Below are 218,024 nucleotides of genomic sequence, written 5' to 3'. Positions count from 1 at the left end.
TTTCGAGTCCAAAGACGAGATCCTGTTGTCTATGCTGAGTGGAATGGGGGAGATGCTGACAGATGCGGTGCGAAAAGCCTCCGACGAGTCGACCCCACTTGTTGCGGCTCGGAACGCTGTTCTCAGGGTCTGCAATGCAATCCCATCGAGCGAGATGATCGAGCTGGATCGTCTTATGCGGACAAGCCCAAGCGTGCAGGCGCGTAAGCAAGTGTTTTACGTGCAGCAGGAGGACGAAATCTACACAGCGCTGAGGGAGCGTTGGCCCGAGCCCGAGCGCTCAATGGCGTTGCGGACCGTTGCGATGCTCGCAGTCGGGGCCATGCGAATTGCGGGGGATATCTTCACTCAGGAAAATGGCGAGCGGCCGCTGGCCGAACTTCTTGAGAACATATTCCGTAGCGTCGCCTCGGAGATCCGCTGAGTATCCGGGCCGTCGACCACATCAGGTCACATTCTTTAAAATCTGTTTTCGTTCAATCGCATAAAGGCCAAGCTCGCGCTCGCAAAAATCAGCATCACCGCAATTGACATTACTAACTGGTTCGTACATTTTAATCAACGAGGAGCCCGCAGCCATCTTGGCGCGGCGTCGTATTGGGTGGATGCTTTGAATTCCAAGACCGAAACCATAGCGCGATCCGTGCAAGTGGGTCTCATCGGCAGCGGCATAGGCAAATCGCGAACTCCGGCGATGCATGTCCACGAGGGCCGGATGAATGGCCTCGACTATCGCTATGACCTGATCGACCTAACGGAGCTTGGAGTTGGCGTCGAAGCACTCGGAAGGTTGATCGATAAAGCTGAGAGTGATGGTTTTGTTGGCCTCAACATAACTCATCCATGCAAGCAGGCGGCGATCCAGTTCGTCGATGAACTCTCCCAGGACGGCGCTACCCTTGGCGCGATCAACACAATCACCTTTGCCAATGGACGGCGCATTGGCCACAACACCGACTGGTGGGGTTTTGCTGAAGGCTTTCGTCGCGGCCTGCCGGATGCTCCGCTATCAACCGTTGCGCTGATCGGCGCCGGTGGGGCAGGCATTGCCGTCGCCCATGCACTGGCGACCATGGGGACGCGCTTTCTGCATATCTTCGATCTAAGCGCTTCCCATGTCGCGGCGCTGATCGAGCAATTAGAGGGCAAGCATCCGGACTGCACCTTCGTCGCCGGTACCGACATCGCTACTGCTTTGTTAGATGCCGATGGTCTGGCGCATGCGACCCCGACTGGCACAGCTGCTCATCCGGGCGTCCCGCTCGATGTCGCACTGCTCGAACCTCGCCACTGGGTGGCCGAGATCGTCTATTTTCCGCTGGAAACTCAACTCTTGAAGGAGGCAACGTTGCGCGGTTGCCGCGTGGTCAATGGCGGCGGCATGGCCGTCTACCAAGCAGTCCGCGCATTCGAACTGTTTACCGGCATAGCAGCTAATGCCGAGCGGATGACACGGCATTTCGGCACGCTCGGCGAGGCTGACGATATGTGAAATTGAGCGCGGCAACGCGCTGCAATGACCATTCGTGGGAGCGGATGGTGAAAGAAGAGAGGAGCGACCGCATCCATGGCGGTCAAAATGGCCAGAAGGCTAATCGGGAGGAAGAAGATGAAATTCGGCTATACACTGGCGCTTGCCGCGTCCCTTGTTACTGGCTTAATGACGACGACCTCTGCGGAGGCTGCAAGCAAAGGCACGATCGTTGTTTTCGTGCCGTCGAGTACCAACCCTTATATCGGTCAGTTCCAACTCGGCGCCAAGGCCAAGGCTACTGATCTCGGTTATGACATCAAAGTAATCGAGAACAATTTCAATCAGTCCGAACAGGATAGCCAGGTCCAGCAGCAACTGGCATCCGGCGACAAGGTTGCCGGCTATATCTGGTGGCCCTTCGAAAATGCGGCCGGAATCGCATCGCTTCGCGCTCTGTCGCAATCGGGTGCACCGGTCATTCTCTCCAACCAGTACCCGATCAGGGGCACGGAAGCCTTCTGGACAGCCTATGCTGGCGCCAATGACTTCCTGAGCGGCAAGACCGCAGCCGAAATTCTGGTCGATGCCTGCTCCAAGGCGGGTGCCAAGTGCGACAAGGGTGCGATCATCCGTTTCCCAGCTGGTGTCTCCGCGGGTGACGACCGCGCAACCGGCTTCCAGGATGCCGTCAAGGGCAAGCTCAACGTCCTTGACGTGGTTCCGACGGCCGGCTTTCTTGAAGACGAGGGATACAAGGTCGCATCTCAGATCATTCCGGCCCACAAGGGTGAGCTGACTTGGCTCTACACCGAAAACGACTCTCTGGCCGGTGCCGCAGCCCAGGCTGCCAAGGAAAACGGTCTGACGCCAGGCAAGGATATTTTCATCGTTGGCGGTACCTGCCACGGTGATTCCAAGCATGTGAAAAGCGGCGAGATCGCTGGCACCGCGATCCAGTCCGGTTATTTCGAAGGCTGGATGGCCGTCCAAGCTCTCGGAAAGTTCGTCGCCCAAGGCAAGGTCGTTGACGGCGAAAAGTATCTCGAAGCCTCCCCCGACACGCTGCCCTCCGACAGCGACCCGCTCTACAAGTATAACTTCCTGCCCAATCCCGCTGTTGCAAATAGCCAGGCCGCCTATGATGCCGCCAAGCTTTGGGGCAAGTCTGCAGATCAGCTCTGCAATTTCTGAAACCGTGAGCGCCCCGGCGGCTTGAATGCCGCGGCACCGTTTTCATGGGGATGTGCCATGCTGAAGATGATTAATATCGCCAAGCGCTACGGGCAGACGCTTGTTCTCAACGACGTCAATCTCTCCGTCAAAAAGGGTGAGGTGATGGCGCTGATGGGCGAAAACGGCGCCGGCAAATCGACGCTTGTCAAGATCCTGGCAGGCATCGAACCGTCAGACCAGGGCACGATCGAAATCGACGGTCAGCCTGTGTTGATCCGCTCGCCAGCCCATGCCCGCGCCGCAGGCGTCGGCTATGTGGCACAGGAATTGTCGATCGTGGAATGCCTGTCGGTGGCTGAAAACGTCTTTCTCGGCGATACTTCGATCGGCGTCGTGCGCTCCGCCGCACGTATGGCGGAAATGGCCAAACCCTATCTCGCCCAGGTCGGCCTGGATTATGTCGACCCCTACGCTTATGCCGCAAATTATTCAGTTGCTGAACGCCAACTAATCGAAATTGCCAGATTGCTCTCTCGCAAGGCTCGGATCGCCATCCTCGATGAACCGACCGCCGCCCTGTCGGAAAGTGAGATTGTTCGCGTCAAGGCTGCTGTGCGTGCTCTGGCTGGAGGTGGCTGTGCAGTTATTTATGTCACTCACCGTATGCCGGAAGTGTTCGATCTCACCAATAAGGTCACGGTACTTCGTAACGGCTCAAGCTTTCCCCCAATGGAGACTGCGTCGCTGTCGATCGACACGCTGATTGAAACCATGCTCGGCCGACAACTCGGCAAGATGTTTCCTCCACGCGCGGCCAGTATCGGCGGCAATGTCCTGAGCCTCGAAGGCTGTCTCGCCAGCGGGTTGAAGGCACCGATCTCGCTCAATATCCGCAAGGGCGAAATCGTGGCCCTCGCAGGGCAGGTCGGCAGCGGTGCCAGCACCATCCTTCGCATGCTTGCCGGCGTCACACCCGTTCTTGCTGGACGTTGCTTTCTGGAAGGCAAGCCGTACGCACCGAAGACGATCGCAGAAAGCATCGCGCAAAAGGTCGTTTATTGTTCCGATGACCGCAAACGCGACGGCATTTTCGCCGTCCGCTCCGTGCCAGAAAATCTTTCGGCGCCGGCTCTTGGCGCCATCAGCCGCCATGGTCTGCTCTTGCGCGGGCTTGAGAGGGCCCATATCGCCTCGATCGCCACCAAGTTCGGGCTTGAGGACCGCTATTTCAATCGCTTGGCCGGCAATCTCAGCGGCGGCAACCAGCAGAAGGTCGCGCTCGGCAAATGGGTCGGCCTCCAACCCAAGGTGTTGATGGTCGAAGAACCGACCCGCGGCGTTGACGTTGGTGCCCGCGCCGAAATCTACCGTAATCTGCGTCAGCTTGCCGATGCCGGCTTGTCGATTATTTTCGCCTCGTCTGACACTCAGGAAGTGCTGGGCCTTGCCGATCGGATAGCCACCTTCTTCCATGGCAAGATGATCCGCATCTCCAATGCCGACGATGCGACAGCCGAAAGCATCGCCCGGGATGTCACACAAGCGCGCGCCGCCTGATCAGGAACTGAGAATGAACATGACAATCCAGAGCCTGCCCGCAGACAGCAAGTTCAACATTCCCAAGGCAGCCTATGCGGCGCTGGCAATCGTCGCGGTGACTGTTATCGCCGGCCTGACCACGCCGACCTTTGCAACAGTCGACAATTTGTTTGTGGTCATCCGTGCGGCCTCCATAACCGGGATCGTTGCTATCGGAATGAGCTACATCACCATTTCTGGCAACCTGTTTGCGCTTTCGGCAAGCTCGCTCGGCGCATTGCTGGCGGTTCTGTTTGCACTGATAACATCCCATCTTGGTTTCGGTACTGGCATTGTTCTGACCTTGCTCATTGCCGCGGTCGCCGGCGTTGCTCAAGGGCTCGCGGTCAACCTGATCGGCAATCCGATCATCACCACACTGGCGTTTGGCACTGTGTTTCGCGGTCTGGCGGCCTTGTTCAGCGGCAACTCTATCCTTCGGATCGATAGCAACGCAGCGCTCCTCCTAGGTACCGCGCGCCCCCTTGGCGTCCCGACGCAAAGCTGGGTGTTTCTGCTTGCTGCTCTGATCAGCTGGTTCATCATCCGCCACGTCAAGCTTGGCCGCGAGATCGTGCTTTGCGGTGCCAATAAGGAAACCGCTACGGCTAGCGGTTTAAACGTCGGCTTGGTCACTGTGGTTGCCTGTGTCGCCTTGTCGGTCGGCGTGGCGATCATGGGAATCCTGACTGTCTCGCAATTCTCCCAGGCCAAGGCCGATCTGTTCATGGGCTATGACTTCGATTACATCGCGGCCGTTCTGGTCGGCGGCGTCGCCCTTAGGGGCGGACGCGGATCACCAATCCAGGCCGCGCTCGGCGCTGTGCTGATCGCGCTCCTGCAGAATTTCATGTTGCTCAACGGTTATTCGGCAGGCCTGCGTATGACGATCGTGGGCCTACTTGTCATCGTCTCCATCAGCGTGTTCCACGTCCTGCAGGGTAAATCGCGATGAAAATGACTGCTGAAGCCAAGAACAATCTTTCTCGCCTTGTACTGATGATCGCCGTCTACGTGATCTTCGCCGTTCAGATACCGAGCTATTATTCGTCCGCCGGTGTCTCCGCGCTGATGGATAGCGCCGTGCTCGCCGGCATCATCGCCATCGGTGTCGGGCTGACAATGATTGCTGGCGAAATGGACTTGTCTGTCGGCTCCATGGCGGCCTTCGCCGGCATCCTGTCGATCAAGTTCTTTGCGCTAGGCATGGTACCAGCTTTCTTGTTGGCGATCGTCATCTGCGCTGTGCTCGGCGCCGTTCAAGGTTGGTGCATTTACCGGCTCAACATCAATTCTATGGTCTTCACGATTGGCACGCTGATTGCAATTCGCGGCTTAACGCTGATTTTGTCGGGCGAAAAGACAGCACTGATCCCATTCTCCGATATTGCTAAGACAGATATTCTCACCAATAAACTGCTGATCTTCACCGTCCCTTCCCTTCTCCTCCTGCTTCTGGTCGTTGCTTTCGACCTCTTTGCGCGAAGAACTCTCTGGGGGCGTGAGATCTTTGCGATCGGAGGTGGCCGTAACGAAGCGCGCGCGGCCGGCGTGTCGCTGCGGCGCCCAACCATCATGATCTTCTCGATGTCGGCGGGGCTTGCTGGTTTGGCGGGAGCTCTTATTTCTATCAAGACCGGCAGCGCAAGCCCGCTCGGCTTTGATGCCGTTTTGCTCGAAGCTGTTACCGCCTGCCTGATCGGGGGCATTTCGCTATCCGGCGGCCGGGGCAGCATATGGGGTGTGGTTATCGGCCTGTTCACGATCCGCTTTCTAGTCAGCGGCATTGCGGCACTTGGGGCGCCGTTCTGGATGCAGAGCCTCGCGACCGGCGCGCTGCTGATCTTCGTGATAATCGCCGAGGCCATCATCCGCTATGTCCTGCGCCGTCGACGCTTCGCCCTCGCGTCGCAGCTGTCAGCCTAAGGAACGACAATGCCCGATATCAAAAATCCGGCCCTCGGTGATAATTGGTTTCCCTCGCGGTGGGGTGCTGACGATGAACTTGGCGCCGGCAACCTGCTCGGCCCGCACAAGGTGCTTGGGGCTAGCAGGCTCATCAAGACCGGCGAGATGATCTCTCTCGGTTTTCCTTATCGCAGCGGCATGCCGCTGTCGCCAGGGCGAACGTTTGCGCTCAAAATGCCGGGTGGGCCGACAGGAGGTCCGGAAGGCCGGCTCAGTCGCACTGTCTATAACGACGATTTCATTGCTGCCGAAATCGGCCAAGTCGGCACGCATATGGATGCACTCGGCCACCTTGGCGGCGAGATCAGCTATCCTTGCGGCCATTGCGAGGCGCTCGTCTATAACGGCAATAAGCTCTCGGATATTTGGACGCCTTGCGGCCTAAAGAAGCTCGGTATCGAGAAAGCGCCAATTTTCTTCACCCGTGGCGTACTCCTCGATGTCCAGGCGCTGTTTGATGAACCGCTGCGAAATGGATTCGAGATCACTCCAGATCATCTCAATAGCTGTCTAGAGCGCCAAGGAATGGATCGTGACGGCTGGCTCGCGCCCGGGGATGTCGTCCTGATCCGCACGGGCCATGGTTCACGTTTCTTCTCCGAAGCCGAGACCTGGTATGAGGGCGCACCTGGCCTCGGGCTCGCCGCTGCCGAATTCCTGTCAGCGCTCCAGCCGGTCGTGGTCGGAGCCGACAATTTTGCGGTCGATGTCGTCCCTTCGATCGATCCTGACCTGGTCCTGCCTTGCCACCAACACCTGATTATGCGCCACGGCATTTACCTACACGAGGGAATGAACCTCGATGCGCTGGCGGAAAGCGGTCGCTATGAATTTGTCTATGCGTTTGCCCCGCTCAGGATCGAAGGCGCTACCGGCTCGCCAGGTACACCTTTTGCGCTTCTGTAACTAAAACCATGAAACGCCGTCACGCTCTGCAACGCCCCTTTTAAAGACCACGACCCACAGTCAGCAAAATCGGATCCGTTGATGTGAAGGGAATCGAACCGCTGCTACACTCAACTCATAAACTCAAACATCAGGCATTTGAACTGCCGGTTCCGGACGCACCGCCCGACCAGTGCCGAGGAGGTGTGACTTTTCGACGAGGTAATCGACGAAACACCTGACACGCACCGGCATGTGGGCCCCGCCGACAAATACCGCATGGATTTCCTCCACTTCGCCAGGATTGAACTCCTCGAGAAGCGGCACGAGCTCCCCGGACCGAATCGCGTTCTCGACGGTCTGTGTTCCCACGCGCGTAATTCCGACACCCTCTGCGGCGAGTTGCCCCAGCGTCTCGCCGTTGTTTGCCTCTACACTGCCTTTGATGGCCAAAGGATAATCGCGCCCGTCTTTCCGAAACGGCCAGGTTGGGGCGGCTCGCTTGAAGTTGAACCCCAAGCAGTCGTGATCATGAAGGTCCTCTGGAACCTGAGGCCTGCCTCGACGCGCGAGGTATTCGGGGGATGCGACGATCACCTTGCGCGTTTCGCCGAGCTTTCGCGCGGTCAACGCCCCGTCGGTCACGGGACCGAAGCGGATGCCAACGTCCGCTTGCCCGGCGGCGATGTTTACGATCGTGTCTGTGAGGTTGACGTCGAGGACGATGCCGGGATACCGCCGGATGAATTCGCCAAGCAGCGGAACCAGCGACAATCTCCCGTATTGGATGGACGTGGTCACCCGAAGGCGGCCGCGCGGGGAACTCCGGTCAGAGATCATCTGCTCGGTTTCGCGGAGATCCGCGAGAATTCTGCGCGCCGCCGATAGATAGGCGGTGCCCTCCGGCGTAATTGTCAGCAATCGAGTGCTGCGCAGCAGCAGCCGGACCCCAAGCCTTGCTTCGATGCGATCGACGATCCTGGCGACTGAAGATGGCGCAAGACCGAGCCGGCGGCCGGCCGCGGAGAAACTCCCCGCTTCGGCAACTAACGTGAACACCTCAAGATCACCTGTCACTTCCATCTCGCCCATTTGTGCGTCTCGCGCAAAGGATTTTTGCGGAAAGATGGGATACCCACGTCGAAAGAAAAGCCCATCTTTGCGTCTGGTCGAATGATGCAACCTTCCGTTCGTAGGGGTTAACCCGCGGCCGAATAAATTGGAGGGCAAAACAGGATGATTTCGCCATTCAAGATCCACATATCCGATGAACGCCTCGCAGCGATCCGCAGCAAGGTCGAGGCATACGACTGGTCTCAGCTTGCCGATGTCGGTGGCTGGTCGGCAGGGGTCGGTGTGCGTGACCTCAAGCGCCTAGTGGCCTACTGGCTCGACAGCTACGACTGGCGCGAGGTCGAGCAGCGTCTCAATCGACTTCCCAATTTCAAGACTGATGTCGAGGGCGAAGGAATACATTTCCTACATGCCAAAGGCGACGGCTCCAAGTCACCTGTCCTCCTTCTGCATGGTTGGCCGGGTTCCTATCTTGAGTTTGAGCGCCTCATCGACCCGCTCGTAGCGGACGGGCACAACGTGGTCGTCCCTTCCCTCCCCGGATTTGCGTTTTCACAGCCGATCACGGGCGTCATCGGACCACGGCGGGCAGCCGAACTGATGCATGTGCTGATGACGCGGCTGTTTCCAGGCCGCCGTTACGTCGTGCAGGGAGGAGACTGGGGAGCAGGGATCGCAAGTTGGATGGCTTACAGCCAGCCAGACGCCTTGCTCGGGTTCCACCTTAACATGGTCGGGGTCCTTGCCAGGGATGTTGTCCCGACTACCCCGGAAGAGCAGGACCTGGTCAAAAGGCGAGCCGCGATCCTGGACTGGGAGACAGGCTATAATCACGAGCAGGAGACCCGCCCGCAGACGCTGGGGGTGGCGCTTGCCGACAGCCCGGTCGGAGCGGCTGGATGGATATTGGAAAAATTTGGCAAATGGGCCGACCTGGGTACGACGGCAGACGGTAGTCCAGATGTCTGGAGCAAGTTCTCCGAAGATGAACTGCTGACCAACATCATGCTCTACCTGGCACCGTCATCGGTTGTCACTTCGACCTGGATCTATCACGGCAAGCGTCTGGAGGGATCGCAGACATTTCCGGAAGGCACCCGCATCGAGGTCCCAATGGGCGTAGCTGCGTTCCCCGATCCGGTATTCCTGCCTCCACCCAGATCGCTTGCCGAAAAGACCTACAACGTCGCTCATTGGAGCGAGATGCCGAAGGGCGGCCACTTCGCAGCCCTCGAGCAACCGGACCTGATGCTCGCGGACCTGCAGGCGTTCATCGCAAGGGTTGAGGGAGGCAGGCCTTGAGCGCGGCGAACGGAACAGCCACTAAAACCGTCGAGACGGGCACTCTTTCCATCGGTTACCTTGAACACGGAGCGCCCGACGGGTGGCCAGTCGTTCTATCGCACGGATTTCCATACGACGTGCACGCATTCGATGAAGTCGGCCGGATCTTGGCGCAGGCCGGAGCGCGGGTCATCGTACCCTATACTCGGGGCTTCGGACCGACGCGGTGCCTGTCGGACGAAACGCCTCGCAGCGGACAGCAGGCCGCCCGTGGCCTTGATATCGTCGAACTGATCGACGTGCTTGGGATCAAGCGGCCCATTCTTGGGGGTTTCGACTGGGGCGGAAACGCCTCCTGCGTGGCGGCAGCCCTCTGGCCGGGACAGATCGGCGGCCTGGTTTCCTATGCTGGCTACGACATCATTGACGTCAACGGGCAACGGCTCCCTGTGGCGCCTGCATTGGAAAAAGTCTTCTGGTATCAGCACTTGTTCCAGACGGAGCGCGGACGCGAGTGCTTGTCGCAACACCGCCGGGATCTGTGCCGGATTCTATGGAGCGAGTGGTCTCCCGGCTGGCAGTTCGATGATGCCACGTTTGCCCGGTCAGCCAATGCGTTTGAAAATCCTGATTTCGTGGACGTCGTGATTAGCTGCTATCGGCATTCTTTTGGCCTCGAGGCCGGTGAGATGGCAATGCAGGAGTTCGAGGCCAGGCTGGCCCAAAAGCCTGCAATCGCAGTGCCGGCGGTAACCATTGACGGGACCAACGACCCCCTGAAGCCCGGTGGGACGTCGCACCATGCAAAAATGTTTGTCGGGTTTCACGAACATCGCGTCGTCGACGCCGGACACAACGTGCCGCAGGAGCAACCCGAGGAGTTCGCGCGCGCTGTCCTGAGGGTCCACGAGCAGATCAATTGAAGCCCAAGGAGGAATGAGATGACGGCCCCACTTTCGGAATTGTATCAAGAATACATCGATTGCCTGAACACCCGGGACTGGGACAACCTGGCGAACTACGTCGATACCGATGTCGCCTACAACGGTAAGATCGTCGGATTTGATGCATATCGACAGGCGCGGGAGAAAGAGGCTCATGAGATTCCCGACCTGTACTACAAAATCCACATCCTGGTTTCCGACGACAATACGGTGGCGAGCCGCCTCGAATTTGACATCAGCCCAACCGGCGAGTTTCTCGGCCTTCCCGTCAATGGCCAGCTCGTGTCGTTCTGCGAAAATGTCTTTTACGAATATAACCGCGACAAGATCGGCCAGGTATGGTCTGTGCTCGACAAAGCCGCGATCGAGGCTCAGCTTTTCCTAAGCTAAACCGGGCCGACTGTGACTAGGCTTTCCGGGAACGATGCCCCTGGCATCAAGTGTCACCGATGGAATCATTGGGTTCCTCTTGGTCGACGACCGACGCTCCACACCCAACCTCTTCCGGTATCGCTTCAGAGCATGGTTCACCTGCTGTCAATAGGAGGTATATCGAAACAGGCTGCCTCATCCCGCTCTTTACTGACGTGCAGCTCGGTGAACGCCCGATGTGGCTCGTCAATTGTCGCGATCGACGCATGACGCCGCGACTGAGCAGCTTCCTCTTCTGTCGTTTTGTATTCAATCGCAAGACTCCGTATCCACAAGGCAAGGCCGCATCGGCTGACTGTGGCGATCTACTTTAATGTCTCGCCAACCAAACTGTCCTAGTAGTTCAACCCCTCGGCCCGGTCTCTAGCATTGTTCGACACGTTGCGATAAGCTTCTGCCTTAGCCAGCGGTGTTCCGGATCAGCATCGAGGCGAGGATGCCACATAGCGCTGATCGTCACTTCTGGCGTGGACACGGGCAGTGCGAAACTTTGAAGGCGTTTTTCCCTCGAATCGACATCTCCAAGGCACAGGCTCGGTACAAGAGCGATCAAGTCGGAATGACGAGCGACGTTTAGTGCATCGGAAAAGCTGGGCACGACAGCGAGGATGTCGCGCTGAAGACCGAGCTCGAGAAGCGCGTCGTCTACTGGGCCATGCCACAGACCTCGGCGCGAGGTCACGACGTGTCCATGAGAAACGTAACGTTCGGGCGTCACCGGCTCGTCCAGGAGCGGATGATTGGATCGCACTACTCCGATAAACCGATCCCGGAACAGGAGATGGCTGCGGACTTCAGGCGCGGATGAGCCTGTCGTGCCGATATCCAGATCGATTGTCCCCTGCCGCAGAGGCGCTGTGTCTTTATCGGGTTTCGGCGCGAAGTGCAGACGCACGCGTGGAGCTTCTTTAGCGACGACCGCAATTATTGCGGGGGCGAAAAGAGCTACGAACCCTTCATTTGCGCGGATTGTAAATACCCGTTCCAGCTCGCCAGGATCCACGGGAACGAGGACTGGCGTCAACACTGATTGGGCTTCCTGGACCAGAGCGTGTAACCGCCCGGCCAGCTGCTCGGCGTGGGGCGTCGGCACCAGCGATCGTCCGGCTTGGACCAGGATGGGATCACCGGTTGCGTCTCGTAGCCGGGCAAGCGTTCTGCTCGTCGCGGATGGACTGAGGCCAAGACGCTTCGCAGCTGCCAGCACACTGCATTCTTCGAGCAGCACATCGAGCGCGATTAGCAGGTTGAGGTCGATCTTCTTCATTCCGCCGTTATAGGCACGTGCCGGCCTCGTGCAAAGCGTTTGGTGCACTCGTTGTTTGCATCTGGTGCGTCTGGCGCGTTGGGTTCAGGTTCTTATCTTCAAGCCGAAGCGATCAAAAGGAGCACCGAGATGACCGAGTCTCTAAATCAGCAAATTCATCGCGTCCTGCTCGCCGGCGCCTCACGCGGGCTCGGACATGCGATGGCTGCCGAGTTCGTGAAGAAGAATTGGAAAGTTGTCGGAACGGTGCGTGAAAACGGTCGGACTGAGCTTACCGATCTCGCGAACAGCTATCCAGATCTGGTGACGATCGAACGCCTCGACATTACCGATCCAGATCAGATTGCCGCTCTGCGCGATAGGCTTTACGGTCGCGCGTTCGACATCCTCTTCGTTAATGCGGGGACCGCCAACCGTAACCAAGGCGAGACCATTGCAGAAACCTCGACCGAGGAGTTTGTACGGGTCATGCTCACCAACACGCTTGGCGTCATGCGAACCGTTGAAGGTTTGCAGGACCTGGTGCGCCCAGCCGGCTTGATCGGCGTCATGTCATCGGGTCAGGGCAGCATCGCCAACAACGAGAAGGGCGGGCACGAGGTTTACCGGGGCAGCAAAGCCGCTCTCAACCAGTATATGCGCAGCTATGCCGCTCGCCACGCCGATGGCGCGCGGGCGCTGGTGCTAATGGCGCCCGGCTGGATCCGCACAGATCTCGGCGGCACGGAAGCACCCCTCAGCATCGAGGAGACTATTCCCGAACTGGTGGAGACGCTCCTTGCGCAACAGGGTACGAGTGGCCTTCGCTTCATTGATCGCCATGGAAAGACAGTGCGCTGGTGAAACCTGAGACGATGACGCGTGAAAGGAAATCGACATGAAGCTGATCGGCATCGAGGAGCATTATCTGACAACCGACGTCCGTGCTGCCTGGGAGGCAGCCGCGCTCGCTGCCACCGATCCAAGTGTCGCGATCTATTCTGACGAGATCGAGCGTCGTCTGCTCGACCTTGCCGATCAGCGGCTGGCGCTGATGGATGAGACCGGCCTCGATGTCCAGGTTCTCTCGCTCACAACGCCGGCGCTACACGAGATCGGGTCGAAGGATGCTGAACTCGCGCGTCGTGCCAATGACGCCGTGGCGGAAGTGTGCGCCCGACATCCCGATCGGTTTCAGGCCCTGGCAACACTGCCGATGGGATCACCCGACGAAGCTGCGTTGGAACTAGAACGATGCGTTGCAAGCCTCGGCTTCAAGGGCACGATGCTGTGCGGTCGCGTCGGAGACCGGAATTTGGATCACCCTGACCTCTCACCGGTTTTAGAGTGCGCGGCGAAACTCGGCGTGCCGATCCTACTGCATCCCCGCACGCCGCCCGCGGCAGTTCGGTCGGCTTATTATTCGGGGTTCGCACCATACGTGGATGCAGCATTCGCAACATTCGGCCTTGGCTGGCACTACGACGCCGGCATCCAGTTCATCCGCCTTATATTGGGCGGCACTTTTGATCGCCTACCCAGCCTGCAGGTCATTCTTGGCCACTGGGGTGAGGTGGTGCTTTTCTATGCCGAGCGCCTGGCGGCGATGGACCGGGTGTCATCGCTGAAGCAGCCAGTCGCCACCTATCTGCGGCACAACCTGTATGTCACGGCCAGCGGCATGTTCAGCCGCGACTATCTCGCACGCGCTGCAGCCATCGTCGGAACGGATCGGCTCTTGTTTTCCACAGACTATCCGTATCAATACCGTCAAGGCGGAGACGCGCGACGGTTTCTCGCGAACTGTGGATTGGATGCGGAAAGTAAAGCAGGCTTTGCCCACGGAAACTGGGAGCGATTGATTGAAAGCACCGCTTCCTAGGGGCTGAAGCCGTCCTGACGTCAGGGATGCCTGACAAGTAGCACCTAATAACATCACGGGCGTGCCGCGGCATAGGCGTAATGCAACTCGGTTTGCCCCTTCCCGCTATGTGCTCTTGAGGGATCTGAACCCGATACCAGCAATCTTCCAAGAAGCTATCTAGATGATGTATGGCCGAGCGGTTTCAGGGCTCGTCGCGCTCAAGTTCAAGGAAATAAATCCGCTCATCACCCCTGATCGTCATGGCGCCCGATGATCCTCAGCTCATCGAGGTGGCGAAAATGATCGACGATCGGTTGATCGTCATAGACCATGGCGACGCTTTCGACACCGTCAAACGGCAGGGTTTTCAGGGCTGCGACCGGTTCGAACTGATTGATGTCGAAAGACAAGGTGCGCAAGATATTCAGCTGCTCAGCGTATTGAGCCTGTTGCGAACGATCATTTGTATAGGGCTTGATGAATCACGACTGGACATGCCGACGGTTCGCTACCTTCAGAACCATTGAGCCAATATAAGATAATAAGCATGCCAGATTAGTTGCATAACAACTCACTTTTCCCTCTTATCTTCAAGTGTTTTTCGCCGTTACACTTCCATGGCAAAGAAAAGCCACCCCTCGTCGCACTTGACTTTTTCAACCATAGACAGACAAATCCTTGCAGTGTGCGGGAGTAGACTTATGAGATACGTGTGTGGGCGCGCGGCGATCGCGTTCATTGCCTTGTATTTGACGCAGGAAGCGGCGGCGGAGCCTGTGCGGCGGGCTGCTCAACCTGCCGGTTCGGTGATCGATCACAAGATGGGCGAGGAAGTCCGCTTCGTCGACCTGTCCAACTGGCAAGGTGTCGCGCTCTACCAGGATCTGCTTGGTGGCGACCTGTTGCGCACCAATGCCAGCGGCCAGCTTGCGATCCTTTTCGCCGACCATACCCAGGTTCGACTAGGCCGAAACTCGGCACTGCAGGTTAAGCAGATGGGCGCCACCGGCGACACGATCCTTAATCTGCAATCCGGCACCATGTGGGCTCGAGCCCAGCGCGGCGGCCAGGGCCTGACCGTGGAGACGCCGGCGGCCGCTGCCGCTATTCGCGGTACAGACTGGACGCTGACGGTCAAAGGCGATCAGACCTCGCTGATCGTGCTGGAAGGTCGTGTGGAGTTCAAGAACGCGCACGGCAGCGTCGAGGTCGCCCAAGGCGAGGCCGCTGTTGCCAGAATCGGCCAGGCGCCGCGTAAACTGGTAATCGTAACGCCCGACGACCGCGAGCAGATGCTCTTCTATCTGACACTGCGCAGTGGCTTCACCTTCATGCCCGCCTCACCCTTGCCGATCCGCGAGATGCGCTCTAAGCGCGACCGCATCGAGGCGAAGGCACCGGGTGCCAGAAAAGCGGAGGAATGGCTGACCCTCGCCGAAGCGCAAATGTCGCTCGATGGTCGGCGGAAGGCGCTGGAATCGCTTGCAAAGGTTCGCACGCTCAAGCTCTCCGCCACCGAGCGTGCACGCGCCGATCTGATCGAAGCATTGATCGCCGGTGCCGCAAAGCGCTACGACGAAGCCGCAAGATTATTTTCGCGGGCGGAACCCGCGCTCGATCCACAGCGCCGCAGCATCGCCGCCTATGGCGGTTATTACGCGCGCTCGTTGCGCGACCCCAACCACGCGGAAAAACCACCTGCCAACATTAATGGTCCTTATGCTGCCATGATGAAGGCCTATACGGCCGGCTTTCTCGAAGACATTCCCGCCGCGATCAAAACGATCAAGGAGGCGGAGGCACGCTATCCGACGGATTCGCGGCTACCAGCCGCGCGCGCACAGCTTGCAATATTAATCAACGATCAGGCCCAGATGCGCGAGGCGATCGAACGATCGCTTTCGATCGATCCGCTGGATCCCGACGGACTGCAGGCGCGCGCCCGTCTGCGCACGGACTTCGAAGGCGACCTCGATGGCGCGCTTGAAGACCTTAACAACGCGCTCAAAATCGCCCCAGGTTCCTCGATGGTCTGGAACGATCTCGGTTTGCTGCAGGACGCCCGCGGCGCCAGCCGAGAATCCGAAGCAGCCTTCAAGACGGCGATAGAGCTCGATCCCGACGACCCGATCAGCCACGCAAATCTTGCAGTTTTCTATCTCGATCAATCGCGCATGAAAGAAGCCAAACGCGAGATCGACCTGGCGTTGGCCACCGACCCCGCATTCGACGTCGCCCTGCTCGCACGCGGGCGTTATTATCTGCAGACGGGTGAGATGGATAAAGCGATCGACGATCTGCTCGCCGCCTCAACTGCCAACCCAGGCTATTCGCAAGCGCAGTTGATGCTTGCGGCGGGACATTACGAAAAGGGTGAGTGGGATCCGTCAAACCAGGCTCTCGACAACGCCGATCGGCTCGACAAGAACGATCCCGTTATCTCATCTTTTCGGACGGCCGTGGCGATCGATGACTATGATGCGGATAGAGCGATCCGAAATGCTCAGGAATTTCTGAGGCGTTCGAAAGCTCGCGGCGGCGACTATGGCTCGCTCGGGGCTAATCAAGATGCCGGTTCGACGCTGAACAATGCATTCCGCTTGCAGGGACTCAATGCTTGGGGTCGATATTATGGCGATGCGGTCTTCGATCCATTCGTCGGCAGCGGCTACGTCGACCAGTCGATCCGCGGGAATATCAGGCCCTTCGCCAATGCAGAGGTCTTCGATGACGAAATCGATCCCTTCAAGCTCAGCCCGAACAGCTTCTCGGCGCTGCTGCAGGGACTGCTGCTGGACCCGCATATGCTTTCGGGCCGATCGCGCTCGGCCAACCTCCTGAGGCGTCCGTTTCTGGAAGGTTCGCTTGGTGCGGGCATGATGCATTCAGCAGACGATAATAAGCTCATTGGCGAAGCTGAAATTCAAGGCTTCGCCAACGAACCCTTCCCGATCAGCGGCTTTGCGAACATCACTTGGGATCAAATCCCAACGGCTGGCCAGGACCAATCGTTCGCCGGAGGTCTGTTTGGGCCTAACACATTCAGCGGCGATATTCGAACCCTGTCTGGCAACGGATATCTGACCGCCACCCCCAACCCCGATGACCGCGTCGTTCTCTATGCAAATCGCTCCGACAGCAAAGTCGGTCGTGATTTGGCGTTTCCGCTGGCAACGTTCGAGCAAAACGGCAATGCGGACAACAAGACGACGGCCGCGGGCCTCGGCTGGAGCCATACGTTCGGCTACCGCGATGTCATGAATGCGGCAGTCTTCTACACGGACATGGATCAGAACCTGACCCAATTGTTCGGCCCGCCGCCGATATTGGAGCGAACCGCGAAGGCTTCGCAAAGAAACTACGTGGCCGCCGTCAACCACCTCTATGGCGACGGCGATCTGACATGGCGCTACGGTGTGGAAGGCGGGTTCGTCGAGCTCAAAGCTTCGGATGAAATTTCGGGTACAGCGATATCGGCTCCCGCTGATGAAAGGATCGACATAGGGCGCGCCTATGTCGATCTCATCCACGAGATCAACCCACAGGTCAAAGCGGAATACGCTCTCTTTGGCACGCTTATGGACAGCGAAACGACAGACGTCAAACGCCTGGAACCCCGCCTCGGGGGAGCCTGGGCGCCGGCGGAGGGTCAATGGCTGAGGGCGGCGTTCATGCGCGAGAGCTTCGACTTCGGTTCGCCGACGCTCTCACCGATCGGCGTCCTCGGCCTGCAACCGTTTCAGCCGCTTCTCGGCGCCAACGGCTACGCCGATACGGTCGCGCTGCAATGGGATGCCCAGTGGACGGATTATTTATTCACGAGCCTCGACTATCAGCACCAGGAAATTCGCGATCTGAATTTGGCGTATCCGGCCAGCGCGCCGTTCATCTTCCCGTTTACATTTGGCACCAATATCGACGACGGTCGCATTGATCGGGTCAGCGCGACAACAAACATTGCCCTGGGCAACGGTTTCGGAATTTCGGCAACTGCGGCCTATGCGGATTCAAGGGATAATGATCCGACAAGCCCGACATTCGGGAGATCGCTGCCCTATGTGCCGAACAACTCCGGCCAGCTCACCCTTACATGGGTGAACGAGGCCAACGTTAAGATCACCGTGGCAGCGAACTATACCGGCGAGCGTCAAGGCATCGATCCATTTCTAGGCAGCGTCCGTCTCGATGACTATTGGACACTCGACGCCAATCTCATTTGGGAGCCACTCGACAAGCGCTTTGCGCTCGAGGTCGCGGCCTTCAACCTGCTCGACAAGGGCTTCGAGATATCACCGGGTGTCGCAGGTTGGGGCCGTGCCGTAAAGGGTACGCTCAAAGTGCGGTTCTGATGAAAACGGTTTCCACATTCGACCCATCTTCACGCGTTTCTGCCTGGCTATTGGGCAGGCGCGGTCTTCGGCTGCTTATGTTGGTTGTCGCGACACTGATCGGAATCTCGCTGCTTTCGCGCCTGCCGGCCTGGCCGTTGCTGGAACTCAAGTCCTTCGACTATCTATCGACGATCGATAGTTCGCAGCCGCCGGATGGCGGACCGGTGATCGTGGCAATCGACGAACCATCTCTCGCAGTCATCAATGCGCAATGGCCATGGCCGCGCAGCCTGCATGCAGAGCTGATCCGGCGATTGCGTGCAGCCGGCGCGAAAGCGGTTGGCCTTGATATCATCATGGCAGAGCCTTCGACGGCCGAGCATGACGCGGAGATCACTGCCGCCGTCGGTCCGGACGTCGTGCTCGCAGGCGATGAAACGCTGATTCAGACGCCGCAGGCCGATCAGCTCGTGCGGGCCACGCCGCTTCCGCAGCTGACGGCAGCCGGTGCACATACAGGCATTGCGTCGATCGAGCTTGGAGGCGACGGCGTCTTCCGCACCATTCCGCTCTACGAGGATGGCTTTGCCATCACCCTCCTCCGGGCAACCGGCGACGATGCGGCACCAATTCCACAAAACGCAATGATCCAATCCTTTGGAGCGGCACGCAGCTATCCGACTGTTTCCTACTACCAGGCGCTCGATCCCGAAAACTTCCTCCCGGCAGGTATCTTCAAGGATCGCGTCGTGTTGATAGGCCTTAGCCTTCAGAACGCACCTGAGATCGACAAGGGTGGTGCCGACGCTTTCGCGACACCCTACACGATGCACACAGGCAAACTCACTGCCGGCGTCGAGATTCAGGCGACAATCTATGACAATCTCCGCCGGAAGGTTGCGATCGCTCAGACAGGCCCTGCGCCATTCGTAGGCTCCATTCTGCTTGCAGCCTTGCTCGCCGCGGCAACAGTGTGGAGATCGACCGGGTGGCTTACTCTTGCCGCAGCGATCGTCGCAATCTTCGTTTTTGCCGCTCTCTGCTATGCCGGTGTCCGGTTCGGCCACTTCTTCGTTTCGCCGCTCGGGCCAACCGTTGCTTATGCCACGGTGGCGTTTGGCCAAGCCGCGCTTGACTTTGCGGAAGAGCGCAGAAACAAGCAGCGGATTACCAGGGCTTTCTCACACTATATTTCACCCGACCTCGTCAAGAAACTGTCGGACGACCCCTCGCAGCTGAAGCTCGGCGGAGAGAGACGCACGCTTTCAGTCCTCTTTTCCGATGTGCGCGGTTTTACTGCGATCGCGGAAACCATGAAGGACGATCCGGAGAAACTTACCGGTCTCATCAATCGGCTGCTAACGCCCCTGTCGGACATCGTCACGGATCACGGTGGAACGATCGATAAATACATGGGTGACTGCATCATGGCCTTTTGGAACGCTCCGCTCGACGATCCCGAGCATGCACTCCATGCAGTCAAAGCATCGATCGCGATGCAAGCAGCGATCGCAGGGCTCAACAAGCAGCTCGAGGAAGAGGCAAAAGCAAGCAGTGCGCCGTTACCCATGCTGAAAATGGGGGTCGGCATCAATACCGGCGACTGCGTCGTCGGCAATATGGGTTCAACCCGGCGTTTCGACTACTCCTGCCTCGGTGATGCGGTCAATCTGGCGTCACGCTTGGAAGGTGAATCTAAAAACTATGGCATTGCTCTTTTGCTCGGAGAGGAAACGGCGCGCCTTGTGAACAGGTTCTACACCGTTATCGAGCTGGATCGGATTATCGTCAGAGGACGAACCGCCCCATCGCCGATCTTCACGGTCGTGGAAGACATTCATCCTGACGCCTTGAAACTTCACAACGCTTTCCTTGTGGCCAAATACAACAAGACTCTGACGTCTATCGATGAGCGCTTCGAAAAACTGAAGATAGCGATACCCCACCTCCAGCCATATTACGCCATTATGCAGCGTGAAATTGCGTCGTTAGGAGACTAATGGCTGATCTTCGCACAAGCACAGCAGATAACGATTGAGATGCTAGAGGCGGTCTGTGACTATGGGCTAACAGTCGAGATTTAAGCGGGACTATTTGCTCTTGAAAGGATCCGAACCGACGACCCTGCTGTTATGAAAAGACTTAAACCTCAAATTTTTCAATAACTTATATCGAATTTACCTCGACGGAATGACGGATTTGAGGTGGAAAGAAGACCGACAGGTTATGGAAAGCGAGACCCACCAAAGCAGACAGCCGAACCATTTCTTTGCATTTCTCATCATCCGGCGGCGATCGACGGGAATGGTTTTGAGCCCGAGATTGGTCCCCGCCAGATGCGCCGCAGTAGTAACCACGGCGTGCCGCAGAATCGACGGGGCAAACAGTCGCCCGAGCCGGGCGCATGCTGCAGCACAGACGATTTGTTCTACGCAATCCAAATGAGTTGCTGTTTGGATCGTCATGATCATCTCGGTGTTTATCAGGAATTGAAACCTGTCCGCGGTGGTGCCGCGCGACTGAAGGAATGTCGGCTAAGTGTCAGTATGTTCGGCGTCGCTGACCGGTACGCGCCTGTTCAATGGCGCACCGACTTTGCAAGGCGACGTTCCACGAGCAGGCTTATGTGGGACATGTAAAAGCAGAAGAAGAAGTAGATGAGTCCGGCAAACAGATAGGCTTCGACGTAATATGGACGCCAGGCGATATCGAGGATGGCGGTTCTGGTTGTGTTCAAGAGATCGAACAATCCCACTATGATCACAAGCGTCGTGTCCTTGAACACCTCGATGAATGTATTAACCAAGGGGGGGATGACGATCCGCAGAGCCTGCGGCAGGACGATGAGGAACGTCGTCTTCCAATATCCCAGGCCAAGGGAAGCAGCCGCTTCGAACTGACCCGGCGGCACAAGTTGCAATCCACCGCGAACGACCTCGGCGATGTAGGCAGCGGTAAACAGAACGATGGCGATCATCGCTCTCTCGAGACCACTGATTACCATGCCGGCCGGCAGGAAAAGCGGAAGCATGATCGAGGACATGAACAGAACGGTAATAAGCGGTACGCCACGGATCGTCTCAATGTACACGATACAGATGGTCCGCAGTGATCGGATTGGAGAGCGTCGGGCCAGAGCTAGCGCAATTCCGAGCGGCAGGGCCGCAAGGACGCCAACAATCGACAGCGCCAGGGTCAGCGGCAACCCGCCCCATTTGTCCGGCGAGATGAAGTCGAGACCCAACGTGCCACCAGACATCAGGCCAAAGAAGAGTACCAGTACCGCTGCCCACAGGACGAACAATCCTCGCCCCCAAAACTCCGAGCGCGAGCTGACGAGTGTTGCGCCAATGAAGGCGGTAACGCCGATCGCAGGTCGCCAATGTTCTTCAAAGGGATATGATCCGAACAGAATGTAACGAAACTTGGTCGCGACGACGGACCAGCATGCACCCTGGCCATTCAGGGTGGCACACGCCGAAGCATCGGTTCCCCATACGGCGTGCAAAATACCCCAGGACAGAAGAGACCATGCGAGCCGCGCCACCACCATCGCAACCGCGATGGTCATCGCGGAATTCATCGGACGAGCTCCGACGGCGAGAGCCATGCGCCGCGACCAATTCATCGATGGAGGTTCCGTTGCCTGGGCCTGGCGTGGTTGATTAATTGCACTCATCGCTGCACCAGGGCCATTCGCTTGTTGAAGAGGTTAAGAGCCAGGGAAATCCCGAGGCTGATGATAAGGTAAGTGCCCATAAGGATACCGATTCCCTCGATCGCCTGCCCTGTCTGATTTATGATCGTGTTAATGATTGACGCCAAATCCGGGTAACCGATCGCGACAGCCAAACTCGAGTTCTTCATCAGACTGAGATATTGGCTGGTCAACGGCGGTACGATTGCCCGAATGGCAAGGGGAAGAATGACCAGCCGCAGGATCGTGAACTCGTGAAGGCCGAGTGCCCGTGCAGCCTCGATCTGCCCCTTCTGAACCGAGGAAATTCCTGATCGGACGATTTCTCCGATGAGTGCGCTGGTATAGAGTGTCAGGCCGATGATCAGGGTGGCTAGCTCCGGCGACAGAGACAGCCCGCCGACAATTCGGAAGCCCGCCTGCTTTGGCCATTCCAGCGAGAGCTCCGTGCCGCTATAGACCTTGGATAGGATCAGCAGCAGGGCGACTGCCGCAACGCTCGGCAAGAAGACGGGCATCTGGGAACCTGTGCGTTGCTGCCGTTGCCTGCAAATCCATCGCCATGCGAAGGCCGCCAGGATACCTGCGGCCGTCCCGACATAGAACCATCCGAAACCGGTTGAACTTGCCATCCAAGGTAGAAATAGGCCCCTATTGGTGAAGAGAGCAATCCCAAGCACGGGTGTTGCTTCGCGCAGACCTGGAAACGATATCAAGATCAGCGCATACCAAAACATCAGTTGGAGAAGGAGGGGCGTATTTCTGAACAACTCAACGTAAGCCTGGGCGAGCTTGGATAGGGGCCGGTTTTGCCCCAGGCGAAGGATACCAATCACTGTACCGAGAACAGTGGAAAACACGATGGTGAGGCAAGACACGAAAAGCGTATTGAGCAGACCAACCACAACGGCGCGCCCATAGCTGGCCTGCGCATCATAGGCGATGAGAGACTCGGATATTCCGAAACCCGCCTGTTTGCCCTGCAGAAAGGCAAAGCCACCGGTGATGTTCAGCCGCGCGAGATTGGACGAGACGTTCTTCACCACGAACACGATGAAGAGCGCCAATGCGACATAGATTATGGCATCGTACAGGAAATAGCGGTAGCGCGGTCCAGCAGTTGCAGACCTGACTTTTCCTGAAAAAACGCCCGTTTGTTGCCTATCAACCATCGAGTGATATCGCCCTGCTTGATCTTGAATCGTGCGCCTTGCGCATGCCGCGGGAGTGCACGCTCAAAGAAAGCCTCCGAGCGCGCTCACTTTTTATTAGATGAAAGGCGGCGAATACATCAGGCCACCATCGGACCAGAGCTTGTTGAGCCCGCGTTCCAGCTTGAGCGGCGTGTCCGGACCCACGTTGCGATTGAAGATCTCACCATAGTTGCCGACTTGCTTGATGACGTTGTAGCCCCACTTGTCATCGAGGTGGAGAGCCTTGCCCATACCCGGAACGACACCGAGCATGCGCTGGATTTCCGGGTCGGTGCTTTTCAGCATCTCGTCGACGTTCTGCGAGGTAATACCCTTTTCCTCCGCGCTGAACAGCAGCCACACGGTCCAGTTCACTATATCGAGCCACTCGTCATCGCCATGGCGAACTGCCGGCGACAGCGGCTCCTTGGAGATCGTTTCGGGGAGAATGACGTACTCGCCCGGATCGCTGGCCTTGGACGCACGAGAAGCAGCCAACGAGGATTTGTCTGTCGAATAGGCGTCGCAGCGACCCGTGAAGAATGCCTGTTCGATATTTGCCTGACTGTCGATGACGATCGGCTTGAGCGTGATACCGACCTTGCGCGCATAGTCCTGAATGTTCAATTCGGCGGTCGAGCCCGGCTCGACGCAAACGCTCGCGCCGTCCAGACCTTTTGCCGAGGTCACGCCGAGCGAAGACTTCACCATAAAGCCCTGACCATCATAGAATGTCGCGGGGCCGAAGTTGAGCCCGAGGTCGGTATCGCGCGAAAGCGTATGGGTCGAGTTGCGAGACAGAAGATCAACCTCGCCGGACTGGATTGCCGGAAACCGCTGCGACGAAGTAAGCGGCACGAAAGTTACCTTGGTCGCGTCGCCCAGAACGCCTGCGGCAACGGCGCGGCAGACGTCGACATCGAGGCCTTTCCAGCCGCCCTTGCCATCGGGTGCCCCAAAGCCAGCCAAGCCTGTCGACACGCCGCAACGGAGCGTGCCGGCGCTTTTCGTTTTATCCATTGTCGGACCAGCCGATGCCACAGATGCGATCCCGCACAGGCCGAGCGCTAGCAACCACATTTTCATGAGACGATTCCCCTTTTTTGAAATGCAGCGGCGTTCTTGCTGCGCTGCAATACTAGACATATCATCCAATTTCAGATATTTTGGCAAGCATTATTTTTCATCACTTTTACAGGATGCCTAAATGTTACCCATTGGCTTGGCTGCCACCCAAACTAAACTTCCGACGCCCAAGCCGTGCGATGCCACACTTCTCACTCTTTCTGGCCCACAGGTTCAGCCGCTCTTGAACCCGGGTGACGTGCTTGAAGCGGTGAGAGAGGCGTTCGTGTTACATAGCGAGGGAAAAGGCCGCGTCTTTCCCGTTGTCCGGGAGCGCCTCGATACGGGTGGAATCTTCGGCATCAAGTCGGGTGACGTGCAGAGCGAGGCGCTTCTCGGATTTAAGGCCGCAGGCTTTTGGCATTCCAACAGGATCGTCGGCGGAGAACCTCACCAGGCCACCATCATGCTTTTCGACCCGGCGTCAGGAAGGCCCACATGCATTGTTGATGGCAATGCCATCACCACGGCGCGCACGGGGGCGGCAGGAAGGCTAGGCATTGAGACACTGGCTCGCGCCGACAGCAAGCGCATTTGCGTCTTTGGGACCGGAGTTCAGGCTCGCGTGCAACTCGATTTGGCGTTGGATCTCTTGAGCCAAACTAAGACCGTGAGATACGTCACATCTCATGGCAATCCCGACGCCAACTTCGAGGCTGCCTTCGCAGGGCGTTGCGCGCTCATCCACGCAACGGATCCCGATGAGGCGGTGTCTGAGAGCGATATCGTGATCACGGCGACGCCTGGTGGTGGGCCTCTCTTCTCGGCGGATGCGGTCAAGCCGGGGACCCACATCAATGCAGTGGGTGCCGACACAAGGGGCAAGCGCGAACTAGCCGAGGGAATTTTGCAGCGAGCGAGGCTGTTCGTCGACGATCGAGAGCAGAGCCGGCAGATCGGTGAAGGCCAATGGGGACGTGGTGTAGGCGAAGAAGTCGAGATCGGAAGCATTCTGACCGGCGACGTGGTCATCTCCCGCAAGCCAGATGACATCACCATTTTCGACATGACGGGCTTGGCCCTTCAGGATCTTACAGTCGGACGAATGCTGTATCAACGGGCGATTAAAGGTGGACATGGCACCCAAATCGCTTGGCCATGGTGATCTCGATCTTGCTATATGCGGTCCAGCGCTGATCGGGACGAGACACTCAAAATAGATATCCAAAGGCAGACTGAGATGAAAATAGGGCTTCTGAACTGTGGTGGCACGATCACGGAAAACTATCAACCCGACGGGACGATCAAGCGGTTGCTGGCACGCGATCTGGTCGTCTTGGATGGCACCACCGAATGGATCGGATATGACGTCGACCCTGTCGATAGCTGCGACCTCAACTTCACTTCGATTTGCCGTGCACGCGATGTCATGCGGCAGGATCGGGAGAGCGAGGCCTTCGTGCTTTGCTGTGGCACTGATGCGATGGAGGACGTTGCCTATGCAGCCGCTCTCCTCTTAGACCGGGACCGACCGGTCGTCCTGACCGGTGCGGCAATTCCTGGAGGCGACGCCAATGCCGATGGACCGCGTAATCTGAAGGACTCCGCAAAACTTGCGAAAGCCATGCCACGCGGCTCTGCCCCACTCGTAGCCTTCGCCGGCCGGATTTTCGACCCCGTCTCGATTGTGAAAGTCTGGCCTCAGGCCATCCAGCCGTTCGGCCCGGACACAGCGCTTCGTGGCTCGATTGACGCCGATATTGTCTCACTCACGGGCTTCTCCACGGTTGCGGACGCTTATACGGACCTTGATCTCGCCGATCTGGACGCTCGCGTTGCGATTGTTGCGGAGACATTTGGCTCGATCGTTGGCTTCCCTGACATTTCGGGCCTGGACGGGATTGTGCTGGCGGGAAAGGGCGCCGGCGGCTTCTCGGCGCAATCCGAACAGCGCTTGAGCGAAGCAGCCCGGCATATTCCGGTCGTCCTGTCGACACGCTGTGCCCAAGGTATCCGGGTGAACCCCACGGCGACGAAATACGCATACAATCACGCGCACGGTCTTGGCATGATCACGGCCGGGTACGATGGCTTGAACGCTTCGAAGGCACGCATTCGCCTAATTGCTGAACTCGGCCGAGCAAGCCGATAACCGCCCAACAGGAGAAGAGTGGCTTCGGCTCGAAAGCCGGAGCTCTCTCCGGGCGCACCAAACGGTAGGTCGGACATGTTCGACGAAATTGGATTGGACGCAAATCCGCTCGGACGTGTCCGCGGCTCTACAACGCCTACTTCGCGTCGGTATAGACGGTGGCTCGGGATACGCCGATATGCGCCGCGATGACGTCCATCGAGCGCCTGATGTTCAGATGACCGGAATCTCTCAACTCACGGAGCAGAACGCGGCGGTCCTCCGCTTTCAGTGCTCGTGGCGTCGTGGATAATCTGGCCGCGAACTCATCGATTTTGCTGCGTATCGCATTCGGGCCCGCCGGCACCAGCGATTCCCGATTGGGGCTTGCGCCATCAACCGATCCGAAAGCCTGGAGGACCGATTGAAGCCCCTGGAAAATGCTCAGATCGATGTTGAGGCACAGCGCCGCGACGTATCGGCCGTTCGCATCTTTGATGCCGATTGACGTACTTTTTGCCTGACGGCCATCCGCGAACTGGTTGGCGTAGTTTGCGATTACCTGCGGATAGTCGGGATCAGCGATACGCGCGAGGCCGAGCTCGGTTGCCGGATCGCCGACATTGCGGTCAGAAAGATTGTTATGGATGGAATGTATCGCGTGTTTGGGATCGCGCAGATCGTGCAAGACCACTTCGCAGAATGGCGCGAAGGTCTCGGCCAGTCCCTCAGCGATCTGATCGAGTTGGCTGAAGATCGCGTCTATTTCGTTATGGTTTGCCATTCCCTCGCCTGCTATGAACCGCCCTGCGCTACCAAACCTTCGTTCATTCAAAGATTTCTGCAATCACCTGAGCACTTTTAATGCCAGTTCCCGTTAGAATCACCACAGTATTTTCGCGTTGATCGATCATCTTGTCGCGAATGAGGTAATCCAGGGCCGCGGCTGCCGTCGCCGAGGTCGGCTCCGCAAGGAGCCCCGCCTTCCCGAGCTTCTTCAAGGCCACGACGATGTCTTCTTCGGAAACGGCAACAGTCGAGCCACCCGTCTGGCGAAGAGCATCGACAATCTGGCGCAACCGAAGCGGCGCCTTGATTGCCGTTCCTTCCGCGAGCGTCTTCCTAATTTCTCTTTCAACTGGACCGTCGACATCTGCCTTAAAGCTTGCGTCGATCGGCGAGCAATTGAGAGGCTGAGAAGCAAACAAGCGCGGCAATCTGTCGATCTGTCCCGCGGCCTTCAATTCCTGGAAGCCAATGTAGCAGCCGAGCAGCGTGCTTCCCGCGCCCGCTGGCGCGATAATGTTATCGGGAACTGAGAAGTTGAAATCTTCCCACAGCTCGTAGGCAAAGGATTTCGTGCCCTCCAAAAAGAACGGCTGCCAATTGTGGCTGGAGTAGAAGACCTCCTTGGACTGGCGGATCGCCATTGCCTGAGATTCCTCGCGCGGACCATCGACGAGCTGGATTTCTGCGCCGTAGGCTCGGACCTGAGCGATCTTGGCGGGCGACGTGTAGGACGGGGCGAAAATCTTGACGCGCATCCCGCCAGCAGCACCATACGCTGCGACCGATGCACCGCCATTGCCAGAGCTATCCTCAAGAACCGCGTTGACACCTAGCTGCCTCATTGCAGACAGCATGACCGTCGTTCCGCGATCCTTGAAGCTCGAGGTTGGGTTGAACCACTCCAGCTTGAAGCACGGTCGAAAATCTCCCCAGTGACCTTGAACCAACGGCGTGCACCCTTCGCCCAACGATATCGCCGCCGAAATTTCGAGAGGAAGCGATGCCCTATAGCGCCATAGAGACCGCGTATCACGCTCTATCTCATCGCGCGAAATGCCGTTCTGCGGCGTGATCATTAGTGGGGTCTGTTCGTCTGAACACCACCGGGGAATCTCCAGCGGATATATGCGACCGGTGAGTGGATCAATATATGTCGCCTTGGTCATTGTCCTATACCCACGCTGGAATTCACCACATTCGTCCATTTGGACGAATAATACGATATTGTACATTTTGTAAAGCAATATAACGTGAAGAAACGTTCCCCCAGCGGCTGGGTCCAATTACGGCGACCGCGCCGAAACTGTTAGATTAGCGGTTGAACAGGAAAGGTCAGGTGACCCGCAAGGCAGTTCTAAACTGAAATCATTGAACGCGCTTCTACGCGAGAGGTGTTGTGAGTCTCTTGAAGTAGTCGAGCGTAGGAGGCTAGAGCAACTAATCACAGGCGTCGCCTTGCTCTTGAAGGGATCAGAACCGATGACGAGATTGTTGCGAAAGCCAACCTTCTGAATTTCCCCGACCGACACCGCATGTTGGCAAGGGACAGCCTCCCGTGCTTGAGCACGTCGAAACGCTGGCGATGCACCGGCTCGACGGCGTGCTCGTCGAGGAACGGCGCGCGCTCCAGGCCGAGTTCGCGACGCGGCGGCCACGAAATGTAAATCTTCGCGCGGAGAATGCAGAGCTTTGCTCGGAAAACACCGGCCTCAAGGTCGAAAATCAAAAAACGAGCTATGCCCCTGGCGTGTCGTCGCTTCGAGTGATTTTTGCAGATGTCGCTAAACCACCTGTTCCAGCCAGCCACTTCGCTGGAACTTCCCTGGCCCGCGCGGGTTCTCCTTGCCACAGAAGAAGGAGGAACATCATGACCGACGAACTAAGTGCTGGCTTCACAGGAACACCCGCAGAACCACCGACAGGTGTCCGGAAGGTCACAAAGGATGCCAAGGACGCTGTTGTCCGTGAGAGCACCGCGGTGGTCGCCGGCGCTGCTGAGCATCCGCACACAGCAACCGGGATTGTCCTCACCATCGGCGCCCTCGCCTTCGCGATTGGCTACGTTCTCGGGCGCGATGCGTCGTCAGATAATTCTCGATGGTGGTGATAGGGACTACTGGCGCGCGCCGAGCGCCAATCGCGTCGCGGCACATCGTGCGAACTCGTTGATCTCGCCTCGCTCGAAAGAGCGGTACGTCAACCGGTCAACCTCTCCCCGGCTGTCATTACACTCCTTGGATGCCATAGCTAGATTGTCGGGCTGGTCGGATCCAGATGCGCTGGCAACGTCTTTGGATATCTTTGAGACTAAAGGATCATGAAATGCTGTCTGGCAGGCAGATTTCGGCCGCTCGAGCGCTCATCGGCATGTCGCAAGCAACGCTCGCTCGCGCTGCGAATATCTCCGTGCCGACGCTGAAACGCATGGAGGAAAGCGAAGGCGCTGCCGGTATGCGGAATGATGTTGCCGCAGTCCGCGCGGTCCTCGAAACAGCTGGCGTGACATTCCTCGAGGTCGGCGGCGTTGCGTCGGGTCCCGGCGTCTCAGTGCGTACGGGGGGCGGTGCTGTGATGGATATGGACGAAAATGAAGTTGTCCAGTACCCCGAGAACTTAGAGAACGACGCGCCGCCCGGCGCCGGTGGCTAGGCCCGGGCTTGACCGCTTAAGCTCCCCGCAATAGCCTTCATCTGCAGCCGAAAAATACGCAAGCACACGTCCACACCGAGGGAGACATAACAGAGCTTTCCGGCGTGCGAGCGCCGTCGGCAACAGACGTGATCGGTTGTTTGGTTGGTACTATGAGGATGCTGCTTTTTGAAAACGACAACCCACAACCAAAAAAATCGGATCCGTTGATGTGATGGGACACGGACTGGCGACCCTCGTTTTCCGGCTGTAACCGTAAGGTGGTTACTATCTTCAAGCGAGAGATTGATCCGGCCGCGCCACCCATCTTCTCCGCCAATTGCGATATGTTCTGTATTAGGTGTGGGCCACACAATCTGTGAGGACAGACATCAGGGGGCGAACCTTTTGCCACCTCGATCGAGGCGGAGTCTTGCAGATGAAGCGGCGATACGTAATAACGTATCCCTACGCCAAACCGATCGCAATGCTGGCGAGGCTCAAGATCCTTCTTCAACGCGACGCCGCATAAAGTATTGGCAATGCCAGAAACTAGTTCCGAAGATACCCAGCGGTTTCCTGAGATCAAAGACCGAGGAGATTTCCAACTCGCCGCGGTTCAAGCGCATGATCTTGCGAATCGAGGCTTCAGTATTTCGGTTTTCGCGGCCATGCTTTTGCTGGCCGCTCTGATTGCCAATACCTTTGGCCTGAGTGCAATCTGGATCGCATTCTTCTGCACTAACGCAGCCGCGCTTATCGTTTTTGGAATTGGGCTTCAGTCTGCCCACGACATAGCGCGCTGGCGTCGCGAGCAGGCCGGACTTGCCAGCATACCGCTGGGACGATCTCAGAAATGGCTCGTTGCCGTCGTCACCTCGCCATGGACGACCGAGGACACTAGAGAACCGGATCGGTTTGATCGATGGAGCGGGAGCGTGTTCCTCGCGGGGCAATCATTTGCGTCACGCGTAGGCGCCCGCCCGCTCTGGATCTTCTGTCTGGCCCTCGTCGCATGTTTGATCGTATGTGCCGGCTGGAGCGTGAGGGCCGACGACATAGCGCTCGGCACGATGACCTTCCTCATAATCGCGGTGTGCCTGACGTTCGCGTTCCTTCTGCTGGTGACAGAAAGACGGCTTGCCGCTATCGATGCGGTCGAGTGGCCGGAGGCGAAAGCGATCTCGCAATTGGCGCGCGTACCAATTTTCGTGCTCGTCCTGTCTTGCTTCTGCCTGTTCCTGAGCGCGCGCGGGTCCGGGCTTTCCATCAAACTCCTGGCGGCGCTGGGAGGCTTCGTCGGGCTTGTCGGGCTTGAGTTTCTGCTTCGCGCGCTCGCCTCCATGTTCCGCCCGCAAAACGACAGCCGCGAGCCGGTGTTGATTGCCACCAGCGTAGTCGCGGGCGCCCTTCGGTGGCCGCCCCAGCCATTGGCCAGCGTTCAATCGGAGTTGCGGACCAAACATGGCATCGACCTTCGGCAGATCTGGGCTTTTTCATTCATGCGAAAGGCCGCACCTTCAATCATTCTCGGAACGCTGCTTCTAGGCTGGCTCTTGAGCGGTGTGCGCGAAATTCCGATGACCGACCGAGGCGTCTATGAGCGGTTCGGCAGGGCCGAGGCCATCCTGCATTCCGGCCTGCACATCGGCCTTCCTTGGCCGTTTGGCCGTCTCATTCCTGTCGAGAACGGCAGCGTGCACGAGCTGGCAACCTCCGTCAGCACGAACGGCGATGGCGAAGCCTTGGCCGATGCGGAGGGGCCCGCGCCGGAAAGCGCGAACCGGCTATGGGATGCTTCGCATATCAGCGAGAAATCGCAGCTCATCGCGAGCGGCGGTGGACAAAGCTTTCAGATCGTCAACATGGACGTGCGCTTCGTCTATCGCATCGGCCTTTCGGACCAGGCGGCGATGAAGGCGGCCTATCGGGTCGCCGATCTGCCAGCCTTGATCGAAAGCACCGCAAACCGCGTATTGGTCCACGATTTTGCCAGAAGAACGCTCGAGGACGTCTTGAGCAAAGGCCGGCTGTCGCTGGCAAACGATATCGCCTCGGCAGTCCAGAAAAACATGGATGAGCTGAACAGCGGCGTCGAAATCCTGGCGGTCGTCGTCGAAGCCATCCACCCGCCCGCCGGCGCAGCCAATGCCTTTCACGGTGTCCAGGCAGCGCAGATCAGGGCGAAGGCATTGGTCGCGCGTGAGCGGGGAACGGCGGCCGAGCAGGCGAACGAGGCGCGATTGAATGCCAGCCTCCAGCAGGACAATGCGACGGCGACGGCACGGGAAGGCATTGCGGCGTCGGAGGTCGTAAAACTGCGCTTCCAGGCCGAGCAATCGGCCTTCCACGAGGCCGGACAGGCGTTTCTGACAGAGGAATACTTCAATCAACTGACGATGGGACTATCCCATTCGAAGGCGCTCGTCCTCGACCATCGCATCGGCGGAAGTATCGCTCCGACCCTCGATCTTCGGAGCATGATGTCACCGGTCGATCCCGACACAAGTCCCAAGCCTGGCACACCATACCAAAGCGAAGAAACCGGCCCATGACTGACATGCACGCCCATCCGGGCTCGGACCATCACGATCATCATCATGATCATGATCACGGCGATGATCACAAGGAAGCCATGTCCTTTCGGTGGCCTCCCCTGATCGTCGCAATGATCGTTGTCGCCATCATTCTGGTCGCCGCCTGCCTCGTCCAGGTAAGGTCAGGGGCTGCGACCATCATCACCAGGTTTGGCAACCCGGCTCGCGTTCTGATCGATCCTGGTCTCGCCTTCCGGCTGCCCATTCCGCTCGAAAAGACCATCGACGTCGATCTGCGCGCCAAATCGACGTCCAGCGGCCTGCAAGATGTCGGTACCAAGGATGGGCTGCGGATCATCGCGCAAGCCTATGCAATCTGGCAGGTCCCCGCCGATCCGGACGCCATCAAGCGCTTCGTACGGTCGGTTCAGAACCAGCCGGACCAGGCAGCCGCGCAAATCCGAACATTCCTCGGCTCGTCGCTGGAGACCATGGCCAGCAGTTTCGACCTGTCGTCGCTGATCAATCCCGACCCGAACAAATTGCGCATCGACGCCCTTGAGGCGCAGCTCAAAGCCCAGATCGCGCAGCAATTGTTCGATACCTATGGCTTGCAGGTTGTTGATGTTGGTATCGAGCGCCTGACGCTGCCATCGGTGACATTGGCCGCTACCGTCGACCGCATGCGGGCCGAGCGTGAGACGATCGCCACCGAACGCGCGGCTGTCGGCAAACGCCAAGCCGCAGAAATCCGCTCTGCCGCCGAGCGCGACGCGAGAGTGCTGCAGGCGAACGCGACCGTGAAGGCGGCAAATATAGAGGCAAAATCCCGCGTCGAAGCGGCGCAGATCTACGGAACGGCCTATAAGAGCGCCCCGGAACTTTACGAATTGCTCCGCTCCCTCGACACGCTCGGCACCATCGTCAATTCCAATACGCGCCTTGTTCTGCGCACCGACGCGGCACCGTTTCGAGCTTTGGTCGATGGGCCACCTAACGCCCTATCGGCTGGCGGAGCACATTAGAGATGGCTGCGGTTGGGGACAGTAATTCGACAGCACAGCATCAGGCTGTTCGTCTCGTGTCAACGCTGTTGTCCGCGGTCATGGTGCTTGCGGCCGCCGGCTGGGCGACCTCCAATATCAGGGAGATCGCACCGCAAAATCGGGCCGTCGTCTTTCGCCTGGGTGCCTTGAACCGGGTGCAGGAGTCCGGCCTGTTATGGGCCTTGCCCGCACCTTTCGAAAAGGTCTTGCTGCTGCCCGACGCCGCAACGGTCCTGGAGCGCCGGATCGATGGATTGCTTCGTTCGCCAGCCGCACAGCCTGGCGAGGCCGACGCCGAGACAAAGAGCGACACCCTGGCGGGATCGGGATATCTGCTGACTGCCGACGTCAGTGTCGTTCGACTCGACATCCGCGTCTTTTATCGGGTGACCGACCCCTCCGCCTATGCCCTGCAGCAGGATCATGTCCTGCCGGCGCTCGACCGCCTTGTGACCCGCAGCGCCGTTATGATCTGCGCCTCCCGCGATTTGGATAGTATTCTCGTCGCTCGGCCGGAGCTGGTTGCCGCCGACAGCGATGTCGTCGAGCGCCGCGAGCGCTTGCGCGCCGACCTAGTGAAGAGCATCAATAGCAGCCTGAGCTCCTTGCAATCAAAGGGCATGGGTCTCGGGATCGAGATTGACCGCGCCGACGTTCAATCCGCGCTTCCGGCGACGGCCGTGAGCGCGTTCGATGGGGTGCTGACCGCGAGCCAGCAGGCAGAGCAGGCGATTGCGTCGGCACAAAACGATGCGGAGAAGGATAGGCAGGTCGCCGATCAGGAGGCCGACCGGATCGTGCAGGTGGCAGAAGCCCGGTCCAGCGAACGTCTTGCAAAGGCACGCGCTGACACGGCCACCATAACCGGCTTTGCAGGCGCGCAAGGGCCGGATAGCGATCCCGGTCTTCTCTGGCGCCTCTATCGCGATCGCGTTGCCAAAATCCTGTCGCAGGCGGGCTCGGTCGTCACGGTCGATCCCCGGGACGATGCACGCCTTATCCTGCAGGGAGCTGACAAATGAGTGGCATGACCGATCATTCCCACGGCTCCCATGGCCACGCGCATCATCACGGCCATGTGCTCAGTGCTGGCTTGCTGACCGCCAACGAAAAGCAGGCGGCGGCCGTTCAGCTGACCCTCGCCATGATAGCGCTGAGCCTGCTTACGCTCGGAATAGCCTGGCGCTGGCTTGCGCCGGATGAAGAAGGTGTCAGCCAACTTCTGCTGGCGGCCGCCTCGCTGATCGCCGCCGTTCCGGTCATCCGCTCCGGTTGGCATAGCCTGCGCCATCCGAGCCTGCATGGCATCACCGACCAATTGATCGCCCTTGCAATGCTGGCTGTCTGGGCGACGGGCGATCTGCTGACCGCCGCCCTCCTCCCGATCATCATGATGTTCGGCCATGTGCTGGAGGAGCGCAGTGTCATCGGATCGAAAGAAGCGATGGAGGCGCTGGCGCGTCTGACCCGCAGCCACGCACGGCTGATCATGCCGGACGGCTCGACGCGTGAAGTCGACAATGCCATGCTGAAACCAGGGGATCTGGTGGAAGTGAGAGCGGGAGATCGTGTACCGGCCGATGGTCGCGTCAGAGAGGGGCAGGCCAGCCTAGACACCGCGCCGATCACCGGCGAATCCGTGCCTCTCGAAGTCAGAGCCGGCATGGAGGTCTTCGGTGGCGCGATCAATCTGGACGGCCGTCTCGAGATCGAGGTGACCCGAACCGGCGAGGATTCGACGCTTGGAAAAGTCATCGCGCTGATGCAGCGTGCGGAAAACTCGAAACCACCGATCACCCGGCTGCTGGAGCGCTACGCCCAGCAATATCTGGCCCTCGTGCTGACGATCGCGGCCCTTGCCTGGTTCCTCACCTACAATGACCAGATCATGCTTGCGATCCTGGTCGCGGCCTGCCCTTGCGCCCTGGTTCTGTCAGCACCGGCAACGGCGATTGCCGGTATCGCCGTCGCGGCACGCCACGGCATTCTCATCCGCAGTTCGGCGTTTCTCGAAGAATTGGCAGACCTGACCTCACTGGTCATCGACAAGACCGGCACCCTGACTTTCGGCCGGCTTCGGCTGCAGGACGTCAAGCTGACGAGCAATAGGGACCGGGAAACTGTTCTGGCCTTGGCGGCATCCCTTGGCGCCGCCAGCAGTCATCCGGTCAGCAGGGCGCTGGCCGCGCTCGTTACCCATGACGCATACAATCCGCTGGTCAACGTCAGGGAACTGCAAGGGCTGGGTATCGTTGCCGGTGCCACAACGGGCGAAGTCGCCCTTGGGCGTCCCGAATTGTTTGAATGCCTGTCGGTCGTCGTTCCCCCGATTCCCGCACATGACGGTCCGCTCGCGGGCCTTTCCATCGGTGGGGAATTCGTCGCCTGGCTTCTCCTCTCGGACACGGTCAAGCCGGAGGCTGCGGTTGCGATGGCGGATCTGGGGGCGCTCGGGTTGAACCGCCAGCTTCTGCTAACCGGCGACCGTCAATCGGTCGCGCAAGCTCTGGCGCGCGAGATAGGCATAACCGAAGTCGTGGCCGAGGCACTGCCCGCTGACAAGCTGAAACGCGTGCTGAGCGAGACGAAAAGCGGCTTCAAACCTCTGGTCGTCGGCGACGGGATCAACGACTCGCTCGCCCTCAAGGCGGGAGCTGTCGGGATTGCCATGGGCGCGGGCGGCGCCGATATCGCGCTTGCCTCATCGGACATCATCCTGATCGGCAGCGATCTGCGACGGCTCGGCACATGCATCCGCCTTAGCAGGCTTTGCCGCCGGACATTGAAGACCAACGTCATCATCGGCCTCGGCTGGACCGTGGCGATTGTTGCATTGGCCGGCTTCGGATTTCTTGGAGCGGCGGGAGCCGTCGTCGCGGCGATCCTTCACAATCTGAGTACTTTACTCGTCCTCGCCAATGCTGGCCGCTTGATGAGATACGACGAGCCTCTTGCAGCGTGAAGCAAGATGCGCTCGCGGTGGTTTTGCGGAAATTTCTACAACGCGCTTCCGGATCGAATCGGGTCTTGCGTACCTGTGGAGCAAGACAGGCATGCGGTTAGCGCGAAGTCGGCAATATCCTGCTCAAGGATCGCCCGGCCGCGGCGCCCGCGTTCAGCCCGTCGACTGGTTTTTGCAGTTGAAGGGATCAGAACCAACGGCCCCATACTTTCCGGGCAATAAGCAGAGGTTGCGCGTCCACCTAGGAACTCAGCTGTTGGGGAAAGTCTCTGGCCATTCCTGCGAGCCATGAAGGACGCGAAGCACACGAACTGCTGTCTCTGTGACGGCATATGCCACGATATACGGCGTTCCGCTGATCACCAGTTCGCGCGTCCCTGTAATTCTTCCAACACGGCCGCTTGTGGGAAAGTCGATTAAACGGCGAGTGGCTGCCATGATTCGTTCGTCGATCATGACAGCGGCTGAAGGATTATCAGCCTCGATGTGGGTGAATATTGCGTCACGATCCGACAGAGCGAACGCAGACCATGTTAGCTTCACGATTTGCGGCTACCCGCTTTGAGGCGCGCTATCGCTCGACGCTCCGCGAAATGTGCCTCGACTTCGTCATCCGAAATGTCGGGCCGCGTGTCATTTAACGCTTCCAGTACCTTCGTACGAAACCAGGCGTCGTGAGCTTCACTGCCCCAGAAAAGTTCAAGTGGCAGCGCACCCTCATTAGCCGTCCGGGTGAGTAAGATCCGAACCGCGTCCGATACCGTTAGGCCCATGCTCTCAAGAACGGCTGAAGCGCGATCGCGAATTTCAGCATCAATACGTGTTTGGACAAGCGCGTTTGCAGCCATGGCTATCTCCACATTCCGCACAAACGTAATGCATTTGAATGGCAATATCCATAGGTAGTTTTCAACCCTCTCCAAGATTCGCTTATTTCAGCTCTTGATAGGATTTGAACCGTCGATCCATTTTTTTGCAAAAGCTATCTATCTGAAATTCCTCAGTGACAGACATCAGCTTTGTCCGCTTTGAATGACCAATTTGGGTCCGATAGCTGAACATAGGCTGCATGACACCCCAGATGGGAAAGCGGACATCGCAATTCCTCCTGCCGAGGTCTGAGTTCAGCCCGAAGCGGTCGTTCAGACGCCTACGTGACTGCTGACCAGTCCATCGGCGGAGAACCAATGAACCATAATCATGGGTGGATCACTTACGGCAGGAACGCTAGGGCCTCCAAACCAAAGCGGATTCGCGGCACAGATCGAGCCGCAAATGTGAGTGGGAATTGCAGCCAGCGTCGCGCTCATAGGTCGGTGCACGTGGCCGGATGAGATTGCCAGTGGTCTAAGAGAGCGCTGGGTCAGCAGAACAGCTAACTCCTCTCGTCCCTGCGCGATCACCGCGTCCATCGGGGGAATCCCGCATGGCACGACGTGGTGGTGCGTGAAGATGAGCGTTGATTGTGCTCCTGGCAAATCCAGAGCTCGTTTCAGCCAATCCAGATGTTGGGCGACGTCGCCAGCCGCCGAGCCAGATAGGCTAGTGTCTAATCCCACCAACCGAATTGCGCCGAACTCGGCCCTGAAATGAACAGCGTTGCTATTATTGACCTCACCGTGATGGTTCGTGAACGCCGAACTAAGTGCACGGCGATTGTCTGAATTTCCCGGCACTACCAAAACAGGACAATTCAGCACGTCAAGACGAGCCCCGATCTCAGCGTATCCTTCGGTCCACCCCTCATCGATAAGGTCTCCGGAAACCACAACAGCATCGGGCTTGACCTCGGCAAGCCATGACACCGCTCGAGCGAGACGCAACATGTTATCGTTGCTGGGCGCAGCGTGAATATCGGAAAGCTGCGCGACGATCATTTTGCACCTCCTAAACTCGCTATTCCATCATACGGGCGAATACCGGTCTTCGGAAGGCGATTTAGGGCCCACTAATAATCCTTGATGGGATCGAAATACGACCGTTCGCGACAGATCAGACTATGACTGCTGTTGGCGCGCAGGGACATGACCGGCGCCCCGGATTATGTCAGCTTTCAGGCGAGGCAACGACGATCTCTACGACCGACATGCGGGCGCAAAGCATTCGTCCTGCGCTTGGCGGCGGCGCCACTTTTTAAAGACGAAAAGCCACGGCCAACAAAAGCGGATCTATTGATGTGATGGGATTCGAACCCTCTCGGGTATTAGTCGATGGCATTAAATGCATGATAATGTTAAGAATTTTCTCGGCATCTGTTCGAAGTCAGTGCGTCGCCGGCGTAGCGACCTGATGCGGCGTTTCGATTGCGTTCAATGGCGCAGGCGCGGCTGCGATGACGTACACCGCGCCAATCAACGAAACGAACGCGGAAATGCACAGCAGAAGTTGGATCGTTTTGACAGTCGAAGGCAGGCATGACGGCTTCAATGTCACCTTATAGTCACCGTCGAGTTTATTGAGATTGGTCAAGTAACCGTTGAAAGCTCGCCCAAATCTTTCCATGATATTTATGAATGCGATGCTCAGAATGACACAAAATGAGAAAATGCCGGCTGCAATAACCCGGTCGGTATTTAGCTGAGTTGCCGCGAAATACCACAAGCCACCCAACGCGACCGTAAAAAGCGGAGGAATTTTGTATAAGATGTCGTTCATAGAGCGGAAGTGTGCATATTGCTCCCGATAGATATCAGACAGTAGAACACGCCCGGCAACGGGCTGATTATCCTCATTTTCTCGCATGGCGTATCCTTTGAATGGCTGATGGGCAGAAGTTGGTGCGCTTCCATCAATTCCGCAAGTGTACATTGCAATGGCTCGGGGCTATATCGAGGAGCAGCGTATTGGCTATTGATTCCTTAGCCTGATTGTAACCGTGCGGGGACGGAAATGGGGCACCCAATCTATCTCGATGGTTTTGCCACTCTGCCGCTTGCGCCTGAAGCTCGCGAGGCGATGCTTGCTGTTTGGACGCATCCGGGCAATGCGGGCTCACCAAACGTTTCAGGCGAGCTTGCCGCCCGAGCGATTGCTGATGGCCGCGGATCGGTTGCCGACCTGATCGGCGCGACGGCGAGCGAGATCACCTTCACGTCCGGTGCGACCGAAGCCAACAATCTAGCGATTTTGGGAGTAGCACGTGCCGCTGGCAGGCGCGAACCCAACCGGAAACGCGTCCTCGTTTCGGCCGTGGAACATAAGGCAGTGTTGGAACCTGCATATGCCTTGCAGTCCGAAGGGTTTGAAATCAGCATCGCTCCCGTCGATCATCGCGGTCGGCTTGATCTCGAGGCATTTACACGGCTCATCGACGAAGATCTCCTGCTTGCATCCGTGATGATGGTCAACAATGAGACCGGTGTCATTCAGCCGGTCAAGGAAGCTGCTGCCTTGGCGCATGCGAGCGGCGCGCTCTTCCATAGCGATGCTGCGCAGGCCGCCGGCAAGATCGATGTCGATGTCGTTGAGCTTGATGTCGACTACCTCACCCTTTCGGCCCACAAAACTTATGGCCCGATGGGGGTCGGCGCCTTGTATATTGCCGCATCAGCACTGAAGCCCCTCCCCCTGACATTAGGAGGAGGCCAGCAAAGCGGACTGAGGCCAGGAACCGAACCGGTCGCACTGATTGCTGCTTTTGGTGCGGCAGCTCGGGTTGCAAAACACCGGCTTTCATCTGACCAAAAGCACTGCTCGGGCTTGATCGAGCAGTTGATTGAGACGCTTGAACAGCGGCAACTTCGCTTCCGGCGGGTGAGCGGGGATGCGCCAACAGTTCCGGGCGCGGCGTCCATCCAACTTTTCGGCGTCGATGCTGACGAGCTCTGCGCCCGCATCGCGCGCCATGTCTCGCTTTCAACAGGATCCGCATGCACCTCGGGGCAAATCAAGACTTCCCATGTTCTTGAATCTATTGGTCTTTCTGAAATAGACGCTCGCGGCGTTATCCGGATTTTCTGTAATCGCTATCAGAATTCTGAAGAGATAATAACTGCTGCCGGCCACATTGTTGATGCAGCCGGGCAGTCCCGCCTTGCAACTGGAGAGCTTCACCAGTAGAGTGCCCTTCATGGGACGCGCTACGATAAAGATCGATTCGAGAGGGCAGTTTGCGGGACACGAAACGTTCCCGCTCCGGCTGCTATGGTTGAAGAAAGCCTTCGATGCAATCGGAGAAGGAGCCGATTCGAGAACATTTCAGGAACAAGATGCCATAACGCGTTTCGGCGTCGGACGCAACATGGCCGTGTCGATGCGCTATTGGGCGCTCGCTTCGGGGTTCTTCACCGAAGTTGACCGCATTATTGCGCCAACCGGGGTTGGTCACGCCATTCTCAGCGACGACGGTCTCGATCCCTACCTCGAGCAATCTTCGACAATTTGGCTCGCTCATTGGCATATCGCCAGCACACCGGCGATGACAACAACTGCCTACTACGTGTTCAATTTGCTTAATGCGATCGAGTTTGATCCAGCCATGTTGCTCGACCAGCTCATGGCTTTGGTCGAGACTAACGGATGGCGGGCAACACGCGGAACGCTCAAGCGCGATATCGAGGTATTTTTGCGGAGCTATGTGCGACGCGCGGATACTCTCAATGAAGATGCAGCAGAGCCTCTGTTAGCCGAGCTTGCTTTGATCCGGGAAGCTCGGCTTGGCGGCTGGTACGAGTTCGTCCGCGGTCCCAAGCCAGGGCTCCATGACGCCATATTCGCTTACGCCCTTGGCCAATTCTGGGAACGCTCCGGCGGTTCGACCACAATGACGGCTGAACAGATTTGTTATGGAGCAGGCTCGCCAGGCCGCGTTTTCAAACTCGATGAAGACAGCGTGGTTTCCCGGCTGATGCGGCTCGACGATCTCACCGCAGGTGCTTGGCAATGGGTCGACACGGCCGGTCTTCGCCAGATCCAGCGCACATCCGAGTTCGATCCGACGATGGTTCTTTCTCTCGCCTATCCACGCAAACCCGACCGTCAGATCGCAGCATGAGCAAGCTTTCCAGGATAGTCTCCATCGATCGCCGTTTTGCGCGATCGGCCCGGCTCGACGCGGACCTGAACGGTACGCCGCCATTAGTTGGATACGTTTTGCAGGCAAGCGTGGCGAAAGCCCTGCGTACGCTTGGTGAGAGCCAGCGGGACCACCATCAAGGTGCTTATACTTGGACCGGTCCTTATGGCGGCGGTAAGTCAAGTGCTGCCTTGCTGCTTGCAAATCTCGTGGCCGGCACGAAGAAGAACCGCAAAATTGCTCGAGACATCGCGGGGGAGCCCCTTTCGACCCTGTTCAGTCAGGCGTTCCCCGAAACCAGCGGCGCCTGGAAAGTCATTCCCGTTACCGGAAGCCGGACACGGCTCCGGGACGCTATCGTTGAAGCCGCACGCAATACCCTTGGTTGGTCTGAGGATACCGCGTCCCAGTTCGCAGCAAACGATGATCGCCTTATAAAGGCTTTGATCGCAGGCGGCGAAGGCGCGTCGAGCGGGGCCCTCCTCATTCTCGACGAACTCGGGAAGCTTCTTGAGCATGAGGCTCTCGAGGGCGGCGACGTGCATCTGCTTCAGGATCTCGCCGAACACGCATCCCGCAGCAACGGCCGTTTGGTGGTCATTGGCATTCTCCACCAGTCGTTCGATCAGTACACGGCACGCGCTGCGCGCGACGCCCGCCAGGAATGGCGTAAGGTTCAGGGCCGTTATCAGGACATCGCTTTTCTTTCGGGTGCAGACGAAACAGTTGCGCTGCTCGGGCGGGCCATCGCCGCTGATCGCCCTGATTACGATGCCTCGCACGCCCGCACTGTTGCTGAAGCTGTCGCAAAACGCCGCCCAACAGATGTTGACGTTCTGACGGAAGCGCTAGGGCAGACATGGCCTCTTAACCCGGTGAGTGCCCTTCTGCTTGGACCGATTTCAAGGGCGCGGTTTGCCCAAAATGAACGAAGCGTCTTTGGCTTCTTGAGTTCGGCGGAGCCCTCCGGCTTCAAGGAGTTTTTGGAGACGACCGATCTCGACGGCGGGTCCTACGACCCCGCGATGCTCTGGGACTATCTTGCTGCAAATTTTGGAATGGCCCTCACCGCGGGTATAGACGGCAACCGCTTCAGCCTCGCATTCGAGGCGATAGAGCGGGCCAGTGTCAAAGGAACCAGTTTGCACGTCAAATTGACGAAGGCGGCCGCGATCATCGAGTTTTTCCGCAACGGATCAGGCGTCGTGCTCGCGGACGATTTTTTGATCGCGTCGGTACCCGGCTTCGCGATGAAAGCGATCAGCGAAGCGATAAGGGATCTCGTCGATTGGGCTATTCTGATCCGGCAGCCACGCCTCGGAGGATATGCGCTGTTTGCCGGCAGCGACTTCGATCTTGAAGAGGCCATTGGGCGGGCTATCCAACCGGCGGATTCACTTGAACTCGCCGACATTCCGCGTCGGGTCGGTTTGGGATTTGCCACGGCAAAACGGCACTATTTCCAGAAAGGCGCGTTGAGGACATTTGAGATAGCACTGCAGGTCGTCGGCCCGAACGACACGATCGAGTCGTTGACGAGCGGTATTTTGGACCGCCCTCTTCGTGGCAGCGGCCTTTTGTTGTTGCTCCTCGGCGACGGTTCTTTGACGGCGAAATCAGTCAATCAACTGGCGCAGAAAGCCGCCAAAGCGCTGGCAGCGGAGGAGCGTATAATTGCCGTGGGCGGGGCAAATGACAGCTTTGCCCTCCGGTCAACGGCCGCAGAGTTGTTGGCGGTCGAACGTGTTTTCCGTGAGCACCCGCAGCTGGAGGGTGACCGGATAGCAAGGCGGGAGATTGCCGCGAGACAATCTCACTGCATCGATCAGCTTCATCGGTCGCTCGAAACGGCGTTTGAGAATGCAAGCTGGTACCTGGCGCCTCAACCGAGCCAAGCCATACGCGCACCGCTAACGGTCGTTGCAAGTGCGTTGGCCGACGCCGGTTTCTCCAAAGCGCCGATAATCAAGAGCGAGTTGCTTCAGCGAGACAAACCATCATCGAATTCGATGGCGGCTTTGCGCGAGCTGGCTCATGCAATGGTCAACTCGTATGCGCATGAGCAGCTGGGAATGACCCAGTATCCCGCCGAGCTCGGCCTCTATCTTACCTTGCTTCGACCATTCGGACTGCACAAAGAGATCAAGGCCGGCGTGTTTGGCTTTTCGGAACCGGACGATAGCCAAGAGGGCGCATCGCTCCGGCCTGCGTGGGAGGTAATCGACTTTGCAGGCGAAAAGCCTCTCGATGCCGTCTACGCTGAGTGGGCTCGGCCGCCCTATGGTCTCAAAGCCGGTGTCATGCCGGTATTGGCGCTTGCCTACATGCTTGCCAAGCGCGAGAGCGTCGCCGTCTATATTGACGGGGTGTATCAAACAACAATCGATGATGTCGTCGTTGACAAGCTATTGCAGAAGCCTGGTCTCTTCCGTTTGAGGCGAATTGACCGGTCCGTGCGCGAAACGGCGTTTCTTAGTGGGCTCGCGCAGCTGCTCGGCGTCGACCATCACGGCGCGTCCTTGCCCGTCGCCGCAGCTCTCTTTCAGCGTTTTGAAGACCTCTCACAGTTCGCAAAGCGGACCACCAACCTTGATCCTTTGGCCGTGAAAATCCGCGGGATCGTGATGAAGGCAGACGATCCCGAGCGTCTCTTGTTTGACGATCTTCCGGCTGCTCTCGGTGAAGAGCTCACCGCGGAGGCCGTCTACCATGCGCTTCAAGCGGCGGAAGCGAGCTATCCGGCGCTGCTCAAGGAGTTGCGTCTGGCACTTGCAAAGGCGCTCGGCATCGATGCCGCAAGTTTCGCTGGAATTGCGGAACGCGCATCGCTGCTGAAAGGCTTGACGAACGACTACAATTTCGACGCCTTTGCAGATCGCGTTGCAGCGATGGAGCTCGGCAAAGGCGACATCGAGAGCACTGTCAGCGTCTTGTTGCATCGCCCGGCCCGAAACTGGTCAGACAGAGACCGGCAGGAAGCTCTGACGGAAATTGCTCGCTATGGGCGCCGTTTCCGGGAGCTTGAGGCTTTGGCGATCGTACGAGATCGGCGCTCCCAGACCGAGGCCCTTGCACTTGTCGTCGGCCTGGACCCGAAGACGCCGCCGTTGATGCGCAGCTTCGAACTGAGCGAAAGCGAAAAGGTGGCCGCCGCGGGCATCGCTGATCGCTTGGTGGCTTCGCTCAGATCAGAAAACAAGAGTGGACGACTGCAGCTTGCTGCATTGGCGCGTGCAGTCGCGATGATGGCTGCCGATGGCGAAGATGAGGTTAGTAGACAATGAGTGGGGAGCGTCATATCCTCGGTCTCTCGGGCGGGCGCGATAGCGCCGCGCTCGCGGTTTACATGCGGCAGCATCATCCAGAGCTGCCGATCGAGTATTTCTTCACGGACACCGGCAAGGAATTGCCTGAGGTCTATAGCTTCCTGGATAAGCTCGAAGGCTTTCTCGGCCGCCCGATCCAGCGACTTAACCCCGATCGCGACTTTGATTTCTGGTTGGACGAGTACGGCAATTTTCTGCCCTCGCCCCGCACCCGCTGGTGCACGCGACAGCTGAAACTTCGGCCGCTGGAGCATTGGCTGCAAAAGGATCTTGAAAGCGGGACGATCGTGCACTCCTACGTTGCCATCCGCGCCGATGAGCCGAGCCGAGAGGGCTATCAAGCCACACACCCCAACATGCGGGTCCATCTTCCGCTTCGTGAAGCAGGCGTCGATCGTACCGGTGTCATCGAAATACTCGAGCAGTCAGACGTCGGCGAGCCGGCCTACTATCAATGGCGTTCGCGGTCCGGCTGCACATTCTGCTTCTACCAGCAGAAGATCGAGTGGGTTCGGCTCGCCGAACATCATCCAGATCGCTTCGCCGAGGCCGTCGATTATGAAAAGACCGCGCTACGAGACGGCTCGCCGTTCACGTGGAGCCAAGGCGAAAGCCTGACGGATCTGATCTCGCCCGAACGGGTCGAACAGATCAAGTCAGATTACGAGAAACGCCGGGAGCGACTGCGGCGCGGCCGGCGGATCAATCCGCTATCCGCCAGAACCCCGGAGACGATTGATGAGGTGTACGGCCTTGACGAAGGAGCCGCCAGTTGCGTTGTTTGCCACAAATGATTATGGGGGCGGGGCGATTACCCTAGAATTGCGTCATCAATCTGTGCCGCGAAGGCCTCACCATCAGCCGGTCGTATTGAAGCGCTGTGATGAAGTGCTTTAAATATTGGATCGAACAGCGTTTCCGGTCCCTTCCAGTCAGCCTTAGAAAGAACTCCTGTAGGGTGACGACGGTTAACGACAAACCAGAACACCGACGCCAGCTGAAATACATCGGATGCTGCGTTGATCTGGTCATCTCGACCAATGCTGCGGTTATTTGCTTCTGGAGACATCCAAAACCGCGGACCTACGATTTCCCAGTCGGGGGTCATTCTTTCTTCGCCCGGCAGATCCAACATGTCACATAGTCCGTAGTCGCTGAGAACCCAACGGTCCCCCATAACGAGGATGTTGTCGGGTTTAATATCACGATGAACAGCCCTTCTATGGAGCTCGCCGAGACCATGTGCGAGTCCGCGGAACTGAGCTAGAAAAATTTCATTCGGAACAGGAGCTCGTTTTACAAGCGACGACAAGGGTTCATTGGCCAGCATCATGACGATAAATGGGATATCTTTTATTGGTTGTGATGAACGCGACCTTCGCTGCTCGCCATCTATACTTCCTGCATCTTGATATGCGATTAGATGATCATGCCGGATCCCCTGAAGGAGGGTTTTTTCTCGATCAAAACGCTTACGCCGGTGCGCTCGTAGGTCGAGAAGAAACTTAACAGCATATTCGGTACCATCTCCTAGGTCGGTACACCGATGTACAACCCCATTTCCGCCAGCAGCGATTCTTTCGCCAACCTCATATGTCTTTCCGATTGGAGTCCGCAGTTCATCCGGAATAACTATCGTTTCTTTCGCCGGATTTTCGCCGCGGCCAGAGAATAGTAAAGCCATTCAGGCACCCGTCCTGCATCCGTGCATCCGCCAACTCGCGTTTGAGATTTGGAACACCTCGGTGCCTACCGGCCAGTCTAATTCCCGTCCGTCGCCCGTATGATTGTGTTGGGGCTCGCCGCATTCAATGCAGTTTTCAAAAAGTTTGCCTTGAGCACCGCCATTTTCCAACTGAAAGGCGATAGATTCAAACTTTAATCGCACAGTCCCGTCTGGTTTCCTCGCACGATAAGTTCCTTGCAAAATATCCATGAGGAAGTTCTTCCGCCAAGATCGGCTCGCCACGGTATTTGCTTGGGACACGCACTTTATAGCATACTCGCTCAACACATCGATCTCGGACTCTGGCGCTATATTGGCGTCAAGTAAGCGCAAATCACCCCTCAAAGGTTCAAGATTCTTGCCGGCTAGATTTTCTCCGGCAGTCTGGAATTCGTATATCGTGAGAAAGAGAGAGTAAAAATCCGATTTCTGCCTAAATCGCGTCTTGGCCAACGGCAACTTTTCAGCAACGAAAATTCTTTCTAGGTCGTCTATGACCGCCAAGAAAGCTTGTTTAACCTTCGCCTCGTCTGCAGGCTTCCATTCAGCATATCTAGAATAGAAGTAGTCCAGATCACCCTTCTTATCTTGCGGCCCTTCAAGCATACCAGCAAGAATCTCAGACACGAATTCCACGTCGCCCATTCGCCTTCGTTGCCCGACAGTAAATACCCGTGAAGCATCGAGAAATTCGTTTAGGGAGAGGTCAGTAGAAAGCTCAAGGAACCTCCCTGGGAAGTCGGCTCTACGCAACTCTTGCCTATTCAACGGCATAGAGTACTTATTTACACGCGAATAAACTTCACGTACTTCTTCTTCCGTAAAGCCAGTAGCTTCGTTATAGTCAATCTTGTATAGAAGTATACTATCTTTTACTTCTTTCGGAAGTTCGCTAAATTTTTTCCCAAAGAATTCACCCGAATAGGGTTCGTCTAGAGCGAATTCGTCTCTTAGGAACGCTAATATTGCTGAGATGCGTTGCTGACCGTCAATTACTTGCCTATGCGTGTGTTCATTTCGAACCTCGTTCCAAAGGAACATCTTTGGCATTGGAACCTGCCTTAGAATAGTATCAATGAGCATGATGCGAGCGGCCGGATTCCAGACTTCCTTGCGCTGAAAGGAAGGCCGCAATTCAAGGCGTCCAAGAGAGTTCCAATCCCTTAGGTCTGAGATCGGATGCGGACTTGAATTCCACGTTCCCACCCTATGTCTCCTTCATCTAACCGGCTAATCGCTACTCGCCGTACTATTTGAGTTTGATATTGCTGCAACTGCCGCTTCGATATCTTCATCGGAAAGAAACGGAGCTTGCGCATAGATTATAGTTGGCTCGCCGCTCAGTTTTGCGGCAAGATGACCGAGCCCCAAGAGCTGTTCCGCTCCTTTCATGCCAAGCGCGATTTCGGATGTTCCGACGCTCGCAACCTTCAGGATCAATCTGTTGCCGAGGTTGTCCCGTAGCTGCATCGGCATGACGTTGGCATCGGGCCGTTGCGCCGCGAAGATCAGATGCATGCCGGCGGCGCGTGCCTTCACGCCCAAGCGCGAAACATTGGATGTCACCGCGGACTTGTAATCCTCCGTCAGCATCCATTCCGCAAATTCGTCATGGACCAGAAAGACATATGGCAGCCGCTCGGAACGCTCGACTTTGGAATTAAATGCTCGAATGTCTCGAGCCCCCTTGGATCGGAACAGCTCGTAGCGGCGCTCCATCTCCGTGACGAGCCCCTCCATGACTTCAACCGCCCGCGTTTGGTCGACAATCACCCCGCCCTGCAGATGCGGCAGCCGCTCGATTGCCGCATAGTCGACACCCATCTTCGGGTCGATCAGGTGGATGTGTGCTAGATCACTGGAGTTGGTCGCAGCGATATCGAGGAGGAGCGCTTGGATCAGCACGGATTTCCCCGACCCTGTTGCGCCCGCGACGAGCGTGTGGGGCTCATGCTGTTGGCCGCCGGCGAATGGACCACCAAGGTTCAGATAGAGGATATCGCCGTCGAGTTCCTTCAGGCCGAGCACGAACGACGTGTTCACGCCCGCGGCATTGCGATTGATTTCCCGTCGGCCCCAAACATCCCAAAGCGAAACGACCTGTCGCTGCGGCCGCGCTACGCCGACGACGATCTCGCCCGGCAATGGCGAAATCGAAATCAGCCTGAGCCCGTGCGTCGTCAGTAGAGATGATTGTTTCGCTTCAATGTCTTCCACGCGCAGACGATCCGACCCCATGAAGCGGATGAGTGCGGCGTTTGGGGTCAGGCGCGTTCCCACGATCTTGGCCTGGAGATTGTAGCCGAGCAGTGCGGAACGCAGCTTTTGTGCGGTGCTGTCCAACCATTCCCGCTCGTCCGCGGAGTTTTCGCGCGCTTTCTGAGCGCGAGCTTCGATGAGAGCGGCAATGCCGATCTCGGCGCCGGCGCGAGGAAATTTGTCGGGCGTCGGAGCAGCCGTACCGCCGCTCGGTAACGCAGGAGTACCCGGTTGGTTGTTCGTCAAAGACGATAGTGAGATGGTTGGCTGGTCTTCGTCTTTGGTTTGGGTGGAAGCTGGGGCGGGGGTGATTTCCCCGCCGGACAGACCGCCGCCGTCGCCGCTCACGGCGACCGAACCATTGCCGTTTGTGCCCGGTTCTACGGCCTCAATAACAATTCCGCCTTCGGGATCGCCCTCGTCGTCATCTTGATCATAGTCATGGCTGATGGGCTTTTCGCTCCCCGCAATCGAATGCTCTTCTTTGATAGCCTTCGTCCAATCAACCCGCGGCGCCGGGTGACGATAACTGACCGAGTTCCACGTATGCTTTTCGCCAAGCTGGGCGCGAAGTTCGGTTAGGCTCTGTTTCGCCTCGTAAGCCTTGATCAGTTTGCGGAGCCCCTCGCGCGTGAACGTTTCCTGAAGCCCCATCTGAATTTCCGGCAACTCATCCTGCTCTCCCGACGAACTGCCGTCAGTCGCTGGGCCAGAAACGAAAATGTGCGAGTAACCGCGCAAATCGATCGGGACAGCACCGCGGCGAATACCGTCTCGAACCCGTTCGAGAAGGTTTGCCTGACCTAGTGCTGCCGTACCGTCCAGCAACAAATCGGAGATGCGGGAAAGCCAGAGGTCGCGATCGAGGCGTCCGGGATCGCCAAACAAAGCGTCATCGATACGGGCAACAGTCTGTCGCAGTTGACTGCGTGACTTGCGGCTCGCCTCCGCCAAACCGGATTGATCGACGTATTTCGCTTCAGTCACGATTGCCCTCAGCTTCGGAAGATCATCCTCGCCTGTCGAGAGGCTGATGCCAAGGATGTCGGCGATACCCTCCTCCTTCTGTCCAAGCCATTCCGCATAATCATCGAGGAGGAACCAAGCAACGGCTGCGCGCTCACCAAGCTCCTCTTCGACCAGGGCCCGGCTCAGCACCAAACCAATCAGCTCGCCGGCGGAAACGCCCCGTTTGGCTGCACGCAAAACGATATCGCCGGATATAGCATTGGCGTCTTCGATCATTCGTCGGGCGAGACCTGCAAGGCGGTCGTCGTCAAAACCCAAGGAGAGTTCCGCGAGCCGCCGCTTGACCAGCACGTGAAGTATTCGCAGCTCCGATGTCGACGACACGACCATGTTGCGGCCGTGGGTGCGTTGCCGACGATACCGGATGACGTTGATCCCTTGGGCAGCAAGCTGCCGCTTGTCGAGAAGATCGTCATAGGTGGCGACCCACTCCGCCAATTTATGCACCTCGTCGAACATTCCCTTCAGGCCACCATCCTGGAACGAGATCTGGCGCGCCGGCAGATAGTGCTCGTCTGGACCGTGCGACTGGCGCCGAACAACGTTCGCGACGGCGTCGATATAGGCCCAACCAGCATCTGGCTGACGCGGGCACGTCAGGTAGCTCGTCGCCTTGAGTTCGTCTTCGGCGGTGACCCGCCGGTACGACCACCGGGCCGGTACGTGTTCCAGCAACGAAGGATTATCCGGCAAAGCCGGAACCGGAAACCACTGTTCGCGCGCTTGACGGGACACAACGTCGTGCAGGAATGCCACGTCTATCTCGCGTGCTCCGCCCGACTTTGACCCGCCCGCAACGTCGAGCATGACGCCGATACGCAGCTTGGACATGAAGTTCCGCGATGTCTCACTGACCACTACCGCATCGGGATCATTTTCCGATCGTTCAAGCAGCTCGGTGTAGACTCCGGACAAGCGGGCCCGGTCGCGATGGCGGACCAGAACATTGCAATGGACCTCTTCCTGATCCTGCACCGAACTTAGCGCGCTCACGGTTGCGAGCGGCAACCCGGCCGCATCGCAATTGTAGAGCATGATGCTGAGATTCAACCGCTCATGCGGCTGCAGGTCGAGATAGCGTTCGAGCAGAGCGCGGATCTGTTTTGCGGCCTCTGATGGATCAACGTCCGTGGTCGCCTCGGATGGATCACGAACCGGCCGCTCGACCAGGCTGTAGTCGTTGACCGTGCTTGTTTCCGTGAGCAGGACAGGTTCGCTGCCGTCATAGCCGACAGCCACTTCAGGGTAGAGCGGATGGCTGAGTTCGTCGCGCAGATCGCTGAAAAACAGACGGGAGTCGCCGAAGTTCACATCGACATCCGACAAGAGATAGCCGGCCAAGCCTGCCACCGATCGCATTTTAGCCGCTACACCAGCCAAGCGCAGTGGGTGCCACGGTGCGACAATGGCTGACGGCGCGCTCCCTAGTACTTCGATCGTTCCGATCCGCAGCACCGGCTCCCAGATATCGCGGCGGTTAAGATCACCTATGGCATTCTTAGCCAAACTGTTCAGCAGGGCGCCGTAGGCGTCAGCCTGAGTGAGGAGGATGGCAGACGCGTACCCGGACGACTGCAGGGATGTAATTGCGTCGGTATACATGGTGGCGAATTGCTTCCACGCCGCAGCAATGTCGTCAGCGCCCGCCTGCGTGATCCGGCCTGCCTCCTTTGCCTCCTTCAAGAGTTTTGGGAAGAGCTTCGCAAGGTCGATGCCGGTGCTCGTGCGCGGAATAAGTGTTCCGGCATCCTGTCCGAAGGCTGGTTGCAGCGTTCCCGTATCGTTGAGAGACACCGACTGCAGAGCGCCCTTTCGACTAACCGAGAGACGCGCAACGCTGCTGCGTCCAAACGGGCGCTTGATGAGGCGGCCAAGATCTTTCGGCAGTTCCAGGCCGATGGCTGCTGGCTGGCCGGTCCACACGAGCTGAACGGTTGCCCGCTCCCGTCCGGCTGTTAGCGCCACATCGAATTTGATCTGCAAGGCACTTCGCGCCGTCGACTCGTTTCGCCGGTACTTTTTCTGACGTGCTTTCGCGCGATCGAGCAGTTCTTCGTAGCTGAAGAGATCGGGTACGTCCCATTCGACGGCTGCGCCGAGAAGCGCCGGCAACCCTCTGTAGCGCAGGCCGAAATACAGGCCAACGTCGGCATTGAGGTCGAGCCACTGGTTACGCGATCGCCGAGCAGACTTAATGCTCAACTTCCGGGACCCGCCTCCGAGCACCTGACCAAAGAGACGTTCAATGACTCGCAGCAGGCCTTCAAGGAAATCGGTGCATTCGATCGGGCGACCGAAGACAAAGCGCTCCCACTTGACCCTGAGAGCTTTGTCTTGCCCGAGATCATCCCTGTGGGCCTCGAAGAACTCGCGATCGTCCTCACGCGTCTCCTTCAGCGATCGGCCTTTGAGAACGCGGAGGTATTCGTTGTCGACTGGGCTCAGTCGGTCGGGAAATGTGAACTCGAAGAAATTGATCGTCTCTTGGGCGAGCGAGGTTTTCTTCAGCTTAATGCCGGAAAACAGCTGAAGAACGCTCTCAGCCTCCCATTCGAAGAGGCTGAGCGCTTCTGCTTCTGAGCCCCAGCCTGGCGCGGCCTCAATGAAAGCATCGATGGCAGGATGGACCTCCGCCGGGATATCGTCCCGCACCTCCGCGAACTGCTCTCTCAACTCTTCATTTTCGATAAGCTGGCGATTGGGACGCTGCTTGACCATCAGGGGTTTGCGCTCGGCGACGAGCTTTTCGAACAGCTTTTTCCACCGACGCGTGACTTCGCGATCGCGTTCGCCAAGCCCCAGAAAGTAACCGCTGTCGCGCGGCAGGCGCAACGCCGGCAATGCCCATCCAAGTGCATCGGTGACCGGTACCGCATCGGTTTCGATACGCGTTCGGGTCATGGCGACATAGGTTGCAATCTGGTGGAGCGTCCAGTCATCGGCGGCAGTCAGCCCCTTCAACGCAGCCATCCAGGTCGCGATCTGGCTCTCGCTCAGACCAAGGCCGACGGCAGCGGCCTCGACCCAAGGTCCCGGCTCTTCCGTCAGCTGTTTCGCGCCTATCAAGGTCACATCCCCGAGGGAGGCACCTTGGTCTTCATCCGTGTTGGCAAAAAGAAGTGCGGGACGGTCATAGTCGGCGTGCCGGATCGCCACCATCCGCTCGTCCGTCATCACGCTATCCGGAAGTCCGAAAGGTGAAACTAGGCTGCGCGGCAGCGCAATGGTCAGAAGCTCAGTGGCTTTCGCATCGGTGAGCAACGCCAGAGTGATTGCAGCGACCTGCTCGCCGGTCAGACGATCGAGAAGATATCGCGCCATGCCATCTTCCGGCGAGAGCGCGTCAAGACGCAAACGGATCGATGTCGCGCCGGCGGCGCCAATGAGATCAGAAGGATTCACTCGGCTCTCGCTCTCTGGAATGGGTTTTCGACATAGGCGCAGCTGTCGGATAGGCGTCTGAGAAGACCCAGGCTTGCCAATCGCTCTTCAAGGCGATGGGCATTGTCCGAAAAGTCTTCCTGATCTGCGGTCCCGGCATCGACAAATGATCGTGCCTGCGCATCTCCGATGACGATCCCGTACCGCTGATGCAAGCGCGCCAGGAAGTCTTTGAATTCGAGCCTGTTGTCCACGCAGGCCACGACGAGGGTCTTCAGCAACCGATCGGTTGGTGCATACCGTACGCGCCGGCTCGATCGACGTGACGACAATCCGATAGCCCGCGACCATGTCGCATGAATTTTGCCCACGTGCTGTTTGTGACGGGTGGTGGCCTTCCTGAGCAGCTCATCAAGCAGTTGCGTCGGATCACCGACAGTCTCGTCTTCGTCCCTGTCTGGCCATCCGAACTCGCGCTGCATCAGGTCGCTGGCCCTCAAGACGGGTTCGTCGGATGCAACGGCGGCCGTCCAGGCCGGCGTCTCGGCAATTCGCACGATAAAGCGCTCGATCGCGAGTTGCGGCAGCATGTTGTTGTGTTGATAGGAGTCGGCTGACAGATCCCGCACAACCGACTTTTTTGGCGAGACGATTTCGCATGCGAGTTCGACAGGAGAACGGTCAAGCAGCTCTCTTGCCCGATCGAGTTGATAAAGAAGCAGATTGAGGCCAGCAGTGGTTACAAGATGCGGAATAGCGTCATGGCCCGGAATGGGCAGCTTCAGGATCGAAAGCCAATCTTCCGCCATCCGATCGAAGACAAGGTGCTGCGAACACGGCAGATAGGCACCCCCACGTTCTGCCTTGGCGAGCTGGACATCCCCCTGGAGCGCGCGCGCCATTGCATCATAGGGCGCCGGTTGATCCAGAAAGCGGGACGTCAGCAAGGCGCGAAGCTCGTCAGCGTGCTTGCTCCTGCTTAACATGAGATAGAGGATTTCGCCGGTGCGGGCGAAAAACCGGCGATCGTTCGAGACGCTGCCGTTCGGCTTGACGTTGACGTCTTCGAACAGAGAATGCGGCCCGAACGGGAAGACGAATTTGGAGCTCCACCGCTTGTTGCTCGACCCTTCGATTGCTGAGCCTTGGAGGAAGTTCAAGACGGCCGCAAAGTCGTCGAACGTTTCGAAGCGATCGCGTAGATACCTGAAATTAGGCTTGTCGATGCCGCCCGCGGTTTCCGCCATCTTATCGAGCCAAAGTGACCACGCCTCGTCGTCTGACCCTGCTTCGGCGCGAACCGTCATCACATGGGGATTGTTGAACACGAGATTGCGCAGGCGTAGCTGAAGCTGCGGCTTATACGAGAGGCTGTTATACGTTCCCTCGATCAGCGCCCGGCCCTCACGGTGCTCCGACAGGAGCACCGTCAGAAATTCGAGGAATGTCAGCCACGGTGACTGCTCATCATGAAGGCGGTGTCCCCAGATCGCTTCGTCGATCCAATAAGCAGGCCCGGTGCGTTCTTCAAACTGGGTGGGGCGATCAAGAAATTCCATTGTCATACTCGCACGATTACGCGCCGCGGCTGCGCACGGCCATCGGTATTGATGTCGATAAACCGCAAAACGAGTTCGCCGTCTGCCGTCACATCGTCCCCGTCGAGCTTTCGGCGGTTCTCGGTCTCCCGCAGCAGCCGCGCCTTGAAGGCCAGGAGATCTTCGTGGCACTCAAGCGAAAAACTGCTGGGCAGGGCACCCTCGGCGACGCGCCCGAGAAACTCGAACCTGGTCGGCGACAATGCCAGGAACACCGGAGGTATTTCGCCACCGCGCACAAGCTTGACCGAAACTCCGAAGTCTCGGCCAGCTTTGTCCAGGACAATGCTAACCTCTTCGCCGCTCGACCGAGGCACGGAGATGATTTCATCGAGCAGCGGACTGCGCTTCGACTGCGAAAAGCTGCCGGACGTGGCAAGCACGAGCTCATCCTGGTTTTGAACCAGCATCCCCGTGAAGATACGATTTAGTCCGCGGACGATCATGCTGACCGCCTGCCGGGGCGCGCCTTGTCCGGCTGAGATTTTCTGCGCCGTTTCGAGGTAGAGGCCTGCATAACGGAACACGCTGAGGTCCCAAAGATCGTACTCGTCGATCTTGGACTCCGGCATCGTGAAGAACAGGCGCTGCCGTTGGGCACGTAGCGCTCCAAGGAAAGCGGTGCGCTCACTAGGATCCGCGCCCTCGAGGTAAGTGCGTTGAGCACTTGTGAACGCGGCGGTCGCGCCGTACACGGGATCCGAGACGACAAGTTCATCGTAGTCGGCCTTATAGGCCGGATCGTCAGCGCCATAGACGAGCAGATTATCAACCCGGTTGCTCGTCTCCGCGCCGATGCCGAACGCATTGAGTTTACGGAAAAGCTCTGTCTTCTCCGCCCTGCTCGGCTTCAGATTCTCGCCAAAAATATTGCGGTAGATGCTTGCCAAATCGAGATGTCCGGCGTCCTGCAACGCAGGCACGTCGGCGCATGTCATCAATCCGTCCCGGGCGTCAGGATGACCGAGGAGACTGTTGGCGATCAAGGCCAGGAGCTGACGCACTGGAAAATGGCTGCCGTTGCGCTCGCTGAGCTCAATGATCGCCGCGAGTCGCTTCTTGAACGGATCCTCGTCGCCGGCGCCCATGAGCCGTCGGCGATTTTCGAAGATGGGACAGATAGCGCCGTCGCTGCGCGCGGAGCAGCCGTCGCACCCCTGCCAACCGTCATGTTCGGTTATCGCCTCGATGATCGCCGTTATCATCTGAGCCGCCGGAGATCGGCTGAGGTCTCTCAGCTCGAGACGAATTTCCGCGTCGCTCGTCACGCCCGTCACCAAGAGGTCTTCGACGACCTGGCTCGCCCGTTCGATCTCAGGCGTCTTCGGCGCGGATTTGAATTTCTCGAGTAGCTGCCCGTGATTGGCGGCAAGGAGATAGGATGTTGCAGCGGCTGGGTTCGCAATATCGGCCGAGAAATCCGCGATAAGCGATGCACTTTCGTCGTCGCGCAGTTCGCTCAAATCTTTGACGACGACCAATGAGCGGCCGTCGCCAAGAGCCAGACGCTGAACCTTGTCGCCCTGGTTCCAGAGGTTCGCATCGCCGCCGAGCTCGATCCAGACCTCTCGGCAGTGATATGTTTTTCCATCCCCGGCTGTACCGGTAATAATGTATGAGTTGGGGGTAGGGCCGCGAAAGTTCTCAACAAGCTCGTCGCGAAGTGGTGCGGGAAGCATGATCGGTCGGATCTTATGACGTCGGAGCGCGCGTTGGATCGTTTCGTCATACATGTTGTCATTGGTAGGAATCGGGCCGTAGTTTCTTAAAAACCGTATCCACGCATGAGTAGAAGATGTTGCCGACAAAGTTCGCCCCCGAGTTTCAATCAAGTTGTAAACGAAGAAGTGATTCGATCAACAGGAATCAGCGAAGTTGGAAATTCGGCGCGTCGCCGCTTTGTTTGCATTGATAGTAGCAAATTCTTGAGAAGGCGCCCCGGACGCCCTTTATCAGTCGCATGGGTACTCTGTCTTTGGCACAACGACCAACTCGTGTCAGGCCGCGAAGCGAACGCTCCTGTTGTTACCTGGTCCCCTTTTCGCGCATCGGGAATGTCCGCTTTCCTGAGTGTGCTCGGCGCTATACTGAAAACTCCGATATGCTTCATCGTCTCCAGGGATGGAGGAGATCCATCTAGAAGCCGCCACATCTAAAAATTGAATTTCTCCAACGAAATTTGTATCAAGTTGCGAGTGAACCGAGGCGAATAGAATGAAGGTCAGTTGGATTGTTGGCGCCGCATTTTTTCTCCTCTCGATGTGGATCGCTTGGTCAGCACAGAGTTGGATCGTTGGGGTCCTTGGGCTCTCGTGGAATCAAGAGGCTTTGGGCCAATGGGGCGATAGCTTCGGGGCGTTAAATGCCCTGTTCTCGGCCTTCGCCTTTATCGCTGTGCTGGTTACACTCAGGCAGCAGCGTGCGGATCTCGCAAACCAGCAAAAGCAGATATCGCAGGACCGACATGACCAGCATATGCAGCAGTTCGAAACGACATTTTATGAATTGCTCCGCTTATTGCGGGAAGCTCGAGACGCGGTCGAATTTCGGCATAGCGATGAGTATGAAATCTATCGCGTCGAAATAAGAGGCGACTCGAGGGCCTCCGCGCTCACGAAGGGCACCGAAGCGTTTAAACAAGCCAATTTTGAAATGCTTTTCTGGATTAAGCGTGCGGAAGCTCAAAACAACGGACCACTTACCGCTGAGATCCTTGCGGACCTCTATACAAAGCACATTCACAATCGCTTTGAGAGTTCTTTGGCGCCCTATTATCGCATTCTCTACACACATTTGATGCGGATAAAAGATGACGCATTTTTGAGCCAGGACCAGAAAAACGGCTACGGCAATTTATTGCGCAGCCAGTTGACGAGTCACGAGGTCGCACTCTGTTGCTACGATGGACTTGCACCATTTTCCGGGTCGCTTCGGAGCCTCATCATCGAGTTTCGGATGGCGAAATACCTGTCAGATGAGTTTGGGCGTAGGTATCTGAACGATATCTATCCGGAGACCACATTCTTGGGTCGGAATTGATCAGGGTTCCCGTCGTTCCCGGTTCATAGAACTCGACATGCTGCTTGGGCCCATCAGCTTCGCGGTCGCACTCTACCAGCGGGCGACCGGAGTCGGCTGACGCCGTCTCCGCCTAGGGGGTATTCCAGCGATAGCGTTTGCGGTGATCTCGAGTGCGTCCGACATATAGGCTGTCTGCGGATTCAGAGAACATATAGATCCCGGAGCCGGTGAACTCCCTGCGGCAGGATCAGGTCACGACCGCTTCTTACGCCATGAGTGCCCCGAATTTCGGATGCAGGTCTTCCGTAAAACGCGCGAAACCGTTCGTGCATATCATTCTTTGACGTTCGAACCGCGGCGCACGGCGCGGACATACGAAGGATGCGCGCGCGAGATCTGCGTCGTAAAGATGACGCGCGGACGGACAAGCTCCTTGCGGTCCTGAGCCGTCGTGTTTCCTTCGATAGCACGTTGTAGTTCGACCGGGATCCCTTCGGCCGCGGAGACGCGCCGAATTAGATCTGCCGGTAGGGGGAATTTTCCACCCGCGGTCTCAAGCCGCCGTTGCAGACGAGCTGCGACGAAATCGGGATGAAAGCTTGGTGTGAAAGGGATTGTTGACGCGGGGCCGCCAGTGATCTGAAATCCCATGGAGCCGGCCGGCCCGGTCGGGCGACGCACAGACAAGAAGGGCCAGCACAGGATATCCGAGAGCCGCATGAATGAGCCGCGCCAGGCCTCAACTGTCTTGTCTTTGCGAGCGCAACCGCCCGCCACCACAGGCGCGACTTGGTGGGCGAACACCAGATTGACGCCGTCAACCGCGGGTAACAAGGCCGTCTTTGGCGACAGCGCAGAGCTCGGGTGATAGAAGATGTAGACTGGAAGTGTCGACATGCCGCCGGGCGAGCTCGATGCGTGCCTCACCAAGGTGCTGGCCTGCTTGCCTTTTTCGTGATCGAGATGCTGATAGTACCAATATCCACCCCTTGTATTCGCAAATTGGGCGCGTTTAGCTTGCAGGATGATTCGCAGATACCGCCCGCCGTTGATGTCGCGGGGCGCTGCGAATACCCATTCCATATCGCCGCCAGTGGTCGGCTCGTCTGGAAAGTCAACGGTTACGCCAAAGGGCTGAAGGCCGACAAGGCTGAACATCAGCATGTCGGTGACGCTCTCCTCGCGGAAGTTGCGCTTCAGGCCGCGATCGCGTTGCAAAAGCTCTGCGACCTTGGGCGGAAAGTTATGAGCAAGATCGCAAAGCATCGAAATTTCCGGGAAATGACCTTCAGACTATGGCCTTCGCAATAGCACGCCTCGCTGGCAAGTTGGAAGGATAGTTGGGTTGTAATACACTGGCGTGTGCGTGCGGCCGATCGTGAGTTCGCAAGTCGGGCGCAAACCCGAGCCATTCCACACCGTTCATCTTGTCCAAGTCTTACCCGCTGCAGCAGATCATGATAGATGCGTCGAAACACGTCTGCCTGCCAGGCGGGCGCTGCCATCGATTTTGCCCCAGTTACCCCCAATCACCGCAATCACGAGCGGCTTTTCCATTCGTTAACCATATGAATTAACGCTGTTCTTTTACGTTGTTGAAGCGAATTTAGCATTTGCTTCCGTTGCTCGGGACGATGTTTTTCTGACGTTCTAACCATCGATAATTATCATGTATCGATAGTTAGCCATCCGCCCCCCAAAACTTGCCATCAGCAGCGCAAATCCCTATATGTGAATTCGATTTCGATGAGGAAAAGTCATGTCCGAACCGCAACTCTCCGTCCGCAGCACCAAGGCCAGAGACCTCGCGCATGCACTCGCGCGGCGCACCGGCCAGCCGATCAATAAGCTCGTTGAACTGGCCCTTGAGCACTACGACCGGGAACTGCGGCAAAAGTCGGCACACACGCCGGCCGATACGCTTTGGGAGCTGATGGCGGAGGGCCGGCGATCTGTGCCACCCGGCACCACCTCCGCTCACGATGATCTCTACGATGAAAACGGTTTGCCGAAATGATCGCCGTCGACACGTCGGTCATTGTGGCCACGTCACTGGGAGAGCCTGAAGCTGAACGGTTTCATGCGCTCGTCACCCGTGAGGAAGTCGTCATTGGCTGGCCGACCTTGCTTGAGGCACGAATGGTACTGACTGGCAAGAGCTTTCCCAACGCCGCGACCATCATTTCACAGCTCGTTGCGTTGCCAAACGTGACCGCGGTGGCCTTTGGCGAGCGGCATTATTATGCCGCTGAGAAGGCTTTCGACCAGTTCGGCAAAGGCCGCCATCCGGCCGGATTGAACATGGGGGATTGCTTTTCCTATGCGGTTGCAAGCGTTGCCAGGGCCCCTCTGCTCTTCAAGGGAAATGATTTCGGGCGAACGGATATAATGCGTCATCCTGCATCATCAGCGCAATGACACGCAAAGCCATCCCCCTCCTCTCCCCCGCCGATCCGGTGCTGAATCGCGCCGACGAACTCGATGCGCTCGACGCCATTCTACCGTTCGGCCGCCGCGATCATCTCGCAACGCTGCTGACCGACGAGGATGTTGCCACCCTGAAGCATCTGGCCAAGGAAGGCATGGGCGACAACACGCTGCGGGCGCTTGCCTCCGATCTGGGCTATCTCGAGGCCTGGTGCGGGCTTGCGACGGGCAGCCCCCTACCCTGGCCGGCGCCGGAAAGTCTGCTCCTGAAATTCGTCGCCCATCATCTCTGGGATCCCATCGAGCGTGCCGAGGACCCCAGCCACGGCATGCCGGCGGCGGTCGAGACGGAATTGCGTGCCCAGGGGCTGCTGCGCGCTGAAGGTCCGCACGCGCCAGACACCGTGCGTCGGCGGCTGACCTCTTGGTCGATCCTCACCCGCTGGCGCGGTCTGGCCGGTTTCTTTAGTACTCCCTCTTTGAAGTCTGCTTTGCGGCTGGCGGTGCGAGCCGCGCCGCGGCAACGCCGCCGCAAAAGCAAAAGAGCGGTCACCGGCGATATGCTGGCAAAGCTGCTGGCCACCTGTGCCGGCGACCGCCTCGTCGATCTCCGCGACCGCGCCCTGCTGCTGACCGCCTTCGCCTCCGGCGGCCGCCGGCGCTCCGAAGTCGCCGACTTGCGGGTCGAGGATCTGGTCGACGAAGAACCGGTGCGTGCCGATCCGAAAAATGCCGCCTCCCCTCTCCTGCCATGCCTCACCGTCAATCTCGGCCGCACGAAGACGACGACGGCGGAAGACCAGGTGCATGTGGTTCTGATCGGTCGGCCGGTCGAAGCACTGAAGGAGTGGCTTGCGGAGGCCAAGATTGAGACTGGACCGGTGTTCCGGCGGATCGACCAATGGGGCAATATCGACCGGCGGGCGCTGACGCCGCAGTCCGTCAATCTGATCCTGAAAGCGCGTTGCAAGCAGGCGGGTCTGGATCCGGAAATGTTTTCGGCGCACGGGCTGCGATCGGGGTATCTGACTGAGGCGGCCAATCGCGGCGTGCCGCTGCAGGAGGCGATGCAGCAGTCCCTCCATAAGTCGGTGGCGCAGGCCGCGAGCTACTATAACAACGCGGAGCGAAAGAACGGACGGGCGGCGCGTTTGGTAATGTAGACCAGACTGGCAAGCCTACATTATACGACGTCTGATGAGCGATAGACTCCATCGCTATAGCTCACAAATGCGTGCAAAACTGGCAAATTGTGTCCGGACGTTTCGACAAACCAGTTGTTCACTTCGAGGCGCCACCTTCCAGAGTACCGGCCGAGATGGACGCGTATCTGTCATGGTTCAATAGTTCCGCACCGAAAGGCACAATTCCGCTTCCCACTCTGACGCGAGCCGCAATTGGTCACCTCTATTTCGAAAGTATCCATCCCTTTGAAGACGGAAATGGTAGGATCGGCCGAGCACTGGCCGAAAAGTCGCTTGCGCAAAGTATCGGGCAACCAAGCCTGACCTCGCTTGCATACACGATCGAAAAGAGCCGTAAGGCGTGTTACGGCGAACTCGAAGCAAATCAGCGCACGCTCGACATTACTGAATGGCTCATCTATTTCTCTCAGACCATATTGGAGGCGCAGCAGGCGACCCTTGCCCGAATCGCGTTTTATATCGGCAAAGGAAAATTCTATGACCGATTCCGCGGCCAGTTCAATGAACGCCAGGACAAGGTCGTCTCCCGTATGTTTCGAGAAGGGATTGAAGGCTTCAAAGGCGGTTTAAACGCCGAAATCTACATCTCGATCACCGGAACCTCCCGTGCGACTGCAACACGCGACCTTCAGGATATGGTGGAGAAGGGAGTAATGAGCCGGAGCGGCGAGCGGCGCCACACGCGATACACACTGAATATGCCTGAAGCCAAGAAATAGAAAAGCGTAAGACAATACAGCTTCTGAGCTAGCCACAATGCAACGTGTGTCCGAAATTCAGTGACGGCCCTTATAAGCTCAGAATCTATCGAAAGTCTCCCCTCCTGCTCTAATTTCATGGCTCGAATCGGCCAGATCGTCACCAATCCGTCAGGGCAGAAGCCGTGCCGTCTGCCCCTGCTCTGCAAGCAGCTCGACCGCCTTCTTATCGAACGAGACGAAGGTTTCACCACCCAGCCAATTGCCCTCATAGGCAATGATCCCGTCCGCAAAATCACCACCCGCCTCGAGGATCGCAAGCCCGGCCTCGACGGCGGGCCGGTTCATCACCACATTCCCGGCATCCAGCAAATCGCGGATAGTCAGGGCTACGTCTTCCTTCGACAGCTTCGCGCCCCGGCGCAGTATCCAAACGAGCTCACAGAGGCAGGGCAACGAAATCGCGATGAGCGTGGCCTCTCGCAGGAGCTTGCTGGCGGCGCGGCCTTGCTTTGCATCGTCCTGCAAAACAGCACGAGCCAGCACGTTCGTATCGACTGAAATTTTCATTCTTCACCCGCCCACCCAGAGGCGGCAAGCTCGTTCATCTCCTCAATAGTGATCGGCTTCTTGACCTTGCCCGCATGCCGACCAATGAAGCTATCGATGGTTCCGGTCGGCTTTGCTGTTTTCACCCGAAGCTCGCCGCCCGGCAGCTTGTCAACGTCGATCCGTTCGCCCGGCTTGATGCCGAGGTGCTGCAGTAAATCCCGCTTTAGCGTGATCTGCCCTTTCATCGTTACTGCCAGTGACGTCATTAGGGAAATTCCTTTTTGCAGATTACGATTAAATAGTAATTGAAATTCTCATTACAATCAAGCGGCGTCAAAAATCGAATTGGCCGCTTTCATCACCTCCGACCAATATTGCTGCGTTGGCCGCATGCTTGCCCGCGCAATTCAAATCCTCCCGACCATTGCATTCAAGCCCTTCCCTCCGCATTTCCTAGTCTTCACGCATGCTGAAGGCGACAATTCGGCGCCAGCTCCCTCGAAACAGCTCACTTTGCAGCAATTCAGCCTGAGAAAACCGCTTGACGGCGTATCGTACCTGAGATGACCGCTGACCTGTCACGGGTAATTTCCTCCAGAGCGGATCAGAGTGCGTCTATTTCACCCCTATTTCGGAGACTTCCTATTAGCCGCGATTGCCGCGCCTTTCACGTCCATCGGGTTGAAGGTCCGCCTTGCCTATCGCCCATTGATCTCAGGATCCGATTGCGGCGGGACCGGCTATTCGGTGTCCGGAAGCGGACGCGCACTGTATTCTTTGCTATAATCATCAACAGGCAAGACAGATCCCACGGCATGGCTGATCGATAGCTGACACGTAGGTGCTACATGACTGACGTTCAGGACCGGCTCCTTGAAAGCAAGATCGCTGAGATCGAGCACGCTCGGTCCTGGAGCCCGCGGGTCATTTCCAAATTCGAAACACTGATCCGCAACGGCGACGACTTGTCTCTTTTCCGCGTCAATCCGCTTGCCTTCGCACGCGACCGCGCCATCGCGGAGGCGGAAAGCATCGATCTGTTTCTCCATGCGACCCGAAGCGGATTGTTCGAAATGAGCTGGGACGTGGTGTGTCCCCAATCCGGCATGGTCCTCGACAGTTTCGGCGCCTTGCGAACCTTGAAAACCCATTACGTCTGCGGCCTCTGCGATGTCAGCGGCGAAACCAACCTCGACGATTTCATCGAGGTCACCTTCACGGTGTCGCCACATCTCCGCCGGCTGCCGTTTCATGATCCCGCCTCGCTCTCGGTCGAGGATTTTCACTGGAAGGCGCGTTTCCTGAGCGACGCGCGATTGCCCGGCCAACAGATCCGCTTTCTCGATGTCCTGCAGGGGCTAGTTCGCGGCCTCTCTTTCCTGCCACCAGGCTCGGTCACAACGTTGAGGGCGGAGCTCGGTTCCGGCCTCCTAGCAGGCATCAATGTCCAGACCCAGGCGAGTTTCGCACTGCCGATCGCGGGCGAACCCGTGACAGTGCCGACGCACCTGCGGATCGGATATAACGGGCAGCGCTTTTCCGCTTCGCTGCCGGCGGTGCCGCCCGGCCCTGTCATTATCGACATACAGAATTCCGGCGCCTCACGCGGCTCGCTGCTGCTAATCAACTGGCCACCCGAAATCCTGGCGCAGACAATCAAGCCGGCTCTCGACTTTGATCCCTACATGTCGGGCGGCATGCTGCTTGCCCGACAGACCTTTCGGCGCCTGTTTCGCTCGGAGAACGTCGACGAGAAAGAGGGTCTGGGTATCCGACAGGTGACTCTGCTATTCACGGACCTCAAGGGGTCGACCGCCATGTATGAACGGCTTGGCGATCTCAATGCCTATGCGCTAGTTCGCGAGCATTTCGCATTGCTCGGCGCGACGGTGCAGGAGCATTCGGGAGCGATCGTCAAGACGATCGGCGACGCCGTGATGGCTGCTTTCTCCCGACCGGCCGATGCGGTCTCGGCCGCGCTGCACATCCTGGGGGTCATCGAGCGCTATAATGCTCGGCATGGCGACCCCAACCTTATCCTGAAGATCGGAGCCCACTGCGGCCCCTCGATCGCTGTGAGTCTGAACGAAAACCTCGATTATTTCGGCCAGACAGTCAATGTTGCCGCACGCGTGCAGTCGCTGGCGGGCGCAGGAGAAATCTGCATTTCCGAAGCGCTGTTTTCGGCGCCAGGCGTCAGCCAACTTCTCGCCGGCCAAAGGTTGGGCGCCTTCGAGGCTCCAATCCGGGGCGTTGAGGGAACCGCATGCGTCTACCGAATAATGCCTCGTTAGTTAGAGCGCCGGTGCCATTCCCTTATGATCCCCTCGCCCTTAACCTCATCAGTCCAAACCGAAAAATGTCATATGTCGGCGACTTTTAGCCGATAAGTTCGGGACGAGCTTAGCTGATAATTTCAATGAGGCGTCAGTATTGAGAAAGCAATTACATTGGGCCGTCCTGGTTGGTGGATTCGCCCGGAAAGAGCGGAAGAACAGGCGTGCGGCACGCCTTGTCATTTGACGGGTAATTCCCTCAATTCCTAAACTTTATCACAGAGAAGCGAGCGATCTGTCCAAGATTGATCGTGTCGCTCTCATTTCGCAGCGACGGGAGATTTCAGTCTTCGCAGCGGGCCCATTAAACACTCATAAGATTGTCCTCAGGAGTTTTGTTGCAATTATAAGGTTTTTGCAAAAACATTATAACAAGGGACCACCGAAAGGCGCCTTCCTTCCATCATCAGCGAGAGAGGCTTCCACGGTTTGCCGTTTGGAGTGCCCTTTCTTTCGCGGCCTAATCTCCGTTGCGTTCAGATTTCGAGCGCCTGTATTCCTCGTATAGATGCTCCATTCGGCTCGAAAGCCAGTCGCCAAAGGGTTTCGCTTCGACCCTCGAAAGCTCGATGGCGACCTTCTTCGACTTGGCGTTCATCGTGAAACTCAGCGAACTATCGCTCGACGTCCATTCCCTCGCGGAGGTCGAGCCCTTCGGCCTCTTGGCCGCGGATTTGTTCTTGTATCGTGTCAGATATCCATGGAGGTGATCGAACCTTACTTCTTCCGCAAGCTGAAGAAACTCTGCCGTTCCGGCATGGTCCATGGCCGCTTTGAACAGGGCAGGGGCCAGCAATAGCTGACGCAAGCTCAGCCACTTGTCGCGGCCAATCTTCTTGGAAGCACCAAGCGCCTTGATGACTTGGGTAGGGACCACCTCGACAACGCCGAGCATCTTGGAAAGCAACGCCTCATCGACTGCGAGTGACGATCTAATGACGTCCTTGGTCATTCCAGATGCGAGGAGGTTCTGCGCGAAATATGCCCGTTCAATAAAGGATAGATTTGAGCGAGCGGAATTTTCCTGTCCCTGTGCAATCGCCGAGGCAATGTCGTCCAGTTTCTTGACGACGGCCTTGACCGGTATGCCGAGTTCCTGAGCCACTTTCAGGCGACGATGACCGAAGACGACCATATAGCGCTGGCCGTCGGTCGAGCTGGGCCGAACCAGAATAGGTGACGATTGTCCTGATTCCTTGATCGCCTGTTTGAGCTCCTGATATTCCTCGCCATCGTCGGAAAGACGGTCCGCAATCAAGGAAACGTCCAGCGAACGCGGATCCAACTCCACGATCACTTCGCCTTCCATGAGCTTCTTCGTATTCTCCGCGAGATCTTCGATCGAGCGCACGACAGTCTTTGCGGCGCCTGTCATGCCATAACCAGACTTTGTGGGCGTCGTACTTGAAGAAATGGAGGCGATGTCCAGCTTCGCGAATGGATTTTCACGCGTCATGACAAACCTCCTTCAACTGCGGTAAAGCTTTGGCATACCTACTAAAACCGAGGAAAAAAACGGCTGACAAGTTCGTCATTTCCGCCCCCAAGCATGATGGATCAATTCCACGATTTCGCCATTGGCCGCGTTCAGGCTTTCAATCGCGCGGTCATAGGTCGATCGAACGAAATCGACACGCTCGACTTCATATAGGGTTTGCTTCCTGATCGACGCATCTGAAATGGCCGTCGATTTCAGCACGTGGTTTCGGAGCATATGCTGAGCGAACATCGACTGCATGAAGCCGACCATTTGCGCTTGCGGGATATCCGTCGGCTCAAAGCGTGTGACCAAATAGCGGAACCACTCGATACGGATCCCGGCTCCAGCCTCGGCGACCGGCGTCATGATGCCGCCCAGCATCATCAGAAACTGGCTCATCGACATGATGTCCAGCATCTGAGGGTGGATGGTAATGAGAATGCCGGTCGAGGCCATGAGGGCTGTGATGGTCAGATAACCGAGCTGCGGCGGGCAATCGATGACCACGACGTCATATCTGTCGTCAACTCCCTTCAGTGCATTTGCGATACGCATATGGAACAACCTGCCCTCGTCTCCTTTCTTAGAGGAGATGGCGAGCGGCACATCATATTCGAATTCCTGCAATACGAGGTTTGCCGGAACGACATCCAGACCGGGAATGTTCGTAGCCTGGATAACATCCGCGATCGACTTCTTCCCATCATCGAACCGGAGCGCTTCATAAATAGAGGCTGTGTCGTCAAGTTCCGGCTGAATTCCAAACAACGAGGTCAACGAGGCCTGCGGGTCGAGGTCGACCGCAAGAACGCGATGGCCGGTGAGGGCGAGATACTGAGCAAGGTGCGCGGCCGTCGTCGTCTTTCCGCTACCACCTTTGAAGTTCACGACCGATACGACCTGCATCGGCTCACCTTCTCGCCGCCGCGGCACGTAATATCTCTTGTCAGATTTCTTATTCGCTTCGAGATATTGCCGAAGCTCAAGCATCTGCTCGGCCGTGTAATAACGCCGACCGTTGATGGAATCGATCTCGGGTCCCTTGCCCTCCGAGTGGATCTGTCGCAGGTGGCTCTGGGTAACACCCATGAAGTCGGCGACCTCTGCGAGCTGGAACTTTCGTAGGTCCTTACGAGCGTCGGGCGGATATTGTTGACTGCGCAGCATGTGCAACGCGGTTGAGATCTTCGACCCTTGCTGGGCGATCTCGAAATCAAAGCGGTTGGGCTGCGGCTGGCTCATTTTTCAAACTATTTCCGAGATAAAGACAATTTCGAAAAAATGGCTCCATAGCCATAATTTCCGCAACTATCTCCCGGTTCCATCCCGACAGCAAGGAAATTAAGGTTAAGAAAGCATTAACAAGAGGGCTATAAATCGCTCGGTCATACTTATTTTGTCGTTTGTTTCCATGCGTTTAGCAAGGTACTCGACGGTGCGCCTTCCAAGCTTGTTTTGCTGTGTATCATGCTGTCCAGTTTGCGCTCGCTGGCGAAAAGACCCACCCATATGGCGATTGACCGCTAGCCAAGGGTGCGACTCACGTCGTCCCGGATTTGTAGGATTCTACAACTACCGCCCGATTCGCATCCGTGCTGATTTCCTCCCCGACCCACGACAGGGGAGAAAATCATGCAAGTTCTCGCGATCTCGAAACCAAGAAATGTCGAGGAAGCCCAATTTCTCCACCGCCATCACCAACTGCGCGCGCGTGTGTTCGCCGAGCGCCTGGGCTGGGATGTTACGGTTGCCGACGGTCGAGAATATGACGCTTTCGACGCTCTCGTACCGACCTACATTCTCGCGATCGCCAGCAGCGGCCAATTGGCAGGATGCGCGAGATTGCTTCCAGCGCTTGGCCCCACCATGGTGACGCGGATCTTTCCGTCACTTCTTCCAAACGGGCGGTTGAATGCTCACTGCGCTATGATCGAGAGTTCCCGTTTTTGCGTCGATACGAATCTCCTGGAGGGCAGGGCGGGCGGCGCACTACATGAGGCGACCCTGACCATGTTCGCCGGTATCATCGAATGGTGCCTAGCGAACGGCTACACCGAGATCGTCACGGTGACCGACCTGCGCTTCGAACGAATACTCTCGCGCGTCGGTTGGCCGCTTCACCGGCTAGACGAACCGAGAAAGATCGGCGCAACCATGTCAGTGGCAGGAATGCTGCCCGCGAACGCCACTACGCTCCAGAAGCTTCGTCCAGCCAATTACCGTTCCGATTTTATCCGCTGCGAGGCAGCCTGAGGAGGCGTCCATGAACCAGCTTCGCTCCCATGCTCGCCTTGTCCGTAAACTCCAGGAAGCGCTCGGCGATCAGCTCTGCGTGGCGCTCGCTGACGCAACAGTCGTGGAGATCATGCTCAATCCGGACGGAAAGCTCTTCATAGAACGTCTCGGGCACGGTGTCGCCCCGGCAGGGGAAATGTCGTCGGCCGCGGCCGAAATGGTGATCGGCACGGTCGCACATGCGCTTCAATCCGAGGTCGACAGCGAGCAGCCGATTATCTCCGGCGAATTGCCGATGGGAGGGCATCGGTTTGAGGGACTTCTCCCTCCAGTGGTCGCCAAGCCCGCGTTCACCATCCGCCGTCGTGCGTCGCGTCTTATACCGCTCGACGACTACGTGAGTTCCGGCGTGATGACGCAGCATCAGGCCTCCACGATCCGCAGCGCGATCTACTCTAGGCTTAATATCATCATTTCGGGAGGCACGGGGTCTGGAAAGACCACGCTCGCGAATGCGGTGATCAACGAGATCGTGATGAGCGCGCCGGAGGATCGGCTCGTCATTCTCGAGGACACCGCCGAAATCCAGTGTTTAGCCGAGAACGCCGTTTTCCTCCATACCAGTGAGGCGGTGGACATGGCGCGCCTTCTCAAGAGCACGATGCGCCTTCGTCCCGATCGGATCGTTGTAGGCGAGGTCCGCGATGGTGCCGCTCTGACCTTGCTCAAGGCTTGGAATACCGGGCATCCGGGCGGCGTGGCAACCATCCATTCGAACACCGCCATGTCGGCGCTACGCCGTCTTGAACAGCTGACCGCCGAAGCCAGCCAGCAGTCCATGCAGGAGGTAATCGGCGAAGCGGTCGATCTCGTCATCTCGATTGAACGAACACCGCGCGGACGGCGCGTTCGCGATGTCATCCAGGTCGAGCGCTTCACCAACGGCCAATACGAAATTGAGCAACTCATCGAAGAACAGGAGGCGCGCCATGTCGCCTAGAACCGCATTCATTGCTATCGCGCTGCTGACCGCTCCGGTTGTCATCGCAACCACCGTGCCGGCCTTTGCCAGCTCCGGCGGCGGACTTCCGTGGGAAGGGCCCCTGAAACAAATCCAGGAGTCGATCACAGGGCCCGTGGCGGGCGCAATCGCGCTCGCCGCGGTCGCGATCGCCGGCGGCATGCTGATCTTCGGCGGCGAGCTCAACGATTTCGCGCGACGGCTGATGTATGTCGTGCTCGTCGCCGGCATCCTGCTCGGCGCCACCAATATCGTCGGTCTGTTCGGCGCAACCGGTTCATCGATCGGACTGACGGACGAAGGGGGTGCATCAACCGGACAAAGCCGGACAGGGGAGCGGGATCATGGCTGAGTCCTTGTCCAGCCTTCAGCGCAACCGCATCCACCGTGCACTCTCGCGTCCCAGCCTCCTAATGGGTGCCGACCGCGAACTCCTGCTTCTCACGGGCCTCGCCGCGATTATCCTGATTTTCGTGGTGCTGACGATCTATTCGGCGCTCTTCGGGATCGCGGTTTGGATCGTAATCGTCGGGCTGCTGCGGATCATGGCGAAGTCGGATCCGCTGATGAGACAGGTCTATGTCCGCCACGTTTCCTATAAATCTTACTACAAGGCGACCACGTCTCCTTGGCGGCGGTATTGAGGGGGCTTGCGTGGTCGCTCTTAAACGCTTCCGAACCACCGGGCCATCCTTCGCCGATCTCGTCCCCTATGCCGGCCTGGTCGACAATGGCGTGCTCCTGCTGAAGGACGGAAGTCTGATGGCCGGCTGGTATTTTGCCGGTCCAGATTCCGAAAGTGCCACTGATCTCGAACGCAACGAGTTGTCGCGGCACATCAACGCGATTCTGTCACGGCTTGGAAGCGGTTGGATGATCCAGATCGAGGCCGTCCGTATTCCGACATTCGACTATCCGTCGGAAGATCGCTGCCATTTCCCTGATCCCGTGACGCGCGCGATCGACGCGGAGCGCCGGGCGCATTTCGTGCGCGAACGAGGACATTTCGAGAGCAAGCACGCGCTGATCCTCACCCATCGGCCGCTCGAATCCAAAAAGACGGCTCTGAGCAAATACATCTACTCCGATGAGGAAAGCCGCAAGAAGACCTATGCCGACACGGTGCTCTTCATTTTCAAGAACGCCATCCGCGAAATCGAGCAATATTTCGCGAACACCCTTTCGATCCGACGGATGGAAACGCGGCAGGCCGCCGAGAGAGGAGGGGAGCGGATCGTTCGCTATGACGAGTTGCTCCAATTCGTCCGGTTCTGCATCACAGGCGAGAGCCACCCGATCCGGCTCCCGGACGCTCCGATGTATCTGGACTGGATCGCGACCGCTGAACTCGAACATGGGTTGACACCCAAGATCGAGAACCGCTTTCTCGGTGTCGTCGCTATCGATGGGCTCCCGGCCGAGAGCTGGCCGGGCATCCTCAATAGCCTTGATCTGATGCCGCTTACCTATCGCTGGTCATCACGCTTCATTTTCCTCGACGCGGAAGAAGCACGCCAAAAGCTGGAACGCACCCGCAAGAAATGGCAGCAAAAGGTTCGCCCGTTTTTCGACCAGCTTTTCCAGACGCAAAGCCGGTCGGTCGATCAAGACGCCATGACCATGGTGGCGGAGACCGAAGATGCTATCGCGCAGGCTTCGTCGCAGCTTGTCGCCTATGGCTACTATACGCCCGTCATCGTGCTCTTCGACGGCGATCGCGAAGCGCTGCAGGACAAAGCCGAAGCAATCCGCCGGCTAATCCAGGCTGAAGGATTCGGAGCACGGATCGAAACACTCAACGCGACCGATGCCTATCTCGGCAGTCTGCCAGGCAATTGGTACGCCAATGTCCGCGAGCCATTGATCAACACCAGCAACCTCGCGGACCTAGTCCCACTCAACTCGGTGTGGTCCGGAAGCCCAGTCGCACCTTGCCCGTTTTATCCTCTCAATTCTCCACCGCTGCTTCAGGTCGCGAGCGGCTCCACGCCGTTTCGTCTCAACCTGCATGTCGATGACGTCGGCCACACTTTGATCTTTGGGCCAACCGGTTCAGGCAAGTCGACACTTCTCGCACTGATCGCGGCACAGTTTCGACGCTATGAAGGTGCCCAAATCTTCGCTTTCGACAAAGGTAGCTCGCTCCTGCCGCTGACACTGGCCGCCGGCGGCGATCATTACGAGATTGGCGGCGACAGTGCGGAGGATGGAAAGACTTTGGCTTTCTGCCCACTGTCGCAACTCGAAAGCGATGCGGACCGGGCTTGGGCAACGGAATGGATCGAGATGCTGGTCGCGCTACAGGGCGTCACCATCACCCCTGACCACCGCAACGCCATTTCGCGCCAGGTCACCCTCATGGCCAAAGCTCCCGGACGCTCGCTGTCGGATTTTGTGAGTGGCGTGCAGATGCGTGCGATCAAGGACGCACTCCACCATTACACGGTTGATGGGCCGATGGGCCACCTTCTCGATGCTGAAGAGGACGGCTTAACGCTCGGTGCCTTCCAGACCTTCGAGGTCGAGCAGTTGATGAACATGGGTGAGCGCAATCTCGTGCCCGTGCTCAGCTATCTATTCCGCCGCATCGAGAAGCGCCTCGATGGCTCGCCGAGCCTGATCGTGCTGGATGAAGCCTGGTTGATGCTCGGTCACCCAGTCTTCCGAGCCAAGATCCGTGAATGGCTGAAGGTGCTTCGCAAGGCCAATTGCGCCGTCGTGCTTGCCACGCAATCGATTTCGGACGCCGAGCGCTCCGGCATCATCGATGTCCTGAAGGAATCCTGCCCGACAAAGATCTGCCTTCCGAACGGCGCCGCGCGCGAGTCCGGGACGCGCGAGTTCTATGAACGAATTGGGTTCAACGAGCGCCAGATCGAGATCGTTTCGAACGCCATTCCCAAGCGCGAATATTATGTCGTCACCCCTGAAGGCCGGCGGCTTTTCGACATGGCGCTTGGCCCGATGGCGCTCAGCTTCGTCGGGGCGTCAGGCAAGGAAGACTTGAAGCGCATCCGTGCGCTCCATGCCGAACATGGCCGCACCTGGCCGATCCAATGGCTTCAGATGAGAGGAGTTCACGATGCCGCATCGCTACTCAACTTCGCATAGATTTCTCACCGGCCTGACGGCCGCGGCCTTGGCGACTGGCGGCATTGCGTCCGCCAATGCGGGCACCGCAACGGGCGCGGCGACCGAATGGACGCAGGTGCTCAACAATGGCGAGCTGGTCGCGTTAGTGGGAAAATCCGGCGAGCAGATCCAAAACCAGCTCACGCAGATCAGCCAGCTTGCGCAGCAGATCGAAACACAACTGAATATCTACCAGAACCTACTGCAGAACACGGCCAGGCTCCCGTCACACATGTGGGGGCAGGTCGAGAGTGATCTCAACCAGCTCCGCGGCATCATCAATCAGGGCCAGAGCATTTCGTTCTCCATGGGCAACGCAGATGACCTGCTGCAACAGCGGTTTCAGAGCTATGCAACCTTGAAGACCAGCCTGCCGAGCAATGAAACGTTTTCCACTACCTACCAAACCTGGTCGGACACCAACCGCGACACGATCGCCAGTACGTTGAAAGCGGCAAGCCTCACGGCCGATCAGTTCGAAAGTGAGGAATCGACAATGTCCTCCTTACGGTCAATGTCCGAAACGGCCGATGGGCAGATGAAGGCTCTGCAGGTGGGCCATGAGATCGCCGCCCAGCAGGTGGCGCAGATGCAGAAGCTTCGCGGTCTCGTCTCACAGCAGATGACCATGATGGGAACCTGGCTGCAGACGGAGCAGACCAACAAGGACTTGGCACAGGCGCGGCGCGAAAAGTTCTTCAATGCCGAGGTCAAGACCATTCCTGAGGGTCAAAAAATGGAGCCCCGTTGGTGAGTCGCGATCTCTTCGTAACCGTGGTCGTATCTGTTGCCGTCTCGTTTGCCGCGACAATGCTGATCATCAACTTCAGAGACAGCTGCAAGCCTGCGCTCACCAAGGAACAGCAGGCGGCACGGGAAAGGTTCTTCGGCCCGAGCAACGAGCTCCCCCCAATCAAGAAGGGCCAGGAGATGCGACCGAGATGGTGAGGATTACACTTGCGCAGCCGCTTCTGATTGCAGGGCTTGTTTGTATCACCTTCACCGCGCCTGCTTTCGCGCAGGAGGGACACATTCTGACCGAACTGGAGAACCAGGTCTCGACCGCCGCCAAAGAATGGGAAACCACCATCATGGAGGCGGCTAAATCGCTGTTCTGGATCCTGGCCACGATCGAGATCGGTATAGCCGCCGTCTGGCTCGCAATTCAGGCTGCCTCTCTCGATAGCTGGTTCGCCGAACTAGTCCGGCGGATCATGTTCATCGGTTTTTTTGCTTTCGTTCTCACCCAAGGTCCGACCTTCGCGCGAGCGGTGGTCGACAGTCTTTTCCATATCGGCGCTGGCGGTGGCTCAGCGTCGCCCGCCGAAATCTTCGACGCGGGCATTCGGGTAGCATCGCAGATGTCGCAGCAAGTGAAATTCGGCCTGTTTGAGGACAATGCGCTGGCAATTGCGGCGGTGCTGGCGATGGGTGTTGTCGTCATCTGCTTTTCGCTGGTGGCCGCGATTTTTGTGTCGGTCATGGTTGAGATGTATGTCGGCCTGCTCGCCGGCATGATCATGCTTGGGCTTGGTGGTTCATCCTTTACGAAAGACTTCGCTATCCGCTATCTCGTCTATGCCTTCGGCGTCGGTATGAAACTGATGGCATTGGTGATGATCGCCAGGATCGGGTCACAAGCCCTTCTCGGTCTTGCGAATGCTCCGGTCGAGTCTTCAGAGCAATTTGTGACAACATTGGCGATCGCCGGCATGTCCGTCGTTGTTTTCATTATCGCGATATATGTGCCGAGCATTATTCAAGGCGTTGTCCAGGGAGCATCTGTTTCGGGAGGCATGGAGACGATCCGCCATGGTGGGCAGGCAGCATCTTTTGCAGCAGGTGCAGGGTTTCTCGCGGCTGGTGCCGCCGGAACAGGTCTCGCCATAGCGCAAGCGAATAGAGCCGCAGGTTCATCCGTTGCCGCTGCAGCGCTCCGAGGCATGGGCGCCGGCATCGGTTCCGCCGGGAAAGCCGCAGGTTCTGCGGCACGCGAGAAAGCGATCGGTTCGCCCGGCGCATATGCAGGCTCGATCCTCGGGCTCGCCAACGCCAAGCTGGATCAGAGCCGTGGCGGGCATGGCGGGCCGAACTCGCCCCCCGAACGCAAAGACTAACAGCAATCAGAAAGTGATGATCGATGGCAGCGAACCGCGCCCCCGAAAACCCCTATCTTGCCGCACGGCAGGAATGGTCGGAACGATACGGATCTTATGTCAAGGCGGCAGCCGCTTGGCGCATCGTCGGCATTCTGGGCCTCACCATGGCGGTCATCGGCTTCGGATATTCGATGTATCTCAGCACCCAGGTCAAGCTCGTGCCCTACATCGTCCAGGTCGACAAGCTCGGCACGGCGGTCACCGCCGGCTTCCCCGAACAGATCGAATATGCCGATGCGCGGGTGGTGCGGGCGACGCTCGGCAATTTCATCATCAGCTTCCGTTCGATTACACCGGATGCCGTAGTGCAAAAGCAATATATCGACCGGACATATGCCCTGCTTCGCACCTCCGATCCGTCGACGGAGAAGGTCAACGCCTGGTTCCGCGGCAATTCGCCGTTCGAGAAGGCAAAGACCGCAACGGTCGCCATCGAGGTCAACAACATCGTGGCTCTCTCGAACCAGACCTATCAGATCGACTGGACCGAATACGAACGTGACCGCAAGGGCAAGGAAACGGGCACACGGCGATTTCGCGGGATTGCGACGGTCGCACTGACAGCGCCGCAGGACGAGGCCACGATCCGCCTCAATCCGATTGGTCTTTATGTCCGGGACTTCGACTGGACGGCACAGCTTTAAGGCAGGGGGTTTTCAATGCATAAAATTCGGTTGGTCGCTGCCGCCGGCTGCATGGCCGGACTCTTCTTCGTGAGTGGTGCCCACGCTCAAAACATGACATCGAACGAGGCCAAAGGTACCAGGCTGTCGGGCAAGTGGCGCGGATCGCCTGGCCTGGTGACCACCGGACCGGACGGAAAGGTCATTTTCCTGTTCGGTGAAACGCAGCCCTCCGTCGTCTGCTCACCGTTGCAGGTTTGCGACATCGAGCTGCAGGGTGGAGAGATCGTCCGCGACGTCCTGGTCGGCGACACGGTTCGCTGGAAGGTCGAGCCAGCGACTTCGGGTGCGACCGGTGGGCAAGCGATCCACCTGATCGTCAAGCCATCGGAGCCCGGTCTCATCACCTCGATGGTGGTGACGACGTCGCGACGCACATATCACATCCAGCTCAAGTCCCATGCGAGCCAGTATATGGCGCGGGTCGGTTTCGAGTATCCGGAGGACGTTTCGACCAAGCTCGCCGATATCAATTCCCGCCTCGAGACCGGCGGAATTGCCGGGACGACATCCGACAAGCTGAACTTTTCATATTCGCTCAGTGGCAGCGCGCCCTGGAAGCCAACGCGAGTCTATTCGGACGGCGTCAAGACCTACGTTCAGTTTCCGAAGTCGATCTCCGCACAGGATGCACCGGTGCTGTTCGTCGTCTCCGGCGGCCAGAACCGTATCGTCAACTATCGAATGAAGAACGATATGATGATCATCGACTACGCGGTGGACAAGGCGATCCTCCTTTCCGGCGTCGGCTGGCGCCAGCAGAAGATCACCATCCGGCGGGGAGGCTGATCAATGCGGACGCTTTTCCCCTTGGTCATCGCCGCCCTTCTTTTGGGATGCCAGACACCGGACGATGCGTCGACCAGTAGCCCCGCACCGGTTTCTATGACCGGCCCCGCCGTGAGCGCAATCGCCGGCGATATGGCAAGCCGGCTTTCCGAGCAAATCGGCCCCGCCAATTCCGTTACCATCAAGATGAACAACGACAAGTCTGATTTCGCGACTGCGCTCGAGGCCGCCCTCAAAGGCTGGGGCTACGCAGTGATCACTGACGGGAAAGTCGGCAAGGACGTCAAGCTGGTCGAACTCACTTATTCGGTGGATGGCGTTGATGGCCAGGTGCTCGCCCGACTGTCGACGTCTTCAATCGCTCTCACTCGGGTCTACACCGCGTCCACCACAGGCGCCGTGCCTGCGAGCCCCCTGTCGATCATGCAGCCCACTGACGGGAGGATATGATGGTCCAATCGCTCCAACTTGGTGCGTCCGCTGAGGCCGATGCTGAGAAGGGCATGCGTCGGCTCAATCGATTGCCGATCATCGTCGCCATCATCGTCATCGCGCTCTTCATCGCCTTTGTCGTCATCGGCTTGTCATGGCGAGGGATCTCCTTCAATCGTGACAACGGCATAGAAGGCGCCTCCAACACCCCTGCCACAAGTTTCGGCGACCAGCTCAAGCGCGGCGTGACCGACGGAATTATTGGCGAGCCGGCGGAGCGGGAGAGTTTCCAGCCAACGCCTGCCACGGAGCAAAAGATCGAGAAGCAGGAACCCGTCATCGATCGCCGGTCGACAGAGCAGCCAGATCGGCAACCGAGTCTGGAGTCCGGTGCGGAATGGAAGGCTCGGCTGAAGCAGGAGCAGGACGAGCAGTATATTCGCGAAGCCCAGCGCCAGCGGATGGCACGCCTCCAGGCGCAGGCCACCGCACTCGATTCGCCTTTGAAGGTCGATATTTCCGATGTCGAGAAGACGGAAAACGCCACCGACAGCAGTCGGCAGAATTCAACGGCAGCACCGAACAGTGCATCTGACCTCTATGCGACCGCCATGAAATCCGGCCTCATGGGGCAGAACGTCGATCAAAATGGGCAGACGTCGAAAGAGGACTTCCTCAATCAGGATATCAAGGCTCTTGGCTATCTGCCGAATAAGATCGTGCCGCAGATGTCGCCCTATGAACTGAAGCGAGGATCGATCATTCCCGCCACTTTGATCACCGGCCTCAACTCCGATCTTCCCGGGCGTATCACCGCGCAGATCAGCCAGAACGTCTATGACAGCGCAACCGGGTATCGTCTGCTCGTCCCGCAAGGCGCCAAGCTATTCGGCCGATACGATTCCAAGGTTTCGTTTGGGCAGGAGCGCGTGCTGGTCGTATGGACCGACCTCATTTTCCCAAACGGATCGACCCTCCAGATCGGTGGCATGGCAGGCACGGACGCCGAAGGTTATGGCGGCTTTGCTGACAAGGTCGACCGGCACCTCTGGCGCAGCTTCGGATCGGCCGCGTTGATCGCGTTGATCGGAACAGGGATCGACATGTCGATGCCACAGAGCTCGACGCTTGAGACGCAGGAAACCGCGTCCGACGCCGCCAGACGAAATTTCGCGGAAAGCTTCGGCCGTGTGGCGGAGCAGACGATCTCGAAGAACCTCAACGTTCAGCCGACAATCCAAATCCGGCCGGGCTATAAATTCAACGTCTTGGTGGACCAGGATATAGTCTTCCCGGCTGCCTATCGGGGGTAGAAGCAGCTTCGACAATCCGCCAGCGCTTCCGTCCGTATCTCATGTCCATAGGCATATCGCGACCCGCCCACCCATAGCCTGAATAACCTGGGGCGACGTCGTGGGTGCATTTGGCATAGATCATCGCCGCTAGATTTGAAATCCATTACGACAGATGACGCAGGAGAATGATCATGGCCTCAGGCGGAAGCCGAGCAATGGCTGGGGCGGCCTGCGGTCGGGCTTGCTCAGCGCTGCCCAATCGATCTCCTCGGAACGCCCGCCGGCGTCGAGCTGGTCGAAGATCATCTTGGTCGTCTTGAGTACGGTGTCTATGCATGACCCTTCTGCCGATTGTGCTCGGCGGGGTCGAGTTGATCGCGTGGCGGCTGGACCAGGCCGTCCACGCGTCGACATGGGACAGCGGAGAAGGTGCTTATCGGGTTGGTGGTCGCTGGAACAGTAAGGGGACACGTGCGGTCTATTGCTCTCTCGACCCCGCGACAGCGATCCTCGAGATCGCGGTCCATAAGGGGTTTCGCGCTCTGGATATCGTGGCGCATAAAATGACTGCCGCCGTCGTCACGGATACGAGTGATGTTCATGCCGTCGATCCGGCAAGCGTGCCAAATCCCAATTGGTTGCGTCCTGGCATTCCCGGCGCAGGACAGCGAGCCTTCGGCGACGATCTGCTTCGACGCCACCAATTTGTGGCAATTCCGAGCTCGGTCTCGCCACATAGCTGGAATCTGATCTTTCTCGCGGGCGGCGCGACAGGCGCCTATTCGCTGAAATTTCAGGAAACTTTTGCCTTGGACACGCGGCTGCATCCACCAACGACCTGAAGTCATGCGATTTAGCGGCCATGTCGCGAACCATTCGATTTGCTATATGCGCCTCCCCAACGGTATGTGATAAGTAGGCCGCCCATCCGGTGCATCACCGTTGCACTAATTTGATGATTTTGAATTCCACTAAATCCGTGCACTTTAGTTCGGCGTTTATCCGGATATGGATCTTCGAGAGATTTTCGTGTGGAACCCTCTGCGCCGCGTCATTCCCGCAGGAAGAGCAGACGGCAGGCGATGTGCCGTAATTATCCGGCAAATCGCTCTATTCCCAATCTCGCCGTGTGGTCGCTGCGCAGGCAGCCAACTGACATATCCTTAAGGCAACATCCAGCGATCTTTCGAAGGCCTTTATGGGTAGAAACTCGAACCTGGAATGAAAATTGTGTGCCCCGGTAAAGAAGTTCGGCGTTGGTATCCCTCGGGCGGAAAGCACGGCGCCATCGGTGCCTCCACGCATGGGCAAGAGCTTCTTTTCGATCCGGAGATCTCGGAGAGCCTGGAGCAGAAAAGCCGTGGCGCGAACATCGTCGGAAAGACTGCTGCCGATATTTTGATAGGTCTCGGTCAAATGGCAGCGAACATCGCCACTCGGATACCGCGATCTAATCAGATCCGCGACCTCGACGATCCGGCGTTTGCGCTCATTGAAGCCGATCTCGTCAAAATCCCGGATCAGGGCGATCAATTTCGCTTCGCTGTCGTTCGCGACCAGATCCTTGAACCAGAGGAAGCCTTCACGACCTTGCGTGCGTTCGGGTGTGTCCCGACGGTCGAAGTGGGAAATAAAATCAATCGCCATCAACAGCGGATTCACGAGAGTATCCTTCGCGGACATCGGATGTGCACTGACACCGGTGAAGACAATTTCGCAGGATGCGGCATTGAAGGTCTCCAGCACCACTTCGCCAAGCTCGCAGCAGTCGATCGTATAGGCGAAATCACAGGGAAAGCGCGTAAGATCGAGCGCCTTGGCACCCCGCAACCCGATTTCCTCATCCGGCACGAAGGCGACGAAGATATCGCCGTGAGGGCCTTGCGCATCGATGCGGGCGAGAAGCGTCATGATGACCGCGATCGCTGCCTTGTTGTCCGCCCCCAGGACGCTGGTGCCGTCGCTGAAAATGATTTCCTCTCCGAGCCACCGGAGGATTTCCGGATGTTCGGCGACACGCAGCCAAATGTCTTCCCGAGCATTAAGGCAAAGGTCCGCGCCGTCGAACCGCAAGATTTGCGGCCGAACGACGGGAGAGAGACCGACATCGACCGTATCGAGATGGGCGATAAAGCCTACTCGCGGAGCATCTGGCCTGTGCCCACGCTTTACGCCCGTGACGATGGCATGCTCATCGACCTTGACGTCATCGACGCCGAGCATTCGCAACTCTTCAGCCAGCAAGACGGCGAGCTCGAGCTGCCCGGGCGAGGAGGGCAACGATCGGGAGCGGCTGATGCTTTGGCTTTCGATCGCGGTATATCGAAAAAACCGGCCGACAAGTTCCTGTCGAATTTCCATATCCATCTCCTAGTCCGCCGACGGTCAGCTACTCGGCGACCACTTGGAACCACGGTCGATCCTGGGGGGTCCCTTGTTGTGCCATCCCACCGGTTAGATCCGAACAACGCCGATACCCCCGGAAAACCCGACATCGACGCCGAAGCTGGCGGATTGTTCAGAAAACCGATGGAGGATTCTTTGGGCACTTTTTCCGGTTGCCAGATGTGGGGCCAGGCGACGCTCCAGCAAACTACCCCCGAGCTCGTCCTCACCTCCGATGATGACGGGATGAAGCGTAATGTCGACGAGCTTATTGTCTTCATCGAAAGAGCATAGGCCGACGATGCTCTCCCAGACCTCTGGTGCCGTCCAGGTCGACTTCTCCGAGCGCACATGGAAGATAAAATTGCCAAGGCTGTAGAAAATTGGCCGGCCGCGATAGATCTCCAGGGGCTGCAGAACCGGGGCGCCGTGACTGATGAACATCGCGGCACCAGAATCGATGCATTGTTTCGCGACGCCGCTGACCCATTCGGGAACCTGATACCAGTCGGAGGCCCAGTGATGATGATGCAGATAAGCAATAACCAGGGAGCCGTCCGAGGCCGCGGACGCGATCGCCGCCAGGTTCCTCGCCATATCAGCCTCATCGACCTTCACGCCACGGCCAAAGCCGCCGGACCTCGTGAACACCGTCCGCCCGATATTGATCTCGGAGTCTCCGGTCAGACGGCGAGGGTCGTCCGGCTGGCTGTCATTGGCAAGATCGATCGCCGTGTACCCAACCCTCTCCCGGATGATGCTGATCTGTCGGAAGGCGGCGGCATCCACCTGGATCACCTGCGACAGTCCAAGCCTGTTCACCCCCGGACGTTCGGGACGATTGTCATCCGCATCCGCCGCATACATGAAATCCGGACCAGGGCCGCCATCCATCGCGACAATGGCGATGCGCCGACCGCCGACCGTCCGGGTGCCCGGCCGCGAGACCTCTTGAGCGTTTCGGCCAAGGCCGGCATGGAGGAAACCTCGCTTTTCCACCTCCTCCAGCGTCGATAGCACGCCCGGAGGCCCAAGATCGAAGGCATGATTGTTCGAAAGCGAAAGTGCACCAAATCCGATGGACCGAAGAGCATCCAGAACGGTCGGCCCACTGCACCCGAAGAACGATCCCTTCAGAGGCCATCCTCCATGGCTTCCAAGGATCGTTCCCTCGAAGTTGGTGAACGAGAGATCCGCTTGGCGAAGCAGGGAGCGAACCTGCTCAAAGGCAGGACTGCGGATATCGCGGATGTCATGCTTTATGAGCGATTGGCCCGTTACGGCCAATGTGAACCTGTCATTCATGTGTCACCTTTCGTGGCGGCGACGGCCGCCAATTTCCGTAAACCAATGTTGAGGCGCGCGGCGACGCTCAGTCGATGAGGCTCATCGAAGCTCAAGCCGTGAAGCGGTGAGGCCGGGCGCCGATGAGCGCGCGCGTGTAGGGATTGTGGGATTTCGAAAAGATGAGGTCGCAAGGCCCGGCATCCTCCACCCGGCCATCCCTGAAGATGTAGAGGGAGCTGCAGAGCTGCTGCACGACGGCCAGATCATGGGAGATAAAGATCATCGTCATGTTCTGCTCGGCAATGGTATCCTTGAGGAGCTTGACGATTTCGGCCTGTACCGACACATCGAGAGCCGATGTCGGTTCGTCCGCCACTATGATTTGCGGCCTTGCCAGCAGCGCCCGCGCGATACAGACGCGTTGCTTCTGGCCGCCAGAGAGCTGATGCGGATATCGGCTGAGCAAGCTTCGGGCGAGACCAAGCCGATCGATCATGGTCGCCAGCTCGGCAGGATCCTCGCCGCGGCGTAAATCTCCGCCAAATCGGATGCTTTCGCGCAGCGTCTCGTCAATCGTCATCCTGGGATTGAGCGACATGGCGGGGTCCTGGAAGATCATTTGCACGCGACCGAGAAGACCGCTGCGCCGGCCGCTCTTCTCAACGTCGAACTCGCTTCCGCCGATGGTGATGCTGCCCGCCGCCGTATCCAAGCCAGCAATGATACGGCCAAGCGTCGTCTTGCCGCTCCCGCTCTCACCGACGATCCCTGTGATCGTGCCGTATCGCAATTGGATGTTGACGTCACGCAGCGCGAACTTCGGCTTGGTGCCGCCAAGGCTCCATGCGAAGCCTGCCGGCGAGAAGGTCTTCGAGAGACCTTTCGTGACGAGAAGCATATCCTGGCCGCTACTCGTCTCGGAGAAAGCGATCCGGCCACCATCATTGTCCGCATTCAGAGCCGCCGCGGAGATCCTCAGCCGCGGGACCGCCGCCAGCAGATGGCGCGTGTAGTCGTTCCGAGGGGTATCCAGGATAGCCGCGGTTTCATCCTGCTCGACCACCTGGCCCTTCCTCATGACGAGGACCCGGTCGGTGATTTCGGAGACAACGCCCATGTCATGCGTGACAAGGATGATCGAGACGCCCGTTTCGTCGACGAGGTTTCGAAGAAGCCCGAGTATCTGCTTCTGGACCGTGGCATCCAGCGCCGATGTCGGCTCGTCGGCGATGATGATGTCGGGAGAGCCCGCAAGCGCGATGGCTATGACTATTCTCTGCCTTTGGCCGCCGGAGAACTGATGCGGATAATTGCGATATCTGAGTTCCGGTTCGGGAATTCCGACGCGGACCAGGAGTTCGAGGGCACATGCATGAGCCTGGCGCCGCGAAAGAGATCCGTCGATCGCAAGGATTGTTTCCTCAACCTGCATTCCAACGCTCATCAGGGGATCGAGCGAGGACGTATGATCCTGAAAGATCGCCGATATCCGCCGCCCGCGAATGGTGTCCCGTTCGACCGCCGTCACAGTTTCGAACGACCGGCCGTCGAATTCGATCGTTCCGGATATCTGTTGGAATTCCGGCGCGAGCAGGCCGAGCACGGCATTGCCGAGCGTGGATTTTCCCGCTCCTGACTCGCCGATAATGCCAAGGATCTCGCCGCGTCCAAGCTCGAAGCTCACATTGCTCAGGATAGCTGCTGGCCCGGAGACGGAGAGGTGACGAAGGCCAAGGTTTCTCACCTGAAGCAGTGGTGCCTTCACGTTTTCTTCGCTCATGCCGCACGGCTCCTTGGGTCGAGGCGTCGGCGAACATCCTCGCCGACCAGATTGATGCTGGCGATCAGGCCAAACAGAGCAAGGCCGGGGAACAGGCTGATCCAGTATTGCCCGGTCATGAGATACTGGAATCCGTTCGCGACGGTGGAACCCAGGGACGGCTTGTCGATCGGAATGCCGAGGCCCAGGAACGACAGAGTTGCTTCGAGCGCGACGGCGTGACCGATCTCGATCGGTATCAGGGTCACGGCGGGGCCGATGCTATTCGGCAGCAGGTGGCGAAAGATAATCCGCGACGTCGGCATCCGCAGCAGCCGGGCCGCGTCCATATAGGGCTTGTGGGCCTCGCTCAAGGCGATGCCGCGCGCCAGCCTGGCATAGGTCGCCCATTGGGCAATGATCAGGGCCAGAATGATCCGGTCTATTCCAGGTCCAAGGGTAACGATGGCGATCAGCGCAATCAGGATCGTTGGGAGGCTGAGCTGCAAGTCGACCAGCCGCATGATCGCGACGTCGACCCACTTGCCGAAATAGGCCGCGCTGACTCCGGCCGTGAGCCCAATCAAGGCTGCGATAGCGGCACTCGTGACTGACACGACCAGACTGATGCGCAACCCATAGAGGATGCAGCTAAGGATATCCCTACCAAGTCCATCCGTCCCTAACAGGTAAAGATAGCCGCCACTCCCCTGCGTACCCGGTGGAGATGATGCCTCCCAACCGTAGACCTGCAGCGGATCATAGGGATTTTGCGGAGCGATCGCCGGCGCGGCGAGGGCGATCAGGATATAGGCGGTAAGCAGGATATTGGATGCGGTCAGGACTTGGCGCTGCGGACGCTTCTTCAACGCTTTCAGAATTTCTGCTTTCATGATGGATCACCTTAAGAAGACAGGCGCACGCGCGGGTCGAGCACGGCATGGAAGAGGTCGACAAGGGCGTTCAGCAGAACGAAGGCGACCGCGATGAAGGTCAGCGTCGCCACCACCACTGGTCGGTCGAGAAGCTGGATGGAATCGATCAGCAGCTTGCCGACGCCCGGCCACGCGAAAATCGATTCCACGACCACCGCGAAGGCGAGCATGCCGCCGAACTGCAGGCCGATGATCGTGACGATCGGCACGCTGATGTTCGGAAGCGTATGGCGGAGCAGTATCCTTCGCGGGGAAAGCCCCTTGGCGCGACAGAACCGGGTGAAGTCCAGGTTCTCGACCTCGATCGTGCCCGATCGCGACAGCCGTGCGATCAGCGCGATATTCGGTATCGCGAGGGCCAGAGCGGGAAGGGCGAGATGCCACAGGCCGTTTCCGGTGAACACGCTCCATTCCTCCCCAAGGACGGCCACGGTCGTCCCCCGACCGCCTGACGGGAACCAGCCAGTCAGAACGGCGCCGGTCAGAATCAGCATCATGCTCAGCCAGAACGAGGGAATGCTCAGCGCGAACACGCTCGATCGCAAGATAGCTTTGTCGAGCGAGGCGCCCTTCCTCCGGCCGGCCAGGAGCCCCACTCCTGTTCCGGCCGGAGCCGCGATGAGCATCGCGATACAAGCGAGCTCGAGCGTCGCGGGAAGCTTGCTCATGACCAGCGAGAAGGCCGGCAGATGATAGATGTATGACGTCCCGAAATCTCCGCGCACGATACTGTCGAGGAAGAGGAGATATTGGCGCCAGATCGGTTGATCCAGTCCGAGCGCAATGGTTGCACGCTGGATATCCTCCGGCGTGGCGGTTTCAATGTTGACGATGCTGAAGACCGGGTTGCCGACACTGTGGAGGCCGATGAAGCCGATCAGCGACATGGCGAGGAGGAGAAGGAGAGCTTGCGAAAGCCTTCCAAATGCGACTGAAACCAGGGCCATGATCGTCTACTCCGTCGCCGCGAGCGCTTGCATCGCTGTGGTCCAGCCGCGGGGATGCATCACATAGGAGACAACCCTAGGGCCGTAACCGACGATGTGGTGGAAGTGATAAAGAGGAATGATCGGCTGGTCGGCCATCACGAACTCTGTCGCCGCGGCGAGCGCCTTGTTCCGCTCCGGGCCGTCCTGGATGCTTTCCGCCCTTGCGAGCATCGCGTCGAATGCTTCGTTGCGATAGTGCCCGAAATTCAGGGCACCGGTCCGCGTCCAGGGCTTGGCGATGCCAGGAGAGCATCAAGGATGATATCGACCGCTTCGCCAGAAGCGCCGCCGTACCAGAGGGCATAGTCGCCGGCGGCCCGCTTGGTGTTGAAAACCGAAAACGGCGAGGCAACCGGCTGAACGCTTACACCGATGCGAGCCCAACTTTGCGCGACGGCCTGGAGACTCTCGGCGTCACCGGGATAACGGCCAACGGGTCCGGCGAGAACGACGTTGAAGCCGTTCGGAAAGCCAGCCTTCGCGAGAAGGGCCTTGGCTTCTTCATAGTTTGGAGCCTCAGGCTGCAGCTTTGCCGAGGTACCTGGCAGGCCATTCGGAAAGACCTGCACGGCAGCCGTTCCATAGCCGGAGAGAATCTTGTCGACCAGTATTCCCCGATCGGTCGCCATGGCGAGTGCGTGACGGACGGTGGGATCCCTGAACGGATTGGGGATTTGCTCGCCCGACTTGCTAGTCACGCCAGGAAGGGTGTCTTTTCCCACGTCGAACTGCAGGAAATTGATCCGGGCGGCGCCGACGCTGGCAATCCTGACGCCGCGACCTTTCAGGGTGGCCACGTCGCGCGCCGGAATGGCGTCCGCCACATCGACCTCGCCGGTAGTCAAGGCCGCCACTCGTGCGGCGGGACTTTCGATGACCCGAAAGGCGACCGCCGTCCAGGCGGGCTTGCCGCCCCAGTAGTCGTCATTCCTGGCGAGCTTCAGCGTCTCACCGGAACTCCAGCTCTCGAACTTGTAAGGTCCCGTACCGAGGGGACGCCCGGCATTGAGCTCGTCGGTTGTCAGAAACCCTTGCGCCGGGCGGTGCATCACGAAGATCGAGGAGAAGGACAGCGGCAGGTTCGGGAGATTGCCGTCCGTGTCGATGACCACGGTGAGGGGATCTTTTGCCGTAACCGACTTGATTCCGGACAGATAGGATCGAAAGCCGCCGCTTGGTGGCTTCAGGACATCGCGGATGCGTTCGATCGTATAGACGACGTCGTCCGCCGTGAAAGCCGAGCCGTCGTGAAAGCGGACATTGTCCCGAAGCTTGAACTCCCACTGCGTGTCGGAAACGGCGCGCCAGGAGACCGCAAGCTCGGGCCTGAGTTCAAGATGCTCATCCTGATAGACGAGCCGTTCGTAGATATGGGACAGCAACGAGGTATTCTCGTTGAGATTTGCGTAATGTGGATCGAGCGTCATCAGCTTGTACGACGTCGCGATCCGCAGCTCTTGAGCCTGCGCCGGCCCGGCCAGCACGTTCCAGGCCGCCAGCAGGATCAGCGGTGCAGACAGGATGAGCCGACGCAATGGATTTTCGAATTTCATCATGAAGTTCCCTTTTTTGATTTTTGGCGCGGCGCCGTCGCTGTGGAAGCGGTCCCGCTGCGCGCGTCTGTTGAGATGATTTCCTCACGGATCGCGCTGGCACCTTTTGGCTTCGCCGGTTCTTCCGATTGGCAACGCCAAAGCGCAATCACTCCGATTGCAAACGTCAGAGGTTTCCTGCGCCAAACCCTGGGAAGGCGAGCGGACAATCCAAGGCATATCCAAACGGAAAGTGATGGAAATCCTAAAGACGGATCCAAACCGTGAACGCGATCTTCGGCGGTCGCGTAGTGCTAAACACCGCGAAGCGCGCCGTGCATCGTCGCCTTGACCTGACGGCGTACGCTACCGCGAGACGATATTTCTGCGTCGATCTTCAGCAAATCGGCGATGACGGAACGGAGCTGTGGCCAAGGATACTCTTCGCTCGAAACGGAAGGTTGCCACTTGGCGAGCATGGCGTGGAGCTTCGCGGTCGCGCCGACGATCGATTCCGCTGGCGTATCCCACAGCATGTCGGCCACCTCGTCCTCCGAGGCAGCCACTCGTTCTTCTTCCTGGACCGCCTCACTATATCCGATCTCCCGGTCGGCGGCCTTCCAGGCCTCGGGCGTGTCGGATGGCGTGCCAACCATCGCGAGCAGTCTCTTTTCCAGCCCTTGCTGCCGCAGGCATGATTCGATCAATCGGTGCCGCGCCGCGCACCATTGACGCCAAATGACAAAGGCGAGATCGTCATTCTGGATATCCAATTGTCCCGTAAGCCGGGCGACAAGCCCAGGATGTGTGGGAAAAGACGCCGCCACGAAGGAATGGAGGTCTCCCTGCGTGACCCTAGGCAAAGTTCTGCTATTGTCGGAATCAGCCATGATCCGAGCTCCTGACAGCTTGGGTTGTGGTCAGGCTGAACTCGGTGGTGAAGACACCGTTTTCAGCCGTCATTGTCGTTTTCATATCATCTTGTCGTAAAGTCTTCAATGAGAAATCGAAAAAAATGAACGGAATAACCGGAGCTCAAATTCGGGCAGCCAGGGCGCTGCTCCGGTGGTCAGCAGAAGATCTTGCGAAAGCTGCAAGCATTGGTGTTACGACGATACGCCGCTCGGAATCGGAAGATGGGCAACCATCGATTACAGCAGCGAACCTCAAACTGATCAGAATCACCTTCGAGAATGCCGGTATTGAGTTCATTCCTGAAAATGGCGGCGGAGTTGGTGTTCGTTTCAAGAAGCCCGTGGCATAGACCGTCAAAAGCACGATCACCCCGAACACGCCACTCTAGCTGATCAATCGCCGGAGAGCTTCTCTCGCTTGCATGGAAAAGACGATGGTCCTGGCAAGGAGCGTTGAAGAGCAATTAGATGAACGTCACGCCGTAGCGCGTGCGGCATATCTCGATCGGGACATAGCCGCATATGGCGCGCTATTCTCACTCGACCTGGCTTATCAGCAGGTCGACGGCTCGGTGATCGGCCGCCAGCAGCTCCTGAGCGATGTTGCTCAGCAATTTCGCCGCCGCCATGACGCGACATGGCATTTCAATCGCGAGGATCTGAAAGTAGAGGCTGACGAAGTAATCGAAACCCTCGTGCAACTGGGCACGATCGAGGCAAGCGCATTCGGTCTCATTCATCGAAGCTGGACGCTTAACCGGAGTGCGGCTTATGTGTGGACCACGCTGAAGGGAGCCTGGACGATCAGGCGCGTGCAAGTCTTCTCCGAGCAGATCAGACACTCCGGCTGGCGGTTTGGATTCAGGCGTAGGTAGATGCGATATATGGCAACCGCCATCATGCGACAACGATAAGTGGCATCGAAGCGTCCGACGACGCATTTGATTGGGGGCAGCGCCGTCGGACTGCATTCCGCCGGATCGGGGGTGGCATCCAATCCGGCAGCAAGTAGGATGACACCTACCAGGGGTTTAGTGAAGCTGCCCACATGGGTGGTATCCGAGGCGTATAGCCATCACATGATTTGGCCGATTGGTACTAGCGCGACCATTGAAGTCAAAGCGGCCATTACTGTCACCAGCCACCGGGCCGGGACATGGCGCTGCGGTTACCACATGACGTTCCACCGCCGCACGGTCGTAAAGGAACAGCAGTTGCCCAGATATCGCGGCGCGGGCGTGTAATAAGATCCACCGCTTACCTGCATATCAAACTGCGCCGCCCAATTAACGTCCGAATTGCCTCAAACAGAACCGCCCTGCCGGGTGGGGCCAGGCAGGGCAGCAACAGGAGTACCGTTGAGAGCGCGAGTCGGGGTGAACTGGAGTTCAATAACTCGGGCAGCTCAATCTATCATTGCGTGACAGATTTGTGAATGCCACCATTCGCGTCTGGGGACGAACACGTGGAATCAGAACTATGTTCTCGCGCCGGCTACTCGCAAATGGTTTCGCGCACCACGACCCGATGATGATGGCGGTAGCCGTAGCGCCTCTCTGTCCAGCACCGGCGATGGTGCCTATAGCGCGGGCCGTCATAGTATCCGTCATCTGCGTAGGCGGGTCGATCGCGATAATAGCGCGGCGGCGCATCATAATCGTAGCGAGGCCCAACTCCATATTCAAAGTAGACCTGGGAGAATGCCGGCGACGCAGCCAAGGTCATTGTGAGCGCCAGCACTGCGATTACAATTCTTTTCATGTCTTTCCATTCCGATTTACATACAGCCGAGACGCGCTAACCTGCGCCTTAAATGTAGTATGCCATGCGCGCTGCTCATGAACATGGACCAAAGTCCCGACCGAGTAAGGACTTAGGCCTTAGAGCTCGTGAAAGCTCTCCTCGCTCATAGGAATGAGTAGACTCCTCGTTCTCAAAGCGTAAGATGAAGCATCGTCGCCAACCGAATAAGTAGGCGGTGGCGACTGAGGGGTTATACGTGCTCCCGCCTGCAAGACCGAGGAAGCGGTATTATGCCCTTTAGGAAATACGCATTTATTCCAGATGATCCTAATTTCCGCGAAGCCTTGGTGCTTTGGGCTCGCAAATTTGCCAAGTCCGAGGCGGTCGCAAAACGCCTTGCTCAGCGGACGATTGATGTGTTGTGCGACAATCCAAGCCTCCTCGACGGACGCGACATAAACGAAGCGATTTTTAAGCTTTTGCGTCGCCACGCGTTCGATGAAAACGAATTATCGTCTGGCCAAGGCTCTCAAGGTGACGGCGTCGTGTCCGAGAAAGAACCGACGTGGTGAAGCGAGCGGGCCGTTGCTTATTCGGCAGATAGCCCTGTCTCGGGGGGATTCCAATTGGATTTCTATATCGATCTCGGATGGTAACTGATTTTCGATGCAGAACTCGCATTTTTGATGAGCCTGCGGCCATCTTAATCGATATTCGAGGTAAGCGGACTTTCATCATTTTTCGACAAAGATAATTGATTTCCAATGTAGGCAATTGGGGAGGGGCGTGAGAGCCGCTCACCCGTCCAGTCGCCGAACCATGATAATGTCGTCAATTTCCCTGCCGCCATCCAGCACCCCGCCGGGAATGCGGCCGACCTTGACAAATCCATGGCGCCGGTAGAATTGCATCGCGACGATATTCTCGGCGTTGACCGCGAGTTCCAACTGCAGAATTCCAAGATTTCTTGCATAATCCGAAACCGTGACCAGAAGATCGGCAGCAACCCCTGATCCGCGCTCACCCTTTCGCACATAGACACTCCGAAGGGTCGCGCGATGCGCCATTTTCCCTGGGCGCTGTCGCGACAGGCCCATCATCCCAACAGGTTCCCCGTTGACGAATGCGACGAAAACCGGATCGCTCCACCGGTTATGCCATTCCTGGTCCGGAAGATCCGCCCAATCGTCGTAAAGGCTCGCAAATGAGGACGGATCGCACGAGAGTGCCTCGAGGCGAATGCGGCGGAAGATCTCGATGTCGTCGATTGATAGTTGCCTGATCAACAGCCCTCTTGCGTCCGTTGGCATGTTCATCTCCCGTAGGGTAGAGCCGGTCATAATGAGTGGGCGGGGCCGCACGTTCAGTTTCTTCAAGGGAGTCTGTTACGTCCACCGTGCCCACTGCCACTCTGGCATCGGAACGCGGATTTCTCCGTTGTTCATGCGGCCTGTCAGCCCTGCCCAAATTGGATCCCCGGTAAAGTTCGCGAGATCACCGCACGCGTCGCCCAGCGGCTGCTCACCGTAGATCTCCAGCAGATCCATCACAGTCTCGTTTTCCAACTCCGCGAAGGGATAACCATTATGCGGCTTTAGCACGCGATGTCCCCATACTCCTGGACGGATGTCAGCGCGAAGGGAGTTCAACAGATCGGCTTTACCTGTTTTCCCGAGCGCGGTCGCAAGAACATGGCGCATGAGAGGATAGTAGACGACCTGACGGCATCCACCGAGAACGCGCGTTCCCGGGAGAAAGGAGATGACGAGGAACGTCATGAACAGGCTTGGCACGATTCTTCGTTGTCGAAGCGCCGCAGCAATACTCATGGGCTCGAACATCACGTCTGGGCGGGATGCCTTGACGTTCGAAAGAGCGCCATCTTTCAGCCGCAGGGGATAGATCCGGCCACCGGCCAATCCCCAAAATAGGTCTGTCGTTCTCCGTATCCATCCTTTCCACGGCCCCGCGTCAAGCTCATCGATCGCCTGCAGGATGGCGGTGGCACATGCGGCATCTCCACCGAGGCATTTCCAAAGCCATGACTCCGTATCCTCAAGGTGATCGGCCACGAGATCCGCGACGTCGATGTCGTCAAGCTGAAGCAGCCGGATCTGCCCTGGAAATGACCGCGCCCATAGCGCTTGATTTCCGGCTTTGATCGCCTCAGCGGCAGATATGAAGCCTTTGCTCGGCAAGATCGCCTTCAACCTCGCCGCTGACGCGTTGGCGCCTACGCCTCTTTCGCTCCCCGACAGCAGGAATCGGTAGATGCCATTCGATCCGCACAAGCTGTCGGCGTCCATTCGACTTCTCGAAAGGCCGAAGACATTGATCACCTCGTTGTCGAGATCAAGCCAGCCGGGACCCTTCTTCGCCTTCTCGATGAATTTGACGGTGGAGGCGCCATACCAGATGTGCCACCGAAGTCGGTGAGCATTGAGACCAAGCAAGCTGAACAGATGTGTGTAGAAGGCATCAGGCTCTATCAACAGATGGCAATGCGGTCCAGTTTGAATGACCGGAGCCGCGGTCAATTGATCCGCGGCCTCTCGCGCTTGCGGGCGATCCGCACCTGACCTCAGCGCTGCTCGTTCGACACACGCTTGCAGACGGATCATCGCATCGTCACGGATAACGCATCCGGTTCGATGGCCCTCGACCTGGTAGAGAGCCCGCGCGTAATCCTTGAGCTGACGGCTCCAGAACTGGCCAATGCCGGGCATGACATGCGACAAGGTATGTCTCAGGTCCTCCAAGCTCAAATAGCAATTGCGACTTGCATCCATGCGAGCCTGGCTCCCTTGCATTGGATCCTCATTTCACGGCGTCAGGATCCGCCACCGGCGAGCGCGCAGGCCGCCACCCCCACCGCTCCTTGAGCGGTGGCGCCGACTCGCGCACGAAAACGAGAGGCAGCTGCTCGTAGCAATATTCCTTTGGAATCGCGGGCTTTAGCATCGAGATGAGGAAGCGTCGCAGCGAGGCGGGCGAATTGGATGAGACGATCGTGTAGAAATTGCCGCTGTTCCAGGTAACGACCGAATAACTGAAGTACGATCTTAACGCGCCGATCGAACTCTCCAAATCCACCTGGAATTTCGTCATGGTGTCGAGAATCTCGTGCTTCTTGGCGACGATCTCGGTCCGTGAAAAATAGCGCGGCTTGAATTGTTCGTCCTTCTGGCGCTCACGTTCCAGATACGCCTGGATGTCCGCATTCGCGATCTTTTGCACCTGTATGAGCAGGCCATCGGCTCGAATTCGAGGCGCGATGACGGCGAGTTGCTCCTTCCGATCACGACCGTACATTTGAAAGGTCGTGTCCTCGAGCAGTAGGTCGTAACCCTCGCGGAAGGGCTGGAGATTCTCATCCGTCTCATATCGTTCGTCGTCCAGGTCGAAGAAGGGACCGTGATGGAAATGCGCATGCTCACTTCCGCGCCGGGCGAAGAAACTGACGCGATTGCCGTCCGTCGGGCTGCAGCATAGGGTTTTCAGTCTGCCGTCGCCGAGACGTGCCAGCGCTCTTGCCAGGGTTCCCGCTCCAGCTCCGAGTGTATAAACCGTGGCGGCTCGCCGCCTTCGTGCCCAGGCACTCAGAGCAAAGAAGAGCATGGCAGTGGCCAATCGGCATTCCTCTTCCAGCCGATAGGGAATGCTCGCGAAATAGTGGTTGTCGAACCGTCCCCAAAGACGGCGGTGCGTGTCCCAGAACACCATGCAGTCGAGATCGAACTCCAGAAGCGAGATGTCGGGTTTGGGAGTGCCTATATCGGGCATTCCACCGAGACCGCGTGCGGTTCGCTCAAAGAATGGCGCGAAGGCGTTAAGGCGTGGAGCCTTTCGCCAAGCTTCAATGGTCTGCCGATCCACCATGTGCAAACCTTCCAATTTTGCCGAAAGGAACGGCCGCATCGCGAATGGATCGCGGCTCGACCGAAGGGGCCGTCGACAGGCTTCCTGACGCGACGGCCCCCGCTGCACAGATCTCGTTGAAGAGACGGATCACTGCAATCTGACGATTTTATCAGATTGACGGACAGCAATTGTCAGTTGTGGAAAGCACTCGAAGGGCCTCTGCGCGGCGGCCTCATACATCGATGACCTCAAGAAGACTTGCCCTTGCGATCGCCTGATAAAGCGTCCTAGCACCGAGCTTGCGTCTAGCCAGGCGGAGATAAAGTCGTACCGTGCCTTCGGAAATCTGCAAGGTCGCGGCAATCCGCTTGGGAGGCTCGCCGCGGGCAATAAGCTGCAGGCACTCTCGCTCGCGTCGAGACAGCACGTCGTGCGCGCCGCTTGCCCGAAGGTCTGAAATAAGCACCGCCTTGTCATGCAGATATTGGGAGAAGACCTGCAGTTCGCAGATGCTTGAATCGCGAAGTCTCCGCCAGTTCGACCGGCTCATATCGGACGTAACCGAAAAAAGAGAACGCTCTCCGTTTGCCCCTCTCACGGGCACGGTGAGGCCATGCCTGCCGACGCCAAACGCTCTTGCATCACTCAAAAAAGCTTTACCTTTTTCGGATGATCCGCGCAGGACATACCAGTCGACCGGGAGAAAGCCGGTACGGCTGATCGCGATGACAGGATCAATCTCAAAATAATTTTTTCGCAGATAGGTGGCGGTCCATTCAGATGGATAGGTCGTGCAAAAGAACGGATAGGGACGGGGAGAAATCCCGGCACGAACGACAAGGAGTGTTGCATGCGCAAAGCCATAGGCCTGGCGAATTTCTGCGAGGACCAAGTCCAGCTCGTCAGCGTGCCCCACACCTTCCACTGCCTTCAGCGCGGATGATAACCGGCCTCGACAGAAAGGTGTTTCCTCTGCATGCGACCCCGTCATCAGCCCATGACTCGGGCAGTGAAGCGTTTGACGAAACCCATTCCTAGCTCGCCGCTTTCCAATGATCTTCCTTGTCCCGATCGAATCTTCTCGAATTTGGCGGCCAGACGTGCCTGAGATCTGAATGCGCCTGATCCGAGTCCGACAGAATGCATAATCCCCAACATCGCCGACCAAGGAAGCGTGAGCAATATGAGGATTCACCAAGTCCCGCCCCGACATGAGGGGCCGCTGCCCTAGGTGGTGCGAACGTTGAGCTTCATGTTGCTTAAGGCCGCGCAACGTGCCCTGCTGCCAAAGAATCGTACTGAAAGGGACCCGCTTTCCGTTTTCGACTGTCGAAACCGCAGTTTGATCCCGGACCGCCGATCCTGCCCTTAAGGCGAAAAAATCAGTACCCGTTAAGCGCGAATAAAGTTATCATAAAACGTTCACAAACACCGGGAAGATGCGAGTCGCGGCGGGAGGCTGCGGTCGCTGCGATGATCTGGCGTCGCGGAACCCCGGCACTCTGTGAACGGTCAAAAGGGAGGACTGAGGCAATCGGACTGGAGACAACTTTATGGATAGTGATCTTCGCTCTCTCATCGATATAACTGAGACCGCCCACGATGATCGCTTGGTCAAGAGCGCTCTGAACACATTTACACATTCATGTGGCTTCGAGCGTTTCGCGTATCTACGGACCGAGGGTCTGGAAATCCAAACATTCAATTCGTATCCGGAGGAATGGCAGGGGGTCTATTTCGAAAGCCGTTATTCGCTAATAGACCCGGTCGTCATCGAAGCCAAACGTCGCATGGAAATGTTTACCTGGAGAGCCGACGATTGGCCCGCGCGTGGATTCTCTGATCTCAGGCGCTTTCGAGACCAAGCAATCAAACACGGCATTCGTAGCGGCGTAACCATACCCATCAGAGGAAGCTTTGGCTCCACGATGATGCTGACCTTCGCCTCGTCAGCACAGTCGGCGGACATTTCGAAGCTTCGGGATCCGCAAAAGGCGGTTCATGCGGTTCTCGCGGTTCACTACGGCCTGAAAATCATCGCTGCCTCTACCATTTTCGCGCCAAAGCAATTGCTTTCTCCCAGAGAAGCCATGTGCGTCATGTGGGCCGCGAAAGGCAAAACCGCTCCGGAAACCGCCTCCCTTACAGGGATCAAAGCGAGAACGGTACAGCATTATCTCGATAACGCCCGCCGCAAGCTCGAAGCTGCAACTGTTCCGCAACTCGTCGCGATCGCGAAGGATCACGGATTGGTCTAACCGTCACTTCTCGTCGTCGAGCGGAACCTCGGGAACGTAACCGAGAATGTCGATGATTTCCGAAAGCTCTTGCTGCTGTGCCTCGGATGTCTTCTGGCGCGCGAGATATTCGTCCTGCAGGCTGGCAAGGACATCGCGGGAGACCGATGGGTCGGCGGTCGCACGGGTCCATTCGTCATAGACAGCTTCGTCCGCGACGAGAAGTCGGCGGTGTTCAAGGATTGTGGAAACAGCCAACGCTTCCAGCTCCGATTCTTGCATCGATCGATAGCGAGATGCACTCACGGCCTGTTCGTCTGCCTCGGATGAGCCGGCGTCATTCATCCTTGTCTCCCCCTGTTTCATTTTGCGGTCGCCAGGAACCGAGGCTTAGTTCGCATCATATATGCTTGCAATCGGTTACCAATTTTTCGCTAGTCGGAAGGGAGATTGATTTTTCTGTCGTTCATCGCCCAACAGCAGAAGCCTTATGCGTCGCCCAGGGCCTTGATTCTAAATACAGAACAGATTTGTAGAGTATACTCCGTGGTGAAATACTCTGCAAGCCGTTGCTCTCTCGATCATGGAGATTCGAGAGGTGTTTGCACGAAACCTGAAAGCTGCGCGGCGGGCCAAAGGTCTGTCGCAAGAGGAACTCGCGCATCGAGCTGGTCTCGACCGTACCTACATCAGCTCACTGGAACGCAGCCTATACAATGCCAGTATTGACGTGGTGGATCGCTTGGCGTCAGCCTTGGAAACAGAAGCGTCTGATCTGTTGAAGCGGCGGCCGGAAAAGAAGTGAAACCACGATCCTGGACTGACAAAAATCGTCGCAGACCTTTACGATAGACATCGTCTTACCCTTCCGTCACCGCGCGCATGGTTGAACTCGCTGAAATCTGGGCGGCAGCTCATCGGGCTAGAGGACGGTCAAAAAAGCTGTCCGAACAAGGTTTGAAGGCGAAGTCAGTGAAGCGTTTTCCTCCCGACAAAGCTAGTTCGCCGAAACCTTCAGGCAAGGATACGTGAGATTTCTCATCAATGAACGCGTCCATCTAAGCGCGATGACGTCTGTGAAACGAGGAACGCCTGAGGCAGCGTCTTAGCGCCCGACGCCGCTCGCTCGCGACTACATTGTCCAGAGGAGAGATAGCGGTGCGGCCTGGAGCTTTTCTCCAAATGGCGTCACTCGATCGTGGTCGTGTAAGACAAGCCCACGCACGAAACGATCGCCGACCGCGTCTTGTAACTGGCGCAACCCGCGAAAATCCCCAGACTTCACCGTTGCAGACGCCTTTACCTCTATTCCAACAATCCGGCCGCGCCGATCCTCGATGATGACGTCGACTTCATCTCGGTCTCTCGTCCGGTAGTGCGAAAAGGATAAGCGCCGGTCTGACCACGATGCCAACTTCAGCAGTTCTGAAACCACCAAGCTTTCAAGCAGAGCGCCAAATCGAGTTTTGTCGTCGCGCAAAAGACCCACTTCATCCTCGCGCAAAGTGGCAAGTAAGCCCGTGTCCAGAAAGTGAAGCTTTGGTGTCTTGACGAGCCGGTTCAAGCGGTCATTGGACCACGGGACAAGTGTCCTGATCAGAAAGAGGCGCTCAACGATGGCAACGTATTTCTGTGCGGTAATGCTCGACATTCCGAGCGCCGCACCGAAACTGCAGTGATTGACCAATTGTCCGGCGTGCTCCGCTAGGACATCGAGCAGCCGCGGAAGGCGGTCCAACGGATCGATGTTGGCGATATCACGCACGTCGCGGTCGAGGATCAGTTTCACATAATCTTCCAGCAAAGCAGTCCGCCGACCGGGCGTCGGCCGACGCAAGGCTTCGGGATAGCCGCCCTGCAGCACGGTCGCCATCAGGTCGTCGCCAATGACGGTGTCCTCCCCGGCGGAAGGCTCCTCGCCGGCGAACAGCCGATCCAGCAGACGACCCGGTGTTGATCGGACTTCAGATTGAGCAAATGGCAATAACGGGACAACGGCCATACGACCGGCAAGCGAGTCTGCAATCGCCGGAACGGTCGCCAGATTGGCTGAGCCTGTGAGCAAGAACCGGCCGGGCTCGTCATCGCGGTCAACACTTTCCTTGATCGCAAGTATCAGTTCGGGCGCCCGTTGCACCTCGTCAATCACGGCCCGTTTAATGCCTCGGATAAAACCGATCGGATCGGTCCTCGCTGCATTCAGCGTTCCAACATCGTCGAGGGTGATAAATGGACGATCGGAGCCGGAGACCTGTCGCGCAAGGGTCGTCTTTCCGGCTTGCCGCGGCCCGGCGATGAGCACGACACGTGTGTCAGCCAGCGCAGTTTCGACGATCGGTCGGGCTTTTCGTTCAATCAGCTTTTCGGTGGCGGCGAGTCTGTCATCGGCTATCATCAATCGAGTTTTCGGCTAATTTAAAGTACGCGTCCGGCTGATTTTAATTTTGGCCCGGCTAAGTTAAAAGTAGGGCCGGCCTCGTTCGGGTCGCACTCCTGTCAAATTGGAGGGTTTGCCGGCACGGACCTACATCCCGGGGGAATTACACTAATACCATGCATTTGAATCGCACCAATTTTCTGCATTCGGCCCAAATTTAAATAAAACCCCGGCACCCGCATGGACGACGAACCGAACGCTAACGCTGGCCACCGATCCGAGAGAGATCGATCCGGATACCGGCGTCTTGGACCTTCGATTGAGAAGACGCGACTGGCTCGACAAGTTGATCGGCCGCCGTTGGCGCATCGCGCTGGACAGCTCTACTGGGCTGCTCGGCTACCGCTTGGCCCGGATCCGCTGCGTGAAAGACGCTCTCCCCCTCAAACTCGCCCGTCTTCCAGGCGTAAACTGCGTCATCGAATATCTGAGGGAAGACCTCCTCGCTCTTGGGGTTTCCATACCACTTAGTCACAATTCGGAGGATTTTGGCAAACATCGCCGTTCCCATGCGAAGGTTGGCACACGGCTCGACGAGGTCGGGTTTCAGCTCGGAGGTGTCGCTGGCGCCCACACCAGCCGGAAACTGTGTCAAGCCGACGCGAACGACCGCGTGCCCAACATATTGCCTCACGATCACCATCGCCTCATCGGCTGACGTCGCCTTCGGCACAAGGATTAACCGGCCGTCCGATTTGACAGTAACAGCAAGCGGATCCGTCGAACCGGCGGCCGCCACGAACTGCTCGACGACCGCGGGTTTGAGGGAGGGATCCGCGCATTGTTTGATCAGGGCAGTGTCCAGCATGAGGTCTCCTTAAGCTTCAAGTATTGAAGGAAAGAACAAACGGTTTTGCGAATAGCTTTGCCCAGGCCATGGTGCTGACCAGTTGGATCGCGACAATCGATGTCCCTTTGGTCCACCATCCATTTCCGACAGCGACAATAAAATCCGGATTGTGGAGCATCGATTGCAGGACCGGCCAGACGACGAGCTGTTCGTAGCAAATCAGGGGCGCGACGTGGTGATCACCTATGGCTGCAGTCGGATTGGCGAAGAAATGCGCACGGGCGCCGCCGGTCTCGCCGAGCCATGACCGCCATGGCTGCCACATCGAGCCCGGGACCGGCATTCGCTCGCGATAGAGAATCCCGCTGCCGGCGGCGGAGAGAACGACGAGCACATTGTCATATCCTTCTGCATCGACGACGATGGCGCCGGCGACCACCGAAATCTCCGTGCCGTCGAGAGCCTTCACCCAGAGCCGTTCGACCGTCGGCGTCCAGAAGCCCAAAGCGCTCTCTGGCAGCACGATCGTTGCGTCGCCACTAGCTGCACGATCCTTCACCGTGGCAATCAGATCACGCTGCCGTTGAATGCTGGTGTCACGGCCAAGCGATGACCCCATTTGGAGATCGACGCCGCGCCAGCCATCGGGTGGACGCGGCTCGGTCCAGTTCGCGGCGGACCAAACCCAAAAGCCTGCGAAGGCGATTAAGACAGCCGGCCACGTGCGGATTACGAGACCCATAAGGCCGGCTGTCGTTGCCGCCAGTCCCCACCATCCCCATCCGGGAAACAGAACGCCGGCCGCCGTGACAGGGTGCGCCCAGCCGGTGATGCCGAACGGGGGCACCGCCATGAGCGCGGTCGCCACCAAATAGCGAAACGCACGAACGCCAGGGTCCTTCGTCCAAAGGATGGCGTGGACCGCGACAAAGCTTAGGGATGCGCACAGCCATAGAGCCAAGCCAGGCCATAGGTCGGACGCGTAGAAGGCGGCCACGCCTTGTGGCAGACCGCGCGAAGCCGCGAGGAAATACCCGGCTGCAACAAGCGCCGCCACCGATCTCGTTTGCGCTCGCGCCCAAAGAATTGGGAACGCCAGTGCGACCGGAAGCAGCAGAACATGGCCGCTCCATGCGACCGTCCCCGCAACAATGGCACTGGTGATCAACAGCGTCGGTTGGAGACAATCATGGCGCATAGGTTAGCACTTCTTGCGCCAGACCGAGGATGCCCGAGGCTGGAATTGGACCGAAATAACGCGAGTCGTAGGAGGCCGCGAACGGCGAGTGCAGGAAGACGCTGCCCGCTGGCACGATCCCGCCGGCAAAGGGTATCATCGGCCGTCCCAGTCCGTCTCGGCCTGCAAGGTTCGATCGAGCAACGTCATGCCCGTCGATACGAAGGTTTGCTCCGACCTCGACACGTTGGCCGGCGATTGCCACTACGGTTTTGATCAGTGGTGCGAAAGCGCTCGGACACAGACCCGAGCGCAGGTAACCGCGACTGCGCGCTTCCTGCATGGTTGCCGTTCGAGGCGGACAGATGAAGACAAGATCGCCGACGACAGCTGCGCGATCGAGCTTGACGATCCGCCAGAGACCGAGCGGTTCGCTCGGGGTGAGGTTGATCCGATAGCCCACGAGCCCGGCGGCCACGATTGCACCGAGCAGCGTTGCTGTGACCGCCGTCATGGCCGGAAGGAGCGGGGTGCGCGGCCAGCGCGGCGGCGCCATTCTCAAAAGACGCATGTTCATTTCAGCGACATCCCCTGGCCCTTGGCCTGGCGAAGCGTCTCGGCCTGTTTCAGCGCCTCGACGGTTCGCTCATGGGCACCGAGCTTCTGCACGGCGCGCATCAGGCTCCAGGCCGACTGGATCTCCGCCTTCTGAGCATGGCTCATGCCGGCGGTGATCGCCGTGAAGGTCTCGCCATTCGCGTCCTTGGCGGCCAAGGGCAGGAAGGTGCGTTCACCGAAACGCTCAGTGACCGCCTTGGCAAATCCCTGCAGTTCCGCCTTCACTTGTTTGTCGGCCAGCGCGAACTCGAGTGCTGCGGGAAGGTCGTTGCGGTCGATGGCGTCACGCACGCGTTCGAGCGTCTGGCGGGCATTCGGTGACAGCGCCGGGATGTCGATCGAGAGCTTGCGGCGGACCGCCACTTCGTCGGCCTGATGGCGTTGTTCGGCCTGGCTGCGCTGGCGCAGGTAATCGCCAAGACTTTGAGTCAGAGCTGTGACGTTGCGCTCGGCTCTCTCGCGATCCTGCTTGTCAGAGCGGCTTGCGAGCAGGCCGGATTTCCCCTTGAGCGCGCCAAAACTCTCCGGCTGGTTGCCGATCGTCGCGAGCGTCGATCTGGCGATCGCTCCATCCTTCAGCATGGCATCGACATTGACGGCCTTGAAAGCGGCTTCCGGCTGCGCATAGACGAGATGGAAGCGGGTCGACACGTCCTCCCATTGCTTCTTCAGACCGGGATCCGCTTCGAGCTTGTCGGCGACCGCCTGCTCGACCGTTTTCGTAGACGTGGCGATCCCGGCAACCATGGGGCTGGTCTCCTTGCTGCTTTGCGAGTGGGTTGGCTTGGTGCTGGTACTGAGGCCGAGTTTGGTGCCGATGGCGACGAGCCGCTGGGCAAGATCGGCCAGTTTCTGCTTCTGGCGGACCGTCCATTCGAGCCGATCGCGGGCAATCGTGCGGGCGACGTTGACGATATGCAGGCCGCGCGCTTCGGCGAAACGCAGTGCCTGGCGATAGAAGGTGCCCTTCTGGTAATCGAGCGTGGTTTCCTTGGCGTTCCTGCGCGACAGGATCTTGATCAAGCCGCCGGCAAAGGCGAAGGATCGGGTGCCGTAATAGACGCGGAGATCCTCGCGATGACGCGTCATCGCCACATAGGTCAGATGCCGGTCGAGCGAGAGAGACGCAAGCACCTTGACCCGGTCGACGGTGGCCCCCTGGCTCTTATGGATCGTGGTGGCATAGCCATGATCGAGATTGTTGTAGAAGCGCTGTTCGACGGTAACCTGACGGCAATGCTCGCCCTCGCCGACCACGGCGACAATGCGGTGCGGCACAGCCTCAACGACCTTGCCGATCATGCCGTTCTTGACGCCAAGCGATGCTTCGTTCTTCAGGAAGACGATCTGGTCGCCGATCGCGAAGTTGCGGTGTCCGTCTTCCGTCCGGAAGGCATAACCTTCGCCGAGAATGCCACGCTCGACGAGCTCGGCCCGTGCCATGCCGTTCAGCATGCGCACATCGCGCCTGAGATGGGCGAGGATCAATGTCGTCGTCGCCGGATCGTAGTCGCGGTTCCAATCGGCGATCAGTCTTGCGGCCGCCTCGGCCTTCAGACCCAGACCGATCATTCGACCCTGAGCGGTATAGGCATCGACGGCCTTGCCGATATTGCCACGGGCAAGATCGAGCGACGCGTCGCGCATCCATTGCTCGTGCTGGCGATAGATGGTTTCGAGCTCGGCATAGCCAATGCGATCGGCAATGGCGCGGAAGGCGGCACCCGCTTCGATCGGCTGAAGCTGTTCCGGATCGCCGACGAGGACAAGCTTGGCGCCGGCCTTGGTCACCGTCTCGACCAGCTGCGCCATCTGCCGCGACGACACCATGCCGGCCTCGTCGAGAACGAAGACCGTCCTTGCGTCGAGCTGGTTTCGCTCCTCCTTCCAGCGAAGCTCCCAGGACGACAGCGTCCGCGACGATATCCCCGCTTCCTTCTCCAAACCTTCGGCGGCCTTGCCGGCGAGCGCGCCACCGACGACCCGGTATCCGGCGGCTTCCCACGCCTCGCGCGCCGCTTTCATCATCGTCGTCTTGCCGGCGCCGGCGCGACCGATGACAGCCGCGATCCGCTCCGGTCCGGCGACGTGTTCGATCGCTGTCTTCTGCTCCTCTGATAGACGGGAGTGGCGCGTCAACGTCGCCTCGATCACCGCGTCCCGAACGCCATGCGAGGATCGCCCCGAGAGCCAGATCGCGCGGTTCGCCATCTCCGCTTCCAGCCGGATCAGCGCGCGCATCGTGTATTTGGCCGGCACCCGGGCGCCGGTCGCAAATGCGATCCGCTCGCGCTCGAGACGGAGCGCTTCGGGGCTCTGCAGGACGCGCACCATCAGGTTTTGGAACAGGGCGGCATCATCGATATAGCGATGCAGGATCTTTGCCACGTCTTGGCTATCGAAGACGCTCTTCTGCCGCGCGATCAGCTCGAGGACGATCTCCGGACGGCGCTGAATGCGCCGTGCGTTCTCGCTTCGCCGTGCCGCCTGCAGCTCGATCCGTTCAAGCTTTGCTGACCCCGCCCACGACCGCGTCTTCGCCTGTTCCGCTTTGCGGTCGATGGCCGTCGCGCCGGCACCAATATGGATGGTCGGCACCAATTCGATGCCCTGCTGTTCGAAGGATCGGCCATCGATGCGGAGATCGAGACCGGCCAGGGCCAGATGCCGGTTCTGGCAGGCAAACCAGCCGTCGCGAAAGGCGTTGAAGTCGTCGAGGCCTCCCGCCCAAAGCTCATAGACGATCTTGCCGGCATCGTTGCGGATGGGATTGCCGTCCGGGCCGAGGACCGCGATCGTCTTCGGCCCGAACCCGTCCTCGGTGAGGGGCCTCAGCGTCGTCATCAGATGGACGTGCGGATTGCCCGGTGCATCGTGATAGACCCAGTCCGCGACCATGCCCTTGGCGATGACGTGCCGGTCGATGAAATCACGCATGAGCGCGATGTTCTGCTCGGCCGTCAGTTCGATCGGCAGCGCGATCGTCACATCCTTGGCGAGCTGGGCATCGGAGCGTTTCTCGAAGTCCTCGATCTTGTTCCAGAAGGCTTCCGATGCACTGGAGATCGAGCGATCGGCAACCATCGACCGCAACCATTCCGGTGCATTGCTGGGAATGACGAACTCTTCATGCAGCAGGTACTGCTTGCGGGTGTAGTCGATCGTCCGCGCTTCCCGCTCGTATTCCATCCTGGCGCAGTGCCGATAGGCCGCCGACAGAACGGCGCTGCGGCCCGAGCCGCGGGCCACGACGCTGACGGAGAAGTGAGGAACGGCCACGGCGGTCTGAGCTCCCGATTGCAAACGAATTCCACGGGTTCGGTCTAAGAGCGGCGATCCGCCAGGATCTCTCAGCAACACGTCGCGCCAGCGACGTATAACTGCGCCCTTGGACCCGCTCCTTCGGAACGGCCGGGATCATTCACCAAAGCTTGCGCCCTGGCGATTGTAGGATTCACCGTAGTGCGCTGCGCACGCTCATCCGGAAGACTGAGCTCGCATGACACGCTTTCTCAGTCACGGAGACGATCGGAAATGAAGAAACCCTCTTCAAGGATTCGCGACGAAATCGCCAAACTGCAGGAACAGCTCAGGGCCGCGGAGACCCGAGAAGCCGAACGGATCGGCCGAGTTGCGCTGAGGGCAGGCCTTGGCGAAACCGAGATCGAGGAAGCCGAGCTCGAGGAAGCCTTTGAAGATCTGGCGAAGCGGTTTCGCGGCGGCCAAGGTGACAAGAGCAGGGCCTCGACCGGAGAGAAGAAAGGCGACGGGGAAAACGCTGGCGCATCGACCGGTACGGTCCCGTCTGGTGCGGCTGAGCGCGGCGATAGCGAGGCTTGAGCGGATGGCGCGAACGATGACATCCGATATCCGCAAGAAGGACACGCGGGAGAAGATCGAACTCGGCGGCCTGATCGTCAAAGCGGGCTTGCGATACGAGAAACGCGCGCTTCTGCTCGGAGCGTTGGTCGAGCTTAGTGCCCGGCTGAAGGCCGATGAAGGCGAGCGGGCACGATTGGTCGCGATCGGGCGAAAGGCCTTCGGCGATGACGGCGAATAGGCTTGCTCTTGCCGGCGCCCCCGTCGTGCTGATGATGCTGGTCGTCATCGGCATGACCGGGATCGAGCAATGGCTTTCGGCCTTCGGCAAGACGGAGGCCGCGAGGCTAATTCTTGGGCGTGTCGGGATTGCTTTGCCCTATGTCACCGCCGCGGCCACAGGCGTGATCTTCCTGTTCGCGAGCGCCGGTGCGACCAGCATCAAGTTCGCAGGTTGGGGCGGCGCCGCGGGAAGCATGGCGACGATCCTGATCGCGGTGACGCGCGAGACGACACGCCTAATGGCGTTCGCCGGGCAGGTGCCGGCTGGCAAGTCCATTGCCTCATATCTCGACCCCGCGACGATGGTCGGCGCGGCCACGGCGCTGATGGCCGGATGTTTCGCGCTGCGAGTTGCGCTGATAGGCAATGCGGCCTTTGCGCGGGCCGAGCCTAAGCGTATCCGAGGTCAACGGGCTCTCCACGGCGAGGCCGACTGGATGAAGATGCAGGACGCGGTAGAACTCTTTGCCGAGACTGGCGGTATCGTCATCGGCGAGCGCTACCGGGTCGACAAGGACAGCACGGCGGCCCGCTCGTTCCGCGCCGATGACGCCGAGACCTGGGGTGCCGGTGGCAAGTCGCCGCTGCTTTGCTTCGACGGCTCGTTCGGATCCTCGCACGGGATCGTGTTCGCTGGGTCGGGCGGCTTCAAGACGACGTCGGTGACAATCCCGACTGCACTCAAATGGGGCGGTGGCCTGGTCGTCCTTGACCCGTCGAGCGAGGTCGCGCCGATGGTCATCGAGCATAGGCGACAAGCCGGACGGAAAGTCGTCGTCCTTGATCCCACCACACCGGGTGTCGGCTTCAACGCGCTGGATTGGATCGGTTGGTTCGGCGGCAACGACGAAGAGGATATCTCCGCTGTTGCCTCGTGGATCATGAGCGACAACGGTCGCGAAACCGGCGTGCGCGACGACTTCTTCCGAGCCTCCGGCCTGCAACTACTCACCGCCATGATCGCCGATGTTTGCCTCTCCGGTCATACTGAGCGAGACAGGAGAACATTACGACTGGTGCGCGCCAATCTCGCCGAACCGGAACCGAAACTGCGCGCACGGCTTCAGGAAATCTACGACAATTCGGAATCCGACTTCGTGCGGGAGAATGTTGCAGCCTTCGTGAATATGACACCAGAAACCTTCTCGGGCGTCTACGCCAATGCGGTCAAGGAAACGCACTGGCTGTCCTATCCGAACTATGCCGCACTCGTATCCGGTTCGACCTTCTCGACCGACGCGATTGCGGATGGCAAGACCGATGTGTTCATCAACATCGACCTGAAGACATTGGAGACCCATTCCGGTCTCGCCCGTGTCATCATCGGATCGTTCCTCAACGCGATCTACAATCGCGACGGCGCGGTGAAGGGCAGAGCGCTCTTTCTCCTCGATGAGGTGGCACGCCTTGGCTACATGCGTATCCTGGAGACCGCCCGCGATGCCGGCCGCAAGTACGGCATCACGCTCACCATGATCTACCAGTCGATCGGCCAGATGCGCGAAACCTATGGCGGCCGCGACGCGGCAAGCAAATGGTTCGAGAGCGCGAGTTGGATCTCCTTTGCCGCGATCAACGATCCCGATACGGCGGATTACATCTCAAAGCGTTGCGGCATGACCACGGTCGAGATCGACCAGGTCAGCCGCAGTTCCCAGGCGCGGGGATCGTCGCGGACCCGCTCGAAGCAGCTTGCGGCGAGACCCCTGATTCAAGCGCATGAGGTGCTACGAATGCGCGCCGATGAGCAGATCGTGTTCACGGCTGGCAACGCGCCGCTTCGATGCGGCCGAGCGATCTGGTTTCGGCGGGATGACATGAAGGCCTGCGTCGGCACGAACCGGTTTCACAAGACCGGAAGAACGCTTGACGCTTGACGGATTTAGCCGGCGCGCAGTCCAACGAGCACGGCTGATCCGGGAGAATGAAGAGTATTGGAGAAATCAGCGTGAGCGCCGCCCATGGGCCGGGATTTCGGGAATTCTCGTCGCGCGAGAGCGGGAATAGGGGCAGCCGCAGGAGCCTCAACTGAGTTACCCGAATGGGAGGCGGGACCGACTGCATCCCCCGCTTCGCACTCCATTTGACCGGCCCGTCCGTCTAGTTCATTCCGGGGAGGGAAAAGGGACGGCAGCCTTCTTCAAGGAAGATAGATCAGGCCGACGTCGTGCGGACGACGGTGCGTCATCCCGGGACAAGACACGGGAGATCTCTCTTCCGGCGACTGGCTGCACATGACAGGAGGGCTCAAATCCAAAACCGTTGTGGATTTTCTGCCTTAAGCATTAGTCGCATATAGTCGTGCGTACCACGACCCGGTGGTGATGGCGGTAACTGTAACGCCTCTCCGTCCAGCACCGCCGACCGTAACGATACCTCGGGGCGTCATAGTCGTCGTCGTATGCGTAGCCCGGCGGGTGGCGATAGTAACGTGGAGGAGGCCGATCACAGTCGTAGCGAGGCTCAACCCCGTACTTTGCGCACACCTGATCACGGCCGCTGGCTTTCGCATCCTTTCACCCATCCATTTTCCTCCACCAAGGAGAGCCTGGGCGACAAATCGGAGAGGAAGGCCCCGCCTTATCGGGCGGAGCCGGGTAATCTTAGTCCCGGTTCGGTCGTGACCAGATCAGCTGGTAACCGTCTTCAGCTTCGACTTCCGTCAGCGTGGCGTAGATCGGAGCCGGAAAGCTTGGGTCGTCGAGCTTGACCGAGAGGTAGTCGCGCTCCGTCTGCTCGGAGCGTTTCTGCCAGGCGGCGCCGAGTTCGACGGCACCAGCGTAGATGCGGAAGTGTGGGCCCTTGTCGGAGGGATTCTCGATGCGGGCGATGCGCGCCTTGACGTGAAGGGCGAGGGTACGGATCGAGCCGGAGAAGCCGTTTTCAGTGGAGGAGAAGGTGCCGATGGTAGCCATTGCCGTATTCCTTTTTGCTATTTCGGGGCCGCACCATTGCGGCCTCGATGGCTGTCGCAAAGACCGGGGACGATCGAACCGCACCCCCGGGGTCCCCGTTGCGCTCGCGCAATGGGGTGGCTCGCAGGGCCGGAACAACGTGGAGGGCGGTCCGAAGAGGGTTTCTTGTTTCGCGAGGAATGGCGGTATGCCGCCAGGGGATGAAAGTTTCGGAGGGCCGTTGCGGGAACACGAGCGAGGCGAAGCCGTTCTGCGGTCAGACATGCCCCATCGAGCCCGCAGATGGTGCCCCAGCGGTCAAGGCAAGAGAATAGGACTGTGGCGATCGACACCGACAGTCCCCTGTCGCATGGCTTCCCCGCGCCGATGTTAACCGCCGGCCACCCTCGCGAAGCGCTCATTCCTTGCACGATCTTTGCTCAAGGCCCACTTGCGAGAAAAACTTGGCGCGGTAAGGCTTCATCGCGATTCGTCGCCTGGAGGAAAAAATGCATCAGCAGATAGAGCCGTTCATCGTTTAAATCAGACAGTCCCGGAAGCTGAAAACCGGCACACAGAAGGCGTCTATCTGGGGGAAGTTGGATTTGAGACTGGCCGATGACCTTGTGATCGACGTGAGCCCGGTCGTGGAGCCGGCCAGCACTGAAAACGGCGACCAACTTTAGCGCATCACTCGACGGCGAAGCCGTCAAGCTGCCTTGGCGATCTTCTTAGGTTGGAGCCCTTCGAGGAACGCAATTGCGTTTTGCGCGTGGTAGCCGCCTGGAAGATTGTTCGCTTGTCGCGGGCAGGAAGGCGCGGGCGCAATCATATCGCAAAATTGTCTATCCCGGATCATGCGCATTGAACAGTCTTCGCGGCTGCATGATCGATCGCTAATGCCGCTTGCTTGCCAGGATGCATTCATCCTCCCGCTCTGACCGAGCGTCGCCGAAGTAGATCCCACGCCCGAAGGGCCTCCCGCAGGAGGCCCTTCGCAGCTGCTATTCGAGGATCTTGACAACCTTGCGTGTCTTCGGCTGAACGATAACGCGCTCATGATTCACGACCGCATAGGCGTAAGCCGGATTTTCAGGAACCGGCGTGACGACGACGGTTTCGGGAAGCGGCTGTCCTACGACAATTCGTTCCTGCACGACGGCCTCGGAAGGCGGCAGCGGCTGTTCCTGCACATAGGTGATGACCTTCTGCGGCGGCGGATCGATCGCGGTACCGACAATGGCACCCGTCACGCCGCCGACAGCGGCGCCTACGGGGCCGCCGACAACTGCACCAGTAACCGCGCCACCCGCGGCCCCGGTAACCGTTGACGACTGCGCCAAGGCTGAACCAGCGAGAAGACCAAAGGCGGCGGCCGCTGAAACGATAAGTTTCGTACACATAGCATTCTCCTTTGCTTATTGGCTCCGAAGAGCTGAAAGGGGAATACGATTGACGCCGGAATGTTCCGTTTTCGGGGCTCGTTGCCGCCATCACAAGTTGGAACCACATCGACAGAATTCGTGAATGACGAGTGCGAGAAGCGCCCTGAATTGGCTGATCGAAGGGCGACTCCCAGCGGTATCAAGCCAGGTTCCATACCCCGCTGGGCATCCAATGCCGAATGCTCAACGATCGCTTTTATTCTCTGCATGACATGGTCGAAAGTGCCGACGGCCATCGGGGCTAACTGATGGTATCGATCGGAGGAGCCGCCACGACGCATTTGTGCGCCGTAGCTGACAACGTGTTACCCGCATCGCGAGCGGGCACCGTGAGCGAGACAGAAGACCCTAATTTCCGATGAATCGAGCGTCACGGGTCGATGATTCGAAACTGATGCGAAAATGATCCAAAAATGACGCGAAAATTAACTGGAAGCGTTGACATAAGGAATCTTCGAACTAGTTCCCGCTGAGATGCCTGGGGGCGTCCTTTGCATACAGCGATCATATGGCTCTTCCGAGCTGTTCCGACCCGCAAGGGTTGGTACGGCATGGTTTAGTCGTGCGGATCGCGCCTACGGTCACCTCATTGCATAGCGGGAACTTGGATATCGTATGACCAGCATCAGCGGACGCCTCGTCAAGGGAAGCATGTGGTTAAGCCTGTCTCGGACCATCGTGAACGGGCTTGCGACACTCAGCACTTTCGTCCTGGCGCGCTATCTGGCTCCTGCGGACTTCGGCGTGGTCGCCTTGGGCATGACGATACTCATGATCGTCACGACCATTACCGAACTGTCCCTTTCCGAGGCGCTGATCCGGCACGCAGCGCCGGACGAATCCCATTTCAGCGCCGCCTGGACCCTCAACGCCGCGCGCGGACTGGCAATCTGCATCCTGTTTGCGATCTTTGCCTATCCGGCGGCCGTCCTGTTCGACGAGCCCAGACTGACGGGCGTCATGCTGGCACTTGGTATCAGCATGCTGATGGGCGGGCTCACAAATCCGCGCCGTATCATGCTCCAGCGCGATCTAATCTTCTGGCAGGAGTTCGTGCTTGCGGTTTCACAGAAATTCGCCGGCTTCGTCGCCTCCGTTGCGATAGCCGTGATCTATCAAAGCTACTGGGCACTGGTCGTCGGAACGCTCATAAGCCAGGCGACGAATGTCATCGTCTCCTACCTCGTGCTGCCGTTCCGCCCCAGGATCACCTTCAAGCATATGCGGGAGTTCTTTTCCTTTTCCGCCTGGCTCACCGCCGGTCAGATCGTCAGCACGCTCAACTGGCGCTTCGATTATCTGCTTGTTGGCAAGATGCTCGGAGGAATCCAGCTCGGCTATTATTCCGTCGGCAGCAACCTCGCCATGATGCCGACGCGGGAAGCGACAGCGCCCCTCACGCAGACGATCTATCCGGCTTTTGCCGGCATTCATAACGACCCCGGCAGGCTCGCCGCCGCTTATCAGCGCGTGCAGGCGCTGGTTGCCGCCGTTGCGCTTCCTGCCGGCATCGGGGTTGCGGTGACCGCCGATCCGCTGGTCAGGCTCGCGCTGGGCGACAAATGGGCGCCCGTCATCTTCATCATCCAGTCGCTTGCCTCGGTCTTTGCGCTGCAGACGCTCGGCTCGCTGGTACAGCCGCTCGGCATGGCCAAGGGCGAGACTCGGGTACTCTTCGTCCGCGATACCCAGATGTTCTGCCTGCGGGTGCCGATCATGATCGGCGGACTGCTACTCTATGGCCTGCCGGGAGTCATTGCCGGCCGGGTCTTCACCGGCCTCTTCAGCACCGCCGTCAACATGATGCTCGTCCGACGCTTCACCGGCATCACCGTCGCGAAACAATTGTCGGTGAACCTTCGGGCGCTCGCAAGTGTCGCCGTGATGGCGGCCGGCGTCTCGCTCGCCTCGAGCCATCTGGCGCCGACTGACGACAAGCTCGTGCTCGTGACGCATCTGGCAATGCTGATCCTGCTTGGCGGCCTGCTCTATTGCGGTTCGACGCTCCTCCTCTGGAGGTTGATGAAGCGGCCGAGCGGTCCCGAAACAGAGGTCCAAAACATACTCGGCAAGGTGCTGCCGAAATTGCGCCTCGCCTGAAGAACGTTCGGCCAGGCTGGCCGAGCTGCCTTGTCATCTAAAGGGGAATGGGGAAATGACATTGCAATCAAATCAAGTCCTGATCGCGAAATTGGACAACATGATCCACGATTGCCTGAAAGACTACATCAGCCATGATGAGCCTTTGGCGATCCTCGACTTTCCCGATATCCGCAATTGCGGCGACTCCGCCATCTGGTTGGGCGAAATGGCCTATCTCAAAAGGAGATACGGCAAGCGGCCGAGCTATGTCTCGCGGATCGATGATTTTTCGCCCGAGCAACTCGAGCGGACCATGCCAACCGGTCCGATCTTCATTCATGGCGGCGGCAATTTCGGCGATATATGGGACGCGCATCAGGATTTCCGCGAACGGGTCCTGGAGCGGTTTCCCGATCGCCAGGTGATTCAGTTCCCGCAATCCATCCATTACAAGTCCGAGGCTCGCCTCGCCGAAAGCGCCCGCGTCATCGGGCGGCACAAGAATTTCGTCTTGCTGGTGCGCGACGAGGAGTCGAAGGAGTTCGCCCTCAAGCATTTCGATTGCGAAGTGCGCCTTTGCCCGGACATGGCCTTTTCCATCGGAGCAATCCAGCCAGAGGAACCGGAATTTCCCGTCCTGGCCATGCTGAGATCCGATCTCGAGAAGGTCGGAGATGCCAACCTCTCCGCCTATCCCGATATTCCGAAAGAGGACTGGACAACCGAATCCGCCAAGCGCGTGCGCATCTCCAAAGCGCTTGGCGCGGCAACGGCCTTGCTCGCTCTCAAGCCGGCCGAAATACGGCTGCGCAAGCTCGATGCAGCCGCCCATAATCGATTGGGTCGCGGCATCCGCCAGATCTCGCGCGGCCGCGCGCTCGTCACCGACCGGCTTCACGTCCATATCTGCTCGATCCTGCTTGGGCGACCGCATGCGGTGCTGGACAACAGCTACGGCAAGATACGCCGGTTCATGGCCGCATTTTCCGGCGGCACCGACCTAGCCTACCGGGCGACATCGCTTGAGGACGGGATCGCCTGGGCGCGCCACCAGGCCGATCAAACGCTCGTACCGGCCGCTTGAAACGCGGCCATCTGTCCTGGTCAGCCTTGCCGCTCTCGATCGTGCCGGATTCTTGTCGCTGCCGACTGCTGGTGCCCGCGATTTGATTTCCTGGCATTTGCGGGATAAAGGGCTCAAGCGGATTGGTCGCCATGCTGAAAGCGTGGCGGCAACCGCCATAGCAGAACAAGGCAACACGGCAGGGCAGACATGGGCGACCAGAACGACGATTACATATATGACGAGGTGAGCGGCGAATGGCGGCCCGCCTCGGAGATCGCCGCGGAGGCCGCAAAAGCCGCCGAGGTCCGCGATGCATCGGGCAATGTGCTGGCAGACGGAGACTCCGTTGTCCTGGTGAAGGATCTCAAGGTGAAGGGCGCCGGCCAGACCCTTAAGCAAGGGACCGTCATCAGGTCGATCCGGCTCACCGACAATCCCGAGGAGATCGACTGCCGGCACGACACGATCAAGGGGCTCGTGCTGCGCACCGAATTCGTCCGCAAGCGCTGAACAGCGAGATCAGGGTTTCCGCACCCTCGCCTCACGCGCGAATGCGATTTGATCTCCACCCTTGCCGATCCAAAGGCAGCCATGCAGCCGCGCAGTGCTTTAGCGCGGCTTCTGCCGCGCGTAGCCGCACATCTGCTGATGTCATCGCGCAACTTCGCGGCAAACATCGACGATGGCTTTATGAAGATTATGCGAAAGCTTCCCCCGGCTACGAGTTCGGAGCGGAACACCCGCGCGCGAGACTAGTTTCCTTTATCTACAAGATGAGGAGATTTTCGAAATGACCTGGACGGGCACCTGGCGCAATCAATACGGTTCTACGCTAACGATCATCGCTGATCAGGATGGGTTGATCAAAGGCACATTCAAAACGGCTCTGCAGGATAGCGCTTTCTTTGGCCATGAACTGCCGGCCACCGGCGTTTGGTTCGATGATTGCATTAATTTTGCCTTTGGGACGGCGGGAGACGGCCCGACATCGATCTGCTCATTCACTGGAATGCTGCGTGAGGGCAAGCTCCAAACCGTCTGGCACGTCGTAACCAGCGCCAAAGTCGGAAATTCCGGCCAAGCTGAGAAGCTCGGCTGGGCTCATTCGGTACAGACAAATGTCGATACATTCGAGCGGTGCACCTGAGGCACCAAGTGCCAAAAGAGCCTGGTACCGGATGGGTGCTTCTTGAGGCAAAACGAAGGATCGAAGCCATCCCGCCGTTCGACCGGCGTGGCGGGCTTGCAGCCTTCGTGAGTAAAAAACCGCTGATCCACGCCGCGCCGAGATTGCGGTCCTCGGCACGGTCGTGGTGGAGATCAATTTGCCTGGTGATCGTGGCGTTACTTACTGCTGTGCGGGCTGCTGCGCAGGCGCGGATTTCTGGATCTTGTCCTGAACTCTCTTAACGAGCGCCGGATCCTTCTGTGCGGCCGTAAGAATTGCGTTGTACTCATCTACCGACATGCCCGGAGAGGTCTGAACAGCCTGTACCATCTGTTTGCTTGCTTCGGTCTGCAACTGTTGCTTCGCGGACGCATCCGGCGTTGCTCCGATCTTGGCCGAGTATTCCTGCCTGATCTTGTCCACCTGCAGATACGCGACCGCAAAAGCCTCGATCTTTTGATCGCTGACCGGCGCGGTCGTCGCGTTGCTATCCGGTTGCGCTTGGGTAGGCTGCTTTTCTTGTGTTGCCTGTTGCGCGGACGCGGGATTGCCGGCAAGCAGCAAGCTCAAGACCGCGGCGGTTGCCGATGCGGCAGAGATATAACGAGTGATCATCTTGATTCCTCTTCGATAGTGCGGGGGGAACACCTCTTTGATGGCGTAGAGCGAAAGGCGGCATATCGCAGTGATTTAGCCGGCGTTAGGTTTGAAGACCGATCCGGCGACAATGTGGCGGCCAAACGTTTTCTATGGGGCAATAGTACGGCCATCCGCTGACCACCGAACGGCGGCTTTGTGGCCGTCGCCGATCGACTCCCAGGTTCTCTCCTGCCGAGGCGGCGTGAGCTTCGAACCGGGATCCGCTTACGGTCTCAAAAGAGCGGTCTCGGCGGTGCGACGGAGACAAAATCGCGCTCGATATATCCGAGCTTCATGCGGATGTGAGCTTCATAAGCCGCCACAATGAAAGCATCTCTTGCGATCTCGGGACTGGATTCGCCCTCAATTGCAGCCCGGCAGATTATCAACGCGTCTTCATAGGCCTCGTCTTCTTCGACGGGCCAATCCGCCAACAAACAGTCCAGCGCTTCGGAACTACTGTTGATCGTTCGCAACTCGCCGATTCGATGCAGCTCGATACTTACGGGTTTCTGCCATGTTCCATGTATTAACATAATCGACCTCTGCTGCTGAAACGGAGTCGATGACGTCTTTGTTCCTGCCGAAACAAAATAGCCGTCGCTGAGCGGCCTCTACGCTGCTTTCGAAATCTGAGAGGGTCTCAACGTCCTGGAACGCCCCGTTCGGCAGCTCACGCCACAGCGTCAGCGCCAGCGGACTGCCCAAAGGATGGTCTTGCCTTCAAAATGACGCCACTCGAAATCGCTCATCAAAAATCTCGCTGAAAAGCTTCGGCGCTCTTGCAGATATCAACGCAATCTTTGCAACGCAGGCGAAAACGGCACATCTGCTCCCCGGACTATCAATTAGTCCGGTTAGCCTTCATAGCCTGGCGATCTCAACCCAAAGCTTTGTCCCCGCCATTTCGATGCTTGGCAAGCTGTCAGGAACGAACTACTCAGCCCGAGACACCGTTATCGCCGCTGCACGCCCGGAAGCACGCAGAGCATTTCGAACAGCAGGTTCGCCGCCGTGATTGCTGTATTGCCCGATGGATCATAGGGAGGGGAAACCTCGACAAGGTCGCAGCCGACGATGTTGAGACCCCAACAGCCGCGGATAATTTCCAGCGCCTGGATCGTGTTGAGCCCAGCGATCTCAGGCGTGCCCGTGCCTGGCGCGATCGACGGGTCAAGGCTGTCGATATCAAAGGAGAGATAGACCGGACGGTCGCCCATCTGGTCACGGACTTCCGCCATCAGCGGTGTCAATGACTTGTGCCAGCATTCCTCCACCTGCACCACACGAAACCCCTGCTTGCGCGGCCAGTCGAAGTCATCGGCGGCGTAGCCCGTCCCGCGTACGCCGATCTGGATGCAGCGCCGAGCGTCAAGAACGCCGGCTTCAACCGCGCGACGGAAAGGAGTGCCATGGGCGATGGGTTCACCGAACATGTGTTCGTTGATGTCGGCATGGGCATCGACATGGATTAGGCCAACAGGTCCGTATTTTTCTCCCATCGCGCGTAGGATCGGATAGGAGAGCGTATGGTCACCGCCAAGCGTCAGTGGCTTGCAGCCGTTCTTGATAATCTCACGATAGGCATTGGTGATAATGTCCACGCATTTTGGCAGGTTGAACGTGTCTATCGCGACGTCCCCGATATCGGCAACCTGCAGGCTATCAAAAGGAGCGGCACGCGTCGCCATGTTGTAAGGACGGATCATGCAGCTCTCCGCGCGTATCTGACGCGGCCCGAACCGGGTGCCCGGCCGATTCGAGGTTCCGATATCCATGGGAATGCCGACGAAGCAGGCATCAAGTCCTACCGTGTTCGACTGCGTCGGCAAGCGCATCATGGTGGCAGGCCCGCCGAAGCGCGGCATCTCGTTGCCGCCAAGCGGTTGATTGAAAGTGTTCGTCACTGAATACTCCGTTCGTTGGGATGTAGCTTTCTCCGGGCACCGTCTGCGGCTCCCCAATACACGGCCCCGAGCTCAAGAAGGCGTCAAGGCAAAATCTTCTTTCCCGGCTGGTACTGGTCCGTTTCGATTGGCGAATTGGATACCTTCACGGTGTCGACAGCCCCAAACGTGTCGGCACGAACACGGGCGGTGATGGGCCTGGCGCGGTCAGCTCACTGAGCTGCTCCAGATCGACAGCTGAGCTCCAGTCCTTTCCGTAGCGAGATACCATCGGGGATATTCATGAAATAGCAAGTTGAAACAAATTATCACCTGGGCCTGTGGAATGCGCGGAGGACGAATTCAGCGCCATCTTGAGCTATCTTATCCGGATCCTTGATCTCAGCTTCTTCGGCATACTCAAAATGCGTTATCGTGATGCCTGCCACCATGAGACAACCGAGAGTCCACGTCGATGTCGACGAATTCGCGGTTTCGCATGCTTTGTGCAAGGAGCCGTTCCGGCGATCCCTAGAAGGTCTTGAGCTTTCGGCTAACTCTGCAAGCTCCGGAGGCTTTAATGCATCCCCTGGATGGATCCCAGACTAAGATCGGTACAGCCGATCCGACGCTGAACCCTCTTGTCGGCAGGCCTCTTCCATTCGAATGGCCGCCTCGTTGAGACTTAGACCAGAAAGGGTCTCGATCGAGTTGATTTGCTCGTTTCGAGGCCCGGATATTATTGCAGATTCAACAACACACTCGACACTACTGTTGCAATTGTTGCGGTCCCGCTTTGGGGTCATTGTCGCTTCACACACCAACTGAAACGAACCCAAACCTTCACCTCCCAATCGCCAGGATAGACCGATGATCTCTTCATTAAATGGATCGAAATTCTTCGCCGCCGCCGTTGCAACATTGTTGGCCGCCTCAATTACACAGGTCCACGCGACCGACGGCGGCGTTGCGGTTGGACCCCAGTACGACACCACTCACGTCTATGTCCCTGTAGCGGATGTCGATGCCTTTGCAAGTAGTTTCGTCGCCACCTTTGGCGGCACGTCGACCAAGCAGATCATCGCCACGGTGACGCCGACCCAAAGCAGCACGACCTCGCAACTAATCCGGACTCCCGTTGGAACGGTGTCGCTGTTCGGGTTCAAGACGCCGATCCCCTACCCCTTCGGCCTTGAGCGGACCGGCTACCTCGTAACGGACATCGACACGGCGATCCGTGAGGCTCGGAATGCCGGAGCCTCGGTCATTGTTGATACCTTTCCCGATCCGATCGGCCGCGATGCCGTCATTCAATGGCCGGGCGGCATCAACATGCAGCTCTATTGGCACACCGAGGCTCCGCACTATGCAAAGTTCGACACGGTTCCGGAAAACAGGGTCTATGTCTCGAAGGATTCCGTCGACGCCTTCATTCTTGACTTCCTAGCCTTTTCACATGGAGAGGTTATCTCGGACAACAGGCAAGCACCAGGTGTAGAGATCGGCCGCCCGAATGATACCTACCGCCGCCTCCGCATCGCATCGGACTTCGGCAACATGTCGGTTCTCGTGACCGATGGTCACCTTCCCTATCCCTATGGCTATGAAACAACCGGCTATGAGGTGAAGGATCTGAGCGCGACCATCGCGAAGGCAACCGCCTCTGGCGCGACGGTGCTGATCCAGCCTTACCAGTCGGACACGCGGCAGGCTGTAATCCTACGGTTTCCCGGTGGATACATCGCCGAAATCCATGCACCACTCGCCTCACAATAACCGATCGCCCGAACCTGTCAGGACGATACGAGGAAACCGGTTGATCTTGATCGCAAGAGGTCTTCCATCCTGCTGGCGCAATGGCTCCTCTTGCGGGTCATCTGCGCCGGTCGCATAGCCGGCATCTACAAGGTCAACGACACTTCGTCCGTCGACGCCAACCGCTGGCAAAAGCCGGCCTGGCAGATCTTGGCAAGCTGGATTAATCCATTGCCCAGCCTGAAATGCGTTCCGTTGAACGATTGAGCGGTCACGAGCATATCGAAAGCAACGGCGCGCTCTCTTTTTGGTATCGGCGATGTCGAACATGCCAAACTTGCTGCAGCGATTAGCTTATATATACCTCAACAATGTCCCCGATTAGGCATCGCTCTTTGGATCCAGATGTCGAGCGACGTTACGGTGCGACACGTCCAGGCGGAAGCGGCCCGACCAGCAGCCCTTAACCCAGCGATGCCAGCTCGACAGATTTTAAAGCCGAAACGCGCCATCCCGAAGCAGCACGATTTCGACTGCCATTGATTGCGGATCTCGTTTGCAATACTCGATGCTGATGAATTGCAATTTGTGAAATAATGAGATGAACGACTACAAGGTCCTGAAGACGTTTCTGCTTGCTGCCGAAAAGCGTAACTTTGCGCAGGTCGCCCGCGAGCTTGATCTGACCGCGGCGGCTGTCACAAGAGCAATCGCAGCCCTTGAAGACGATCTTGGTGTGCAGCTATTTGTGCGCACCACCCGTCAGGTGTCGTTGACGACCGATGGCGCGGTGTTTGCCGCGCAGATCAAACCGGCCGTCGAGGCGCTCGAAAACGCCCGGAAAGACGTCCGCAATGCTCATAAGGCCGACCAGGGGCGCCTGCGGATCAGCGCGCCGACCTGGTTCGGTAAGGCCGTACTGCCGCCAATCCTTTCCGGCTTTCGGCGACTTAATCCGAAAATGAGCTTTGAGATTTCCTTGTCGGACGGGCTCGTGAACATTGTCGACAATGATTACGACCTGGCAATTCGTATCTCGTCGCAACCATCGGACAAGTTCACGATCTGGCGCAAGATCCGCGTTGTTCCACGCATTCTCGTCGCAGCACCGGGAAGCCGGTATGTCGAAATGCAGCATCCGAGCGGGTTGACGCCCGATGATTGCCTTGCCTACAGCGATGAAAGCCGAAGCGAGAACTGGGTGCTGTCGGATGGCGTGTCAAGCATGACGATTTCCGCAGGCAGGTCGTTCAGTGCCAATAATGGCGAAGTTCTCGCGGACATGGCCGCCGATGGAGCCGGCGTGGCCATGTTGCCGGGCTTTCATATTTCAGAACTCCTGAGAACCGGTCGTCTGGTTCACGTTCTGCGTGGATGGGCGCCGGCTGATCTCTGGCTCACTCTTTACTATCCGCCCTATCAGACGCTGCCACCCCGCATCGCCTCGTTTTCGAAATTCTTCGAAGAACAAGTTGCGGCTCATATGGTGGCGCTGGACTAGACCGAGCACTTCTCATCGGCGCTCGGCCGAAGGGCAGGACCTACTACTATGGAGGGCAGCAATTTCTTCAGCGACCAAAGCCTGCATACGCCACAGATTGCGGTCATGGATGCCTTCGGCGCGAAGATCAACGATCGTGTTGTGAAGATACTCGGCACAGGAGCCCCCTTGCCCACAGGCTCTTGCGATGAGCGATGATGCCTGCTCTGCAGGGAGCGGCCTTGTCAGACCAACACGCTTCGTGCTTGCCCAAAACGTGAGAGCCTTGCGAATACCGGCCTTGGTTCGCACCGGGAGCCACCGGATCATTTCCATGACTTCGCGATATTTGATCTCGCGAGCAACAAGTGCGCGCAGATCTTCACGCCGTCGACCGGCTGACAATTCGAAGACGATGCCGTCACATTGACCACCGCGCTCGAGCACCATCATAAGGCCCGGCTGGTCACTGGTTGCCCGCCAACGTTCAATCTTGAGGGAGAATGACCTGTGCCATCCGTGTACGGTGGCGCGCTCACGGCTGGCTGGTTCGAATTCGGGGTTCCAGATCAGCGATCCGTAGGCAAATATAAAAAGAGGATCATCGCCCGCCTCGCTTTCGATCCCTCTGACCAACTTGTCGAGTTCTGCCTCACAGAGCGGCGTCCAACCCGGCTCCGGACCGTCATCACGGACGTCCCTGATGGTCAAGGCAACAAGGTCGGGTGTCAGCATCATCATCGCATCATTTCGCTTTGCAGCAAGGTTCTTGTGCAGGTAGCCGCGGTAGGTTTCCACCGCGGCCACCTATCGCATCAGGACTGAACGAACGCTAGGAGGTCTGCGTTGAGCAGGTCGGCATTGACAGTCAACATACCGTGCGAGAGGCCGGGATAGGTCTTGAGCGCTCCGTTTCTCAGAAGTTTGATCGACTTATGGGCAGAGTCTGCAATTGGCACGATCTGGTCGTCTTCGCCGTGCAGAACCAGGGTTGGAACAGTGATTGCCTTTAGATCATCGGTCTGGTCCGTTTCTGAAAACGCCTTGATGCCATCGTAGTGCGCCTTGGCCCCACCCATCATGCCTTGACGCCACCAGTTCTGGATCACACCTTCCTGAACATTGGCGCCATCGCGGTTGAAGCCGTAAAACGGACCGGCTGGGACATCGCGGAAAAATTGGGCGCGGTTTGCGGCGAGTGCGGAGCGGAAGCCGTCGAAGACTTCCATTGGGAGGCCTTCTGGATTGCTGGCGGTCCTCAGCATCAGCGGTGGAACGGCGGAAACGAGAACTGCCTTGGCGACGCGATCAGCTTTCTGACCGTACTTGGCGACATAGCGTGCGACCTCACCGCCACCGGTGGAATGGCCGATGTGAACCGCGTTCTTCAAGTCGAGATGCTCCACAACGGCGAAGGCATCAGCTGCATAATGATCCATGTCATGGCCGTCGGCCACCTGAGAAGAGCGCCCATGCCCACGGCGGTCATGGGCAACAACGCGATAGCCCTTGGAGAGGAAGAAAAGCATTTGGGCATCCCAGTCGTCGGAGGACAACGGCCAGCCATGGTGGAAGACAATCGGCTGCGCATCCTTTGAGCCCCAGTCCTTGAAGAAGATGTCCGCGCCATCTTTGGTGGTAATCGTAGTCATTCGATCGTTCCTTTAATTGGTTTCGTGATTGGAAGTAGCACTTGCTGCGAACGTGATTGCGGGCGAAATTGCCAGCGTGGCACATGACGAATGCAGCACGTCTCGGCGCATCATTGGAAGAAAACTCTCGGTCGCATTGCATCCTGTTATCGTGTCGTTTCGGGTTCAGGCGATGCTTTGTTCGTCTGATGGAGAGACAATGTCGCCACTCACTGGCGATAACAATTGCATTAATGGTTTCTATATTGTTGCTGATATCGCAATAATATAGAAACTCAATCGCTTCAGGATATGGTACTGCGCAGACACCCCACCTGCGCAGGCCCATACATGCGTTTGCTGTTAAAGGGATTGGAACGGTTGGTGTGCAATTGGCGCAGAAGCTACGCTGCTGATATCAAATGATTATTTGAAGGTCAGATGGGCCCTCGCCGAGTAGACAGCACGTTCCCAACAGACAGATGAAGGCAACGGTGATCTCTGGAGCACCAAGCCTCAAAGGGAACGGACCACCTCCACAAGGCGCTTCATGTCTGTCGGCTTCCCGAGATTGAGAACCTTGGCCAAAACATCGTATCGTGCGAGTTCCGCCGCGTCGGTTGCGCTGGCAAGGATGAACGGCACGCCCCATGACGTCAGAAGCTGAGCGACAGGCGTAACCTTCTCGCTACCGAGCGTGACATCCAGGACAGCAGCATCGGGACGTTGCCGTCAACAGGTCAAGGGCTTGGTTGACTGAGCCCGCTGGGCCCAGGACGCCAAATCCCCCTTTGGTCAACGCGCTTTGCAGCTCCATCGCGATAAAGAACTCGTCCTCCACGACAAGAACGATCCTGCGCACCACTTTCCCTTTTTCAGGTTTGTTCATGAGATCCCCGGGGGAGCTTGATTGTGGCAACCAAACCCTTTGGGTCGAAGATAAGTTCCACAGCTCCGCCAAGGTATCGGCAGGTGCCTTCAATCAACTCGGTGCCGTACCCTCTTCGCTTCGGCGGCACGACCGGTGGACCGCCCGTTTCGTACCACTGACATACGATGTAGGGCCGGTTCTCCGGTCCGTCCTCCGGCGACCATTTAACATGCAATACACCCGCAGGGGCCGAAAGCGCACCGAATTTCAACGCATTGGTCGCCAACTCGTGGAACTCATACTGATTGGCACGATCTTCGAGCCCCGAACCTGCATGGCGGCGCCCACGCAATGGAGATGGCCCCTTCCGGACCCGCCGACCGATCGCTGCAACAGAGTTTCAAAATCGGTCGTCTCATTGATAGCGGCGATCTCCTGTGCATGAAGAGTGACCTCGAAGCGATCCAGAAACCGGTTGCGGTAGTCAACGCCCGTCAGACCTTCATCATCCATCCGCATAGCAAGGGATCGAACCACAGCGAAAAGGCTCCTCATCCGGTGCCGCGTCTCCGAGATGATGAAATCCTTCTCGGCATCGCGGCGCTTCCTTTCCGTCATATCATCGAAGACGACAAGGATGTTGGTGCTGTTCTCATCCCGATAAACGAGGCGGCGTGCATCGACGAAGAAGGTGCGTTGAACAATCGTCGGGAAGTTATGCATCACTTCGAAACCGATTGGCATGCACTTCGTTCGAAATATTTGGAGCCGGAGCGTTGGCGGGGCAGGGCTGGACGTGTGCTGCCCATGGGCTTGGCAGATTTCCGCTGCAATCCGAACCGACACTTCCGTGCTTTCAGATCCTGATAGTTGGCAGGGGGATGTCTGGTTGGATCGGAAAAGATCTTCAGGCGATTGTAGATGACGATGCGAGCCATGGAGTTTCCGCAAGTGCTTCTCGATGCTCTCGATGCGATGCTGGTCTTGGTTGCGGTGCTCATTTACGACAATATGCTGCGGAATAAACAGGAAACGCTGCTGGGGCTTTCCCGATATCGCGTCACTGAAATTTTGCCCCAGATACTCATTTCTCAAGGATACCGGATCTAGTTCCCACCTTATTAACTATATGGATGAATATCGTTTTTTTCCTATCTGGAACTTAAAGCCGTACTCGCTTCCGTTAGTCTTTGTTTGGAAATACCGCGTCAACGCTGAAGCGATAAACTCGCGGTCATGCGAGTTGGCGGCAATCCAGACCGAATAGATAAGATTTCGACAGAATACGTCGACTTCCCAAGCTATCGCGCAACAAACAACCGTCTCCCCACCCAGAGGTCCGAAGCGTTCACGCCGGTCAAATTGAAGGTAGTTTACCGGTATCGGTGCGAAATAGCCCGCCAGGGGTGGAGAAATATAGCCTGCCGCCTATGTCACATTGACAATCACAACAACTGGGAAGGAAACTTGCAATGGCAAAGAACACGATCTGCCTGTGGTACGACAAGGACGCTGAAGCCGCCGCTCGCTTCTATGTCGAAACCTTTCCGGATAGTGCAATGGGGGCTATCATCCGCGCCCCCGGCGACTATCCGGAGGGTAAGCAGGGCGATGTGCTGGTCGTCGAGTTCACCGTGGCGGGCGTCCCCTGCGTCGGGCTGAACGGTGGTCCCGTATTCAAGCATAATGAGGCCTTTTCCTTTCAGATCGCTACCGAAGACCAGGACGAGACCGATCGCTACTGGAACGCCATTGTTAACAATGGCGGCCAGGAAAGTGAGTGTGGCTGGTGCAAAGATAGATGGGGTGTTTCCTGGCAGATCACGCCGCGCATTTTGATGGAAGCACTCGTGGCCGGCGGCGGCGAAGCGAAACGCACCTTCGATGCGATGATGACCATGCGTAAGATCGACGTCGCGGCGATCGAGGCTGCTCGACGCGGCTGAGCCAGTTCGACGCCGGGCGAATACCGACCAACATTCGGCTTTGGTCTCGTCCGGCCTGCCGGCCCCGGCGAAATCTGGCTGCTATATTGACCGGACGGAATCTGCCGCCGCGCCAGATCCGCAGCCAGAAAAACACACCGCGTTCCCGCCCGTGGCCCTCCACCTATGCCTTGACCGGCGCCAGATCCGCATAGAACAACGACGATATCAGGATCGGCAGCAGGACTGGGTCGATGAAATGCCGCGCCGCCGCTTGAAGAATATCCAGCGCGAGGACGGGGAGGGACCGGATCTCTTCGATCTCCGACAGTTTGTCAAACAGCTCCATCACCGTCGCCGTGCCACGCGCGCGCATCGCATAACGGATTGTTGTCGCGAGCTCACGATGGCCCGTCGCCTCTGCAACTACGCTGCCCCGGCCGATCATCTCGTCTTTTATGGCGCACCACACTATGACAACGCCCACTGTTCGAAAGCGCTCCCGAATGCTGCCTGGGGTCGCTTCCATGGTGGGGCCGGGCAGAGGGCTTTCCGGTAAGTTGTCCTGGCAGTGGTGTTTCCTGATCAACGGATGCGTCGGCATTTTGACATTTGCCGCCGTCGGGATGCCGCGGGATGCCGATCAAAGAGTCGCAGGGGAACGCGTGCGGCTCCGCGGTCAGAATCCCGGGCTTTGCCTAGATTTACTTCGCTTTGGTCGCGACCTGCCTTGGCATACTGGAGCTGGTGTTCGAGGGCGACCTCGAACACGGCTGATTTGGCTCAAACTTCATCATCGTTGCTGCCGCGATCGGCGTCTTAGCCTTTGCCCCGATGTTCCCCTGGGAGCTGAAACACAAAGAACCCCGCCGGCGACATCAAAAGCTGCCCAGCCGGTAATTCGGCACGTCCCTTCTGGTGATGCTTGGCAGCGGCCGCATTGCTGCTCGCCACGACCCAATACCTGCCGCAAGTCGTTCTGCAGAATCTCAGCCATTCCGCCGCCTCGGCAGGCCTGATGCTTTCTCCCGGCGTGGCAGCCATAATCATGATGTTCGTCGTCGGCTTTCTCTCATCGAAAGTGCCACCGAAATACCTGATCGCCATCGCGCCGTCTTGGCGCATTCTCCATATGCCACTTGACCAGAGCCTATAGCGGTATCGGCTTCGGGCATCTGGCCGACGCCAACATGCTGCTGGGGGACCGGCGTGCTCTTCATTTTCCTGCCCATCACATCAACTTCCTATGATGGCATTCCCTCCATCGAGACCGATCAGGCCTCGGCTCTCCTCAACGCGGCTCGCAACACGGGTGGGTCCGTCGGCGCCTCGCTGATATCGAACATCATCATCTACCGGGAGCAGTTTCACCAAAGCAGGCTGGTCGTGCAGACGATCCCGTCGAACGACGGCTATCAACGTATGTTTAGCCAGATGACGTGCTTCTTCATCGCGCGGGGCGGCCCGCCGCAGATGGCGCATCGGGCGGGCGCTTCCCCGGATCAACGAGTAAGTGCAGTGCCTAGCCCCCTCTGTCCCGCGTGGACGCATACTGGATACAGACCCCGATCTCCCTGGCAACAATCCCCTTCGCCCTGACACCGAGCCAATATGCCGCGTTCACCAGGATAACGGCCTTCCCTATGAAAACCCTGACAGCTGTCAGGGTTTTCATAAGTTGCATTCTTAGGTCCTGAACCGCCACGCCAGGCTATTTTCGGGCCCGACGGAAGCGACGCCAAGTCTGCCCATGTCTCTCCCGATCACAATCCTGTCTTGCCAAAACCCTGACAGCTGTCAGGTTTTCCTTGCACAATACTCGCAGACCTTCGCCAAACACCCCAGTAACGAAGCTCGTCCTCCTTGCTCGCCTGAGAGCGGCTGATAAATCGCCGCTCGCCACCATTCCAGGTCTGCCGTCGACCCGCGACGCCTAGCAGGACTGGGGCATCAGCGCTTTTCAGCTCCTGGCATGAATAGGTTGGCTGGGCCGATGTCGCCTATCTGATCGGTCGACACCAAAGCTCCCTATATGCTGTCATCCATACGGTGAAAGCGAAACGCCGTACAACCACGCTACGGTTGTTCAGGCGACGAAGGGGAGGCTGTTTGAAGAACCGATCCATATCTTATAGCAGAGACCGATGGATGGGCTATCAGCCATCGCGCAAATTCAGCTCTCACCGGCTATCTCATCATCACCTCCAAAAACCTCGCTTCCGATTTATCGGACCTGTCCGCGGGCGCCTTGGAGGAACTTGGCCCACTGCTGGCGAGAGCGCAGACTAACCTGAAGCATCGATTGAATGCCCGACGCGTCTATATGGGTCGGTATGGGCATATTCCCGGCTACACAATCCATTTTCATGTGATCCCGATTTACGATTGGTCGAGCAACTCTTCTGACAGGATCCCCGCTATCGTGTGCTGGAAGGTCTTGCGGAAGGGCAGGGGGAGCTGGGAACGGATGGCGCCGAAGTGACCCTCTACGTATGGCGTGAATTCTGCGAGCGCCCCGACCCGCCGACAACCCCAGGACCAACTGTCGTCCAGGCCATCCAGCTGCTACGCGTGTCCATGAATTCTGACCCCTCAGTTATGAGCCTCGGCTGCCAGGCACGATCGAGTGCGAATGAATAAGTATTCCGAGCCGCACCCTCTGAACTTGAGGGTTCGAATGACGACCGACTGCGGCGCGGCGAAACACGAGGGCGACAGCGACGGTGAAGTCAGGAGTATGTTCATTCGGCAGCTTGGCGATGGCAGGGTTTGTCGCGCGCAGTGCTCGAGACATTCGAGATGAAGGCGCGCCAGATCAGCGATTGTACTTGGAGACCGGCACCAACGGTCTGGGTGCCAGCGCGCTCTATGAGAGCTCTGGCTACGTTTATCTCAATTCCATCGGCCAATGTCAGCCCGATCCTCTCTCGGTTTTCGTGACGGAGAGTCTGAAGTAGAAGTTTCTAATGGCTCTACTCAGGTTGGCCGCTTCAGCGGGACCGCCAAGCCTTCTCCCGTTACAATTGGTGCCTATAAGACCAAAATTTTCACGCCTTTAACTATCTGTTTTTTATGTGTCTTTTTATCATTACGGCAGCTACCGCGCTTATTACTTCCACTAGCCATACATTCCAGCACCGACGCCGAACAGAAGCCAGATTGGCCGGGACGTAATCTCGTCTGAACTCCTCGCCAAAACGCCGGCGATACCATTCGATTACGGATGCCGCTTGCAAAAGGACCGAATCGAGCGTCGAACCCGCCCGGGTCGGATATGCCCAGGAACCAAAGGGCGACGAACACTCGAATGTGGCGCAGGCTCGCGAGCTTAACGCTGTGGGATGCTAACGGATATTCGAGGAAGCTGCCAGTGGTGGGTATTGGACAGGCCGCAATTCCAGGGAGTGATCAGCCAGCTCGGCGAGGGCGGTGTCGCCGTTGCCTGGAAACTTGACCGATTGTCGCTCAACCTGAGGAGTTGCGGCCCCAAATGGAGAAAATCGAGGCGGCCGCTGCAGAGCCCGCTCGCTCATCGCGGCGATCGCCGGAACATGGACGGGCGAGACACTCGGCTCAAGAAACCTGAGTAACGCTTTCCAAATACATATTTTTAAACGGTTTTTTTGGCGTTCAAACGCGAGCTGACGATCAGTCACTTGCTGGCTAACTTGCCTACATCTGATCACAGCCATAAGGAACCTATCCCGATGAAAATGTCAAAAGAGCAAATGCATTGGATGGTGAAGGTCTTTCAACCTGAGAAGACGGTGGCGTCGCTTCCGGGGGCGGCATCGCTCACCGAGCAAGCTCGAGCGGCTTTGCTGGGTCTTGATCCGGAATACTATTCGACAGTGCTTGCCGAGCTCACTGCAGGTGCGAAAGCATCGGCGCGAATGCTCCTGGCCGAACCCGACAATGGAGCAATGGTTGACCGGCTACCGCTGCGCACAGATGCCCGAATCTTCGCTTTTGGCGACAGTCGGACATCAGATCCGCAGTCCTGGGCGATCATCCTGCAGGAATTGATTTCAGCCCGGCGACCGGACGACAATATATCGGTAGTGGCAAGCGCCATTAGCGGCGATACGACCACGCATGGCTTGGTCCGGTTCAGTGAAGTGCTTACCGGCCGCCCGGATTGGGTCCTGTTCTTCCTCGGACTGAACGACGCAAGGACACAAGGCCCCGAACCCACCAAGACGATTGTCCATCACCAAGAGACCGCCCGAAATCTCGCCGAACTTCGTTCCCGCGTCACGAGGGAAACGGGAGCGCGGTGCCTATGGATCACGCCCGTCGCGGTAAACGAAAACCAGGTGACCAAACATTGGGCACTGTCTCACTTCGGTGTGCACTTTCGCAATGACGACATCGCGCAGGTTGCAACCGCCATGCACGGTCTAGGTGATCCGGTCGTCGATCTGTTTCAGCGGCTCGATGCACCATCGCTGAACGAATTGCTAATGGAGGATGGGCTTCACTTCACGCAAGCGGGGCAGCAGCGAGTAGCCCTCGAGATCATTCGATCCTGGAGTGAGCTCTGATGAAATACCTTATCACCGGGGCTACCGGGAACATAGGCTCTCTCGTCACAGAGCGCCTTATCGGCGCCGGCGCGACGCCCTGCCTGCTCACCCGCAAACCCGAGAAAACACGGACGGTATTTGGCGACCGCGTAGAAATCCGGCTAGGCAACCTCGCAGGCTCGCGAACCGATTTGGCAGACGTGTTTCAAGGGTGTGACGCTCTTTTCCTGATCAACATCGGTCCTCATCTGGGAGAGCGGGACCGCACCTGCGCGCTGGCGGAACGAGATGCCGGCGTGCGGCATCTCGTCAAACTCTCAACGCTTGACGTCGAAACCGGCGTGGGAACCGGTCCCTGGCACGCGCGTGGAGAGGAGGCCATCCGGGCGAGTGGTGTGTACCATACCTTCATTCGATCATCGGCGCTCATGTCGAATGCCTTGAGTTGGGCAGACTCGATTCGCGACGATGGGGTGCTTTCCTCATCGACCGGCGACGGCAAGATTGCCTTCATACACCCCGACGATATCGCCGACGTCGTCGTGTCAATCTTGACTGGCAGGGAACCTCGGAACGAATCGCCAGTCATTACAGGCCCTGAAGCTCTGAGCTACAGGCGGATGGCGACGGCTATCGGGGAAGCGATAGGCATATCCGTCCGCTACGAAACCCTGTCTGATGCCGATGCGATGACGGACGCGCTGTTGTGGGCCGATCACGCGTATGCGGAGGCGTTGGTCGATATCTGGCGGGCCATTCGCGAGGGCCGGCTCGCCACTGTCAGCGATGGTGTACAGCAACTGCTCCGGCGCCCACCAAAGAATTTTGGTGATTGGATCGACGAAAACGTCGGGTATTTTGCCAAAAAGGCGGGCCGATCCCAATGAACCTATGCCTTGCTTTGACATTGTTCGGTTTAAAGGCGACTTATCGACCTAACTCGCGATGGGTGGACAGGTAGGCGAGGGTCGCCTTCACCGCTTCGCCCTTGGCCTCGCGGGACGTGAATGGCGACAATGTCGCCGCGTGGACGACACCTTCGACCAGACTCGGCAGGACAAACAAGATGCGGTTGATGTTTTCAGAGCCGCTTTGAGCGATGGCCTGCTCAAACACCGATCGCAATGCATGGCGAAAATGCTCCGGACCCTCATTGACCGACGCGGAAATCAGCTGGTGTAATTCTGTCTCGACGCAATGTAGATCGACAAGTTCCTCAACCAACTCGACCGCAAATCTGCTGAAGGACGATGACTCATGTGCACCGACATAGCGCCCCAGCAAGTTTCGAACGTCTTCGACATGGCGCTCATGCAAAGCACTAAAAATCGATCTTTTGTCCGGAAAATACTGATACAGTGAGCCGATACTCACTCCTGCGACCTCGGCAATGCGGTTGGTCGTGACATATCCGGCCCCGTGCCGTTTCACGACCAGAGGGACGGCAGCAAGGACGGCCTCTACAGTCTGCCGAGAGCGATGTTGCCTGGGAATGCGCCGCGCCGAAATGTTGTCGGTACTCATCATTCGTTGAATATACCGAGCTGATATGGGCCGGTAAAGGGCGACGCAGGACAGGGTAGAGCTCGATCGACGGTCGTTTTCGCCAACTGGGTGGCGGAAGCGGAAGAACGAACAAGCAGTTGCGTTCGGGGAATGGCTAAGTCTGCGTTCTTATCCGCAAAGAAGGTCGAAAGCTGCCGATTCAAGGCGATAGTGCCGACCGTGAATCCGTGTCTGAATAATGCACAGGGGCCAAGTAAAACAATGATCGGCCTTTGGCGCCGGTTCCAGGATCAAAATCTCGCCCAGCCTTCGCCGGATGACTGGAGTCGAGGAAGGAGAGGGGAGAGAAATGCCATTCTTCTTGCCGAAAGGAGATATGCGATCATCGATCGTATCGGCTCCCGATCCGCCGCTCCTTTTCCATGAAGCATCATCGAAGCATTACAAATTTGTAAGCATGCTATTCATTTTCAGTTAAGTCGAATTGGGGCATCAAAGTCAGGCGTTATCGCGCAGCATCAACCCCCCAGTGCTTACGAGGACCAACATGAAAAACCTGCTTCTTGCTTCCGCAATCGCCCTGGCATCCGTCGTCGCCGTCAGCGCCCCGTCCCAGGCAGCTCCGTTCCACCGCCATCATCATCGGGACTGCTTCGTCAAGACCGTGAAGCACAAGGTTCACGGTCATTGGGTTATTCGCAAGGAACGCGTCTGCCGTTAAACCTCCTGCATGCATGCACCGTCGATCATCTTCGACGGGAGACGCTCGGCCACAGCTAAATCTTTCCGCTGTGGCCGTATCGTTTGTGAGAACGCCAAACAGCTCTATCTGTCGCCGACCTCATTCGGCCAAACCTATCATCGCAAGCGAACAAGCTTCGGCGCGTCCCGAGACCGCTTACCTCATGAGGCCTTTCCCGTCACATGGTCGCCATGGCCGTTTGCCCGGAGCAAAGCCATGATTGCCGGTCCGACGGAAAACTCGCCGCGTTTCGCCTTCATCGTGAGATCCCGCAGATACGCGCCGGCGGAGTTGATGTGCCCCGACCGTTCAAGAATGCAGGCGACTGTCGTCGCGGCGTTCTCAGGTCCCATCGCCTCGCAGGCATCCTGATAGGCCGAAGGGCTGACGCCCAGCATCGATCGAACCACGATGGCGGCGGACATCAGCTCCAGCCAATTGCTGATAGCCCCATTCGGCCCGTAGGCAATAATCTCCGGGCAAGCTTTCAGCACCAAACCCAACGGGAACGTTCGCATCGTCTCGCTGTGCGGCTCGTTTTTCCTCTCAGGCGTCGCCCCCAGCTCTTTTCGAGAGCTTGGTTCAAGTTCATAGATGGATTCGGGATTTGAATTCTGTGTGTGGCGCTCATTATGAGCATCATTGGTGCTGTTATTTGTAGCTTTTTGCTGATTTTCCAGAAGGTTGACGATCTCGTTTCGCAGAAGTTCCATCTCTTCGAGGATACCGGCAACCTCTGACATCGCGGGAGAACGCGGAAGGCGCCTGACAAGGCGGATGTAGATATCTTCGATCATTGCCCAGTTGCCCGCGGCACCTTCCTCGATCGCAGCCGTAATGAGCTTTCGCACATCGCGCCGGCAGATCGTCAGGCTTTCCTTGGCACGCCGGAACGCTAGGCGATCCGCTGCCACCTTTTGCGCCATGCCTGCAAGTTCCTCTGCCCGCAGCAGAAGCGGCGAAATGTCGAAGCCGAAAGCGTTTTCGATCTCACCCGCCCTGTCCTTCCTGGCATAGCGCTTGCCATTGGCGCTGTCCTTCCGAACAATCAGCCCAGCCTCCACGAGAAGCGCGAGATGCCTGCGAAGTGTCGCCCCGGCAATGCCGTGGGCACGTAAGGTCAGCTGCGCATTGGAAGGGAAGACGATAAGCTGCGCGTCCTGGCGGAGCTCGTTATCGGGATAAAAGCTCAGCAATGCGTCGAGTACCGCCAGGCTGCGATCCTGCAATCCCAGCAGTTCTCTGGCCTCGGATGCATCCCGAAAGACCTTCCATTTGTCGGCCGTCTTGCCAGGCGCGATCTCGGCCGTGGCAACCTGCCGCCGCACCAAGGCAAGCGACATCGGCCGCCGCCCGAAGGGCGTCGTCACACTTCCATTTTGCATTTCCCTCACCCTCGCAAGGCAAAAGAAATCCGCTCACCAAAAACGGTGCCAAAAACGCTTGACTGTGATTCGTGGAAATGCGATTCTTCAGTTGCTACATTGAAGAGAAGGCTTCCACGACGGCAACGTTTGGGGGCCTTTTTTCTTTTGCTAGGCTTCCTTTCCGATCTGAAAACCCTGACACCTGTCAGGGGTTATGCTTTCTTCCGGCGAGTGAAGCGCTCGACCAGGCCGGGCAGCTCCTCCTCGACAAACTTTATGAATTCTGTTCCCAGCTTACCTTCGCCGGAGATCCGCATTTCACGAGGCAATACCACGCACGCTCCCAGCCTCATTCCCGACGCATCGGAAATCGGCACCTGGGTATTGCGCGAACCGGCGCGGGGCTTGATCGCATTCAACGCCAGCTGGAATCTCTCGTCCGAGGTTTCCTTTGCCTCACTTGCATCGGACAGAGCGGCACGCACCGCCTGCAGCGCATCCTGTCGTGCCGAGACTGTCTTCGCCAGTTCCAGCCAACGCGGGCGACCAACCTTCGGCGCCCTGCCGATCGCTTCGATCACATCGGCCGGGACCGCTCGATAGACGCTGCGCATCCGGGCAAGCTCGGCATCCTCGATCGAGAGTGCCGCATAGATGTGCCGCGCTTTGATGCCGGCATCGTCCATGCGCGAGGCGAACAACGCCCGCTCGATCCATGTCAGATCCTGCCTGCTGGCATTCTCGATGCCCTGCGCGAGGACGAGATCGAGATCCGAAATCTCGACTTCTATGGCCCGGACACTACGGCCAAGCTCTAGAGCAGCCCGCCATCTGCGATGACCGTAGACCACCTGATATCGGTCGGCCGCGGACGGGTGTCGGCGGACCTGGATCGGGATCTTCTGGCCTTCCTCCTCGATCGAGCGCTTGAATCTCTCGAAATCTTGGGGGTTGTCGTCCGGCAGACGATCCGGATAGGGGGATGGATCGATGATCTGGGGATCCAGATCCTGTATCCAGCCTTCACCGGATTCGACGATGGCTCGCAGCCGATCACGTTCCGCGCGAATATCGCCAATCGCGCGGTGCGCGGCCCCAATGACGCCCGCCCCGACACGACCCGGCTGCGCCGCGGGGGCGGGGGCGGGGGCCGGCGAAGGTTGTTCAACGGAAGCTTCGCTGCTTTCCAATTCGGCTGAAAGAAGGCCGAAACTTGCGACGATCGATTTTCTCGGGCTCTTGCTCATCCACGCCCCCAACTTGTGTTGATGAGTTGAACGATCGCCTCGTTGACCGCATCCACGGCCTCCCGCGCGCGCTTTTGGGTATCGCGACCGATCTGGCCCATCTCGAGTTCGTAAACAGAGCGTTTGGCAAGACCGGCGGCTTCGACGGCGGTGCTTTCGATCGCCGTCGGCAACAGGACATCGGAGCCGAACAGATGGCGCAGCATCGCAACCACCTGCGACTGCGGCGCATCGTTCGGATCGTGGCGCGTAATCAGATAGCGAATGAAATCCTGGTCGAGCTGGGCGCCGCTTTCATTGAGCACGCTGATCAGATCGCCCATCATTAGCAGGAATTGGCTCATCGATGCCACATCGAGCATGGCCGGATGCACCGTGATGATCATGCTTGTCGCCGCGTAGATCGCGCTCAGCGTCAGGAAGCCTAGCGAGGGGGGCGTATCCAGGATGACGATATCATAATCCCCTTCGACCTCGGCAAGCGCAAGCTTGAGCCGCTCGAAGAAGATGGCGCCGGCACCCGATTTCTGCGCCAGAACACGAGGGGTCTCATGTTCATACTCCATGACCTCCAGATTGCCCGGAATGAGGTCGATACCATCAAAATAGGTCTTGCGGATGATCTCGCGGATCGAGCGTCTTTCGGCCTGGTCATATCTCAAGGCCGCATAGATGGTCTCGTTTGCACCGACATCGACTTCCGGCTGCGCTCCGAACATGGCCGAAAGCGACGCCTGCGGATCGAGGTCGAGCGCAAGCACGCGATAGCCGTGAAGCGCAAGATAATGCGCGAGATGAACGCAGGTGGTCGTCTTGGCGCTTCCGCCTTTGAAATTAGCGATCGCCAGCACTTGAAGATGTTCGCCCGGGCGGCGACGCGGCAGGAAACGCAGGGCATCCGAAGGCTTCTGCTTTGCAAACAGCTCACGCAATTCATTGATCTGTGCGAGCGTGTAGACCCGATGATTGTTCTCCAATCGGCTGGGCGTCGGGCCTCGACCCTCGCTCGACATCAGTTTCAGGGTCGAATCCGGGATCGATGTCAGCTTGGACACTTCGTTGGTCAGGAACTGCCTGAGTATTTTTTCGGACTTCGGCGGATACATCCGGGTTCTGAGCTGCTGCAGCTGGCCCGACAGCAGATTTGCATGGCGCGCGATCTTGCCGCCTGCATCTTCCTTGGAAGGAGCTATTGTCTCCGTGCGTTCTGCTATCGCCATTTGTTCCTCTTGGCGGCCTAATGCCGGTTTGCCGACCTATGCCCGACAAACGATAGAACACGATTCTGTCAGGCCGTCCAGAGATTAAGGCGTAATGGCTGATCAGCGTATGACGAAATCATATCAGGCCAAAGACATTTATCCATTTGATTTCGTTATATTTCCTTCATCGCATCGTAACAGTTGCCCGATGCGGTTACCCACACTTTTGGTAGCAAATGCGAGATATAACTGAATAAGCAACGCTCTCGGTATCGATGCGGACGGCACGGCGGGAGCGAATCACCGCCGTCGGCAGGGCAATATCATTCAGGATGCGAGGCGCTCGGCGCCATGGGCAAGAGCCAGCTCTTCGAGCTCCTCATAGAGCGATTCCGCAAAGCTGCGCAGCACGGTCAGCTCGAAATCGTCCGAGCCGGTGCGCATGAGCTGCATCGAGATGTGATCGAAAAGCGTCATCGCCGTGCTTCCCTCGGGGAAAGCTGATGGATGCAGATCGACGGCAGTGCCTTTGTTGAGCACTTGAGTGGCGTTGAGGCCCGATACGCGGATACGGACACGGCCGTGGCTTTGGTCGGAGATGAAGGCGCGGCCCGCAAGCGCCCCGGTCAATGCCCGCAGATGAACATCGGAGACCCGATCATTGCCGGCGATGAACCATTGCCGGTAGCCGGCCGGGCGCACGGAGCTTTCCTTAAGGCCGGCCGCAAGAAGATGTGCCTCGATCTCCTCTGTCGTCGTCACGCCCATGACATGCAGAAGATGGCCCTCGGGCAGGGCCTCCAGCCGGATCGTGTCGCCACCCAAAGCGGTCTTGCCGGCAAGGGCCGGTCTATATATGGGCAAATCAGGCATGGAGCTTCTCGTTCTGAGGGTCGATGAAGACGGGGCTGCAGATCACCGCATCCGTGTATTCGTTTCTAAGGCCATTCCAGACAGTGACCCTTTCGCCGATGCGCTCCGGTCCGTTCTTGACCAAGGCTAGCCCGATCGTATGGCCGAGGCTCGGCGAAAAGGCGCTTGACGTGACGTAGCCCTGATCATTTTCGAGCGTCGCTGTCGCGCCATCCGCCAGGATATGGGCGCCAGTGCGGAAACTTGCGGCCGCGTCCAGCGGCTTGATACCGACGAGGCGCGGACGATCCGCGGCATGAAGCCCATCGCGGGCGAGCATCGCCTTGCCGATGAAATCAGGCTTCGTCGTCGAGACCATCCGGGCAAAGCCGAGATCGCCCGGTGTCACCGTGCCGTTGATCTCCGCGTGGGTGACATGGCCCTTTTCGATGCGCAGGACACCAAGCGCCTCGGCGCCATAAGCGCAGATCTCATGTTTCCGACCCGCCTGCATGATGGCATCGGCGACGAACTCGCCAACCGCCGCGGGTACGCCAAGCTCATAGGCGAGCTCACCGGAAAAGGATATGCGGAAAAGCCGGCCCTCAAGCTTGCCGCCGAATAGCGAAACCGTGCGCGCGCTCATGAACGGAAAGGCGGCATCGGAGATGTCCTCGTCGACGATCTCGGAGAGGATTGCGCGCGATTTTGGGCCTGCCACCGCCATCTGCGCCCATTGGTCGGTCGAGGAGGCAAAATAGACCTCGAGCTCGGGCCACAGCGTCTGGGCACAGAATTCCAGATGCATCAGCACGCCGGCTGCAAGCGCCGTCGTCGTGGTCATGAAGAAGTGCTCGTCGCTCAGGCGGCTTGTGGTGCCATCGTCATAGATCATGCCGTCCTCGCGCAGCATGATGCCGTAGCGCGCTTTGCCGACTGGCAGCTTGGCGAAGCCGTTGCAATAGATGCGGTCGAGGAAGGTTGCGGCATCCTTGCCGAAGATTTCGATCTTGCCGAGTGTCGAGACATCGCAGATGCCGGCATTCTTGCGAATGTTCAGCACTTCGCGATCCACACTTTCGCGCCAGGTCTTTTCACCGTCGCGCGGAAACCAGGACGACCGATACCAGAGGCCCGTCTCCACGAAGATCGCGCCATTCTTCTTCGCCCACTGGTGTAAAGGGGATTTGCGCGCGGGTTGGAAGTGCTTGCCGCGCGAGGCGCCCGTCAGCGCCCCGAAAGAGACCGGCGTATAGAAGGGCCGGAACGTTGTGGTGCCGACTTCGGCCGGCGAGACGCCACGGGCCTCGGCGAGGATGCCGATGGCGTTGATATTGGAGAGCTTACCCTGATCGGTCGCCATGCCGTTGGTCGTGTAGCGCTTGGCAAGCTCGACATCGCCGTAGCCCTCACGAACGGCAAGGCCGAGATCCTTGAGGTGCACGTCGTTCTGATAGTCGACGAAGGCCTTGCCCTTGCCGCCTTTGACGAACCAGAGTGACTTGGCAGCGGGCAGTGCTTCCTCCGTTGACGCAAAGGCCGGGGCAATCTTGCCAAAACCGATTGCCTCCAGCGCCTCAGCAGCTTTGATCGCTCCGTCGCCAAGGCAGCTATCCGTAGAGGCAAGGCCGGCCGCCGAGCCGGCAATCAGCAAGCCATCCTGTCTTTCCGGCGCGAGGAAGGCCGCATGCTTTTCCGACCAGACGGGCTTGGCGCCGCGATGGCAGGCAAGGTGAATGATCGGGCTCCAGCCGCCGGACATGGCGAGCGCATCGGCCTCGATATGCTGTGTGCCCGACCCGCTCGCAATGCTGACCCGACGCAGCTGCTTTCCACCAAGCGCATCGACAATGCATGCACCGGTCAGCACCCGCGCCTTGCCGTTCCAGTGGCTGCCATCGGCGCGCGTATCGACGATGGCAGCCACTTCGACACCTGCGACCTCGAGGTCAGCGGCGGTCCGGTAGCCGGAATCGTTGGTCGTGAAGACCACGGTGCGCTTGCCGGGAGCAACAGCCTGGCGGTTCAGGTAGCTGCGCATGGCGCCTGATATCATCACGCCTGGAATATCGTTGCCGCCGAATACGAGCGGCCGCTCCTCGGCGCCGGTCGCAAGGATCGCCTGCTTGGCGATGATGCGCCAGAGGCGTTCGATCGGCTGGCGCGGATCGGGCGCTGCCACATGCTTCTGGACGCGTTCGACCGCGCCGAAGACGTTATCGTCATACCAGCCGATAACGGTCGTGCGCGGCAGGCATTGCACGTTCGGCAGGCTGTCGAGCTCGTCCAACATGCCCTTGAGCGACGAACTGCGCTCTTCGAGTAAACTGCCGCCGAGAGCAAAGCCTTCATCGGCGAGGAGAACGCGCGCTCCGGCGCGCCCCGCCGTCAGCGCCGCGGCAAGGCCTGCGGGTCCGGCGCCAATCACGAGCAGATCGCAATGCGCCCAGCATTTCTCGTAGGAATCGGGATCGGCTTCATAGGAGGCCTTGCCGAGACCGGCCGCATTGCGGATCAGTGGTTCGTAGACCTTCTCCCAGAAGGCGGCAGGCCACATGAAGGTCTTGTAGTAGAAGCCGGCGCTCAAGAAGGGCGAGAGCAGCCCGTTGACGGCACCGACATCGAAGCCGAGTGAGGGCCAGCGGTTCTGGCTGCGGGCGATCAGCCCATCATGGAGCTCGATCATGGTGGCACGGGTGTTGGCCTCCGTTCGCCCACCTGTGCCGGTCGTGACAAGTGCATTGGGCTCGGCAGCACCCGCTGTCAGGATGCCGCGCGGCCTGTGATATTTGAAGCTGCGGCCGACAAGCTGGATACCGTTGGCGAGCAGAGCGGAAGCAAGTGTGTCGCCGGGATAACCGCTCAAATCCCGGCCGTCAAAACGAAAGGCAACGGTTTTGGAGCGGTCGATCAGGCCGCCGGAGGAGAGGCGATAGCTACTCATGCGCCACCTCCAAGTTTGACAAGAGCTGCGTCGCTGACGCCATGGACCTTGTGGGTGACGGTGTCACGTTCGACGATCAGCCAGCGGCGGCAGCCGGAGGAATGGTGCCAATATTCCTTGTGCAGCCCTTTTGGGTTGTCGCGCAGGTAGACGTAGTCGAACCAGTCTTCCGCGCCGGCATCCGGGGCGGGGCGGCTGAGGCTCGCATCGCCCTTGATGGTGAATTCTTCCTTGGGCCGGGTGCCGCAGTGAGGGCAGGAAATCAGGCTTGCCATGTCGTCATGTCCTCAATGCAGGTTCGGTTGGGCGCCAGCGCCCTTTTCATCGATCTGATAGCCGCGCCGGAATCGATCGAGGCGCAGCTGCCGGGCCGTCTCATGCGGCTCGTTGCGGGCGATGAGATGCGCGTAGCAATAGCCCGATGCCGGCGTCGCCTTGAAGCCGCCATAGCACCAGCCGGCGTTCAGATAGAGATTGTCGATATGGGTTCGGTCGATGATCGGAGAGCCGTCCATGCTCATGTCCATGACGCCGCCCCAGCTGCGCAGGTAGCGCACCCGCGTCAGCGCCGGGATCATCGCCACGCCCGCTTCCGCGACATGCTCGACGGTCGCGAGATTGCCGCGCTGGGCATAGGAATTGTAGCCGTCGATATCACCGCCAAAGACGAGGCCGCCTTTGTCAGACTGCGAGACGTAGAAATGCCCGGCGCCGAAAGTGACGACGCAATCGATGAACGGCTTCAGGCCCTCGGAGACGAAAGCCTGCAGCACATGGCTTTCGATCGGCAGGCGCAGGCCCGCCATGTCGGCGACGACGGTGGAATTGCCGGCCACCGCCAGCGCCAGCTTGCCACAGCCGATGAAGCCCTTCGTGGTCTCGACGCCTAAGACTCGGCCATTCTCGGAACGAATACCGGTCACTTCACAGCCGGTGATGATGTCGACGCCGCGGCTGTCGGCACCGCGGGCATAGCCCCAGGCAACGGCATCGTGGCGAACCGTGCCGCCGCGCTGCTGCAATAGCCCGCCCATGATCGGGAAGCGGGCGTTTTCAAAATCCAGGAAGGGCAGCTTCTTGCGAACGGCCTCACGATCGAGCAATTCGGCATCGACGCCGTGCAGGCGCATGGCGTTGCCGCGCCGCGTATAGGCGTCGCGCTGCGCATCCGAATGGAAGAGATTGAGCACGCCGCGCTGCGAGACCATGGCGTTGAAGTTGAAGTCCTGCTCCAGCCCTTCCCAAAGCTTCATCGACAGCTCGTAGAAGGGATTGTTGCCGGGCAGCAGATAGTTCGAGCGGATGATGGTGGTGTTGCGGCCGATATTGCCGGAGCCGAGGTAGCTCTTTTCCAGAACGGCAACATTGGTGATGCCGAAGGTCTTGGCGAGATAATAGGCTGTCGCCAGCCCGTGGCCGCCACCACCGACGATGATGACGTCATAGTGTGGTTTCGGTTGCGGCTGGCGCCAGGCGGGCGCCCAGCCGGTATTGCCGCGAAGGCCGTTGAGGAAAACTGAGAGAGCCGAATAGCGCATGGTTCGATCCGCTTGGAATTCCATTCATGATGACAGAGTGGAAAATACTGACTTGCCCAATTAGGACCTATTTCGATAGAAAAGGGACATGGCTTCGATCGACGCAAGAAATAGCCAGTCCATTGGCTTCATCCTGATCCCGGGATTCGCGCTGATGTCGTTTGCGTCCGCGAGCGAGCCGTTGCGCGCCGCCAACCTCCTGGCCGGGCGCGAAATCTATCGACTGTCGATCTTTTCCCCGGATGGCATTTCGGCCGAATCTTCGGGCGGCGTGCGAGTGCCGGCCGAGCCTCTTCCGGGTCGCGGATCCGGGCTCGGCACGGTCTTTATCTGCGCCGGCGGATCGCCGCGCGATTGGCACTATCCAGCGGTTTTCGCCTGCCTTCGCCAGCTGGCGCGCGAGGGCGTCCGGATCGGCGGCATCTCAGGCGGCCCCTATCTGCTTGCCGCCGCCGGGCTTCTGGCCGAGCGCGATTTCACCATTCACTGGGAGCATGCGCCGGCCTTGCTGGAAGCCTTTCCAGCGCTTTCGCCGCGTCAGGCGCGTTTCGTGATCGACGGCAATCGCATCACCTGCGGCGGCGGCATTGCGCCGCTCGACATGATGCATGTCCTGATATCCGAGCGCATGGGCGCCGATTTTGCACGGCGCGTCAGCGACTGGTACCTGCACACCGAAGTCGGTGAACCGACGGCGCCGCAGCGCGGTTCGCTTGCCGAACGCTATGGCGTTCACCACCCGGGCCTGCTGAGCGTGCTCGAAAAAATGGGGGAGACGATCGAGATGCCGCTCGACCGCACGGCCATGGCGCGGATTGCCGGCGTCACGCCGCGCCATCTCGACCGGCTGTTTGCCGCGCATCTCGGCTCGACATTCCTCGAGCAATATCGGCGAATAAGGCTGCAGCATGCCCGGCGGCTCCTGGAGCAGAGCCCGCTTTCGATTTCCGAAATCGCCATCGCCACAGGCTTTTCCAGCGGCGCGCATTTCTCCCGGGCCTACCGCTCTCTTTATGGGATAGCACCCGGCGAAACTCGTCGCGCCTGATTTTCGTGGCAGTTGAGGAAATTTCACTGAGAGGATAGAGTCCTTCCCAGCAAGCCCTGCCGGCAAAAAGGATATCGAATGAAAACCAAGGCAGATAAAATATCGGCCGACGACCAATCCCATGCTGGGCGGTCGGCTTTTTTGCAGGATCCGCATGCGGTTCGCGAACCGAAGGAAAACAATCTCGAAATGGCGATCGGCCACGAGGTCCGCGCCTATCGCAAGAAGCTCGGCATAACCGTGACGGATCTTGCCGCCGCGACCGGCATCTCGCTCGGAATGCTGTCGAAGATCGAGAACGGCAATATCTCGCCGTCGCTGACGACGCTGCAATCGCTGTCGCGTGCCCTCGGTGTGCCGCTGACCGCCTTCTTCCGCCGGTACGAAGAGCCGCGCAACGCCGTCTTCGTCAAGGCTGGCCAGGGGGTGGAGCTCGAGCGCCGCGGTACGCGCGCCGGCCATCAATATAATCTCCTCGGCCATATCGACAACAATTCGAGCGGTGTCATCGTCGAGCCCTATCTCATCACGCTGACGGCGGATTCCGATGTCTTCCCCACGTTCCAGCACGAAGGCATGGAGTTCCTTTATATGCTGGAAGGCGAGGTGATGTATCGTCACGGCGATCAGCTCTATCCGATGCAGCCGGGCGACAGCCTCTTCTTCGATGCCGACGCGCCGCATGGGCCGGAAGTGCTGGTGAAACTGCCGGCGAAATACCTGTCGATCATCAGTTACCCACAACGCGGCAAGACCGACTGACTTGCCTTAAAAGAAAAAAATATTCTTTTGAGTTGAAAAATCGTATCGGACCTGATAGCCATTTTTGCAGATGCGAAAACGGAGGGTTTGGGCATGTGCGGAATTGTCGGTCTTTTCTTGAAGGATAAGGCGCTCGAGCCGAAACTCGGCGCGCTTTTGTCTTCCATGCTGATCACGATGACCGATCGCGGACCTGATAGCGCGGGCATTGCGATCTACGGCAACGATAGTGGCAATACGGCGAAGATCACCGTTCAGTCGGCCGATCCGGCCAAGGATTTCGACGGGCTGGAATATGAACTCCGGCGGGCGCTCGACGTTCCTGTGACGGTGGTGGTCAAGAGCACGCATGCGGTCATTACCCTTGCCAAGGACAAGCTCGAAGAGGGCAGGGCGGCCCTGACGGCATCGCGTCCGAATATCCGTGTCATGAGCAGCGGCGATACCGTCGAGATCTACAAGGAAGTCGGCCTGCCGAAGGATGTGGTCTCGCGCTTTGGGGTGACCGGCATGTCCGGCACACACGGCATCGGCCATACCCGCATGGCGACGGAATCGGCCGTGACCACGCTCGGCGCCCATCCCTTTTCCACCGGCTCGGACCAGTGCCTGGTTCACAACGGCTCGCTATCGAACCACAATAACCTGCGCCGCGAGCTCAAGCGCGAGGGCATGACCTTCGAGACGGAAAACGACACAGAGGTGGCCGCTGCCTACCTCACGGCCGAGATGGCGAAAGGCAAGGATCTCGGGGCGGCGCTCGAAAGCGCGGTCGATGATCTCGACGGCTTCTTCACCTTCGTCGTCGGCACCAAGTCCGGCTTTGGCGTCGTTCGCGACCCCATCGCCTGCAAGCCGGCGGTCATGGCCGAGACCGACCAGTATGTCGCCTTCGGCTCCGAATATCGTGCGCTCGTCAATCTCCCGGGCATCGAGGATGCGCGCATCTGGGAGCCGGAACCGGCGACCGTCTATTTCTGGGATCACGAAAAGGCTGCCTGATCAGAAGCGCCGCAATCGAGAGAGATCTTACATGCCAGTTTTCGACCTATCCGTCACGCCGCTGCGCGAACTCAACAGCGCTCTTCATGGCCTTCCCCCAGGCGCCAACGATCTAGCTTTCGAAGTCGTCAACCCTCGCGGCCATCATGCCGTCGCCGCCGGTATCGACGCACCGGTCACCGTCGATATCAAGGGTTCCGTCGGCTATTACTGCGCAGGCATGAACGATGGCGGTAACGTCACCGTGCACGGCTCGGCCGGCCCGGGCGTTGCGGAAAACATGATGTCCGGCAGTGTCGTGATCGAGGGTGATGCCAGCCAATATGCCGGGGCGACCGGACAGGGTGGCCTGCTCGTCATCAAGGGCAATGCCGCCTCGCGCTGCGGCATCTCAATGAAGGGCATCGACATCGTCGTCTACGGCAATATCGGCCATATGTCCGCCTTCATGGGGCAGTCCGGCCATCTGGTCGTGCTTGGTGACGCCGGCGATGCGCTGGGCGACAGCCTTTATGAGGCCAAGCTTTTCGTCCGTGGCTCGGTGAAAAGCCTTGGTTCCGACTGCATCGAAAAAGAGATGCGCCCGGAGCATCTGGAGAAGCTTGCCGAGCTTCTCGAGAAGGCCGGCGTGCGCGGCGTCAGGCCGGAAGAGTTCAAGCGCTATGGATCGGCGCGCAAGCTCTATAATTTCAACATCGACAATGCCGACGCGTACTAAGGCGAAGGGGACCTCATGAGCTACCACAATCCGCACACGCCGCCGCGCAAGTCCGCCACCTTCGACGATCACACGCTGGCGGAAATTCGCCGTGCGGCGGCGACCGGCATTTACGACATTCGCGGCGCTGGCACGAAACGCAAGGTGCCGCATTTCGACGACCTGCTGTTTCTCGGCGCGTCGATCTCCCGCTACCCGCTCGAAGGTTATCGCGAGAAGTGCGATACGACCGTCGTCCTCGGCAGCCGCTTCGCCAAGAAGCCGATCACGCTCAAGACGCCGATCACCATCGCCGGCATGAGCTTCGGTGCGCTTTCAGGCAACGCCAAGGAAGCGCTCGGGCGTGGCGCGACGCTCGCGGGCACCTCGACCACGACAGGCGACGGCGGTATGACAGACGAGGAACGCGGCCATTCGCAGACACTGGTCTATCAGTATCTTCCCTCGCGCTATGGCATGAACCCGAAAGACCTGCGCCGCGCCGATGCGATCGAAGTTGTGGTCGGGCAGGGGGCCAAACCCGGCGGCGGCGGTATGCTGCTCGGCCAGAAGATCTCCGACCGCGTCGCCAACATGCGTAACCTGCCGAAGGGTATCGACCAGCGCTCGGCATGCCGTCACCCGGACTGGACCGGCCCGGACGATCTCGAAATCAAGATCATGGAGTTGCGCGAGATTACCGATTGGGAAAAGCCGATCTATGTCAAGGTCGGCGGCGCGCGCCCCTATTACGACACCGCTCTGGCGGTCAAGGCTGGCGCCGACGTCGTCGTGCTTGACGGCATGCAGGGCGGCACGGCGGCGACGCAGGACGTGTTCATCGAAAATGTCGGCATGCCGACACTTGCCTGCATTCGTCCCGCCGTCCAGGCGCTGCAGGATCTTGGCATGCATCGCAAGGTGCAGCTCATCATCTCTGGCGGCATTCGCTCCGGGGCCGATGTCGCCAAGGCCCTGGCGCTCGGCGCCGATGCGGTCGCAATCGGCACGGCGGCGCTGGTTGCGATCGGCGACAACGATCCCAAGTGGGAAGAAGAGTATCAGAAGCTCGGCACGACGGCCGGCGCCTATGACGACTGGCACGAGGGCAAGGACCCGGCTGGCATCACGACCCAGGATCCGGAGCTCGCAAGCCGGCTCGATCCCATTGCAGCCGGCCGGCGCCTTGCCAATTATCTCAAGGTTATGACGCTGGAGGCGCAGACGATCGCCCGCGCTTGTGGCAAGAATCACCTGCATAACCTCGAGCCAGAGGACCTTTGTGCGCTGACGATGGAAGCTGCCGCCATGGCGCAGATTCCGCTTGCCGGCACCAACTGGTATCCGGGCAAGGGAGGCTTTTAACTTACCAGCCGGACCGAAAGGCCCGGCCGTCGCATGCATCATCGAAGTGTCTCGAAGAAATCCAAAGGGGAACGAGAATGACACTGGATCTTGCTGCCTTTGCAAAGGACAAAGGCATCAAATATTTCATGATCAGCTATACTGATCTTTTTTCCGGTCAGCGCGCCAAGCTGGTGCCGGCGCAGGCGATCGCCGGCATGCAGGAAGACGGGGCGGGCTTTGCCGGTTTTGCAACCTGGCTCGACATGACACCTGCCCATCCCGATCTTTTCGCCGTGCCTGACCCATCCTCCGTCATCCAGCTCCCATGGAAGAAAGAGGTTGCCTGGGTTGCTGCCGATTTGATGATGGATGGTGAGATCGTTGCCCAGGCGCCGCGCAATGTGCTGAAGAAGCTCGTCAGCCAAGCCGAGGCCGAAGGCAAGCGCGTCAAGACCGGCGTAGAGGCCGAATTCTTTCTCATCACCGCCGATGGCTCGAAAATCTCAGACGAATACGATACCGCTGAAAAGCCCTGCTACGACCAGCAGGCCGTCATGCGCCGCTACGACGTCATCGCCGAGATCTGCGACTATATGCTCGAACTCGGCTGGGGCGCCTATCAGAACGACCACGAGGATGCCAACGGCCAGTTCGAGATGAACTGGGAGTTCGACGATGCGCTGAAGACGGCCGACAAGCACTCCTTCTTCAAGTTCATGGTCAAGTCGGTCGCCGAGAAGCATGGCCTCAGGGCGACGTTCATGCCAAAGCCCTTCAAGGGTCTGACGGGCAACGGCTGCCATTGCCACATTTCGGTGTGGAGCAATGACGGCAGGACCAACGTCTTCGCCGACAGGGAAGCCGAATTTGGCTTGTCGGCCGAGGGCAAGCACTTCCTCGGCGGCATCATGAAACATGCCTCGTCGCTGGCGGCGATCACCAATCCGACCGTCAATTCCTACAAGCGCATCAATGCGCCGCGCACGACGTCGGGGGCCACCTGGTCTCCCAACACCGTGACATGGACCGGCAACAACCGGACCCACATGGTGCGCGTACCCGGTCCCGGCCGCTTCGAGCTGCGCCTGCCCGATGGTGCGGTCAATCCCTATCTGCTGCAGGCGGTCATCATCGCCGCGGGTCTTGACGGCCTGCGCAGCCGGGCCGATCCCGGACCGCATCACGATATCGACATGTATGCGGAGGGGCATCTCGTGAAGAATGCACCACGACTGCCGCTCAATCTTCTCGATGCTCTGCGGGCCTATGACGAGGACGAGGGGCTGAAGCAGGCGATCGGTTCGGAGTTCTCCGAAGCCTATCTGAAGCTCAAGCATCAGGAATGGAACGCCTACTGCTCGCATTTCACGCAGTGGGAGCGCGACAGCACGCTCGATATCTGAGTGCAGGGCGAACAAATGCCTGAATTGGCACATGCGCCGGAGCGGGATGCTTCGGCGCGACGGCGGGTTTCTGGCCGTGGACGGCAGAGGAAGATCACCATGACGAGCTATGTATTGACAGTGACGTGCAAGTCGACGCGAGGGATCGTCGCGGCGATCTCGAATTACCTGGCCGAGCAGGGCTGCAACATCGTCGATTCCAGCCAGTTCGACGATCTCGACACCGGCAAGTTCTTCATGCGCGTCTCCTTCATCTCCGAAGAAGGCGTCGGCGGACCGGCACTCGCCGAAGGCTTCAAGCCGATCGCCGAGAAGTTCGCCATGGTTTCAGAAATCCACGATGCCAAGAAGCGCATGAAGGTGCTGCTCATGGTCTCGCGCTTCGGCCATTGCCTCAACGATCTGCTCTATCGCTGGAAGATCGGTGCCTTGCCGATCGACATCGTCGGCGTCGTCTCCAACCATTTCGACTACCAGAAGGTCGTCGTCAATCACGACATCCCCTTCCACCACATCAAGGTGACGAAGGACAACAAGCCGCAGGCCGAAGCCCAGCTTCTGGAACTGGTCGAGCAGACCGGCACCGAGCTCGTCGTGCTCGCCCGCTACATGCAGGTGCTGTCGGATGCGCTGTGCCGGAAGATGTCGGGCCGCATCATCAACATCCACCATTCCTTCCTGCCGTCCTTCAAGGGCGCCAACCCTTATAAGCAGGCCTATGAGCGCGGCGTGAAGCTGATCGGCGCGACGGCGCATTATGTGACGGCCGATCTCGACGAGGGTCCGATCATCGAGCAGGACACGGCCCGCATCACGCATGCACAATCGGCCGATGATTACGTCTCGATCGGCCGCGACGTCGAGAGCCAGGTGTTAGCGCGCGCCATCCATGCGCATATCCACTTCCGCACCTTCCTCAACGGCAACCGCACCGTCGTCTTCCCGGCAAGCCCGGGATCCTACGCATCCGAGCGCATGGGGTGAACAATGGCGCTCGCGACAGTGATCGACGGGAGACAAGCGGCGGCTTCGGTGATCGAGGCTGTGAAGGCTGCGGCGGCGGGACTTGAGGCTGAGGCCGGTGTGAAGACCGGGCTTGCGGTCGTCATCGTCGGTGACGATCCGGCCAGCCACGCCTATGTGAATTCCAAGAGTAAAATGGCCAAGGAATGCGGCTTCAACTCCATCCAGCACACCCTGCCGGCCGAGACGACGCAAGGTGAGCTGACTGGCTTGGTGGCCTCGCTGAACGACGATCCGTCCATCCACGGCATTCTCGTACAGCTGCCGCTGCCGAAGCATCTGAATTCCGATGCGATCATCCAGTCGATCAAGCCAGACAAGGATGTCGACGGCCTGCATGTCGTCAATGCCGGCAAGCTGGCAACCGGCGATCTCGAAACCGGGCTGATCTCCTGCACACCGGCCGGCGCCATGCTTCTGGTGCGCCGGGTGCATGGCGAGGATCTCTCGGGTCTCAATGCCGTGGTCATCGGCCGCTCCAACCTGTTCGGCAAGCCGATGGCGCAATTGCTGCTTTCTGCCAATGCGACGGTCACGACGGCGCATTCGCGAACGAAGGATCTCGCCTCCGTTGCACGCGGTGCCGATATTCTGGTGGCGGCCGTCGGCCGTCCGGAGATGGTCAAGGCGGATTGGGTGAAGCCCGGTGCGACTGTCATCGATGTCGGCATCAACCGGATCGCGGCCCCTGAGCGCGGCGAGGGCAAGAGCCGGCTGGTGGGCGACGTCGCCTATGCGGAAGCCTCTGACGTTGCCGGAGCGATCACGCCGGTTCCGGGCGGTGTCGGCCCTATGACGATCGCCATGCTGATGGCCAATACCGTCATCGCTGCCCATCGTGCTGCGGATAAAAAACCGCCGAAGTTTTGAGCGAAAACACGATTCGGAGGTTGAGAAAAACCCTCGGATCGGCTTGCCAAGGCAGGAAAGACGATTATAGTCAGGAAATAAATATTCCATAGAAGAAAAAGAGGGAACGAAATGGCATTATCGTGGCGTTTCTCCGCCTTGGCGGACCGGCACCGTGCTCTCGGATCGAAGCTCGAGGACTGGAGCGGCATGGGAACCGCCTGGACCTACGACAAGGACATGTCGCAGGAGCATGTCGCGATCCGCACCAAGGCTGGCATCATGGATGTTTCCGGCCTCAAGAAGGTGCATCTGGTCGGGCCGCACGCCATTGCCGTGCTCGACTATATCACCACCCGCGACATGTCCAAGATCTATCCCGGCCGCTCGGTTTATGCCGCCATGCTCAACGATCGCGGTTACTTCACCGACGACTGCATCGTCTACCGCACGGGACCGAATTCCTGGATGCTGGTGCATGGTTCGGGCTCCGGCCACGAGGAACTCGTCAAGCAGGCCGCCGGCCGCAACTGTGCCGTCCTCTTCGACGACGATCTGCACGATCTGTCGCTGCAGGGACCCGTCGCGGTCGATTATCTCGCCAAATACGTGCCTGGGATCCGCGACCTCAAATACTTCCATCACATGCAGACGACGCTGTTCGGCGCGCCAGTGATGATCTCGCGCACCGGCTATACCGGCGAGCGCGGTTATGAGATCTTTGTTCGTGGCCAGGATGCGCCGATGGTCTGGGATCGCATCGTCGCGGAAGGCGAGGAGATGGGGATTATTCCCTGCTGCTTTAGCGTCCTCGACATGCTGCGGGTCGAAAGCTACCTGCTCTTTTATCCCTATGATAACTCGCAGATGTATCCTTTTGCCGACCAGCCGCCCGGCGACAGCCTGTGGGAACTCGGCCTCGACTTCACCGTTAGCCCCGGCAAGACCGGCTTCCGCGGTGCCGAGGAACATGCGCGCCTCAAGGGCAAGGAGCGCTTCAAGATCTTCGGCATGCTGATCGATGCCGACGGCCCGGCCGATCTCGGCGACGAGGTCTATGCCGAGGGCGAAAAGGTCGGTGTCATCACCTGCCCCTGCTATTCGACACTCACCGGGAAATCGATGGCGATCGCCCGTCTCGACGTCGACAAGGCCGTGCAGGGGACGAGGCTCGAAGTGCGAGGCAAGAGTCTGAAGGCGAGCGCGATTGCCCACACGCTGCCGTTCGACGATCCGGAAAAGAAAAAGAGGACGGCCATCGGCTAAGGAGGCGCTCATGCTTGTCGAAGGCATCAAGAGCCGACCGGTCTATAAGGGTCTCTCCATCCAGCCGCATGCTCGGCGGCATCTGTTTGCACTGGAAGGCGAGGGGGCCAACGCCCTCCTCGACCAGATGGCCGGGCTTGACGATACCATTCTGTCGCGCAGCGAAGTGCTCTATGTCGCGCGCCGCTCGCAGGGCAAGGGTCATGATGCGGCTCTGCGCAGGCTGGGTGCCGACATGTTCTTCACGGCGCCGACGATCGCGACACTGCTTTTCCGCCTGAAAGGCTCGCTTGCGACGGCGCATATGGGCACGCGGCTTTACATCGCCGGGACCGAGGGCTTTATCGGCCAGGCGATGATGGTGGCGCTCGATTACGGCATGGATCATGCCTCGATCATGACCGAACATCGCGGCTCCCTGGCCCGCCGCGTGCAATGCGTCCACTGCAAGGGCATCACCGACGATGTAACCCATAGTCCGTTCAATTGCAGCCATTGCGGTCTGCCGCTTCTGGTGCGCGACCACTACTCGCGTCGTCTCGGCGCCTTCCAGGGCGTCAACGTCGATGCGGAAGAACCGGGCACGGCGCCTGATCCCGAGGAGTTGTTCCTGTGAGCGGTGGTACGGAAATTCCGGTTCGTGTCGCGAAGGTGACGCCCGTCGCCGATCGCGTCAAGCGCTTCCGCTTCGAGCGTCTCGACGGCGCGCCGATGCCTTATTTTTCGGGAGGCGCGCATGTCATCGTCTCGATGAATGATGAAGGGCATGTGCGTCGCAACGCCTACTCTTTGATGTCACCGCCGCATGATTGCTCGGCCTATGAGATCAGCGTGTTGCGCGTCGAGGAATCGCGTGGCGGTTCCGCCTTCATGCATGAGAAGGTAAGGGAGGGTGACGAGCTGAAGGTCAGCTATCCCGTCAATCTCTTCCAGCCGGACTGGCGCGGGCGCAAGCACCTGCTGATTGCCGGCGGCATCGGCATTACGCCGTTCATCGCGATGATGCAGCAGTTCTCGCGCGAGGGCGCGAACTTCGAGCTGCATTATGCCGTGCGTTCACTCGATCGCGGCGCCTATTGCCGCGAGCTTGTCGAGCAATATGGTTCGCAGCGCATAAAGATCTACTGCGATGCGGATCGCAATTTCATCCCTGTGGCACGTCTGCTCGAAAGTCAGCCGCTTGGCACGCATCTCTATGTGTGCGGCCCGGCCGGCATGATCGACGGCGTGTTGAAAACGGGCATCGAGGCCGGCTGGCCGGAACAGAACCTGCATTCCGAACGCTTCCTGTCGTCGCAGCCCGGCAAGCCCTTCTCCATCACGCTGACGCGGTCCGGCAAGACCGTTCACGTTGGCCATCATGAGAGCATGCTGGAGGCGATCGAGGCTGCCGGCATCGATGCGCCCTTCCTCTGCCGCGGGGGCGCCTGCGGGCAATGCGAGACGGGAGTTGCCGTCTGCGACGGCAAGCTTCTGCACAATGACGTCTATCTGACCGACGAAGAAAAGGCCTCGGGCCGAAAGGTGATGATCTGCGTCTCCCGTTTCGAAGGAAGCGCGCTGCATCTCGACCTTTAGGCACTCAACCGATATTCAGGAGAACGGACATGGCAATCGCCTTTAAGCAGGAAACGTTCAGGGACGATTTCAGCTACCGCAACAGTCCGGAAAATATCAGGCGTTTCCCGTTCCCCTTCGATCGTGACGAATACATGTATTCGGTCAACATGGAACCGCATGTGAAGGGGCGGAAGAACACGGTCTACGAAAGCCTCATCGACGTCGATGAACACTATGTCGCCGAGATGCACGACCGGGCTCTGGTGCTGAAGGAAGATCCGCTGCGCTATCAGGCGCTGCCGCATATGATGTCCGCGCAATGGGATACGCTGGAACTGCTGATGGAAGAGCAGGCGGCCGGCTATCCCGAACATTTCACGCTCATCAAGAATGGCGACCAGTGGCGCTGGATCAATCGTCCCCTTGGCATCGACGACACCTTTACGTTGGGTGATGCGTCGACGCTGCCTTACGAACCTTTCGAATACATCACCCGCCAGGCGCAGGGCGATTTCTGCATCGTCGACCAGCGCGACGGCAATCTCTGGATGGATGCGGGCATGGTCACTACCCAGGCCGACTGGTCGCTCGATTTCGATATCGGCATGAATTTCATGGAATGGCACGGGCCGGTGCCGCTTGCCCACCAGATCGGCGTCTTCGACCGCGCGCTCAAATTCCTCTTGAACCTGCAGCTGGGCAAGCCGACCCGCCGGTTCAACTGGACGATGACGATCAATCCGCGCCTCGATACCAGTCCTGAAAACTATCCGAAATGGGGTCCGGACCGCACCACGGTGACGCCGGACAATGTCGGCGAAAAGGTGCATCTGCGTGTCGAGCTGCAGAGCCTGTGGCGTCTGCCGCGCTCGAACGCCATCCTCTTCGTCATCCGTTGCTATTTGATGAACATGAACGAGCTCGTCACCGTGCCGAAATGGGCGCGCCGCTTCCCGCGTGTGCTGAAGACGCTGCCGCCCGAGCTTATCGACTACAAGGCCCTAACGCGCTTCCGCCAGACCACGATCGACTGGCTTTCGCGATATGACGACGGCGCGCCCACCAGCCCCGGCATCTTCCCGGATTGATGCCGGACGCGGCGCGAAACGACTGCATGCAATAAGAACTTTGATAGAATCGAGAAGGGGAATGCCACATGACACGAGTTGCCGTTATCGGTGCCGGCCCTTCGGGCCTTGCCCAGCTAAGGGCCTTTCAATCGGCCGCAAAGAAGGGTGCTGATATCCCGGAAGTCGTCTGCTTCGAAAAGCAGGCGGATTGGGGCGGCCTTTGGAACTATACCTGGCGCACGGGCCTCGATGAATATGGCGAACCCGTCCATGGCAGCATGTATCGCTATCTTTGGTCGAACGGCCCGAAGGAATGCCTGGAATTTGCCGATTATTCCTTCGAAGAGCATTTCGGCAAGCCGATTGCCTCCTATCCGCCGCGTGCCGTGCTCTGGGACTATATCAAGGGCCGTGTCGAGAAGGCCGACGTGCGCAAATGGGTGCGCTTCAGCACGCCCGTGCGAATGGTGCGTTTCGACGGCGCCACCAGGAAGTTCACGGTGACGGCGCATGATCGCACGCAGGACAGGATGTATGACGAGGAGTTCGACTATGTCGTCGTCGCCTCAGGTCACTTCTCGACGCCGAACGTGCCCTATTTCGAAGGGGTAAAGACCTTCAATGGCCGCGTGCTGCATGCCCATGATTTTCGCGACGCGCTGGAGTTCAAGGGCAAGGATGTGCTGATCGTTGGCCGCAGCTATTCGGCCGAAGATATCGGTTCGCAATGCTGGAAATACGGGGCGAAATCCGTCACCACGAGCTATCGCTCCAAGCCGATGGGCTTCAAATGGCCCGAGAATTTCGAGGAGCGGCCGCTGCTGACGCGGCTGGAGAACAAGACGGCATATTTTGCCGATGGCTCATCGAAGGATGTCGACGCGCTGATCCTTTGCACCGGATATCAGCATCACTTTCCGTTCCTGCCCGATGACCTTCGCCTGAAGACGGCCAATCGCCTCTGGGCCGACCACCTCTACAAGGGCGTGATTTTCGACGGGAACCCGCAGCTCTTCTACATCGGCATGCAGGATCAATTCTACACCTTCAACATGTTCGACGTGCAGGCCTGGTGGGCGCGCGATGTCATCATGGGTCGCATCAAGCTGCCTCCGGAGGGTGAGCTGCAGGCGAATTTCGACAAGTGGCGCGCCCGCGAGGAGACGCTCGAGGATGCCGAACAGATGATCTGGTATCAGGGCGACTATGTGAAGGAGCTGCTTGCCGAGACGGATTATCCGAGCTTCGATATCGAAGGCACGAACAAGACCTTCATGGAGTGGGAGCACCACAAGGCGGAAAACATCATGGGCTTCCGCGACCATGCCTATCGCTCACTGATGACCGGCAACATGTCGCCGAAGCACCATACGCCCTGGGTCGATGCGCTCGATGATTCCATGGAGGAATATCTGCGCAATTGATCAGGGATCACTTTCCCACCTAACCGGCAAGGGAGGCGAAGAGCAGCCCTTGCCGGATTTTTATGCGTTGAAACGAAACGAGTTCATCCGCAACCTTCTCTTCGGGCATGGCTTCATGGATTTTCAGACAAGCGTTCTCGGCCGCATGGCCGGCTTTCTCTACCGTTGCCGCGCGGACGAAAACTATACGATGCTTGACATGACCGACGGCATCGAGCGCATTTTCGGCTATCCCGCCGACGAAATCGTCGGCAACCGCGCGCGGACCTTTACCTCCATCATGTACGAGGAGGACGTTCCCCTCATGGATGAACTTGTCGGTAAAGCTTTGGCAAGCCGTACTGACTGGACGATGGAATATCGCATACGCCACCGTGAAGGACATCTAATCTGGGTGACGGAGACCGGCGGCGGCGTATGGGACGAAGCAGGGGAGCTTCTTTATCTCGAAGGCAGCATCATCAACATCGAATCGCTCTATCAGCGCCTCGACGAGCAGACCGCGGACATGCGGGTCACGGCATCGAAGACCAACGAGATCCTGCAGTCGCTGCGCTATTTGAAGCTGCTTGCCGTCAATGCCGGCATCGAGGCGGCAAGAGCGGGCACGGCCGGATCGGGCTTCGCTGTATTGGCGGCGGAGATGCGCACGCTTGCCAACTCCTCGGAAGAGGCCGCGCGTGCAATCTCGGCGGCGCAGAAGAAATCCGATTAAAGCTCGGAAGTGCGGCCTCCTGCCTCAATACGGCCGATAGGCTCGCTCGCTTTTCCCAGATGCCTCAAACAAGCGCTTCTTCAAAAGAAAAGCTGAAGCATGTGAATTCCACCAATCGGCGGCAGCGACTTGGCGGTGAGAGGGTCGTGCGGAGCTGGGTTGTTCATGACGAGAAAGACTGGCTCCCGTCACGGTCACCCCTCTGATGAGCGGCGCGCAATGCACTAAAATGCGTTAGGTCTACTTCGATGTCGTTCCAGGCAAGTGTTCTTTCCGATGCGCCACCTGGACGTAGATGAGCCGCACCGCTCGAGTCATAACCAACCTCCGCCTATGCGAGTTCGCGGTAGAGCGGCACCGTCCGTGCGTGGACATCGATCGCCTTCGCGACCGTGGCGGCGAATGGAAGATGCCGTTTCTCGGCCTCCCACACTTGCTGAAATCGCTGGACAGTTTCGGCAGCGGTGTCGATAACGAGTTTTTCCGGGAGAAGTGCCTTGGCCGCCAAGTGCCGAAGTTCGTCTCTATCGAACTCGGCCATCTTCTTTGTCCGAGAGAAATTGAGGGCGGCCGTATCCTCGTCCTTCATGTAGGGGATGGTCGACACCAGGTCGTAGGCCGGCGAAAGCGCGGCCGATCGCCGGTCCGGATAGATCAGTGACCAGTTCTTGAGATGCATGTCGCCATTTCCTGTCAGCGCGCTGAACACGAGCCGCCGGATGAACTCGGCGGCCCCGGCGTCACCCGCCTCGGTGCCGATCACGCGTGCGATATTGGCGTAGCTGGCGCGCTTGTACTTGTCGTCCGGAAAGACGCCGAAGACCTGGGCGAAATCCTCTGTGTGTACCGGACCGTCGGCCGTGCGGTCGAAACGGCTCACTGCCAATGCGGGTCCCTTCAGTTCGCCGATGCCTTCGGGGATACCGGCGATCGCATCGAGATCGAGGAGGTTGATGACCGGCACGTCCATGCCGATCATGCCGGCGATCGTCATCATGGAGAATTCGTTCTCCGGTACACCGGCGAATTGCTGGGATGGAAGCTTTACGATCCAGGAGCCCCCCACGCCCTCAGCGGGAATGGTCAGGCCGCCGCCCTTGCCAGTGTTTTCCAGCGCGGAGAACTTGAGCTGGACACCAGCGAGCGAAAACCGCAAGGCGTTGGGTTTGGCGTCATCCGGCAAGTCGTCACCCGCACCCAGCGGTAGCGCTTCGCCGGCTGCCGGATGGATCGACAGCGCTCCCGGAAGGTCGAGGCCCAGCACCCAGAGCAGGAAGAATTCGCGTTGCTGTTTGACCCCTGCCCGCTCGGCGAGATAGCGCCGCAGGCCGCCCTCGGGTAGCAGGTTGGAGAAATACGGAAGCACCACCCGCTGGGTTGGACGAATATTGGTGATGAGCCCTCCCAGGTTATCCTTGAACGACAGGCTCAGGGTAGGCCGCTCGGGATTCGCGACATAGTCCTCGTTGAACGCAAAGATCGTCCGATCGCCCTGCAGATGGGTGAGTGTGCCGATAGGCTCGTCGTAGAGCCGCACATCGAGAACCGAGACGTCAGGCATCATCGTCTCCGTCGTCCAGCGAATAGGCTGGCCTCGGTTCGGGAGACACGCGATGAGTGATGGAATTGCGCAGCCTGCGCAGGTTCTGCGCGATGTCGCGGACGACGGCCGCCGCCTGCTCGCTGGCTTGGGATCGCTCGAGGCGGGCAATCAGCTCGCGCACCAGCCGCATCTCCTGATCGCCGAGGTTCACTCGGCGCAAGAAGCGCACCGTCTCCTCGATGCGATCCAGGTCGGCCGAGCTCCCGTAGAGGTGCTTCATCTTCTTGATCATTCGCTCGGCTCGAGCAAAGCGCTTATCGTTGGACTGAGCGGCATGGATGTGCATATCCGGCGTTGCCTGCGCCTTGACCAGGCCGAGCACCCCAGGCACGAGTTTTTTTGGCACCAGCATGAGCTCGAGATCGAGCGCACGGGTCATATCGATGAAGCTCGACAGTCCTGGCTCCATCTTTCCACTCTCGATTTGGGAGATATGGCTCTGCGTCAGCCCCGCCCGCTCACCAAGCACGCGCTGGCTTACGCCTAAGGCTTCACGGGCCTCGCGAGCCTGCGCGATCAAGCTCTCGCTCTGGTAGGACATGATATAGCATCCTAAATCAAATAGACCCTATGATAAGAATTCAGTATCTAACTCGCTGACAATTCAAAGTCAACATTGATGATATAGGATTCCGATGGCATGCAATCCTTGATACAGAATTATATATCGCAAGTTCCACGCGTCGGCTAAATCCGAGCGTAATGAATGACGGGTCATGACTTGACGGCGTTATCGCTCCCCGGGGGCTCCGAAGAGTACCGGAGAGCCACGTGATCCGCTCTGTTGAAGAAGGGCGCCCCGGCCTGGTCTCTCCATCGTTCGCGCGATCGTGGAGGCTGAAAAAACCGAGCCACGTTCGAAATTTCACTCGGACAGCCTGCGTCCTCCACTAGAAGTAGATAGAGCAAATTCAACTGGAAGGCCCAACCGCGCACAGGCCTCAGAGGCTGTGACGTTGTTGCAAGTTAGGATCGCGGTCGCGACTTCTGCGGATCGTAGTGAGACAGCGGCACGATGACGGCGGGAAGCCGCTTCTGCTGACCATCCAGCTTGCCGATCTCGACCTTGGTGCCGACCCCCGCATGCGTGACGTCGACCCGAGCAAGCGCGATGGTCTTGCCCAGGATCGGTGAGCGGGTTGCGCTGGTAATCACGCCGATCTGCGCGCGGCCTATATGGATGCAATCACCATGTCCGACGGCTTCATTGGCTTCTATATCAAGCCCGACCATCAGATGACGCGGATTTTCCTTTCGCCTGATCAATGCCTCGCGTCCGATGAAATCATCCTGCTTGGATTTCAGGGGAACGGTGAAACCGATGCCGGCTTCAAAAGGATCGGTCTGATCGTCGAATTCATGATGGGCGAAGACCAGGCCGGCCTCGATACGCACCATGTCCAGCGCCTCCAGGCCCATGGGCTTCAGCCCATATGGCTCACCGGCTTTCCAGACGGCGTCGAAGACGGTGGCCGCATCCTTCGGGTGGCAGAAGATCTCGTAACCGAGTTCGCCGGTATAGCCGGTACGCGACACGACGACTGGTGCTCCCTCGAAATTGCCGATGCGGCCGACTGCGAAACGGAACCATTCGAGCTCGCCGATCGTCGGCTGACGCGGCGCCGTCCAGATGATCTCCTTGAGGATATCGCGGCTCTTCGGGCCCTGCAGGGCGATATTGTGCATCTGGTCGGTGGACGACCGGACCCAGGCCTTGAAGCCTTTTTTCTCGGCCTGCTCGCGCAGCCAGATGCCGCTATAGTCATCGCCGCCGATCCAGCGGAAATTCTTGTCGCCGAGGCGAAACAGCGTGCCGTCGTCGATCATGCCGCCATGTTCGTAGCACATGGCGGAATAGACGACCTGACCGGTCGAGAGCTTGCGCACGTCGCGCGTCAGGCAATATTGCAGCAATTCCTCAGCATCCGGCCCTGTAACCTCAAACTTGCGCAGCGGCGAGAGGTCCATCACCACGGCGCGTTCGCGGCAGGCCCAATATTCCTCGACCGGCCCTTCCGAGGAGAAACGGCTCGGCAGCCAGAAGCCGCGATATTCGGTGTAATCGCGCGTTAGGGCGGAAAGGCGCGGGTGGAACGCGGTTTCCCGCGTCAGTTCGGGGTCGGCGTCAGGGGTCATGCGATAGGCCACCGCTCGTGTGAATTTTTCTTTGCCGGAAAAGGTGCGCACGTGGATATCGGTCGGGTCCCAGCCATTGGCTGCATCGATGTCATCGGGGCAGGAGGAGGAGACGCAGACGAGATCCGTTAGAGCCCGCATCAGGACGTAGTCGCCCGGTCTCGACCAGGGCTCGTCGAGATAGAGCTGGTTATTGTGATCGACATTGGTGTTGTAGAAATAGTTGAGCGCCTCCCAGCCCTTGCGGCCGGCAATACCGTAGGACGCAAGTGCCGCGTTGAAATTGTCGGTGCAGTTCACGTGGCCCGGATAGCCCATGTCGTCGTAATAACGGGAATTGCAGGCGGTGGCGAAGGCGTCATGGCGGCCGACCGTATCCTGGACGATTTCCACCAGTGGCTCGAAATCGCGGTCGAAGGCCTTGGACGGCAAGCCGGGTGCTGGATAGCTGCGGCCGAGCAGAGTGCGGGTTACCGTGGAATCGAGCGCGCGATCAAGACCCTTGTCGACTTTGCGGGCGGAAAACGCCTGGAAGTCGGTGCATTGCCGGCCATAGACATCGATGATCTGGATATATTCGCCGGCGCGAACGAAATAGGCCGAAGCGGTCGCGGCCCGGATGCGGATATCCTCAATCGGGTCGGCGAGTGGTTCGGGCAGCGCGGAGGCATAGTCGCGCAGGATCGTCGTGCGGCGCATCCTGACCTCGATGGGCGTCGCCGTATCCTGCGCTTCCGGCGACATGGCTGTTCCCGGCGCGCAGGCGATCAGCAGGCCCTTGAGCGCGATGGTGAATTCCGCCGTGCTACCGGCAGGCGATGACCCGCCGAAAAGGTGCAATGCTGCTGCGGATGCTAGGTCTGCGCCGCGTCGCTCCAATGTTGCGCGCGTGCGATTGGCACTCTCATCTCCCGAGGAAAGAATGGCTTTCAGACCCGTCGCTTCTCCGGTGAATGCAGACCCCAAGCCTGTGGATTGAAAGCGGCCTGTCTCGTCGAGGAAGGTGAGCTCGCAGACCTGGCCACCCTCGCTATCAGTCACCGAAACCCGATCGCCGGGCTCGACGCGCACAACCAGCGATCCACCGCCCTTGCAGCGATAGCGTTCAGTATCTTGCGGCAGGGCTGGAAGGCCCGGATAGCGCACAATGCTCGCCGAAATCGGCCGTATTCCGGCTATTGGCGGCTGGAGATCTCGCATCAAGTCCTCTCGGGAAATGACGTCCGTCAGGACACCGGAATCATGCTGACAAAATGCCATCCGAAAGTAAAGGGATATTGACTAAAAAGAAAATATCTTCACTATGCATAAAGGGCATGTATCTGGAAACCGCGCATAGACTCGGCTCACGAAAATCTCCAGCACGCCCCGCAATGCCATGGGAGGCACGTTCAGGGAGACGTACGAGAGATACGTCCGGAACAAAATGGGGAATTTCATCGATGACGGATATCGTGGACGCTGGCGCTTCTGCTGGCACCGAAGGAAAGCTTATACGCGCGCTTGACTGGAAGGGCGCGTTCTGGGTGGCTGCGGGCGTGCCGCCGCTTGTTCTCTTCTCCATCGGCGGCATCGCCGGCACGACAGGCAAGCTTGCCTTCGTCGTGTGGATCATTTCGATGATCATGGGCTTCCTGCAATCCTTTACCTATGCCGAAATTGCCGGCATGTTCGGCAACAAGTCCGGTGGCGCCTCGGTCTATGGCGCGACGGCCTGGCTGCGTTATTCGAAGTTCATCGCGCCGCTTTCCGTCTGGTGCAACTGGTTTGCCTGGTCGCCGGTACTCTCGCTCGGCTGCGCCATCGCCGCCGGTTATATCCTCAATGCATTCTTCCCCATTCCCGCGGCGGACTCACAGGCCGTGCTCAGCTGGATCAGCGCGCATGCGGCGTCGATCACCGCCGATAGCCCGCGTGTTGCCGAATATATCGCGGCCCATGCCGGTACATCGCCCGACGACGCAGTGAAGGCACTGCTCAGCGCTGATGGCGTTGCGGCCTTTACGCCTGCCATCCGCAACTGGTCTCTCATCAGCTTCAACATTCCCTTCCTCGCAACCGCCAATATCAATGCCACCTTCTTCATCGGCGGCATTCTGATGCTGATCATCTTCGCGATCCAGCATCGCGGCATTTCCGAGACGGCAAGCGTTCAGAAGTGGCTGGCGATCATCGTGCTCGTGCCGCTGCTGATCATCGGCGTCTATCCGATCGTCAGCGGCCAGATCGTCTCCACCAACGTCACGGGCCTGTTGCCGCCGACAGCGGCTTACGCCGCGACTGACGGCACCTGGAGCAATGGCGGCTGGACGCTCTTCCTCGGCGGCCTTTATATCGCCGCCTGGTCGACCTACGGCTTCGAAACGGCGGTCTGCTATACGCGCGAACTCAAGAATCCGAAGACGGATACGTTCAAGGCGATCTTCTATTCGGGCCTTGCCTGCTGCATCTTCTTCTTCCTCGTGCCCTTCGCCTTCCAGGGCGTTCTTGGCCATGCCGGCATGCTGGCGCCGGGCATCGTCGACGGCACCGGCGTCGGTGAAGCGCTCGGCGGCCTCATCGGCGCCGGCCGCATCGTCACACAGCTGCTCGTCGTCCTGATGATCCTGGCGCTGTTCCTCGCCATCATGACGGCGATGGCCGGCTCATCGCGCACGCTCTATCAGGGTTCGAAGGACGGCTGGCTGCCGAAATATCTCGATCATGTGAACGAGAACGGCGCGCCGACGAGAGCGATGTGGACGGACTTCGCCTTCAATCTCTTTCTTCTGGCCATCGCGTCCGACACCAGCGGCTATTTCTTCGTGCTCGCCGTTTCCAACGTCGGATACATCATTTTCAATTTTCTCAACCTCAATTCCGGCTGGATCCATCGCATGGACTCCGGACATATCGAGCGTCCGTGGAAAGCGCCGTCCTGGCTCCTCGGCCTCAACACCGTGCTTGCCTTCGTCAACGCCCTCTTCCTCGGCGCCGGCGCCAAGGTTTGGGGCTATGCCAATGCGCTCTGGATCGGCTTTGCCTTCGCGGCCCTGATCCTGCCGGTCTTCGCCTACAGGCACTATGTGCGCGACGGCGGCAAATTCCCGGCGGGCGCCATGGACGATCTCGGGCTGATCGGCCAGGATCTGGGTGTCAGGAAAGCGGGAATCCTGCCCTATCTAGCACTCGCGGGAGGCCTCGCCATCGTGCTGATCGCCAACTGGTTCTTCCAGTTACCGGCATAGCGGCCCTGACAAATCTCCCGCTCACAGCACTGAGGTCCGGCTTGCTCGACAGGCCGGACCTTCGTTTCGTCTTCGGCTCCGCTCATTCGGCGGCTTGCTTGACGGACGCAACATCGGCCGCTCGCGCGCCTGACAGGCTTTTTTGGCCGAGCGCTACGATCAAGACGGTGACCGCGCTCGATACGACCGAAACCCAGAAGCCGTTCGCCGGTCCGAAATTATCGACCATCCAGCCGGAAACGAAGGCGCCGAGCGCCATGCCGATGCCAATGCCCGTCATGATCCAGGTCACTCCTTCCGTCAGCATCGCCTCCGGCACCCGGCGTTCGATCAGCCCGAAAGCGGTGATGAAGGTCGGGGAGATGGCAACGCCGCTCAGGAAAACCGCAAAGGCAAGCAAAGCGACCGACGTGCCGGCAAGGAGAAGCGGCAGGGAGGTGAGGGTAAGGACGCCGACAGCAACCAGCAACTGCCTCCGGAGCGGCGCCTTGGGGTTCAGCGCGCCGATGACTAGGCCGACGATAAACGAGCCGAGGGCATAGACGCCGATGACAAAGCTCGCGGCGCCGGGCTGGCCGAGCTGCTTGGTGATGGCGACGACACTCACTTCCGCCGTGGCGAAGGTGGCGCCGACGAAAATCAGGGCGAGCGTGATGATCTGGACCGAGCGCAGCCGGATAGCCGAATGTTGCGGATGATCAGAACCAGACACGCGCACCTTCGGCTCGGTCGAGCGCTGCAGCAAGAAAGCCGTCGTCCCCAGCGCAAGGAAGATCGTGCTCACAAGCATACCGGCCTCCGGAAACAGCGAGACGGAGAGGCCGACCGAAAGGGAAGCGCCGGCGATATAGACGAGCTCATCGGCTGCGGATTCGAAAGCGAAGGCCGTGTTCAGTTCAGGCCGGGCACGGAAGATTTCCGTCCAGCGCGCACGCACCATAGCTGGAATGCTCGGCATGGCGGCCGCAAGGAAGGCCGAGGCAAACAGCGTCCATGCCGGCCAATCCCGATTCGAGGCAATGACGAGAACGACAAAGGCGATGACCGACAGAATGGTGGCCGGTGCGACCACCGCACGCTGGCCAAGCCGGTCGACAAGACGCGATATCTGCGGCGAGACAAATGCATTGGCCAAAGCGAAGGTGGCGGACACCGCCCCGGCAAGCCAATATTCGCCGCGCGTCTGAGAGAGCATGGCGACGATGCCGATTGGAGCCATCGCAATGGGAATACGCGCGAAGAAAGCTGCGGTCGAAAAACCTTTCGCACCCGGCGCCCGGAAAATCTCGCGGTATGGATTAGACATCGTAACGCTCCCTGGATTGGATGAGTCGCCACAGACATACGCGGCGTATGCGAATGAAATAATTGCATACGCCGCGTATGTCAACTAATATACGCAACGTATGCGAATTTATGTAAGGCCATCGACGGAGACGTAATGCGCAAACCCCGTACTGAAATGATCGTCGAGACGCGAGCCAAGCTGCTGGCAGCTGGCCGTAAGGCATTCGGTAGCGTTGGCTATGCCGACGCATCGATGGATGACTTTACAGCGGCCGCCGGACTGACGCGGGGGGCACTATACCACCATTTCGGTGACAAGAAGGGGTTGCTGCAGGCGGTTATCAGCGAGATCGATGCGGAAATGACCGCAAGGCTCTGTGCGATCTCGTCCAGGGCGCCATCGCGTTGGCAGGCATTCGTCGATGAGAACGTCGGATATGTCGAGATGGCGCTGGAGCCGGAAATCCAACGCATTATGTTTCGCGACGGCCCGGCCGTGCTTGGTGATCCCTCCGGATGGCCGAGCGCCAACGGCTGCATCGCCACCGTTACCCAAAGCCTTCGCGTCCTTCGAGACGAGGGCATCATCGTGGAGATTGACCCGGAAGCCGGCGGCCGCCTCATCAATGCAGCAAGCAGTAGCGCTGCGCAGTGGATCGCCAATTCGGACGATCCCGAGGCAACATCGAAACGGGCCGTCGAGGCTTTCCGCACATTCCTCGAAGGCTTGCGGACCGAGAAGGCCTGATGGACCTGGGACCCGGTCAGCCGTTCGATGCGACGGTGAAGACTGCGAGTTGAGCCTCGAAAGCCCGTTTGTATGCCGGCCGGGCTTCCCCGCGGGCGACATACGCGGAGAGGTTCTGATAGTCCTGCAATATTCCCGTATCCTTCAGCCTGAGCAGGACAGATATCATCATGAGATCGCCGGCGCTGAACGCGTCATCGAGCCAGTCGGCGCTACCGAGACGATCGGAAAGTTCGGTCAGCCGCTGGCGGATGCGCTCATCGACCATGGACAGGCGCTGCTCGTACCAGATCTGATCACGCTCCTGAATTTTCACGGTTGCGCGGTCGATGATCGGCGGCTCCACCGTGGAGAGAGCGGCGAACATCCATGTGATCGCCCGCGCACGGGCGTTGGTATCGTCCGGCAACAGGCCGGTATGGCGCTCGGCGATATGGAATACGATCGACCCCGACTCGAACAAGGCAAGATCACCCTCTTCATAGGTCGGGATCTGCCCGAAAGGATGAAGCGCGAGATGCGCAGGCTCCTTCATCGCCTTGAAGGAGAGGAGGCGCACCTCGTAAGGCTCGCCAACCTCTTCCAGCGCCCAGCGAACGCGCATGTCACGCGCCAGACCCCTGCCGCGATCCGGCGACTTTTCAAAGGCGGTAATCGTTATCGTCATTGCTGCTCTCCATGGCTTGTCTCTCTCAAAGACGGCTGACTGAGCAAAATTCCGACGCTTGGTTTGCGAGATAGTTTCCGAGGGTGGGAATGCCCCAAAAGCCACCATGGATCGTCAAGGCTGACTGGATCGATTCACGGATAGGCCGCTCGGCATACCCGCGCGACGATGTCGCGGAGCCATCGGTGCGCCGGATCGGCGTCGACACGCGGATGCCATATGGCAACGATGTGTATTTCGGGCGTTTCGAATGGCAGTTCAAAACTGCGAACACCACGCGCTGCCAGAGGCTCATTCACCCCGCGCTTGCCGAGACATGAGAAGGGGATGGCCGCGATGAAATCCGTCGAAGCTGCAATTCTCATCGCATCCGGATACCCCGGCACCACGACGCGGATGTCCCGTTTCAGGTTTTTCCATGCCAACGCCTCATCGACCGCTTCGGCGAATTCTCCCTTCCTGGAGGCGACGACATGGCTGCAGGCCGCGTAGCGCTCCGACGTCAAGGCCTCGCCGGTCAGGAGGGGGTGGTCTTCCCGGGCAATCCCCACAAGTCGATCGCGAAGCAGCAGTCGGGTCCGCAATTCAGGCGCCGGCACGCCAAGCACCCCGATTTCCAGATCGATCAGCCCCTCCCGAAGCATGCGGGGCTCCTTGTCAGGCTTCAGCACAAAGCGGATGCGGACATGGGGGGCGGCTTCGGTCATCGCGGCGACGAGAGGCGCCGCCAGGAGTTCAAGAAACGCTTCGCTCACGCGCACCGAGAACGTCGTCTCCAGCGTGGCAATGTCGATCTCGCTTATCGCCGGCCGCAGAATGGCTCGCGCATCCTGGGTGACGGCATGAACCCGATCCTGAAGCGCCTCGGCAAATCGTGTCGGCACGAGAGACCGGCCTGCTCTGACGAGCAATGGATCGCCTGTGACCGCTCGCAGCCGCGACAGCGTACGGCTCATGGCGGAAGGGCTGAGCCCCAGCCGCTTTGCCGCTTCGGTCACGCTCCCTTCGGCCAGCAGGACGTCAAGCGCGACGAGAAGATTAAGGTCGATCTCTTCCATGCCGAATGGGTAGACTAAATCGGCCGACACGACTAGCGTTGAACGCAACTATTCTTTGCATTGCAAGCGTCTGGCGAAATCCGGACTGGGCTCTCATATTCGCCTCACAGCAAGACGAACTGAGGAGGCATGAGCATGCCATCATCTATTTCCAACTCCGCTGGCAGCATATTGATCATCGGCGCCTCACGCGGGCTCGGTCATGCCATGGCCGAGGAATTCTTCAAGAAAGGCTGGTCCGTCGTCGGTACGGTGCGGGCCTCGGCATCGCGGACGAAACTGCACGATCTCGTGGAGGCCTCCGCTGGACGGGTCACGATCGAGACACTCGACATCAACGAACCGGAGCAGCTTGCGTCTTTGCGCGCGCGTCTCGACGGGCGAGCCTTCGACATCCTGTTCGTCAACGCCGGAACGACGAATGTTCCGACGGAAACGATCGCGGACGTGACAACGCAGGAATTCGTCCGTGTCATGGTGACGAACGCACTCAGTCCGATGCGAACCGTCGAAGGCCTGCAGGATCTCGTCTCGCCCACGGGCCTGATCGGCGTCATGTCGTCAGGGCAGGGCAGTGTCAGCAACAATACCACCGGCATGCGAGAGGTCTATCGCGGCAGCAAGGCGGCGCTCAATACGTTGATGCGCAGTTATGCTGCCAGGCATGCGGACGATGCGCGCGCATTGCTGCTCATGGCTCCCGGCTGGGTCAAGACCGATTTGGGCGGCCCGGACGGGCGGCTGACGATTGAGGAAAGCATTCCAAGCCTGGTGAACGTGCTTCTCGATCAGCGAGGAACGCGCGGCCTGCAATATCTGGACTATCTGGGTCGAACGGTCCCCTGGTGACCACTGGAATAGGATGAGAAGCGGTCGACGTCATTTGGCGTATTATCGAATCGGCAGCGTTCCAAAAGACTGCCGAAAACGTCCGCACAAAGTTTTTTGCAGACCGACGGCCGGCAGGACCTTCTGAATCCTCTTGACAGGTTGGCGATTGTCATTGAATTTTAGTAAAGCGCTTTACTAAAACGGTTTACAAAGCTTATGGCAAAGGGACACACTCCAGGATTGAAGGATGTCGCGAAGGCCGCCGGTGTGTCGGTGACGACCGTCTCCCGAATGCTGAACGGCTCCCTGGACCTGCCCGTGCTCACCAAGCGGCGGATCGACGACGCGATCGCCTCCCTCAAATATCAGCCGAACCCGCATGCCCGGCGGCTGAGCCGCGGCCGCTCCGATACGATCGGTCTCGTTGTGCCCGATATCGCCAACCCGTTCTTCGCAACCATGGTGGCGGCCGTCGAGGAGGCGGCCAATGACAGGGGCCTAGCCGTATCCCTCTATGCGACACTCAACCGGACCGGCCGCGAGGTCGCCTACCTCAGACTGATCGAGCACAATCACGTGGACGGATTGGTCTTCGTCACCAACCATCCCGATAATGGCGAGCTTGCCGCCCTCATCAATCGAACGGGTAAGGTCGTCGTTGTCGACGAGGACGTTCCGCTCGCGACCGTCCCGAAACTCTTCTGTGACAATCGGCAAGGCGGCTATTTCGCCGGCCGTCATCTGGCTGAATTTGGCCATCGCCACGTGCTTTATGTTGGCGGCCCAGACGCCATGATCAGCACGCAGCGGCGCTTCAACGGATTGTACGAGGGCCTACGGGAGCACTTCGGCGACGACGTCTCGATCCGGCGCTATAGCGGCGAATATACGATTGCCTGCGGACGGGAGATGGCGCTGCGCTTCCTGGAAGAGGGCATGCCGGCAACCGCGATCTTCGCCAGCTCGGACGAAATCGCCATCGGCATGATCGAAGTCCTGCGGGAGAAGGGGATTTCGATACCCGATGACCTGTCCCTCATCGGCTTCGACGATGTCAGTCCGTTGCATCTTTTTGCGCCGCCTCTGACGGCGATCCGGCAGCCGGTGCGCGCCATCGGGCAGCGCGCCCTGTCCCTTCTTCTCGAGACAAACTGGCAGGAAAGCAAATCGCTCGCCACCGAGGAACTCGTGCCAGTCGAAATCGTCGTGCGGAATTCCGTTGCACCGCCGTCGACACATAACAAGCAACGGTAACGAAACCAGAGGATGAGAACATGGAACAGATCAAACGTCGGGCGTTCAACCTCGCCCTTGCCTTTACCGCGTTAGCGGGTGTGACCTTGGCAGCTCCGTTGGCGCATGCCGCCGGCAAGACCTATGCACTGGTGCAGATCAACCAGCAGGCCCTTTTCTTCAATCAGATCAATGAAGGTGCTCAGAAGGCCGCTGATGCCTCGGGCGACAAACTCGTCATCTTCAACGCCAACAACGATGCTGCTGCGCAGAACAGCGCTATCGAGACCTATGTCCAGCAGAAGGTCGATGGCCTTATCGTCGTTGCCATCGACGTCAACGGCATCATGCCGGCCGTCAAACAGGCTTCGGATGCCGGCATTCCGGTCGTCGCTATCGATGCGATCCTGCCGGAAGGCCCGCAGAAATCGCAGATCGGCGTCGATAACGGCAAGGCCGGCGCCGATATCGGTGCCTATTTCCTCGACTACGTGAAGAAGAATGCAGGTGGCAAGGCAAAGGTCGGCATCGTCGGCGCCCTGAACTCCTATATCCAGAACCTCCGCCAGAAAGGTTTCGAAGACGCGATCAAGGGCGGCAGCATCGAGACGGCCGGCATTGTCGATGGCCAGAATATCCAGGACAACGCTCTTGCCGCCGCCGAAAATCTCATCACCGGCAATCCGGACATGACGGCGATCTACGCCACCGGCGAGCCGGCCCTGCTCGGCGCGATCGCCGCCGTTCAGAGCCAGAGCAAGCAGGACAGCATCAAGGTCTTCGGCTGGGATCTGACCGCGCAGGCGATCGCAGGCCTCGATCAAGGCTATGTCGTCGCCGTCGTCCAGCAAGACCCGGCAGGCGAGGGCAAGGCCGCCGTCGAAGCCTTGGCGAAGCTGACCGCCGGCCAGAGCGTCGAAAAGAGCATCTCCGTACCGATTACGATCGTGACGAAGCAGAACGTCGATCCATACCGGGCCGTCTTCAAATGATTAGGGAGAACCGGCCTGTTCATGCCGGAGCCGGGGAGGCGCAAGCCTCCCGGCATTCCTCCGGCTCGCCGGCTGTGACGCCGGCCGTATCGCTGCGCGGCATCCGCAAGACCTTCGGTTCGCATGAGGCGCTGCGCGGCGTCGATCTCGACCTCTTTCCCGGAGAGTGCCTCGGCCTCGTCGGCGACAACGCCGCCGGGAAGTCGACGCTCACCAAGATCATCTCCGGCACCTACCTGCCGGATGACGGAACCATTTCGCTGAACGGCCAGGAGGTCAAATTCTCCGGACCCGCCGATGCGCGCGACCGGCACATCGAAATGGTCTTCCAGGATCTGAGCCTCTGCGATCACGTCGATGTCGTCGGCAATCTTTTCCTTGGGCGCGAAATCACCAAAGGCCCCTTCCTCGACCGCCAGAAAATGCTGGCCGAGGCCCGCAAGATGCTGGATGCGCTCGAGATCCGCATTCCGCGCCTGTCGGCCAAGGTCGAGAAGCTGTCCGGCGGCCAGCGCCAGGCGATCGCGATCGCGCGGGCGGCCTCGTTCAGCCCTAAAGTGCTGATCATGGACGAACCGACATCGGCTCTCGCGGTCGCCGAGGTCGAAGCCGTTCTCTCGCTCATCAATCGGGTCAAGGCGACCGGCGTATCCGTCGTCCTCATCACTCACCGCCTTCAGGATCTGTTCAGGGTCTGCGACCGGATCGCCGTCATGTACGAAGGCGTCAAGGTCGCGGAGCGCGATATCGGCAAGACCAATCTTGAGGATCTCGTCAAGCTCATCGTTGGGGGAGAAAGACATTGACCGTCTACACCGAACGCAGCAAGGGCTCACCGATATCAGATTTTCTGAGTGAGAACGCTCAGGTCCTGTCGATCGCCTTCTTCTTCCTGGCATGCCTCGTTTTCTTCTCGCTGACGACGACGACCTTCATGACGATGGGCAATATTCTCAACGTCGTGCGCCAAGCGGCTCCCATCCTTGTCGTCGCGATCGCCATGACGCTGGTCATCGTCACAGGCGGGATCGACCTTTCCGTCGGCTCCATGCTGGCTCTCATCAATGCCGTCGCCGCCATCACGCTGGCGACGGGCATACCCTGGCCAGTCGTATCGATCGGCATGCTCGCCTTCGGCGGCATCGTCGGCCTGCTGCAGGGCTGGTTCATCGCCTACCAGAATATTCCCGCCTTCATCGTCACCCTGGCCGGTCTCTCCATCCTGCGCGGCGTCGCTCTCTATCTGACCCAGGGCTATTCCATTCCGATCAACGACGAACCGGGCTTCTTCTACATGGGACGCGGCGAACTGGCCGGCTTTCCCGTTCCGGCCCTGATCGCAATCCTGATCGCGATCGCCGGCTATGTCGTCATGGCCTCAACGAAATACGGGCGCCAGATCGTGGCGGTAGGATCGAACATGGAAGCGGCCCGCCGCGTCGGCATGCCGGCCAAGTGGATCGTCGCTTCGGTCTATCTGGTGTCAGGGGTCGCATCGGCACTGGCGGGGCTTTTGATTGCCGCGCGCCTTGGCTCGGGGTCATCGAATGCGGCAGTCGGCTTCGAACTTCAGGTGATTGCCGCCGTCGTGCTTGGCGGCACATCGCTGATGGGCGGGCGGGGCACGATGATCGGCACGGTTCTCGGCACCATGACCATCGCCGTCATCGGCAACGGCCTGATCCTGATGCACATCTCGCCCTTCTTCACCCAGATCGTCACCGGGGCGATCATCCTTGTCGCCATTTGGCTGAACACGCGCATCTTCACCACCAATTTCCGACTGGCAGGCAGGAGGAAGAACTGATGGCAACGGATGAGCTTTCACCCGGTCACATCCGGTCCGGACATGTGATGACCGTCTCGGGGCTGGTTCCGGTCTCCGACATCGGCATCACCCTGATGCACGAGCATATCCTCAACGATTGCCGCTGCTGGTGGCACGCGCCGAAGACGCCTGAACGCCAATACCTTGCCGAGAGCTTCGTGTGCATGGAGATCCTTGGCGAGCTGCGACAGGATCCGTTCGTCAACAAGCACAACATCACGCTGGATGACGAACAGCTCGCCGTGACAGAGCTCAGGGATTTTGCCGGGGTCGGCGGCCGGACGGTCGTCGAGCCGACGTGTCAGGGCATCGGCCGCGATCCTCTCGCTCTGCGGCGGATTTCCAAGACGACGGGACTGAACATCGTCATGGGGGCCGGCTTTTATCTCGGCTCGTCGCATCCGGCGAGGGTTGCCGATATGTCAGCGGCTCAGATCGCCGATGAGATCGTGTCGGAGGCAATGGTCGGCGCGGATGGCACCGACGTGAAGATCGGCCTCATCGGCGAGATCGGCGTCTCGTCCGATTTCACGGCTGCGGAGGAAAAATCGCTGCGGGGCGCGGCGCAAGCACATGTGCGCACCGGCCTGCCTCTGATGGTCCACCTTCCGGGCTGGTATCGCCTCGGCCACAAGGTTCTCGACATCGTGGCATCCGAGGGCGCCGATCTCAGGCATACGGTGCTGTGCCACATGAACCCGTCGCATGACGATCTCACCTATCAATCGGAGTTGGCTGCCCGCGGCGCCTTCCTCGAATATGACATGATCGGTATGGATTTCTTTTATGCCGACCAGCAGGTGCAATGCCCAAGCGACGAGGAGGCGGCCCGCGCGCTCGTCAAGCTCGTCGAGATGGGACACAAGGATCGGCTTCTGCTCTCCCACGACGTCTTCCTGAAGATGATGCTCAAGCATTACGGGGGCAACGGCTACGCCTATGTCCTGCGCCACTTCCTGCCGCGCCTGAAGCGCCATGGATTGGACGATGCAACGCTCGATATCTTAATGCGCGCCAATCCGAGGTCGGTCTTCGAGGCCGACACAACGCCATAAAAAAGAAATGGAAACATCATGACAAAGAAGGTTCTTCTCGTCGGCGAAAGCTGGGTCAGCTCCGCCACGCATTATAAGGGCTTCGATCAGTTTGGAAGCGTCACCTTCCACCTCGGCGCAGAGCCGCTCGTAAAAGCGCTCGCCGGCAGCGAGTATGAACTCACCTATATGCCGGCCCATGAAGCGGTCGAACAACTGCCTTTCGACATGGCCGGGCTGGACGCCTATGACGCGATCATCCTTTCCGATATCGGCGCCAATTCGCTGCTCCTTCCGCCGGCGGTCTGGCTGCATTCGAAGACCGTCCCGAACCGGCTGAAACTGCTCAAGGCCTGGGTGGAGAAAGGTGGCGGCCTGTTGATGGTCGGTGGCTATTTTTCCTTCCAGGGGATCGACGGCAAAGCCCGCTGGCGCCGTACCGCCGTCGAGGACGTGCTGCCGGTGACGTGCCTGCCCTATGACGACCGCGTCGAAATTCCTGAGGGAACGACGCCGGTCATCGTCAAATCCGATCACGCGACCGTCGCCGGCATGCCAAAAGTATGGCCTTTGCTTCTCGGTGTCAACGAAGTCGAGGTGCGCAAGCGCGACGATGTTGAAGTGATCGCTAGCCTACCCGATGATCAGGGCGGACATCCGCTCCTGGTGACCGGCCGCTTCGGCAAGGGCCGGACAGCTGCCTGGACCTCGGACATCGGTCCCCATTGGCTCTCGCCCGCCTTCTGCGAATGGGAGGGCTACGGGCGCCTTTGGAAGAATATCCTCGGTTGGCTCACCGAGGAAAAATAGGCCTTATTCGCCCACAAGGATGCCGGCAAGATCGGCGCTGTTGGGGAAGGCCGAGCAAGTTCCCCTGCGGCTGACCGTGATGGCGGCAGCCGCGGTTGCGTGACGAATGGCTCGGGCGTCGAGCGTCGTGCCTCTGAGCGCAGCCGAGGCAAGCGCAACCGCCATGAAGGTGTCGCCGGCGCCCGTCGTGTCGACGACCTCGGTCGCGAGCGCTGGGACAGTCGCCAGCACCTGGCTGCCGCTGGCAAGGATCGCGCCGGCGCCGCCGAGGGTCAGAACAGTCTGCGCGACACCAGCTTCGGCCAGGCGTCGAATGGCGGTCTCGCCGGACGATCCGGTCAGGCTTTCGGCCTCGCCCCTGTTGAGGAAGGCGATGTCGATCAGCGGCCAGAGTTCGGTAAAGTAGGGCCGCAGCGGGGAGGGGTTGAAGGCGGTCGCCAGGCCACGGTGCCTGGCTTCGGCAAGAATGCCGCGGGTGACGTCCTCGCTGAGATTGCCCTGCAGCACGACGAGATCGCCGGCTGTGGCATCCGCGAGTGGAGCGAGCGCCTCGGCAAGGGTCAATGCCTCGGCCGAGGCCGTCGTGGTCACGATGGCATTTTCGCCGTCTGGCGTAATGAAGATGATGGAGAAGTCGCTGGAGCGGTCGGGATGTCCCACAAGGCGCGCATCGACCGCCTCTCTTGCAAGCTGATCGCGGATGGTCTGGGCGCGAAAATCGTCGCCGACGGCTGCGACAAGCGTCGTGGACAAGCCCGTCCGGCCCATCACGACCGCCTGATTGGCGCCTTTGCCGCCAAGGTCGCGGGTTTCCTCCCGACCGAGGATCGAGGCACCGGCTTCGGGCATGGACAATACGGAAATGGTTTCGTCGATGGCGACGTTACCGATGACATAGGCACGCATGGCAGACTTTCAGAAAGGAAAGAGAAATGCAGCAGATATCGGATAGGGCCTCGAGCGCCATACGGGAAATCTTCGGTACTGACAAGGCGCTGATCGGCATGATCCATTGCCCGCCTTTCCCTGGTGCCCCGCGCTATCGCAGCGCAGCGATGGATTCCATTTATGACACCTGCATGCGCGACGCCGAAGCGCTCGTCAAGGGCGGCATCCATGGCCTGATCATCGAAAACCATGGGGACATTCCCTTTTCGAAACCCGAGGACATCGGCCATGAAACCGCAGCCTTCATGTCTGTCGTGACGGACCGTATTGCTCGCACCGTCGGCGTGCCACTTGGCATCAATGTGCTTGCCAATGCACCGATCCCCGCCTTTGCAGTTGCGATGGCCGGAGGCGCGCGCTTCATCCGCGTCAACCAATGGGCTAACGCCTATGTCGCCAATGAGGGTTTCATGGAGGGACGCGCGGCAGAGGCCATGCGCTATCGCTCGCTGCTGCGCGCCGAACATATCAGGGTCTTTGCCGACAGCCATGTGAAGCACGGCGCACACGCCATCACCGCCGACCGAACGATCGACGAGCTGACCCGGGACCTCGCCTTCTTCGATGCCGACGTCGTCATCGCCACCGGCCAAAGGACTGGCAATAGCGCGACGATCGAGGAAATCGAGGAGATCGGCGCCGCCACCCATCTGCCCCTGCTGGTCGGCTCCGGCGTCACCAAGGACAATATCGTCGAGATCCTCAAGCGCACGAACGGCGTCATCGTCGCTTCGTCACTGAAGGAAGGTGGCGTCTGGTGGAATCCGGTGGAGCCCGCCCGTGTCGCAGCCTTCGTCGAAGCGGCAAAACCCGGCCTGGAGGCGTGAGGGCGATGGCACAAACCCTGTCGGAGCAGATGCTTGACGAGAACCGGTATGTCTTTGAAGCGATGGTTCGACACCGCTTCATCGAGGATATCAAGGCCGACCGTCTCCCGAACGAGGTTTTCGAGCGTTACCTCGTCTTCGAGGGCGCCTTCGTCGACACAGCGATCGCGATCTTCTCCTATGCCACCGCGAAGGCCGGGACCATCGCGCAGAAACGTTGGCTGATCGGCGTTCTCGACGCGCTTGCAAACCAGCAGATCGCATATTTCGAAAAAACCTTCGCGGCGCGGGGCATCGATCCGGCCCGATACGACACCGCGCGAGAAGATGTCGCCGCCTTCCGCGAGGGAATGCTTGCGATCGCCCGCGATGGCGCGTTTCTCGATACGATCGCCGCAATGTTTGCCGCCGAATGGATGTATTGGACCTGGTCGGTCGAAGCCAATCGGTCGGCGATCCGCGATCCCCTGCTCAAGGAATGGGTCAGGCTTCATGCCGAGCCCGAATTCGAGGCGCAGGCGCGATGGCTGAAAACCGTGCTCGACCAAGCGGGAGAGGTCATGGGCGCTGACGAACGCAAGCGGCTGAGCGCCATTTTCGGTCAAGCACAGCGTCTGGAAATCGCTTTCCACGAAGCCGCCTATTCCTGATCGCCGACCCGGCTATCTGCTGCGAGCAGGGAAGGGGCCGGCAGGGGGCACGAATATATAACGGAAATGAATCGGACCGGCTCGACCGATTCAAAACACTCGTTGGACCCCGCCAGCCGGATTGATCATCCTGCTGGCATGCTTAGTCAACCTTATCATCTCTACATCGAACGCACGGACGCTGCGCGAAACATGGCGCGCTATTATGCCCTGGAGATATCAACGACTTTGTTCGGCGACACATGCCTGACAAGAAGATGGGGCCGCATAGGGTTCGGCGGGCAGACCATGGCGCATCATTTCGCCGATGAAAGTGACGCCGTCATGATGTTTCTCACATTGGCCCGGCAGAAGCGTGCCAGAGGATACCGGCCGCGACCCTAGGCGTCCGGGCCGGAGGCGCCCTAGATGGACCAATGCCCGGTATTGGATCCATGAGCAACCTGGGTTTCGTCAAGACTACCTTGCCGGGTGGTTTCATCGTTTCTATTTGTTATCTTGCGAGGCATCGAATTCCAGAATGCCAGAAAGATGAACCCGACAAAGCCGCCGAGGCCCAGCAACCCTAAAACCATGTTTCCCATGAGAGCCTCCGCTGGCACCTGCCTTCCGCAGACGAGATCATACCATATATGAGCGTTCATCCCGAATATGACGACTATGTATATATCATCGACATCCTGGCAACGGGTAGCGACGAGCAATTCGATGAGCTGGCGGCGCTTATCGGCGAATTTCCGCGCGGTGCCGATAAATATCTGGGCCGCCCCTGGATCCGGAATGCAATCGATTGCGGATCCTTGACGGCCATCGAATGGATGCTGAAGTATCGGGTCGATCTATCATTTCGGGACGATGAGGGCTACACGGTTCTCCATGCCGCGCTCGCACGCAAGCGACCGGACAGGTATTCCGTCCTCGCTCTCCTCCTCAACAACGGCGCGCCGGTCAACGCCCATGGGATCAATGACTGGACACCCGCGCACATGGCCGCGGTTCGCGAAGACATCGAGGCGCTGCGACTGCTGATCAAACACGGTGCGGACCTGTCGATCCGCACGCGCATCGATGATTACGAGACGCCGCTCGAGGAGGCGCGCAGTCTGGGCCGTATGGTTTCCGTCCGTTTCCTGGAGGAGTTGAACGGAACATAACCAGCGATGCGCTGTGTTTGATTATCCGACACGAACAGAGTTCGCACCGGTGATTTCCATAAAAAGCACGATGACTACGATCTTAGCTCTCTTTCCAATCGCCAAGCTTGGATATCTCGAACGGCAGCTCAACGGACTTATCGCGTTCGATGTGAAAACCCAGTTTCTCCGAAATTTCGTTGGCCGCCGCCGTCATCCTTGACGTGAAGAGCGCCAAAGCTTCATCCATAGATAACCACGAAAAAATAATTCCTCGCAGCTCGGTGCGATAATGCAGGTTGAGAGTATAAACAGAATGCTTGTAGCCGAAAAGTTGTAGCTTGCATGGTCTAAGCCGTGCCAAGCGGACTTTAAGATCAGCAAGACAAGGCCCACCATAAGCGCATAGATCAACGAACGACGTTGGCGATCCGGTCGGGCAACCTCACGAATACGTGGCAGGATTGACCCCAAAAGCACTATGTCGATTGTCAAGATCGGTACCATAATGGCGATCTCAGTTCGTGCCGTCGCGGTAACCTCCGATGTGGACAGCACGACACCGGCGATATTGGTAGTGAGAAAAGCCGCAAATACGGCGATTATGATAAGTCCAATATCACCCGCGCAGACGAGAAAAAGCATACGGCAGATGGTTGTCACCTCTGCCAGAAATCGCTTCCAGAACTGCGCCATGAACTACAAGCCGCCTAGCCACGTGAATTTCAATGATTGGTTGGGGTCATCGCTGCCTAAAAAATGGACTAATGAGGAAATCCCATACCAAAAATGAGATAATTGGAGAGAGAAAGGCGAAGTAAATGAAGTGATCTCCAATTCCCCGTAGGCCGAAGGGAAACAGAAAAATCAAAAGGGGGTTTATGATGGCAAGGGGTATGAGAATGTTAAGATATTTCAACCGTTACCTCCCCAGTATCGGACATAGGCCCTGACGAGAACCAGAATCTATGTCCTTTGCAGCGGTTCCGAGAACTATCTGTGGCTTCCGGAGCTACTAATGCCTCTACCGCCGTCAGATGCGGGACCTCCACCGTAATCACCCATGGCAGTATAGCCACCATAGTCGGGTGAGGCTCCGCTGTTAATATTATTTTCTACCGAGTTACCGATGGCATATCCGGCGAGCCCGCCGCCGGCAGCGCCGATCCGCCCGCCCACGGGACCAGCCGCAGAGCCAGCCGTTCCCCCCGACTACGCCACCGACAGCAGCACCGATCCGGCCGCCCCATCCGCTGTTTGAACCACTATCAGATGAACCACCCATAAAACTTCTCCTATCTTGCGCTTTGGGTTGAAATTTCATTATGTGATGCATCACAGATAGTATTATCTGTGCCAGATGTTGTTATAATCAACCCTAAAAGTCGCGCCCAATAGGAAAAACAACCCTTGGATGAAACTCCAGCATCGTTTTCCTGGTTCACAAAGACAATCGTCCTGGACTCCAGACGATATCAAAGATGCATGGGACGAGATCACGAGCCAGGAAAACGCCGAGGCAATAGGTGCGCCCTTCGATGGGGGCGCGGGATTTACCCTGACCCCGCGAAAATACAATCCCAATGCCTAAGTTGCTTCCTGGTTGAGTTGCACCGGAATTCCTGAGGCTGGCCGAAATAGGCCAGCAGCCATTCCTGAGCGGGTATAACAACCACCCGAAACCTTCCGTGAGAAATTCAGATCGATCCTGGAAGAGGGCGGGTGGGAACGCCCAGCGGCGAGCCTCGGGAACGATCGTCGCGCTCAACCGTGGCTCCGTATATGACACGGCTTTTCTCCGGAGACGCGCCAGCATTAGACCGGACGCAGTCTCCAATGCCCGCCTTCGCCACCTTCCAGCCACCTTCCTTCTCTCTTGCCCCAAGGCGGCTACCTTGAAAGGCGGGGGGACAACACGCTATCTTACCTTTGTCTTACTCCAGGAGCGCCATATGGCCCGGACAGAACAAATCGTTACCACAGTCTCGACCAAGGGGCAGGTCATCTTGCCGGCGGCCATTCGCCTGCGCCGCGACTGGCTAGCAGGCACACGGCTGATCGTCGAGGAGACCCCAGAAGGCGTCCTCCTGAAGCAGGCTCCCGCTTTCCCTGACGCAAAGTCGGAAGACGTGTTCGGGATGCTACCGTTCACGGGGGCCCCAAAGACGTTGGAAGACATGGAGGCCGGCGTGCTGGCCGAGGCCCGGCGCCGCCATGATTGCGACTGATACCAATCTCGTCGTTCGCTACCTGACGGGCGATCATCCAGAACAATCCGCGCGCGCCCGGTTGCTGATCGATGGCGAGCGGGTTTTCGTGAGCGTAACGGTGATGCTCGAAACCGAATGGATGCTGCGCAGCGCCTATGGTTACAAGGCGTCTGATGTTGCGCGGGCTTTGCGCGCCTTCGGTGGCCTGCAGACGGTGACTGTCGAAGATGCCGCAGTCGTCGCCGATGCAATCGACCTTGCCGAAGGTGGCGTGGACTTCGCCGATGCCCTGCATCTCAGCCGAGCCGGTCACTGCGATGGATTTGCCACGTTCGATCGGAGGCTTGTTAAGGCCGCACAAGCCGCAGGCCATGTCAAAGTCAGAGAAGCGTGATGACGAAGCTCGGACTTCGAGCGCCACATACCGTGTTCTCGTCGGCCGACACCATCGGAAGCTTAAAACTCATGAACACGAAGTCCGAGATCACGGTTTCCAAGCAAAGACTGATATCGGCGGTCTTCCAATTTGGGGGATTCAGACCAAACTCCTCACATCAATACCGGTTGTCGGGCCGATAAGAGGGCGAAGCATGAAACGGTTACTCGCACGCATGAGACCAATTTGAACGTGCATCTCGACTGAGGAGCTTCAGTCGCGCCGATTTCGATTCTGCGGAGAAATACCGGACGCTGCTACGGCAAGGCAAATAGCGCGGATGGCATTCTGACCATATATAATCCGAAGAGATTGAAACTACCGGTCTCATCTGCTTCCCGCATGGCGAGACGGTGAAGGGCCTAGATCGACGGTGGGCGTAAAGCACGTGGGGCGAGGCCATAGGTGCGGGAAGCGAGGTCTCAGTAAAGCCAACGGACACTTACTCGTCGCTTAGATGGGGCGCTCACTTTCCGATGCCTTCGTACTGCTCAGAGCCCCCAAATTACTGATTCCTCATGGCGTTTGATCAGATGCCGGAGATCCTGGAAGCCGAGGCGTACGAATTCGGCAAATTGGTCGACCGCGGGAGCGCGTGGCGCGTCGGCGCGCTTCAGGATCGCAAGGGCACGTTCCGGGTGAGGGATCGTGACCGGCAGCGCGGTGATCGTCTTTTCCTTTCGCTGTGCAAAGACGACGCTGTGTGGCATGACCGTCAGCGCATCCGCCGATTTCAGGTAGTTGATCACGCTCATCAGCGACCCGCCCGTGTAGCGAATCTTGATTTCGGTGGCGCCAAGGGAGAGGAGCAGCGCACGCAAATCCGCCAACAACGGGCTTCCGGGTGGCGGCGCGATCCAGGGGTAATCAAGCAGATGGCTCGGCTGCGGCCGGCGCTTTAGTAGCAGCGGATGAGTTACCCGACAGGCGACCACGTTGCGCCCAGGCAGAATCTGCTGAAACTCGAGCCCAGAGCCCTCGTCGAGAATATCGATCGGACAAATGGCAAGATCAATCTGATCAGCTCTGAGCGCAGCGCGCAGATCCGCGAAGTAGCCATAGCTCTGGTCAATACGCACATCCGGATGGCTCGTCTGGAATTCCGCGCACAGGCGGGCAATCAGTGCGTCCATGAAGAAGGGCGTGCCGCCGACGCGCACGACGCCGCTTTTACCGACCTTGAAACTTTCTACGAGGTCCGACGCCTTGCGCGAGGCTGCCAGCATCGCCAGTCCATGCTCGGCGAGCGATAGGCCGAGGGGTGTCGGCTGAAGTGGCCGGCGGCCCTTGACGAACAGCGGCTCGCCGACGCGTCTTTCCAACATGGACAAGGTGCGCGAAACGGCCGGTTGCACCAAGCCCAGCAAGGCAGCGCCCTCCGTTACCCCGCCCGTCTTAACGACGGCGGCAAGTTGGATGAGATGGCGTTCGTCTAACTTCATAACGATGCGTTATACTGGATAACAAAAAAATCATCAATCCATGCAAATCGGACTGCTAGTATAAACACCGGATACACGACAGATCGTGGAGGATGAGCATGGCGGAGCGTGCGAAGGCGCTCACATTCAGCGAGGCGACGTCAGCGGAGGTTTTCTCCGAGCGTTTCTCCGCCAGCAGTGACGGCAGTCTGTCACGGCTGATCGCTGCCGCGGTCATCCATGTTCATGATCTCATCAAGCAATTTCGCCCGACCCAGGACGAATGGCGCAAGGTCATTGCCTTCCTAACGGACGTAGGCCATGCCTCGGACGAGCGGCGACAGGAATGGGTGCTTCTGTCGGATCTCATCGGTGCGTCGGCGCTGGTCGAGGAAATCAATTCGCGGCGGCCGAAAGCGGCGACGCCGAATACCATTCGCGGACCGTTTTTCCGCAATGATGCGCCAGAAAGGGTAGCAGGTTCTTCGATCTCCCTCGACGGCATCGGCGAGCCGCTGACGGTGTCCGTGCGGGTGCAGGATCTCGATGGCCTGCCGATCGCAGGCGCCGAGGTCGTAACCTGGCAGGCCAATGCCGAGGGCTTTTACGAGAACCAGCAGCCGGATTTGCAGCCGGAACATAATCTGCGCGGCTTGTTTCGCACGGATACCGACGGACGCTTCCATTATCGCTCCGTCGTGCCGTCGGGCTACGGCGTGCCGGATGATGGCCCGGTCGGGCGGCTGCTGGCCGAGGCGGGCTATCCGTTGCGCCGCCCGGCGAACCTGCATTTCGTCGTTCGCGCCAAGGGCTTCGAGACGATCACCACCCACATTTACGATTCGAACGACCCGCATCTTGGCGAGGATGCCCTCTTCGCGGTGCGGCCTGAGCTCATTGCCTGCTTCGAGCCGGCCAAGATCGATGGACAGCGCGCCAAGACGGTGAGCCTCACCTTCGTCATGGTGCGAACAAAGCCAGGGAGGGCAGGATGACCCAAGATTTTTGCTATGCGGGCAGTCCCGCCCAAGTCGTCTTCGGTGCCGGCAGCCGGAACCGGGTAGCGGAATGGGTCGCAAAAACCGGCCGCAAGCGAGCCTTGGTGCTCTCGACGCCGCATCAGAAGGCTGATGCGGAGGCGCTGGCCAAAGAGATCGGGCCACTTGCCTGCGGTGTTTTCTCAGGCGCGACTATGCACACGCCTGTCGAGGTGACCGACGAGGCGATGAGGATGGTGGCGGAAACGGGGGCGGACATCATCATCTCCCTTGGTGGCGGATCGACGACGGGTCTCGGCAAGGCGATTGCCTATCGCACCGATCTTCTCCAGATCGTCATTCCCACGACCTATGCCGGGTCGGAGGTGACGCCGATCCTCGGGCAGACCGAAGGCGGCCGCAAGACGACGGTGCGCGATGCCAGGATATTGCCTGAGATCGTGATTTACGATCCGGCGCTGACGCTGGGAATGCCGGTCGCCATGAGCGTGACGAGCGGGCTCAATGCGATGGCCCATGCCGTCGAGGGGCTTTATGCGCGAGACCGTAATCCAATTTCGAGCCTGATGGCGTTGGAAGGCCTGAGCGCCTTTGCCCGAAGCCTGCCATTTATCGTCAACGATCCCATGAACGCGGAGGCGCGCAGCGATGCGCTTTACGGCGCCTGGCTCTGCGGTTCGGTGCTCGGCACGGTCGGCATGGCGTTGCATCACAAGATTTGCCACACGCTCGGCGGCTCCTTTGATACGCCGCATGCCGAAACCCACGCGGTGATGTTGCCGCATACGGCCGCTTTCAATGCCGCTGCCGCGGCATCGGAGCTGGCGGGAGCGGCCGATATTTTCGGCGGCTCCATAGGCGGAGGGCTATGGGATTTTGCAAACGGGCTCGGATCGCCATTGTCGCTCAAGGACTTCGGTCTGACGGAAGCCGATCTCGATCGCGCGGCTGCGATCGCTGTCGAGAATCCATACTGGAATCCCCGGCCGATCGATCGGGGTGCGATCCGTCAGCTTCTGCAGGACGCCTGGGAGGGCCGGCGGCCAACGGACTGAGACATAGGCGCCCGCGGGCGCGCGCTTTGGGAGAAGAGACAATGAGGGGAGGAAACATGTTCACAAGACGCGATTTTCTGAAGACGACAGCAGCTGGCGGGGCGCTGATTGCAGGCTCGGGCCTGCCCATGCCGGCGATTGCCAAGAATGCGGCGATCAAGCTCGGCTATGTCAGCCCGCAGACGGGGCCGCTCGCCGCCTTCGGCGAAGCCGACAAGTTCGTTATCGATGCCTTTCTGGCGACGACCAAGGCAAAGGGCCTGAACTACGAAGTCGTGGTCAAGGATAGCCAGTCGAACCCGAACCGTGCCGCCGAAGTCGCAAAGGAGCTGATCGTCGACAGCCAGATCAACCTGATGCTGGTGTCCTCGACGCCGGAGACGACCAATCCAGTCTCCACGACCTGCGAGGGCGAGGAGATACCCTGCATTTCCACTGTGGCGCCTTGGCAACCCTGGTTCATCGGCCAGCAGGGCAATCCGGGCGATCCCGCCTCATGGAAGCCGTTCAACTATGCCTATCATTTCTTCTGGGGCCTTGAGGACATCATTGCCGTCTATACCGGCATGTGGAGCCAGATCGAGACCAATAAGAAGGTTGGCGGTCTGTTCCCGAACGATGGTGACGGCAATGCCTGGGGCGATAAGATCGTCGGCTTCCCGCCGGTTCTCGAGAAGCTCGGCTATGGATTGACTGATACCGGCCGCTATCAGAACCTCACGGATGATTTTTCCGCTCAGATCAATGCCTTCAAGCAGGCGAAGACCGATATTTTGACCGGGGTGATGATCCCGCCCGATCTCACCACATTCTGGAACCAGGCCAAGCAGCAAGGCCTGAAGCCGAAGGTCGCCTCGATCGGCAAGGCGCTTCTCTTCCCGCAGACCGTCGAAGCACTGGGAAATGCCGGCCACAATCTGTCGACCGAGGTCTGGTGGACGCCGACGCATCCGTTCAAATCGTCGCTGACGGGCGAGACCGCAGCCACCGTGGCGGCCGCCTTCACCAAGACAACCGGCCGCCCATGGACCCAACCCATCGGCTTTGCCCATGCACTGTTCGAGCTTGCCGTCGATGTCATGACGCGGACCGAGGATGCGGGCGATGCCGAGGCCGTCGCCAAGGCGATCGGGGAAACCAAGCTCGATACGCTCGTCGGGTCGATCGCGTGGGGCAATGAGAAGTTGCCGCCCTTCGCGCGGAAGAATGTCGCCAAGACGCCGCTGGTTGGTGGCCAATGGCGGCTGAAATCCGGCGGCGGCTACGATCTCGTCGTCGTCGAAAACGGGCTGGCGCCGAACGTGCCGCTTGGCGGCAAGCTCGAAGCCCTGGCGTGAAAGGAAGGTTGCCCGGCACTCGATCGGGCAACCTCCAACGGAGAACGACAATGCCCATACTGGAATTGAAGGGAGTTTCGAAATCGTTCGGCGCGCTCGTCGTCGCCGAGGATATCGGTTTTTCCGTGGAGCCTGGCGAGGCGCTCGGCATTATCGGGCCGAACGGCGCCGGCAAATCGACGTTGTTCAACCTTATCAGCGGCAATCTCTCCGTTGCCGGAGGATCGATTGAGTTCGACGGCCGCGATGTTACCCATGTACCGCCGATGCAACGTTGCCTTGCCGGAATGGGCCGCACCTTCCAGATCCCGCAGCCGTTCGAACGCCTGACGACTTATGAAAACCTGCTCGTTGCCGGCGCCTTCGGCGCCAAGGCGCGGGAAGGTGATATAGCAGCTCTTTGTGCGGAGATTCTTGTCGAAGCCGGCCTGATCGCCAAGGCGAATGTGCAGGCCGGATCACTGACCCTGCTCGAACGCAAGCGGCTGGAACTTGCCCGGGCGCTCGCGACCCAGCCGAAGCTGCTGCTTCTCGACGAGATCGCCGGCGGGCTGACGGAAGGCGAGTGCCGTCAACTTGTCGCGACGATCAAGCGGGTCCACCAGCGCGGCATCGCCATCATCTGGATCGAGCATGTGCTGCACGCTTTGACGGCAGTGGCGGAGCGTATCCTCGTGCTCAATTTCGGCCGGGTGATCGGCATCGGCAAACCTGACGTGATCATGAACTCGAGCGAGGTGCGCGAGATCTATCTGGGGATGGACGTCTGATGGCGAGCCTTGTCGAAACCCGCGCCCTCATGGCTTCCTATGGCGATTTCCAGGCCGTCCTGGGTATCGATCTGCATCTCGAAGCCGGCGAGACCATCGCTGTCATCGGCGCCAACGGTGCCGGCAAATCGACGCTGATGCGCTCGATTGCGGGTGTCATCGCCAACCAGCCCGAGATGATCCTGCATCGCGGCGAACCGATCGGTGCCCTGGCCGCCTCCGACGTGGTGCGTCGCGGCATCGCGCTCGTGCCTGAGGGGCGAAAGCTGTTTCCGTCGCTGACGGTCGAGGAGAACCTGCAGATCGGCCGTTATGGCCGCCGTGTCGGCGGGCCGTGGACGCTCGATAGCATCTATTCGCTGTTCCCGGCTCTGAAGGAAAGACGACGCAATCCAGCGACGTCTCTATCAGGCGGGCAGCAGCAGATGGTCGCGATCGGCCGGGCGCTGATGTCCAATCCTGAGGTCCTTCTCTGCGATGAGCTGAGCCTCGGTCTCGCGCCGGTAGTCATCAAGGACATCTATGCTGCCTTTTCGCATATCCGGGCGGCGGGTGCCGCCATCGTCATCGTCGAGCAGGATATCGCCCAGGCGCTGAAGGTTGCCGACCGTGTCTATTGCATGATGGAGGGCCGCATCACTCTGACCGGTCGCCCGGTCGAGCTCGACCGCGCCGAGATCCATGCGGCCTATTTCGGAGCGGATACCCATGAACTGGCTTGATACGCTTCTGCAAGGTATTCTGCTCGGTGGCCTCTACGCGCTGTTTGCCGCAGGCCTCAGCCTTGTTTTCGGCATCATGCGTCTCGTTAATCTCGCCCATGGCGATCTCATCGTGCTGGCGGCTTTCCTGATCCTGGTGCTTGTCTCCTTGCTCGGGCTTAATCCTTTCCTGGCTGCGCTGATCGCAGCACCCCTGATGTTCGCCGCTGGCTGGCTGCTGCAATATCATCTGCTGAACCGCACTCTCGGCAAGGATATCCTGCCGCCTCTGCTCGTTACCTTCGGCCTGTCGATCGTGATCCAGAACGGACTTCTGGAAGGCTTTACTGCCGACAGCCGTCGCATCTCCGCTGGCGCGCTGGAAACGGCCTCGCTGCAATTCGGCGGCGTTAATGCCGGCCTGATGCCGCTTCTGACCTTTGCCTCCGCTGTCCTCGTCATCGTCGCCCTCAATCAACTGATCTATCGCACCGAGCTTGGTCGTGCCTTCCGGGCGACTTCGGACGATGTCGTGACGGCGAGCCTGATGGGCATCCGTCCCAATTCCATCTTTGCCGTCGCGACCGGGCTTGCGATGATGATCGTGACCGTCGCCGCACTCTACCTCGGCATGCGTGCTAACTTCGATCCGACGGCCGGGCCGGCACGGCTCCTCTACGCCTTCGAAGCCGTCATCATCGGGGGCCTCGGCTCGCTGTGGGGCACGCTTGCCGGCGGTATCATCCTGGGGGTCGCCCAGACACTTGGCGCGGCGATCAATCCCGAATGGCAAATCCTCGCCGGGCATATCGCCTTCCTGCTCGTGCTACTCTTTCGGCCGCGCGGCCTTTTCCCTCGGGCAGTGGATTGAGGGCGCTATGACCACAGGTTTCGAAACAATGTCGACCGAAATCGCAGCGCCCAAGGGCTGGCGCGTGGAAACACGCACGAGGCTTTCCGGTATCTTCGCCGTGCTCTCGCTTGTCGCGGTTGTCGTGCTCGCAGCCGCGCCCTTCCTGGTGTCGCGCGGCGTCGTGCAGGATCTCTTCTTCATTCTGACCATGCTGGCGCTGGCGCAAAGCTGGAACCTGCTTGCTGGCTATGCGGGTCTGATCTCCGTGGGACAGCAGCTCTTCGTCGGCTGCGGCGCCTATGCGCTGTTCGGCTTCGTCATTCTTGCGGGCCTCGACCCGATCCTCGCCATTCCGCTTGCTGGGCTCTTCGCCATGCTGATCGCCGCGCCAGCCGCATTCTTCTCCTTCCGGCTTTATGGTCCCTATTTCGCGATCGGCACCTGGGTTATTGCCGAAGTCGGGCGGTTGCTCTTTGCCCAGTGGAGGATGCTGGGCGGTGGAACGGGCACCTCGCTGCCGCGCGAAGCCACTAAGGATATGCTCGGCATCTCCCTGCTGCAAAATTGGTTCGGCATGCGTTCCGCAGCTGCGGCCGATGCGCTTGCCTATTGGCTGGCACTGGTTCTGACGGCGCTGACGATCGGCTTCATCTACCGGCTGTTGCGCAGCAAGCAGGGGCTTGGCCTTGCCGCCGTGCGCGACAATGAGACGGCAGCCCGTGCCCTCGGTGTCGATGCACACCGCCTGAAGATCGTCGTCTATCTGGGGACCGCTTTTGTGACCGGCATGGTCGGCGCCCTCATCTATCTACAGAAGGCGCGCATTTCGCCTGACGCCGCTTTCTCGCTCACCGACTGGACCGCCTATGTCGTCTTCATTGTTGTCATCGGCGGCATCGGCACCATCGAAGGGCCGCTGGTCGGCGTGCTCGTCTTCTTCCTGTTGCAGAATGCCTTTTCGAGCTACGGCTCCTGGTATCTCCTAGCGCTCGGGGCCGTCGCCATCGTCACGATGCTGTTCGCGCCACGAGGCCTGTGGGGACTCATATCCAGCCGCACCGGTTGGGAACTCTTTCCAGTCCGCCGCTTCCTGAGGGGGGGACCAATGCGACATGATGAAAAGGGAGGGCCAAATGGCTGACATCACCACCGACGTTCTGATTATCGGTACGGGACCCGCCGGTTCGGCGACCGCCGCACTGCTTGCGACCTGTGGTCTCGAGCCAATGATAATCAACCGCTATCGCTGGCTGGCAAGCACGCCACGCGCGCACATCACCAACCAGCGCACGATGGAGGTTCTGCGCGATCTCGGCCGCGACGTGGAGAAGGAGGCCTATCTCTTTGCGACCGAGCAGGATCTGATGGGCCAGAACGTCTTCTGTACGGCGGTTGCCGGTGAGGAGATCGGCCGCATGCAGAGCTGGGGCAACCATCCGCTGTCGCGTGCCGAGCACCTTCTCTCATCGCCCACTCACATGAACGATCTGCCGCAGACCTACATGGAGCCGCTGCTGTTCAAGACTGCCTGTTCGCGCGGCGCGCAGGCGCGCATGTCAACCGAGTACGTGAGCCATGTCCAGGATGCCGAGGGGGTCACGACGACCTGTCTCGACCGTCTGGTCGGTAAGGAATTGACCATCCGCTCGAAATTCCTGATCGGTGCTGATGGCGGGAACTCCAAGGTGGCGGAGCATGCGGGTTTGACATTCGAAGGCAAGATGGGCGTCGCCGGCTCGATGAACATTCTGTTCGAGGCCGATCTATCGCGCTATGTCGCGCACCGTCCGTCAGTGCTCTACTGGGTGCTGCAGCCCGGCGCTGATGTCGGTGGTATCGGCATGGGTCTGGTGCGCATGGTGCGGCCATGGAACGAATGGCTGATCGTCTGGGGCTATGACATCAACCAGCCCGCGCCCCAGGTCGACGATGCCTTCGCCACCAAGGTCGTGCGCGAACTGATCGGCGTTGCCGATCTCCAGCCGAAGATCAAGTCAGTCTCGACCTGGACTGTGAACAACATGTACGCCACGACAATGTCGAACGGCCGAGTGTTCTGTATGGGGGATGCCACCCATCGCCATCCGCCCTCGAACGGTCTCGGCTCCAACACGTCTATCCAGGATGGCTTTAATCTTGCCTGGAAGCTCGCGCTGGTCCTCAAGGGTCAGGCTGGCATTGGCCTGCTTGATAGCTACCAGGCGGAGCGTGCGCCGGTCGCCAAGCAGATCGTCACCCGTGCCAACAAGTCGATCGAGGAATTCGGGCCGATCTTCAAGTCGCTCGGCCTGCTCGATTCCGTCGATCCGGTGAAGATGCAGCAGAATATGGATGCGCGCTGCGATGACACCGCCGATGCCGAACGCCAGCGCACGGCAATCCGCGAGGCGATTGCTAATAAGGTCTATGAGTTCGACGCGCATGGTGTGGAGATGAACCATCGCTACGCCTCGAACGCCATCGTCAAGGACGAGCAGCCGGAGCCCGCTTTCGAGAAAGATGCGGAACTGCATTTCCAGCCGACGACGTGGCCAGGTGCGCGACTGCCGCATGCCTGGCTGTTCAACGACAGTGGCGAGAAGGTATCGAGCCTCGATCTGACCGGCCACGGTGCCTTCACTGTGTTGACCGGCATCGGCGGCGACGGCTGGGTCGCGGCGGCAAAGACGCTGTCGAAAGAGTTCGGCCTGCCGATCGCCGTTCATAAGATCGGCCCGCGGCAGGAGTGGCAGGACCTGACGGGAGACTGGGCACGTGCCCGCGAAGTCCGCGATGCGGGCGTGTTACTCGTGCGTCCGGACCATCACGTCGCTTGGCGCTCGCATGCGGCGGTCGATGACCCGGAACGCGAGCTTCGCCGCGTGCTTACAACAATTCTGGATCTGTGAGGCAATCATGAGCGTGGAAGAAAAAGGCTATTTCACCGAGGAGAATTCCGTCGAGGTGGTCACCGGCCGCAACGCCAACGCCCGGGATGCGCGGTTGAAGCAGGTGATGGAGGTTGTCACCCGCAAGCTGCATGAGGCGGTGAAGGAGCTGGAGCCGACGCAGGACGAGTGGATGGAGGCAATCCTCTTCCTGACCCGCACCGGCCATACCTGCACCGACTGGAGGCAGGAATTCATTCTGCTATCGGATATCCTCGGCGTCTCGATGCTGGTGGACGCGATCAACAACCGCAAGCCGTCCGGCGCCTCGGAAAGCACGGTTCTCGGTCCCTTCCATGTTGCTGACGCGCCGGAACTGCCGATGGGCGCCAATATCTGCCTCGACCAAAAGGGTGAGGACATGGTGATCAGCGGCCGCATTCTCGATACCGAGGGCAGGCCGATCGAAAACGCGGTGCTGGACGTCTGGCAGGCGAATGACGAAGGCTTCTATGATGTCCAGCAGAAGGGCATCCAGCCCGATTTCAACCTACGCGGCATCTTCCGCACCGGCAAGGATGGGCATTATTGGTTCCGGGCGGTGAAGCCGAAATATTATCCAATTCCGGACGATGGTCCTGTGGGTCAATTGCTCGCCGCACTCGGCCGTCATCCGTACCGACCGGCCCATCTGCACTACATCATCAAGGCGGACGGTTTCGAGACGCTGACGACCCACATCTTCGATCCAGACGACCCTTATATCCATTCCGATGCGGTGTTCGGTGTCAAGGAAAGCCTGCTGGCCGAGTTCAGGCTCATGGATGATCCGGCACGGGCAAAGGAGCTCGGCTTTGACGGCAAATTCTGGAAAGTTGAACATGATTTCGTGCTCGCACCATCCCGGTGATCGAGGGGTGCATATCTCAGGTGCCTTGATTATCAGAAGGAGCCTGTACGCGGGACGGTTCTCCAACGTTGGAGACGTCTACGCCCTGTCTTCTGCATTCTCAAACGACTTCAGTCGTATGTTGGTCAAGGGACGAGATCCCTTCAAGGGGATACCTGCGCTACCATGGATGCAGAAGCTTCAGGTTTCGCTCGACGGTCGCCGGATCGATAAGCTCCTGGTGAGCGCAGACGACGTTGCTCGCTAAGCCCGATCATTGGGGCTCTGCAGCGACTTGAAACACACAGCGGTACTCTCTCTTCTGTGGCCATATCGGCTTTAGTTCCATAATATAGATTATGCCAGAAATGCCCTTTTAACGTGCATTAAATACGATTAATGCACGTTGCGGATGAACGCAATACCGCCCGCCCGGCATGCAGATGATCCCGGTGATTCTCTGGGCGTCCAGCGCCCGCCACCGAAACAGTTTTCCTCTTCCTCTTTCAGCCAATCAGTCAATGCCTCGAGTCAGACCATTAACGGTCTATATTCTGGTCAAAAGGAGATCGGATCGATGAAATTCTCAGAACAGGTCAAGCCCATCAGTTATCTAAAGGCTCATGCACCGGAAGTCATTCGCCAGCTTGGCGATGACCGGAACCCTGTCGTGATTACATTGTATGGTAAGGCAAAAGCCGTCCTTCAGGACGTTACGCAATATGAGGAGACGCAGGAAACGCTGGCGCTTCTGAAGGTGCTGGCGCTAACCAATAAGCAGGTCGAGAACGGAAAAGTCCGCACTGCGAAAGAAACCTTCGCACGCCTTCGTGCACGCCTATCGAATTCTGAAGCTTAATGCTGCATCAATACGATTTATGCGGAGCGCCATTAGGAGACGATCGCCGCTTTCCTCATTTGTCCGGCTCGAGTGCCGCCCCCACCCTGCGTAAAAGGCTCTTCAGCTCTGGCTCGCGGACAAGGGCAGCCGCTTCGTGGGGTGAAAACCATTGCAGTTGGCGTTGGCCGCGCTCCGGAAAGCGATCGACCAATTCGGCGACTTCAAGAAGGTGGACTTGAACGACAGAGGGGACGGTCTCGCCGGTAGCGAGGACTTTGAGATAGGTGTAGTAGCCGAAGCGCTTCTTTCTGGCCTTTCCTTTGACACCCGCCTCTTCCCAGGCCTCGCGTTCGGCGACCTGATGCGGAAGCTTCCTGTCCATCGCCCATCCCTTGGGAATGACCCATCGGCCGCTATCGCGCGAGGTGATCAGAAGGATTTCGATACCTTCCTGCCCCTGCGACCGCCGGTAACAAATCGCGCCATATTGCTCGATGGACCGGCCGGCGAAGAGTTTGTCGGCCTCGCCGGCCAGACGGCGGAGATAGGTCTTTTTAGTCATTCGCGGTCACGGCTGTCTGTGGCACCGGGCTCGGCGTACGGCTCTGCAAAAGTTCACCGCGCTCTTCCAGAACGGGATAAGCGGCGGCGGCGACAAGATGGGAATTGATCTGCTTCAGATCGCGCAGCAGATCGAGATGGAGGGAGCTGGTCTCGGCGGTCTCGATGCCCCCCTGCCGCAGCCGCTGGAAATGGGCTTCCGTACCCTCGCGCTCCGCCTTGCGGAAGATCACCTTTTCCTCCGCCAGCATGCGGGCGGCGCTCTCGTTCTGCGTCATGAACAGGGCTGCCGTTGTCCGCAGGTTCGATTGCAATCGGTCGAACAGCCTTGCCAGCTCGAGCTGCCCCTCCTTCGAGAAGCTCAAACCCCGGCGCAGGCGTTTGGCCAGGTGCGGCAGCAGGTTCTGGTCGAGAACATCGCCGGCATGCTCCATGTTCATCGAAAACAGCAATATCTCGTTCAAACGCCGTCTGTCGGCTTCGCCGAGCTCATCGGGGTCGATCGAAGTCAGATAGGTCTTAACCGCAGTGTTGAGGCTGTCGAGGATATTATCGAGCGACCGCAGCCGCGCCAATGCCCGCCGATCGGTGTCCGATAGCGCCGATTTCGCGCCGGCGAGCATGTCCGACAAGACGTCGACCAGCCTCAACGCCTCTCGCGCCGCAGCCCCGAGAGCAACCACAGGTGTCTCCTTGGCGGCTGGATCGAGATATCTGGGTCGTGCCGGATCAGCCTCGTCGATCTTCTGCGGCAGCAGTTTCGTCAAAAGATCGGCATAGGGCCGCAGCAGCGGCATGAAGACCACCGCCAGAACGACGTTGAAGGCACTGTGAAAATTGGCGACCGCACGGCCGCTGTCGCTGTCGACCATCGCCGACAGGCGCGTGGCGGGCTCGAGCAGACCGATCACCGCGATCACCCCGACAATGCGCGTCAGCATGTTGCCGATCGGCAGCCGCTTGACGGATAGATCGGCGCCCGACTGCCCTTCGATCAGCGGGTTGATCGCGGTTCCCATATTGGCGCCGAGAACAAGAGCAAAGGCCTGATCGAGATCGACAAGACCCTTGCTTGCCAGGGACATGATGAGCAGCACCACGGCAACGCTGGAATGGGCGGCCCATGTGAGGATTGCCGCCAGAAGCATGCTGAGCACCGGCGTTGCGGCGATCCCATCCAGCACATAGGCAAGTGCTTTCGACCCTTCATATTGCGTCATCAGATCAAGCAGCTGATGTAGCGCCAGAAGCATGAAGCCGAGCCCGATCATGACGCGGCCGAGATCGTGAATGCGCGAATTCGCGACCCGCCGGAACATCAGGACGCCGATAAGGATGAGCGCCGGCGAAGCGGCCGCGACATCGAAGGACAGCACCTGCACGATCAGGGTCGTTCCCACATTAGCGCCCAGCATGACGGCAAGCGCCGGCACGAGGTCCACCAGCCCGCCGGCTGCAAAGCCCGATGCCATCAGGCCGGTTGCCGTGCTGCTCTGCAGGATCGCGGTGACACCGATCCCGGCGAAAAACGCCTTCATGCGGTTGCTCAAGGCGCGGCCGAGAAAAGAGCGAAGATCCGGGCCGAAGGCGCGTTGGATGCCAGTCTGGACCATGCGCGTACCCCATAGCAACAGGGCGATGTGGCCGGCCAAGGCAACCAGGCCGAAAATAAGCGCCATAGCGGTCCTCCGTATGTTAGCGACGACCGGACAAATGCGGAACATCACCATCTCGAGTTAACTAAGCTTTTATTAGCCGACTATGTTCTTCGTCTTTACGCCTTTTGCAAGGCCAGATTGTCATAAAACAAACGAAGGAATGTTTTTATCGTTTAAAATCATAATGATGGGATGAGATAAATCCTGTCATTACTTAGGATGAATATCCATTTCGCCCGCAAAGGCTCGTCTGAAAACGACGATTTTCGGTCCGCAACGATATTATCCGATGGCGTTGCCTTGCCTTTTTCGCTTTGATCCGTCCGACGTCTGGCCAATATAGCATAAAACGTCTGTCGCGCGGCGCCCCCTGCCCGCAGGCTGGGAAGACAAGCAGTCGAGGACTTCAAGATGACGTGTTTTATCTGCATCACATGCGGCACGCAGTTCCGCGAAAGCGACGCGCCGCCGTCAACCTGCCCGACATGCGAGGATGATCGTCAATTCGTGCCCCAATCAGGGCAGGAATGGACCGACATGGCAACGCTTTGCCAAACCCATAGCGTGACCTGGAATAAAGAAGCGGAAGGCGTTCACAGCCTGCAGATCTCGCCTTCTTTCGGCATTGGCCAGCGCGCATTTCTGATCGAAGGTCCGGATGGCAATATCCTCTGGGATTGCCTCAGCCTCGTCGATGAGGCCAGCAAAGCCCGGATTGCCGCCATTGGCGGCTTGAGCGCGATCGCGATCTCCCATCCCCACTTCTATTCGTCGATGATCGAGTGGAGTGCGGCTTGCGGCGACGCAACCGTCCATATCCACGCCGATGACGCCAGATGGATGCAAAGATCCGGTTCCGCCCTGCGCCCGTGGACCGGTGAAACGCTGCGGATCGGCCAGGCGACCATGATCCGCTGCGGCGGTCATTTTGACGGCAGTTCCGTGCTCCATTGTCCCTGGCTCGAGGGCGGCCGAGGCGCCCTTTTCGTCGGCGACACCATGCAGGTCACCATGGACCGCAAATTCGTCAGCTTCATGCGCAGCTATCCGAACCTCATTCCCCTCGCCGCCAAGGCGGTTACGGCAATTTCGCAGGCCGTACAGCCGTACCGGTTCGAGACGATCTATGGCGCATTCCCCGGCCGCACGGTCGAGAGCGACGGCAACCGCGTGGTGGAGCGCTCGGCTGAGAGATATGTTAAGGCGATCGCGGGCTAGAGCCCCTACTCCGGATCACCGTGGAGGATCGATCCGGTACGAATATGCACGCCATCCTGGGTCATCGCCGTCAGTGAGACGCTGCCGGATCTGCCGCGTCAGCCGGCGCGGAAGATCATGTCACGATCAGCGAGCGCAGCTTCAATGCGAGATCGGGGCTGTCCGAAGTCAAGCTGCCGATACCCCGTTTCAGCCAATGGCGGATATTTGCCTCGTCGTTGATCGTCCAGACGCAGAGCCGTTCCAGAGGCAGCCGATCGCGGATCAGATCCCATTCGGCTTCCATAAGCTCGTGGTGGATGGCGATGATCTTCACCAGCTCATCCACCCGGTCGATGAAGGCGGCGAGCCCGCCATACCTTTCAGCCCAGGCGGCGTTGACGGAAACGAGACGCGAAATTTTTGGAGCATGACGGCGGCAATCCTCCAGGACCGACAGATCGAAGGAGGTCAGATAGGAGCGTTCCTCGATGCCGAAGCGGGCGAGCTCATCCGCTACCCGCGTCGCAATGTCCGGGTAAGGGGTTCCATTCCCGTCGACCTTGATTTCGACATGCAGGTCGATCGCATCGTTCGGTGCAAGCACTTGCAGCACCTCGGAAAGGGTCGGAATTGTCTCGTTCGTGCCCTTCAGCCGGATCGCCTTGCGGCCCTCGATCGACAGCTCCCGTACGGCACCGGCGCTTTCGGCGGTGCGTTCAAGGGTCGGGTCATGAATAACGACGAGTTCGCCGGCCAGCGTCAGATGGACATCGAATTCGACGGCATCCGCACCCAACGCAGCAGCATTGCGAAAGCCGGTGAGCGAATTTTCGGGCCAGAGGTTGCGGGCGCCGCGATGGCCGGTAATCAAGGTCATGGAGCATATTTCCTATCGGATCGTGGGATCGAGCTTGTCGCGCAGCCAATCGCCGACGAGCGAAATGGAAAGCGTTGTCAGCATGATGACGATGGCAGGCGCCAGCATGATCCAGGGCGCACGCGTCAGATATTCCCGGCCGAAGCCGACCATGTTGCCAAGGCTGGTTTCCGGCGGCTGCACACCGAGGCCGAGAAAGGACAGGCCGCTTTCCATCAGGATGATTTCAGGGAAAGTCAGCGTCATGGAAACGATCAGCGTCGAGGCGACATTGGGAAGGATATGGCGCAGATAAACGCGCATTGGCGTCGCGCCGAGCTGCACCACCGCGGCGGCATAGCCCTGAGCCCCGGCGGCGATGGCAAGCCCTCGCGCGATGCGCGCATAGCGCTCCCAACCATAGAAACCCATCAAGCATACGAGCAGCGGCATCGAGGAGCCGAAGAAGGCGAGTACCGCCAGCGACATGATGAGGAAGGGCAGCGCCGCCTGGAAATCCGCGAGCATCAGGACCAGATGCTCCACGAAGCCGCGGAATTGCGCCGCCAGAAAGCCGAGCAGCGTGCCGAAGATCGCAGACAGCAGCGTCGCGCCGAAGGCGATGACGAGCGATACCCGGATCGACTGAATGAGGCGCGAAAGCACATCGCGACCGAGTTCGTCGGTGCCGAGCAGATGCTTGGCTCCGCCCGGCGCAGACAGCCGGCTGGTCAGATCCATGGCAGTAATGTTGAAGGGGCGGACCTGATCGGCGAAAATTGCGGTCGCGACCATGGCCGCAAGCCATAGCAGGCAGAGAGCGACCGAAAACGGCACATTGCGACGCAAGAAGGAAACCAGGCCGCCCTGCTTTCGGGAGACCGGCGTTTCGATAAGATCTGATGTAGCCATCATGTTTTCCTCAGTGTCGTGCCGCATGCGACCGAAGCCGCGGGTCGAGCCAGCCGTAGAGCAGGTCGACGACGAGATTTGACACGACCATTGCTGCGGCGATGATGAGCAGGATGCATTGAACCACGGCAAGGTCGCGGTTGCTGACGGAAACCACCAGCAGGCGTCCGATGCCCGGCCAGGAAAAGATCGATTCCACCACGACGGCGCCTGCAAGCAGCGAGCCGACCATGAAGCCGACGATGGTGACGATCGGCACCGCCGCATTCGGCAGGGCATGCTTCCAGACCACGTCGCGCCATGTCAGCCCCTTGGCGGAAGCCGTGCGGATATAGGGTTGCCCCATGACCTCGATCATAGCGCTGCGCGAGAAACGCGCGAGGATACCGATCCCACCGATGCTCATGGTCAGTGTCGGCAGGATGCCATGCATCCAGGTATCCTGCCCGCCCGAGGGCAGCCAGCCGAGGATGACCGAGAAGATCAGCACGAGCACCAGCCCCATGACGAAGGAGGGAATGGTAAAGCCGAGCACGGCGGCAAGGATGACGCCGCGGTCTGTGAAGCTCTGGCGATGCAAGGCGGCATAGACGCCCGCCGGGATGCCGAGGACGAGCTTGAGAACAAGGGCTGGGATCGTCAGTTGCAGGGTCGCGGGCACGCGTTCCAGCACCAGATGCAGCGCCGAAGCCTTGTCGCGCATCGATACGCCGAAATCGCCGGTGAAGATCGATTTGATATAGGCGATGTATTGAATCCATAGAGGCTGGTCGAGACCCCAGGACTTGCGGAAGGCATCGACCGCTTCCTGCGGCACATCTGGCCCGAGCATCACCAAGGCCGGATCGCCCGACATGCGCAGCACGACGAAAGCGAAGGTAATGACGGCCAGGATCGTTAGTGCGGCACGGAAGAGGCGGACGAGAACAAAGCGAATCATGATGGCCCCTATGCCGCAACCGGCGCGGTTTCACCCGTCACGACATGACAGGCGGCGGTGCGTCCATCGCCAATCTCGCGCAGTTCCGGTGCGATGGAGCGGCATATGTCGCGAGCCAGCGGGCAACGGGGATGGAAGGCGCAGCCGGATGGGCGGCTTGCCGGGTTTGGCGGCTCGCCTTGCAGGATGATCCGATCCCGGAGCGGCTTGCCGGGCACGGGAATGCTCGAAACCAGCGCCTTGGTGTAAGGGTGCTGCGGCGAACGGAAGATGACGTCGGAAGAGGCCTCCTCCATGATGCGGCCGAGATACATCACGGCGACCCGATCCGCGACGTTGCGCACCACCTTCAGATCGTGACTGATGAAGATCATGGCGATGCCGTTCTGTTCCTGCAGGTCCCGCATCATGTTGATGACCTGTGCCTGGATCGATACGTCGAGTGCCGAAACCGGCTCGTCGCAGACGAGAAGCCTTGGTCGCGAGGCAAGCGCGCGGGCAATTACCGCGCGCTGACGCTGACCGCCGGAAAGCTCGTGGGGATAGCGTTCCGCCTGGTCGGCACGCAGCCCCACGGCGGCCATCAGTTCCGCCACGCGCATGGCATGATGTTCCTTCGGAAGCAGCTTATGGATCTCGAGCGGCTCGGCAATCTGGGCGGCGATCGTCAGGCGGCGATCGAGAGCTGCGAGCGGATCCTGGAAGACGAGCTGCATTTTCGCGCGCAGTCTCCGCCACTCCGCGCTGCCGCGTTCGGGCATCGGCCGGCCTTCGAAATGAATCGCGCCTTCCTGAGCGTCGTCGATCCCGAGGAGCATGCGCCCGAGCGTCGACTTGCCGGAACCGGATTCGCCGACGATGCCGAGCGTCTCGCCCGGCGCGACCGCCAGCGACACGCCGTCGACGGCGCGCACCGAGCTTGTGCGGCCGAAGAGGCCGCTACGCGTGCCGTAGATGCGCACAAGGTTGCGAGCCTCGATGAGCGGGGTCATTGCAACAGGCCCTCGGGAATATGGGCTCGGATCTCGGAAGCTCCTGCTGCCGGCACGGGCCGCAGGCAGGCGAGCTTGCGTCCGTGTTCGAGCGTAACAAGCTGCGGCCGCTCGTTGCGACAGTCCTCGACGGCGCGCGAACAGCGCGGTGAGAAGGAACAGCCCTTCGGCAGATGGTTCGGATTCGGCACGGTGCCGCGAATGGGGATCAGCCGCTCGCGGCCACCGTCGATGCGGGGAATGGCGTCGAACAGGCCACGCGTATAGGGATGGCGCGGTTCGGAGAAAAGCTGCTCGACACTGCCCTCCTCGACGATGCGCCCCGCATACATGACGCAGATGCGCTCGCACACCTGGCTGACGGCACCGAGATCATGGCTGATGAAGACGGTCGCCATGCCGGTCTCGGCGCGAAGCTCGATCAGCAGATCGAGGATCTGCGCCTGGATCGTCGCATCGAGCGCCGTCGTCGGCTCGTCGGCAATCAGAAGATCGGGTTGGCCGGCAAGCGCCATGGCGATCATCAGGCGCTGGCACTGGCCGCCGGAAAATTCATGCGGATAAGAATCGAAACGGCGACGCGCATCGGGAATGCCGACCATGTCCATCAGCCGCATCGCCTCCGCCCTTGCGGCCTCGCCGCGCAGGCCGCGATGGGCGGCGAGTGCCTCGGCAATCTGCCCGCCGATGCGCAGCACCGGATTGAGGGAGCTCGACGGATCCTGGAAGATCATTGCGATGCGCTTGCCCCGCACGCTTTCGAGCACGGAACGCCGTCCGCCGATCAGCTCGCGGCCTTCGAGCTTGACGGAGCCGGCAACACCAGCCTTGGCGGGCAGCAGGCCAAGGGCCGCCAGCCAGGTAACCGACTTGCCGCAGCCGGATTCGCCAACAAGGCCGAGCGCCTCGCCTTTGCCGACGTCAAGATTGATGCCGTGGAGAACCTGCACGCCGTCGAAGGTGACCGTCAGGTCGCGCAGTTCGATAAGGCTGGAGCTGGTCGTGCCCATATGTTTCATCCCTGCATTTCGTTCGAAGCAGAAGACGGCCCGCCGCGGGCTTGCCACCGCCGCGGGCCGAAGCGATGAGCCGGTCAGATCGACCAGTTGGCGGAGCGGAAGTCCATGGCGAAAGCCGGAGCCGCCTTCCATTTCAGCGATGACTTCATGCCGGTGAAGACGGCATTCTGATGCAGGACCTGGTAGACCGGGTCTTCGCGTTCGCAGATTTCGAGCATGCGGGCGATGGCCTTCTTGCGCAGCGCACGGTCGGTGGAGGTTTCCATGACGACGGAGAGCTTGTTCATCTCCTCGTTCGTCCACTCCTTCTTCTGCTGGACGTCGCCGTTCGGGCCGAACTGCACGACCATCGGCGTGATCGGATCGTTGATCGTGTTGGAGGCCGACCAGTCGCGCACGCCCTTGACGCCGGCCGGATCGTGGATCTGCGCCCAGTTTTCCTTCATCTGGATCTCGACGTTGATGCCGACCTGCTTCCACATCTCCACCATGATCTGGCCGTTCGCCGTCTGGTTCGTGTAGTAGTTGTTCAGCAGGCGGAACGGGATGGCATCGCCCTTGTAGTTTGCCTGCTTCAGAAGATCCTGGGCCAGCTTCGGATCATATTCCGGAGCCTTCCAGCCTTCGACGAACATGTCGCTGGAACGGAAGGATTCGAACTGCAGGCCGGCCGGGACGACGGTCTTGCCGCCCCAGAGCGCGTCGACAATCGCCTGACGGTCGATGGCATGGGTCATGGCGCGGCGCACCAGCGGGTTGGCAAGGACCGGGTTCTGTACGTTGAAGACCGAGACGCGGTGGTTCCAGATCGTCGAGTTTTGAACTTCATAGCCCGGAGCTGCCTGGACCGTGGCAATCTGGTCCGGCGGCAGGTCGCAGGCGAAGTCGTATTCGCCGGAGAGCAGGCCATTGACGCGCGAGGCGACTTCGGGAACCTCGACGAAGCGGATCTGCTCGAGCGGCGGCCGGCCGCCCCAATATTGGTCGAAGGCAACCAGCGTCAGCGAGACGTCGGGCTTGAATTCGCCGACCATGTAGGGACCGGTCGTAACGGGCTTGCGAGCCCAATCGGCATAAGTGGCGGCCTCATCCCAGCTGCGGCGGCTGACGATCTGGCTGCCGAAGGAATACAGGCGGCCTTCCAGCGTCACGTCGGGCGTCGCGTTGTGGAAACGCACCGTGTATTTATCGACGATCTCGACGCCGGCGAGCGCGGGCCACAGACGGCGGCCGACGCCGGGAATGGCGGCCGGCAATTCCTTGACGGTTGCGGGCTTGTGATCGTCTTCGAAAATCGTCTTGCCCCCTGCCGGCTCGGTATTGCCGAACACGCGCTCGCGCGAGAAGGAGAACGCGACGTCTTCAGCGGTGAGTTCATCCCCATTGTGGAACTTCACGCCCTGGCGCAGCTTGAGTTCGAGCGTCCTGTCGTCGAGGCGCTTCCACTCGGTGGCGAGGCCCGGAACTGGCCCCTGATTGCCCATCCAGTCACGCAGGATCAGGCCTTCCCAAAGGTTCGGGAAGAAAACGCGCTCGCCGACGTTGGACTGCTCGTTCCATATGTCGAGCGTGTTGTTGTTAGTGATCTTCTGGACCGCGATGGTGATGGACGGACGCTTGGCCTGGCTGAAGGCGAAGCGCGGCAGCATAAGCGTGCCGGCGGTTGCGCCGAGCAGGCCGAGCGCGCCGCGTCGATTGATCGAAAGCATCGGAAACTCCTCTTGTGATGACCCACGAGCCCCCCGGAGCCGCGCGGCCTTGCCTATTAAGATCGCTTGCATGTCGCCAGGTTGACGGCTGCATGAAGTTTCGGTTAACGCGCCCACCGCAGATGCGGCGAGGAGCAGTTTCGTCGCGCGAAATATCCGCGCGCCGAGATCAGCTGGCGGCCGCATTCCTGAATGCAAAGGCGCAGGGCGCTCCCCTGAAAACACGTGGGAAACGGCGGTGAACCTCCTCGTCGCTTACGGGAACGCCAGCGTCTCGAAGCGCCTGAGCCAGAGTGCCAATGGACATCGGCTCGCTGTCGATCGATGCGGCGTCGCAATCGGAGATCAGAAACTCTATCGTCATGCCGACGGCATTACGTTACATATGTTACATCTATGTGATGTTTGTAACTTTTAGACATATGGTCACGGGAAATATGGAATTGCACGAGATGAAGATCCGGGCGGCATGGCTCTACCACGTGGAAGGCCTGACCCAGGCCCAGATCGCGGAGCGGATGACCCTTACCCGCCGGCGGGTGAACGAATTGCTCGCCGCCGCCGTGGAAGAAGGGATCGTCAGGGTGAGCTTCGCCTCGCCGCTCACCGCTAGCATCGAGTTCGAATCGCGCTTATGCGAGCGCTTCGGCCTCGAAGGCGCGGTTGTGGTTCCGACGCCGGCCGATCCGCGCCTGCTCCATCAGGCAATCGGCCGCGGCGCCGCAGCTTATCTGGATCGGCTGATCCAGGCACGAAGGCCGCGCTCGATCGGCGTCGGCTGGGGAGCGACGCTGCGCGAGACGGTGAGCCATATGACGCCAACGAGCGAACCGCAGATCGAGGTGCGCTCGATGATGGGTGGGCTGGCACGCGGCTCGGAAATCAACACGTTTGAAATCGTGCGAGGCTTCGCCCAGGTACTGAAGGCGGAATGCCATTATTTTCTTGCTCCGATCTATGCGGAAAGCCCGCAATCGCGCGCGGCGATCATCTCCCAATCGGTCTTCGAAGGAGTTTTCCGCAAGACCTGCGAGGTGGATATGTCCTTCCTGAGCGTCGGCGACATGACCCGGCAATCGCTCCAGGTACGCTACGGGCTGCCGGCCGGCACGGATGTCGAAAGCCTTGCAATGGCCGGCGCGGTCGGCGATCTGCTCGGCCACTATCTCGGCGCGGACGGCAATCCTGTCGACCATCCGCTGAACGGAAAGGTGATTGCCCCGGATCTCGCCGATTATCGCGGCATACCCTGTCGCATCGTCGCTTCCGGCGGTGCACACAAGCAGGCGATCCTGCGCGCAGCGATCCGAGCCGCACTGGCAACGTCACTCATTACGGACGAGGAGAGCGCGAAGCTGTTGTTATCAGCCTGACGATATCGGGCAGCCAAAACGTTCCCCCGAACTGCTTTAGACTTCCGGTGCCATTTGCCTGTCCTTGACCAGCCGCACCGGCAAAGTGACGGTGACCGACAATCCGCCGAGATTGGAGCGGGCGAGCGTCAGCTTCCCGTCATAGGCCTCGACCAAATCCTTGGCGATCGCAAGACCGAAGCCGGTCCCGGCGATGCTTTCGTCCAGTCGCCGGCCGCGGCGGATGAAGGCGATCTCCGCATCCTCGGGCAGGCCCGGACCATCATCCTCGATGAGCAGCTTCACTCCTTCGAGTTCGGGCAGCAGCGACAGACAAACCTCGACCCTTCCCGCCGCCCACTTCCTGGCATTGTCGATCAGGTTGCCGGTAATATCGGCGAAATCCGCTTCGTCCACCGCCAGCCACATTTCAGCGGGTGCCACGAGCTCGAATTCGATCTCTCGGTCCGCCGACAGGCGCCGCATGACGGAGATGATCTTCTGCAGATCTGCGCTGGCATCCATGACGCCGACCGTATGGGCGGCCGCCAGGCTCGCGCGGGTCTGCGCCAGCGTCCGCTTGATCTGCGCTTCCATGCGGCTGACCTCCGCCTGGATTGCCGCGGCGCGCTCAGACATGCCCTCCTCCGAAAGCATCCGCGCCGTCGCCTCGAGAGCCGCCAGCGGCGTCTTGAGGCCATGCGCGAGATCGCCGGCGCGAGCACGCGCCTGGGTCAACTGCGTCTCGCGGGAAGCCAGCAGACCGTTGAGATCGTCCACGAGAGGCTGGACCTCGCGCGGAAACTGGCCGGTGATCTTTCGTGCGGATCGCTCCTGGACCGCCATCAATGCCGTGCGGAGATCGTTCAGTGGCCGCAATCCATAGCGCAGAAATACCACGACCGCCCCGATCAGGGCGACCGACAGCACGCCTAGAGAGGGTGCCATGGCATAGAAGAAGCGCCAGCGCGCCGGCGCAAGCTCGCTGTTGTCGAGCGCCATGACGATATCGACGATCTGGTCGCCCGTGGCCGAGGGGATCGAAATGGACCGTTCGACGGCGAGAAGACGGCTGCCGTTCGGTCCTTTCATATCCGTTGCCCGGCCGGCATCGCGAGGGCGGGCACGCAACCAGGGCAGGTTCTGCTCCCAGAGCGATTGCGAACGCAACTCAACGGCGCCGTTGCGCCCGACCTGCCAATAGAAGCCGCCATTCGGAATGCCGAAGCGAGGATCCGTCGGCGTGTCGTCGAGGAAGAGCTGATTGGAGGAATTTATGTCGACCGCCGCCAGCAGAACGCGCAGTTCCTCGTCTATCTCGGAAAGCGCGAGCGCCCTCACCGCCAGTCCGGAAATGGCGTTGATGCCGACCCCGGCAAGAAAGGTTGCAACGATGATCGCCACCACGGAACCCAGCAGCAACCGCCCTCGCAGCGAGAACGGTGTCATGACGGCGGCGCCTCACGCGGAATGATATAACCCTGGCCGCGGCGGGTTTCGATGACCGTCCCATCGAATTTGCGCCGCAGGCGCGCGACGACGACTTCAAGCGCGTTCGACAGGAGCTCCGTCTCCTCGTCATAGATACTGTCGGCGATCTGCGACCGCGACAGGACAGTACCGACATTGTGCATTAAATAGGCCAGAAGCCGATATTCAAGGGCCGTGACCTGCACCGGCTGCCCGCGAAACGAGACCGTGCGCTGGCGCGTATCGAGCTCAAGCACGCCATTGGAAAGGATGGGAGAGGATTGCCCGGCGGCGCGGCGCATCAGCGCGCGCACACGGGCCAGAAGCTCCTCCATTCGGAAGGGCTTGGTCAAATAATCGTCGGCGCCGGCATCCATGCCATCGACCTTGTCGCGCCAGCCGTCGCGCGCCGTCAATATGATGACAGGCATGCCGCGGCGCTCTGCACGCCAGCGTCGCAATACCGTCAGGCCATCGAGCTTCGGCAGCCCAAGATCGAGGATCACGAGATCGAAATGCTCGATATCACCGCGATACCATGCCTCTTCGCCGTTGCTCACGGTCGAGACGACATAGTGCTGGTCTTCCAGGCAACGGCGCATATCCGCTACGATGCTGGGCTCGTCCTCGGCTATGAGAATGCGCATCGTCAGCGTCTCTCGATCACGGCGAGCGTTGCGCCATCGAGCACGATATCACCACGCCTGCCGTCGGCTTTCAGCACGCGCACGGCATAGGCCTGATGACCAGCGCGGCGAACCCGCTTGATTCGCAGCACCCGTCCCGGCATTTCACGCGCGACGACGGCATAGATGTCGCGCAGTGGCCGCAGCGTACCGCCATCCTCCACCAGCACGCTGTTATGCGAACGGGCCGATGCCTCCATGCCTATGGAACTCAGCGAAGCTGCCACCAGGAGAACGGACAGTCGGCGGGGCCTGCCGGCTCTTCGCTCGAATATGCGCAACGATATCAATCCTTCTTCACATGCTCGCAGGTCGCATCCTGCGCCGGTAAATCATAACTTTCTCAACATTACAGTTCCCTGACAACCCCCGTAAGAGAGCTGCAAATTGGAAGGTGTATAAGCGTCGACAGATGGCACGCTGATTGTGCCGAGTTTCGTTCCGCAGAAGTTACCATGACTATCCAGATTTCGTCGATTACTTCAAATGCCAGCCTCTCGGTTTCCTCAGGCGGCATCAGGCCCGAGTTCGTCCGCAACGAGACACTCGTGGACATCTTCAAGGCAACGGTCGCGGCCAGCCCCGACAAAACGGCACTGACCCTCATCGGAACCGATGAGGCGATGACCTATGCCGAACTCGACCGGCTCTCCGATGAAGCCGCGCGCGCGCTCAGCCGCCGCGGCATCGGCCCGGGCGATTTTGTCGGCCTGTGGCTCCAACGCTCCCTCGAGCTCCATGTCGCGCTTCTGGCAATCCTCAAGGCTGGAGCCGCCTACATCCCCTTCGATGCGGCCGCCCCTGCGGACCGTGTCGCCGTCAGCCTTATCGACTGTGGCGCAAAATGGCTGCTGACGCATGAAGAACAGGCTGCGCTTGCACCAGCCTTCGATGGCCAGACGCTTCTCCTCAAGGGCCTGCTTTCCGAAGACAACGCGGACATCGTTCCGCGCGTCGCTGCCCACGACGATCCCGCCTATGCGATCTACACGTCCGGCTCCACCGGCAAGCCGAAAGGGATCGTGATCACGCACCGGAACATCTGCCATTATCTGCGGGCAGGTAACGATGTGCTGGGGCTTGTCGAATCGGATGTCGTCCTTCAGCAGGCTTCGGTCGCCTTCGATCTTTCGCTCGAGGAAATATTCATTCCCTATCTGGTCGGCGCGACCCTGAAAGTTGCGACATCGGAAGTCATGGCCGAGCTCGACAGGCTGGCCGACGTCCTGGAAGCGGAAAAGATCACGGTCATCGACACCGTGCCGACCCTGCTCACCATGCTGGAACGCGACGTCGAAAGCCTGCGCGTCATCATCGTCGGCGGCGAAGCCTGTCCGCCGGCGATCGTCAGCCGCTTCTCCAAACCCGGCCGGCGCCTGATCAACACTTACGGCCCTACCGAGACGACTGTCGTGGCGACCTATGCCGAGCTCGACTCGTCGCGGCCGATCACGATCGGCTGCCCGATCGCCAATACGGCCGCTTATGTCGTTGACGAGAACCTGCAGCTTGTTCCGCGTGGCGATGCCGGCGAGCTGCTGATCGGCGGGCCGGGTGTCGCCGCCGGATACAGAAACCTGCCGCAGCTGACCGCCGCCAAATTCATCGCCAATCCCTTCGCGACCCACGACGATCCGGTGCTTTACCGCAGCGGCGACGCCGTCTTGATGGACGAAGACGGTCAGCTCCATTTCCTCGGACGCATCGACGACCAGGTCAAGATTCGTGGTTATCGTATCGAGCTCGGTGAGATCGAGACCGTCGTCGGCGAGCTTCCCGACGTGAAGGCCGCCTCCGTCGTCGTGCACCGACCGCCGGATGGCGAGGACATGCTGGTCGCCCATGTCGTGACGACAGGCAACGGCTTCGATCGCGACAAGGCGCGCGCCGTGCTGGCCGCTAAGCTGCCGCCCTATATGGTGCCTGCCGCATGGCACAGCCACGTGTCGCTGCCACGGCTGCCCTCCGGCAAGGTCGACCGCAAGACACTTGCCGCGATCCCGCTGGTGAGCGATCCGGCGACGCAAGCGCAGGAGCCGCCGCGCACTTGGACCGAAGCGCAGCTGCTGAAGGCTGCGACCGAAGCGCTTCGCCTGCGCTCCATCAATTTCGAGGCGGATTTCTTCACCGAGCTCGGCGGCCATTCCATGCTGGCGGCCCGGTTCGTTTCCGAGGTCCGCAAGATCCCGCTGCTTGCGGGGATCGCATTGCGCGACGTCTATGCCGGCCGCACCCTCAGAGGCATCGCGGCAATCCTCGAGCAACGGACCGAGCGCGCCTCCGGGCAGGAGCCTAAGAATTTCGAGCCGGCTCCCTGGCGCCGGCGCTTCCTCTGCGGCCTGGCGCAGGCCGTGGTGCTGCCCTTTATCGTCGCCCTCGCGACGCTGCAATGGATCGGCCTGCTGCTCGCTTCGATCCTGTTGATCGACGACGGCGCATCGGTCTGGAACGAGATCCTCATCCTCGGCGGCGTCTATCTCGGCCTCAATCTCGGCGAGAAGCTTGTCGTCGTTGTGCTAAAATGGCTCGTCATCGGCCGCACGCGCCCCGGCGTCTATCCGCTGTGGGGCACCTATTATTTCCGCATCTGGCTGATGCAGCGCATCGTTCAGCTCACGGCTCCGAAATTCCTCAAGGGCTCGCCGCTCATTCGCCTCTATATGCGGGCATTGGGAGCCAAGGTCGGCCAGGATGCGATGATCGATGAGTTCGAAGAAGGCGCAATCGATCTCGTGCGCGTCGGTGCAAGGTCCAGCCTCGGCGTCAAGATCAAGCTCGCCAATGTCGAAGTCATCGGCAATGAAATTCATGTCGGCACGATCGACATCGGCGAAGGCGTGCAGATCGGCAATGGCTGCGTCATCGGCCACAGTGTCAAGATCGGCGACGGCGCCATAATCGGTGATCTGACGGCGCTCGCCGCGGGCACGCATGTCGAAGCCCATACGCGCTGGGACGGCTCGCCCGCACGCCGGACCGGGCATGCGGAACACGAGGAGATGCCGGCGCATCCGGAATTGGGGATCGCCGGCCGTATATTCCAGTTCGCCGCTTATTTCGTCGCCTACAATGTCAGCCTCGTCGTCGGCCTCCTGCCGATCTTCCCGGCCTTCTACCTATTCTCCGCCGTGCAGGAGATGTTTTCTCCGGGCACTGACGAGGCTTTGTCCTGGGCAATGATCGCCGCCCTTTCCTGGCCGGCCGCCCTGCTGCTGATCATCGTGTCCATGGCTGTCGTCGTCGCGTTCCGATGGGTGCTGCTGCCCCGCGTCGTACCGGGCCGCTACTCCATCTTCGGCAACCTCTATTTCCGCAAATGGATCGTCGGCCTGACCACCGAGGCCATGCTGGAAACCTTGAATTCGCTCTATGCCACGGTCTTCATGCGCAATTGGTACCGCCTGATGGGTGCCAAGATCGGCAAGGGCACGGAGATCTCGGCCAACTTTGCCGGTCGCTACGACCTCATCGAAATGGGCCGCGACAACTTCATCGGCGACGAAACGATCTTCGGCGACGAGGAAATCCAGAACGGCTGGATGGTGCTCAAGCGCCTGAAGACCGGCGACCGCTGCTTCTTCGGCAATTCCTCCGTCATCTCGCAGGGCGCCGTGATCGAGAGTGATTCACTCGTCGGCATCAAGACCCGCCTGCCGGACTCGTTGCATGTCAAGACGGGCGAAACCTGGTGCGGCAGCCCCGCCTTCCAGTTCCCGACGCGCGAGCGGCTGGAGGCGGCGGCAACAAGCACCTATGCGCCGCCTCTGCGCATGCGTCTTGTCCGCATCATGTTCGAGGCCATGCACACGTCGCTGCCGACCGCCATCCTTATCGTCATGGCACTTGCGATGTCCGACCTGATGGCAAGCGCCATCGACGATGGCGCCTGGGGCAGGCTGTTCTGGACGCTGATGGCTTCCGGCCTGGCAACCTCGGGTATCCTGTATCTAGTTGCAGTCGCCTTCAAATGGACGCTCATCGGCACCTACAAGCCCATGAACCGGCCGATGTGGTCATGGTGGGCGATGCGCACAGAGGCCGTCGCGGTCTTCTATGGCGGGCTCGCCAGCAAGATGCTGCTCGACTACCTGCGCGGCACGCCCTTCCTGCCCTGGCTGCTGCGCCCCTTCGGCGCGAAGATCGGCCGCGGCACATGGATCAACAGCACCGACATTTGCGAGTTTGATTGCACCCATATCGGCGACCATGCCGTGCTCAACATGGGATCCTGCCCGCAAACGCATCTTTATGAAGACCGCATCATGAAGGTGGGCCGTATCAGGATCGGCACGGGCGTCTCAGTCGGCTCGGGCAGCACGGTCCTCTATGAGGCCAATATCGGAGATTTCGCCGAGATCGGACTGCTGACCCTGGTCATGAAGGGCGAGGCCATCCCGGCAAGCACGTCATGGGTCGGTACGCCCGCCCAGGCCGTAGAAGCCGAGCAGGAACCTGCTCCCATGGTTCAAAAAGAGACCCTGCCCTCCGCGGCCGCATGAGCGCCGCCGTGACGGCTCTTCAGTTCGATGTGGTCCTGAGAATTGCGGATGCGGTCGCTGTTCTCGTTCGCCCGGCTCCAGACGGGCGGATGGAGCGCGACAGAGCGGCGCAAGCCGCTTTGAGAAGCGCGGCGCAACGGGATGATCTTGTCATCTACCGCCGGCCGAGCGATCGACCGGCGCTGAACCCTCCCCATCACGAACTTGGCGTTTCGCTTTCGCATCGGGCTGACCTGCTGTTGGCAGGCTTCTCGCCCGACGCCGCTGTCGGCGTCGATATCGAGATCGAGGATATCAATGGTTTCGATCCGATCGCCTTTGCCGCCGACCATTTCTCGCAGGGTGAGGCGGCCGCCATTGCCGGGTTCGATAGCAGCGCGGCACGTGAGATCTGCTACCGCCTTTGGGTAGCCAAGGAAGCGGCATTGAAGATCAGCGGCCGCGGCATTTTCGATGGGCTGGACGAACCGGACCTGGCAAAGCATCTGGATCTCATTCGCATCGACGGCGCGAGCGTTCGCCTTGAAGCTGGATCGCGATTGCCACCGATTGCGGTGTCGGTCACCCGACTTGCGAGACCGGCGGATCAGCCGATTTATTGCGCCCTTGCCCGTGATTGGACATGAAGGCGCACATGGGCGCGGCCTGACGCCCGAATGCCCAATCCGCCGCTTCCATCGTCGATGACGGGACGAATTCATTGGCCGTTCGTTTTCAAGAACGCGATTGCGGATGATCGATCGGAATCTTGTCTGCCAACTGTTCTTGGCCCACATAAGATGGAGAATTATGTCTTGAACAACCGGACGATGTAGCTACATGCTCTGTCCGACAATGATTGCGGACCTGCGTTCGCCATGCGTGGAGATTAACGGATGACGGTCACCGAACCCCCACCTATGTCCCGAACAGCGGCCATATCCTATGCGATCGGCCTGCCACTCGCCTTGCTCGCGCTCATTTTCCTGCCAGCCGGCCGCCTCGGCTGGCCGCCCGGATGGATCTTCCTCGCCTTCCTCTTCGCGGTCTACGGTGTAGCGGTCCTGGTTCTGAAACGGGTAAACCCCGCAATCTTCCGGGCTCGCAATCGCTTTCAGGCCGGCACCAAACGCTGGGATGTGATTCTCGTCTCGCTTATCTGCCTCGGCTTGGTCGCCGAAATTCCGGTAGCAACCTTTGATTCCGGCAGAATGTCGTGGTCGGCGATGCCTATCTCTGTCGTGATCCTCGGCTATGTCCTGCTTGGCGCCGGCATCGGGTTTGGCGCCTGGGCACAAGCGGTCAATCGCTTCTTCGAGCCCGGCGTCCGTCTGCAACGCGAACGCGGCCAGCACGTCATCAGCAACGGTCCCTATGCGTTCGTGCGCCATCCCGGCTATGTCAGCGCGATCATGGTATTCGCCGGGCTGGCATTGGCGCTGGCCTCGTGGTGGGCCTTGATCCCGGCCGCTTGGGCAAGCGCCGTTTTGATCCTGCGCACGAGCTGGGAAGATGCCCTGCTGCAAACCGAACTCGAGGGCTATGCCGACTACGCCCGACGCGTGCGGTTTCGGCTCGCCCCGGGCCTTTGGTAGGGCTTTGCTGCCTTCCGCTGTGACATAAGGAACTGTGCGCCCGATCGCATATTGACTGACGCGGCCTGCTTTGATCTGTTGGCCACAATGGCAATGCCCGACACCCGGTCCTTTGAGGTTGGTGGATGTCCGGGAGGAACAGCAGGGCATGATGATGACGGCTGTGCGGGCGGTCAGCCTGAAACAGGTGGCGATTTCGTTTGAAATGGCCAAAAGAACACGGTTCGATGCCGTTGCGGCTACTGATCTGAATGTGGAAGCGCACGAATTCGTGGCGATCGTCGGCCCGACGGGATGCGGAAAATCCACGCTTCTGAACGCGACTGCGGGGCTTTTGGCGCCTGCGTCCGGCACGGTCGAGGTCTTCGGCCAGCCGCTGAAATCGATCAACCGTCAGGCGGGCTATCTCTTCCAGCAGGATTCGCTGATGCCCTGGAAGACGGTGCTGGAGAATGTCGCGATCGGCCTTGAGATTGCCGGTATCGGCCACGCGGAAGCGAGGAAGAGAGCGCGCGAATGGCTGGGGCGCGTCGGGCTTGCCGCCTTTGCGGACCGCTTTCCGCGCATGCTGTCGGGCGGCCAGCGCAAACGGGTCGGGCTTGCACAGGTCCTAATCCGCGATCCGAAATTGCTCTTGATGGACGAGCCCTTCGGCCCGCTCGACGCACAGACCCGCCTGATCATGGGTGACCTTTTACTGAAGCTCTGGTCCGAAGACCGCAAGGCGGTCATGTTCGTCACGCACGACCTCGATGAGGCGATTGCTCTTGCCGATCGCGTCGTCATCATGTCCGCCGGACCGAAATCGCGCATCATTGGCGATTTCAGGGTGCCTCTGGAGCGGCCGCGCGAGATTGGTGAGATACGGCACGATCCGGTTTTCAACCAGCTGCATCGCGATATATGGCAGGCATTGCGCGATGAAGTCATGACGGCCTACCGCCAGAGCAGCGGAGAGATCGCATGAACCGCACGCTCCTTCTTTCGCTGCAGGTCCTGGTGGCGCTCGCCGTCCTCGTCCTTTGGCATCTGGCGACGAATACCAGCCTTTTCGGCAATCCAAAGACCATATCCTTCTTCTTCGCCGACCCGCTCAAGGTGGCGCGGCGCGTCATCCAGTGGTTTGCCAGCGGATCGATCTGGTACCATCTCTGGATCACGCTATCGGAATCGATCCTGGCCTTTCTGCTCGGCGCCTTCGGCGGTATCGTCTTTGGCTTCTGGTTCGCCCGCCGGCCGTTGATCGCGGCCGTCTTCGATCCATACGTGAAGGCGGCGAATGCCCTGCCCCGTGTCGTGCTTGCCCCGATCTTTGCTCTGTGGTTCGGCCTCGGCATCTGGTCCAAGGTCGCGCTCGGCATCACGCTTGTCTTCTTTATCGTCTTCTTCAACGTCTATCAGGGGGTGAAGGAAGTCAGCCAGCCGGTCCTGTCCAATGCCCGCATGCTTGGCATGAACGAGCGGCAATTGCTGCGCCATGTCTACCTGCCCTCGGCACTTTCCTGGGTATTCTCCAGCCTGCATACGTCGGTGGGGTTTGCGGTGGTCGGTGCGGTCGTGGGCGAATATTTGGGCTCCGCCGCCGGTCTCGGCTATCTCATCCAGCAGGCCGAGGGTGTTTTTGACGTGACCGGCGTCTTTGCCGGCATGGTCGTGCTGACGGCCTTCGTCCTAATCGTGGATTGGGTGATGACCGTGGTCGAACGGCGACTGCTGGCCTGGCGCGGCCAGTAGCGCCAAGGAAAATAGCGAAGTGGAGGAAAAAACATGGAGCGCAGGACATTTCTGATCAGGACGGCGAGCTTCGGCATCGGCGCATCGCTCGCAGGCATTCTGCCCGCCGCGGCTGAGGAGGCGAAACCGGAAAAGCCGGACCTATTGATCGGCGTGGGCGGCAAGCCCCTGCTCTATTATCTGCCGCTGACGATCGCCGAGCGGAAAGGCTTCTTCAAGGAAGAGGGTCTCAATGTCACCATCAATGATTTCGCCGGCGGCTCGAAGTCGCTGGAGGGCCTGATCGGCGGTTCCCTTGATGTCGTCGCCGGCGCCTACGAGCATACGATCCGCATGCAGAACAAGGGCCAGGATATCGTCGCGATCTGCAATCTCGGCCGCTTTCCGGGGATCGTCATCGCCGTGCGCAAGGATCTGGCCGGCGAGATCAAGTCCATGGCCGATATGAAGGGCCGCAAGATCGGCGTGACGGCACCGGGCTCCTCGACGGCGCTGATGTTCCAATATGCCATGCTGAAGAACGGGCTGAAGAGCGACGATGCATCGCTGATCGGCATCGGCGGTGGAGCCGGCGCGGTTGCCGCGGCCAAGAGCGGACAGATCGACGGGCTCTCCCATCTCGACCCCGTCATCGCGCAGCTGCAATATGACGGCGACATCACCGTGCTTCTGGACACCCGCACGGAAGCCGGCACACGCGCCCTGTTCGGCGGCCCGAACCCCGCCGCGACCGTCTACATCAAGCGCGAATTTGCCCAGGCGAATCCGATCACGACACAGCGGACGGTCAATGCCTTCATGAAGGCATTGAAATGGATTTCGACCGCAAGCCCGGAGGATGTCGCCGGCGTAGTGCCGGAGGAATATCTGCTCGGCAACCCCGATCTCTATATGCGGGCCTTCAAGAATTCCAAGGAGATGTATTCTCCGGACGGCATGGTCACGATGGAAGGCTATCATTCCATGATGGGCGTCCTGAAGACGCTCGATCAGGAACTCGCCAATGCCGATGTGCCGTTCGACAAAACCTTCGATCCGACTTTCGCCAAGGCTGCGAAGATCTGATCAAAGGAGGCGGCGTATCAGCCTCCGGCCGCGAGGCGAAGCCTCAATGCTGAAGCGACGGCGCCATCAAGGGATCTTCCCTGACGACCTCGATCAGAAAGTCGAGCACGGCCCTGATGCGAAATGGCATGTTCCGCCGAGACGGATAAACGACATTGATCGGCAATCGGCTCGGCGGAAAATCCGGCATGAGTCTCACTAGCCGACCCGCCTCGATATCAGGACCGGCCAATATATGGGAAAGCACGGCAAGGCCGTTGCCAGCGAGTGCCGCGCGGTGGGCGGCAACGGAATTATTGGCGATCAGGCGCGGCGCGATCCGTACGGCCTCGTCCTCGGCACCATTGGAGAAGGACCATGACCTGCCGTCGCCGGCACGCTTGTAGCAGATGCAATCATGGGCGCGGATATTGTCAGGTCTTTTCGGAGCTGTCCGCCCTTGCAGGTATGAAGGCGCGGCGACGAGAAATGCCGTCGTCCAGCCGATCCGGCGGCACATCAGACTGCAGTCCGCAACCACTCCAAGGCGCACCTCGAGATCGATCGCCTCTTCGACTAGGTCGGACGGCTCCTCGCGAAAGAGCAGTTCGACGGAAAGTCCCTGGTGCTGCTCGAACAGCATCCCGAGACGATCGCTGAGGCAAAGCCCCAGCGGTGTCGGCAAGGCAAGCCGCACTTTGCCCGTCGCGGCCGTGCCGCCACGACAGGTCGTTTCACTGAGCGCTTCGACCGCCTCGATGACCTTGAGCGCCATCGGGATGATCTGCTCCCCCTCCGCCGTCAGAGCCAACGCATTCGTCGTGCGATGCAGGAGACGCGTCTTAAGATGCGCCTCCAGCGCCGAAATCTGCCGAGAGACCGCCGGCTGCGTCACGCTGAGGTGAACGGCGGCAGCCGAGAAGGAGCCTGTTTCCACTACTCTCATGAATGTTTGCAGCGCACCTACGATGTCCATCCCCACCCCCATACTTTTCCGCATAAGCCTTATGTGGCCACCTTAATTCCGAAGGGCTTTACTGTCCAGCAATTACGGATATTTTATATCCATAAGGATACCAATTGTCCTTAATAACGGAGATGATCCATGACGCAACGCGTGAACTACGCCCAGCAATCCCCCGCGCTTTTCAAGAGGCTGTCGGATCTCAGCATGGCTCTGAAAGACAGCGCCATCGATCAGAAGATCCACGATCTCGTCCAGATCCGTGCCTCGCAAATCAATGGCTGCGCCTTCTGCCTGGACATGCATGTGAAGGAAGCCAAGATCCACGGCGAGAGCGAGCTCCGGCTCTATCACATCGCCATCTGGCGCGAGTCCAACCTTTTCGTCCCGCGCGAGCGCGCCGCCCTCGCATGGACCGAGGCCGTGACGAAGCTGGCGGAAGGCGGCATTCCCGACGAGCTTTATGAGCGTGTGCGCGGCCAGCTTTCTGAGAGGGAAATTTCCGATCTGACCTTCGCGATCATGGTCATCAATGCCTGGAACCGCGCCAGCATCGCCTTCAAGGCCGTGCCGGGTTCGGCCGACAAACTCTACGGCCTCGACAGGGCCGGCCTCAACTAGGCCTCCCGCCAAAGGCCTCACTGAGCGATGCGCGGCCGCTAGGCGACCGCGATAAAAACACCTCATGAAATCGTTTCAACGGTGGAGTCGGCGTGATCGGTTCCAAGACCACAATCAACAGGAGACTGACATGAACATGAATAACCCCGCACAGCCCGTTAAATCAGGCGCCGACGAACTGGTTCCATCGCGCTATGCGGTGCAGATCGGCGACATTGAGGTGCTGGTGATCAGCGACGGCGTGCTGCCGCTTCCTACCAAGATGTTGGGATACAATGCCGACCCGACTGAGCACGCGGCCTGGCTGAACGACATGTTCCTGCCGCCGGACGCTTTCGACTGGGCGCTGAACGTGGTCGTGGTGCGCAGTGGCAAGCAGACCATCCTCATCGACGCCGGCCTAGGGCTGGACCCGGAATTGAACCTGCCGCGGGCCGGGCAATTGATCAAGCGACTGGAAGCCGCCGGCATCGACCTTGGATCGGTAACCGACGTGGTCTTGACCCACATGCATATGGACCATGTCGGCGGGCTGCTCGTCGACGGGGTGAAGGAGCGGCTGCGTCCAGACCTGCGGATCCATGTGGCGGCGGCCGAGGTCAAATTCTGGGAGGCGCCCGATTTCTCCCACGTGTCCATGCCGCCCGGCTTCCCGGACGCGCTTCGGGCGACCGCTAAGCAGTTCAGGAAAGAGTACGACAGTCACCTGCAATTGTTCGATGATGAACACGAGGTGGCACCGGGCGTGGTCGTCTCCCGAACCGGCGGTCACACGCCCGGGCATAGCGTGGTCCGCGTGGCATCCGGCAAAGGCCGGCTGATGTTTGCTGGCGACGCGGTGTTCGCGGTCGGCTTCGATCACCCAGACTGGTTCAATGGCTTCGAACACGACCCGGAAGAAGCTGCCCGCGTCCGCGTTCGTCTTTTGCGGGAGCTGGTGGAGACCGGCGAGCTTCTGGTGGCCACTCATATGCCGTTCCCCTCGGTTGGCCATGTGGCAGCCGATGGCGACCACTTCCGCTGGGTACCGGTCTTCTGGGACTACTAACCGCCTGGTGCACCAGAGCCGAGCCGGCGCACGGCCTTTAAGGACGCGCCCCGGCTCAGCCGAAAGGATCTCCGGCCTCGGTAGGACCGGCAGGATCCCGACCTACCATTCAGCAACGAATGAACAATGCGGTGCGCGAAGCGGCCGTAGATGGAGAAACTCATGAAAATCGTCATCATCGGCGGAACCGGCCTGATTGGTTCAAAGACGGCAGACCGCCTCCGCAAACAGGGCCATGAAGTCATTGCCGCCGCCCCGAATACCGGTGTCAATACGATCACCGGTGAGGGTCTCGCCGAGGCGTTGGCTGGTGCCTCCGTCGTCATCGACCTCGCAAACTCGCCCTCCTTCGAGGACAAGGCGGTGCTCGAATTCTTCGAGACGTCAGGCCGCAACCTTATGGCGGCCGAGAAGGTGGCCGGCGTGAAGCATCACATCGCCCTGTCCATCATCGGCACGGATCGCCTGCCCGAGAGCGGCTATATGCGGGCCAAGGTCGCTCAGGAAAAGATCGTCAAGGAATCCGGCATTCCCTATACGATCGTCCACTCGACGCAATTCATGGAATTCCTCGGCGGCATTGCGCAGTCCGGCACGGTCGGCGACACCACCCGCCTGTCGACGGGTTTTCTGCAGCCGATCGCTTCCGATGATGTCGCAGATTTCGTGACGGATGCGGCCCTTGCGGCGCCGATGAACGGCATCATTGAGATTTCCGGCCCAGAGCGTGCTCGGCTTTGCGATTTCGTCGCCCGTTACCTGAAGGCGATGGGCGACACCCGCAAGGTCGTGGCCGATCCGGAAGCCCAGTATTTCGGCACCAAGCTGGAGGACGGTTCGCTTGTCTCCGACAACAATCCCCGCCTCGGCCGCATCAATTTCGAACAATGGTTCGCGACATCCGCCCGCAAATAAGGGGATGACGATGTGTCGCCGGGGGCGGCCCATCGCCCAACTTTCGAGAAAGGAAATTTCGAGATGATCAAGTCAATCCTTACCCTTGCCATGACGGCTCTCTTGTCTGCCACGGCGGCGACCGCGCATGATGCCGGCGACAAAGATGCCAAGGTTACTCTCGTCTATGAGCATGAATTGCCGAATGCTCCTGGCAAGAGCATGAGAGGCGTTCTGGTCGAATACGGCCCTGGAGGCTTTTCCTCGGGCCACACCCATCCGGATTCGGCCTTCATCTATGCGACTGTTCTGGAGGGGGCGATCCGCAGCCAGGTCAATGACGGTCCCGTCAAGGTCTACAAGGCCGGCGAGAATTTCTCCGAAATGCCCGGCGATCGCCATGGCGTCAGCGAGAATGCCAGCAAGACCAAGCCGGCGAAGCTGCTGGCGGTCTTCGTCGTCGACAGCAGCCAGAAGGAACTGACCTTCCCGATCGAGAAATAGTCGCGCTGGGGCGGGTGCCATCCGCATTCGCCCCGCCCCCCTGGCAAATCATTACCGGTGAGCCCGTCATGTTTGGCGAATATCATTCCCTGCCGCTCGTCCTCATCAACCTTCTAGGCCTTGCCGGAATTCTCATTTGGCATATCCAGGGACGCAGCCGTCCGACCGGGCGCCTGATCGTGCAGATCCTGTTCTTCGCCTGCATGAGCCTGGTGCTCTGGCTTGCCGGAGTTTCGCCTTATCGCCTCGACGATGCCGAGCTTCAGGAGGCCGGCGTCCTGCTGGCCAAATCCGCAAGGGTTCTCTGGTGGCTCCATCTCGCATGGACGCTAATCGGCTTCGTGCAGATCTATATCACTCTCAACCACAAGCCGCGGGAAGCACATCTGCTGCAGGATCTGATCGTCGGTGTCGTCTATCTCGGCGTGGCTCTGGCAGTCATCGGCTTCGTCTTCGGAGCGCCGATCGGCCCTTTGGTTGCAACCTCTGGCGTGGTCGCCATCATCATAGGCCTGGCGCTGCAGAACACGCTGGCCGACGTCTTTTCCGGGATCGCGCTCACGCTCGGTCGTGCTTATGTCATCGGCGACTGGATCCAGCTTGGCGACGGGACGGAAGGGCGCGTCGCCGAAACCAACTGGCGCTCCACCAATCTTTTGACCGGCGGACACAATGTCGTCGTCCTGCCCAATAGCGTCCTTGCAAAACAGGGAATGACCAATCTCAGCCGTCCTGACGAAACGCACTGGATCGCACTTTCCGTGCACGTTGCCGCCACCCAGCCGCCATCCGTGGTTGAAGACCTCATGCTGGGCGTTCTGCGGAGCTGCGAGCGAATCGTTAAAATTCCGCCGCCGTCCGTCGCGCTCAAAGCGATCGATGCAATGGCTATCGAGGTCGAGCTGCAGTTTTGCGTGGCGAGCCCGGCCAGCCGAATGCCGGCCAAAAATGAGGTCATTGATCTCGTCTATCGGCACTGCAAGACGAACGGCCTCTCATTGGCGATGCCGGAACAAAGCTTCTTCTGCCTGCCGCCCGCCGAGGGTGCCGAGCCCACCGCAGCGGTGGTCAGGTCGCTTTCATCCGGCTCGCTCTAGCACCCATTCGAAGGAGCTCTTCCAAAGCTCCGGCGCGACTTCCTGCGACAGGATGCCGACGAGATCCGACAGCTTGACCCCGCGCAATTTTGCCCGCCAGGCTTCGTCGGCCTCCCACATGATGCGCGCGACCGCGCATGGGCTGCTTTCGCAATGGTCCTTCGGCCGGCAAGGATTGTTGGCCCGGATGTTGGTGCAGACAAAGGTGCGCTGCCGGCCCTCGACGGCTTCAACGATCTCAAGGAAGGTCAGTTCGGCCGGCGGTTTCGCCAGCCGGTAGCCACCCGAAGGGCCGAGGGACGTATCGACAAGCCCCGCCTGCGACAAGCCTTGCAGAGCCTTGGAAAGATATTCCTTGGGAAGCCCATGGAATTCGGCCAGTGCTTTGGTGGAGAGATAACGACCGTCGGGCAGTCCGGCGAGAATGGCGCAGCAATGAAGCGCCCATTCGACTTGGCTTTTCAAGATCATACATTTATTCCGCGGGGGCCGAACTTTGCTGACCCTATCAAGGACAAAGGATATCCTTATTTAATCGAAGTGTAAACCGAATGCCGTGCACCGTTTGTGCAGACCAGAGACATCGGCGTCACTTGCCGCCAACAAGCAATAATCCAGCCATCAGCATACAGGCGCACGTCAAGACATGGCCGCTCAGGTCATCCATTTGCGGTGTTCGATGAAGCGTTCCGCCAGAAGGTCGATAAACAATCTGACCTTGGTCGGCAGATGGCTGCGGTTCGGATAGATCGCGCTGATCGTGAACTCCACGGCCCGATAATCGGGCATGACGCGCACGAGACGCCCGGCGGCGACATCTTCGAAGACGATGAAGCTCGGGGCAAGGAAGATCCCCTGCCCGGTCGCTAACAGATAACGCAGCGTTTCGGCACTGTTGGAGACGACATTGCCCGAGATCTTGACGCCTTGCTGCTTACCGTCGGCATCCTCGAAACGCCATTCGTCGCCATAAGGATAGTGAGTATATTGCAGACAATTATGCGCCACGAGATCGGCCGGCACCTTCGGCAAAGGATGCGCCTCGCGATATTCGGGCGAGCAGACGAGCATGTGGCGCCACGGCGCAAGCTTGCGTGCGATAAGTGTCGATTCCGATGATGGCAAAGTGCGGATCATCAGATCGTAGCCCTCTTCGATCATATCGATCGAGCGCTCGCCGACGTTGAAGTCGATCGAGATCGCCGGGTACTGAGTCATGAATTCGTTGATGACGGGAAGCAGGAATCGGACAATGGCGCCGCTGGTGTAGATTTTCAGCGTACCGCGCGGCATGGTACTGAGAGCGCCCGCCGCCCGATCGGCCTCCTCGAGATCGGCAAGGATCTGCGAGGAGCGCTCATAATAATATTTGCCTGTCTCCGTCAGGCTGACCTTGCGCGTCGTGCGGTTGAGGAGCCGCACGCCGAGACGATCTTCCAAGGATTGCACATGATTGCCCACCATGGTGACGGACATGTTGAGCCGGCGGGCGGCCGCGGAAAAA

The 218,024-nt window shown here is 59.2% G+C and carries 198 protein-coding genes and 7 pseudogenes (1 of these 205 cut by a window edge); 122 read left to right on the top strand and 83 right to left on the bottom strand.

Annotation, left to right across the window (positions count from 1 at the left end):
• From FP026_RS08085 to FP026_RS08055, 7 genes are all read left to right on the top strand, one after another.
• On the top strand, window positions 1–424 hold a 424-nt coding region (locus FP026_RS08085; RefSeq protein WP_188112531.1), incomplete at its 5' end, for a TetR family transcriptional regulator.
• Between the two features lie 186 nt (window positions 425–610).
• Window positions 611–1,492: a shikimate dehydrogenase gene (locus tag FP026_RS08080; RefSeq protein WP_149634089.1), complete on the top strand. Its 882-nt coding sequence runs from the start codon at window positions 611–613 to the stop codon at window positions 1,490–1,492.
• Between the two features lie 117 nt (window positions 1,493–1,609).
• Entirely contained in the window at window positions 1,610–2,665 is a 1,056-nt protein-coding gene (locus FP026_RS08075) for a sugar ABC transporter substrate-binding protein (protein ID WP_188112530.1), read from the top strand.
• A 57-nt stretch (window positions 2,666–2,722) separates the two neighbouring features.
• Window positions 2,723–4,204 (top strand): sugar ABC transporter ATP-binding protein, encoded by a 1,482-nt coding sequence (locus FP026_RS08070; protein ID WP_149634087.1) that lies wholly within the window; start codon window positions 2,723–2,725, stop codon window positions 4,202–4,204.
• Between the two features lie 13 nt (window positions 4,205–4,217).
• Window positions 4,218–5,180, top strand: a complete 963-nt coding sequence (locus FP026_RS08065; protein ID WP_188112529.1) for an ABC transporter permease — start codon at window positions 4,218–4,220, stop codon at window positions 5,178–5,180.
• Between the two features lie 44 nt (window positions 5,181–5,224).
• The gene (locus tag FP026_RS08060) at window positions 5,225–6,151 is read left to right on the top strand and encodes an ABC transporter permease (protein ID WP_188112528.1); all 927 of its coding nucleotides are present in this window, start codon (window positions 5,225–5,227) and stop codon (window positions 6,149–6,151) included.
• Between the two features lie 9 nt (window positions 6,152–6,160).
• Entirely contained in the window at window positions 6,161–7,099 is a 939-nt protein-coding gene (locus tag FP026_RS08055) for a cyclase family protein (RefSeq protein WP_149634084.1), read from the top strand.
• A gap of 123 nt (window positions 7,100–7,222) precedes the next feature.
• Here FP026_RS08055 and FP026_RS08050 read toward each other — a convergent pair whose 3' ends face one another.
• The gene (locus tag FP026_RS08050) at window positions 7,223–8,170 is read right to left on the bottom strand and encodes a LysR family transcriptional regulator (protein WP_210247962.1); all 948 of its coding nucleotides are present in this window, start codon (window positions 8,168–8,170) and stop codon (window positions 7,223–7,225) included.
• A 144-nt stretch (window positions 8,171–8,314) separates the two neighbouring features.
• On the opposite strand from FP026_RS08050, the gene FP026_RS08045 reads away from it, so the two are divergent.
• Genes FP026_RS08045 through FP026_RS08035 form a run of 3 tightly spaced genes read left to right on the top strand, consistent with a single transcriptional unit; the run spans window position 8,315 to window position 10,770 of the window.
• A complete protein-coding gene (locus FP026_RS08045; RefSeq protein ID WP_149634083.1) occupies window positions 8,315–9,454 on the top strand; it encodes an epoxide hydrolase family protein in 1,140 nt (379 codons plus the stop codon).
• A complete protein-coding gene (locus FP026_RS08040) occupies window positions 9,451–10,359 on the top strand; it encodes an alpha/beta fold hydrolase (protein WP_149634082.1) in 909 nt (302 codons plus the stop codon). The genes FP026_RS08045 and FP026_RS08040 overlap by 4 nt, the downstream gene beginning before the upstream one ends.
• A gap of 18 nt (window positions 10,360–10,377) precedes the next feature.
• Window positions 10,378–10,770, top strand: coding sequence for an ester cyclase (locus tag FP026_RS08035; protein ID WP_149634081.1), 393 nt, complete (start codon window positions 10,378–10,380; stop codon window positions 10,768–10,770).
• A 385-nt stretch (window positions 10,771–11,155) separates the two neighbouring features.
• Here the strand turns inward: FP026_RS08035 and FP026_RS08030 are convergent, their stop codons facing one another.
• Window positions 11,156–12,079 carry a LysR family transcriptional regulator gene (locus FP026_RS08030; protein WP_149634080.1) on the bottom strand — a complete coding sequence of 308 codons (924 nt, stop codon included), beginning with the start codon at window positions 12,077–12,079 and terminating at the stop codon, window positions 11,156–11,158.
• Between the two features lie 129 nt (window positions 12,080–12,208).
• Here FP026_RS08030 and FP026_RS08025 point away from each other — a divergent pair, with 129 nt between their 5' ends.
• Both FP026_RS08025 and FP026_RS08020 read left to right on the top strand, forming a co-directional pair.
• Window positions 12,209–12,922, top strand: a complete 714-nt coding sequence (locus tag FP026_RS08025; RefSeq protein WP_149634079.1) for an SDR family oxidoreductase — start codon at window positions 12,209–12,211, stop codon at window positions 12,920–12,922.
• Window positions 12,923–12,956: 34 nt separating this feature from the next.
• Window positions 12,957–13,940 carry an amidohydrolase family protein gene (locus FP026_RS08020; protein ID WP_149634078.1) on the top strand — a complete coding sequence of 328 codons (984 nt, stop codon included), beginning with the start codon at window positions 12,957–12,959 and terminating at the stop codon, window positions 13,938–13,940.
• 184 nt (window positions 13,941–14,124) lie between these two features.
• On the opposite strand, the pseudogene FP026_RS08015 reads toward FP026_RS08020, so the two are convergent.
• Window positions 14,125–14,305, bottom strand: a pseudogene (locus FP026_RS08015) (DUF4334 domain-containing protein); the annotation flags it as partial.
• 318 nt (window positions 14,306–14,623) lie between these two features.
• Here FP026_RS08015 and FP026_RS08010 point away from each other — a divergent pair.
• Both FP026_RS08010 and FP026_RS08005 read left to right on the top strand, forming a co-directional pair.
• Entirely contained in the window at window positions 14,624–18,271 is a 3,648-nt protein-coding gene (locus FP026_RS08010) for a FecR domain-containing protein (RefSeq protein WP_149634077.1), read from the top strand.
• Window positions 18,271–20,253 carry a CHASE2 domain-containing protein gene (locus FP026_RS08005; RefSeq protein ID WP_149634076.1) on the top strand — a complete coding sequence of 661 codons (1,983 nt, stop codon included), beginning with the start codon at window positions 18,271–18,273 and terminating at the stop codon, window positions 20,251–20,253. Before FP026_RS08010 ends, FP026_RS08005 begins: the two co-directional genes overlap by 1 nt.
• A gap of 177 nt (window positions 20,254–20,430) precedes the next feature.
• Here the strand turns inward: FP026_RS08005 and FP026_RS30940 are convergent, their stop codons facing one another.
• The 4 genes from FP026_RS30940 to FP026_RS07985 all read right to left on the bottom strand — a co-directional run bounded on the left by FP026_RS30940 (window position 20,431) and on the right by FP026_RS07985 (window position 24,229).
• Window positions 20,431–20,718, bottom strand: a complete 288-nt coding sequence (locus FP026_RS30940) for a DUF1612 domain-containing protein (protein WP_432444103.1) — start codon at window positions 20,716–20,718, stop codon at window positions 20,431–20,433.
• A gap of 113 nt (window positions 20,719–20,831) precedes the next feature.
• Window positions 20,832–21,836 carry an amino acid ABC transporter permease gene (locus FP026_RS07995; protein ID WP_246665284.1) on the bottom strand — a complete coding sequence of 335 codons (1,005 nt, stop codon included), beginning with the start codon at window positions 21,834–21,836 and terminating at the stop codon, window positions 20,832–20,834.
• Window positions 21,837–21,928: 92 nt separating this feature from the next.
• Window positions 21,929–23,122, bottom strand: coding sequence for an amino acid ABC transporter permease (locus tag FP026_RS07990; RefSeq protein WP_149634074.1), 1,194 nt, complete (start codon window positions 23,120–23,122; stop codon window positions 21,929–21,931).
• A gap of 96 nt (window positions 23,123–23,218) precedes the next feature.
• Window positions 23,219–24,229 (bottom strand): amino acid ABC transporter substrate-binding protein, encoded by a 1,011-nt coding sequence (locus FP026_RS07985; protein ID WP_149634073.1) that lies wholly within the window; start codon window positions 24,227–24,229, stop codon window positions 23,219–23,221.
• A gap of 121 nt (window positions 24,230–24,350) precedes the next feature.
• On the opposite strand from FP026_RS07985, the gene FP026_RS07980 reads away from it, so the two are divergent.
• Both FP026_RS07980 and FP026_RS07975 read left to right on the top strand, forming a co-directional pair.
• Window positions 24,351–25,373 (top strand): ornithine cyclodeaminase family protein, encoded by a 1,023-nt coding sequence (locus tag FP026_RS07980; RefSeq protein ID WP_149634072.1) that lies wholly within the window; start codon window positions 24,351–24,353, stop codon window positions 25,371–25,373.
• A 75-nt stretch (window positions 25,374–25,448) separates the two neighbouring features.
• Window positions 25,449–26,360 carry an asparaginase domain-containing protein gene (locus FP026_RS07975; RefSeq protein ID WP_149634071.1) on the top strand — a complete coding sequence of 304 codons (912 nt, stop codon included), beginning with the start codon at window positions 25,449–25,451 and terminating at the stop codon, window positions 26,358–26,360.
• Window positions 26,361–26,496: 136 nt separating this feature from the next.
• On the opposite strand, the gene FP026_RS07970 is transcribed toward FP026_RS07975, so the two are convergent.
• Window positions 26,497–27,186 carry a helix-turn-helix transcriptional regulator gene (locus tag FP026_RS07970; RefSeq protein ID WP_432444102.1) on the bottom strand — a complete coding sequence of 230 codons (690 nt, stop codon included), beginning with the start codon at window positions 27,184–27,186 and terminating at the stop codon, window positions 26,497–26,499.
• Window positions 27,167–28,294 (bottom strand): threonine synthase, encoded by a 1,128-nt coding sequence (locus FP026_RS07965; protein ID WP_149634070.1) that lies wholly within the window; start codon window positions 28,292–28,294, stop codon window positions 27,167–27,169. Before FP026_RS07965 ends, FP026_RS07970 begins: the two co-directional genes overlap by 20 nt.
• A 389-nt stretch (window positions 28,295–28,683) precedes the next feature.
• Between FP026_RS07965 and FP026_RS30935 the strand changes: the two genes are divergently transcribed.
• Together FP026_RS30935 and FP026_RS07955 are read left to right on the top strand one after the other, a co-directional pair.
• Entirely contained in the window at window positions 28,684–29,235 is a 552-nt protein-coding gene (locus FP026_RS30935) for a hypothetical protein (RefSeq protein WP_432444101.1), read from the top strand.
• A 215-nt stretch (window positions 29,236–29,450) separates the two neighbouring features.
• A pseudogene (locus tag FP026_RS07955) lies at window positions 29,451–29,663 on the top strand (helix-turn-helix domain-containing protein); the annotation flags it as partial.
• 593 nt (window positions 29,664–30,256) lie between these two features.
• On the opposite strand, the gene FP026_RS30535 reads toward FP026_RS07955, so the two are convergent.
• Window positions 30,257–30,547, bottom strand: a complete 291-nt coding sequence (locus tag FP026_RS30535) for a hypothetical protein (protein ID WP_246665283.1) — start codon at window positions 30,545–30,547, stop codon at window positions 30,257–30,259.
• A 252-nt stretch (window positions 30,548–30,799) separates the two neighbouring features.
• Between FP026_RS30535 and hflK (FP026_RS07950) the strand changes: the two genes are divergently transcribed.
• From hflK (FP026_RS07950) to FP026_RS07935, 4 genes are read left to right on the top strand one after another with little or no spacing between them, the layout of a single operon-like run.
• Window positions 30,800–32,311 (top strand): protease modulator HflK, encoded by a 1,512-nt coding sequence (gene hflK / locus FP026_RS07950; RefSeq protein ID WP_246665282.1) that lies wholly within the window; start codon window positions 30,800–30,802, stop codon window positions 32,309–32,311.
• Window positions 32,308–33,318: a protease modulator HflC gene (gene hflC, locus FP026_RS07945; RefSeq protein WP_149634067.1), complete on the top strand. Its 1,011-nt coding sequence runs from the start codon at window positions 32,308–32,310 to the stop codon at window positions 33,316–33,318. The genes hflK (FP026_RS07950) and hflC overlap by 4 nt, the downstream gene beginning before the upstream one ends.
• Before the next feature lie 2 nt (window positions 33,319–33,320).
• Window positions 33,321–34,361, top strand: a complete 1,041-nt coding sequence (hflK, locus tag FP026_RS07940; protein WP_149634066.1) for a protease modulator HflK — start codon at window positions 33,321–33,323, stop codon at window positions 34,359–34,361.
• Complete coding sequence (locus FP026_RS07935; RefSeq protein WP_149634065.1) at window positions 34,358–36,301, top strand: heavy metal translocating P-type ATPase; 1,944 nt, start codon at window positions 34,358–34,360, stop codon at window positions 36,299–36,301. Before hflK (FP026_RS07940) ends, FP026_RS07935 begins: the two co-directional genes overlap by 4 nt.
• Before the next feature lie 249 nt (window positions 36,302–36,550).
• On the opposite strand, the gene FP026_RS07930 is transcribed toward FP026_RS07935, so the two are convergent.
• The 4 genes from FP026_RS07930 to FP026_RS07915 all read right to left on the bottom strand — a co-directional run bounded on the left by FP026_RS07930 (window position 36,551) and on the right by FP026_RS07915 (window position 39,043).
• On the bottom strand, window positions 36,551–36,844 hold the full coding sequence (locus FP026_RS07930; protein WP_149634064.1) for a type II toxin-antitoxin system RelE/ParE family toxin: 294 nt from the start codon (window positions 36,842–36,844) through the stop codon (window positions 36,551–36,553).
• Window positions 36,841–37,149 (bottom strand): type II toxin-antitoxin system RelB/DinJ family antitoxin, encoded by a 309-nt coding sequence (locus FP026_RS07925; protein WP_149634063.1) that lies wholly within the window; start codon window positions 37,147–37,149, stop codon window positions 36,841–36,843. The genes FP026_RS07930 and FP026_RS07925 overlap by 4 nt, the downstream gene beginning before the upstream one ends.
• Before the next feature lie 294 nt (window positions 37,150–37,443).
• Entirely contained in the window at window positions 37,444–38,178 is a 735-nt protein-coding gene (locus FP026_RS07920) for a metallophosphoesterase (RefSeq protein WP_149634062.1), read from the bottom strand.
• A 385-nt stretch (window positions 38,179–38,563) separates the two neighbouring features.
• The gene (locus FP026_RS07915; RefSeq protein ID WP_149634061.1) at window positions 38,564–39,043 is read right to left on the bottom strand and encodes a hypothetical protein; all 480 of its coding nucleotides are present in this window, start codon (window positions 39,041–39,043) and stop codon (window positions 38,564–38,566) included.
• A 147-nt stretch (window positions 39,044–39,190) separates the two neighbouring features.
• Here FP026_RS07915 and FP026_RS07910 point away from each other — a divergent pair, with 147 nt between their 5' ends.
• From FP026_RS07910 to FP026_RS07895, 4 genes are read left to right on the top strand one after another with little or no spacing between them, the layout of a single operon-like run.
• Window positions 39,191–40,360 carry a cysteine desulfurase family protein gene (locus FP026_RS07910; RefSeq protein WP_149634060.1) on the top strand — a complete coding sequence of 390 codons (1,170 nt, stop codon included), beginning with the start codon at window positions 39,191–39,193 and terminating at the stop codon, window positions 40,358–40,360.
• 10 nt (window positions 40,361–40,370) lie between these two features.
• Entirely contained in the window at window positions 40,371–41,294 is a 924-nt protein-coding gene (locus FP026_RS07905; protein WP_149634059.1) for a DUF4007 family protein, read from the top strand.
• The gene (locus FP026_RS07900) at window positions 41,291–44,599 is read left to right on the top strand and encodes an ATP-binding protein (protein WP_149634058.1); all 3,309 of its coding nucleotides are present in this window, start codon (window positions 41,291–41,293) and stop codon (window positions 44,597–44,599) included. Before FP026_RS07905 ends, FP026_RS07900 begins: the two co-directional genes overlap by 4 nt.
• Complete coding sequence (locus FP026_RS07895) at window positions 44,596–45,435, top strand: phosphoadenosine phosphosulfate reductase family protein (RefSeq protein ID WP_149634057.1); 840 nt, start codon at window positions 44,596–44,598, stop codon at window positions 45,433–45,435. The genes FP026_RS07900 and FP026_RS07895 overlap by 4 nt, the downstream gene beginning before the upstream one ends.
• 17 nt (window positions 45,436–45,452) lie before the next feature.
• On the opposite strand, the gene FP026_RS07890 is transcribed toward FP026_RS07895, so the two are convergent.
• From FP026_RS07890 to FP026_RS07870, 5 genes are read right to left on the bottom strand one after another with little or no spacing between them, the layout of a single operon-like run.
• A complete protein-coding gene (locus FP026_RS07890; protein WP_149634056.1) occupies window positions 45,453–46,325 on the bottom strand; it encodes a protein kinase domain-containing protein in 873 nt (290 codons plus the stop codon).
• Complete coding sequence (locus FP026_RS07885; RefSeq protein ID WP_149634055.1) at window positions 46,326–47,573, bottom strand: GmrSD restriction endonuclease domain-containing protein; 1,248 nt, start codon at window positions 47,571–47,573, stop codon at window positions 46,326–46,328.
• Between the two features lie 24 nt (window positions 47,574–47,597).
• Window positions 47,598–53,057 (bottom strand): FtsK/SpoIIIE domain-containing protein, encoded by a 5,460-nt coding sequence (locus FP026_RS07880; RefSeq protein ID WP_210247960.1) that lies wholly within the window; start codon window positions 53,055–53,057, stop codon window positions 47,598–47,600.
• Window positions 53,054–54,595, bottom strand: coding sequence for a hypothetical protein (locus FP026_RS07875; RefSeq protein ID WP_149634054.1), 1,542 nt, complete (start codon window positions 54,593–54,595; stop codon window positions 53,054–53,056). The genes FP026_RS07880 and FP026_RS07875 overlap by 4 nt, the downstream gene beginning before the upstream one ends.
• A gap of 2 nt (window positions 54,596–54,597) precedes the next feature.
• Window positions 54,598–56,367 (bottom strand): hypothetical protein, encoded by a 1,770-nt coding sequence (locus FP026_RS07870; RefSeq protein WP_149634053.1) that lies wholly within the window; start codon window positions 56,365–56,367, stop codon window positions 54,598–54,600.
• A 481-nt stretch (window positions 56,368–56,848) separates the two neighbouring features.
• On the opposite strand from FP026_RS07870, the gene FP026_RS07865 reads away from it, so the two are divergent.
• Complete coding sequence (locus FP026_RS07865; RefSeq protein WP_149634052.1) at window positions 56,849–57,673, top strand: putative phage abortive infection protein; 825 nt, start codon at window positions 56,849–56,851, stop codon at window positions 57,671–57,673.
• 315 nt (window positions 57,674–57,988) lie between these two features.
• Here the strand turns inward: FP026_RS07865 and FP026_RS07860 are convergent, their stop codons facing one another.
• Entirely contained in the window at window positions 57,989–58,921 is a 933-nt protein-coding gene (locus FP026_RS07860) for a DUF6615 family protein (protein ID WP_149634051.1), read from the bottom strand.
• 493 nt (window positions 58,922–59,414) lie between these two features.
• On the opposite strand from FP026_RS07860, the gene FP026_RS07855 reads away from it, so the two are divergent.
• The 4 genes and pseudogenes from FP026_RS07855 to FP026_RS07840 form a co-directional block, all read left to right on the top strand.
• Window positions 59,415–59,672: a type II toxin-antitoxin system VapB family antitoxin gene (locus FP026_RS07855; RefSeq protein WP_149634050.1), complete on the top strand. Its 258-nt coding sequence runs from the start codon at window positions 59,415–59,417 to the stop codon at window positions 59,670–59,672.
• Window positions 59,669–60,073: a type II toxin-antitoxin system VapC family toxin gene (locus FP026_RS07850; protein WP_149634049.1), complete on the top strand. Its 405-nt coding sequence runs from the start codon at window positions 59,669–59,671 to the stop codon at window positions 60,071–60,073. Before FP026_RS07855 ends, FP026_RS07850 begins: the two co-directional genes overlap by 4 nt.
• Window positions 60,070–61,245: a site-specific integrase gene (locus FP026_RS07845; RefSeq protein ID WP_149634048.1), complete on the top strand. Its 1,176-nt coding sequence runs from the start codon at window positions 60,070–60,072 to the stop codon at window positions 61,243–61,245. Before FP026_RS07850 ends, FP026_RS07845 begins: the two co-directional genes overlap by 4 nt.
• A gap of 83 nt (window positions 61,246–61,328) precedes the next feature.
• Window positions 61,329–62,006: pseudogene (locus FP026_RS07840) on the top strand (Fic family protein); the annotation flags it as partial.
• A 150-nt stretch (window positions 62,007–62,156) separates the two neighbouring features.
• Here the strand turns inward: FP026_RS07840 and FP026_RS07835 are convergent.
• Both FP026_RS07835 and FP026_RS07830 read right to left on the bottom strand, forming a co-directional pair.
• The gene (locus FP026_RS07835; RefSeq protein WP_149634046.1) at window positions 62,157–62,555 is read right to left on the bottom strand and encodes a type II toxin-antitoxin system VapC family toxin; all 399 of its coding nucleotides are present in this window, start codon (window positions 62,553–62,555) and stop codon (window positions 62,157–62,159) included.
• A complete protein-coding gene (locus tag FP026_RS07830) occupies window positions 62,552–62,803 on the bottom strand; it encodes an AbrB/MazE/SpoVT family DNA-binding domain-containing protein (RefSeq protein WP_149634045.1) in 252 nt (83 codons plus the stop codon). Before FP026_RS07830 ends, FP026_RS07835 begins: the two co-directional genes overlap by 4 nt.
• Window positions 62,804–63,385: 582 nt before the next feature.
• Here FP026_RS07830 and FP026_RS07825 point away from each other — a divergent pair.
• A complete protein-coding gene (locus FP026_RS07825; protein ID WP_149634044.1) occupies window positions 63,386–64,831 on the top strand; it encodes an adenylate/guanylate cyclase domain-containing protein in 1,446 nt (481 codons plus the stop codon).
• 502 nt (window positions 64,832–65,333) lie between these two features.
• Here FP026_RS07825 and repB (FP026_RS07820) read toward each other — a convergent pair.
• Together repB (FP026_RS07820) and repA (FP026_RS07815) are read right to left on the bottom strand one after the other, a co-directional pair.
• Window positions 65,334–66,329 (bottom strand): plasmid partitioning protein RepB, encoded by a 996-nt coding sequence (repB, locus tag FP026_RS07820; protein WP_149634043.1) that lies wholly within the window; start codon window positions 66,327–66,329, stop codon window positions 65,334–65,336.
• A 75-nt stretch (window positions 66,330–66,404) separates the two neighbouring features.
• Entirely contained in the window at window positions 66,405–67,595 is a 1,191-nt protein-coding gene (gene repA, locus FP026_RS07815; RefSeq protein ID WP_149634042.1) for a plasmid partitioning protein RepA, read from the bottom strand.
• Window positions 67,596–67,985: 390 nt separating this feature from the next.
• Between repA (FP026_RS07815) and FP026_RS07810 the strand changes: the two genes are divergently transcribed.
• From FP026_RS07810 to FP026_RS07745, 14 genes and pseudogenes are all read left to right on the top strand, one after another.
• On the top strand, window positions 67,986–68,606 hold the full coding sequence (locus FP026_RS07810; protein ID WP_149634041.1) for an acyl-homoserine-lactone synthase: 621 nt from the start codon (window positions 67,986–67,988) through the stop codon (window positions 68,604–68,606).
• 10 nt (window positions 68,607–68,616) lie between these two features.
• Complete coding sequence (gene trbB / locus FP026_RS07805; protein ID WP_149634040.1) at window positions 68,617–69,588, top strand: P-type conjugative transfer ATPase TrbB; 972 nt, start codon at window positions 68,617–68,619, stop codon at window positions 69,586–69,588.
• On the top strand, window positions 69,578–69,961 hold the full coding sequence (locus FP026_RS07800; protein WP_149634039.1) for a TrbC/VirB2 family protein: 384 nt from the start codon (window positions 69,578–69,580) through the stop codon (window positions 69,959–69,961). The genes trbB and FP026_RS07800 overlap by 11 nt, the downstream gene beginning before the upstream one ends.
• Window positions 69,954–70,253 (top strand): conjugal transfer protein TrbD, encoded by a 300-nt coding sequence (locus FP026_RS07795; protein WP_149634038.1) that lies wholly within the window; start codon window positions 69,954–69,956, stop codon window positions 70,251–70,253. The genes FP026_RS07800 and FP026_RS07795 overlap by 8 nt, the downstream gene beginning before the upstream one ends.
• Before the next feature lie 10 nt (window positions 70,254–70,263).
• Window positions 70,264–72,720, top strand: coding sequence for a conjugal transfer protein TrbE (locus FP026_RS07790; RefSeq protein WP_149634037.1), 2,457 nt, complete (start codon window positions 70,264–70,266; stop codon window positions 72,718–72,720).
• A complete protein-coding gene (gene trbJ / locus FP026_RS07785) occupies window positions 72,692–73,495 on the top strand; it encodes a P-type conjugative transfer protein TrbJ (protein WP_149634036.1) in 804 nt (267 codons plus the stop codon). The genes FP026_RS07790 and trbJ overlap by 29 nt, the downstream gene beginning before the upstream one ends.
• A 56-nt stretch (window positions 73,496–73,551) precedes the next feature.
• Window positions 73,552–73,689 carry an entry exclusion protein TrbK gene (gene trbK / locus FP026_RS07780; RefSeq protein WP_348642309.1) on the top strand — a complete coding sequence of 46 codons (138 nt, stop codon included), beginning with the start codon at window positions 73,552–73,554 and terminating at the stop codon, window positions 73,687–73,689.
• Window positions 73,683–74,858: a P-type conjugative transfer protein TrbL gene (gene trbL / locus FP026_RS07775; protein WP_149634034.1), complete on the top strand. Its 1,176-nt coding sequence runs from the start codon at window positions 73,683–73,685 to the stop codon at window positions 74,856–74,858. Before trbK ends, trbL begins: the two co-directional genes overlap by 7 nt.
• 23 nt (window positions 74,859–74,881) lie before the next feature.
• Entirely contained in the window at window positions 74,882–75,544 is a 663-nt protein-coding gene (locus tag FP026_RS07770; RefSeq protein ID WP_149634033.1) for a conjugal transfer protein TrbF, read from the top strand.
• 15 nt (window positions 75,545–75,559) lie between these two features.
• Window positions 75,560–76,372: a P-type conjugative transfer protein TrbG gene (gene trbG / locus FP026_RS07765; protein WP_149634032.1), complete on the top strand. Its 813-nt coding sequence runs from the start codon at window positions 75,560–75,562 to the stop codon at window positions 76,370–76,372.
• A gap of 3 nt (window positions 76,373–76,375) precedes the next feature.
• The gene (gene trbH, locus FP026_RS07760; RefSeq protein ID WP_149634031.1) at window positions 76,376–76,822 is read left to right on the top strand and encodes a conjugal transfer protein TrbH; all 447 of its coding nucleotides are present in this window, start codon (window positions 76,376–76,378) and stop codon (window positions 76,820–76,822) included.
• Window positions 76,822–78,117: an IncP-type conjugal transfer protein TrbI gene (gene trbI / locus FP026_RS07755; protein ID WP_149634030.1), complete on the top strand. Its 1,296-nt coding sequence runs from the start codon at window positions 76,822–76,824 to the stop codon at window positions 78,115–78,117. Before trbH ends, trbI begins: the two co-directional genes overlap by 1 nt.
• Window positions 78,118–78,297: 180 nt before the next feature.
• A pseudogene (locus tag FP026_RS07750) lies at window positions 78,298–78,438 on the top strand (antitoxin Xre/MbcA/ParS toxin-binding domain-containing protein); the annotation flags it as partial.
• Entirely contained in the window at window positions 78,435–78,941 is a 507-nt protein-coding gene (locus tag FP026_RS07745; protein WP_149634029.1) for an RES family NAD+ phosphorylase, read from the top strand. The pseudogene FP026_RS07750 and the gene FP026_RS07745, both read left to right, overlap by 4 nt.
• A gap of 268 nt (window positions 78,942–79,209) precedes the next feature.
• On the opposite strand, the gene pepT is transcribed toward FP026_RS07745, so the two are convergent.
• Both pepT and FP026_RS07735 read right to left on the bottom strand, forming a co-directional pair.
• The gene (gene pepT, locus FP026_RS07740; RefSeq protein ID WP_149634028.1) at window positions 79,210–80,460 is read right to left on the bottom strand and encodes a peptidase T; all 1,251 of its coding nucleotides are present in this window, start codon (window positions 80,458–80,460) and stop codon (window positions 79,210–79,212) included.
• A gap of 93 nt (window positions 80,461–80,553) precedes the next feature.
• The gene (locus FP026_RS07735; protein ID WP_246665288.1) at window positions 80,554–81,735 is read right to left on the bottom strand and encodes a CapA family protein; all 1,182 of its coding nucleotides are present in this window, start codon (window positions 81,733–81,735) and stop codon (window positions 80,554–80,556) included.
• On the opposite strand from FP026_RS07735, the gene FP026_RS30530 reads away from it, so the two are divergent.
• Window positions 81,634–81,867, top strand: coding sequence for a hypothetical protein (locus tag FP026_RS30530; protein ID WP_246665292.1), 234 nt, complete (start codon window positions 81,634–81,636; stop codon window positions 81,865–81,867). The two genes, FP026_RS07735 and FP026_RS30530, sit on opposite strands and share 102 nt — an antisense overlap.
• A gap of 13 nt (window positions 81,868–81,880) precedes the next feature.
• On the opposite strand, the gene FP026_RS07730 is transcribed toward FP026_RS30530, so the two are convergent.
• From FP026_RS07730 to FP026_RS07710, 5 genes and pseudogenes are all read right to left on the bottom strand, one after another.
• Entirely contained in the window at window positions 81,881–83,551 is a 1,671-nt protein-coding gene (locus FP026_RS07730) for a dipeptide ABC transporter ATP-binding protein (RefSeq protein ID WP_149634026.1), read from the bottom strand.
• Window positions 83,548–84,423 carry an ABC transporter permease gene (locus FP026_RS07725; RefSeq protein WP_149634025.1) on the bottom strand — a complete coding sequence of 292 codons (876 nt, stop codon included), beginning with the start codon at window positions 84,421–84,423 and terminating at the stop codon, window positions 83,548–83,550. Before FP026_RS07725 ends, FP026_RS07730 begins: the two co-directional genes overlap by 4 nt.
• An 11-nt stretch (window positions 84,424–84,434) precedes the next feature.
• Window positions 84,435–85,412, bottom strand: coding sequence for an ABC transporter permease (locus tag FP026_RS07720; protein WP_149634024.1), 978 nt, complete (start codon window positions 85,410–85,412; stop codon window positions 84,435–84,437).
• Between the two features lie 6 nt (window positions 85,413–85,418).
• Window positions 85,419–87,007 (bottom strand): annotated as a pseudogene (locus FP026_RS07715) (ABC transporter substrate-binding protein).
• Window positions 87,008–87,300: 293 nt separating this feature from the next.
• Window positions 87,301–87,876, bottom strand: a complete 576-nt coding sequence (locus FP026_RS07710; protein WP_149634023.1) for a hypothetical protein — start codon at window positions 87,874–87,876, stop codon at window positions 87,301–87,303.
• Window positions 87,877–88,001: 125 nt separating this feature from the next.
• Here FP026_RS07710 and FP026_RS07705 point away from each other — a divergent pair, with 125 nt between their 5' ends.
• Both FP026_RS07705 and FP026_RS07700 read left to right on the top strand, forming a co-directional pair.
• Window positions 88,002–88,250, top strand: a complete 249-nt coding sequence (locus tag FP026_RS07705) for a helix-turn-helix transcriptional regulator (protein ID WP_149634120.1) — start codon at window positions 88,002–88,004, stop codon at window positions 88,248–88,250.
• 84 nt (window positions 88,251–88,334) lie between these two features.
• Window positions 88,335–88,775: a hypothetical protein gene (locus FP026_RS07700; protein WP_149634022.1), complete on the top strand. Its 441-nt coding sequence runs from the start codon at window positions 88,335–88,337 to the stop codon at window positions 88,773–88,775.
• 619 nt (window positions 88,776–89,394) lie between these two features.
• Here FP026_RS07700 and FP026_RS07695 read toward each other — a convergent pair.
• On the bottom strand, window positions 89,395–89,661 hold the full coding sequence (locus FP026_RS07695; RefSeq protein WP_149634021.1) for a hypothetical protein: 267 nt from the start codon (window positions 89,659–89,661) through the stop codon (window positions 89,395–89,397).
• 272 nt (window positions 89,662–89,933) lie between these two features.
• Here FP026_RS07695 and FP026_RS07690 point away from each other — a divergent pair, with 272 nt between their 5' ends.
• The gene (locus FP026_RS07690) at window positions 89,934–90,215 is read left to right on the top strand and encodes a hypothetical protein (RefSeq protein WP_149634020.1); all 282 of its coding nucleotides are present in this window, start codon (window positions 89,934–89,936) and stop codon (window positions 90,213–90,215) included.
• A 225-nt stretch (window positions 90,216–90,440) separates the two neighbouring features.
• Here FP026_RS07690 and FP026_RS07685 read toward each other — a convergent pair whose 3' ends face one another.
• The 4 genes from FP026_RS07685 to FP026_RS07670 form a co-directional block, all read right to left on the bottom strand.
• The gene (locus FP026_RS07685; protein ID WP_149634019.1) at window positions 90,441–90,953 is read right to left on the bottom strand and encodes a GNAT family N-acetyltransferase; all 513 of its coding nucleotides are present in this window, start codon (window positions 90,951–90,953) and stop codon (window positions 90,441–90,443) included.
• Between the two features lie 75 nt (window positions 90,954–91,028).
• Entirely contained in the window at window positions 91,029–92,432 is a 1,404-nt protein-coding gene (locus FP026_RS07680) for a hypothetical protein (protein ID WP_149634018.1), read from the bottom strand.
• Between the two features lie 28 nt (window positions 92,433–92,460).
• Window positions 92,461–93,522: a class I SAM-dependent methyltransferase gene (locus FP026_RS07675; RefSeq protein ID WP_246665281.1), complete on the bottom strand. Its 1,062-nt coding sequence runs from the start codon at window positions 93,520–93,522 to the stop codon at window positions 92,461–92,463.
• A gap of 214 nt (window positions 93,523–93,736) precedes the next feature.
• Window positions 93,737–94,396, bottom strand: coding sequence for a LuxR family transcriptional regulator (locus FP026_RS07670; protein ID WP_246665280.1), 660 nt, complete (start codon window positions 94,394–94,396; stop codon window positions 93,737–93,739).
• A gap of 661 nt (window positions 94,397–95,057) precedes the next feature.
• On the opposite strand from FP026_RS07670, the gene FP026_RS07665 reads away from it, so the two are divergent.
• Entirely contained in the window at window positions 95,058–95,762 is a 705-nt protein-coding gene (locus tag FP026_RS07665; RefSeq protein ID WP_149634015.1) for an autoinducer binding domain-containing protein, read from the top strand.
• A gap of 3 nt (window positions 95,763–95,765) precedes the next feature.
• Here FP026_RS07665 and FP026_RS07660 read toward each other — a convergent pair whose 3' ends face one another.
• Window positions 95,766–96,086: a transcriptional repressor TraM gene (locus FP026_RS07660; RefSeq protein ID WP_149634014.1), complete on the bottom strand. Its 321-nt coding sequence runs from the start codon at window positions 96,084–96,086 to the stop codon at window positions 95,766–95,768.
• A gap of 238 nt (window positions 96,087–96,324) precedes the next feature.
• Between FP026_RS07660 and FP026_RS07655 the strand changes: the two genes are divergently transcribed.
• Window positions 96,325–96,546 carry a helix-turn-helix domain-containing protein gene (locus FP026_RS07655; protein WP_149634013.1) on the top strand — a complete coding sequence of 74 codons (222 nt, stop codon included), beginning with the start codon at window positions 96,325–96,327 and terminating at the stop codon, window positions 96,544–96,546.
• A 56-nt stretch (window positions 96,547–96,602) separates the two neighbouring features.
• Window positions 96,603–96,773 (top strand): annotated as a pseudogene (locus FP026_RS30930) (DUF433 domain-containing protein); the annotation flags it as partial.
• A 100-nt stretch (window positions 96,774–96,873) separates the two neighbouring features.
• Here the strand turns inward: FP026_RS30930 and FP026_RS07650 are convergent.
• From FP026_RS07650 to traA, 5 genes are all read right to left on the bottom strand, one after another.
• Window positions 96,874–98,136 carry an ATP-binding protein gene (locus tag FP026_RS07650; RefSeq protein ID WP_149634012.1) on the bottom strand — a complete coding sequence of 421 codons (1,263 nt, stop codon included), beginning with the start codon at window positions 98,134–98,136 and terminating at the stop codon, window positions 96,874–96,876.
• Between the two features lie 241 nt (window positions 98,137–98,377).
• Window positions 98,378–98,986 carry a TraH family protein gene (locus FP026_RS07645; RefSeq protein WP_149634011.1) on the bottom strand — a complete coding sequence of 203 codons (609 nt, stop codon included), beginning with the start codon at window positions 98,984–98,986 and terminating at the stop codon, window positions 98,378–98,380.
• 16 nt (window positions 98,987–99,002) lie between these two features.
• Complete coding sequence (locus FP026_RS07640) at window positions 99,003–100,166, bottom strand: conjugal transfer protein TraB (protein ID WP_149634010.1); 1,164 nt, start codon at window positions 100,164–100,166, stop codon at window positions 99,003–99,005.
• Window positions 100,156–100,722: a conjugative transfer signal peptidase TraF gene (gene traF, locus FP026_RS07635; protein ID WP_149634009.1), complete on the bottom strand. Its 567-nt coding sequence runs from the start codon at window positions 100,720–100,722 to the stop codon at window positions 100,156–100,158. Before traF ends, FP026_RS07640 begins: the two co-directional genes overlap by 11 nt.
• Complete coding sequence (traA, locus tag FP026_RS07630) at window positions 100,719–104,042, bottom strand: Ti-type conjugative transfer relaxase TraA (protein WP_149634008.1); 3,324 nt, start codon at window positions 104,040–104,042, stop codon at window positions 100,719–100,721. The genes traF and traA overlap by 4 nt, the downstream gene beginning before the upstream one ends.
• A 255-nt stretch (window positions 104,043–104,297) precedes the next feature.
• Between traA and traC the strand changes: the two genes are divergently transcribed.
• From traC to traG, 3 genes are read left to right on the top strand one after another with little or no spacing between them, the layout of a single operon-like run.
• On the top strand, window positions 104,298–104,603 hold the full coding sequence (gene traC, locus FP026_RS07625) for a conjugal transfer protein TraC (protein WP_149634007.1): 306 nt from the start codon (window positions 104,298–104,300) through the stop codon (window positions 104,601–104,603).
• A gap of 4 nt (window positions 104,604–104,607) precedes the next feature.
• Entirely contained in the window at window positions 104,608–104,823 is a 216-nt protein-coding gene (traD, locus tag FP026_RS07620; RefSeq protein WP_149634006.1) for a type IV conjugative transfer system coupling protein TraD, read from the top strand.
• A complete protein-coding gene (traG, locus tag FP026_RS07615) occupies window positions 104,810–106,741 on the top strand; it encodes a Ti-type conjugative transfer system protein TraG (RefSeq protein WP_149634005.1) in 1,932 nt (643 codons plus the stop codon). Before traD ends, traG begins: the two co-directional genes overlap by 14 nt.
• Window positions 106,742–107,467: 726 nt before the next feature.
• On the opposite strand, the gene FP026_RS07610 is transcribed toward traG, so the two are convergent.
• Entirely contained in the window at window positions 107,468–107,779 is a 312-nt protein-coding gene (locus FP026_RS07610; RefSeq protein ID WP_149634004.1) for a DUF736 domain-containing protein, read from the bottom strand.
• A 983-nt stretch (window positions 107,780–108,762) separates the two neighbouring features.
• On the bottom strand, window positions 108,763–109,161 hold the full coding sequence (locus FP026_RS07600) for a DUF1236 domain-containing protein (protein ID WP_149634003.1): 399 nt from the start codon (window positions 109,159–109,161) through the stop codon (window positions 108,763–108,765).
• A gap of 657 nt (window positions 109,162–109,818) precedes the next feature.
• Here FP026_RS07600 and FP026_RS07595 point away from each other — a divergent pair.
• From FP026_RS07595 to FP026_RS07580, 4 genes are all read left to right on the top strand, one after another.
• A complete protein-coding gene (locus FP026_RS07595) occupies window positions 109,819–111,303 on the top strand; it encodes a lipopolysaccharide biosynthesis protein (protein WP_149634002.1) in 1,485 nt (494 codons plus the stop codon).
• A 55-nt stretch (window positions 111,304–111,358) separates the two neighbouring features.
• On the top strand, window positions 111,359–112,369 hold the full coding sequence (locus FP026_RS07590; protein WP_149634001.1) for a polysaccharide pyruvyl transferase family protein: 1,011 nt from the start codon (window positions 111,359–111,361) through the stop codon (window positions 112,367–112,369).
• 189 nt (window positions 112,370–112,558) lie between these two features.
• On the top strand, window positions 112,559–112,861 hold the full coding sequence (locus FP026_RS07585) for an alkylphosphonate utilization protein (RefSeq protein WP_112340217.1): 303 nt from the start codon (window positions 112,559–112,561) through the stop codon (window positions 112,859–112,861).
• A 280-nt stretch (window positions 112,862–113,141) separates the two neighbouring features.
• The gene (locus FP026_RS07580) at window positions 113,142–113,498 is read left to right on the top strand and encodes an avidin/streptavidin family protein (RefSeq protein WP_149634000.1); all 357 of its coding nucleotides are present in this window, start codon (window positions 113,142–113,144) and stop codon (window positions 113,496–113,498) included.
• A gap of 201 nt (window positions 113,499–113,699) precedes the next feature.
• Here FP026_RS07580 and FP026_RS07575 read toward each other — a convergent pair whose 3' ends face one another.
• The 3 genes from FP026_RS07575 to speB form a co-directional block, all read right to left on the bottom strand.
• Window positions 113,700–114,134, bottom strand: a complete 435-nt coding sequence (locus tag FP026_RS07575; protein ID WP_149633999.1) for a DUF4168 domain-containing protein — start codon at window positions 114,132–114,134, stop codon at window positions 113,700–113,702.
• Window positions 114,135–114,391: 257 nt separating this feature from the next.
• Window positions 114,392–114,694, bottom strand: coding sequence for a DUF982 domain-containing protein (locus tag FP026_RS07570; RefSeq protein ID WP_149633998.1), 303 nt, complete (start codon window positions 114,692–114,694; stop codon window positions 114,392–114,394).
• 420 nt (window positions 114,695–115,114) lie between these two features.
• Entirely contained in the window at window positions 115,115–116,065 is a 951-nt protein-coding gene (gene speB / locus FP026_RS07565) for an agmatinase (protein WP_246665279.1), read from the bottom strand.
• A gap of 849 nt (window positions 116,066–116,914) precedes the next feature.
• Here speB and FP026_RS07560 point away from each other — a divergent pair.
• Entirely contained in the window at window positions 116,915–117,820 is a 906-nt protein-coding gene (locus FP026_RS07560; protein WP_149633997.1) for a glyoxalase, read from the top strand.
• On the opposite strand, the gene FP026_RS07555 is transcribed toward FP026_RS07560, so the two are convergent.
• Window positions 117,812–118,129, bottom strand: coding sequence for a hypothetical protein (locus FP026_RS07555; protein WP_149633996.1), 318 nt, complete (start codon window positions 118,127–118,129; stop codon window positions 117,812–117,814). The genes FP026_RS07560 and FP026_RS07555 overlap by 9 nt on opposite strands.
• A gap of 271 nt (window positions 118,130–118,400) precedes the next feature.
• On the opposite strand from FP026_RS07555, the gene FP026_RS07550 reads away from it, so the two are divergent.
• Window positions 118,401–119,300, top strand: a complete 900-nt coding sequence (locus FP026_RS07550; protein WP_149633995.1) for a LysR family transcriptional regulator — start codon at window positions 118,401–118,403, stop codon at window positions 119,298–119,300.
• A gap of 12 nt (window positions 119,301–119,312) precedes the next feature.
• Here the strand turns inward: FP026_RS07550 and FP026_RS07545 are convergent, their stop codons facing one another.
• Both FP026_RS07545 and FP026_RS07540 read right to left on the bottom strand, forming a co-directional pair.
• Complete coding sequence (locus FP026_RS07545) at window positions 119,313–120,017, bottom strand: gamma-glutamylcyclotransferase (RefSeq protein WP_149634118.1); 705 nt, start codon at window positions 120,015–120,017, stop codon at window positions 119,313–119,315.
• A gap of 77 nt (window positions 120,018–120,094) precedes the next feature.
• Window positions 120,095–120,931 carry an alpha/beta fold hydrolase gene (locus FP026_RS07540; RefSeq protein ID WP_149633994.1) on the bottom strand — a complete coding sequence of 279 codons (837 nt, stop codon included), beginning with the start codon at window positions 120,929–120,931 and terminating at the stop codon, window positions 120,095–120,097.
• A 1,201-nt stretch (window positions 120,932–122,132) separates the two neighbouring features.
• Here FP026_RS07540 and FP026_RS30170 point away from each other — a divergent pair.
• The 3 genes from FP026_RS30170 (at window position 122,133) to FP026_RS07520 (ending at window position 123,727) form a co-directional block, all read left to right on the top strand.
• Window positions 122,133–122,648, top strand: coding sequence for a hypothetical protein (locus tag FP026_RS30170; RefSeq protein ID WP_188112527.1), 516 nt, complete (start codon window positions 122,133–122,135; stop codon window positions 122,646–122,648).
• Window positions 122,649–122,702: 54 nt separating this feature from the next.
• Complete coding sequence (locus FP026_RS07525; RefSeq protein ID WP_149633993.1) at window positions 122,703–122,891, top strand: hypothetical protein; 189 nt, start codon at window positions 122,703–122,705, stop codon at window positions 122,889–122,891.
• 362 nt (window positions 122,892–123,253) lie between these two features.
• Window positions 123,254–123,727 (top strand): VOC family protein, encoded by a 474-nt coding sequence (locus FP026_RS07520; RefSeq protein WP_149633992.1) that lies wholly within the window; start codon window positions 123,254–123,256, stop codon window positions 123,725–123,727.
• A 163-nt stretch (window positions 123,728–123,890) separates the two neighbouring features.
• Here FP026_RS07520 and FP026_RS07515 read toward each other — a convergent pair whose 3' ends face one another.
• Window positions 123,891–124,310 carry a hypothetical protein gene (locus tag FP026_RS07515; RefSeq protein ID WP_149633991.1) on the bottom strand — a complete coding sequence of 140 codons (420 nt, stop codon included), beginning with the start codon at window positions 124,308–124,310 and terminating at the stop codon, window positions 123,891–123,893.
• A 321-nt stretch (window positions 124,311–124,631) separates the two neighbouring features.
• Here FP026_RS07515 and FP026_RS07510 point away from each other — a divergent pair, with 321 nt between their 5' ends.
• The 4 genes and pseudogenes from FP026_RS07510 (at window position 124,632) to FP026_RS07495 (ending at window position 129,119) form a co-directional block, all read left to right on the top strand.
• The gene (locus FP026_RS07510) at window positions 124,632–124,862 is read left to right on the top strand and encodes a hypothetical protein (RefSeq protein ID WP_149633990.1); all 231 of its coding nucleotides are present in this window, start codon (window positions 124,632–124,634) and stop codon (window positions 124,860–124,862) included.
• Between the two features lie 975 nt (window positions 124,863–125,837).
• A pseudogene (locus FP026_RS30520) lies at window positions 125,838–126,346 on the top strand (HIT family protein).
• Between the two features lie 1,067 nt (window positions 126,347–127,413).
• Window positions 127,414–128,250 (top strand): SGNH/GDSL hydrolase family protein, encoded by an 837-nt coding sequence (locus tag FP026_RS07500; RefSeq protein WP_246665278.1) that lies wholly within the window; start codon window positions 127,414–127,416, stop codon window positions 128,248–128,250.
• A complete protein-coding gene (locus FP026_RS07495; RefSeq protein WP_149633989.1) occupies window positions 128,250–129,119 on the top strand; it encodes an NAD(P)H-binding protein in 870 nt (289 codons plus the stop codon). Before FP026_RS07500 ends, FP026_RS07495 begins: the two co-directional genes overlap by 1 nt.
• Window positions 129,120–129,159: 40 nt before the next feature.
• On the opposite strand, the gene FP026_RS07490 is transcribed toward FP026_RS07495, so the two are convergent.
• On the bottom strand, window positions 129,160–129,759 hold the full coding sequence (locus tag FP026_RS07490) for a TetR/AcrR family transcriptional regulator (protein WP_149633988.1): 600 nt from the start codon (window positions 129,757–129,759) through the stop codon (window positions 129,160–129,162).
• A 526-nt stretch (window positions 129,760–130,285) separates the two neighbouring features.
• Here FP026_RS07490 and FP026_RS30165 point away from each other — a divergent pair.
• Window positions 130,286–130,459, top strand: a complete 174-nt coding sequence (locus FP026_RS30165) for a hypothetical protein (protein WP_186450783.1) — start codon at window positions 130,286–130,288, stop codon at window positions 130,457–130,459.
• 182 nt (window positions 130,460–130,641) lie between these two features.
• Here the strand turns inward: FP026_RS30165 and repC are convergent, their stop codons facing one another.
• From repC to FP026_RS07455, 7 genes are all read right to left on the bottom strand, one after another.
• Complete coding sequence (repC, locus tag FP026_RS07485; RefSeq protein WP_149633987.1) at window positions 130,642–131,865, bottom strand: plasmid replication protein RepC; 1,224 nt, start codon at window positions 131,863–131,865, stop codon at window positions 130,642–130,644.
• A 194-nt stretch (window positions 131,866–132,059) separates the two neighbouring features.
• Window positions 132,060–133,094, bottom strand: a complete 1,035-nt coding sequence (gene repB / locus FP026_RS07480; RefSeq protein ID WP_149633986.1) for a plasmid partitioning protein RepB — start codon at window positions 133,092–133,094, stop codon at window positions 132,060–132,062.
• Window positions 133,091–134,314, bottom strand: a complete 1,224-nt coding sequence (gene repA / locus FP026_RS07475; RefSeq protein WP_149633985.1) for a plasmid partitioning protein RepA — start codon at window positions 134,312–134,314, stop codon at window positions 133,091–133,093. The genes repB (FP026_RS07480) and repA (FP026_RS07475) overlap by 4 nt, the downstream gene beginning before the upstream one ends.
• Window positions 134,315–134,623: 309 nt before the next feature.
• Window positions 134,624–135,169 (bottom strand): sarcosine oxidase subunit gamma family protein, encoded by a 546-nt coding sequence (locus FP026_RS07470; protein WP_149633984.1) that lies wholly within the window; start codon window positions 135,167–135,169, stop codon window positions 134,624–134,626.
• On the bottom strand, window positions 135,162–138,092 hold the full coding sequence (locus tag FP026_RS07465; RefSeq protein WP_149633983.1) for a sarcosine oxidase subunit alpha family protein: 2,931 nt from the start codon (window positions 138,090–138,092) through the stop codon (window positions 135,162–135,164). The genes FP026_RS07470 and FP026_RS07465 overlap by 8 nt, the downstream gene beginning before the upstream one ends.
• A complete protein-coding gene (locus tag FP026_RS07460; protein ID WP_149633982.1) occupies window positions 138,089–138,367 on the bottom strand; it encodes a sarcosine oxidase subunit delta in 279 nt (92 codons plus the stop codon). The genes FP026_RS07465 and FP026_RS07460 overlap by 4 nt, the downstream gene beginning before the upstream one ends.
• A 12-nt stretch (window positions 138,368–138,379) precedes the next feature.
• The gene (locus FP026_RS07455) at window positions 138,380–139,630 is read right to left on the bottom strand and encodes a sarcosine oxidase subunit beta family protein (protein ID WP_149633981.1); all 1,251 of its coding nucleotides are present in this window, start codon (window positions 139,628–139,630) and stop codon (window positions 138,380–138,382) included.
• Window positions 139,631–139,718: 88 nt separating this feature from the next.
• Between FP026_RS07455 and FP026_RS07450 the strand changes: the two genes are divergently transcribed.
• The 14 genes from FP026_RS07450 to FP026_RS07385 all read left to right on the top strand — a co-directional run bounded on the left by FP026_RS07450 (window position 139,719) and on the right by FP026_RS07385 (window position 153,796).
• Window positions 139,719–140,678: a GlxA family transcriptional regulator gene (locus tag FP026_RS07450; RefSeq protein ID WP_149633980.1), complete on the top strand. Its 960-nt coding sequence runs from the start codon at window positions 139,719–139,721 to the stop codon at window positions 140,676–140,678.
• A 78-nt stretch (window positions 140,679–140,756) separates the two neighbouring features.
• Window positions 140,757–141,440 (top strand): helix-turn-helix domain-containing protein, encoded by a 684-nt coding sequence (locus tag FP026_RS07445; protein ID WP_149633979.1) that lies wholly within the window; start codon window positions 140,757–140,759, stop codon window positions 141,438–141,440.
• 93 nt (window positions 141,441–141,533) lie between these two features.
• Window positions 141,534–142,442, top strand: a complete 909-nt coding sequence (locus FP026_RS07440) for a class II glutamine amidotransferase (protein WP_149633978.1) — start codon at window positions 141,534–141,536, stop codon at window positions 142,440–142,442.
• A 31-nt stretch (window positions 142,443–142,473) separates the two neighbouring features.
• Window positions 142,474–143,160 (top strand): GXGXG domain-containing protein, encoded by a 687-nt coding sequence (locus FP026_RS07435; protein WP_149633977.1) that lies wholly within the window; start codon window positions 142,474–142,476, stop codon window positions 143,158–143,160.
• A gap of 15 nt (window positions 143,161–143,175) precedes the next feature.
• Window positions 143,176–144,504 (top strand): FMN-binding glutamate synthase family protein, encoded by a 1,329-nt coding sequence (locus tag FP026_RS07430; protein WP_149633976.1) that lies wholly within the window; start codon window positions 143,176–143,178, stop codon window positions 144,502–144,504.
• A 77-nt stretch (window positions 144,505–144,581) separates the two neighbouring features.
• Entirely contained in the window at window positions 144,582–145,889 is a 1,308-nt protein-coding gene (gene glnT / locus FP026_RS07425) for a type III glutamate--ammonia ligase (protein WP_149633975.1), read from the top strand.
• Window positions 145,890–145,988: 99 nt separating this feature from the next.
• On the top strand, window positions 145,989–146,873 hold the full coding sequence (purU, locus tag FP026_RS07420; RefSeq protein WP_149633974.1) for a formyltetrahydrofolate deformylase: 885 nt from the start codon (window positions 145,989–145,991) through the stop codon (window positions 146,871–146,873).
• 3 nt (window positions 146,874–146,876) lie between these two features.
• Window positions 146,877–147,782 (top strand): bifunctional methylenetetrahydrofolate dehydrogenase/methenyltetrahydrofolate cyclohydrolase FolD, encoded by a 906-nt coding sequence (gene folD / locus FP026_RS07415; protein WP_149633973.1) that lies wholly within the window; start codon window positions 146,877–146,879, stop codon window positions 147,780–147,782.
• Between the two features lie 111 nt (window positions 147,783–147,893).
• On the top strand, window positions 147,894–149,027 hold the full coding sequence (locus FP026_RS07410; protein ID WP_149633972.1) for an aminomethyltransferase family protein: 1,134 nt from the start codon (window positions 147,894–147,896) through the stop codon (window positions 149,025–149,027).
• A gap of 10 nt (window positions 149,028–149,037) precedes the next feature.
• Window positions 149,038–149,643 (top strand): dimethylamine monooxygenase subunit DmmA family protein, encoded by a 606-nt coding sequence (locus FP026_RS07405; RefSeq protein ID WP_149633971.1) that lies wholly within the window; start codon window positions 149,038–149,040, stop codon window positions 149,641–149,643.
• Window positions 149,640–150,605, top strand: coding sequence for a PDR/VanB family oxidoreductase (locus FP026_RS07400; protein ID WP_149633970.1), 966 nt, complete (start codon window positions 149,640–149,642; stop codon window positions 150,603–150,605). The genes FP026_RS07405 and FP026_RS07400 overlap by 4 nt, the downstream gene beginning before the upstream one ends.
• A gap of 29 nt (window positions 150,606–150,634) precedes the next feature.
• Window positions 150,635–151,675 carry a heme-dependent oxidative N-demethylase family protein gene (locus tag FP026_RS07395; RefSeq protein ID WP_149633969.1) on the top strand — a complete coding sequence of 347 codons (1,041 nt, stop codon included), beginning with the start codon at window positions 150,635–150,637 and terminating at the stop codon, window positions 151,673–151,675.
• A 68-nt stretch (window positions 151,676–151,743) separates the two neighbouring features.
• Window positions 151,744–153,081, top strand: a complete 1,338-nt coding sequence (locus tag FP026_RS07390; protein WP_149633968.1) for an NAD(P)-binding domain-containing protein — start codon at window positions 151,744–151,746, stop codon at window positions 153,079–153,081.
• A gap of 115 nt (window positions 153,082–153,196) precedes the next feature.
• Window positions 153,197–153,796: a methyl-accepting chemotaxis protein gene (locus FP026_RS07385; protein WP_149634116.1), complete on the top strand. Its 600-nt coding sequence runs from the start codon at window positions 153,197–153,199 to the stop codon at window positions 153,794–153,796.
• Between the two features lie 331 nt (window positions 153,797–154,127).
• On the opposite strand, the gene FP026_RS07380 is transcribed toward FP026_RS07385, so the two are convergent.
• From FP026_RS07380 to FP026_RS07370, 3 genes are all read right to left on the bottom strand, one after another.
• A complete protein-coding gene (locus tag FP026_RS07380; protein WP_149633967.1) occupies window positions 154,128–155,357 on the bottom strand; it encodes a type II toxin-antitoxin system HipA family toxin in 1,230 nt (409 codons plus the stop codon).
• On the bottom strand, window positions 155,350–155,940 hold the full coding sequence (locus FP026_RS07375) for a helix-turn-helix domain-containing protein (RefSeq protein WP_149633966.1): 591 nt from the start codon (window positions 155,938–155,940) through the stop codon (window positions 155,350–155,352). The genes FP026_RS07380 and FP026_RS07375 overlap by 8 nt, the downstream gene beginning before the upstream one ends.
• A 425-nt stretch (window positions 155,941–156,365) precedes the next feature.
• On the bottom strand, window positions 156,366–158,735 hold the full coding sequence (locus tag FP026_RS07370) for a DUF1989 domain-containing protein (protein WP_149633965.1): 2,370 nt from the start codon (window positions 158,733–158,735) through the stop codon (window positions 156,366–156,368).
• 242 nt (window positions 158,736–158,977) lie between these two features.
• Here FP026_RS07370 and FP026_RS07365 point away from each other — a divergent pair, with 242 nt between their 5' ends.
• Window positions 158,978–160,762 (top strand): APC family permease, encoded by a 1,785-nt coding sequence (locus FP026_RS07365; RefSeq protein WP_149633964.1) that lies wholly within the window; start codon window positions 158,978–158,980, stop codon window positions 160,760–160,762.
• Window positions 160,763–160,844: 82 nt separating this feature from the next.
• Here the strand turns inward: FP026_RS07365 and FP026_RS07360 are convergent, their stop codons facing one another.
• Entirely contained in the window at window positions 160,845–162,068 is a 1,224-nt protein-coding gene (locus tag FP026_RS07360; protein ID WP_149633963.1) for an MFS transporter, read from the bottom strand.
• A gap of 135 nt (window positions 162,069–162,203) precedes the next feature.
• Between FP026_RS07360 and FP026_RS07355 the strand changes: the two genes are divergently transcribed.
• Window positions 162,204–162,797 (top strand): TetR/AcrR family transcriptional regulator, encoded by a 594-nt coding sequence (locus FP026_RS07355; protein WP_188112526.1) that lies wholly within the window; start codon window positions 162,204–162,206, stop codon window positions 162,795–162,797.
• A 16-nt stretch (window positions 162,798–162,813) separates the two neighbouring features.
• Here the strand turns inward: FP026_RS07355 and FP026_RS07350 are convergent, their stop codons facing one another.
• Window positions 162,814–163,464 carry a glutathione S-transferase family protein gene (locus FP026_RS07350; RefSeq protein WP_149633962.1) on the bottom strand — a complete coding sequence of 217 codons (651 nt, stop codon included), beginning with the start codon at window positions 163,462–163,464 and terminating at the stop codon, window positions 162,814–162,816.
• 134 nt (window positions 163,465–163,598) lie between these two features.
• Complete coding sequence (locus FP026_RS07345; protein WP_149634114.1) at window positions 163,599–164,522, bottom strand: LysR family transcriptional regulator; 924 nt, start codon at window positions 164,520–164,522, stop codon at window positions 163,599–163,601.
• Between the two features lie 135 nt (window positions 164,523–164,657).
• On the opposite strand from FP026_RS07345, the gene FP026_RS07340 reads away from it, so the two are divergent.
• The 7 genes from FP026_RS07340 to FP026_RS07310 all read left to right on the top strand — a co-directional run bounded on the left by FP026_RS07340 (window position 164,658) and on the right by FP026_RS07310 (window position 171,250).
• Entirely contained in the window at window positions 164,658–165,371 is a 714-nt protein-coding gene (locus FP026_RS07340; protein WP_149633961.1) for an SDR family NAD(P)-dependent oxidoreductase, read from the top strand.
• Window positions 165,372–165,569: 198 nt separating this feature from the next.
• Complete coding sequence (locus tag FP026_RS07335) at window positions 165,570–166,607, top strand: LacI family DNA-binding transcriptional regulator (protein ID WP_149633960.1); 1,038 nt, start codon at window positions 165,570–165,572, stop codon at window positions 166,605–166,607.
• 20 nt (window positions 166,608–166,627) lie between these two features.
• Complete coding sequence (locus FP026_RS07330; protein WP_149633959.1) at window positions 166,628–167,578, top strand: substrate-binding domain-containing protein; 951 nt, start codon at window positions 166,628–166,630, stop codon at window positions 167,576–167,578.
• Window positions 167,575–168,384: an ATP-binding cassette domain-containing protein gene (locus FP026_RS07325; RefSeq protein WP_149633958.1), complete on the top strand. Its 810-nt coding sequence runs from the start codon at window positions 167,575–167,577 to the stop codon at window positions 168,382–168,384. The genes FP026_RS07330 and FP026_RS07325 overlap by 4 nt, the downstream gene beginning before the upstream one ends.
• Window positions 168,381–169,385 carry an ABC transporter permease gene (locus FP026_RS07320; protein WP_149633957.1) on the top strand — a complete coding sequence of 335 codons (1,005 nt, stop codon included), beginning with the start codon at window positions 168,381–168,383 and terminating at the stop codon, window positions 169,383–169,385. Before FP026_RS07325 ends, FP026_RS07320 begins: the two co-directional genes overlap by 4 nt.
• On the top strand, window positions 169,385–170,461 hold the full coding sequence (locus tag FP026_RS07315) for a phosphotriesterase family protein (protein ID WP_149633956.1): 1,077 nt from the start codon (window positions 169,385–169,387) through the stop codon (window positions 170,459–170,461). The genes FP026_RS07320 and FP026_RS07315 overlap by 1 nt, the downstream gene beginning before the upstream one ends.
• An 18-nt stretch (window positions 170,462–170,479) precedes the next feature.
• Entirely contained in the window at window positions 170,480–171,250 is a 771-nt protein-coding gene (locus FP026_RS07310) for a glutamine amidotransferase (protein WP_149633955.1), read from the top strand.
• Between the two features lie 3 nt (window positions 171,251–171,253).
• On the opposite strand, the gene FP026_RS07305 is transcribed toward FP026_RS07310, so the two are convergent.
• Window positions 171,254–172,156 carry a PfkB family carbohydrate kinase gene (locus FP026_RS07305; protein ID WP_149633954.1) on the bottom strand — a complete coding sequence of 301 codons (903 nt, stop codon included), beginning with the start codon at window positions 172,154–172,156 and terminating at the stop codon, window positions 171,254–171,256.
• Between the two features lie 26 nt (window positions 172,157–172,182).
• Between FP026_RS07305 and FP026_RS07300 the strand changes: the two genes are divergently transcribed.
• The 3 genes from FP026_RS07300 to FP026_RS07290 all read left to right on the top strand — a co-directional run bounded on the left by FP026_RS07300 (window position 172,183) and on the right by FP026_RS07290 (window position 174,059).
• Complete coding sequence (locus tag FP026_RS07300) at window positions 172,183–173,025, top strand: BtpA/SgcQ family protein (protein WP_149633953.1); 843 nt, start codon at window positions 172,183–172,185, stop codon at window positions 173,023–173,025.
• Between the two features lie 5 nt (window positions 173,026–173,030).
• The gene (locus tag FP026_RS07295; protein WP_149633952.1) at window positions 173,031–173,675 is read left to right on the top strand and encodes a TenA family protein; all 645 of its coding nucleotides are present in this window, start codon (window positions 173,031–173,033) and stop codon (window positions 173,673–173,675) included.
• A 66-nt stretch (window positions 173,676–173,741) separates the two neighbouring features.
• Window positions 173,742–174,059, top strand: a complete 318-nt coding sequence (locus tag FP026_RS07290) for a WGR domain-containing protein (protein WP_149633951.1) — start codon at window positions 173,742–173,744, stop codon at window positions 174,057–174,059.
• 20 nt (window positions 174,060–174,079) lie between these two features.
• Here the strand turns inward: FP026_RS07290 and FP026_RS07285 are convergent, their stop codons facing one another.
• On the bottom strand, window positions 174,080–174,259 hold the full coding sequence (locus FP026_RS07285) for a hypothetical protein (protein WP_149633950.1): 180 nt from the start codon (window positions 174,257–174,259) through the stop codon (window positions 174,080–174,082).
• Between the two features lie 48 nt (window positions 174,260–174,307).
• On the opposite strand from FP026_RS07285, the gene FP026_RS07280 reads away from it, so the two are divergent.
• Window positions 174,308–174,829 (top strand): ankyrin repeat domain-containing protein, encoded by a 522-nt coding sequence (locus FP026_RS07280; protein WP_149633949.1) that lies wholly within the window; start codon window positions 174,308–174,310, stop codon window positions 174,827–174,829.
• 192 nt (window positions 174,830–175,021) lie between these two features.
• On the opposite strand, the gene FP026_RS07275 is transcribed toward FP026_RS07280, so the two are convergent.
• On the bottom strand, window positions 175,022–175,504 hold the full coding sequence (locus tag FP026_RS07275; RefSeq protein ID WP_149633948.1) for a CPBP family glutamic-type intramembrane protease: 483 nt from the start codon (window positions 175,502–175,504) through the stop codon (window positions 175,022–175,024).
• Between the two features lie 1,256 nt (window positions 175,505–176,760).
• On the opposite strand from FP026_RS07275, the gene FP026_RS07270 reads away from it, so the two are divergent.
• Together FP026_RS07270 and FP026_RS07265 are read left to right on the top strand one after the other, a co-directional pair.
• Complete coding sequence (locus tag FP026_RS07270) at window positions 176,761–177,036, top strand: AbrB/MazE/SpoVT family DNA-binding domain-containing protein (protein ID WP_149633947.1); 276 nt, start codon at window positions 176,761–176,763, stop codon at window positions 177,034–177,036.
• Window positions 177,023–177,412, top strand: a complete 390-nt coding sequence (locus FP026_RS07265; RefSeq protein WP_149633946.1) for a type II toxin-antitoxin system VapC family toxin — start codon at window positions 177,023–177,025, stop codon at window positions 177,410–177,412. Before FP026_RS07270 ends, FP026_RS07265 begins: the two co-directional genes overlap by 14 nt.
• Window positions 177,413–177,945: 533 nt before the next feature.
• Here FP026_RS07265 and FP026_RS07260 read toward each other — a convergent pair.
• Window positions 177,946–178,896 (bottom strand): LysR family transcriptional regulator, encoded by a 951-nt coding sequence (locus tag FP026_RS07260; RefSeq protein WP_149633945.1) that lies wholly within the window; start codon window positions 178,894–178,896, stop codon window positions 177,946–177,948.
• A 98-nt stretch (window positions 178,897–178,994) separates the two neighbouring features.
• On the opposite strand from FP026_RS07260, the gene FP026_RS07255 reads away from it, so the two are divergent.
• The 10 genes from FP026_RS07255 to FP026_RS07210 all read left to right on the top strand — a co-directional run bounded on the left by FP026_RS07255 (window position 178,995) and on the right by FP026_RS07210 (window position 189,204).
• On the top strand, window positions 178,995–179,870 hold the full coding sequence (locus FP026_RS07255) for a dioxygenase (protein ID WP_149633944.1): 876 nt from the start codon (window positions 178,995–178,997) through the stop codon (window positions 179,868–179,870).
• Window positions 179,867–180,928, top strand: coding sequence for a maleylacetate reductase (locus tag FP026_RS07250; protein WP_149633943.1), 1,062 nt, complete (start codon window positions 179,867–179,869; stop codon window positions 180,926–180,928). The genes FP026_RS07255 and FP026_RS07250 overlap by 4 nt, the downstream gene beginning before the upstream one ends.
• Before the next feature lie 56 nt (window positions 180,929–180,984).
• Complete coding sequence (locus FP026_RS07245; protein WP_149633942.1) at window positions 180,985–182,265, top strand: ABC transporter substrate-binding protein; 1,281 nt, start codon at window positions 180,985–180,987, stop codon at window positions 182,263–182,265.
• Between the two features lie 50 nt (window positions 182,266–182,315).
• Window positions 182,316–183,035 (top strand): ABC transporter ATP-binding protein, encoded by a 720-nt coding sequence (locus FP026_RS07240; RefSeq protein ID WP_149633941.1) that lies wholly within the window; start codon window positions 182,316–182,318, stop codon window positions 183,033–183,035.
• Window positions 183,035–183,757 carry an ABC transporter ATP-binding protein gene (locus tag FP026_RS07235; RefSeq protein ID WP_149633940.1) on the top strand — a complete coding sequence of 241 codons (723 nt, stop codon included), beginning with the start codon at window positions 183,035–183,037 and terminating at the stop codon, window positions 183,755–183,757. The genes FP026_RS07240 and FP026_RS07235 overlap by 1 nt, the downstream gene beginning before the upstream one ends.
• Window positions 183,744–184,607 carry a branched-chain amino acid ABC transporter permease gene (locus FP026_RS07230; RefSeq protein WP_149633939.1) on the top strand — a complete coding sequence of 288 codons (864 nt, stop codon included), beginning with the start codon at window positions 183,744–183,746 and terminating at the stop codon, window positions 184,605–184,607. Before FP026_RS07235 ends, FP026_RS07230 begins: the two co-directional genes overlap by 14 nt.
• A 7-nt stretch (window positions 184,608–184,614) precedes the next feature.
• Window positions 184,615–185,730, top strand: coding sequence for a branched-chain amino acid ABC transporter permease (locus FP026_RS07225; RefSeq protein ID WP_149633938.1), 1,116 nt, complete (start codon window positions 184,615–184,617; stop codon window positions 185,728–185,730).
• Window positions 185,723–187,477, top strand: a complete 1,755-nt coding sequence (locus FP026_RS07220) for an FAD-dependent oxidoreductase (protein ID WP_149633937.1) — start codon at window positions 185,723–185,725, stop codon at window positions 187,475–187,477. Before FP026_RS07225 ends, FP026_RS07220 begins: the two co-directional genes overlap by 8 nt.
• A 7-nt stretch (window positions 187,478–187,484) precedes the next feature.
• Window positions 187,485–188,366 (top strand): intradiol ring-cleavage dioxygenase, encoded by an 882-nt coding sequence (locus FP026_RS07215; protein ID WP_149633936.1) that lies wholly within the window; start codon window positions 187,485–187,487, stop codon window positions 188,364–188,366.
• A gap of 556 nt (window positions 188,367–188,922) precedes the next feature.
• Window positions 188,923–189,204 (top strand): type II toxin-antitoxin system Phd/YefM family antitoxin, encoded by a 282-nt coding sequence (locus FP026_RS07210; RefSeq protein ID WP_149633935.1) that lies wholly within the window; start codon window positions 188,923–188,925, stop codon window positions 189,202–189,204.
• Between the two features lie 55 nt (window positions 189,205–189,259).
• Here the strand turns inward: FP026_RS07210 and FP026_RS07205 are convergent, their stop codons facing one another.
• A complete protein-coding gene (locus FP026_RS07205; protein ID WP_149633934.1) occupies window positions 189,260–189,748 on the bottom strand; it encodes an NUDIX hydrolase in 489 nt (162 codons plus the stop codon).
• A complete protein-coding gene (locus tag FP026_RS07200) occupies window positions 189,741–191,426 on the bottom strand; it encodes a Na/Pi cotransporter family protein (RefSeq protein ID WP_149633933.1) in 1,686 nt (561 codons plus the stop codon). The genes FP026_RS07205 and FP026_RS07200 overlap by 8 nt, the downstream gene beginning before the upstream one ends.
• 390 nt (window positions 191,427–191,816) lie before the next feature.
• Between FP026_RS07200 and FP026_RS07195 the strand changes: the two genes are divergently transcribed.
• Window positions 191,817–192,623, top strand: a complete 807-nt coding sequence (locus tag FP026_RS07195; protein ID WP_149633932.1) for an MBL fold metallo-hydrolase — start codon at window positions 191,817–191,819, stop codon at window positions 192,621–192,623.
• 115 nt (window positions 192,624–192,738) lie between these two features.
• Here the strand turns inward: FP026_RS07195 and FP026_RS07190 are convergent, their stop codons facing one another.
• From FP026_RS07190 to FP026_RS07165, 6 genes are all read right to left on the bottom strand, one after another.
• Complete coding sequence (locus tag FP026_RS07190) at window positions 192,739–193,482, bottom strand: glycerophosphodiester phosphodiesterase family protein (protein ID WP_149633931.1); 744 nt, start codon at window positions 193,480–193,482, stop codon at window positions 192,739–192,741.
• Window positions 193,483–193,494: 12 nt separating this feature from the next.
• Entirely contained in the window at window positions 193,495–194,373 is an 879-nt protein-coding gene (locus FP026_RS07185) for an ABC transporter permease (RefSeq protein ID WP_149633930.1), read from the bottom strand.
• Window positions 194,374–194,383: 10 nt separating this feature from the next.
• Complete coding sequence (locus FP026_RS07180) at window positions 194,384–195,313, bottom strand: ABC transporter permease (RefSeq protein WP_149633929.1); 930 nt, start codon at window positions 195,311–195,313, stop codon at window positions 194,384–194,386.
• An 8-nt stretch (window positions 195,314–195,321) separates the two neighbouring features.
• Complete coding sequence (locus FP026_RS07175; protein ID WP_149633928.1) at window positions 195,322–196,305, bottom strand: ABC transporter ATP-binding protein; 984 nt, start codon at window positions 196,303–196,305, stop codon at window positions 195,322–195,324.
• Window positions 196,302–197,315: an ABC transporter ATP-binding protein gene (locus FP026_RS07170; RefSeq protein WP_149633927.1), complete on the bottom strand. Its 1,014-nt coding sequence runs from the start codon at window positions 197,313–197,315 to the stop codon at window positions 196,302–196,304. Before FP026_RS07170 ends, FP026_RS07175 begins: the two co-directional genes overlap by 4 nt.
• An 83-nt stretch (window positions 197,316–197,398) precedes the next feature.
• Window positions 197,399–199,033, bottom strand: a complete 1,635-nt coding sequence (locus tag FP026_RS07165) for an ABC transporter substrate-binding protein (protein ID WP_149633926.1) — start codon at window positions 199,031–199,033, stop codon at window positions 197,399–197,401.
• A 437-nt stretch (window positions 199,034–199,470) separates the two neighbouring features.
• On the opposite strand from FP026_RS07165, the gene FP026_RS07160 reads away from it, so the two are divergent.
• Window positions 199,471–200,406, top strand: coding sequence for a sugar-binding transcriptional regulator (locus FP026_RS07160; RefSeq protein ID WP_149633925.1), 936 nt, complete (start codon window positions 199,471–199,473; stop codon window positions 200,404–200,406).
• Between the two features lie 36 nt (window positions 200,407–200,442).
• Here FP026_RS07160 and FP026_RS07155 read toward each other — a convergent pair whose 3' ends face one another.
• The 3 genes from FP026_RS07155 to FP026_RS07145 are packed head-to-tail and all read right to left on the bottom strand — an operon-like array spanning window position 200,443 to window position 202,822.
• Window positions 200,443–201,834 (bottom strand): sensor histidine kinase, encoded by a 1,392-nt coding sequence (locus FP026_RS07155; RefSeq protein ID WP_149633924.1) that lies wholly within the window; start codon window positions 201,832–201,834, stop codon window positions 200,443–200,445.
• Window positions 201,831–202,502, bottom strand: a complete 672-nt coding sequence (locus tag FP026_RS07150) for a response regulator transcription factor (RefSeq protein ID WP_113248853.1) — start codon at window positions 202,500–202,502, stop codon at window positions 201,831–201,833. Before FP026_RS07150 ends, FP026_RS07155 begins: the two co-directional genes overlap by 4 nt.
• 2 nt (window positions 202,503–202,504) lie before the next feature.
• Window positions 202,505–202,822 carry a PepSY domain-containing protein gene (locus FP026_RS07145; RefSeq protein ID WP_246665277.1) on the bottom strand — a complete coding sequence of 106 codons (318 nt, stop codon included), beginning with the start codon at window positions 202,820–202,822 and terminating at the stop codon, window positions 202,505–202,507.
• A gap of 174 nt (window positions 202,823–202,996) precedes the next feature.
• Here FP026_RS07145 and FP026_RS07140 point away from each other — a divergent pair, with 174 nt between their 5' ends.
• The 6 genes from FP026_RS07140 to FP026_RS07115 all read left to right on the top strand — a co-directional run bounded on the left by FP026_RS07140 (window position 202,997) and on the right by FP026_RS07115 (window position 211,413).
• Window positions 202,997–207,040, top strand: a complete 4,044-nt coding sequence (locus tag FP026_RS07140; protein WP_149633923.1) for a Pls/PosA family non-ribosomal peptide synthetase — start codon at window positions 202,997–202,999, stop codon at window positions 207,038–207,040.
• A gap of 8 nt (window positions 207,041–207,048) precedes the next feature.
• Window positions 207,049–207,666 (top strand): 4'-phosphopantetheinyl transferase family protein, encoded by a 618-nt coding sequence (locus FP026_RS07135; RefSeq protein WP_149633922.1) that lies wholly within the window; start codon window positions 207,049–207,051, stop codon window positions 207,664–207,666.
• A gap of 249 nt (window positions 207,667–207,915) precedes the next feature.
• Window positions 207,916–208,614 carry a methyltransferase family protein gene (locus FP026_RS07130; RefSeq protein ID WP_188112525.1) on the top strand — a complete coding sequence of 233 codons (699 nt, stop codon included), beginning with the start codon at window positions 207,916–207,918 and terminating at the stop codon, window positions 208,612–208,614.
• A gap of 148 nt (window positions 208,615–208,762) precedes the next feature.
• Window positions 208,763–209,581 carry an ABC transporter ATP-binding protein gene (locus FP026_RS07125; protein WP_149633921.1) on the top strand — a complete coding sequence of 273 codons (819 nt, stop codon included), beginning with the start codon at window positions 208,763–208,765 and terminating at the stop codon, window positions 209,579–209,581.
• Window positions 209,578–210,348, top strand: a complete 771-nt coding sequence (locus FP026_RS07120; protein ID WP_149633920.1) for an ABC transporter permease — start codon at window positions 209,578–209,580, stop codon at window positions 210,346–210,348. Before FP026_RS07125 ends, FP026_RS07120 begins: the two co-directional genes overlap by 4 nt.
• Window positions 210,349–210,381: 33 nt before the next feature.
• Complete coding sequence (locus FP026_RS07115) at window positions 210,382–211,413, top strand: ABC transporter substrate-binding protein (RefSeq protein WP_149633919.1); 1,032 nt, start codon at window positions 210,382–210,384, stop codon at window positions 211,411–211,413.
• Between the two features lie 43 nt (window positions 211,414–211,456).
• Here the strand turns inward: FP026_RS07115 and FP026_RS07110 are convergent, their stop codons facing one another.
• Entirely contained in the window at window positions 211,457–212,368 is a 912-nt protein-coding gene (locus FP026_RS07110; protein ID WP_149633918.1) for a LysR family transcriptional regulator, read from the bottom strand.
• Window positions 212,369–212,497: 129 nt separating this feature from the next.
• On the opposite strand from FP026_RS07110, the gene FP026_RS07105 reads away from it, so the two are divergent.
• The 5 genes from FP026_RS07105 to FP026_RS07085 all read left to right on the top strand — a co-directional run bounded on the left by FP026_RS07105 (window position 212,498) and on the right by FP026_RS07085 (window position 216,520).
• On the top strand, window positions 212,498–212,977 hold the full coding sequence (locus FP026_RS07105) for a carboxymuconolactone decarboxylase family protein (protein WP_149633917.1): 480 nt from the start codon (window positions 212,498–212,500) through the stop codon (window positions 212,975–212,977).
• 130 nt (window positions 212,978–213,107) lie between these two features.
• On the top strand, window positions 213,108–214,025 hold the full coding sequence (locus FP026_RS07100; protein WP_188112524.1) for an MBL fold metallo-hydrolase: 918 nt from the start codon (window positions 213,108–213,110) through the stop codon (window positions 214,023–214,025).
• Between the two features lie 162 nt (window positions 214,026–214,187).
• On the top strand, window positions 214,188–214,940 hold the full coding sequence (locus FP026_RS07095) for an SDR family oxidoreductase (protein ID WP_149633915.1): 753 nt from the start codon (window positions 214,188–214,190) through the stop codon (window positions 214,938–214,940).
• A gap of 63 nt (window positions 214,941–215,003) precedes the next feature.
• Complete coding sequence (locus tag FP026_RS07090; RefSeq protein WP_149633914.1) at window positions 215,004–215,423, top strand: cupin domain-containing protein; 420 nt, start codon at window positions 215,004–215,006, stop codon at window positions 215,421–215,423.
• 68 nt (window positions 215,424–215,491) lie between these two features.
• Window positions 215,492–216,520: a mechanosensitive ion channel family protein gene (locus tag FP026_RS07085; RefSeq protein ID WP_149633913.1), complete on the top strand. Its 1,029-nt coding sequence runs from the start codon at window positions 215,492–215,494 to the stop codon at window positions 216,518–216,520.
• On the opposite strand, the gene FP026_RS07080 is transcribed toward FP026_RS07085, so the two are convergent.
• Both FP026_RS07080 and FP026_RS07075 read right to left on the bottom strand, forming a co-directional pair.
• A complete protein-coding gene (locus FP026_RS07080; RefSeq protein WP_112345759.1) occupies window positions 216,503–216,991 on the bottom strand; it encodes an RrF2 family transcriptional regulator in 489 nt (162 codons plus the stop codon). The genes FP026_RS07085 and FP026_RS07080 overlap by 18 nt on opposite strands.
• A 183-nt stretch (window positions 216,992–217,174) precedes the next feature.
• Window positions 217,175–218,024, bottom strand: partial view of a LysR family transcriptional regulator gene (locus FP026_RS07075; RefSeq protein ID WP_149633912.1) — the 3' portion only. The gene runs 53 nt beyond the window's last position; 850 of the gene's 903 nt are visible here — the last part of the coding sequence; the start codon falls outside the window, past its right edge; the stop codon is at window positions 217,175–217,177.

Source organism: Martinezella tropici (assembly GCF_008370325.1).
Classification (GTDB): domain Bacteria; phylum Pseudomonadota; class Alphaproteobacteria; order Rhizobiales; family Rhizobiaceae; genus Rhizobium; species Rhizobium tropici_B.
This window is presented reverse-complemented; position numbering and strand designations above follow the sequence as displayed.

Bases quoted from the DNA above. Each gene is read 5' to 3' on its own strand.
- FP026_RS08075 (WP_188112530.1), top strand. From the start codon at position 1,610: ATGAAATTCGGCTATACACTGGCGCTTGCCGCGTCCCTTGTTACTGGC.
- FP026_RS08070 (WP_149634087.1), top strand. From the start codon at position 2,723: ATGCTGAAGATGATTAATATCGCCAAGCGCTACGGGCAGACGCTTGTT.
- FP026_RS08065 (WP_188112529.1), top strand. From the start codon at position 4,218: ATGAACATGACAATCCAGAGCCTGCCCGCAGACAGCAAGTTCAACATT.
- FP026_RS08060 (WP_188112528.1), top strand. From the start codon at position 5,225: ATGATCGCCGTCTACGTGATCTTCGCCGTTCAGATACCGAGCTATTAT.
- FP026_RS08055 (WP_149634084.1), top strand. From the start codon at position 6,161: ATGCCCGATATCAAAAATCCGGCCCTCGGTGATAATTGGTTTCCCTCG.
- FP026_RS08050 (WP_210247962.1), bottom strand. From the start codon at position 8,170: ATGGGCGAGATGGAAGTGACAGGTGATCTTGAGGTGTTCACGTTAGTT.
- FP026_RS08045 (WP_149634083.1), top strand. From the start codon at position 8,315: ATGATTTCGCCATTCAAGATCCACATATCCGATGAACGCCTCGCAGCG.
- FP026_RS08035 (WP_149634081.1), top strand. From the start codon at position 10,378: ATGACGGCCCCACTTTCGGAATTGTATCAAGAATACATCGATTGCCTG.
- FP026_RS08030 (WP_149634080.1), bottom strand. From the start codon at position 12,079: ATGAAGAAGATCGACCTCAACCTGCTAATCGCGCTCGATGTGCTGCTC.
- FP026_RS08025 (WP_149634079.1), top strand. From the start codon at position 12,209: ATGACCGAGTCTCTAAATCAGCAAATTCATCGCGTCCTGCTCGCCGGC.
- FP026_RS08020 (WP_149634078.1), top strand. From the start codon at position 12,957: ATGAAGCTGATCGGCATCGAGGAGCATTATCTGACAACCGACGTCCGT.
- FP026_RS08010 (WP_149634077.1), top strand. From the start codon at position 14,624: ATGAGATACGTGTGTGGGCGCGCGGCGATCGCGTTCATTGCCTTGTAT.
- FP026_RS08005 (WP_149634076.1), top strand. From the start codon at position 18,271: ATGAAAACGGTTTCCACATTCGACCCATCTTCACGCGTTTCTGCCTGG.
- FP026_RS30940 (WP_432444103.1), bottom strand. From the start codon at position 20,718: ATGACGATCCAAACAGCAACTCATTTGGATTGCGTAGAACAAATCGTC.
- FP026_RS07995 (WP_246665284.1), bottom strand. From the start codon at position 21,836: ATGAATTCCGCGATGACCATCGCGGTTGCGATGGTGGTGGCGCGGCTC.
- FP026_RS07990 (WP_149634074.1), bottom strand. From the start codon at position 23,122: ATGGTTGATAGGCAACAAACGGGCGTTTTTTCAGGAAAAGTCAGGTCT.
- FP026_RS07985 (WP_149634073.1), bottom strand. From the start codon at position 24,229: ATGAAAATGTGGTTGCTAGCGCTCGGCCTGTGCGGGATCGCATCTGTG.
- FP026_RS07980 (WP_149634072.1), top strand. From the start codon at position 24,351: ATGTTACCCATTGGCTTGGCTGCCACCCAAACTAAACTTCCGACGCCC.
- FP026_RS07975 (WP_149634071.1), top strand. From the start codon at position 25,449: ATGAAAATAGGGCTTCTGAACTGTGGTGGCACGATCACGGAAAACTAT.
- FP026_RS07965 (WP_149634070.1), bottom strand. From the start codon at position 28,294: ATGACCAAGGCGACATATATTGATCCACTCACCGGTCGCATATATCCG.
- hflC (WP_149634067.1), top strand. From the start codon at position 32,308: ATGACTGACATGCACGCCCATCCGGGCTCGGACCATCACGATCATCAT.
- hflK (WP_149634066.1), top strand. From the start codon at position 33,321: ATGGCTGCGGTTGGGGACAGTAATTCGACAGCACAGCATCAGGCTGTT.
- FP026_RS07935 (WP_149634065.1), top strand. From the start codon at position 34,358: ATGAGTGGCATGACCGATCATTCCCACGGCTCCCATGGCCACGCGCAT.
- FP026_RS07925 (WP_149634063.1), bottom strand. From the start codon at position 37,149: ATGGCTGCAAACGCGCTTGTCCAAACACGTATTGATGCTGAAATTCGC.
- FP026_RS07920 (WP_149634062.1), bottom strand. From the start codon at position 38,178: ATGATCGTCGCGCAGCTTTCCGATATTCACGCTGCGCCCAGCAACGAT.
- FP026_RS07915 (WP_149634061.1), bottom strand. From the start codon at position 39,043: ATGCGAGAAAATGAGGATAATCAGCCCGTTGCCGGGCGTGTTCTACTG.
- FP026_RS07910 (WP_149634060.1), top strand. From the start codon at position 39,191: ATGGGGCACCCAATCTATCTCGATGGTTTTGCCACTCTGCCGCTTGCG.
- FP026_RS07905 (WP_149634059.1), top strand. From the start codon at position 40,371: ATGGGACGCGCTACGATAAAGATCGATTCGAGAGGGCAGTTTGCGGGA.
- FP026_RS07900 (WP_149634058.1), top strand. From the start codon at position 41,291: ATGAGCAAGCTTTCCAGGATAGTCTCCATCGATCGCCGTTTTGCGCGA.
- FP026_RS07895 (WP_149634057.1), top strand. From the start codon at position 44,596: ATGAGTGGGGAGCGTCATATCCTCGGTCTCTCGGGCGGGCGCGATAGC.
- FP026_RS07890 (WP_149634056.1), bottom strand. From the start codon at position 46,325: ATGGCTTTACTATTCTCTGGCCGCGGCGAAAATCCGGCGAAAGAAACG.
- FP026_RS07875 (WP_149634054.1), bottom strand. From the start codon at position 54,595: ATGGAATTTCTTGATCGCCCCACCCAGTTTGAAGAACGCACCGGGCCT.
- FP026_RS07870 (WP_149634053.1), bottom strand. From the start codon at position 56,367: ATGTATGACGAAACGATCCAACGCGCGCTCCGACGTCATAAGATCCGA.
- FP026_RS07865 (WP_149634052.1), top strand. From the start codon at position 56,849: ATGAAGGTCAGTTGGATTGTTGGCGCCGCATTTTTTCTCCTCTCGATG.
- FP026_RS07860 (WP_149634051.1), bottom strand. From the start codon at position 58,921: ATGCTTTGCGATCTTGCTCATAACTTTCCGCCCAAGGTCGCAGAGCTT.
- FP026_RS07855 (WP_149634050.1), top strand. From the start codon at position 59,415: ATGTCCGAACCGCAACTCTCCGTCCGCAGCACCAAGGCCAGAGACCTC.
- FP026_RS07850 (WP_149634049.1), top strand. From the start codon at position 59,669: ATGATCGCCGTCGACACGTCGGTCATTGTGGCCACGTCACTGGGAGAG.
- FP026_RS07845 (WP_149634048.1), top strand. From the start codon at position 60,070: ATGACACGCAAAGCCATCCCCCTCCTCTCCCCCGCCGATCCGGTGCTG.
- FP026_RS07835 (WP_149634046.1), bottom strand. From the start codon at position 62,555: ATGAAAATTTCAGTCGATACGAACGTGCTGGCTCGTGCTGTTTTGCAG.
- FP026_RS07830 (WP_149634045.1), bottom strand. From the start codon at position 62,803: ATGACGTCACTGGCAGTAACGATGAAAGGGCAGATCACGCTAAAGCGG.
- FP026_RS07825 (WP_149634044.1), top strand. From the start codon at position 63,386: ATGACTGACGTTCAGGACCGGCTCCTTGAAAGCAAGATCGCTGAGATC.
- repB (WP_149634043.1), bottom strand. From the start codon at position 66,329: ATGACGCGTGAAAATCCATTCGCGAAGCTGGACATCGCCTCCATTTCT.
- repA (WP_149634042.1), bottom strand. From the start codon at position 67,595: ATGAGCCAGCCGCAGCCCAACCGCTTTGATTTCGAGATCGCCCAGCAA.
- FP026_RS07810 (WP_149634041.1), top strand. From the start codon at position 67,986: ATGCAAGTTCTCGCGATCTCGAAACCAAGAAATGTCGAGGAAGCCCAA.
- trbB (WP_149634040.1), top strand. From the start codon at position 68,617: ATGAACCAGCTTCGCTCCCATGCTCGCCTTGTCCGTAAACTCCAGGAA.
- FP026_RS07800 (WP_149634039.1), top strand. From the start codon at position 69,578: ATGTCGCCTAGAACCGCATTCATTGCTATCGCGCTGCTGACCGCTCCG.
- FP026_RS07795 (WP_149634038.1), top strand. From the start codon at position 69,954: ATGGCTGAGTCCTTGTCCAGCCTTCAGCGCAACCGCATCCACCGTGCA.
- trbJ (WP_149634036.1), top strand. From the start codon at position 72,692: ATGCCGCATCGCTACTCAACTTCGCATAGATTTCTCACCGGCCTGACG.
- trbK (WP_348642309.1), top strand. From the start codon at position 73,552: ATGCTGATCATCAACTTCAGAGACAGCTGCAAGCCTGCGCTCACCAAG.
- trbL (WP_149634034.1), top strand. From the start codon at position 73,683: ATGGTGAGGATTACACTTGCGCAGCCGCTTCTGATTGCAGGGCTTGTT.
- FP026_RS07770 (WP_149634033.1), top strand. From the start codon at position 74,882: ATGGCAGCGAACCGCGCCCCCGAAAACCCCTATCTTGCCGCACGGCAG.
- trbG (WP_149634032.1), top strand. From the start codon at position 75,560: ATGCATAAAATTCGGTTGGTCGCTGCCGCCGGCTGCATGGCCGGACTC.
- trbH (WP_149634031.1), top strand. From the start codon at position 76,376: ATGCGGACGCTTTTCCCCTTGGTCATCGCCGCCCTTCTTTTGGGATGC.
- trbI (WP_149634030.1), top strand. From the start codon at position 76,822: ATGGTCCAATCGCTCCAACTTGGTGCGTCCGCTGAGGCCGATGCTGAG.
- FP026_RS07745 (WP_149634029.1), top strand. From the start codon at position 78,435: ATGACCCTTCTGCCGATTGTGCTCGGCGGGGTCGAGTTGATCGCGTGG.
- pepT (WP_149634028.1), bottom strand. From the start codon at position 80,460: ATGGAAATTCGACAGGAACTTGTCGGCCGGTTTTTTCGATATACCGCG.
- FP026_RS30530 (WP_246665292.1), top strand. From the start codon at position 81,634: ATGGCTTCCAAGGATCGTTCCCTCGAAGTTGGTGAACGAGAGATCCGC.
- FP026_RS07730 (WP_149634026.1), bottom strand. From the start codon at position 83,551: ATGAGCGAAGAAAACGTGAAGGCACCACTGCTTCAGGTGAGAAACCTT.
- FP026_RS07725 (WP_149634025.1), bottom strand. From the start codon at position 84,423: ATGAAAGCAGAAATTCTGAAAGCGTTGAAGAAGCGTCCGCAGCGCCAA.
- FP026_RS07720 (WP_149634024.1), bottom strand. From the start codon at position 85,412: ATGGCCCTGGTTTCAGTCGCATTTGGAAGGCTTTCGCAAGCTCTCCTT.
- FP026_RS07710 (WP_149634023.1), bottom strand. From the start codon at position 87,876: ATGGCTGATTCCGACAATAGCAGAACTTTGCCTAGGGTCACGCAGGGA.
- FP026_RS07705 (WP_149634120.1), top strand. From the start codon at position 88,002: ATGAACGGAATAACCGGAGCTCAAATTCGGGCAGCCAGGGCGCTGCTC.
- FP026_RS07700 (WP_149634022.1), top strand. From the start codon at position 88,335: ATGGTCCTGGCAAGGAGCGTTGAAGAGCAATTAGATGAACGTCACGCC.
- FP026_RS07695 (WP_149634021.1), bottom strand. From the start codon at position 89,661: ATGAAAAGAATTGTAATCGCAGTGCTGGCGCTCACAATGACCTTGGCT.
- FP026_RS07690 (WP_149634020.1), top strand. From the start codon at position 89,934: ATGCCCTTTAGGAAATACGCATTTATTCCAGATGATCCTAATTTCCGC.
- FP026_RS07685 (WP_149634019.1), bottom strand. From the start codon at position 90,953: ATGCCAACGGACGCAAGAGGGCTGTTGATCAGGCAACTATCAATCGAC.
- FP026_RS07680 (WP_149634018.1), bottom strand. From the start codon at position 92,432: ATGGATGCAAGTCGCAATTGCTATTTGAGCTTGGAGGACCTGAGACAT.
- FP026_RS07675 (WP_246665281.1), bottom strand. From the start codon at position 93,522: ATGGTGGATCGGCAGACCATTGAAGCTTGGCGAAAGGCTCCACGCCTT.
- FP026_RS07665 (WP_149634015.1), top strand. From the start codon at position 95,058: ATGGATAGTGATCTTCGCTCTCTCATCGATATAACTGAGACCGCCCAC.
- FP026_RS07660 (WP_149634014.1), bottom strand. From the start codon at position 96,086: ATGAATGACGCCGGCTCATCCGAGGCAGACGAACAGGCCGTGAGTGCA.
- FP026_RS07655 (WP_149634013.1), top strand. From the start codon at position 96,325: ATGGAGATTCGAGAGGTGTTTGCACGAAACCTGAAAGCTGCGCGGCGG.
- FP026_RS07650 (WP_149634012.1), bottom strand. From the start codon at position 98,136: ATGATAGCCGATGACAGACTCGCCGCCACCGAAAAGCTGATTGAACGA.
- FP026_RS07645 (WP_149634011.1), bottom strand. From the start codon at position 98,986: ATGCTGGACACTGCCCTGATCAAACAATGCGCGGATCCCTCCCTCAAA.
- FP026_RS07640 (WP_149634010.1), bottom strand. From the start codon at position 100,166: ATGCGCCATGATTGTCTCCAACCGACGCTGTTGATCACCAGTGCCATT.
- traF (WP_149634009.1), bottom strand. From the start codon at position 100,722: ATGAACATGCGTCTTTTGAGAATGGCGCCGCCGCGCTGGCCGCGCACC.
- traC (WP_149634007.1), top strand. From the start codon at position 104,298: ATGAAGAAACCCTCTTCAAGGATTCGCGACGAAATCGCCAAACTGCAG.
- traD (WP_149634006.1), top strand. From the start codon at position 104,608: ATGGCGCGAACGATGACATCCGATATCCGCAAGAAGGACACGCGGGAG.
- traG (WP_149634005.1), top strand. From the start codon at position 104,810: ATGACGGCGAATAGGCTTGCTCTTGCCGGCGCCCCCGTCGTGCTGATG.
- FP026_RS07610 (WP_149634004.1), bottom strand. From the start codon at position 107,779: ATGGCTACCATCGGCACCTTCTCCTCCACTGAAAACGGCTTCTCCGGC.
- FP026_RS07600 (WP_149634003.1), bottom strand. From the start codon at position 109,161: ATGTGTACGAAACTTATCGTTTCAGCGGCCGCCGCCTTTGGTCTTCTC.
- FP026_RS07595 (WP_149634002.1), top strand. From the start codon at position 109,819: ATGACCAGCATCAGCGGACGCCTCGTCAAGGGAAGCATGTGGTTAAGC.
- FP026_RS07590 (WP_149634001.1), top strand. From the start codon at position 111,359: ATGACATTGCAATCAAATCAAGTCCTGATCGCGAAATTGGACAACATG.
- FP026_RS07585 (WP_112340217.1), top strand. From the start codon at position 112,559: ATGGGCGACCAGAACGACGATTACATATATGACGAGGTGAGCGGCGAA.
- FP026_RS07580 (WP_149634000.1), top strand. From the start codon at position 113,142: ATGACCTGGACGGGCACCTGGCGCAATCAATACGGTTCTACGCTAACG.
- FP026_RS07575 (WP_149633999.1), bottom strand. From the start codon at position 114,134: ATGATCACTCGTTATATCTCTGCCGCATCGGCAACCGCCGCGGTCTTG.
- FP026_RS07570 (WP_149633998.1), bottom strand. From the start codon at position 114,694: ATGTTAATACATGGAACATGGCAGAAACCCGTAAGTATCGAGCTGCAT.
- FP026_RS07560 (WP_149633997.1), top strand. From the start codon at position 116,915: ATGATCTCTTCATTAAATGGATCGAAATTCTTCGCCGCCGCCGTTGCA.
- FP026_RS07555 (WP_149633996.1), bottom strand. From the start codon at position 118,129: ATGTTCGACATCGCCGATACCAAAAAGAGAGCGCGCCGTTGCTTTCGA.
- FP026_RS07550 (WP_149633995.1), top strand. From the start codon at position 118,401: ATGAACGACTACAAGGTCCTGAAGACGTTTCTGCTTGCTGCCGAAAAG.
- FP026_RS07545 (WP_149634118.1), bottom strand. From the start codon at position 120,017: ATGATGCTGACACCCGACCTTGTTGCCTTGACCATCAGGGACGTCCGT.
- FP026_RS07540 (WP_149633994.1), bottom strand. From the start codon at position 120,931: ATGACTACGATTACCACCAAAGATGGCGCGGACATCTTCTTCAAGGAC.
- FP026_RS30170 (WP_188112527.1), top strand. From the start codon at position 122,133: ATGGAGATGGCCCCTTCCGGACCCGCCGACCGATCGCTGCAACAGAGT.
- FP026_RS07525 (WP_149633993.1), top strand. From the start codon at position 122,703: ATGACGATGCGAGCCATGGAGTTTCCGCAAGTGCTTCTCGATGCTCTC.
- FP026_RS07520 (WP_149633992.1), top strand. From the start codon at position 123,254: ATGGCAAAGAACACGATCTGCCTGTGGTACGACAAGGACGCTGAAGCC.
- FP026_RS07515 (WP_149633991.1), bottom strand. From the start codon at position 124,310: ATGCCGACGCATCCGTTGATCAGGAAACACCACTGCCAGGACAACTTA.
- FP026_RS07500 (WP_246665278.1), top strand. From the start codon at position 127,414: ATGAAAATGTCAAAAGAGCAAATGCATTGGATGGTGAAGGTCTTTCAA.
- FP026_RS07495 (WP_149633989.1), top strand. From the start codon at position 128,250: ATGAAATACCTTATCACCGGGGCTACCGGGAACATAGGCTCTCTCGTC.
- FP026_RS07490 (WP_149633988.1), bottom strand. From the start codon at position 129,759: ATGATGAGTACCGACAACATTTCGGCGCGGCGCATTCCCAGGCAACAT.
- FP026_RS30165 (WP_186450783.1), top strand. From the start codon at position 130,286: ATGAAAAACCTGCTTCTTGCTTCCGCAATCGCCCTGGCATCCGTCGTC.
- repC (WP_149633987.1), bottom strand. From the start codon at position 131,865: ATGCAAAATGGAAGTGTGACGACGCCCTTCGGGCGGCGGCCGATGTCG.
- repB (WP_149633986.1), bottom strand. From the start codon at position 133,094: ATGAGCAAGAGCCCGAGAAAATCGATCGTCGCAAGTTTCGGCCTTCTT.
- repA (WP_149633985.1), bottom strand. From the start codon at position 134,314: ATGGCGATAGCAGAACGCACGGAGACAATAGCTCCTTCCAAGGAAGAT.
- FP026_RS07470 (WP_149633984.1), bottom strand. From the start codon at position 135,169: ATGCCTGATTTGCCCATATATAGACCGGCCCTTGCCGGCAAGACCGCT.
- FP026_RS07465 (WP_149633983.1), bottom strand. From the start codon at position 138,092: ATGAGTAGCTATCGCCTCTCCTCCGGCGGCCTGATCGACCGCTCCAAA.
- FP026_RS07460 (WP_149633982.1), bottom strand. From the start codon at position 138,367: ATGGCAAGCCTGATTTCCTGCCCTCACTGCGGCACCCGGCCCAAGGAA.
- FP026_RS07455 (WP_149633981.1), bottom strand. From the start codon at position 139,630: ATGCGCTATTCGGCTCTCTCAGTTTTCCTCAACGGCCTTCGCGGCAAT.
- FP026_RS07450 (WP_149633980.1), top strand. From the start codon at position 139,719: ATGGCTTCGATCGACGCAAGAAATAGCCAGTCCATTGGCTTCATCCTG.
- FP026_RS07445 (WP_149633979.1), top strand. From the start codon at position 140,757: ATGAAAACCAAGGCAGATAAAATATCGGCCGACGACCAATCCCATGCT.
- FP026_RS07440 (WP_149633978.1), top strand. From the start codon at position 141,534: ATGTGCGGAATTGTCGGTCTTTTCTTGAAGGATAAGGCGCTCGAGCCG.
- FP026_RS07435 (WP_149633977.1), top strand. From the start codon at position 142,474: ATGCCAGTTTTCGACCTATCCGTCACGCCGCTGCGCGAACTCAACAGC.
- FP026_RS07430 (WP_149633976.1), top strand. From the start codon at position 143,176: ATGAGCTACCACAATCCGCACACGCCGCCGCGCAAGTCCGCCACCTTC.
- glnT (WP_149633975.1), top strand. From the start codon at position 144,582: ATGACACTGGATCTTGCTGCCTTTGCAAAGGACAAAGGCATCAAATAT.
- purU (WP_149633974.1), top strand. From the start codon at position 145,989: ATGACGAGCTATGTATTGACAGTGACGTGCAAGTCGACGCGAGGGATC.
- folD (WP_149633973.1), top strand. From the start codon at position 146,877: ATGGCGCTCGCGACAGTGATCGACGGGAGACAAGCGGCGGCTTCGGTG.
- FP026_RS07410 (WP_149633972.1), top strand. From the start codon at position 147,894: ATGGCATTATCGTGGCGTTTCTCCGCCTTGGCGGACCGGCACCGTGCT.
- FP026_RS07405 (WP_149633971.1), top strand. From the start codon at position 149,038: ATGCTTGTCGAAGGCATCAAGAGCCGACCGGTCTATAAGGGTCTCTCC.
- FP026_RS07395 (WP_149633969.1), top strand. From the start codon at position 150,635: ATGGCAATCGCCTTTAAGCAGGAAACGTTCAGGGACGATTTCAGCTAC.
- FP026_RS07390 (WP_149633968.1), top strand. From the start codon at position 151,744: ATGACACGAGTTGCCGTTATCGGTGCCGGCCCTTCGGGCCTTGCCCAG.
- FP026_RS07385 (WP_149634116.1), top strand. From the start codon at position 153,197: ATGGATTTTCAGACAAGCGTTCTCGGCCGCATGGCCGGCTTTCTCTAC.
- FP026_RS07380 (WP_149633967.1), bottom strand. From the start codon at position 155,357: ATGCCTGACGTCTCGGTTCTCGATGTGCGGCTCTACGACGAGCCTATC.
- FP026_RS07375 (WP_149633966.1), bottom strand. From the start codon at position 155,940: ATGTCCTACCAGAGCGAGAGCTTGATCGCGCAGGCTCGCGAGGCCCGT.
- FP026_RS07370 (WP_149633965.1), bottom strand. From the start codon at position 158,735: ATGCGAGATCTCCAGCCGCCAATAGCCGGAATACGGCCGATTTCGGCG.
- FP026_RS07365 (WP_149633964.1), top strand. From the start codon at position 158,978: ATGACGGATATCGTGGACGCTGGCGCTTCTGCTGGCACCGAAGGAAAG.
- FP026_RS07360 (WP_149633963.1), bottom strand. From the start codon at position 162,068: ATGTCTAATCCATACCGCGAGATTTTCCGGGCGCCGGGTGCGAAAGGT.
- FP026_RS07355 (WP_188112526.1), top strand. From the start codon at position 162,204: ATGCGCAAACCCCGTACTGAAATGATCGTCGAGACGCGAGCCAAGCTG.
- FP026_RS07350 (WP_149633962.1), bottom strand. From the start codon at position 163,464: ATGACGATAACGATTACCGCCTTTGAAAAGTCGCCGGATCGCGGCAGG.
- FP026_RS07345 (WP_149634114.1), bottom strand. From the start codon at position 164,522: ATGGAAGAGATCGACCTTAATCTTCTCGTCGCGCTTGACGTCCTGCTG.
- FP026_RS07340 (WP_149633961.1), top strand. From the start codon at position 164,658: ATGCCATCATCTATTTCCAACTCCGCTGGCAGCATATTGATCATCGGC.
- FP026_RS07335 (WP_149633960.1), top strand. From the start codon at position 165,570: ATGGCAAAGGGACACACTCCAGGATTGAAGGATGTCGCGAAGGCCGCC.
- FP026_RS07330 (WP_149633959.1), top strand. From the start codon at position 166,628: ATGGAACAGATCAAACGTCGGGCGTTCAACCTCGCCCTTGCCTTTACC.
- FP026_RS07325 (WP_149633958.1), top strand. From the start codon at position 167,575: ATGATTAGGGAGAACCGGCCTGTTCATGCCGGAGCCGGGGAGGCGCAA.
- FP026_RS07315 (WP_149633956.1), top strand. From the start codon at position 169,385: ATGGCAACGGATGAGCTTTCACCCGGTCACATCCGGTCCGGACATGTG.
- FP026_RS07310 (WP_149633955.1), top strand. From the start codon at position 170,480: ATGACAAAGAAGGTTCTTCTCGTCGGCGAAAGCTGGGTCAGCTCCGCC.
- FP026_RS07305 (WP_149633954.1), bottom strand. From the start codon at position 172,156: ATGCGTGCCTATGTCATCGGTAACGTCGCCATCGACGAAACCATTTCC.
- FP026_RS07300 (WP_149633953.1), top strand. From the start codon at position 172,183: ATGCAGCAGATATCGGATAGGGCCTCGAGCGCCATACGGGAAATCTTC.
- FP026_RS07295 (WP_149633952.1), top strand. From the start codon at position 173,031: ATGGCACAAACCCTGTCGGAGCAGATGCTTGACGAGAACCGGTATGTC.
- FP026_RS07290 (WP_149633951.1), top strand. From the start codon at position 173,742: ATGAATCGGACCGGCTCGACCGATTCAAAACACTCGTTGGACCCCGCC.
- FP026_RS07285 (WP_149633950.1), bottom strand. From the start codon at position 174,259: ATGGGAAACATGGTTTTAGGGTTGCTGGGCCTCGGCGGCTTTGTCGGG.
- FP026_RS07280 (WP_149633949.1), top strand. From the start codon at position 174,308: ATGAGCGTTCATCCCGAATATGACGACTATGTATATATCATCGACATC.
- FP026_RS07275 (WP_149633948.1), bottom strand. From the start codon at position 175,504: ATGGCGCAGTTCTGGAAGCGATTTCTGGCAGAGGTGACAACCATCTGC.
- FP026_RS07270 (WP_149633947.1), top strand. From the start codon at position 176,761: ATGGCCCGGACAGAACAAATCGTTACCACAGTCTCGACCAAGGGGCAG.
- FP026_RS07265 (WP_149633946.1), top strand. From the start codon at position 177,023: ATGATTGCGACTGATACCAATCTCGTCGTTCGCTACCTGACGGGCGAT.
- FP026_RS07260 (WP_149633945.1), bottom strand. From the start codon at position 178,896: ATGAAGTTAGACGAACGCCATCTCATCCAACTTGCCGCCGTCGTTAAG.
- FP026_RS07255 (WP_149633944.1), top strand. From the start codon at position 178,995: ATGGCGGAGCGTGCGAAGGCGCTCACATTCAGCGAGGCGACGTCAGCG.
- FP026_RS07250 (WP_149633943.1), top strand. From the start codon at position 179,867: ATGACCCAAGATTTTTGCTATGCGGGCAGTCCCGCCCAAGTCGTCTTC.
- FP026_RS07245 (WP_149633942.1), top strand. From the start codon at position 180,985: ATGTTCACAAGACGCGATTTTCTGAAGACGACAGCAGCTGGCGGGGCG.
- FP026_RS07240 (WP_149633941.1), top strand. From the start codon at position 182,316: ATGCCCATACTGGAATTGAAGGGAGTTTCGAAATCGTTCGGCGCGCTC.
- FP026_RS07235 (WP_149633940.1), top strand. From the start codon at position 183,035: ATGGCGAGCCTTGTCGAAACCCGCGCCCTCATGGCTTCCTATGGCGAT.
- FP026_RS07230 (WP_149633939.1), top strand. From the start codon at position 183,744: ATGAACTGGCTTGATACGCTTCTGCAAGGTATTCTGCTCGGTGGCCTC.
- FP026_RS07225 (WP_149633938.1), top strand. From the start codon at position 184,615: ATGACCACAGGTTTCGAAACAATGTCGACCGAAATCGCAGCGCCCAAG.
- FP026_RS07220 (WP_149633937.1), top strand. From the start codon at position 185,723: ATGGCTGACATCACCACCGACGTTCTGATTATCGGTACGGGACCCGCC.
- FP026_RS07215 (WP_149633936.1), top strand. From the start codon at position 187,485: ATGAGCGTGGAAGAAAAAGGCTATTTCACCGAGGAGAATTCCGTCGAG.
- FP026_RS07210 (WP_149633935.1), top strand. From the start codon at position 188,923: ATGAAATTCTCAGAACAGGTCAAGCCCATCAGTTATCTAAAGGCTCAT.
- FP026_RS07205 (WP_149633934.1), bottom strand. From the start codon at position 189,748: ATGACTAAAAAGACCTATCTCCGCCGTCTGGCCGGCGAGGCCGACAAA.
- FP026_RS07200 (WP_149633933.1), bottom strand. From the start codon at position 191,426: ATGGCGCTTATTTTCGGCCTGGTTGCCTTGGCCGGCCACATCGCCCTG.
- FP026_RS07195 (WP_149633932.1), top strand. From the start codon at position 191,817: ATGACGTGTTTTATCTGCATCACATGCGGCACGCAGTTCCGCGAAAGC.
- FP026_RS07190 (WP_149633931.1), bottom strand. From the start codon at position 193,482: ATGACCTTGATTACCGGCCATCGCGGCGCCCGCAACCTCTGGCCCGAA.
- FP026_RS07185 (WP_149633930.1), bottom strand. From the start codon at position 194,373: ATGGCTACATCAGATCTTATCGAAACGCCGGTCTCCCGAAAGCAGGGC.
- FP026_RS07180 (WP_149633929.1), bottom strand. From the start codon at position 195,313: ATGATTCGCTTTGTTCTCGTCCGCCTCTTCCGTGCCGCACTAACGATC.
- FP026_RS07175 (WP_149633928.1), bottom strand. From the start codon at position 196,305: ATGACCCCGCTCATCGAGGCTCGCAACCTTGTGCGCATCTACGGCACG.
- FP026_RS07170 (WP_149633927.1), bottom strand. From the start codon at position 197,315: ATGGGCACGACCAGCTCCAGCCTTATCGAACTGCGCGACCTGACGGTC.
- FP026_RS07165 (WP_149633926.1), bottom strand. From the start codon at position 199,033: ATGCTTTCGATCAATCGACGCGGCGCGCTCGGCCTGCTCGGCGCAACC.
- FP026_RS07160 (WP_149633925.1), top strand. From the start codon at position 199,471: ATGGAATTGCACGAGATGAAGATCCGGGCGGCATGGCTCTACCACGTG.
- FP026_RS07155 (WP_149633924.1), bottom strand. From the start codon at position 201,834: ATGACACCGTTCTCGCTGCGAGGGCGGTTGCTGCTGGGTTCCGTGGTG.
- FP026_RS07150 (WP_113248853.1), bottom strand. From the start codon at position 202,502: ATGCGCATTCTCATAGCCGAGGACGAGCCCAGCATCGTAGCGGATATG.
- FP026_RS07140 (WP_149633923.1), top strand. From the start codon at position 202,997: ATGACTATCCAGATTTCGTCGATTACTTCAAATGCCAGCCTCTCGGTT.
- FP026_RS07130 (WP_188112525.1), top strand. From the start codon at position 207,916: ATGACGGTCACCGAACCCCCACCTATGTCCCGAACAGCGGCCATATCC.
- FP026_RS07125 (WP_149633921.1), top strand. From the start codon at position 208,763: ATGATGATGACGGCTGTGCGGGCGGTCAGCCTGAAACAGGTGGCGATT.
- FP026_RS07120 (WP_149633920.1), top strand. From the start codon at position 209,578: ATGAACCGCACGCTCCTTCTTTCGCTGCAGGTCCTGGTGGCGCTCGCC.
- FP026_RS07115 (WP_149633919.1), top strand. From the start codon at position 210,382: ATGGAGCGCAGGACATTTCTGATCAGGACGGCGAGCTTCGGCATCGGC.
- FP026_RS07110 (WP_149633918.1), bottom strand. From the start codon at position 212,368: ATGGACATCGTAGGTGCGCTGCAAACATTCATGAGAGTAGTGGAAACA.
- FP026_RS07105 (WP_149633917.1), top strand. From the start codon at position 212,498: ATGACGCAACGCGTGAACTACGCCCAGCAATCCCCCGCGCTTTTCAAG.
- FP026_RS07100 (WP_188112524.1), top strand. From the start codon at position 213,108: ATGAACATGAATAACCCCGCACAGCCCGTTAAATCAGGCGCCGACGAA.
- FP026_RS07095 (WP_149633915.1), top strand. From the start codon at position 214,188: ATGAAAATCGTCATCATCGGCGGAACCGGCCTGATTGGTTCAAAGACG.
- FP026_RS07090 (WP_149633914.1), top strand. From the start codon at position 215,004: ATGATCAAGTCAATCCTTACCCTTGCCATGACGGCTCTCTTGTCTGCC.
- FP026_RS07085 (WP_149633913.1), top strand. From the start codon at position 215,492: ATGTTTGGCGAATATCATTCCCTGCCGCTCGTCCTCATCAACCTTCTA.
- FP026_RS07080 (WP_112345759.1), bottom strand. From the start codon at position 216,991: ATGATCTTGAAAAGCCAAGTCGAATGGGCGCTTCATTGCTGCGCCATT.